Annotated in this window: 196 protein-coding genes, 6 tRNA genes and 1 other RNA gene (2 of these 203 running past the window's edge); 112 read left to right on the top strand and 91 right to left on the bottom strand. The window is 67.4% G+C overall.

Annotated features, from left to right (window positions below; translation table 11 throughout):
• The 3 genes in view from ACOGXE_RS03955 to ACOGXE_RS03945 are tightly spaced (at most 8 nt apart) and all read left to right on the top strand, a layout consistent with a single transcriptional unit that may run on beyond the window.
• A protein-coding gene (locus ACOGXE_RS03955) for a hypothetical protein (RefSeq protein WP_419932650.1) crosses the window boundary here: on the top strand, positions 1-2,999 show its 3' portion. Its footprint begins 274 nt before the window's first position; only the last 2,999 of its 3,273 coding nucleotides appear in the window; its start codon lies off the left edge, out of view; its stop codon occupies positions 2,997-2,999.
• Between the two features lie 8 nt (positions 3,000-3,007).
• Positions 3,008-4,612, top strand: a complete 1,605-nt coding sequence (locus tag ACOGXE_RS03950) for a hypothetical protein (protein ID WP_419932649.1) — start codon at positions 3,008-3,010, stop codon at positions 4,610-4,612.
• Between the two features lie 6 nt (positions 4,613-4,618).
• Complete coding sequence (locus ACOGXE_RS03945; RefSeq protein WP_419932648.1) at positions 4,619-5,050, top strand: thioredoxin family protein; 432 nt, start codon at positions 4,619-4,621, stop codon at positions 5,048-5,050.
• Here the strand turns inward: ACOGXE_RS03945 and ftsH are convergent.
• On the bottom strand, positions 5,047-6,993 hold the full coding sequence (gene ftsH / locus ACOGXE_RS03940; protein ID WP_419932647.1) for an ATP-dependent zinc metalloprotease FtsH: 1,947 nt from the start codon (positions 6,991-6,993) through the stop codon (positions 5,047-5,049). The two genes, ACOGXE_RS03945 and ftsH, sit on opposite strands and share 4 nt — an antisense overlap.
• 96 nt (positions 6,994-7,089) lie before the next feature.
• On the opposite strand from ftsH, the gene ACOGXE_RS03935 reads away from it, so the two are divergent.
• Positions 7,090-10,383 carry a glycosyltransferase gene (locus ACOGXE_RS03935; RefSeq protein WP_419932646.1) on the top strand — a complete coding sequence of 1,098 codons (3,294 nt, stop codon included), beginning with the start codon at positions 7,090-7,092 and terminating at the stop codon, positions 10,381-10,383.
• On the opposite strand, the gene ACOGXE_RS03930 is transcribed toward ACOGXE_RS03935, so the two are convergent.
• A complete protein-coding gene (locus ACOGXE_RS03930) occupies positions 10,365-11,942 on the bottom strand; it encodes a KamA family radical SAM protein (protein WP_419932645.1) in 1,578 nt (525 codons plus the stop codon). The two genes, ACOGXE_RS03935 and ACOGXE_RS03930, sit on opposite strands and share 19 nt — an antisense overlap.
• Before the next feature lie 134 nt (positions 11,943-12,076).
• Between ACOGXE_RS03930 and manB the strand changes: the two genes are divergently transcribed.
• The 11 genes from manB to ACOGXE_RS03875 all read left to right on the top strand — a co-directional run bounded on the left by manB (position 12,077) and on the right by ACOGXE_RS03875 (position 24,497).
• On the top strand, positions 12,077-13,435 hold the full coding sequence (manB, locus tag ACOGXE_RS03925; protein WP_419932644.1) for a phosphomannomutase/phosphoglucomutase: 1,359 nt from the start codon (positions 12,077-12,079) through the stop codon (positions 13,433-13,435).
• 62 nt (positions 13,436-13,497) lie between these two features.
• Entirely contained in the window at positions 13,498-13,758 is a 261-nt protein-coding gene (locus ACOGXE_RS03920) for a Trm112 family protein (RefSeq protein ID WP_419932643.1), read from the top strand.
• A complete protein-coding gene (locus ACOGXE_RS03915) occupies positions 13,755-14,837 on the top strand; it encodes an SIS domain-containing protein (RefSeq protein ID WP_419932642.1) in 1,083 nt (360 codons plus the stop codon). The genes ACOGXE_RS03920 and ACOGXE_RS03915 overlap by 4 nt, the downstream gene beginning before the upstream one ends.
• 55 nt (positions 14,838-14,892) lie before the next feature.
• The gene (gene ahcY / locus ACOGXE_RS03910; RefSeq protein WP_419933474.1) at positions 14,893-16,335 is read left to right on the top strand and encodes an adenosylhomocysteinase; all 1,443 of its coding nucleotides are present in this window, start codon (positions 14,893-14,895) and stop codon (positions 16,333-16,335) included.
• A 295-nt stretch (positions 16,336-16,630) separates the two neighbouring features.
• Positions 16,631-17,122 carry a ComF family protein gene (locus tag ACOGXE_RS03905; protein WP_419932641.1) on the top strand — a complete coding sequence of 164 codons (492 nt, stop codon included), beginning with the start codon at positions 16,631-16,633 and terminating at the stop codon, positions 17,120-17,122.
• Positions 17,123-17,187: 65 nt separating this feature from the next.
• On the top strand, positions 17,188-17,787 hold the full coding sequence (hpf, locus tag ACOGXE_RS03900) for a ribosome hibernation-promoting factor, HPF/YfiA family (RefSeq protein WP_419932640.1): 600 nt from the start codon (positions 17,188-17,190) through the stop codon (positions 17,785-17,787).
• A gap of 60 nt (positions 17,788-17,847) precedes the next feature.
• Positions 17,848-20,685, top strand: a complete 2,838-nt coding sequence (secA, locus tag ACOGXE_RS03895; protein WP_419932639.1) for a preprotein translocase subunit SecA — start codon at positions 17,848-17,850, stop codon at positions 20,683-20,685.
• 1 nt (position 20,686) lies between these two features.
• Complete coding sequence (gene prfB, locus ACOGXE_RS03890) at positions 20,687-21,820, top strand: peptide chain release factor 2 (RefSeq protein ID WP_419932638.1); 1,134 nt, start codon at positions 20,687-20,689, stop codon at positions 21,818-21,820.
• Between the two features lie 86 nt (positions 21,821-21,906).
• Positions 21,907-22,641: a cell division ATP-binding protein FtsE gene (gene ftsE, locus ACOGXE_RS03885; RefSeq protein WP_419932637.1), complete on the top strand. Its 735-nt coding sequence runs from the start codon at positions 21,907-21,909 to the stop codon at positions 22,639-22,641.
• Positions 22,638-23,531: a cell division protein FtsX gene (locus ACOGXE_RS03880; RefSeq protein ID WP_419932636.1), complete on the top strand. Its 894-nt coding sequence runs from the start codon at positions 22,638-22,640 to the stop codon at positions 23,529-23,531. The genes ftsE and ACOGXE_RS03880 overlap by 4 nt, the downstream gene beginning before the upstream one ends.
• Positions 23,532-23,597: 66 nt before the next feature.
• Positions 23,598-24,497 carry a crotonase/enoyl-CoA hydratase family protein gene (locus ACOGXE_RS03875; protein ID WP_419932635.1) on the top strand — a complete coding sequence of 300 codons (900 nt, stop codon included), beginning with the start codon at positions 23,598-23,600 and terminating at the stop codon, positions 24,495-24,497.
• On the opposite strand, the gene ACOGXE_RS03870 is transcribed toward ACOGXE_RS03875, so the two are convergent.
• Both ACOGXE_RS03870 and ACOGXE_RS03865 read right to left on the bottom strand, forming a co-directional pair.
• Positions 24,494-25,807 (bottom strand): MFS transporter, encoded by a 1,314-nt coding sequence (locus ACOGXE_RS03870; RefSeq protein ID WP_419932634.1) that lies wholly within the window; start codon positions 25,805-25,807, stop codon positions 24,494-24,496. The two genes, ACOGXE_RS03875 and ACOGXE_RS03870, sit on opposite strands and share 4 nt — an antisense overlap.
• A gap of 66 nt (positions 25,808-25,873) precedes the next feature.
• Positions 25,874-26,485 (bottom strand): EthD domain-containing protein, encoded by a 612-nt coding sequence (locus tag ACOGXE_RS03865; RefSeq protein WP_419932633.1) that lies wholly within the window; start codon positions 26,483-26,485, stop codon positions 25,874-25,876.
• Positions 26,486-26,543: 58 nt separating this feature from the next.
• Here ACOGXE_RS03865 and ACOGXE_RS03860 point away from each other — a divergent pair, with 58 nt between their 5' ends.
• Entirely contained in the window at positions 26,544-26,888 is a 345-nt protein-coding gene (locus ACOGXE_RS03860) for a metallopeptidase family protein (protein WP_419932632.1), read from the top strand.
• 26 nt (positions 26,889-26,914) lie between these two features.
• Here ACOGXE_RS03860 and ACOGXE_RS03855 read toward each other — a convergent pair whose 3' ends face one another.
• Genes ACOGXE_RS03855 through ACOGXE_RS03840 form a run of 4 tightly spaced genes read right to left on the bottom strand, consistent with a single transcriptional unit; the run spans position 26,915 to position 30,257 of the window.
• The gene (locus tag ACOGXE_RS03855) at positions 26,915-28,039 is read right to left on the bottom strand and encodes an acyl-CoA dehydrogenase family protein (RefSeq protein WP_419932631.1); all 1,125 of its coding nucleotides are present in this window, start codon (positions 28,037-28,039) and stop codon (positions 26,915-26,917) included.
• Between the two features lie 10 nt (positions 28,040-28,049).
• Positions 28,050-29,174: an alpha/beta hydrolase family protein gene (locus ACOGXE_RS03850; protein ID WP_419932630.1), complete on the bottom strand. Its 1,125-nt coding sequence runs from the start codon at positions 29,172-29,174 to the stop codon at positions 28,050-28,052.
• Positions 29,175-29,193: 19 nt separating this feature from the next.
• Complete coding sequence (locus ACOGXE_RS03845) at positions 29,194-29,718, bottom strand: VOC family protein (RefSeq protein ID WP_419932629.1); 525 nt, start codon at positions 29,716-29,718, stop codon at positions 29,194-29,196.
• 56 nt (positions 29,719-29,774) lie between these two features.
• Complete coding sequence (locus tag ACOGXE_RS03840; RefSeq protein ID WP_419932628.1) at positions 29,775-30,257, bottom strand: 2'-5' RNA ligase family protein; 483 nt, start codon at positions 30,255-30,257, stop codon at positions 29,775-29,777.
• A gap of 103 nt (positions 30,258-30,360) precedes the next feature.
• Here ACOGXE_RS03840 and ACOGXE_RS03835 point away from each other — a divergent pair, with 103 nt between their 5' ends.
• Together ACOGXE_RS03835 and ACOGXE_RS03830 are read left to right on the top strand one after the other, a co-directional pair.
• On the top strand, positions 30,361-30,975 hold the full coding sequence (locus ACOGXE_RS03835; protein ID WP_419932627.1) for a hypothetical protein: 615 nt from the start codon (positions 30,361-30,363) through the stop codon (positions 30,973-30,975).
• Positions 30,976-31,089: 114 nt separating this feature from the next.
• A complete protein-coding gene (locus ACOGXE_RS03830) occupies positions 31,090-31,269 on the top strand; it encodes a hypothetical protein (RefSeq protein WP_419932626.1) in 180 nt (59 codons plus the stop codon).
• Between the two features lie 13 nt (positions 31,270-31,282).
• On the opposite strand, the gene ACOGXE_RS03825 is transcribed toward ACOGXE_RS03830, so the two are convergent.
• Positions 31,283-32,038: an indole-3-glycerol phosphate synthase TrpC gene (locus ACOGXE_RS03825; protein ID WP_419932625.1), complete on the bottom strand. Its 756-nt coding sequence runs from the start codon at positions 32,036-32,038 to the stop codon at positions 31,283-31,285.
• 188 nt (positions 32,039-32,226) lie between these two features.
• On the opposite strand from ACOGXE_RS03825, the gene ACOGXE_RS03820 reads away from it, so the two are divergent.
• Positions 32,227-32,481 (top strand): hypothetical protein, encoded by a 255-nt coding sequence (locus tag ACOGXE_RS03820; protein WP_419932624.1) that lies wholly within the window; start codon positions 32,227-32,229, stop codon positions 32,479-32,481.
• A 212-nt stretch (positions 32,482-32,693) separates the two neighbouring features.
• Here the strand turns inward: ACOGXE_RS03820 and ACOGXE_RS03815 are convergent, their stop codons facing one another.
• Together ACOGXE_RS03815 and ACOGXE_RS03810 are read right to left on the bottom strand one after the other, a co-directional pair.
• The gene (locus tag ACOGXE_RS03815) at positions 32,694-33,761 is read right to left on the bottom strand and encodes a cell wall-binding repeat-containing protein (protein ID WP_419932623.1); all 1,068 of its coding nucleotides are present in this window, start codon (positions 33,759-33,761) and stop codon (positions 32,694-32,696) included.
• 42 nt (positions 33,762-33,803) lie between these two features.
• Complete coding sequence (locus tag ACOGXE_RS03810) at positions 33,804-34,223, bottom strand: cupin domain-containing protein (protein ID WP_419932622.1); 420 nt, start codon at positions 34,221-34,223, stop codon at positions 33,804-33,806.
• A gap of 84 nt (positions 34,224-34,307) precedes the next feature.
• On the opposite strand from ACOGXE_RS03810, the gene ACOGXE_RS03805 reads away from it, so the two are divergent.
• Complete coding sequence (locus ACOGXE_RS03805; RefSeq protein WP_419932621.1) at positions 34,308-34,775, top strand: hypothetical protein; 468 nt, start codon at positions 34,308-34,310, stop codon at positions 34,773-34,775.
• 7 nt (positions 34,776-34,782) lie between these two features.
• Here the strand turns inward: ACOGXE_RS03805 and ACOGXE_RS03800 are convergent, their stop codons facing one another.
• Positions 34,783-35,412: a PQ-loop domain-containing transporter gene (locus ACOGXE_RS03800; protein ID WP_419932620.1), complete on the bottom strand. Its 630-nt coding sequence runs from the start codon at positions 35,410-35,412 to the stop codon at positions 34,783-34,785.
• A 157-nt stretch (positions 35,413-35,569) separates the two neighbouring features.
• Between ACOGXE_RS03800 and ACOGXE_RS03795 the strand changes: the two genes are divergently transcribed.
• Positions 35,570-36,922 carry an MFS transporter gene (locus ACOGXE_RS03795; protein ID WP_419932619.1) on the top strand — a complete coding sequence of 451 codons (1,353 nt, stop codon included), beginning with the start codon at positions 35,570-35,572 and terminating at the stop codon, positions 36,920-36,922.
• A 29-nt stretch (positions 36,923-36,951) separates the two neighbouring features.
• Here the strand turns inward: ACOGXE_RS03795 and ACOGXE_RS03790 are convergent, their stop codons facing one another.
• Positions 36,952-37,413, bottom strand: a complete 462-nt coding sequence (locus ACOGXE_RS03790) for a nitroreductase/quinone reductase family protein (RefSeq protein WP_419932618.1) — start codon at positions 37,411-37,413, stop codon at positions 36,952-36,954.
• Between the two features lie 71 nt (positions 37,414-37,484).
• Here ACOGXE_RS03790 and ACOGXE_RS03785 point away from each other — a divergent pair, with 71 nt between their 5' ends.
• The 3 genes from ACOGXE_RS03785 (at position 37,485) to ACOGXE_RS03775 (ending at position 40,053) form a co-directional block, all read left to right on the top strand.
• Positions 37,485-38,309, top strand: coding sequence for a hypothetical protein (locus tag ACOGXE_RS03785; protein WP_419932617.1), 825 nt, complete (start codon positions 37,485-37,487; stop codon positions 38,307-38,309).
• A 13-nt stretch (positions 38,310-38,322) separates the two neighbouring features.
• Positions 38,323-39,216 carry an alpha/beta fold hydrolase gene (locus ACOGXE_RS03780; RefSeq protein ID WP_419932616.1) on the top strand — a complete coding sequence of 298 codons (894 nt, stop codon included), beginning with the start codon at positions 38,323-38,325 and terminating at the stop codon, positions 39,214-39,216.
• 69 nt (positions 39,217-39,285) lie between these two features.
• The gene (locus tag ACOGXE_RS03775) at positions 39,286-40,053 is read left to right on the top strand and encodes an SDR family oxidoreductase (protein WP_419932615.1); all 768 of its coding nucleotides are present in this window, start codon (positions 39,286-39,288) and stop codon (positions 40,051-40,053) included.
• Here the strand turns inward: ACOGXE_RS03775 and ACOGXE_RS03770 are convergent.
• Positions 40,043-40,270: a hypothetical protein gene (locus tag ACOGXE_RS03770; RefSeq protein ID WP_419932614.1), complete on the bottom strand. Its 228-nt coding sequence runs from the start codon at positions 40,268-40,270 to the stop codon at positions 40,043-40,045. The genes ACOGXE_RS03775 and ACOGXE_RS03770 overlap by 11 nt on opposite strands.
• 144 nt (positions 40,271-40,414) lie before the next feature.
• Between ACOGXE_RS03770 and ACOGXE_RS03765 the strand changes: the two genes are divergently transcribed.
• Entirely contained in the window at positions 40,415-41,161 is a 747-nt protein-coding gene (locus ACOGXE_RS03765; protein WP_419932613.1) for a LuxR C-terminal-related transcriptional regulator, read from the top strand.
• Between the two features lie 4 nt (positions 41,162-41,165).
• On the opposite strand, the gene ACOGXE_RS03760 is transcribed toward ACOGXE_RS03765, so the two are convergent.
• Both ACOGXE_RS03760 and ACOGXE_RS03755 read right to left on the bottom strand, forming a co-directional pair.
• Positions 41,166-43,616, bottom strand: a complete 2,451-nt coding sequence (locus ACOGXE_RS03760) for an ABC transporter permease (protein WP_419932612.1) — start codon at positions 43,614-43,616, stop codon at positions 41,166-41,168.
• Between the two features lie 137 nt (positions 43,617-43,753).
• Complete coding sequence (locus ACOGXE_RS03755; protein ID WP_419932611.1) at positions 43,754-44,185, bottom strand: PPOX class F420-dependent oxidoreductase; 432 nt, start codon at positions 44,183-44,185, stop codon at positions 43,754-43,756.
• Positions 44,186-44,333: 148 nt separating this feature from the next.
• On the opposite strand from ACOGXE_RS03755, the gene ACOGXE_RS03750 reads away from it, so the two are divergent.
• Both ACOGXE_RS03750 and ACOGXE_RS03745 read left to right on the top strand, forming a co-directional pair.
• On the top strand, positions 44,334-44,585 hold the full coding sequence (locus tag ACOGXE_RS03750) for a hypothetical protein (protein ID WP_419932610.1): 252 nt from the start codon (positions 44,334-44,336) through the stop codon (positions 44,583-44,585).
• Positions 44,582-44,809 (top strand): type II toxin-antitoxin system HicA family toxin, encoded by a 228-nt coding sequence (locus ACOGXE_RS03745; RefSeq protein ID WP_419932609.1) that lies wholly within the window; start codon positions 44,582-44,584, stop codon positions 44,807-44,809. The genes ACOGXE_RS03750 and ACOGXE_RS03745 overlap by 4 nt, the downstream gene beginning before the upstream one ends.
• A gap of 272 nt (positions 44,810-45,081) precedes the next feature.
• On the opposite strand, the gene ACOGXE_RS03740 is transcribed toward ACOGXE_RS03745, so the two are convergent.
• The 3 genes from ACOGXE_RS03740 to ACOGXE_RS03730 form a co-directional block, all read right to left on the bottom strand.
• Positions 45,082-46,617, bottom strand: coding sequence for an ATP-dependent helicase (locus tag ACOGXE_RS03740; RefSeq protein WP_419932608.1), 1,536 nt, complete (start codon positions 46,615-46,617; stop codon positions 45,082-45,084).
• 106 nt (positions 46,618-46,723) lie between these two features.
• The gene (locus ACOGXE_RS03735) at positions 46,724-48,145 is read right to left on the bottom strand and encodes an ATP-dependent nuclease (protein WP_419932607.1); all 1,422 of its coding nucleotides are present in this window, start codon (positions 48,143-48,145) and stop codon (positions 46,724-46,726) included.
• A 680-nt stretch (positions 48,146-48,825) separates the two neighbouring features.
• A complete protein-coding gene (locus tag ACOGXE_RS03730) occupies positions 48,826-50,211 on the bottom strand; it encodes a Fic family protein (RefSeq protein WP_419932606.1) in 1,386 nt (461 codons plus the stop codon).
• A 240-nt stretch (positions 50,212-50,451) separates the two neighbouring features.
• Here ACOGXE_RS03730 and ACOGXE_RS03725 point away from each other — a divergent pair, with 240 nt between their 5' ends.
• Positions 50,452-51,705 (top strand): hypothetical protein, encoded by a 1,254-nt coding sequence (locus ACOGXE_RS03725; protein ID WP_419932605.1) that lies wholly within the window; start codon positions 50,452-50,454, stop codon positions 51,703-51,705.
• Between the two features lie 7 nt (positions 51,706-51,712).
• The gene (locus ACOGXE_RS03720; RefSeq protein WP_419932604.1) at positions 51,713-53,107 is read left to right on the top strand and encodes a DUF4041 domain-containing protein; all 1,395 of its coding nucleotides are present in this window, start codon (positions 51,713-51,715) and stop codon (positions 53,105-53,107) included.
• Here the strand turns inward: ACOGXE_RS03720 and ssrA are convergent.
• Positions 53,106-53,478: a transfer-messenger RNA gene (gene ssrA, locus ACOGXE_RS03715) on the bottom strand. The genes ACOGXE_RS03720 and ssrA overlap by 2 nt on opposite strands.
• A gap of 72 nt (positions 53,479-53,550) precedes the next feature.
• Positions 53,551-54,531, bottom strand: a complete 981-nt coding sequence (locus ACOGXE_RS03710) for a hypothetical protein (protein WP_419932603.1) — start codon at positions 54,529-54,531, stop codon at positions 53,551-53,553.
• A 36-nt stretch (positions 54,532-54,567) separates the two neighbouring features.
• On the opposite strand from ACOGXE_RS03710, the gene ACOGXE_RS03705 reads away from it, so the two are divergent.
• Complete coding sequence (locus tag ACOGXE_RS03705) at positions 54,568-55,545, top strand: 50S ribosomal protein L11 methyltransferase (RefSeq protein ID WP_419932602.1); 978 nt, start codon at positions 54,568-54,570, stop codon at positions 55,543-55,545.
• Positions 55,546-55,565: 20 nt separating this feature from the next.
• On the opposite strand, the gene ACOGXE_RS03700 is transcribed toward ACOGXE_RS03705, so the two are convergent.
• On the bottom strand, positions 55,566-56,330 hold the full coding sequence (locus tag ACOGXE_RS03700; RefSeq protein ID WP_419932601.1) for an SDR family NAD(P)-dependent oxidoreductase: 765 nt from the start codon (positions 56,328-56,330) through the stop codon (positions 55,566-55,568).
• An 85-nt stretch (positions 56,331-56,415) separates the two neighbouring features.
• Here ACOGXE_RS03700 and ACOGXE_RS03695 point away from each other — a divergent pair, with 85 nt between their 5' ends.
• The gene (locus tag ACOGXE_RS03695; protein WP_419932600.1) at positions 56,416-57,462 is read left to right on the top strand and encodes an ABC transporter ATP-binding protein; all 1,047 of its coding nucleotides are present in this window, start codon (positions 56,416-56,418) and stop codon (positions 57,460-57,462) included.
• Here the strand turns inward: ACOGXE_RS03695 and ACOGXE_RS03690 are convergent.
• From ACOGXE_RS03690 to ACOGXE_RS03680, 3 genes are read right to left on the bottom strand one after another with little or no spacing between them, the layout of a single operon-like run.
• Positions 57,459-58,637, bottom strand: coding sequence for a phytanoyl-CoA dioxygenase family protein (locus ACOGXE_RS03690; protein ID WP_419932599.1), 1,179 nt, complete (start codon positions 58,635-58,637; stop codon positions 57,459-57,461). The two genes, ACOGXE_RS03695 and ACOGXE_RS03690, sit on opposite strands and share 4 nt — an antisense overlap.
• Positions 58,638-58,653: 16 nt before the next feature.
• Positions 58,654-60,030, bottom strand: a complete 1,377-nt coding sequence (locus ACOGXE_RS03685) for a replication-associated recombination protein A (RefSeq protein ID WP_419932598.1) — start codon at positions 60,028-60,030, stop codon at positions 58,654-58,656.
• A gap of 34 nt (positions 60,031-60,064) precedes the next feature.
• The gene (locus tag ACOGXE_RS03680; protein WP_419932597.1) at positions 60,065-60,454 is read right to left on the bottom strand and encodes a VOC family protein; all 390 of its coding nucleotides are present in this window, start codon (positions 60,452-60,454) and stop codon (positions 60,065-60,067) included.
• Between the two features lie 60 nt (positions 60,455-60,514).
• On the opposite strand from ACOGXE_RS03680, the gene ACOGXE_RS03675 reads away from it, so the two are divergent.
• Positions 60,515-62,164 (top strand): fumarate hydratase, encoded by a 1,650-nt coding sequence (locus ACOGXE_RS03675; protein ID WP_419932596.1) that lies wholly within the window; start codon positions 60,515-60,517, stop codon positions 62,162-62,164.
• On the opposite strand, the gene ACOGXE_RS03670 is transcribed toward ACOGXE_RS03675, so the two are convergent.
• Positions 62,165-62,608 carry a PGPGW domain-containing protein gene (locus ACOGXE_RS03670; RefSeq protein WP_419932595.1) on the bottom strand — a complete coding sequence of 148 codons (444 nt, stop codon included), beginning with the start codon at positions 62,606-62,608 and terminating at the stop codon, positions 62,165-62,167.
• A gap of 128 nt (positions 62,609-62,736) precedes the next feature.
• Here ACOGXE_RS03670 and ACOGXE_RS03665 point away from each other — a divergent pair, with 128 nt between their 5' ends.
• Positions 62,737-63,612 carry an MBL fold metallo-hydrolase gene (locus tag ACOGXE_RS03665; RefSeq protein WP_419932594.1) on the top strand — a complete coding sequence of 292 codons (876 nt, stop codon included), beginning with the start codon at positions 62,737-62,739 and terminating at the stop codon, positions 63,610-63,612.
• A gap of 30 nt (positions 63,613-63,642) precedes the next feature.
• Here ACOGXE_RS03665 and ACOGXE_RS03660 read toward each other — a convergent pair whose 3' ends face one another.
• Positions 63,643-64,755, bottom strand: a complete 1,113-nt coding sequence (locus ACOGXE_RS03660; RefSeq protein ID WP_419932593.1) for an acyl-CoA dehydrogenase family protein — start codon at positions 64,753-64,755, stop codon at positions 63,643-63,645.
• A 149-nt stretch (positions 64,756-64,904) separates the two neighbouring features.
• Between ACOGXE_RS03660 and ACOGXE_RS03655 the strand changes: the two genes are divergently transcribed.
• Positions 64,905-69,077 carry an ABC transporter substrate-binding protein gene (locus tag ACOGXE_RS03655; protein WP_419932592.1) on the top strand — a complete coding sequence of 1,391 codons (4,173 nt, stop codon included), beginning with the start codon at positions 64,905-64,907 and terminating at the stop codon, positions 69,075-69,077.
• 59 nt (positions 69,078-69,136) lie between these two features.
• On the opposite strand, the gene ACOGXE_RS03650 is transcribed toward ACOGXE_RS03655, so the two are convergent.
• Entirely contained in the window at positions 69,137-69,940 is an 804-nt protein-coding gene (locus tag ACOGXE_RS03650) for a tyrosine-protein phosphatase (RefSeq protein WP_419932591.1), read from the bottom strand.
• Positions 69,941-69,981: 41 nt separating this feature from the next.
• Here ACOGXE_RS03650 and ACOGXE_RS03645 point away from each other — a divergent pair, with 41 nt between their 5' ends.
• Complete coding sequence (locus ACOGXE_RS03645) at positions 69,982-70,965, top strand: NAD(P)H-quinone oxidoreductase (protein WP_419932590.1); 984 nt, start codon at positions 69,982-69,984, stop codon at positions 70,963-70,965.
• 77 nt (positions 70,966-71,042) lie between these two features.
• Here the strand turns inward: ACOGXE_RS03645 and ACOGXE_RS03640 are convergent, their stop codons facing one another.
• The 4 genes from ACOGXE_RS03640 to ACOGXE_RS03625 form a co-directional block, all read right to left on the bottom strand.
• Positions 71,043-72,314: a citrate synthase gene (locus tag ACOGXE_RS03640; protein ID WP_419932589.1), complete on the bottom strand. Its 1,272-nt coding sequence runs from the start codon at positions 72,312-72,314 to the stop codon at positions 71,043-71,045.
• Between the two features lie 82 nt (positions 72,315-72,396).
• A complete protein-coding gene (locus ACOGXE_RS03635; protein WP_419932588.1) occupies positions 72,397-73,734 on the bottom strand; it encodes an acyl-CoA carboxylase subunit beta in 1,338 nt (445 codons plus the stop codon).
• A 10-nt stretch (positions 73,735-73,744) separates the two neighbouring features.
• Positions 73,745-74,662 (bottom strand): LysR family transcriptional regulator, encoded by a 918-nt coding sequence (locus tag ACOGXE_RS03630; protein WP_419932587.1) that lies wholly within the window; start codon positions 74,660-74,662, stop codon positions 73,745-73,747.
• A 334-nt stretch (positions 74,663-74,996) separates the two neighbouring features.
• Positions 74,997-77,276: an aconitate hydratase gene (locus ACOGXE_RS03625; protein ID WP_419932586.1), complete on the bottom strand. Its 2,280-nt coding sequence runs from the start codon at positions 77,274-77,276 to the stop codon at positions 74,997-74,999.
• Positions 77,277-77,457: 181 nt separating this feature from the next.
• Here ACOGXE_RS03625 and ACOGXE_RS03620 point away from each other — a divergent pair, with 181 nt between their 5' ends.
• A complete protein-coding gene (locus tag ACOGXE_RS03620; RefSeq protein WP_419932585.1) occupies positions 77,458-79,251 on the top strand; it encodes a solute carrier family 23 protein in 1,794 nt (597 codons plus the stop codon).
• Here ACOGXE_RS03620 and ACOGXE_RS03615 read toward each other — a convergent pair.
• The 13 genes from ACOGXE_RS03615 to ACOGXE_RS03555 form a co-directional block, all read right to left on the bottom strand.
• Complete coding sequence (locus tag ACOGXE_RS03615; protein ID WP_419932584.1) at positions 79,233-80,318, bottom strand: class I SAM-dependent methyltransferase; 1,086 nt, start codon at positions 80,316-80,318, stop codon at positions 79,233-79,235. The genes ACOGXE_RS03620 and ACOGXE_RS03615 overlap by 19 nt on opposite strands.
• A gap of 47 nt (positions 80,319-80,365) precedes the next feature.
• Positions 80,366-81,172: a M15 family metallopeptidase gene (locus tag ACOGXE_RS03610; protein ID WP_419932583.1), complete on the bottom strand. Its 807-nt coding sequence runs from the start codon at positions 81,170-81,172 to the stop codon at positions 80,366-80,368.
• A 70-nt stretch (positions 81,173-81,242) separates the two neighbouring features.
• Positions 81,243-83,162, bottom strand: a complete 1,920-nt coding sequence (locus ACOGXE_RS03605; RefSeq protein ID WP_419932582.1) for an ABC transporter ATP-binding protein — start codon at positions 83,160-83,162, stop codon at positions 81,243-81,245.
• Positions 83,163-83,219: 57 nt separating this feature from the next.
• Positions 83,220-84,197: a lysophospholipid acyltransferase family protein gene (locus ACOGXE_RS03600; protein WP_419932581.1), complete on the bottom strand. Its 978-nt coding sequence runs from the start codon at positions 84,195-84,197 to the stop codon at positions 83,220-83,222.
• Complete coding sequence (locus ACOGXE_RS03595; protein WP_419932580.1) at positions 84,187-85,776, bottom strand: lactate racemase domain-containing protein; 1,590 nt, start codon at positions 85,774-85,776, stop codon at positions 84,187-84,189. The genes ACOGXE_RS03600 and ACOGXE_RS03595 overlap by 11 nt, the downstream gene beginning before the upstream one ends.
• Complete coding sequence (locus tag ACOGXE_RS03590; RefSeq protein ID WP_419932579.1) at positions 85,773-88,184, bottom strand: HAD-IB family hydrolase; 2,412 nt, start codon at positions 88,182-88,184, stop codon at positions 85,773-85,775. The genes ACOGXE_RS03595 and ACOGXE_RS03590 overlap by 4 nt, the downstream gene beginning before the upstream one ends.
• Before the next feature lie 55 nt (positions 88,185-88,239).
• Positions 88,240-89,235, bottom strand: a complete 996-nt coding sequence (locus tag ACOGXE_RS03585) for a hypothetical protein (RefSeq protein ID WP_419932578.1) — start codon at positions 89,233-89,235, stop codon at positions 88,240-88,242.
• Positions 89,236-89,299: 64 nt separating this feature from the next.
• A complete protein-coding gene (locus ACOGXE_RS03580; protein ID WP_419932577.1) occupies positions 89,300-90,424 on the bottom strand; it encodes a D-alanine--D-alanine ligase family protein in 1,125 nt (374 codons plus the stop codon).
• A 30-nt stretch (positions 90,425-90,454) separates the two neighbouring features.
• Entirely contained in the window at positions 90,455-92,086 is a 1,632-nt protein-coding gene (locus ACOGXE_RS03575; protein WP_419932576.1) for a Mur ligase family protein, read from the bottom strand.
• On the bottom strand, positions 92,083-92,784 hold the full coding sequence (locus ACOGXE_RS03570) for an alpha/beta fold hydrolase (protein WP_419932575.1): 702 nt from the start codon (positions 92,782-92,784) through the stop codon (positions 92,083-92,085). The genes ACOGXE_RS03575 and ACOGXE_RS03570 overlap by 4 nt, the downstream gene beginning before the upstream one ends.
• A gap of 65 nt (positions 92,785-92,849) precedes the next feature.
• The gene (gene leuA, locus ACOGXE_RS03565) at positions 92,850-94,577 is read right to left on the bottom strand and encodes a 2-isopropylmalate synthase (RefSeq protein WP_419932574.1); all 1,728 of its coding nucleotides are present in this window, start codon (positions 94,575-94,577) and stop codon (positions 92,850-92,852) included.
• Between the two features lie 212 nt (positions 94,578-94,789).
• Complete coding sequence (gene ppk1, locus ACOGXE_RS03560; RefSeq protein ID WP_419932573.1) at positions 94,790-96,892, bottom strand: polyphosphate kinase 1; 2,103 nt, start codon at positions 96,890-96,892, stop codon at positions 94,790-94,792.
• A 136-nt stretch (positions 96,893-97,028) separates the two neighbouring features.
• Entirely contained in the window at positions 97,029-98,507 is a 1,479-nt protein-coding gene (locus ACOGXE_RS03555) for an acetyl-CoA acetyltransferase (RefSeq protein ID WP_419932572.1), read from the bottom strand.
• 158 nt (positions 98,508-98,665) lie between these two features.
• Here ACOGXE_RS03555 and ACOGXE_RS03550 point away from each other — a divergent pair, with 158 nt between their 5' ends.
• Positions 98,666-99,397, top strand: a complete 732-nt coding sequence (locus ACOGXE_RS03550) for a J domain-containing protein (RefSeq protein WP_419932571.1) — start codon at positions 98,666-98,668, stop codon at positions 99,395-99,397.
• Positions 99,398-99,403: 6 nt separating this feature from the next.
• On the opposite strand, the gene ACOGXE_RS03545 is transcribed toward ACOGXE_RS03550, so the two are convergent.
• From ACOGXE_RS03545 to ACOGXE_RS03530, 4 genes are read right to left on the bottom strand one after another with little or no spacing between them, the layout of a single operon-like run.
• Positions 99,404-100,249 (bottom strand): VOC family protein, encoded by an 846-nt coding sequence (locus tag ACOGXE_RS03545; protein ID WP_419865347.1) that lies wholly within the window; start codon positions 100,247-100,249, stop codon positions 99,404-99,406.
• A 24-nt stretch (positions 100,250-100,273) separates the two neighbouring features.
• Positions 100,274-101,860: a sulfatase gene (locus ACOGXE_RS03540; RefSeq protein WP_419932570.1), complete on the bottom strand. Its 1,587-nt coding sequence runs from the start codon at positions 101,858-101,860 to the stop codon at positions 100,274-100,276.
• 57 nt (positions 101,861-101,917) lie between these two features.
• Positions 101,918-102,676: an SDR family NAD(P)-dependent oxidoreductase gene (locus tag ACOGXE_RS03535; protein WP_419932569.1), complete on the bottom strand. Its 759-nt coding sequence runs from the start codon at positions 102,674-102,676 to the stop codon at positions 101,918-101,920.
• 60 nt (positions 102,677-102,736) lie between these two features.
• The gene (locus tag ACOGXE_RS03530; RefSeq protein ID WP_419865344.1) at positions 102,737-103,789 is read right to left on the bottom strand and encodes an LLM class F420-dependent oxidoreductase; all 1,053 of its coding nucleotides are present in this window, start codon (positions 103,787-103,789) and stop codon (positions 102,737-102,739) included.
• A 143-nt stretch (positions 103,790-103,932) separates the two neighbouring features.
• On the opposite strand from ACOGXE_RS03530, the gene ACOGXE_RS03525 reads away from it, so the two are divergent.
• Positions 103,933-105,309, top strand: a complete 1,377-nt coding sequence (locus ACOGXE_RS03525; protein WP_419932568.1) for a TrpB-like pyridoxal phosphate-dependent enzyme — start codon at positions 103,933-103,935, stop codon at positions 105,307-105,309.
• A gap of 74 nt (positions 105,310-105,383) precedes the next feature.
• On the top strand, positions 105,384-106,532 hold the full coding sequence (locus ACOGXE_RS03520) for a 4-oxalomesaconate tautomerase (RefSeq protein WP_419932567.1): 1,149 nt from the start codon (positions 105,384-105,386) through the stop codon (positions 106,530-106,532).
• Between the two features lie 32 nt (positions 106,533-106,564).
• Here ACOGXE_RS03520 and ACOGXE_RS03515 read toward each other — a convergent pair whose 3' ends face one another.
• On the bottom strand, positions 106,565-107,875 hold the full coding sequence (locus ACOGXE_RS03515) for a cytochrome P450 (RefSeq protein ID WP_419932566.1): 1,311 nt from the start codon (positions 107,873-107,875) through the stop codon (positions 106,565-106,567).
• A 66-nt stretch (positions 107,876-107,941) separates the two neighbouring features.
• Here ACOGXE_RS03515 and ACOGXE_RS03510 point away from each other — a divergent pair.
• A tRNA-Val gene (locus ACOGXE_RS03510) sits at positions 107,942-108,015 on the top strand.
• A 30-nt stretch (positions 108,016-108,045) separates the two neighbouring features.
• On the opposite strand, the gene ACOGXE_RS03505 is transcribed toward ACOGXE_RS03510, so the two are convergent.
• The gene (locus tag ACOGXE_RS03505; RefSeq protein ID WP_419932565.1) at positions 108,046-108,909 is read right to left on the bottom strand and encodes an alpha/beta fold hydrolase; all 864 of its coding nucleotides are present in this window, start codon (positions 108,907-108,909) and stop codon (positions 108,046-108,048) included.
• 138 nt (positions 108,910-109,047) lie between these two features.
• Between ACOGXE_RS03505 and ACOGXE_RS03500 the strand changes: the two genes are divergently transcribed.
• From ACOGXE_RS03500 to pobA, 7 genes are all read left to right on the top strand, one after another.
• Positions 109,048-110,103: an amidohydrolase family protein gene (locus ACOGXE_RS03500; protein WP_419932564.1), complete on the top strand. Its 1,056-nt coding sequence runs from the start codon at positions 109,048-109,050 to the stop codon at positions 110,101-110,103.
• Positions 110,103-110,786 carry a 4-carboxy-4-hydroxy-2-oxoadipate aldolase/oxaloacetate decarboxylase gene (locus ACOGXE_RS03495; RefSeq protein WP_419865331.1) on the top strand — a complete coding sequence of 228 codons (684 nt, stop codon included), beginning with the start codon at positions 110,103-110,105 and terminating at the stop codon, positions 110,784-110,786. Before ACOGXE_RS03500 ends, ACOGXE_RS03495 begins: the two co-directional genes overlap by 1 nt.
• 28 nt (positions 110,787-110,814) lie before the next feature.
• The gene (locus ACOGXE_RS03490; RefSeq protein ID WP_419932563.1) at positions 110,815-111,729 is read left to right on the top strand and encodes an MBL fold metallo-hydrolase; all 915 of its coding nucleotides are present in this window, start codon (positions 110,815-110,817) and stop codon (positions 111,727-111,729) included.
• A gap of 9 nt (positions 111,730-111,738) precedes the next feature.
• Positions 111,739-112,827 (top strand): 4-oxalomesaconate tautomerase, encoded by a 1,089-nt coding sequence (locus ACOGXE_RS03485; RefSeq protein ID WP_419932562.1) that lies wholly within the window; start codon positions 111,739-111,741, stop codon positions 112,825-112,827.
• A complete protein-coding gene (locus ACOGXE_RS03480) occupies positions 112,824-113,699 on the top strand; it encodes an amidohydrolase family protein (protein ID WP_419865328.1) in 876 nt (291 codons plus the stop codon). Before ACOGXE_RS03485 ends, ACOGXE_RS03480 begins: the two co-directional genes overlap by 4 nt.
• Before the next feature lie 117 nt (positions 113,700-113,816).
• Positions 113,817-114,566, top strand: coding sequence for an SDR family oxidoreductase (locus ACOGXE_RS03475; protein WP_419932561.1), 750 nt, complete (start codon positions 113,817-113,819; stop codon positions 114,564-114,566).
• 77 nt (positions 114,567-114,643) lie between these two features.
• Positions 114,644-115,816 (top strand): 4-hydroxybenzoate 3-monooxygenase, encoded by a 1,173-nt coding sequence (pobA, locus tag ACOGXE_RS03470; RefSeq protein ID WP_419932560.1) that lies wholly within the window; start codon positions 114,644-114,646, stop codon positions 115,814-115,816.
• A gap of 13 nt (positions 115,817-115,829) precedes the next feature.
• Here the strand turns inward: pobA and ACOGXE_RS03465 are convergent, their stop codons facing one another.
• Both ACOGXE_RS03465 and ligA read right to left on the bottom strand, forming a co-directional pair.
• On the bottom strand, positions 115,830-116,687 hold the full coding sequence (locus tag ACOGXE_RS03465; RefSeq protein WP_419932558.1) for a class III extradiol dioxygenase subunit beta: 858 nt from the start codon (positions 116,685-116,687) through the stop codon (positions 115,830-115,832).
• Positions 116,684-117,115: a protocatechuate 4,5-dioxygenase subunit alpha gene (ligA, locus tag ACOGXE_RS03460; protein WP_419932557.1), complete on the bottom strand. Its 432-nt coding sequence runs from the start codon at positions 117,113-117,115 to the stop codon at positions 116,684-116,686. Before ligA ends, ACOGXE_RS03465 begins: the two co-directional genes overlap by 4 nt.
• 146 nt (positions 117,116-117,261) lie before the next feature.
• Here ligA and ACOGXE_RS03455 point away from each other — a divergent pair, with 146 nt between their 5' ends.
• Entirely contained in the window at positions 117,262-118,206 is a 945-nt protein-coding gene (locus ACOGXE_RS03455; RefSeq protein WP_419932556.1) for a Gfo/Idh/MocA family oxidoreductase, read from the top strand.
• Positions 118,207-118,210: 4 nt separating this feature from the next.
• On the opposite strand, the gene ACOGXE_RS03450 is transcribed toward ACOGXE_RS03455, so the two are convergent.
• Together ACOGXE_RS03450 and ACOGXE_RS03445 are read right to left on the bottom strand one after the other, a co-directional pair.
• On the bottom strand, positions 118,211-118,537 hold the full coding sequence (locus tag ACOGXE_RS03450; protein WP_419932555.1) for a hypothetical protein: 327 nt from the start codon (positions 118,535-118,537) through the stop codon (positions 118,211-118,213).
• 18 nt (positions 118,538-118,555) lie between these two features.
• A complete protein-coding gene (locus tag ACOGXE_RS03445) occupies positions 118,556-119,194 on the bottom strand; it encodes a hypothetical protein (RefSeq protein ID WP_419932554.1) in 639 nt (212 codons plus the stop codon).
• A gap of 124 nt (positions 119,195-119,318) precedes the next feature.
• On the opposite strand from ACOGXE_RS03445, the gene ACOGXE_RS03440 reads away from it, so the two are divergent.
• Genes ACOGXE_RS03440 through ACOGXE_RS03430 form a run of 3 tightly spaced genes read left to right on the top strand, consistent with a single transcriptional unit; the run spans position 119,319 to position 122,886 of the window.
• Positions 119,319-120,815, top strand: a complete 1,497-nt coding sequence (locus tag ACOGXE_RS03440) for a circularly permuted type 2 ATP-grasp protein (RefSeq protein ID WP_419932553.1) — start codon at positions 119,319-119,321, stop codon at positions 120,813-120,815.
• A complete protein-coding gene (locus ACOGXE_RS03435) occupies positions 120,812-121,804 on the top strand; it encodes an alpha-E domain-containing protein (protein ID WP_419932552.1) in 993 nt (330 codons plus the stop codon). The genes ACOGXE_RS03440 and ACOGXE_RS03435 overlap by 4 nt, the downstream gene beginning before the upstream one ends.
• A complete protein-coding gene (locus ACOGXE_RS03430) occupies positions 121,801-122,886 on the top strand; it encodes a transglutaminase family protein (RefSeq protein WP_419932551.1) in 1,086 nt (361 codons plus the stop codon). The genes ACOGXE_RS03435 and ACOGXE_RS03430 overlap by 4 nt, the downstream gene beginning before the upstream one ends.
• Before the next feature lie 12 nt (positions 122,887-122,898).
• On the opposite strand, the gene ACOGXE_RS03425 is transcribed toward ACOGXE_RS03430, so the two are convergent.
• Positions 122,899-124,458, bottom strand: coding sequence for an acyl-CoA carboxylase subunit beta (locus tag ACOGXE_RS03425; protein WP_419932550.1), 1,560 nt, complete (start codon positions 124,456-124,458; stop codon positions 122,899-122,901).
• Between the two features lie 85 nt (positions 124,459-124,543).
• On the opposite strand from ACOGXE_RS03425, the gene ACOGXE_RS03420 reads away from it, so the two are divergent.
• The 4 genes from ACOGXE_RS03420 (at position 124,544) to ACOGXE_RS03405 (ending at position 127,980) form a co-directional block, all read left to right on the top strand.
• A complete protein-coding gene (locus ACOGXE_RS03420; RefSeq protein ID WP_419932549.1) occupies positions 124,544-124,861 on the top strand; it encodes a ribbon-helix-helix domain-containing protein in 318 nt (105 codons plus the stop codon).
• Positions 124,855-125,178, top strand: coding sequence for a type II toxin-antitoxin system PemK/MazF family toxin (locus ACOGXE_RS03415; protein WP_419932548.1), 324 nt, complete (start codon positions 124,855-124,857; stop codon positions 125,176-125,178). Before ACOGXE_RS03420 ends, ACOGXE_RS03415 begins: the two co-directional genes overlap by 7 nt.
• Positions 125,179-125,268: 90 nt before the next feature.
• Positions 125,269-126,612, top strand: coding sequence for an aminopeptidase P N-terminal domain-containing protein (locus ACOGXE_RS03410; RefSeq protein ID WP_419932547.1), 1,344 nt, complete (start codon positions 125,269-125,271; stop codon positions 126,610-126,612).
• 66 nt (positions 126,613-126,678) lie between these two features.
• Positions 126,679-127,980, top strand: a complete 1,302-nt coding sequence (locus ACOGXE_RS03405) for an NAD(P)/FAD-dependent oxidoreductase (protein ID WP_419932546.1) — start codon at positions 126,679-126,681, stop codon at positions 127,978-127,980.
• A 66-nt stretch (positions 127,981-128,046) separates the two neighbouring features.
• Here ACOGXE_RS03405 and ACOGXE_RS03400 read toward each other — a convergent pair whose 3' ends face one another.
• Complete coding sequence (locus tag ACOGXE_RS03400) at positions 128,047-128,814, bottom strand: NUDIX hydrolase (RefSeq protein ID WP_419932545.1); 768 nt, start codon at positions 128,812-128,814, stop codon at positions 128,047-128,049.
• Between the two features lie 81 nt (positions 128,815-128,895).
• Here ACOGXE_RS03400 and ACOGXE_RS03395 point away from each other — a divergent pair, with 81 nt between their 5' ends.
• Positions 128,896-130,251 (top strand): LLM class flavin-dependent oxidoreductase, encoded by a 1,356-nt coding sequence (locus tag ACOGXE_RS03395; protein ID WP_419932544.1) that lies wholly within the window; start codon positions 128,896-128,898, stop codon positions 130,249-130,251.
• Between the two features lie 69 nt (positions 130,252-130,320).
• Here the strand turns inward: ACOGXE_RS03395 and ACOGXE_RS03390 are convergent, their stop codons facing one another.
• The gene (locus tag ACOGXE_RS03390) at positions 130,321-132,321 is read right to left on the bottom strand and encodes a polysaccharide deacetylase family protein (protein WP_419932543.1); all 2,001 of its coding nucleotides are present in this window, start codon (positions 132,319-132,321) and stop codon (positions 130,321-130,323) included.
• A gap of 63 nt (positions 132,322-132,384) precedes the next feature.
• On the opposite strand from ACOGXE_RS03390, the gene ACOGXE_RS03385 reads away from it, so the two are divergent.
• From ACOGXE_RS03385 to ACOGXE_RS03375, 3 genes are all read left to right on the top strand, one after another.
• Complete coding sequence (locus tag ACOGXE_RS03385; RefSeq protein ID WP_419932542.1) at positions 132,385-133,233, top strand: hypothetical protein; 849 nt, start codon at positions 132,385-132,387, stop codon at positions 133,231-133,233.
• 136 nt (positions 133,234-133,369) lie between these two features.
• A complete protein-coding gene (locus ACOGXE_RS03380; protein ID WP_419932541.1) occupies positions 133,370-135,907 on the top strand; it encodes a CaiB/BaiF CoA transferase family protein in 2,538 nt (845 codons plus the stop codon).
• Between the two features lie 93 nt (positions 135,908-136,000).
• A complete protein-coding gene (locus tag ACOGXE_RS03375) occupies positions 136,001-138,565 on the top strand; it encodes a CaiB/BaiF CoA transferase family protein (protein WP_419932540.1) in 2,565 nt (854 codons plus the stop codon).
• Positions 138,566-138,604: 39 nt separating this feature from the next.
• On the opposite strand, the gene ACOGXE_RS03370 is transcribed toward ACOGXE_RS03375, so the two are convergent.
• The gene (locus tag ACOGXE_RS03370; protein WP_419932539.1) at positions 138,605-142,036 is read right to left on the bottom strand and encodes a carboxyl transferase domain-containing protein; all 3,432 of its coding nucleotides are present in this window, start codon (positions 142,034-142,036) and stop codon (positions 138,605-138,607) included.
• A gap of 260 nt (positions 142,037-142,296) precedes the next feature.
• Between ACOGXE_RS03370 and egtB the strand changes: the two genes are divergently transcribed.
• The 3 genes from egtB to ACOGXE_RS03355 all read left to right on the top strand — a co-directional run bounded on the left by egtB (position 142,297) and on the right by ACOGXE_RS03355 (position 145,810).
• Positions 142,297-143,586, top strand: a complete 1,290-nt coding sequence (gene egtB / locus ACOGXE_RS03365; RefSeq protein WP_419932538.1) for an ergothioneine biosynthesis protein EgtB — start codon at positions 142,297-142,299, stop codon at positions 143,584-143,586.
• Positions 143,586-144,629 carry an L-histidine N(alpha)-methyltransferase gene (gene egtD / locus ACOGXE_RS03360; protein WP_419932537.1) on the top strand — a complete coding sequence of 348 codons (1,044 nt, stop codon included), beginning with the start codon at positions 143,586-143,588 and terminating at the stop codon, positions 144,627-144,629. Before egtB ends, egtD begins: the two co-directional genes overlap by 1 nt.
• A gap of 80 nt (positions 144,630-144,709) precedes the next feature.
• Entirely contained in the window at positions 144,710-145,810 is a 1,101-nt protein-coding gene (locus tag ACOGXE_RS03355; protein ID WP_419932536.1) for a zinc-binding dehydrogenase, read from the top strand.
• Between the two features lie 7 nt (positions 145,811-145,817).
• Here the strand turns inward: ACOGXE_RS03355 and ACOGXE_RS03350 are convergent, their stop codons facing one another.
• From ACOGXE_RS03350 to ACOGXE_RS03340, 3 genes are read right to left on the bottom strand one after another with little or no spacing between them, the layout of a single operon-like run.
• Positions 145,818-146,471, bottom strand: coding sequence for a nitroreductase family protein (locus tag ACOGXE_RS03350; protein WP_419932535.1), 654 nt, complete (start codon positions 146,469-146,471; stop codon positions 145,818-145,820).
• Between the two features lie 9 nt (positions 146,472-146,480).
• Complete coding sequence (locus tag ACOGXE_RS03345; protein WP_419932534.1) at positions 146,481-147,215, bottom strand: SCO6745 family protein; 735 nt, start codon at positions 147,213-147,215, stop codon at positions 146,481-146,483.
• A gap of 60 nt (positions 147,216-147,275) precedes the next feature.
• Positions 147,276-148,088 carry a dienelactone hydrolase family protein gene (locus ACOGXE_RS03340; protein ID WP_419932533.1) on the bottom strand — a complete coding sequence of 271 codons (813 nt, stop codon included), beginning with the start codon at positions 148,086-148,088 and terminating at the stop codon, positions 147,276-147,278.
• On the opposite strand from ACOGXE_RS03340, the gene ACOGXE_RS03335 reads away from it, so the two are divergent.
• Both ACOGXE_RS03335 and ACOGXE_RS03330 read left to right on the top strand, forming a co-directional pair.
• On the top strand, positions 148,087-148,902 hold the full coding sequence (locus ACOGXE_RS03335; protein WP_419932531.1) for an enoyl-CoA hydratase-related protein: 816 nt from the start codon (positions 148,087-148,089) through the stop codon (positions 148,900-148,902). The genes ACOGXE_RS03340 and ACOGXE_RS03335 overlap by 2 nt on opposite strands.
• Positions 148,903-148,987: 85 nt before the next feature.
• The gene (locus tag ACOGXE_RS03330; protein ID WP_419932530.1) at positions 148,988-150,460 is read left to right on the top strand and encodes an amidase; all 1,473 of its coding nucleotides are present in this window, start codon (positions 148,988-148,990) and stop codon (positions 150,458-150,460) included.
• Positions 150,461-150,504: 44 nt separating this feature from the next.
• On the opposite strand, the gene ACOGXE_RS03325 is transcribed toward ACOGXE_RS03330, so the two are convergent.
• Positions 150,505-151,440 (bottom strand): DMT family transporter, encoded by a 936-nt coding sequence (locus ACOGXE_RS03325; protein WP_419932529.1) that lies wholly within the window; start codon positions 151,438-151,440, stop codon positions 150,505-150,507.
• A gap of 70 nt (positions 151,441-151,510) precedes the next feature.
• Positions 151,511-152,815, bottom strand: a complete 1,305-nt coding sequence (locus ACOGXE_RS03320) for an alkyl sulfatase dimerization domain-containing protein (RefSeq protein WP_419932528.1) — start codon at positions 152,813-152,815, stop codon at positions 151,511-151,513.
• A 98-nt stretch (positions 152,816-152,913) separates the two neighbouring features.
• On the opposite strand from ACOGXE_RS03320, the gene ACOGXE_RS03315 reads away from it, so the two are divergent.
• The 5 genes from ACOGXE_RS03315 (at position 152,914) to ACOGXE_RS03295 (ending at position 158,100) form a co-directional block, all read left to right on the top strand.
• A complete protein-coding gene (locus tag ACOGXE_RS03315) occupies positions 152,914-153,639 on the top strand; it encodes a hypothetical protein (protein WP_419932527.1) in 726 nt (241 codons plus the stop codon).
• Between the two features lie 103 nt (positions 153,640-153,742).
• Entirely contained in the window at positions 153,743-154,315 is a 573-nt protein-coding gene (locus ACOGXE_RS03310; RefSeq protein ID WP_419932526.1) for a VOC family protein, read from the top strand.
• 48 nt (positions 154,316-154,363) lie between these two features.
• Positions 154,364-155,899: a 4-hydroxyphenylacetate 3-hydroxylase N-terminal domain-containing protein gene (locus tag ACOGXE_RS03305; RefSeq protein ID WP_419932525.1), complete on the top strand. Its 1,536-nt coding sequence runs from the start codon at positions 154,364-154,366 to the stop codon at positions 155,897-155,899.
• Between the two features lie 96 nt (positions 155,900-155,995).
• Entirely contained in the window at positions 155,996-157,291 is a 1,296-nt protein-coding gene (locus ACOGXE_RS03300) for an LLM class flavin-dependent oxidoreductase (RefSeq protein ID WP_419932524.1), read from the top strand.
• On the top strand, positions 157,288-158,100 hold the full coding sequence (locus tag ACOGXE_RS03295; protein WP_419932523.1) for an alpha/beta fold hydrolase: 813 nt from the start codon (positions 157,288-157,290) through the stop codon (positions 158,098-158,100). The genes ACOGXE_RS03300 and ACOGXE_RS03295 overlap by 4 nt, the downstream gene beginning before the upstream one ends.
• Here ACOGXE_RS03295 and smpB read toward each other — a convergent pair.
• A complete protein-coding gene (gene smpB, locus ACOGXE_RS03290; RefSeq protein WP_419933473.1) occupies positions 158,097-158,564 on the bottom strand; it encodes an SsrA-binding protein SmpB in 468 nt (155 codons plus the stop codon). The genes ACOGXE_RS03295 and smpB overlap by 4 nt on opposite strands.
• Before the next feature lie 122 nt (positions 158,565-158,686).
• Here smpB and ACOGXE_RS03285 point away from each other — a divergent pair, with 122 nt between their 5' ends.
• The 7 genes from ACOGXE_RS03285 (at position 158,687) to ACOGXE_RS03255 (ending at position 163,734) form a co-directional block, all read left to right on the top strand.
• Entirely contained in the window at positions 158,687-158,962 is a 276-nt protein-coding gene (locus ACOGXE_RS03285; protein ID WP_419932522.1) for a ubiquitin-like small modifier protein 1, read from the top strand.
• Between the two features lie 42 nt (positions 158,963-159,004).
• Complete coding sequence (locus ACOGXE_RS03280; protein ID WP_419932521.1) at positions 159,005-159,952, top strand: PLP-dependent cysteine synthase family protein; 948 nt, start codon at positions 159,005-159,007, stop codon at positions 159,950-159,952.
• A 60-nt stretch (positions 159,953-160,012) separates the two neighbouring features.
• Positions 160,013-160,798, top strand: coding sequence for a hypothetical protein (locus ACOGXE_RS03275; protein WP_419932520.1), 786 nt, complete (start codon positions 160,013-160,015; stop codon positions 160,796-160,798).
• A 60-nt stretch (positions 160,799-160,858) separates the two neighbouring features.
• Complete coding sequence (locus ACOGXE_RS03270; RefSeq protein ID WP_419932519.1) at positions 160,859-161,608, top strand: MBL fold metallo-hydrolase; 750 nt, start codon at positions 160,859-160,861, stop codon at positions 161,606-161,608.
• Between the two features lie 34 nt (positions 161,609-161,642).
• Positions 161,643-162,371 carry a ribonuclease PH gene (gene rph / locus ACOGXE_RS03265; protein WP_419932518.1) on the top strand — a complete coding sequence of 243 codons (729 nt, stop codon included), beginning with the start codon at positions 161,643-161,645 and terminating at the stop codon, positions 162,369-162,371.
• 93 nt (positions 162,372-162,464) lie between these two features.
• On the top strand, positions 162,465-163,046 hold the full coding sequence (gene rdgB, locus ACOGXE_RS03260; RefSeq protein ID WP_419932517.1) for an RdgB/HAM1 family non-canonical purine NTP pyrophosphatase: 582 nt from the start codon (positions 162,465-162,467) through the stop codon (positions 163,044-163,046).
• A gap of 67 nt (positions 163,047-163,113) precedes the next feature.
• Positions 163,114-163,734, top strand: a complete 621-nt coding sequence (locus tag ACOGXE_RS03255; RefSeq protein WP_419932516.1) for an ATP-dependent Clp protease proteolytic subunit — start codon at positions 163,114-163,116, stop codon at positions 163,732-163,734.
• A gap of 71 nt (positions 163,735-163,805) precedes the next feature.
• Here ACOGXE_RS03255 and ACOGXE_RS03250 read toward each other — a convergent pair whose 3' ends face one another.
• The 6 genes from ACOGXE_RS03250 to ACOGXE_RS03225 form a co-directional block, all read right to left on the bottom strand.
• Positions 163,806-164,258, bottom strand: a complete 453-nt coding sequence (locus tag ACOGXE_RS03250) for a hypothetical protein (RefSeq protein ID WP_419932515.1) — start codon at positions 164,256-164,258, stop codon at positions 163,806-163,808.
• Positions 164,258-164,977: a ribulose-phosphate 3-epimerase gene (gene rpe / locus ACOGXE_RS03245; protein ID WP_419932514.1), complete on the bottom strand. Its 720-nt coding sequence runs from the start codon at positions 164,975-164,977 to the stop codon at positions 164,258-164,260. Before rpe ends, ACOGXE_RS03250 begins: the two co-directional genes overlap by 1 nt.
• Before the next feature lie 73 nt (positions 164,978-165,050).
• Entirely contained in the window at positions 165,051-166,280 is a 1,230-nt protein-coding gene (locus tag ACOGXE_RS03240) for an acetyl-CoA C-acetyltransferase (protein WP_323673373.1), read from the bottom strand.
• A gap of 146 nt (positions 166,281-166,426) precedes the next feature.
• Entirely contained in the window at positions 166,427-168,739 is a 2,313-nt protein-coding gene (locus tag ACOGXE_RS03235) for a xanthine dehydrogenase family protein molybdopterin-binding subunit (RefSeq protein ID WP_419932513.1), read from the bottom strand.
• A gap of 151 nt (positions 168,740-168,890) precedes the next feature.
• Positions 168,891-169,688, bottom strand: coding sequence for an alpha/beta fold hydrolase (locus ACOGXE_RS03230; RefSeq protein ID WP_419932512.1), 798 nt, complete (start codon positions 169,686-169,688; stop codon positions 168,891-168,893).
• A 36-nt stretch (positions 169,689-169,724) separates the two neighbouring features.
• Positions 169,725-173,777: a hydantoinase B/oxoprolinase family protein gene (locus ACOGXE_RS03225; RefSeq protein ID WP_419932511.1), complete on the bottom strand. Its 4,053-nt coding sequence runs from the start codon at positions 173,775-173,777 to the stop codon at positions 169,725-169,727.
• 29 nt (positions 173,778-173,806) lie between these two features.
• Between ACOGXE_RS03225 and ACOGXE_RS03220 the strand changes: the two genes are divergently transcribed.
• From ACOGXE_RS03220 to ACOGXE_RS03200, 5 genes are all read left to right on the top strand, one after another.
• Positions 173,807-175,234 (top strand): aspartate aminotransferase family protein, encoded by a 1,428-nt coding sequence (locus ACOGXE_RS03220; RefSeq protein WP_419932510.1) that lies wholly within the window; start codon positions 173,807-173,809, stop codon positions 175,232-175,234.
• Between the two features lie 8 nt (positions 175,235-175,242).
• Positions 175,243-176,388, top strand: a complete 1,146-nt coding sequence (locus tag ACOGXE_RS03215; protein WP_419932509.1) for an aromatic ring-hydroxylating oxygenase subunit alpha — start codon at positions 175,243-175,245, stop codon at positions 176,386-176,388.
• 145 nt (positions 176,389-176,533) lie between these two features.
• Positions 176,534-177,877 carry an aspartate aminotransferase family protein gene (locus ACOGXE_RS03210; protein WP_419932508.1) on the top strand — a complete coding sequence of 448 codons (1,344 nt, stop codon included), beginning with the start codon at positions 176,534-176,536 and terminating at the stop codon, positions 177,875-177,877.
• Between the two features lie 10 nt (positions 177,878-177,887).
• Positions 177,888-179,360, top strand: coding sequence for an amidase (locus ACOGXE_RS03205; RefSeq protein WP_419932507.1), 1,473 nt, complete (start codon positions 177,888-177,890; stop codon positions 179,358-179,360).
• 102 nt (positions 179,361-179,462) lie between these two features.
• The gene (locus tag ACOGXE_RS03200; protein WP_419932506.1) at positions 179,463-180,353 is read left to right on the top strand and encodes an acyl-CoA thioesterase; all 891 of its coding nucleotides are present in this window, start codon (positions 179,463-179,465) and stop codon (positions 180,351-180,353) included.
• 61 nt (positions 180,354-180,414) lie between these two features.
• On the opposite strand, the gene ACOGXE_RS03195 is transcribed toward ACOGXE_RS03200, so the two are convergent.
• From ACOGXE_RS03195 to ACOGXE_RS03185, 3 genes are read right to left on the bottom strand one after another with little or no spacing between them, the layout of a single operon-like run.
• A complete protein-coding gene (locus ACOGXE_RS03195; protein WP_419932505.1) occupies positions 180,415-181,578 on the bottom strand; it encodes a CaiB/BaiF CoA transferase family protein in 1,164 nt (387 codons plus the stop codon).
• An 11-nt stretch (positions 181,579-181,589) separates the two neighbouring features.
• Positions 181,590-182,399: an alpha/beta fold hydrolase gene (locus ACOGXE_RS03190; RefSeq protein WP_419932504.1), complete on the bottom strand. Its 810-nt coding sequence runs from the start codon at positions 182,397-182,399 to the stop codon at positions 181,590-181,592.
• Positions 182,400-182,448: 49 nt separating this feature from the next.
• Positions 182,449-183,903 (bottom strand): amidase, encoded by a 1,455-nt coding sequence (locus ACOGXE_RS03185; protein WP_419932503.1) that lies wholly within the window; start codon positions 183,901-183,903, stop codon positions 182,449-182,451.
• Between the two features lie 221 nt (positions 183,904-184,124).
• On the opposite strand from ACOGXE_RS03185, the gene ACOGXE_RS03180 reads away from it, so the two are divergent.
• Both ACOGXE_RS03180 and ACOGXE_RS03175 read left to right on the top strand, forming a co-directional pair.
• Positions 184,125-184,766: a hypothetical protein gene (locus ACOGXE_RS03180; protein WP_419932502.1), complete on the top strand. Its 642-nt coding sequence runs from the start codon at positions 184,125-184,127 to the stop codon at positions 184,764-184,766.
• 108 nt (positions 184,767-184,874) lie between these two features.
• Positions 184,875-187,358 carry a CaiB/BaiF CoA transferase family protein gene (locus ACOGXE_RS03175; RefSeq protein ID WP_419932501.1) on the top strand — a complete coding sequence of 828 codons (2,484 nt, stop codon included), beginning with the start codon at positions 184,875-184,877 and terminating at the stop codon, positions 187,356-187,358.
• Between the two features lie 22 nt (positions 187,359-187,380).
• Here the strand turns inward: ACOGXE_RS03175 and ACOGXE_RS03170 are convergent, their stop codons facing one another.
• Positions 187,381-188,385 (bottom strand): isopenicillin N synthase family dioxygenase, encoded by a 1,005-nt coding sequence (locus ACOGXE_RS03170; RefSeq protein WP_419932500.1) that lies wholly within the window; start codon positions 188,383-188,385, stop codon positions 187,381-187,383.
• Between the two features lie 147 nt (positions 188,386-188,532).
• Here ACOGXE_RS03170 and ACOGXE_RS03165 point away from each other — a divergent pair, with 147 nt between their 5' ends.
• A complete protein-coding gene (locus tag ACOGXE_RS03165) occupies positions 188,533-189,519 on the top strand; it encodes an NADPH:quinone oxidoreductase family protein (RefSeq protein ID WP_419932499.1) in 987 nt (328 codons plus the stop codon).
• Positions 189,520-189,622: 103 nt separating this feature from the next.
• On the opposite strand, the gene ACOGXE_RS03160 is transcribed toward ACOGXE_RS03165, so the two are convergent.
• Entirely contained in the window at positions 189,623-191,323 is a 1,701-nt protein-coding gene (locus ACOGXE_RS03160; RefSeq protein WP_419932498.1) for an AMP-binding protein, read from the bottom strand.
• A gap of 100 nt (positions 191,324-191,423) precedes the next feature.
• Here ACOGXE_RS03160 and ald point away from each other — a divergent pair, with 100 nt between their 5' ends.
• The 3 genes from ald to ACOGXE_RS03145 all read left to right on the top strand — a co-directional run bounded on the left by ald (position 191,424) and on the right by ACOGXE_RS03145 (position 193,992).
• The gene (gene ald / locus ACOGXE_RS03155) at positions 191,424-192,536 is read left to right on the top strand and encodes an alanine dehydrogenase (RefSeq protein WP_419932497.1); all 1,113 of its coding nucleotides are present in this window, start codon (positions 191,424-191,426) and stop codon (positions 192,534-192,536) included.
• Positions 192,537-192,657: 121 nt separating this feature from the next.
• Positions 192,658-192,981 (top strand): hypothetical protein, encoded by a 324-nt coding sequence (locus ACOGXE_RS03150; protein ID WP_419932496.1) that lies wholly within the window; start codon positions 192,658-192,660, stop codon positions 192,979-192,981.
• Positions 192,982-193,992, top strand: coding sequence for an HNH endonuclease (locus tag ACOGXE_RS03145; protein ID WP_419932495.1), 1,011 nt, complete (start codon positions 192,982-192,984; stop codon positions 193,990-193,992).
• 80 nt (positions 193,993-194,072) lie between these two features.
• On the opposite strand, the gene ACOGXE_RS03140 is transcribed toward ACOGXE_RS03145, so the two are convergent.
• The 3 genes from ACOGXE_RS03140 to ACOGXE_RS03130 form a co-directional block, all read right to left on the bottom strand.
• Entirely contained in the window at positions 194,073-194,480 is a 408-nt protein-coding gene (locus tag ACOGXE_RS03140; protein WP_419932494.1) for a type II toxin-antitoxin system VapC family toxin, read from the bottom strand.
• The gene (locus ACOGXE_RS03135) at positions 194,477-194,719 is read right to left on the bottom strand and encodes a hypothetical protein (protein ID WP_419932493.1); all 243 of its coding nucleotides are present in this window, start codon (positions 194,717-194,719) and stop codon (positions 194,477-194,479) included. Before ACOGXE_RS03135 ends, ACOGXE_RS03140 begins: the two co-directional genes overlap by 4 nt.
• A 64-nt stretch (positions 194,720-194,783) precedes the next feature.
• A complete protein-coding gene (locus ACOGXE_RS03130; RefSeq protein WP_419932492.1) occupies positions 194,784-195,215 on the bottom strand; it encodes a very short patch repair endonuclease in 432 nt (143 codons plus the stop codon).
• A gap of 214 nt (positions 195,216-195,429) precedes the next feature.
• Here ACOGXE_RS03130 and ACOGXE_RS03125 point away from each other — a divergent pair, with 214 nt between their 5' ends.
• Positions 195,430-196,620, top strand: a complete 1,191-nt coding sequence (locus tag ACOGXE_RS03125; RefSeq protein ID WP_419932491.1) for an amino acid ABC transporter substrate-binding protein — start codon at positions 195,430-195,432, stop codon at positions 196,618-196,620.
• Here the strand turns inward: ACOGXE_RS03125 and ACOGXE_RS03120 are convergent.
• Together ACOGXE_RS03120 and ACOGXE_RS03115 are read right to left on the bottom strand one after the other, a co-directional pair.
• On the bottom strand, positions 196,617-197,186 hold the full coding sequence (locus tag ACOGXE_RS03120; RefSeq protein ID WP_419932490.1) for a peroxidase-related enzyme: 570 nt from the start codon (positions 197,184-197,186) through the stop codon (positions 196,617-196,619). The genes ACOGXE_RS03125 and ACOGXE_RS03120 overlap by 4 nt on opposite strands.
• 74 nt (positions 197,187-197,260) lie before the next feature.
• On the bottom strand, positions 197,261-198,889 hold the full coding sequence (locus tag ACOGXE_RS03115) for an RCC1 domain-containing protein (protein ID WP_419932489.1): 1,629 nt from the start codon (positions 198,887-198,889) through the stop codon (positions 197,261-197,263).
• Positions 198,890-199,207: 318 nt separating this feature from the next.
• Between ACOGXE_RS03115 and ACOGXE_RS03110 the strand changes: the two genes are divergently transcribed.
• On the top strand, positions 199,208-199,849 hold the full coding sequence (locus ACOGXE_RS03110; RefSeq protein ID WP_419932488.1) for a carboxymuconolactone decarboxylase family protein: 642 nt from the start codon (positions 199,208-199,210) through the stop codon (positions 199,847-199,849).
• On the opposite strand, the gene ACOGXE_RS03105 is transcribed toward ACOGXE_RS03110, so the two are convergent.
• The 3 genes from ACOGXE_RS03105 to ACOGXE_RS03095 form a co-directional block, all read right to left on the bottom strand.
• Complete coding sequence (locus ACOGXE_RS03105; protein ID WP_419932487.1) at positions 199,842-200,387, bottom strand: beta-class carbonic anhydrase; 546 nt, start codon at positions 200,385-200,387, stop codon at positions 199,842-199,844. The genes ACOGXE_RS03110 and ACOGXE_RS03105 overlap by 8 nt on opposite strands.
• Before the next feature lie 46 nt (positions 200,388-200,433).
• Positions 200,434-200,510, bottom strand: a tRNA-Lys gene (locus ACOGXE_RS03100).
• Between the two features lie 58 nt (positions 200,511-200,568).
• Positions 200,569-200,644: transfer RNA gene (locus ACOGXE_RS03095), tRNA-His, on the bottom strand.
• A gap of 152 nt (positions 200,645-200,796) precedes the next feature.
• Here ACOGXE_RS03095 and ACOGXE_RS03090 point away from each other — a divergent pair.
• The 3 genes from ACOGXE_RS03090 to ACOGXE_RS03080 all read left to right on the top strand — a co-directional run bounded on the left by ACOGXE_RS03090 (position 200,797) and on the right by ACOGXE_RS03080 (position 202,815).
• A complete protein-coding gene (locus ACOGXE_RS03090) occupies positions 200,797-201,315 on the top strand; it encodes a glycine/sarcosine/betaine reductase selenoprotein B family protein (RefSeq protein WP_419932486.1) in 519 nt (172 codons plus the stop codon).
• Positions 201,316-201,384: 69 nt separating this feature from the next.
• Complete coding sequence (locus ACOGXE_RS03085; RefSeq protein ID WP_419932485.1) at positions 201,385-201,813, top strand: hypothetical protein; 429 nt, start codon at positions 201,385-201,387, stop codon at positions 201,811-201,813.
• Between the two features lie 51 nt (positions 201,814-201,864).
• Positions 201,865-202,815 carry an NUDIX hydrolase gene (locus tag ACOGXE_RS03080; RefSeq protein WP_419932484.1) on the top strand — a complete coding sequence of 317 codons (951 nt, stop codon included), beginning with the start codon at positions 201,865-201,867 and terminating at the stop codon, positions 202,813-202,815.
• A 48-nt stretch (positions 202,816-202,863) separates the two neighbouring features.
• Here ACOGXE_RS03080 and ACOGXE_RS03075 read toward each other — a convergent pair whose 3' ends face one another.
• Positions 202,864-203,337: a cupin domain-containing protein gene (locus ACOGXE_RS03075; RefSeq protein WP_419932483.1), complete on the bottom strand. Its 474-nt coding sequence runs from the start codon at positions 203,335-203,337 to the stop codon at positions 202,864-202,866.
• 136 nt (positions 203,338-203,473) lie between these two features.
• On the opposite strand from ACOGXE_RS03075, the gene ACOGXE_RS03070 reads away from it, so the two are divergent.
• Positions 203,474-203,547 (top strand) — tRNA-Arg (locus tag ACOGXE_RS03070).
• Positions 203,548-203,613: 66 nt separating this feature from the next.
• Here ACOGXE_RS03070 and ACOGXE_RS03065 read toward each other — a convergent pair.
• Positions 203,614-204,774 carry a DUF6159 family protein gene (locus ACOGXE_RS03065; RefSeq protein WP_419932482.1) on the bottom strand — a complete coding sequence of 387 codons (1,161 nt, stop codon included), beginning with the start codon at positions 204,772-204,774 and terminating at the stop codon, positions 203,614-203,616.
• Here ACOGXE_RS03065 and folE point away from each other — a divergent pair.
• Together folE and ACOGXE_RS03055 are read left to right on the top strand one after the other, a co-directional pair.
• Complete coding sequence (folE, locus tag ACOGXE_RS03060) at positions 204,766-205,434, top strand: GTP cyclohydrolase I FolE (protein ID WP_419932481.1); 669 nt, start codon at positions 204,766-204,768, stop codon at positions 205,432-205,434. The two genes, ACOGXE_RS03065 and folE, sit on opposite strands and share 9 nt — an antisense overlap.
• A gap of 26 nt (positions 205,435-205,460) precedes the next feature.
• A complete protein-coding gene (locus tag ACOGXE_RS03055; protein ID WP_419932480.1) occupies positions 205,461-208,439 on the top strand; it encodes an ATP-dependent helicase in 2,979 nt (992 codons plus the stop codon).
• On the opposite strand, the gene ACOGXE_RS03050 is transcribed toward ACOGXE_RS03055, so the two are convergent.
• Both ACOGXE_RS03050 and ACOGXE_RS03045 read right to left on the bottom strand, forming a co-directional pair.
• The gene (locus ACOGXE_RS03050; RefSeq protein ID WP_419932479.1) at positions 208,436-209,092 is read right to left on the bottom strand and encodes an NUDIX hydrolase; all 657 of its coding nucleotides are present in this window, start codon (positions 209,090-209,092) and stop codon (positions 208,436-208,438) included. The genes ACOGXE_RS03055 and ACOGXE_RS03050 overlap by 4 nt on opposite strands.
• Positions 209,093-209,174: 82 nt before the next feature.
• A complete protein-coding gene (locus tag ACOGXE_RS03045) occupies positions 209,175-210,017 on the bottom strand; it encodes an LLM class F420-dependent oxidoreductase (RefSeq protein ID WP_419932478.1) in 843 nt (280 codons plus the stop codon).
• A 211-nt stretch (positions 210,018-210,228) separates the two neighbouring features.
• Between ACOGXE_RS03045 and ACOGXE_RS03040 the strand changes: the two genes are divergently transcribed.
• Together ACOGXE_RS03040 and ACOGXE_RS03035 are read left to right on the top strand one after the other, a co-directional pair.
• Entirely contained in the window at positions 210,229-210,420 is a 192-nt protein-coding gene (locus ACOGXE_RS03040; protein ID WP_419932477.1) for a ferredoxin, read from the top strand.
• Between the two features lie 18 nt (positions 210,421-210,438).
• Positions 210,439-210,512 (top strand) — tRNA-Pro (locus ACOGXE_RS03035).
• Between the two features lie 6 nt (positions 210,513-210,518).
• Here ACOGXE_RS03035 and ACOGXE_RS03030 read toward each other — a convergent pair.
• A complete protein-coding gene (locus tag ACOGXE_RS03030) occupies positions 210,519-212,015 on the bottom strand; it encodes a CoA-acylating methylmalonate-semialdehyde dehydrogenase (RefSeq protein ID WP_419932476.1) in 1,497 nt (498 codons plus the stop codon).
• Between the two features lie 152 nt (positions 212,016-212,167).
• Here ACOGXE_RS03030 and ACOGXE_RS03025 point away from each other — a divergent pair, with 152 nt between their 5' ends.
• From ACOGXE_RS03025 to ACOGXE_RS03010, 4 genes are all read left to right on the top strand, one after another.
• Positions 212,168-212,692 (top strand): VOC family protein, encoded by a 525-nt coding sequence (locus ACOGXE_RS03025; RefSeq protein ID WP_419932475.1) that lies wholly within the window; start codon positions 212,168-212,170, stop codon positions 212,690-212,692.
• Positions 212,693-212,695: 3 nt separating this feature from the next.
• Entirely contained in the window at positions 212,696-213,649 is a 954-nt protein-coding gene (locus ACOGXE_RS03020) for an SDR family NAD(P)-dependent oxidoreductase (protein ID WP_419932474.1), read from the top strand.
• A 68-nt stretch (positions 213,650-213,717) separates the two neighbouring features.
• Positions 213,718-214,890 (top strand): glycine cleavage T C-terminal barrel domain-containing protein, encoded by a 1,173-nt coding sequence (locus tag ACOGXE_RS03015; RefSeq protein ID WP_419932473.1) that lies wholly within the window; start codon positions 213,718-213,720, stop codon positions 214,888-214,890.
• Positions 214,891-214,935: 45 nt separating this feature from the next.
• Positions 214,936-215,007 (top strand) — tRNA-Gly (locus ACOGXE_RS03010).
• A gap of 142 nt (positions 215,008-215,149) precedes the next feature.
• Here ACOGXE_RS03010 and ACOGXE_RS03005 read toward each other — a convergent pair.
• Together ACOGXE_RS03005 and tig are read right to left on the bottom strand one after the other, a co-directional pair.
• The gene (locus ACOGXE_RS03005) at positions 215,150-215,842 is read right to left on the bottom strand and encodes an ATP-dependent Clp protease proteolytic subunit (RefSeq protein ID WP_419932472.1); all 693 of its coding nucleotides are present in this window, start codon (positions 215,840-215,842) and stop codon (positions 215,150-215,152) included.
• Positions 215,839-217,452 carry a trigger factor gene (gene tig / locus ACOGXE_RS03000; protein ID WP_419932471.1) on the bottom strand — a complete coding sequence of 538 codons (1,614 nt, stop codon included), beginning with the start codon at positions 217,450-217,452 and terminating at the stop codon, positions 215,839-215,841. The genes ACOGXE_RS03005 and tig overlap by 4 nt, the downstream gene beginning before the upstream one ends.
• 199 nt (positions 217,453-217,651) lie before the next feature.
• On the opposite strand from tig, the gene clpX reads away from it, so the two are divergent.
• The 11 genes from clpX to ACOGXE_RS02945 form a co-directional block, all read left to right on the top strand.
• Positions 217,652-218,917: an ATP-dependent Clp protease ATP-binding subunit ClpX gene (clpX, locus tag ACOGXE_RS02995; protein ID WP_419932470.1), complete on the top strand. Its 1,266-nt coding sequence runs from the start codon at positions 217,652-217,654 to the stop codon at positions 218,915-218,917.
• A gap of 74 nt (positions 218,918-218,991) precedes the next feature.
• On the top strand, positions 218,992-220,440 hold the full coding sequence (locus ACOGXE_RS02990; RefSeq protein ID WP_419932469.1) for a bifunctional folylpolyglutamate synthase/dihydrofolate synthase: 1,449 nt from the start codon (positions 218,992-218,994) through the stop codon (positions 220,438-220,440).
• Between the two features lie 71 nt (positions 220,441-220,511).
• Positions 220,512-221,000, top strand: coding sequence for a nucleoside-diphosphate kinase (gene ndk / locus ACOGXE_RS02985; protein ID WP_419932468.1), 489 nt, complete (start codon positions 220,512-220,514; stop codon positions 220,998-221,000).
• A complete protein-coding gene (locus ACOGXE_RS02980; protein WP_419932467.1) occupies positions 221,000-222,058 on the top strand; it encodes a rod shape-determining protein in 1,059 nt (352 codons plus the stop codon). The genes ndk and ACOGXE_RS02980 overlap by 1 nt, the downstream gene beginning before the upstream one ends.
• An 11-nt stretch (positions 222,059-222,069) precedes the next feature.
• On the top strand, positions 222,070-222,981 hold the full coding sequence (gene mreC, locus ACOGXE_RS02975; protein WP_419932466.1) for a rod shape-determining protein MreC: 912 nt from the start codon (positions 222,070-222,072) through the stop codon (positions 222,979-222,981).
• Positions 222,953-223,576, top strand: a complete 624-nt coding sequence (locus ACOGXE_RS02970) for a hypothetical protein (RefSeq protein WP_419932465.1) — start codon at positions 222,953-222,955, stop codon at positions 223,574-223,576. Before mreC ends, ACOGXE_RS02970 begins: the two co-directional genes overlap by 29 nt.
• On the top strand, positions 223,569-225,713 hold the full coding sequence (gene mrdA, locus ACOGXE_RS02965; protein WP_419932464.1) for a penicillin-binding protein 2: 2,145 nt from the start codon (positions 223,569-223,571) through the stop codon (positions 225,711-225,713). Before ACOGXE_RS02970 ends, mrdA begins: the two co-directional genes overlap by 8 nt.
• Positions 225,710-226,879, top strand: a complete 1,170-nt coding sequence (gene rodA, locus ACOGXE_RS02960; protein WP_419932463.1) for a rod shape-determining protein RodA — start codon at positions 225,710-225,712, stop codon at positions 226,877-226,879. The genes mrdA and rodA overlap by 4 nt, the downstream gene beginning before the upstream one ends.
• A 40-nt stretch (positions 226,880-226,919) precedes the next feature.
• Complete coding sequence (locus tag ACOGXE_RS02955; RefSeq protein ID WP_419932462.1) at positions 226,920-228,959, top strand: radical SAM protein; 2,040 nt, start codon at positions 226,920-226,922, stop codon at positions 228,957-228,959.
• Positions 228,960-229,020: 61 nt separating this feature from the next.
• Positions 229,021-229,863, top strand: a complete 843-nt coding sequence (locus ACOGXE_RS02950; protein ID WP_419932461.1) for a TIGR03936 family radical SAM-associated protein — start codon at positions 229,021-229,023, stop codon at positions 229,861-229,863.
• Between the two features lie 415 nt (positions 229,864-230,278).
• On the top strand, positions 230,279-230,686 hold the 5' portion of the coding sequence (locus ACOGXE_RS02945; RefSeq protein ID WP_419932460.1) for an Rne/Rng family ribonuclease. 1,185 nt of this gene lie beyond the right edge of the window; 408 of the gene's 1,593 nt are visible here — the first part of the coding sequence; the start codon lies at positions 230,279-230,281; its stop codon lies beyond the right edge, outside the window.

Here is a 230,686-nt window from a genome sequence, read left to right as displayed (position 1 = left end):
CGGGCCACCGCCAGCGGATGGGTGTAGTCAACAATCGCGGAGCGTCGCTGGTGCGGGGAGCGGACTATCTGCTGTTCCTGTCCGATCGTGTCGCTCTTGCGCCCGACGCCATCAGTGTCCTCATCGAAGATGCCGAGAACGTCCCGGGACGGATCGTCGGTGTCGCCGGTCCCAAGCTGCTCGATGCCGAGGACGGCCTGACGCTGCGCGATCTCGGCGGCACAGCGGACCGTCTGGGCGTCCGGATTCCCGTCGCCGGGCAGGACGAGCTGGACCAGGAACAGCACGATGAGGCCCGAGACCTGTTCGTGGCCCCCACTGAGGCGATGCTCGTGCGGGAGGACATCTTCCGCATCGTCGGCGGCTTCGACCCAGCGCTCGAGGGCGACGGCGCCGTCGTCGACTTGTGCTGGCGGATACAGCTCTCGGGTGCACGGGTCCGTGTGGTGCCATCTGCAACCGGGGTGCTGCGGCTTGACCCGGCAGCTCCCGCCCACGGGCCCTCGGCGCGCCAGCACGAGCACCGGTCCCGGCTGCGCACGATGGCGAAGTGCTACGGGTGGGTGTACCTGCTGCCGGCCGTGGCGCTTGCGGCAGTGCTCGCCGTCGGCGAGGTGCTGCTTGCCCTGCTGCGCGGGCGCTTCGCTCAGGCCTCGGATGTAGCGCTGGCCTGGGCGTGGAACGCACGCCACATCGGCGGCACCTTCGCTCTGCGAGGTGCTGCCAAGCGCTACCGGCGCGTCCGGGACGCCGATCTGCGCCGATTGCAGCAGGGCGGCTCCGTGCGGGTCGCCGACTGGTTCCGCTACCGCCTGAGCCCCGAAGGCGGGCTGGCGGCACGGACCACGATCGACGAGAGCATCCTGGGCACGTGGCGGCGCAATGCGCACCGGACGGTGTGGGTGGTCTGGCTCGGGGTGCTGGGGCTGATCGCCTTCGGCTCACGCCACCTGCTGACAGGCGGCATCGGGGCACACGGCCAGTTCGCGCACTTTCCCGATGCGGGCACCATGCTCGGGGCGTACCTGGACGGCTGGCGTGAGAGCGGGGTCGGCGCTGCCGGGATCGGCCCTGCCGCCATGGGCCTGCTGGGGCTGGGCGGCACCGTGCTGCTCGGCGCGACCGGACTCCTGAGAAACATCGCCATCTGGAGTCTGCTGCTTGCGGGCCCCCTCGGCATGTGGCGGCTGTGCGCCGCTGGCCAGCATCAGGACAGCACGGATCGAAGCGGGCCGAGCCGCAACGGCCGGCTGGTTGCCCTGGTGCTGTATGCCGCTTGCCCGTTGCCGTACAACGCGTTGGCGACCGGCCGCTGGGACGTGCTGCTGGCGTACGGGTCTGCGCCTGCGATAGTGCTGCTCGTCCATCGCCTGGTGAACCCGTCGGTGTCTCGGCCTCGGAGCGATGCAAGCCGGCGTGGCGTCGCCGCCAGGGTGGCATCGCTTTCCCTGCTCCTTGCCGTGGCGGCGGCCTTCGAGCCGTTCATCGTGGTGCTGGCCGCCGCGTCGGGACTGACCCTTGCCATGGCGGAGTTCGTCAGGCGCATGGCGCAGGGCCAACCGCTCGGCGCGCCGATCCTCGGACTGCTGCGGGTTGCCGTCGCCGTGGCACTCGCAGGGCTTGCGCATCTGTCTTGGCTGCTCGAATTCGACTCATTGCGGGCCTACCTCGATGTCTCGCTCGGCAGCCGCACCTCGTCAACGCCCTCGTCGCTGGCAGAGCTGCTGCGGTTCCAGACCGGTCCGCTCGGCGAGCTGCCGCTCAGCTGGGGTCTGCTGGTTGCTGCGGCAGTGCCGCTGCTGATTGGACGGGGAGGCCGGTTGTGGCTGTCAGTGCGCGGCTGGCTGGTCGGGCTGGCCGGCTTCGCCCTCGCGTGGGTCATCGTCGCCGGCTGGGCTGAGGAGCTGATCGATGGCCCAGCGTTGGGACACTCGCTCGCGGAGGTGTCCTTGACGCTTGGGGCCGTCGGCCTGTGCTGGGCAGCAGCAGCAGGACCGGCAGCTCTTGCAGCTGCGGACGGCGACGCGCCGACGCAGATGCGCGGCGCGATGGTCTTGCTGAGCGGCATCGCGGTGGGCGCAATGGTGCTGCCGACCGCATGGGCCTCGATCGACGGTGATTGGTCGGCGCCGAGCTTCGACCACCGGGTACCGCTGGCTCTGGTCGATGATCGCGATGTCGGACCTGACTACCGGGTGCTGTGGCTCGGCGCTTCCGAAGTCCTGCCGTTGCGCGGCACCGATCTCGGCGTGGAGGGACTTGCCGCTGGGACGTCAGTGCGGGGATTTCCCGACATCCGGCACTCGTGGGCCCTACCGCCCACACCTGGCGATGAACGTCTGGCAGAGGCCATCCGGGTCGGGCTGGCGGGCGACACATTGCGACTGGGACGGCTGCTGGGCTCGTTCGGCATCAGGTATGTCGTGGTAGTGGAGCGCTCGGGACCCTCGTACACCGAAGGCTGGGACCGACCGGTGTCGCCGGCTGTGGCGGAGGCGCTCGCTTCGCAGATCGACCTGCGCCCGCTCGCGGCGGATCCGTCGGTGCAGGTGTTCCGCAACGAGGCGTGGTGGTCCTCGCGGGCGCAGTTCTCCCGGCCGATCCCGGCTGGCTTTGCCACTGACCCGGTAGACCTCGTGGTGAGCGACTTGACCGACGGCATCGGCGTGCTCACCGATCACCGGTCAGCCACGAGCCAATTGGGACCGGTGGGGACCGGCACGGTGCTGGTTGCCGAGTCCTACGATCCCCGATGGCGCCTGCAGGTTGGCGATGCCGGAGATGCAGCAGTCGAGCCGGCACCCGCCTTGGGCTGGGCGATGCGCTTCGATCCGCCCCAGAGCGGTCAGGCCGAGCTGAGCTTCGAGCGTTCGGTCGCCGTGACTAACCGGATCACCGCCCAGGTGCTTATCTGGCTGGCGTTGCTCTGGGTGGCGATCGGCCAGCCCACCCCGCTCGTCAACCGCCTTTCGGCGCTCGTGAGGCGGGCGACGCGATGAGAAGGGTTGTGCGGTGGTTGCCTCGGCTGCTGATCCCGCTGGCCGTAGCGGCGGCGTTGCTCGTCGACGTGAGTGACGACCGGACGCTGCCGTCGGATACGCCAGAGGGTCCCCAGGCACGGACCCAGATCGTGGTGCCGCCTCCCGACGCGTTGACGTCCAGCTGGTTCTGTCCCGCCGTCGGCATGAGGGCGCCGGTTCAGGGATTCGGCGAGGTCACGACGGAAGTGCTGCTGACGAACATGACCGCCGAGGTCGCCTCGGTGTCCGTCGAGTTCCGGGGACGCACGACGGGCCGCCAGTTCGTGACGGCCGACGTCGCGCCGCGCAGCACCGGGGTCGTGACGACCTCGGACTATGTGCGCGACGAAGTCATCGGAGCCCTGGTGGAGGCCTCATCGGGCGGGTTGGCGGTGACGCGCCGCTTTGTCTCCCCGCTCGGCATCGACGAGGCCCGCTGTTCGAGCGTGCTGGCCCCGAATTGGTACGTACCGGTGGGCGACACCCAGGCCGATGCGCTGGCTGTTGTGGCCATCATGAACCCGCTGCCACGGGATGCGATCGTGGATGTGACGTTTGCCTCCGAAGCCGAGTTCGGTCCCTTCGTGGCGCCGGCGCTCAGTGGCGTGGTCGTGCCCGCATGGAGCACCATCGCCGTCGACATCGGCGAGCATGCGCGTCGCCGGGATGTCGTCGCCGCATCAGTCAAGGCCCGCACGGGCCGCATCGCGGTGGACTCGCTCGTGGCCTACGACGGGAGCATCGGCCGGCGCGGCCTGGCTGCGGAACTGGCGTCTGTGGCCGTCGGCGAGCGCTGGCTCGTGCCGGTAGCCGGTGCCGACGATGAGACACAGCTGTGGGTGCGGATCTTCAATCCATCCGATCAGGTAGCTGAGGTTGCCGCTTCCGTGGTGTTCGATGACCCGTTCGGCGACCGCCTGTCCTTCGCTGTGGCAGCACACGATGTCGTGGAGCTGAAGGTCGAGCCCCCCGGTGAGCTGTCTCCCGGGTTGGAGACGCTCCTTGCGGCGCCCGGTCTTCCGTTCGGGGTCTCGGTTGCGTCGCAGAATGGCGTTCCCATCGTTGTGTGGGCTGAAGCGCTGGTCGGCAGTGCGGCGAGTCCGCTCACCGACACCGGGGCCGGTGGCTCGTCCGGCGCTGCCGTGGCTGATGGCGCATCCGAGGGATCCGAGGTCGCCGGCGAGCCCGCCGCAGTCGAGGTCCGACCGCCGGTGCTCGAGGCGCAGTCGGGCTTGGCCTTCGTGCCGGGTGCCGTCCGCACGAGCAATCGGTGGCTTGTCGTCATCGCGCCCGAGTCCGGGGGCGAGGCATTCCTGACGATCATGACGGATCCGTCTGCGGTTGCCGGAGGCGGTGCCGGAGAGGACGTCGATGGAACAGCCGCCGGAGACACGGATCGTCGCGTGCTGGTGGGAACGCTCAACGGCGACACGGTTGCCGCCATCGACGTGCCGGCATCAGGCGTGGTCACCCACCGGTTGGCGAGCGGCACGACCCGTCTCCTCGTGTCCGACACGCCGTTCGCAGTGTTGCTGTGGCAGGCACGAGTAGGGGGTGCAGGCCTGAGCGTGGCGCACCCGGTGGCTTGGTGAGTCGCGATGGAGCGTCTCGCGATCGCCGCGATTCTGATCGTCGCCGCGATCGTGGTCGCGTCCCTCGCCCAGCGCCGCCGTGCTGCGTCGCCCTCGGCGGTGGCGAGGTCGGAACTGCCCCCAGCGGTCGATCTCGCAGCGGTTGGCATGCCGCAGGGCCCGGCACTTGTGGTCTTTACCGAGGAAACGTGCCGCACCTGTTCCGCAGCTCTCGCCGTCGTGCGCGGGCCCGCCGGCGCTGGGCTGCCAGTGGCCGAAGTGCCGTTCGGTGCCGAACGGGAACTGCATCGCCAGCACGGCATCGATACCGTGCCGACGACCGTCGTGACTGACATCGACGGCCGGGTGGTGGACGGCTGGGTCGGCAGCGTTGACCTGTCCGGGCTGGCTGCAGCACTCGCGCAGGTCGTGCGCCGCCCCGGACCCCCGGAGGGCTAGCTCGAGGGCGGCTCACCCACGAGTGCCGTGATCTGCTCACCCGTGATGGTCTCGTGCTCGAGCAGGGCTGCGGCGATCCGGTCCAAGGCCGCGCGGTGCTCGACGAGCGCGCTGCGTGCCCGATCCTGCTGCGTACGCAGTATCCGCTCGACCTCCTCGTCGATGACCCGAGCGGTCTCGTCGGAGTAATCGCGTCCTGACACCAGATCCTCGCCGAGGAAGACCTGCGCGTGCGACCCCCAGGCCATCGGTCCCACCCGGTCGCTCATGCCCCACTCGGAGACCATCTTGCGCGCCAATTCCGTGCCCTGAACGAGGTCGTTGGCTGCACCTGTGGAGGTCACGCCAAAGACCGTCTCCTCCGCCATCCGGCCGCCGAACAGCACCGCCAGCCGGTCCTCGATGTACTCCTGGCTGTAGGCGTGGCGTTCCTCGGGCAGTTGCATGGTGACGCCGAGTGCTTGACCGGTCGGCAGGATCGTCACCTTGTGCACGGGGTCGGCATGCGGGAACAGCGTGGCGATCAGCGCATGCCCGCCTTCGTGGTAGGCGGTCACCTCCCGCTCTCGCTCGGTCAGCGCCACCGATTCCCGACGCTGGCCCATCAGCACCCGGTCGCGCGCAGCTTCGAAGTCTGCCTGGGCGATGCACTCCGAGTCGCGACGCACGGCGTGCAGGGCCGCCTCGTTGACCAGGTTCGCCAGGTCGGCGCCGCTCATGCCGGGCGTGCCCTTCGCCAGGGTCTCGAACTGCACGTCGGGGTCGGTTTTCTTGTCCTTGGAGTGCACCTCCAGGATGGCGAGCCGCTCGGAGAACTCCGGCAGCGGCACCACCACTTGGCGGTCGAACCGGCCTGGCCGCAGCAGGGCGGGATCCAAGATGTCGGGCCGGTTGGTCGCCGCCATCATCACGATGCCGCCGCTCTCCTCGAAGCCGTCCATCTCGGCCAGCATCTGGTTGAGCGTCTGCTCGCGCTCGTCATGGCCGCCGCCGAGACCCGCGCCTCGCTTGCGGCCGATCGAATCGATCTCGTCGATGAAGATGATCGCCCGCCCCAGCTTGCGAGCGCTCTGGAAGAGGTCTCGCACGCGGCTGGCGCCGACGCCCACGAACATCTCCATGAAGTCCGAACCGGTCACCGACAGGAAGGGCACACCCGCCTCTCCGGCCACCGCTCTGGCAATGAGCGTCTTGCCGGTGCCCGGTGGGCCTACCAGCAGCACCCCCTTGGGGACCTTGGCACCGATCGCGGCGAAGCGCTCGGGCGTCTTCAGGAAGTCGACCACTTCGGTGATCTCCTGCTTGACGCCGTCGTAGCCGGCGATGTCGTCGAACTTTGTCGACGGGCGCTCGGTGGTGTAGGTCTTGGCCTTGCTCCGGCCGATCGACATGATCCCCGACATCTGGCCCTGCGCCCGCCGCTGCATCCACCAGAACAACAGGAAGATGAGGCCGAACGGCAGCAGGAACGGCAGCAGGCTGACGAGCAAGTTGGGCCGGTCGGTGTGGAACTCGATGGACACCTCGCGCTCTCGAAGCCTCTCCAGGTCGGTCTCAGGAAGCTCGACGGGCCCTTCAGAGGAGAACCTGGTGCCGTCGGTGTACTCGCCGGTGATTGCGCCGGTGCCGTTGGTGACCTTGATGCTGCTGACGGTTCCCGACTGCACCTCGGCGATGAGTGCGCTGTAGTCGATGGGCTCGCCGCCGTCGCTGCGCAGGATCCCGGGCAGAAACATCACGGACAGCAACACCATGGCGAGCAGCCAGATCGACCAGCGGGGCCAGCGCTCGCTGCGGCGGCGAACGCCGGGCCCGGAGGGGGACGAGCCGCTGTGTCGTTGGGCATCGTTGGCGTTGTCGTCCGCTGGCGCGTCGGGAGGCTCGCTTGCGCGCGGCTTGCGCGCGCGAGAGTGCCGCTCGCCCGGGGGCACCTCAGATGCCATGGGTTCATGCTATGGCGACGCTCCCTCGGCCAGCAGCCGCGCGCCGTGGCAGACCCCCCAGTCGTTAGCTCCCCGCTCGGCCTCTAGCCTGCGCGGGTGGCCGCACTGACCACGCGCCCCCCGCGCATGGGGTCGGTGCTGCGAGCGTGGGTTGAAGCCGCCGTCGTCATAGCGAGTTGCGTGGCCGTGGTGGTGTGGCTTGACCCCGGCGGCGTCGTATCGACGTCGACGCCGACCGGCGGCGACATGGGCGCCCATGTCTGGGGACCGGCGTACTTGCGGGACGAGCTGCTGCCGGCGTGGTCGCTGCGCGGCTGGACGCCGGACTGGTACGCGGGCATGCCGGCGATGCAGTTCTACATGGTGCTTCCGTACCTGATGATCGTGGCGGCGGACCTGGTGCTGCCCTTCGGCGTGGCGTTCAAGCTGGTGGCTGTCAGCGGCGTTGTTTCGATGCCGGCCGCCGCGTGGCTGATGGGTCGGTTGGCGAGCTGGCCTCGCTCGCTGCGGATGCTGCTGCCCGTCGCGGCGCTGCTGTTCGTTTTCGATGTCAACTTCACCATCTACGGCGGCAATGCCGCATCGACCTTGGCGGGGGAGTTCGCGTTCTCGATCGCGCTGTCGGCAACGCTCGTGTATCTGGGCTTGCTCTGGCGCTCGCTGGAACGCGGCACCGGGCGCGCACGAACCAGCTTGGCGCTGGCATTCGTCGCCCTGTGCCATCCCATTCCGCTGATATTCGCGGTTGCGGCCAGCATCTTGATGGTGGCGACGCGGGGTCTCCATGCGTTGCCCAGTCGCATCGGCCGCATAGCGACGCTGGGTGCGTCCATCGCGGCGATCGTGCTGTGGGCTGCAGTCTGGAACATCACCGAATCCCCGCTGGCCCGCCTAGCCGTGCCGGCTGCTGTCGTTGCGGCGTTGCTGGCGACCGAGTGGCGCCGGTCGTGGCATGCCCTCGCTATCGGCGTCATCGGCGGACTGCTCTCGGCCTTCTGGACGGTGCCATTCGTTGCCCGGCGAGCGTTTCTGAATGACATGGGCTGGGAGCGACTCACCTCCGTGCGCGAGCACTTGTTCTTTACTGACGAGATCAGCGGTGATGGCACACATCACAGCATCACGTGGCTGCTGGTGCTCGCCGGCGCCGGCGCCGTCATCGGCCTTGCGCGCTGGTACCGGCCGGTGCTGGTGTGGCTGGTCATCGCCTTCACCATGGCCATGGGCTTTGTCCACTGGCCGCAACACCGGCTGTGGAACGCGCGCATCCTGCCCTTCTGGTACCTGGCTGTGTATGTGCTGGCGGCGGCGGGCCTGTGGTTCGTCATCGACGGGCTGATCCGCAGAAAGCCGGGCTCTCCAGGCACCAGTGGTGCACAGTTCTTCCCAGCGGCGCGCTGGCTGCGCGAACTGGCCCCGGTTGTTGCCCTGGTGGTGGGAGCAGGCCTGCTCGCTCTTCGATTCGGCGACGCTCCAGGCACCAGGCTCGACGTCGATGGCGCGTATAGATGGGGTCCCCTCACGGTGTCGGCGCAGGACCGCAATTTCGTGGACGACTGGGCGCGCTGGAATTTCCGCGGCTACGAGGGACGCCCGTCGTATCCGGAGTACCGCGCCTTCCTCGACACCATGGCCGATGTCGGCGACAACTACGGCTGCGGGCGGATGCTGTGGGAGTACGACCGGGATGTCGTGGGCGCGTACGGCACGCCGATGGCCCCGATGCTGCTGCCGCACTGGACGGACCGCTGCATCTCCTCGATGGAGGGCCTCTACTTCGAGTCGTCACCGACTGTGCCGTTCCACTTCCTCATGCAGTCCGAGTTGTCGGCGGCACCGTCGCGCCCGATGCGCGGTCTTCCCTACAGCAGTTTGAACTTCGACCTGGGCGTTGACCACCTGCAGATGTCGGGGGTGCGCTACTACGCCGCGTTCAGCACCGAGGCCACCGCGGCGGCACGCGGCTCTGCCGATTTGCAGCACATTGCCTCGACGGGACCATGGGCGATCTATCTCGTCGCCGACAGTGACATTGTGTCGCCGCTGCCGTTCGAGCCGGCCGTGGCCCGAGACGCGTCTCATGCCGGCCGGGCGTGGACTGATCCGGCCGCCATCTGGTGGAACGACCCGGCGGCCTGGGCGGTGCCGGTCGCAGCGGACGGGCCGGACCACTGGTCCCGGGTGTCGCTGCTGCCGCCTCCCAGCCCAGACGGAGCGCCGCCCGGTTCGCTGGAGCGCTTCAGCGCCGCACCACGGCGGGCATTGCCGCCGGTTCGGATCGACCCAGACGACATCGAGGTGGGGCGGGACTGGCTGGCATTCTCTGTGGATCGGACTGGAATCCCGGTGTTGGTGAAGGTGTCGTACTTCCCGAACTGGTCGGTGCGCGGCGCCGAGGGGCCCTACCGGGTGACGCCCAACTGGATGGTCGTGATTCCCACCGACGAGCGCGTCGAACTCACCTACGGCGCCACGGCGGCCGAGTATCTCGCCTGGCTGGCAACGCTCCTCGGAGCGATGGCGCTCGCATTCGTCGCCGTGCGGCCCCCGGCTCGTTTTGATCGCCGACGCCCGGCCCCCGAAACTCCTCGCGCAGTTGACAGAGAGGAGCCGGCAATCCCGCCGGGCGAGACGCTCTCACGGCCTGAGGTGTCGGTGGTCCTGCCGGCCTACCAAGCAGCACATCTCGTCGGCTCAGCCGTCACAGAGATAGGCGCTGCCCTGCGGCGCAACGAGACCCTGCGTGGCGCACTCGAGATCGTGGTGGTTGACGACGGCTCCGAAGACGGCACAGCAGACGCCGCGCGACGGGCCGGGGCCGATGTGGTGGTGTCGTTGGACGCGAATCGGGGCAAGGGAGCGGCGGTGCGCACCGGCATGCTGGCAGCGAGCGGCCGTTTACGCCTGTTCACTGACGTGGACTTGGCCTATCCGCCTGGTCAGCTCACGTCCCTCATCGATGTGCTCGACGACGGGGCAGACGTCGCGCTGGGCAATCGACGCCACGCCCAAGCGCGCACGATCAACCCGCCGCCACCCGCTAGGGCATTTGCCAGCCGGATGTTCAACGCCTTCACGCGGCTCGTGCTTCTGCGCCGCTACCACGACACGCAGTGCGGTTTCAAAGGCTTCACCGCCGAGGCAGCGGAGGAGATCTTCAGTCGCTCCGTCATCGATGGATTCGCCTTCGATGTCGAGGTGCTCTACCTGGTCGAGCACCTCGACCTGACGGCTGCTGAGGTGCCCGTCACCGTGGATCACTCAGCGGACACCACGGTGCGGCTGGCGGCTCAATCGCTCAGAGTGCTGGCCGACATCTGGCGCATCCGCCACCGCGCCGCCGCCGGCGCGTATGGCACAGCCACACATGCTCAGGCTTGGGCGTCCTGAACTGCGGCTGCGGGAGCGCTGGCCGGGCTCGTGGAATGCGACCTGCGCTCGTTGCTGGCGACAACTGCCATGAGCGGTGCAGGCCGTGCCTGACCTGGAGTCCGGCCCTTTGGCGCCGGGTGATGCCGTGAGCGCGATCGCGGAAGCGTCACTCCGCTGGGTCGCTGCTGGGAAAACAGGCCCGCTTCGTCGAGCAGCACCCGGTCCTCGTACTCGTCAAACCACAGCGCCTCGGGGTTCCGGCCGACGATGGTCACTTTGCCCCGGTCAGGGGCATGAGCCGGATTGCGCAGAACCTTGAAGATCACGACACCGTTCTCGGCACCGGGCAGTCCGGCGATCGGGCCGTCAGTGACCGCAGAGACTTCCGTTTTGCCCTTGTAGTGCACGATCGTGAGGCGGGCGTGCGACTCCACCCCGGACAACCCGCGCTGCGAATCGTTGAGCAGTTGCCACGCAGTCTCGATCGGCACGTTGAACGCCTTGTACGCGACGATGTTTCGCCCGCAGAAGAAGTAATGGTTCTCGACCCCGACACCCTTGAGCGTCCGCTGCAGGATCCGCAGTGCATCGGCATCGTCGTTCACGCCAGCGATGATGGGCGTCTGGTTCTCGACGCTGATCCAACCCCGTTCAACCAGCGCGTCCACGGCTTGCCGGGTGTTCGGACGCCACTGAAGAAATCCGTCTTTGCCGGCCATGTAGTTGCCGTCGGAGTCCTTCAGAAGAAACTCGTCTGGGTGGTTGAAATGGATCATGAACCGCACCGAGACATCTGGGTACACCTCATGAAAGCGGTCGATCATCGCGAAGAAAGCGTCGTCGAAGCGATCCGGGTAAAACGCCAGTTCCTTGGTGCCCACGCGGATGGCTTCAGCACCTGCCTCGGCCAAGGCAGTGAACCAAGCTGCCAGTTTGGAGTTCGGCAGCACCATGGGATCGCCGCCTGACAGGAGGATCTCGCGCAGCTTCGGCCTGCCGGTCTCCGGATGAGTTCCGCCATTCGAGGCGACGGCCTCGTTGTGGGTCCGGATGTACTCCGTGACTTCACCGACCTGCGCCAGACCCTTTTTCTTGACAGTGCCGTCCGAGCGTTCAATTTCTTTGCGCCCGATCAGCTCCTCTCGGTAGCAGAATCGGCAATGTGCTGAGCACGTTGAAATAACGTAAAGCAGTGCCATTTCATACTTGTGCAGCAGTCCCTCGATCGGACTGTAGTCAAGTTGATTCGCCGGGTCCGGATCACCCTCGAGATCGACTGTTTCGTCTGTTGATGCCTTCACCAGCTTCTTGATCGCCGAACTCGACTTGGCCATTTCAAAATAGTGCCGCGTCAGTTTGACGGGCATTCTTGCCTCAACGTCGCGCTCAGTTCCGCGCAATTGACTTAAATCACTCAGCTCTTGTGCGGTATAGAAGTTTCTGAATTCTTCGGGCGCAGAGCCACTCATGAAGGGTTCGAGACCATTGACGATCTGACGGTCGTATCTCGGGTTTTCGACCTCGTCAAGTACCAATTGTTCCCGTTCTGTTGGCTGGTATTTGCTCTTCATCACCATCTCGCTCGCTTGCTTCAGGCAGGTTCGCATGCCACTCTTGGCTCCCACCCTAGAGAAACGTGGGTGCAGTTTGCAAGCGTGTTGCCCGCGGTGGCCGCGCACCGCTGCGCGGTCTTTTAGGCTTTGCGAGCGTTATGGCAGGACGTATTGACCCTGTACCGGCCGATGTCTTGGCCGCCATCTTCAAGGCATATGACATACGTGGCATTTACCCCGAGGAGCTGGATGCGCCAGTCACGCGCGCTGTCGGCTACGCCTTCGCAGCATGGTCGGCGACAGCGCAGGTCGTGCTGGCTCGGGACATGCGTGAGAGCGGCGTTGCGTTGGCCGAAGCATTCGCCGACGGCGTCCAGGCTGCCGGCGCGGATGTCATCGACATCGGGCTGGCGTCTACCGATCTGCTCTATTTCGCCGCCGGCCACCTCGACGTGCCGGGCGCGATGCTGACGGCGTCCCACAATCCGGCGTCCTACAACGGCATCAAGCTGTGCGGACCGGGCGCTGTGCCGGTGGGTGTCGGCACTGGACTTGACGAGATCGCTGGGCGGGCTGCACGCGGCGCGCTCTCCCCGCCTGGCGGCGGCGGGCGCCGCAATCGCGATCTGCTCGACACGTTCGCAGCCCATGTCCGCTCGTTCGTGGATGTCGCCGCGCTGGAGCCGCTGCGTGTCGTGGCGGACACAGCAAACGGCATGGGGGGGCTTGTGGTGCCGGCGGTATTCGGCCCGCTGCCGTTCGAGTGGGAGCTGATGTACGGCGAACTCGACGGCACGTTTCCCAACCATCCAGCCGACCCGATCCAGCCCGAGAACCTGGTTGACCTAAGCGAGCGCGTGCGCAGCACCGGGGCCGATGTGGGTCTCGCGTTCGACGGGGATGCCGACCGGGTATTCCTCGTCGACGAGCGGGGCACGCCGGTCAGCGGCTCGTTGCTCACGGCGCTGGTGGCCCAGGCCATGCTCGCACGACACGGCCCGGGCCCCATCCTGCACAACCTGATCTGCTCGCGTGCGGTGCCCGAAGTGATCGCCGAGGCCGGCGGCCGGCCGATGCGCACCCGGGTAGGTCACAGCTTCATCAAGGCCGAAATGGCCCGCACCGGCGCAGTCTTCGGCGGCGAGCACAGCGGCCACTACTACTTCGCGGGCAATTACCGGGCCGATTCCGGCCTCATCGCCGCACTGGTTGCACTCGAGCGATTGAGTGCCGCGCAGGTGCCACTGTCGGAGCTGCTGGCCCCGCTCGATCGGTACGCGTCCTCAGGTGAGATCAACACCCGCGTCGCTGACGTGGACGAGGTGCTGCGGCGTGTTGCCGCACACTTCGCGGAGTTTCCTCACGACCCGCTTGATGGGCTCACTGTCGATGGAGGCGACTGGTGGTTCAACCTGCGCCCGTCCAATACCGAGCCGTTGCTGCGGCTGAATCTCGAGGCACCTGACGCCGACGCGGTAGCGGCGCGTGTCAGCAAGATCGTGAGCTTGCTGGCATGATCGCCGCATGGATCCGTACACGCCGCCCCGCGACGGCTTCACCCCGACCGCGGGAGACGCACGTGGGTCTTGATCCGGCGTTGGCGGAAGTCTTGGCATGCCCGCAGGACAAGGGACCGCTGTACCTCGTGCCCGAGGATGACCTCCTGTACAACCCCCGCACGAACAGGACGTACGCCATCGACGGAGGCATCCCGGTGCTGCTGATCGACGAGGCGACCGAAGTCGACCCGGCTGCGGCTGCAGCCCTCGACGCCCGCATAACGAGCGGTGAGCTGAGGCCGACGTTCGATCCGGACGAGTGGGCGAGTGACACAGCGTGACGACTGACTCGATCGGCATGGCAGCCGCGGTGGAAGCGCTGCCGGCCCAACTCAAGGCTGCGCTCGATGCAGCCGCGGGCCTAGACGCCTCTGAAGGGACGAGCGAGGCCTCGAATTCCCATGCGCCGATTTCCAGTGTGATCGTGATGGGCATGGGCGGATCGGGCATTGCTGGCGACATCGTCGCGGCGCTTGCAGCCCCGCTGATGTCAGCGCCGGTGACGGTCGCCAAGGGCTACGAGTGCCCAGCGTTCGTCGGCCCATCGACGCTCGCCATCGCCGTTTCCTTCAGCGGCAACACTGAAGAGACGCTCGAAGCGGCGTCAGCCGCCCACGACGCCGGTGCGTCTGTGGTTGCCGTCACCTCCGGCGGGCGCTTGGCCGACCTGGCACGCGAGTGGAACGCACCGCTCTACGAGGTCGACGCCAGCATCCCGATGCCGCGAGCCGCTGTCGGCGCCATCTCGGTGGCTCCTCTCGTCGCCCTCGAACGCGCCGGCCTGCTGTCGGGAGTCGCCGGCTGGGTTCGTGAAGCCGTTGCACAACTTCAGGCCCGCCAGAGCGCTTTCGCAACCGATCCCGCCTTCGGCGAACGCCTCGATGGCCTCATTGCCGAAGTCGGCATGGGTGAGCTGCTGCCGATCTTCTATGGCGGGGGAGCGCTCGGCATCGTCGCCGCGGGTCGGGCCAAAGCCCAAGTCAACGAGAACGCCAAGCTCCCCGCCTACGCGAGCGCCATGCCGGAGCTGTGTCACAACGAACTCGCTGGCTGGGATCTCGCAGGCCGGTCGGCGCACGGCTCGCCGCTGGCGGTGATCGCGCTGCGCCACCGCTTCGAACATCCGCAGATCCGCCGCCGTTACTCCTACACGCAGCGGGTGCTCGGCGGCGCTCGCATCGCGGTGCCGTACAGCGAGTTGCACGCTGCTGGCGCAGGACCCATGGCGCAACTGTTCGACCTCATCTATCAAGTCGATGTCCTCAGCCTGCGCATAGCGACGGCCGCTCGCCGCGACCCTGGTCCCGTCACGCTGCTCACCGGCCTCAAAGACTTCCTCGCCGACGATGTATCGGCCTAGCGTCCCCAGAGGCTGAGCCGAATCTGAGCCGACTGGCGAAACGGAGACACGTGTGATCGAATTCGAGGTAGCCGATCTGAGCCTGGCAGGCGCAGGACGGCTCCAGATCGAGCTGGCCGAGACCGAGATGCCCGGGCTCATGGCTCTTCGTGCGCAGCACATGGACTCCCGACCGCTCACCGGCGCACGCATCACAGGCTCCCTGCACATGACCGTGCAGACCGCCGTGTTGATCGAGACCCTGGCAGATCTCGGCGCGCAGGTGCGCTGGGCATCGTGCAACATCTTCTCCACCCAGGACGAGGCCGCGGCAGCCGTCGTGGTAGGGCGTGACGGCACGCCGGACAGCCCGCGAGGCGTGCCCGTGTTTGCATGGAAGGGCGAGACGCTCGCCGACTACTGGCGCTGCAACTACCGGGCGCTTCGCTGGCCCGACGGCCCCGGTCCCACGCTGATCGTCGACGATGGCGGGGATGCCACGCTCATGGTCCACCTCGGGGCCCGCTACGAATCCGAAGGCGGCGTGCCCGTGCTGCCTGCAGACGGCCCGGATGCGGCGTCGCCCGACGAGATGGCGCTGCATGAGCTGCTCGACGAGCTTCAGCGCAGCGAGCCCGGTCTGTGGGCTGAGATCTCGGGCGGGCTGCGAGGTGTCTCCGAGGAGACCACCACCGGTGTGAACCGGCTCTACGAGATGGCAGCCCGCGGGGAGCTGACCTTCCCGGCCTACAGCGTCAACGACTCGGTGACGAAGTCCAAGTTCGACAATCTCTACGGCTGCCGGCACTCGCTGATCGACGGCATCAACCGCGCCACCGACGTGATGCTGGGCGGCAAGGTGGCGTTCGTGGCGGGTTACGGCGACGTCGGCAAGGGGTGCGCCCAGGCGCTGCGCGGCCAAGGCTGCCGCGTCATCGTCTCCGAGATCGACCCCATCAACGCGCTGCAGGCTGCCATGGAGGGCTTTGAGGTGGATCGGCTCGAGAACGTGCTCGACATCGCCGACATCTACGTCACCGCCACGGGCAACCGCGACATCATCTCGGCCGAGCACATGTCGGCCATGAAGCACCAGGCGGTCGTGGCCAACATCGGGCATTTCGACAACGAGATCGACATGGCGGGGCTGGCGGCGATGTCCGATGTCCAGCGAAGGCCGATCAAGCCGCAGGTCGACGAGTTCGTGTTCCCGAGCGGGAACTCGGTGATCGTGCTGGCCGAAGGCCGCTTGGTGAACTTGGGCTGCGCGACGGGGCATCCGAGCTTCGTGATGTCGATGAGCTTTACGAACCAGGTGCTCGCCCAGCTCGAGTTGCACGCTCATGCTGAGGAGCTGGACGCTGATGTCCACGTGCTGCCGAAACGGCTGGACGAGGAAGTGGCTCGTCTGCACCTTGACCGGCTCGGGGCGAAGCTCACCCGGTTGACGTCTGGACAGGCTTCGTATCTCGGTCTGGATGTGGACGGTCCGTACAAGGCCGACCGCTACCGCTACTGAGCGTGCCGTTGGGCCCGCGGCGAGGGCGGCAGTGAACTCTGCGACCAGCGATCCAGCAGGTCGCAACGTCGCAGAGTTCACTGCCGCCCTCGCCGCTCGGCTATCTGCGCGCTCGCCCTGCTGCGGCCTAATCGTCTTGGTGGTCGATGTCCGCATGCGTACGGTACGGAGGGTGCTGTTTGAGGTTCGGTGCCCGGGGTGTGGGGTGTTGGGGTGGTGTCCATGTGCGGGGTGCATCGAGACGCTTGTTGATCCTGAGCCTGCGTCGGTTCCGGGCGCAGACTCGGTCGCGCTGTTGTTCTCTCACGATGAGGTCGGGCGTGAGTTCATTCATGCGCTGAAGTACCGCGGTGAGCGGGCCATTGCCCGCTGGCTGGGCGAATCGCTGGCGCTTGCTCACGCCGCTGAGCTGCGGTCACACCTGCCTGTCGACACCGTGACCTGGGCGCCGACCACCGCGGCGCACCGGCGGGCTCGGGGTTTCGACCAAGCCGAGACGCTGGCGCGGGCCACTGCCAAGGCCTTGCGCGTACGCCCAGTGCGGTTGCTCCGGCGGCTCGGCTCGACTGCACAGTCGGGTGCCGGCCGGGCAGACCGGCTGGCGGGACCTGGCTTCGACTGCCGCGCCCGTGCGGCGGGACGTCGGATATTGCTGGTGGACGACGTGGTCACCACCGGTGCCACGCTGCGAGCCGCGACAGCTGCGCTGGTGGGTGCCGGTGCAGCAGCCGTCCATGTGGCAGCGTGTGCTCGACGGGGTCGCGACCGCGTCTCCGCCGGTGCCTAACATGGCACTCCCTTCAGTTCGGGCAGAACCGCAAACGCTGTGCAACTGCTCAGAAAGCCGAGGCAATGCAGATCATCATCACGGGTCGCAAAGTTCAGGTTCCCGACGATGTTCGGGCTGCGGTGGAGCGGAAGATCGGGGCGCTGGATCGATTCGTCGGTGGGCTGGATCGTGCCGAGGTGGTGTTCCGGGAGGAGAAGAATCCGCGCATCACCGAGCGGGAGCAGGTGGAGGTCACGCTGCTCGGTCATGGTCACCACGTGCGCGCCTCGGTCGCCGGTGTCGATCAGCACCAAGCGGTCGACCTTGCGGTGGGCAAGCTGGGCAAACAGCTGCGCAAGCTCAAGACCCGTGTCGTGCGCCGGCACCGTCCCAATCTGCACCGCGACGAGGCGCATCATCCGCTCGCACGTCTCGAGAACGATCTGGTCAACGGCGCTGCGGCCGCCGAGCCGGCGGCGGGTGCTGAAGATCCTGAATGGATGCCGCGCATCGTGCGTCGCAAGACGTTCGACCTGGAGCTGATGGATCCTGCCGAAGCGGTCACCCGCATGCAGCTCCTGGACCACGATTTCTTCCTGTTCGTGAACGCTGACACCAGCAAGCCCAGCGTGGTGTACCTGCGCTCGGACGGCGACGCCGGCCTCATCGAGATCGACGCCTGAGCGCCGGACCTCACGTCCTTAATCCCCGGCTCTGGACTCGGGGGGCAGCGGTAGCCTGCGATGGTGGCTCTGTTTCAGCGCGTGCTCCGTGCCGGGGAAGGCAAGAAGCTGCGCCTGCTGACCGAGCTGGTGCCCGAGATCAACACCGTCGAGCCGGAAGTCGAGCGCCTGTCCGACGACGGGCTGCGGGCTCGCACGGGTGAGTTCCGCGCCGAGCTGGAGCGCGGCGCCGACCTCAACGACATCCTCGTCGATGCCTTCGCGGTCACCCGCGAGGCGGCACGCCGCGTCATCGGCCAGCGCCACTACGACGTGCAGCTCATCGGCGGGGCCGCGCTCCATTTCGGCTGGGTGGCCGAGATGCGCACCGGCGAGGGAAAGACGCTGGTGTCAACCCTGCCGGTGTACCTCAATGCGCTGAGCGGCAAGGGCGTTCACGTGGTCACCGTCAACGACTACCTGGCCGCCCGCGACGCCGAGTGGATGGGGCGCATCCACCGGTTCCTGGGCCTGGAAGTCGGGCTGGTAGTGCCAGGCCCCTACGACGCAGCCCACAAGCGCCGCCAGTACGAGGCCGACATCACCTACGGCACGAACAACGAGTTCGGCTTCGACTACCTGCGAGACAACATGGCGCCGTCGCGCAGCGCCCAAGTACAGCGCGGCCACAACTACTGCATCGTGGACGAGGTCGACTCGATCCTCATCGACGAGGCCCGCACGCCGCTCATCATCAGCGGCCGGGTCGCCGATGCCGCCAAGCTCTACCAGCAGTTCGCCCGCATCGCCGCGACGATGACCCGCGACGTCGACTACGAGGTCGAGGAAGACAAGCGCAACGTGGCCGTGCTCGAGCCAGGCATCTCCAAGGTCGAGCGAGCGCTCAACATCGACAACCTGTACGACCAGGTCTCGGCCAATCTCGTCCACCAGATGAACGCGGCCCTGCGGGCCAAGGAGCTGTACCGGCGCGACAAGGACTACGTCGTCTCGCACGGCGAGGTGAAGATCGTCGACGAGTTCACCGGCCGCATTCTGGAAGGAAGGCGCTGGAGCGAGGGCCTCCACCAGGCGGTCGAGGCCAAGGAGAGGGTGGCGATCAAGGAGGAGAACCAGACGCTCGCCACCATCACGCTGCAGAACTACTTCCGCCTCTACGACAAGCTCGCCGGCATGACCGGCACGGCCACCACGGAGGCTGCCGAGTTCAGCGGCACCTACGGACTCGACGTGGTGCCGGTGCCGACTCACCTGCCCGTGGCGCGCGACGACCAGGGCGACCTGATCTACAAGACCGAGGGAGCCAAGCTGGACGCGGTCGTCGACGACATCTCCGAGCGGATCCGCTCCGGACAGCCCACGCTGGTCGGCACGGTCAGCGTGGAGAATTCCGAGAAGCTGTCTGCGGCGCTCGAACGCCGGGGAATCGATCACAACGTGCTCAACGCCAAGGAGCACACGCGCGAGGCCGAGATCATCGCGCAGGCAGGTCGGCTGGGATCGGTCACGGTGGCCACGAACATGGCCGGACGTGGCGTCGACATCCTGCTCGGCGGCAACCCCGAGGGTCTGGCGCGTCGCGACATGCTGCGCGAGAAGCTCGACCCGGACGATCCGGACAACACCGCGGATTTGGTGGCCCGGGCCGAGCGCTACGAACCTGAGTGCCGAGCCGAAGGCGACGAGGTGCGCAAGCTGGGCGGACTGTACGTGCTGGGTACCGAACGGCACGAGTCACGGCGCATTGACAACCAGCTGCGCGGCCGTGCGGGCCGTCAGGGCGACCCCGGCGAGAGCCGCTTCTACCTCTCGCTAGAAGACGACCTGATGCGCTTGTTCGCCACGGGCGCCGTGAACTGGGTGATGGACCGCACCTTGCCCGATGACGTGCCGCTCGAGGCGAAGATGGTCACCAAGGCCATCGAACGGGCGCAGAACACCGTCGAGCAGAAGAACGCCGAGGTCCGCAAGAACGTCCTCAAGTACGACGAGGTGATGAACGAGCAGCGCAAGGTGATCTACGCGCGCCGCGAACAGATCCTCGGCGGCGACGATCTGCGCACCGAGTCGTTGGGATATCTCCGCGACGCCGCTGAAGCTGCAGTGTTGGACCACTGCGCGGGAGAGGTCCCGACCGAATGGGACCTCGACGGGCTGCTGGCCGCGATCGGCACCTATTGGCCCACCGAGCTCGCCGCCGCGGAACTGTCGGGTGATGGCGATCGGGACTGGGGCGTCGACGACGCCGTGGAGTTGGTGTGCGCCGACGGCGAGCATCACTACGGGGCCCGCGAGGCCGAGATCGGTCCCGAGGCGATGCGCGAGGTGGAGCGCCAGGTGATGCTCCGGCTCATCGACCAGCGCTGGCGTGAGCATCTCGCCGATATGGACCACCTGCGCGAAGGCATTCACCTGCGCGGCATCGGCCAGAAGGACCCCGTGGCGGAGTGGCAGCGCGAGGGCTTCGACATGTTCGGCGCCATGCTCGAGCGCGTCTACCGCGACTTCGTGACCTACGTGATGCACGTGCAGGTCACGGCGGCGCCGCCTGACGGCCAGACAGCCACCGATGGCACGGCCACTCTGTCCGGACCGTCACGCTCGACTTCGGCAGACGGCGCAGCCGGGGCAACCGACGTGCGGTACTCGGCGCCGGATCTCACACCCTCCACCGTTGGTGCCGGCGACGGCGCGCCGGCCACTCGTGTCGGCAACGGCGCCTCGGCTGCTGGCCCCGCGCCGTCGGCGCAGCGGGCTCCCAGCGGGCCATCGCAGTCGCGGCGGATTGCCGCTGCGTCGACCGGCACCGTGGTCAAGTCAGCACAGGAAAAGCTGGGCCGCAACGATCCCTGCCACTGCGGATCGGGCCGCAAGTTCAAGCACTGTTGCGGTCGCTGAGGTGGCCCGATCGTTAAGTGATCTTGCCGACGCGCTGGCCGACTTGGATCGGCGCGTGAGCGAGGCGCATCAGTACCTCGGGATCGACGAGGCCCGTGCGGTGGCGAATGGACTGGAAACAGAGGCATCGGAGCCGTCGTTGTGGGATGAGCCCGATCGTGCTCGAGCGGTCACCACACGTCTGTCGCGCGTGCGCGACGACATCGAGCGCTGGGAACGGGCACGAGCCGAAGTCGACGACGCTGCGGCGCTGGTCGAGCTGGCTGTCGAGGAAGGCGATGCGGAGCTGCTGCCCGAGATCGATGAGGTTGTCACCGCAGCCGAGAGCCTGCTCGCGGATATCGAGCTGATGGCGCTGTTCGGCGGCGAGCACGACGAGAACGACGCCGTATGCGAGATCAATTCGGGCGCAGGGGGAACCGACGCCTGCGACTGGGCAGAGATGCTGCTGCGCATGTACCAGCGATGGGCCGAGCGCAATGACTTCACCGTCGAGCTGACCGAGGCGACCGACGGCGGGGAAGCAGGGATCAGCTCGGCGACGTTTCTCGTCAAGGGCCGGCACGCGTTCGGATTCCTCGCCGCAGAGCGGGGCGTTCACCGGCTGGTGCGCATCTCGCCGTTCGACTCGCAGTCGCGCCGGCATACGGCCTTCGCGTCGCTGTCAGTCGTGCCGTTCTTCGACGAGGTCTCAGATGAAGTCCCGATTGACGAGGGCGATCTGCGCATCGACACTTACCGCTCGTCAGGGGCAGGCGGCCAGCACGTGAACGTCACCGATTCGGCAGTGCGCATCACCCACCTGCCGACCGGCATCGTGGTCGCCTGCCAGAACGAGCGCAGCCAGCACCAGAACAAGGATCGTGCCATGCAGATGCTGGCGGCCAAGCTGGCCGACCTGCAGCGGCAGGAGCGAGAGGCTGAGGTGGCAGCGCTTGCAGGCGAGCAGCGCGACGTCTCGTGGGGCAGCCAGATCCGCTCGTACGTGCTGCACCCGTACCAGCAGGTCAAGGATCTGCGCACCGGAATGGAGATCGGCAACGTCGATGCGGTGCTCGACGGTGACTTGGACGGTCTCATGGAGGCCTACCTGCGCTGGCAGCGCTCGCGGCAGGGAGCGGACCCAGCTGGGTGACCGGGCAGCGGCGGGTCGCTGGCGTACCGTGGGAAGCGGCCCGGCCCTGGCACCGCAACGCGACCTGACGCGACCTGAAGGCACCCATGATCCGCTTCGACAACGTCACGAAGATCTACAAGGGCGAGACGAGGGCGGTCAATGGCGTCACGCTCAATATCGAAAAGGGCGAGTTCGTCTTCTTGGTGGGGCCGTCGGGTTCTGGCAAGTCCACGATGCTGCGCCTCATGACCTGTGAGGAGAAGGTCACCGCAGGCAACATCCATGTGGCCGGCAAAGACCTGTCCAAGCTGAACAGCTGGCGCGTGCCCTACCTGCGACGGAACATCGGCTCGGTTTTCCAGGATTTCAAGCTGCTGCCGAACAAGACCGTCTACCAGAACGTGGCATTCGCGCTCGAGGTCATCGGTCGCCCCGAGAACGTCATCCGCACGCAGGTGCCGGCCATCTTGGAGCTGGTCGGCTTGGAGGACAAGCATCGCCGGTTTCCCGATGAGCTCTCCGGCGGCGAGCAGCAACGTGTGAGCATCGCCCGGGCATTCGTGAACCGGCCCCTCATCCTGCTGGCCGACGAGCCCACCGGGAACCTCGACCCCGACACCTCCGAAGAGCTCACGTCGCTGCTGGATCGGATCAACCGCACGGGCACCACCGTGGTCATGGCCACTCACGACCGCACCATCGTGGATCGCATGCGGCGCCGGGTGATCGCGCTGCGGCACGGCGAGCTCGTGCGCGACGAGCAGCGCGGCGCCTACGGCAGCGAGATTGATGTGCCGGCGGCTGTCGCTGCGCAGCCCGCCGATGGGGCGATTCCGTGAGCCGGATCCGCTACTTCGCGCGGGAGACCTGGACGAACATCCGGCGCAATCTCACCCTGACGTTCGCCGCGATCCTCACCGTGGCCGTGGGCGTGATGCTGGTCGGCATGGGGCTGATGGCGGGCTACGCCAGCGGGAACGCGCTCGATCGCTGGGAGGGCGGCGTCCAGTTCGAGGTGTTCCTGAACCCCCAGATCGATCCCAGCCAGCTCGACGCTCTCGGCATCGAGCTGCAGAACCATCCTGAGATCGACCGCATCGAGTTCTTCAGCGCCGAAGAGGCCTACGCGCTCGTGTCCCAGCAGATGGCCGACCAGCCCGAGCTGCTCGCTCAGGTCTCGCCCGAGGCGCTGCCCGCGTCCTACCGCGTAGTGCCCCGGTCGGTCGAGTCAGAGCTGATCGAGTCGCTGGCCGCGCAATTCCGCCAGCGGCCCGGGGTGATGTCGGTCCAGACGGGCCGGGAAGAGGTGGACGCCATACGGACGTGGTTCACGTCGTTCCAGGGCATCGTGCTGCTGCTGTCGATCGTGCTGTCGGGCGCCAGCGTCATGCTCATCTTCAACTCGATCCGCGTGGCGATGTTCGCCCGGCGGCGTGAGATCGAGGTCATGAAGCTGGTCGGCGCCACGAACAGTTTCATCCGGTTCCCGTTCATGCTCGAAGGCATGCTGCACGGCCTCGCCGGCGGCATCATCGGGGCGATTGCGGCCGGGGCGCTGCGCGGCCACGTCGAGGGGCTGTTCTCTCGCTCGGAAATTCTGGCGTTCTTCCGGTCGTTCGTGGTCACGTCCAGTCAGTTCACGACCGTGGTCTTCGTCACCGTGATCGCCGGAGTACTCGTGGGGATGATCGGCTCGGCGTTCGCAGCGAGCCGCTTCCTCGACGTGTAGAAACACCGGAGCCGCAGCACCAGGCGGCGGACATGAAGCGCCACGTGTGTGACCCCGGGAGGTTCCATGCCGGAGTTCGAGACCATCTTGTACGAGGTCGACGACCGCGTCGCCACCATCACGCTGAATCGCCCCGAACGCCTCAATGCGTTCAACAGCCAGATGCTGCGTGATGTGATGGACGCCGTCGATCTTGTCGATGCCGACGACGACGTGCGGGCGGTGATCTTTACCGGCGCCGGCCGCGGCTACTGCGCCGGGGCCGATCTGAGCGGGGGCGCCGACACGTTCGACTTCGACAGCCAGTCAGACGAGCGGAAGGCCGAGCGAGCTTCCGAGCGGGGCGAGGACGGCGATCTGGCGTGGATGCGTGACGGCGGCGGTCTGCTCACGCTGCGCCTGTACGAGTGCAACAAGCCGCTGATCGCCGCGATCAACGGCCCCGCCGTCGGCGTGGGCGTCACGATGACGCTGCCGATGGACATCCGGCTGGCATCCACCAAGGCCCGTATCGGGTTCGTGTTCGCCCGCCGCGGCGTGGTGCCAGAGGCCTGCTCGTCGTACTTCCTGCCGCGCGTGGTCGGGCTGTCGAAGGCGCTGGAATGGTGCTTCAGCGGCCGGGTGTTCGATGCTGCCGAAGCTCACGATGCCGGGCTGGTGCGCAGCCTGCACGAGCCCGACGAGCTGCTGCCAGCGGCCCGGGCCATTGCAGCGGAGATCGCCGAGAACACCTCGGCCATCTCGGTGACGGTGATCCGGCACATGCTGTGGCGCATGCTGGCCGCCGATCACCCGATGGAGGCTCACAAGATCGACTCCCGGGGCATCTTCCACCTGGGCCGCGGCGCCGATGCCCACGAAGGCGTGGCGTCGTTCCTCGAGAAGCGACCGCCGGAGTTCACGCTGCGTCCGACCCAAGACCTGCCCGAGTACTTCCCCTGGTGGGACGAACCCGAATTCAGCTAAGAGGCTGAGCCGCGCAGCGGCGAAACCGGGGCCGGGTCGTCGCCCCAGCCGATGAGCGCGACGCTGATGGCGCACGCGGCGACCGCGAGCCCGAAGGCGGGACCGAAGGAGTCGAACCAGTCAGCCAAGGCGCCTCCGACCGGCGGTCCTGCCGCGAGGCCGAGGCCGAACAGGATGGTTGCAAGCCCGTAGGCGGCGCCGAACTCGTCGCCGGCGAGGCTGTCGCTGACACGCGCAGCAATCGAGGCGATGATTCCGCTGAACGCCATGCCGAACGCGATCGCCGACACCCAAGCAAGCAGCGGTCCGACGAAGGCAAGCAGCGGGTACACGGTCGACGTGATGATCGAGATGAACGACACTCCGAAGCCGATGGTGACGCTGCGCCGCCTGCCTATGCGGTCCGCCACGCGTCCGAAGACCGGGCCGCCCGCGATGCAGCCGACGCCGATGGACGAGAACGCCAGCTCAGCGCCCCACGCAGTGAAGATGTCTGGGTAGCCCTCTAGGTGACCCACGATGAAGGTGAGCATCGTGGCAACGATGAAAGCGTGCAGTGCGTAGGCGGTGACCAGCCGACCGGCCTGCGGCACTTTGGCGAGCGCATCCCGGGCGCCTCTGAAACCCGTGCGACCCGGCGTGCGCGCCCAGCGGCGAACTGCGACGGCCAGCACGACCAGCACCACTGCGCCCAAGAGGAACTCGATCAGGTACACGTCGCGCAGATGGCTGCGGCTCGCATCGGCCAGCGTTGCTTCGCTCGAATCAAGGCCGCTCGGGACTGCGCCGCTTGAGACTGCGTCGCTGGGGCCCTGCAACAACCCGTCGAGGGCAGCCGCCGCGACCATGCCGCAACCGACACCGCCGGTCAGCCAGCCGGCCGCGGCGCCTCGCTTTCGCGGACCCAGCAGCTCGGCAGCGAGTCCGGGTGTGCCCACCCAGACACCGGCGGCGCTGAAGCCGGTCAGGGCGAGCGCGAGGGCGGCGATGCCCACGTTGGGGCTCCAGGCCAGCAGAGCCAAGCCGACCACGTTGCCGGCGACGCCGATGCGCACGGCACCGCTCAGCCCGGTGCGACCGACCGTCAGGGCGACCGCCAGCGACCCGGCGAGGTACATCAGGAGATTCAGTGACCCGAGCGCGCCGGCGACGGTGTTGGACAGTCCGAATCCGTCCCGCAGGTCGGTGAACAGCAGCGAGTAGGTGAACCGGCCGAACGACTGCGACACGGCGGCTGCCGCGGCCAGCGTCAAGAGCGTGCCGATGCGGCGTGCGCGGCTGAACCCGGCGGCGTGGGTCGCTGAGGTCATAGCCGGCCGGCCGTCTGGCTCATAGCGCGAGACAGGCGAGACCCGGCGTGCACGCTGGTGTGTTGGCTAGTCGTGCGGCCAGGTCACGGCCGGCAGCGGGGGACGCTGGCGGTAGATCGTCTCCGTCGTGATGACCCGTCGAGGCGAGCGCTCGGTGTCGGCGAACTTCGCCACATCGGCACGGATGACCTCCCGATCGTGGTCGTCTCCGAAGAAGCGTTCACGCATATCGTCGAGCGAGGCGAACGCGACCAGGGCGAAGCCGTCATAGGACGGTCCGTTGAGCGTGGCGACAACACTGAGCTGGGTGTAGTCCCACATGCCGGGGTGATGCCGCAAGGCGAGCGGGGCGTGGGTGTCGCGCCAGTGGCTGTCGCCCTGCGCGTGGGTGAGGTTGGGGTGGTGGACCATACCGAAGATGGCGGTCAGGCCGGGTGAGGGGGTGCCGAGATCGGCCCCCAGGGGGCGCTCACGGATGACCCGCGAGAACGCCAAGTAGCTGCCGACGGATGCGGCGGGTGTCAGCAGGTCGGGATCATCGGTCATCGCCCGCACGAGCGTGCGGAACGGGAACTCACGACGGTCATCCGGGTCGGCCGTGTAGCACACGCCGCCGACGCTGGCCGCTGCGGTTGCTGCGGCATCCGGATCGTTTCCCGTGACGACGAGCTCGTGCATGCCCTGAAACCTAGAGGACGCGCGGACGGCGGGGCTGCGGCCCAGGCAGGATGGGGCCGTGCTCGACATCGACGAGACCGCGTTCGCCGACTTAGTAGAGCAGGCGCTCGAAGACATTCCGGACGCGCTGCGCTCGCTGATGGACAACGTTGCGATCTTCGTGGAGGACCGCGGTGAGGATCCGGACTTGCTCGGTGTCTATGAGGGGATCCCGCTGACCGAGCGCCACGATTACGGCGGGCTGGTGATGCCCGACAGCATCGTCATCTACCGGCTGCCGATCCTGGAAATGTGCGAGACGGCCGAGGATGTCGTCGAAGAAGTGCTGGTGACGGTCGTGCACGAGATAGCGCATCATTTCGGCATCGACGACGACCGGCTGCACGAACTCGGCTGGGACTGAACACGGCTAGGCGCGCCCGCTGCGCCTCACACGCGGCCGAGGCCGAGATCAAGCCGACCGCGGGCGACGTTCGCGGCGAGCACCTCCGTCGGCCCCTCCGCGAGCCGCAGGGCGCGCACGCGCCGCAAGATGTCGGCTAGCGGGTGGCCGTCCACGAGCGCGGTTCCGCCCACGAACTGCACGGCGCTGTCGCAGATCCGACTGAGCGTCTCGGTGGCCAGCGATTTGGCTGCCATCACCTCGTTGACGGCGTTCTCGCCGGCATCGAGCAGCCGAGCCGTGCGATAGAGCGCGCTGCGGGCCGCGTAGGCGGCGATCCGCATGTCTCCCAGCGTCACTCGCTCCAGGTCAGTGCCGACCCGCGCCGGCTCGTCTGTCGATCCGCGCCGTGCGGCCCGCTCGGTCAGCGTCTGTTCGACCAGGTCGATGGCGAAGCGGCATTGGCCGACGCAGTCGGCCGCAATTGCCAAGCGCGTGGCGTTGATCTGGCCCATCGCCCGTCCGAGCCCGCGTCCGGCTTCGCCGATCAGGTGCGTGTCCGGCACTCGCACGTCGGCAAAGGCGAACGCGGCATGGTGGCTCCCGTCGAGCGTGCCGAACCGTTGCTCGAGCGTCACGCCTGCCCGGTCGGTCTCGATGAGCACCATGGCAGTGCCGGCCCCCTCGATCTCGACGAGCGCATTGATGAAATCGGCATCGGCGCCGCCGGTGACGTACGACTTCGCGCCGTTGATCACCAGCTCGTCTCCGTCGCACATCGCCCAGGTGTGGCGGGGTGCATCGGCTGGCTCGGTGAATCCGAAGCCGCTGCGCAGTTCGCCTGCCAGATATGGCAGCAGGAATTGCGAGCGCAGCGGTTCGCCGACGTTGGCCAGCACGCCGGGCGACGGCCCGAAGATGCCCGGCAGGTGACCCACGTTGCGACTGCCGAGGGTGTCCCGCACGACGGTGAGCGCGAGCGCACCCGCCTCAGTGCCGCCGAACGAGGCCGGCTGGGTCATGCCGAACACCCCGGCCGCCTTGGATGCCTCCCGGACTGCCGCCCCGATGTCACTCTCGGCGACCTTGCCGAACAACGTCGTCAACTCATCGGCCAGGCGTTCGGCGGCGCGCAGCACCTCGGTGTGCTCGCTGTCGAGGAAGTCGGGCATGGATGCTTCGCTACCTGGCGTGAGTGCCGACCCAGTCGGTGATGATGTCGGCCGCTTCGGCCCGGGCGCCGGCCGGCTCGGTCAGGTAGTGGTCGCCCGAGATGGAGTGCATCGGGACGTCGGGTGCACCGGGCCGGCCGCGCAGCGAGTCGACGATCTTGGCGGTGTCGGAGGAGAAGATGCCCGTATCGGCATCCGCGTCGATGACGATCGCCGGCAGATCGATGTGCTTCGCCTGATCGGTGCTGCACGGCGAGTCGTCGAGGCTCCACATCGACAGCCAAGTCCGCAGCGAGCTGACGGTGCCGACGCCGAAGATTCCGTAGTTGGCCCGGCGCGGATCGCCGAGGTAGCAGCTGGGCACCGTTCGCCGGCTGGGGTCGATCGAACCGTCGAGCATGCGCAGGTCTGCCCACAGCCGCGGCACCACGAACAGGCGCTCGCGGTGTCCAGCTGCCGCCAGCCGGTCCAGTTCCTCCTTGCACCAGATGGTGATGCGGTCGTTGCGCGCCCGCTGCGCGCTCCGGTACGCAGCGATGAACTCGTCGTCGAATGGCGGCTGCCGATCCGGAGCGAACGGGTCCAGGGCGGGGTCGACGCTGAGCGGATCGTTCTCGTCGGTCACCGACGGATCCATCCAGTTCGTCAGCACTTCGGCGCGCCCGGTGTGGGCCACGATTGACACGTACAGGTCGCCCCCTGCTAGATCCTCGACCGCCGGATGCAGGCCTCGACGGCTGTACTCCGGCACAAGGCTGGGAGCTGTGGCCTGCGCCTGGTAGGTGGCCATGAGCGAACCCCCGCCGCTGTTGCCCAGTAGCACGATGCAGTCGACGCCCTGGCTGCGCAGCCAGCGGACCCCGACGTCGATGTCGGCCAGTGCCAAGTCGGCCAGGAAGTAGGGCTCAGCGCCTCTGAAGCGGGTGTTCCAGCCGAGGAATCCCAGGCCACGTTCGGCGATGTACGAGGCCAGGTAGTGCTCGCTGAAGTCGATGTTGTAGTGGGTCGCGATCAGCGCTGTGCGCGGTTCCCGGCCTTCGGGCCGGTGGTACACGCCTTGGCAGGGATGCCCGCCGACACCCGCTCGAGGGGCGCTGGCGCTCGGCAGCGCGACGAATTCTCGGGTGATGCCCATCGGTGGGGGAGTCCTCGACTCAGGCGGTCGTGCCGCTCGGCAGCGGGGCGCGCATGACTTCCAGCGCGCCCGATGGGTCGGGCTCGATGCCGGTGGTGTCCCTGCAGAGCTCGACCATGATGCCGTTCGGGTCCACGAAGTAGAGCGAATGGCACCAGCCGTGGTCCACTTCCATCAATGGCTCGATGTCGGCGGCCGCCATCCGCCCGCGCACGGATTCCTGCTTGTCCGGAGTCGCTCGCACGGCGACGTGGTTGACCCACACCGGCAGCCCCACCGTCGCGCTGAGGTCGGTGCTGTAGTCGGCCTTCTCGCCCATGTTCTGGATATAGAAGAACGCGATGCACTCGCCGTCGCCGATGTCGTAGAAGACGTGCTTGATGTGGCCTGCCGGACCGCCGTCGGGCTGTGGCCGCTCGGCCTGCTCGGCGTGGACCAGCGGGAACCCCATGAGGTCCTCGTAGAAGCGATGCGTCGCCTCGAGATCCCGAGTTGCGTATGCGACGTGGTGAAGACCCATGGCTCCCCCTGCTGCGGTGTGCATCGCAAGGTTCTCACATTCCGGCGGGCCGATTCGCCCGGACGGTTGGACGAGCTGCGCTAGTTGAGCCGGAAGCTCGCCACATCCAGGTACTCGCCCCACGGTGTTGACTCGACCAGGCTGATCTCGGTGACGTCGAATGTCTCGCCTAGGCGTGGCCAGTCGACCGACGGCTGTCGTTTGCGGAAGCGGGCGATGGTCAGGTGCCCCACGAAGGGGTGATCCGGCGGCGGGTCGCCGATGTAGCGGGTGCAGTCGGTGACGGACGCGGCGAGTTCGTCGACGCCGACGGCCGGAAGCATGAGCACGCCACGTCCGAGGCGCTCCGGCGCCGGTCCGAGCGTCACCGATGTCTGGCCGAATGATTGTGCGCCGAGGGTGCTGAGCGCTTCGCCGGTGTCGCATTCGCCGAGGAACCGGAGCGTGATGTGCAGGCGGTGCGGCTTGGTCCAGCTGACACCTGGCCCGGGCGGTCTCGGCAGCCCAGCCAGTTCGTCGACGACGGAGGGGGGCGGCCACACGGCGACGAACAGGCGCGGCACGGCGCGAACCTAGCGGTGCGTCTCGGCCGTGCTGGAGACACGGGGACCCAGGCTCGATGCGGCTCCAGAGCGGGCGCAGAGGCGGGTTACGCTCGCAAGGGTGATGCTGGTACTGCGCCGAGCGGCTCTGATCGCTGCGTCGTGCGTCGTGGGTGCGGGCCTGCTCGCCGGCTGCAGCAGCGACAGCGACGAGACACCTCAGACCGTGGCGCAGGAGGCAGCGGCAACGACAGCTGCACCGGTAGTCGGATCGACGGCAGTGGCGACGACGGAATCGCCAACGGAGGTGACGACGACGGAAGCGCCGGTCACTGACGAGAACACCATCCCCGAAACCACTGTTGCCGTGGTTGCCGACGCCGCCGGCGACGAGATCGACGCAGTCGAAGAGGTCGAGGAGATCCAAGAAATCGACGGGGTGGAAGAAGCCGAAGAGGTCGACGAGGTCGAGGAGATCGAAGAGGTCGAGGAGATCGAAGAGGTCGAAGAGGTCGAGGAGATCGAGGAAGTCGACGGGGTGGAAGAAGTCGAAGAGGTCGAGGAGGTCGAGGAGGTCGAAGAGGTCGAGGAAGTTGAAGAAGCGGTCATCGAACCCGAGCCGACGGAAGATCGATCCAAGGTGCTCGCACTGGCGGTGCCGCAGCTCGACGGCACCACCTTCAAAGTCGAGGCACTCGCCGGCCGCGACGTGCTGGTGTGGTTCTGGGCACCGTGGTGATCGAACTGCCGGCGGGAAGCGCCTGCGGTCGCAGCGCTGAAGACACAACACGGCGACAACCTGGCCCTCGTCAGCGTTGGCGGGCATGACACCAAGTCGGCCATGTCGTCATTCGTGAGTACGTACGGCCTCGGCCACCTGCCGAACTTGCCCGACGAGGATGGTCAGCTCGCAAGAGCGCTGGGCATCAGCTATCACCCCCGCTGGCTGCTCATCCGGGCCGACGAGACCGAACAGCGAGGCAGCGGAGCGATCCCGGATTCCGTCGTGACCGACGCCCTCACCCCGGGCTGATTCGAGCGAGCGGCTACTCGGCCGCGTCAGCCAGCAGGTCTCGGAGCAACTCCGGGGGATCGTCGGCCACTACGAGGGCCTCGCCGATCAGGGCGGCGTCGTAGCCGGCTTCTGCAATCGCCCGCATGGACGTGCCGCCGGGCACGCCGATGCCCGAGGCCGCTATGAGCAGAATCCGGTCGTCGATCCCTTCGAAGCGCCGGCTGACCCGTACCGCCTTGTCGTAGTCCACGGTGAACTTGGTCGACTCGGGGTTGTCGCGCTGGTTGATGGCGATCATGTATGCGCCGAGCAGCACAGCCGCTTCGAGCTCTGCCTCGTCGCGCACCTCGGTCAGCACGTCGATGCCCAACTCCAATGCCAGCTCTTGCATCGGCGGCAGCTGTGCATGGTCGATGTCGGCCAGGATCACCAACATCGCGTCAGCGCCCATCTCGTGGCTGTCGCGCACGTCATCGAGCGTGCGCAGGAAATCCTTGCGCAGCACCGGCAGACCAGTCACAGCCTTCGCGGTCTGCAAATCCTCGGGGGAGCCGCTGAACCGCTCGCGCTCGGTCAGCACCGAGAGGCAGGCAGCCCCGCCGGCCTTGTATTCCGACGCCAAATCGGCCGCATTGGCGTCGGCCTTCAGCGCTCCACGTGACGGCGAACGGCGCTTGATCTCGGCGATCACCGCGAGGCCTTCCCCTCGTAGCGCGGCGGCGAAGCGGTGGCCACCAGGTACACCGTCCGGCTCGTCCTTGTCGACATCAGCAGTGCCTGCAGCCATGGGGACGGTCTCACTCCGCGACACGAGACTCGGGCCTCGTTGGCCAGTGACTCTACGGGTCTTGTGCAGCGGTCGAGCTCTCAGTGAGCCGCGCCTGGCGCTAGGGCGCAGCCGCGTTCGCGGACCAGGGATAGGCGTGAAAGAAATGATTTGGATATTTGAAGAATACTGAAATATATTGAATAATCATGAATGGTGATCTCATGAATGATGACGGCGGCGACGTCCAGCGCCGTCAGCTCCGCGCGGCCGGTGTGCTCGTCGCGTCCGATGCCCGACTGCGGCCAACCACCACGATGGTCGCCGACGACGAGGTCGGAGACACGGTCGCAGTTGCCACGCTGCTGCTCGACGTGGCCCGCCCAGACTGCATCGATCGGGTAGTGAGCTGGCTGCGCGACACCGCAACCCTGCTCGAAACACTCCGCGAACTCGAGCGCTGATTTTTCGCCGATTCATCGATTCAGACGAGTTTCCCGGCGCTTGCAGCCGGTTAGCGTTAGTCGGATGCAGAATCGGGAGGAAACACCAGATCAAGACGCCATCACACGCCGGCTGAATGCGATCTACGAACGAGAGTCGTCAAACCTGGATCCGGTATTGCGTGAGCTTCAAGCGAGGGCGCTGTCGGAAAAATGGCCGTCTCCCGAGCCGGTCACTCCTTGAGGTCCGGGAGGCGTTGGAGGTAGCTGTCGATGGCGGACTGTGACACGGCAGCTTCGCCGCCGATCACGATCAGCTTCACTGGGGCGTCGTCGCACTTGGCCTGAGCGGCGCGAACCTCGTCCAGATAGTCCATCGTCGCCGCCGGCAGTTCGTCGGGATGCGTGAGCAACAACGGAGCGCCGTAGCGGGCCAGCATCGGTGCCGCACTGAACGCGTCATACGGCACCCAGGCCCGAGTGAGGCCTACAGCGATGCCCTCGCCGTCGCGCCAGCACTGAATGGGCCTCGTGGCGTGGGCCGTGTGAACTGCAGTCTCAAACCGCGTCTCGCCGGCGAATCGCAACACATCGATGCCGAGCTGCTCAATCGACTCCTCAACACGTTCAGAGACTGCGGAGGTTCCGCCCATGATGATCACCCGCCGCACGTTTTCGGAGATCAGGTGCTCGCGAACGGACGAATGCAGCGACGTCGGAGGGGTGAGCAGAATTGGCAAGTTCAGGCGAGCAGAGAGTTGTCCGGCGATGAGCGCGTCGGCGAACACTTGACCGCTCGCCAAGATCACGGCCCGCCGGCCCCGGTACTGGCCGCCGAATCCGTAGTGATTCGCCACCGCCACGCTGGTACGGAATTGGTCGGATCCCTCCACGCGGAACACGTCCAAGCCGGCGTCCTTGAGTTGTTGGTCGACGGCGGGCGAGATCGCGTTCGTGCTGATAATCGTGGGCCATGGGGCCTCGAAGCGCCTCAAGAAATCCATGGTCGCCGCAGGCACTGCGTGTCGTCGCGTCAGCAGCACCGGTGAGTCGAACGGTGCCGCAATGACGGCGTCCTGCCACTTGTAGCCCGACACGATCATTACCTGCTCGAGGTGATCCCCCTTGAAGTCCGTGAATGCCTTGGTGGTCAGCACGGACGTCTCGAACCGGTCGGCGCCGCCGTACCGCACAACCGTCACCTCCGCCAGACGGGGCTCCTCCGGAGGATCTTGGGCCGCTGCGGGCGGAGTCGCAGCAAATCCCAAGGCCATGGCTCCCACGAGTACGGCGGCCGCCACACACCGAGTCATTTTCTGACCGCGTCTGCGCATTGGGTCTTCTCAATCAGCGTTGGGGGTCCGGAGTCTGCAATGTTCGGTGAGGCTTCTGTGCTGGGTGGTGGGCCCGGGGGTCGCGAAGAGCAACTGCCCGGGTTCGTTCACGACGAGCCGGTGCCACACGCCGCACGGCACGATGCACATCTGACCCGCTTCGAGCGTCGCAGGCTCGGCTTCGTCGCCGAGGTCCAGGACGATCTGGATTGAGCCCGACAAGCCGACCAGTACCTCGTCGCCGCCCGGGTGCATCTCCCAGTGGCTGTCTTGGTCCATGCCGACGACGCCGAAGAGGCGCCCGTCGAGATCGTGCTCAGCGAGCGACTGCCAGAACCCGGGTGCGGTGGCATCGAGCCGCTCAACGTCACCCCCGGGGGCGAGGTGCAAGAAGGTCCGCTGGGGATCCAACGACGAGTGCTGGGCCATGGTGGCGATCCTCTTCTCTGTTCCCGAGTTGCCAACGAGTGTGGCGCGGCTTGGACGGGTGCGCGGCGCGGTAGCGTCGCTGCGGTGCTGAGGGAACTGCGGGAGCTGCCTCGGGCGGTCTGGCCGAGAGCCGTGGCGTACGGCGCTATTGCGGCCGTGCTCATCGGCATTCCGTCGGACCTGATCGACACGCCCATCTTCGGCCGGCCGATCGAAGCCCGGTGGCTCGACTGGGTGATCTTGGTGATCACCTCGGCATTGATCGGTCTGATCTTCGCCATCCGGCCGCCGTCGAGCGCTGAATCTGGCACCGACGATGCCGTCGAGCGTCAGGGCACCACCACGCTGTGGGGCGGGCTGGTCTCGTTCCTCGCTGTGGGCTGTCCCGTGTGCAACCAAGCCGTGGTCGCGCTGGTGGGCATCTCGGGGGCGCTGTCGTGGTGGGCCCCGGTGCAGCCCATCGTCGGGCTGGCCGCAGTGGCCCTGCTGGTGTGGACGCTGCGCAAGCGGCTCCGCACCTATCGAGCCGTGGCCTGCCCGCTGCCCGCTTGAGAAACTGTCAGGGCGTGCCCGAGAGGTCGGGCGGTGCAAGCTCGCTCGCGATGCGGTGACGGGCGATCCACAGTCGCAGGAGTATGAGCGCTGCGAGCAGGAACGCCGTGCTGCCGTACACCATGATCGGGACCGCCTCTACGAGCACCCCGTAGTAACCCCACAAGATGCCCTCGCCGGCGGTGAGCACCCACGTCAGCGGTGCGACGCCGACTGGGGCGTACGACCGCCACGCGGCCCACACCGACGGTCCCAGGTACAGCCCATTCGACAATCCGAGCACCGTGCCCAGGACGGTCCAGCCGGCCACAAGCTGCAAGCCCACCGATGCCACCCCCACGGCGACGCCGGCGATGACGGCGACACGCACATCGGCGCCATTGCGCCAAAGCAGGAACAGCACGAGACCGAAGCTGATGATCGCGGCCAGAATGGCGGGGATCGTGACCCAGAACTCCTCGGCGATCACGTACGCGATCCAGCCGATGTTGATCACCATGCCGATCGCCGCCCACGCGGGGGAGGCGCCCTCAGTTCGCTTCAGGCGCAGCAGCCGCACCACCTGGGGCACGACCTGCACGAACGTCACTGCGGTCGCGACGACGGCGACCAGGTTGGCGAACTGTTCCTGACTCACGGGATTCCCGTGCCGCAGTGGTCTGGACTGGACGGCAGCGGCACGCAGCACCAGACGTCGCGCACCCTTGCCATCGCAAGAGTGTCGCACCCTGAGTCGACCCCCGATCACGAAATGCGCGTGCGCCCGACGCCGTTTCGGGGTTGCATGGACCCCTGTGACCGACTTCGGCAGTGAAGCACGGACCCGTCAGCGCAGGCTGACCGGGGCCGCCGCGGTGGTACTGATGGCGCTGGTTGCCGCCCTCGCCCAGTCGTTCGGGCGGTTCACCTACGGGGTGCTGCTGCCCGCAGTCCGTGACGATCTCGGCCTGTCGAACACGGTCGCGGGCTCGCTCGCGACCGTCAACATGGCGGCCTACCTGGTGGGCAGCCTGATCGTCGCCACGGCGTCCAGCCGATTCCGGCTGATCTCGGTGATGCGGGTCGGCATGGTGGTCGCGATTATTGGCCAGGCGCTCGCGACGGTCTCGCCGGGCCCGGTCGTGCTGGGCATCGGATTGTTCGCACAGGGGCTCGGCGGCGCCTTGACATGGATTCCTGCCCCGGTCATCACCGCCGACGCGATCGCTCCCGAACGGCGCGGCCTCGCCGTCGGGTTCCTCGGCGCGGGTATGGGGCTCGGCGTCGTGTTCGCCGGCCAGCTGTCGAGCATCGTCCGTTCGACGATGGGGGATGCGTCGTGGCGAACCGTCTACTTCGTGCAGCTCATCATCGGTGCGGCCGTCGTAGCCGTGGTGCTGCTCGCCATCGGGCACCGCCAAGAGCGCCTGGCATCCCGTACCGGTCTCGGCGGGTTCAGCGCCCTGCGGCGCGTGCCCGGCTGGGCGCCGCTGGTGTCTGCGTTCTTCGTCTTCGGCCTGCTCTACCTGCTGATCATCTCGTTCCTCACCACCCGGCTGGAAGACGACAGCGGCTGGACGAGTACCCAAGCGTCGCTGGCGTTCACGCTCGTCGGCGTGGCCATGATCTTCGGAGGGCCGCTGTTCATCGCACTCTCCGAGCGCATCGGAGCCCGATCGACGCTCGCCATCTCATTCGGCGGCTGGGCCGTGGTCACCACGCTGATCCTGCCGGGCTGGTTCGCGCCGACGCTGGCGCTGTCGGTCGCGGTGGGCCTGCTGTTCGCATCCATGCCGTCGGTGCTGACCGTCTATGTCGTCAACAACACCACCACCGATGACTACGGGCCGGCGTTTGCTGCGGTCACCTTCTCGTTCGGGATCGCCCAGATGATCTCGCCGCAGATGGGCGGGTTCATTGCCGACGCGGCGGGCTCCTTCACCCCGGTGTTCCTGCTCTCGGCGGCGCTGGCGGTGGTCGGCATGTTCACCTCGTTCGGCCTGCCGCGTCGCAGCCGGCCGGGCTTCCCGGCCGTGCCGGCCGCCCACGTGGTTGCCGAGGCGGCCGCTGAGGCAGATCTGGAGCCTGCCGCGTCGCCGCAGCCCGATTGGCGTCTCGTCAACATGACCTTCGAAGTCATCCGCGCCGGCGACACTGCGAGCGGTTGACCTTCCGCCGATTTCGGCACCAGTCGGCTTCAGTCGCCCCCGGCTCCGACGTCGTCTGCGGGCTCGAGCATGACGATGGGGAACTGCCGGTCGGTCCTGGCCTGGAATCGGAGGTAGTGGTCGTCCTTGGCGGTCGCGTGCGCCCACAGCTCGGCGCGCTCGTCGCCCTCGGTCAGGCGAGCCGTCATCTGGCGGGTGCCGTCACGGTTGCGCACCGTGACCGCCGGGTTGTCGCGCATGTTCAGGAACCATGCGGGGTGCTTCGAGTCGCCGCCGCGTGACCCGATGACCACGAATGCGCCGTCCCGTTCGGCCACTGCGGACAGCAGCGTGGTGCGGGGCTCGCCGCTGCGCCGACCCATCATGGTCACCTCGATGATCGGCGTGCCCTTGTGGATCCAGCCGATGCGCCCGCCGCTGCAGCGGATCGCCGTGCGGTTCGCCCAGTTCGCCAGCTTGAAGGTGAAATCGGACCACACGTTCACTGCCACACCGCCATTCTCGCCGAGTCGGCGGATAGCGGTGAAACAGTTCCAAAACCGAGCGCAGTACTGTTGGCCGCGTGACGTCACAGCCCGAAACGGCCACTGTGGCCGAACTCAAAGAACTTCTTGCCGATCCGGTAGGCCGCATCGAGCTCCACGACTTCATCGGCGATGAGACGCTGCGAACCGTCGACGCTCTTCGAAGCGCTGACTGCGAGGGTTACGACGAGTGCCTGCGGGCGTATGAGCATGCGTCCGCCGAGCTGATCGGGCTGCTCGTCACCGGCGCGTACTTCTCCAACTGCGCCGACCACGACAAGGCCTGGGCACACGCCGTGCGCCTGCTGGCCAACCGGATCCCCTACACGAGTACTGATGGCGGGCCCGCCATCAATCTGCAGCACCATGTCACGCTGCTGGCGATCTACGCCGTTGCCTTCGGTGCCGCTGCGGCAGACCGGATCGATCCGCTCGCGAGGATCATCGGCACGGTGCGAGCCGAGGAGGACGGCAGGATTGGGCGGGTCACCTACCTGGTCAACTGCGATCGCCTGAAGAAGCCCGATGAAGCGCCGATCCAGGCATCGCTTCGGCTGTGGATGACGCTGCGCTCGATGACCGACGAGTTCATCCCCAGGACCACCGAGGACACGCTGTTCGATGCGATGCTCGACGAGATCGAGTACTTGCTCGGCGTGACGCACGGGCGGGACACCGCAGAGGGGAGCGGGCCCGTCGGCTACGGGGCGATCCAGGTGCTGGCGACCCGAGTGGCGCCCGATCGTCTCGTGCGGCGCAATCTGGACCTGCTGATCGCCCACGAGGCCTTCCAGAGCGCCGACGAGTTCTACATCTGCCGGGAGCGGTACAACAAGGCCTACGCCGCCGAAGCCCGCGTCTGAGCCGCTCGACGTCATGCCGATGATCCAGGGAGACGGGGTCGAGCTGTACGCGGAGGAAGCCGGCACTGGGCATCCCATCGTGTGGCTGCACGAATTCGCCGCCGACTGCCGCACGTGGGAGGGCCAAGTCCGGCGGTTCAGCCGCAGCCATCGCTGCATCGCGTACAACGCACGGGGTTACCCGCCGTCGGATGTTCCGGAGGACGACGCGGCATACACCTTCGAGCGCGAGCGGGAGGACCTGCGGGCAGTCCTCGACAGCCTCAACATCGAGCGCGCCCACATCGTCGGTCTCAGCATGGGCGCCTACACGGGCCTGATGTTCGCGCTGCGATATCGGGAGCGGGTCACGTCGCTGCTGTTCGCCAGCGGCGGGTCGGGCGCGTTCGGCGACACCCGTCAGGCGTTCCTGGCCGAGGTGCGCGCTGCGGCCGAGGCGATGATGAACGAGGGGATGGAGGTGGCCGCCGAGCGGCTCGCGGTGGGTGCCACCCGGGTCCAGCTCCAGAACAAGGACCCGAGGGGCTGGGAGGAGTTCAAGCAGTACCTGTCGGAGCATTCGGCCGTCGGCTCGGGGCTGACCATGCGCAACTTCCAGGCGGGGCGCCCATCGCTGTACGACTTTGAGGCCGAGCTGCGCGAGCTGGACGTTCCGGTGCTGCTGGCCGTCGGCGACGAGGACGACCCGGTCATCGAGACGAATGTCTTTCTCAAGCGGGTGCTGCCGAGGGCCGGCCTGTGGATTGCGCCGCGCACCGGCCACGGGATCAACCTGGAGGAGCCTGCCGCCTTCAACCAGATGGCGGCGGACTTCTTCAGCGCAGTCGAGGCCGGCCAGTGGACTCGCCGCGACCCCCGTGCCGACCCTGTCCATTCCTCGCTCGGCGGTGCCCGCCCCGAGGCCTGATCCGTCACTGCCGTCGACGAGGCGCGAGCACTCGCCCGGGCGCGCTCGATTCCAGCTAGGAATACCCGGATGGGAACGATTGTGGTCACCGGGTCCGCCGGCGGGATCGGCCAAGCGACCAGGGACCGGCTGGCCGGCGACGGCCACGAGGTGATCGGGGTGGATCTGCGCGACGCCGAGGTCATCGCCGATCTGTCCACCGCCGCGGGTCGCAGTGCGATGATCGGTGCGGTTGCCGCCGCCAGCGGCGGGCGGATCGACGGCCTGGTGGCGGGCGCGGGAATCTCCGGGCCCGACCCGGCCGAGGTCGTGTCCATCAACTACTTCGGGGCGGTGGCCACCATCGCAGGGCTGAGACCGCTGCTTGTCGACGGGGCAGACCCGTCAGCAGTCGCCGTCAGCTCCAACTCCAGCACCGCCATGGCCGACCTGCCGGAGGCTCTGGTGGAAGCCTGCTTGAACGACGACGAAACCGCCGCTCGCGCGCTGGCAGGTGATGACGCCATCGTGGCCTATGCCGCCAGCAAGCTGGCATTGGCCCGGTGGGTCCGGCGCGCCGCTGCCGGTCCGGACTGGGCCGGTTCCGGAATCCGCCTGAATGCGGTGGCTCCCGGGCTCATCGACACACCGATGACGGCAGACATGCTCGAGTTCGTGCTGTCGCTCGGCGACGTGTACCCGATTCCGCTGGCTCGGGCGGGACGCCCCGAGGAGGTGGCGAGCCTGCTGGCGTTCTTGCTGTCGCCCGACGCGGGCTTTTTCTGCGGATCGGTGGTGTTCATGGACGGCGGCAGCGACGCCGCCCTGAACGCCGATGCCTGGCCGACTATCCGCTAGGACTTGCGGCCCGTGCCCGCTTCTTCCTGATGCGGATCGTGTCGATGCCGTGATCACAACCGTCGACGATCCACAGAACGCTTGCACCAATGAACGTTCCCATCGCGAGCGAGCTGTCCGGGTTCGCGGCCCAGACGGCGCCCAAAACAGCGATGGTGATGAGCTTCAAGATTGCCCGCCACAGCGTGACGACGAAATAGCCCTTGATCGCGTTCATGCTCAGCCTCTCCGCTCAGGCGGCATGCATAGCATATTCGCGTCATATATATAGCACATTCGTGGCATTCCCGATCCTGTCGCAGGATGGGCGAGGGTTCTGCTGGCGTACTGCTGTCATACTCATGGGCGCAGCGACACTCATATGACACCCATGACCGGTGTCTTCAGGCCAGCCGCTGAGCGGTCCGTCGCAGCGCTCAGCACCGAACAGGAGTACGGGGGACCAGTGGCGACCGTTCCGGTGACACGGGATGACATCTTCGCCCTGCTCGCCGTCTCGCGCTTCGGTGCCTGTGCAACGACAGCTGACGGCACCGTGGTGTTCTGGAACCGCCGAGCCGAACAAATCCTCGGGAGCACCGCGGGACAGATGCTCGGCCGGCGACTCACCCAAGCTCCGGGGGGGGGGGGGTCGGACAATCCACCGGCACCGAGCGAACCTGGAGACGGTGCATCTCTGGAACCGGACACTGTGTCGATCCGGTGTGCGTCGGGTGAGCACCGGCAGCTCTCTGTCACCACGCTCACGGTCACCGGTCATGCCGAGCACTCAGAGCTGCGGCTGCATCTCTTCGACGAACCGGTCGGACACGTGCAGCCGCAACAACCCGCGGCGCAAGGCGACGCCCAAGGCACCTCGTCGAAGCTGACCGCGAATTCAGCGGCACTCGGCGAGTCTGGGACGACTGCTGCGGTGCCGAAGCTCTCGGCTCGCGAGACTGAGGTACTGCGGCTGGTTGCGGAGGGCCACAGCTCGGACCGCATCGCCCGAGACCTGGACATCAGCATCCACACTGTCCGCAATCACGTCCGCAGCTTCCGAAGAAAGCTCAAGGCCAAGACCAAGCTCGAAGCAGTCGTGACTGCCATGCAGCACGGCATTCTCTAGCCGACTACTCCATGACCCGCAGCGTGCCCGGTATGGACATCTTGTTCATCTTGCGGGCCGAGAAGACGGGCGCCAAGGCGACTGCGATGAGCGCGATGGCGAAGTACAGCCCCATCTCGATCGGGTTGACCGACACGAGCGGCCCGATCTCGGGAATGGCTGTCGGCATCAGATACAGCACCATCCACAGCAGCAGCGCATAGCCGAACAGAACGCCGAGCACGGCCGCTGCGGCGCACAGCAGCAGTCCCTCCATCGAGAGGTTTGCGATGACCCGTCGCACGGGAACGCCGTAGGCGAACATCGTCGCGTGGTCACGAGCTCGTTCGTCCGCGTTGATGCCGGCGGTGTTGAACGCGATGAGCAGCAACAGCAGCACCACAAAACCCCGGAAGACGATGAAGAAGCCCGAGACCTGGTCGAGGGAGTCCTCGACTGACTGGAACGACTCGTCGAGGCCCTGTACGCGCGCTACGCCGTTGCCGCTGCCGAACAGCGACCGCTTCACCTCATTCAGCCTGCTGCCGTCTGCCGGCACGCCGGTCACGATGTTGGCGAGGCCTCCGAAGCCCCACGTCGACGCCTGCGAGAGGTCCATATAGGCGTTGAGCCGGAGCGGGTGAGGGTGTATCGCGGTGACGGGCACGGTGCGTGTGCCGTAGGCGAAGACTCCGTCGACCAGCGCGGGATGCGTCAGCGTCACCTCGTCACCGACTTCCACGCCGAGATCTCGAGCAGCCTTGTCGGCGAGCACGACGCCTGGCGTTCCCGCGGAGAGCGATCCTTGCGAAGCCGTCGGCGTCCACACAGCGCTGCCGAAGTCCACGAAGCGGACCACGAGGTCCAGCTGTGTCGGCTCGCCGTCATCGGTGTCGGGCTCGTCGGCGACGACGCTCGCCCCAAGGACCAGTGCTGACTCGCCGAGATGCACCGTGGGATCGGTGAGTGCGCCCTGCACCTGTGGCGAATCGACGGGGTAGACGGAATCGAGCCGGATCATGAAGCGCTCGGGATCGTTCCCGAGCAGTTCTTGATTCCCCCGGTCGAAGGTCGCGGCGAAGGAGTTGCTGAATCCCACGATCGTGAACAACGTCGCCAGGCCAATGGAGAACGTCAGCAGCGTCATGAACGTTCGGCGCGGCGTACGCAGCAGGTTGCGGAACGGCATCCGCGCCAGGCTGCGGCCGGGCAGCGGCACGCGGCTGATGACGGGCCCCAGGCTGCCGCCCCGGGACGCCAGATGGCCCGACCGGATCGCCTCCACCGGTCGGACCCGCACAGCACGCAGCACCGGCCACAGCACCGCAAGAAGCGGCACTGCGAAGCCGATTGCGGCGGCGCGCGCATAGATGCCCAGCTTGAACGGCTGCTCGAAGACCGGGTAGGTGAACGCCGCTTCGGCGACGGCCACAGCCTGGCTGGAGAGCAGGAAGCCCAATGCGACGCCGAGGATGACACCGAGGATGCCGATCTGGACACCGATGAGCACAGGCCGCATGGCGATCGACCTCGGAGGCTCGCCGAGCGCCATGGACACGCCGATCTCTCGCCGCTGAGCCTCCACCATGCGCGAGGAGAAGTTCAGCGCAGCGAATCCGGCGCCGACGAACAGCAAGAACGCCATGGCCCCGGCGAAGTCCTGGTCGGCCGCAGGGGCGTTGACCAATCCGATGTACGACGGCGTCTCATCACGGGTGATCACATCCAGCGGTGTCCCGGCCGCGGACGCTGCAGCGTTGATCAGCTCCTGCCGTACTGCGTCGGCATCTGCGCCGGGTTCCAGCGTCACCACCAGGTCGTTCACTGCGCCGGAGCGGCCCGCGAGGTCCTGCGCCGTTGCCAGCGGGGCGAAGAGCGCAGCAAAGTTCGACTGACCGAGCGAACCGTCTCCTTCGACGATCAAGAAGAACTCCGGCGATGTGGCATGGCCGACGAATTCGACGCTCGTGTCGCCCCCGACGGTCAATGTGCCGCTGTCTGGCAAGCCGTGAAAGCGGGCGAATTTCGATTCGATCAAGACGCGGGGTTCGCCAGTCGCCGGCTCGGGCAAGCCGTCGCCCCGCAGCACCTCAACGCGGTTGACACCCCGGCCACCGCCGATCTGCTCGACGCCGATGATGCGCCCGTGGGCCAGCAGCTCCTCGCCCTCGGCGATCGTCTCGACCTGCCTGTCGACGACCAGGCGTTCGCTGTACTCCTCGATGCCGTCGGTGCCTTCGGCAATCCGCGCGAGGGTGCCCGCAGGTACGTCGCCGCCGCCGCTGACCGTCGCCCGCAGGTCGTACATGTTGGTGAAGTCGAGGCTCTTGTCGGTCGCGTCGAGCCGCCAGTCGATGGCACTGGCGGGTCCGGCGTAGCTGCCGATGCCGATGGCGAGCGTGAAGGCGACGCCGACGATCTGGATCCAGCGCCTGCGTCCTTCCCGCAGAGACCAGCGCAAACGAAGAAGCGGCACGCTCGCGGCCTACTGGTGCCGTTGATTCGGCATATGAGAGTCACAGATATGCCCCAATTGCGGCATGTGCGGGACTCTAGTGGCATGCCACACTCGTGGCAGTTATCTCGCTGGGCGAACAGCGACGCCGCCGGTTGTCAGTCCCAGTCAGCCACTCCGTCGACGCCGGTGATGCTGGTGGGGCGCAGTCGTATCAGGCACTCGCCTGGGCCGGAGTTGCGCTCGCCGAACGACTCGGCCTGGTCGGCGCCCATGTAGCGGCCGCCGGCCAGCGTTGACACACGCCGGATCTCGTCGACGTCTGCGGAGATCTCGACCACCCCGTCCACTTTCACGAATGCGTACGGCGGTGCTTCGGTGTCCACGACCAGCGAAACACGAGGCTCGCGAGCCATGGCAAGCGCCTTGCCGCTGCGCGTGCCGGTAGCGAACAGCAGGTCGCCGTCTTCGACGATGAACCAGATCGGAGCAACGTGAGGCCGCCCATCGGATGCCACCCATGCCAGCTTGCCCGTCCGCGAGCCCTCGGCCAAGAACTCCAACGCCTCAGAGTTGCTCATGGGTCGCATGTGGGGTCCTTTCGTGCAGCCGAGCGGGTTCGAGATTGGGCACCAACATATGCCCGCTGCATGAATCCAGCATCCTGGCTGCGCCTAGCCCAGGGATCTGCGAGAAATCCATGCTGGCGGCGCGGGTTCCTCATGACAGACTGACGGGGTGGAGCGCAGTGACGTCGTGAAGTGGGCCGAGGCAGCAGCCAAGCACGCCAAGTTGCGGGAGATCGATGAACCGGCTGGGGTGGTCGCGACCGTCGCCGGGATCGACGGAGTCTGGGCTCAGGGCACAGATGTGCGAGCAGCGAAGACCGAGTTGGTGGAAGTGCTCATCGACTGGGCTGCTCTCAAGATCGAACACGGTGACGACGACATTCCCAGCATTGACGGGGTAAGCCTCTACGCCACCCGATGAGCCGACGGCTCGGGCCGGTGGCCCGCCGGGATCTCATCAAGGCGCTGCGGCGCCTGGGTTGGAGCGGTCCATGGCGTGGCAGCAAGCACCAGATGATGCACAGGGGCAAGCGCAAGCTGCGGCTGCCGAACCCGCACGGCCCAGATGTCGGCCCGCAGCTGCTAGCGATCATCCTTGAGCAGGCAGGGATCTCTCGCGAGGAATGGGAGCGGGCGACTCGCTAGTACCGGTTCCGGGTCAGTCTTCGCTCACAATGGTGCCTATGTCCGAGGGCTTGCGGCTTGTCAAGCCGACGAACTCAACCACCAGCGTCCCGTAGCGCTGAGTCTCGCTGTCGCAGAACTCATCGCCTGTCCGCTTCGGGGGGCCCAAGACGTGACGATCCTGAGCAGCTAGCTGTCACTTCGCGTGAGGTTGTGTGCGCGTGATGCGGGCGGGCCGCCGACGACGGTGTGGTCTCGGTGGCAGTTGTAGTCGTGCAACATGTCGACAGCCACTAGAAGTGTATGTGCTCGATCTTTGCGCGTTGAGCGTGGCTTGCGGCTCTGTACACGTTCAATACACGGACTGATTTTTTGGCTCGTGTAAGGCCTACATAGACACTTCGGTGAGAGTGTTCATTAACATCCAGTACGTTTGCATAGCCCGTGGCGGTCGTCAGTTCTCCATCAAGGAAAAGGACCCTAGCCCACTCCAATCCTTTAGCTTGGTGAATGGAGAGACCTAGGATTGGGTCACCGCCCTGTCTCACTATTCGCATAAGGCTACGAAGACAGTCTTTAGCGATCTTCCGAGGCTCCGACCACTTGCGCGAGCTCTTGGGCTGGAAGGAGTGTCTTAGAGCGTTCCAAATTTGCTCTTCACTGGCGTCGCTGTCACGCATGAGTTTCAGAGGTTCACCCAATTGCGAATCGAGCTTGGATGGCGATATAGCTCGCATGGAGACTGATGCTCTAGAAACTTCGATGCCGAAGCGCGCTTCAACTATCTTGTTCAAGAGAATTGTAAAGGCATGGGCCATTGAACCGCCATCGATATTGGATGGAACTCCAGCAGGTAGAATCAAGTGGCGTTGCTCAGACCAAAGCGTCATCCAATCGTGAGCCAAGGCTACGTCGAACTCCTCACCTTCTCTAGCACCGTGCAGAACAAAGGGATCGCCGTGAAACAGGCTGTTAGACAGTTGCCTCATTTCATCCGATTCATAACGATGGGACCCTGCGATCTCGAATTCTGTGAACTGATAGTCCTCAATCAAAGTACGTACATTCGCAGGAGATGAACCTCTGAACTCGTAAAGGCTCTGCCAGGGATCGCCAACTATCATCACAGGTACATCAGCCTCAATGGCGAGCCGGAGCATGGCCAAGTCAAGTAGGTTCATGTCAAAGGCTTCGTCCACCACCAGATGGCAGATCGTTTGATACATATATTCAAGTATCGCGTCGACCAGTCTTGGATGTCGACTTCTATCGCAAGCTTGCCTGAGAATATTGCGCACATCTGCGTGTGTACAAACGCCCTTAGCTAGCGCCTCACGAAAGGCAGTTGCGTCCACGAAAGCGGGACTAGGAGCGAGGGTCTTGTCAGTGGTACGGGAGATCGCTACTATTCCATCGTCGTCGAGCGTAAGCATGCACCGGGACTTACGGCCCGGTCGTGGCGTCGCTCCATATTCCGATGGCCAGGCATCCAAGAAGTGCATGGGCGGTGATGGACCAGGCCACTTGACAAGACCTTTAGTGATCAGGGATTGTACAATGCGGCGATGAAACTGGTCAAAGGTGCAGATTGCGTTTGGTGATTCTATCGCGCGATCTCCCCAACGTAGTCGAATCCGGTGTTCGAGCTCCCGTCGCGCCGATCGCGCAAATGTAATCCCTAATACTCCTCGCCTTGAGAGCTGATGGTGTCTGTATCGTAAGCGTCCGTAAGCTTCCGAGGCCAAGAGAGTCTTGCCTGAGCCGGGACCTGCTTTGACATAGCACAGTCTGGAATTACTCGTCGCAGCCCGCAGTTGCTCGCTTGTCATTGCTGGAATCAACATGTTGTCGCGGCATTCATCACATGGGGCGGTAGTTGATATGAGTAAAACGCTCGTTGGAGATTATGGGGTAATGCACCCCGGTGCGCGCCGGTTAACAGTTTGCTTCGATAGCTTGATGCTCCTGCCTAAACCCCTCCCAAAGAAAGTCTAGAAGCTTCGACATGTGTTGAGGAATCGATACGCTTTCTGGACGATTGGAGGCAAGTGCACTAAATCTGTCCGCCAGAATCGCCTTCCGTTGCCTACCGGCTCCCGTAAGCCATTTAACGATGCTCTCAGGTGTAGGGCCCTCTTTTGCCGTCCAAGGCTTCTCGATCTTGAGCGACTCAAACAGTTTCTCGAACAGTGCCTCGTTGCCGTCTACGAGGCTCGGTTCCAAGGTCGGCTCGCTAAGGAATACCCCAAAGCGTTCACCTTCTCGCTTGGTAATCCAATTTGGTACAGGTCGGCCATCACTGTCTTGCAGCAAGGCTAGACGTGCGCAAATCTCCTTTCCCGGATGTGCCAAGAGGTCGGGTAGCCAAGGCCCGATGCGACTGCCTACAACGGTAATCGTTAGCGCTTCAACGAATCGGGCTCGTACTGGATCCGATCCAGCCCAAATCCGAGCGATGGCACGCAAGACGATGGCATCGGTAGTGCCCTCGACAAGTACTGCGCGCTCAGCGAATAGAGCTGCCGATCGCGTTACATCCAAGTGTCGTCTCGCCATAGCAAGTCTCGGCGCTTTGAGTCCGAATGACTTTATGGTGCGAGAAATCGGTTGTCCGTTCGGAGTCCGTCGGAAAACTACGAGATCTTCGGGATCACAGGCAGACACGATTTCGTCGGAATGAGTCGTTACTATAACTTGTACCTCAGGACGATCCTGAACTACTGTCTTCAAGTGACTGACGAGGCCATGCTGGAGCTGCGGATGCAAGTGAGCCTCTGGTTCCTCTAGTAGCACAATCGCGTGGAAGTTGTTGGCAAAAAACGTGTCATCTTCGATTATACGCTGCTCCGCCGCCTCTTCCATTTCTGCTCTCCGATCGGCGTCTGACCGCTCATCCTCAAGCGACTCCCCTTCAGTAGTCACGTTGGAGTTCGTGCCGTTGGCGGATTGCTCGTCAAACTCGCGATCCGGGCTCTGCGTACCGCTGCCTGCCCCTTCGTAAGTCAAATCGGGTATGGTGGCCAAGATCACTGCAAGCTGTAGTAGGTTTGCGTAACCGAGTCCTTCAACCTCGAGTCTGTTTGCATCGAATCGGTCAACCCCGGTCGGCGCCAAGAGGAACTCGAATACTCGTGCCAAGAAGGTATCATCGATCGCTGTTGTTGCCAAGAATGGTGCATAGCCGGAAACACCGTCGGTCAATTCTGCGAGTGCTACGGCAACTCTTGCTTCCGCATCCTCAATCGGCCAATTGGCAACAACTGAGCCGACAGCATTGCGTAGGCGCCTCCGCAGTTGGCTCAGAGATTTGTCTCCGCGATCACGATATGCCTGTGCCCGAAGCAGTTCGACCAGCAAGCGCGCATCTCTTCCCGCGAGATCCCCAGCGGGGTTGCGAGTCGGTGAGAGATATAGAATTGGGTAGCTGCCATCCGATGGATAGTCAACTTGAGACGCGGAAACGCGGCCCATTGAAGAGGAGAGCACAGTGGACCACTGTGGTGCCCCAATTGTTCCCTGGCAGTAGATGCCGAGCGGCGAAGTGTCGGGATCATCGAACGCATACTCGACTTGGATCGATCGGGAGTCTACGGAAGCAGATAGGGCGGCCGAGGTAGTTCGTGGCACATAAGGAAATACCTCTCGATGTGCTAGAAGAATTGATTCCACAACTGTTGACTTACCTGAACCATTCGGACCTGCTAAGACTGCAAAGCGTCCTGGCAAGATGCATTCCAATGGGTCTTGCCACGCTGCCTTGTAACCGTGAACCGTTACTTTCTCCAAGTACATGCCTGCTCCATGTAGGTAGTGTCTCACTAGACGCCCGAGAGTTAACTCTACGTTCGCCGACAGTGGATATGGCGCGAATCGAGCCCGTGTTCTTTAGCGTTGCGGTGAGTCTCCTCCGAGCGCAGTTGCTGCACGATTGGCAGGCGACGACGGGCAGTGACACGCTTCCAGTCGCCGTAACCGTCCATTTGGATGAGTCCTGAGCCTGTCGCTGCGCACTCTCCGAAGCACTCGTGGACAGCCGGTCAGTACGAGTGGTTGCCGCTGTGGCCGGCGCGCCGGATGCACTTCTTGCGGCGGCGGGTTCCGACGTGGCCGCATCGCGGTTGCGCACGAGGTTCCTCGGGAGCGTGCTGCTGTGCGTCGATTGCCGCAGTGACCTGCTCTTGGAGCAGATCAATCACGTTCGCGGATTCTCGGGCGTGAAGCAGCCAGCACTGGTCGAGCAGATCTCGTCTGTTGTCAACCACGTACAGGATCGCGGGCACTTGGAAGACCCTCTCTCCGCTCTCGCTGTCAGGCACCTCGGCGATCAGCTCCGCATCCACCAGCTGGCGCAGCGCACGCGTGACTGACCGCAGCGGCCGACCCACTTCCTCGGCGATGCGCGATTGAGTGAGTGCCGGCATTGTCTGCATGATCTGCAGGATCTCCGAGGCAGCAGAGTCGGCACGGAATCGTCGATCGTCGCATTGCCGACGCCAGTTGCTCAGAGCGTCGGCGATGAGCGTGGTGTAGGTGCACGCCACTGACATCGCATCGGCCACGAATTCGGCAGAGGCGTACATGGCTGCGGCGCGCTCGGCGTCGTCGGAGTCGCCGGTGAAGGTCTGATACGGACGCAGGCTGTCGTAGTAGCTCATCTTGCGGGCATCGATGGCGGCCGAGAGCGGCGCGGCGACCGGCAATCGGCCGTCTCGCCGCATCACGAGATGCATCAGCGCTCTGCCGACTCGCCCGTTTCCGTCTGGGAACGGATGGATTGTCTCGAACTGGGTGTGGACGAACGCCGCCTTCGCCACCGGCGAACCCCACATCGGGCGCGATGCGTACTCGACGAGGTCGCCCATCAGTGACGGCACGAGCTCGTGCGGCGGTGCGACATAGGCGGCCCCGTGCGGCGTCCGCAGGTCATCTCCGACCCAGGCGGGTTCGGTTCGCAGGCGGCCCGGCTCGAAGTCGGTTGCCGTTCCCTTGAACAGCCTGCGATGCAGGTCCTCGATGTCGGCGACGCTGAGCGGGCGGCTGCTGTCGTCTCCGAGCTCGAGCGCGTACGAGTGCATGAGTGCATTGCCCAGTGCCTGTTCATCGTTGAGGTCGGTGGTGTGCCTTCGTTGCCCTCGCAGGGAGTCCAGAAGGCTGATGGATCGCAGCGTCGTCTCGATTCCCTCCACGCTGCTCGACGCGATCGCTTCGGTGCGATTCAGGCACCACCTGAGCGCCGGCGTGTTCTCGATGCTGTCCGTCAAGTCGGAAAGCCTGTGCTGCGCCTCTGCGAAGCGCTCCATCGTGTCGGCGTTCGGCGTCGGCAGCCAGTCACCGAGCGGGTGGGGGACGTACGCCTGGTAAGTGTCTTTGAGGAGCGAAGTGCCGTGCCAGTGGGCGAAATCGAACTCGACGAATCTGCCCATGCTGTGAGCCTAGCGACAGATTGACACGTCGGTCATTTAAATCTATAAGTGACTGAGATTGAATGAGGCGAGTCACTTCTGGTGGGATCTCGGCCAGATAGTTCCCGCAGGTCAGACCCGACGAATCTGGCCGGAAGACTGAGCTCCACAAACTTGACCTCGCTAATGTGCCCGTTGCTCAACGGCGCGAGGGCGCTGACTCTTCTGGAAAGGGGCATCGTCGTGGCTCGACGTGGGGGATTGCTGGCTGAGATCAATCGCCAGATACAACAGGACGCGAGGCGCAGGGAGCAGGCTCAGCGTCAGGCGGCGCGTGAGCAGGCTGCTGCGCAGCGAGCGGCTGAGCAAGCGGCGCGCCAAGCGGAGCGGGCGAGGGTCCAGGCGGAGCGGGCTCGCGCTGCCGATCAAAAGAGAGCTGAACAGGAGGCCAAACGCCTCCATGTTGAGGCGATGGAGGCTGAGGTATCCGCGCGGAACGCGGCTCTTGTGGCCACCTACGGCGAGATCGACAGCATCCTTGCTGACACTCTGGAAGTCGACGACTACGTCGATCTTGAGACGTTGCGGCGAGTCGCCGAGCATCCACCGTTCGAGGCGGGGCAGCTAGCTATTGCCATTCCGCGTCCTGATCCCATAGAGGCGCCGCTTCGCCCGGAGTTCGTCGCACCGCCCGGCGAGCCGAAGAGGTTCTCTCTGACGCCCGGTGCCAAGAAGCGGTATGCAGCGCTGTTGGCTCAGGCCCAGGCTGACCACGCCGAAGCGAGCCGTGCGTGGGAGGCAGAGGTAGCGGGCATCCCTTCTCGGCAAGAAGAGCAGGACCGCGCGTATGAGGCCGAAGAGAGCCTCCGCATGCAGAAGCTTGATGCGGCGAGGGCGGCGTACGACGAGGAATGCAGCGAGCGCGAGGCCGAGGTCGCTGAGTCGAATCGTGCTCTTGATGAACTCATCGCGAATCTTGGGTATGGCGTCGAAGACGCGGTGCAGGAGTATGTGGCGATCGTCTTGGGGAATTCCGTGTATCCCGAGTCGTTCCCTGTGTTGCACGAGTTTTCCTTCGACGCGACGCAGGGCGAGTTGACGCTCGAGGTCGATGTGCCCGCTCCGTCCTCGCTGCCGGGCATCCGCCAATACAAGTACATCAAGGCCCGTGACGAGATCACCGAGACCGCTCAATCACAGAAGGAGCAGAAGGATCGCTACGCCAATGCGGTGGCCCAGGTCGCCGTAAGGACGCTGCACGAGATATTCGAGGCTGACCGGGCGGGCCGCATTCAGACGATCTCACTCACCCTCGGAACCGAGACGATCGATCCCGGGACTGGGCAAATGACCGACATTCCCTTCGTTGCGGTCGCGTCGGATCGTGCGACATTCGAGGCCATCGATCTCTCAAATGTCGTGCCCTCCGCCACTCTTGCGCACCTCAATGCCGCCGTGTCGAAGAATCCGTTCGGTTTGGTTGCGATCGATCTGTCCAAGGGTGTGCGGGGCTGATCCGGACATGAGCGGCCCGGTCTTCAATCCTCCCCCGAACTGGCCGAAGCCGCCAGACGGTTGGAGCCCTCCAAGCGGTTGGAAGCCTGATCCGTCGTGGCCTCCACCGCCAGACGGCTGGGAACTCTGGATCGCATCTGACTCCGACGCCCCTGCCGAGTCCGCAGAACCGCCCGACACCCTCGGTTCGCCGCCTTCCCCTGCGTCTCCGGACGTGCTGCCGGAGGCCCCAGGCGCACCGCATTCGGACGGTGCTCGACCGGATGCCGATGCGCTCACCGAGGAAGTACGCCTGCTGCGAGCTGAGGTGGAGCTGCTCCGAGATCGTGCGTCCCAAGGTGACGACGGCCTCGTCGATCTAGACGACGAACGCGTGCTCCAAGAAGTTGGCATCTACAACTACCACCACCCCCTGGAGGACGCGGCACAGTACCGATCTCGGCTTGCGGCCATCAATCAGAGCATCAAGGACGCGGTGAAGGCCGGTGAGGCGATCCTCGCCTCTGACATGTTCACCTACAACAACTCTTTGGCCAAGGGTCGCAAGATGACCGCCGATCTCTCGAAGCTCATGCTGCGCGCCTACAACGCGGAAGCCGACAATTGCATTCGTGCGCTGCGGGCCGGCAATGTCGTCACGGCCAAGAAGCGCCTCGACAGGGCTGTGGAAGCCATCGCCAAGCTCGGGGCGATGATGGAGATGCGCGTGAATCCCCGCTATCACGAACTTCGATTCGAGGAGTTGGAGCTGACCTCGGACTACCTCATGAAGAAACAGGAGGAGAAGGAGGCAGCGCGAGAAGAACGAGCTCGGCTTCGAGAAGAGCGGCAAGCAGAGCAGGAACTCGCCGCTGAGCGAGAACGACTCGACAAGGAGCGCTCCCACTACCTGTCGGCGCTGGAGACGCTGCGTCTCAATGCCGACACGGACGCCATCGCCGAGATGGAGCGCCGAATCCAAGACGTTGACACCGCAATAGCGCAGAACGACTACCGCGTCGCGAACATCCGTGCGGGCTACGTCTACGTGATCAGCAACCCCGGATCGTTCGGCAAGCGAATGGTGAAGATCGGCATGACTCGCCGACTCGAACCCATGGACCGAGTGCGAGAACTCGGTGACGCGTCAGTGCCCTTCCCATTCGACGTGCACGCACTGTTCTTCGCGGACGACGCCGTCGCTGTGGAACAGGAGCTGCACGAAGCATTCGCAGAGACGCGCGTGAACCGCGTCAACACGCGTCGCGAGTTCTTCTTCGCCACGCCCACCGAAGTTCGAGAGGTGCTCGCGCAGAAACTCGGCGCCCTCCTTGAATTCACCGAACAGCCGGAGGCGACGCAGTATCTCCAGAGTCGCAAGTACTGGCCAGCGGAGGAACACGCCGCAGGTTCCGTTCGCTGAGTGGAGGTGGCGGGAATCGAACCCGCGTCCTTCAACGTTTCGGTGAGTCTTCTCCGAGCGCAGTCGCTGGGGGATTGTCGGGCGATGGCGGGCAGCGACACCCTTCCAGTTGCCTTAGCCGTCTGTGAGCGTCCCCGCTGCCCCGTCGGCACGGGCGGCGGGCGAGTCCTGCAGATGATGGCACCGACGCCCGCAGGACCGGGGCTATCGGGCCGAACTCACAACCTGAGATCAGGCTGCGAGCACCAGATCGCCACGCTGAGCGTGTTCGACGTTGGCGTTTGTGTTTGTTTCCGGCTCTTTTTCGTGGATCCGGAGACCACGGCTCGCTTCTCTCACGTCAACCGTCAAAGTCGAAACCGATCACCCCCAAGGTGGTTGCGGACCCCACGCTGTGCAGGCTCCTTCGGCGGCGTACCACCCTAGCGATGGGTTGTGACGGGTCAGTTGCAGAGACCGCCGTCGCCGGTGCCTCGGTGGCTGTAGCACAGCGGTGTCGCCATCACGTTGCGCAAGGTGAACGGGCCCCCGGCAGTGTCGAGGTTTTCGGCCCTCCAGTCGCCCGCCGGGTCGGCGGAGATCAGCAGGCGGTAGCCGCGCACGGAGTCATTGGGAAGCCCGATCACGTCGACGGTGATCTCGGCCAAGCCGTCGATCGCTCTCGGCGGGGCCGTCACCCGGATGCGCGAGGCAGGTTCGTCGGATGCGAACTCGGCAGTGACCACGTTGGCGAGCTCGGTCAGCGTGGCCGCCGTCGGGGCGCTGCCCACGGCACTCAGGATCTGGTCGGTCACGTCGAGCCGCACGTTGGGCGACAACGGTGCGAGGTAGTTGCTGCTGGCCCAGCCGATCACCGGACCGGCTTGGATCTCGTGCCACGTGCTGGTGGCCAGATCTCGGGTGCGACCGGTGGCCGTGATGCCGTCGAGGCTCAGCGTCGCGACGGTGGCCTCGGCAGCGGCATCGCCCACCTGCAGCTTGCTGTTGGCGGGGTCGCCGTGCGCGATGCGCAGCGAGAGCGTGGCCACGACGCTGCCGTTGGGCACGTCACGGACATTGAGGAAGTCGTCGTGGCTGACGCCGATCACGCCGAGCGGGGCTCCGGCAGCCGGCCCGAACTCGGCAGGCGTGCCCGGCAGCGGCGCCGAGGTGGGCGGCACCGAGATGGTGGGAGGGGGAGCGGTCGTCGCTGTGGTCAGAATCGTGGGCTGCGCCACAACCGGCGGCGAGCTCGTCGTGGTGGTGGTGGTTGCGGCGGCAGCGGCGGCTGCAGTCTCGTCGCTGGGCGGGGTCGTGGTCGGAGGCGACGGATCGCCGGTCGGCGGCGTCAGTTCGTCGGTGGTGGCGCTCAGGGCAACGAACAGCGACAGCACCGAGATCACCAGTGCAGCGAACGCCATGGCCGCCACGAATCTGTTCGTCATGGTTACTCACGTGTATCGCAGTTCAGCGTCACATTGGTGGCACTGGCCGCCAAGCCGAGCGGCCGGCTGTTGCGTGAGGCATGGATCCCCGGCGGCGAGACTGCCGGAGTGAGCGAGCAGCGCTCGTGGGCGAATCCGTGGGGAGATCAGCAGTTCGGCGGCGCCTGCGTCGTTGTTGCCGACGATGCCCCGCTGGGCGAGACCGGTGGCGGCGAGGCACCAAGCAGCCGCGTCGGCGGTCCGTCGCTGCCGGCGTGGCTGGCCGTGATGGCGCTCGCGGCGACGCAGGAGTTGCTGAGTCGGGGGCGCTGGGTGAGTCGCGTTCGCGTGGCCGACGATCGCACCGCCCGCGAAGCAGTGGCACGGCTGCGTGCCGAGGGCTACGCCGCAGTGCTGGGGCCGCCGGATGAAGCGCATGCGCTTGGCTGGCTGAACCGCAACCGTGCGGTGCTCGTCGGGGACCGGCTGGCAGTCTGCTTCCCCTGGGTGCACGTCGAAGCTCCGGTGACCGTCGAAATCGATCCGGGCGGGGCGTTCGGCGCAGGAACCCACCCATCCACCCGGCTGCTGGCCGAATGGTTCGCGGGGGAAATGGCTGGCGGCGAGCGAGTGCTCGACGTGGGGTGCGGCAGCGGGGTGCTGGCACTTGTGGCGGCCCGGCTAGGTGCGACCAAGGCGGTGGGCATCGACATCGAGCCGGCTGCCGTGTCAGCGGCCGAGGCCAACGCTCGGCGCAACGGCCTCGACAACGTGGCCCGCTTCAGCACGGCTCCAGTCGATGCCGCGGAGCTCGGCACCTTCGACGTGGTGGCCGCCAACATCACTGCCGATGTGCTGATTGCGCTGGCCGGCGACGTCTCGGCTCGGGTCGCACCCGGCGGCCGGCTCGCGGTCAGCGGCATCTCGGCCGGACAGACCTCGGCAGTCGCCGCCGCCTACCGCCGCCACGGCATCGAGCTGGCCGACCCCGCCCGACTTGACGACTGGGTCTCGCTCGCTGGCCGGAAGGCCTGACGCGGAGACGTCCGAGGCTTCTAGGAGCCGGGGGCGGGGTAGTTGGCCCAGGCCGTGACGCCTTGGTAGCCGCCGTCCACCGTGATGGTCTGACCGGTGACGTAACGGGCTTCATCGCTGGCGAGGAACGCCACCACGTCGGCGATCTCTTCGGGCACGCCCCAGCGGCCGAGAGCGATGTGCCGTTCGAGTCCGTCGGCGAGACCCGGAATTTCGCGGCCCGCGGCCCACATCTCGGTGATGATCAGCCCCGGTGCCACGGCGTTCACCCGGATGCCGAAGCGGCCGTAGGTGGCCGCCTGCGAGCGGGTCAGCGAATCCAGAGCGGCCTTCGTCGCTCCATAGGTGGGCAGCTCGCTCACGCCGACCGCACCGGCGATCGAGGACATGTGGATCACCGAGCCGTGCCCGCGCTCGCCCATCTGGCGCGCCAGCGCCCGGGTGGTTTCCAGCGGGGCCAGGTAGTTCAACTGCAGCACTGCCTGATCGCCGCCCGGTTCGCGCAGCTCACCCCGGCCTGCATTGTTCACCAGGATGTCGACCCCGCCGAGCGCCTCAACCGCAGCGGTGGCCAGTTCGGCCCCGGCGCCCTCCGCGCTCAGGTCACTCTGGAGCACCACCGGGTCGTGCGGTAGCTCGGCCGCGATCCGGTCCAGATCATCGGTCGTGCGCGCCGCCAGCGCCACCCGTGCACCGTCCCGGGCCAACGCGCGGGCGCAGTGCTCGCCGATGCCACGGCTCGCCCCCGTCACCAACGCCGTCCGTCCGCTCAGCCGTTCCGTCATTCCCCAGCCCTTCCCGCCGCGAGGCCTCAGTTTGCGTCAAGAAACCTGTTCAGGCTGGCGTCACCGAATGCGTAGCGTCATGCGCATGGCAGACGGGCGAGGCGGCGGGACGCTGCGGATCACGGGTGCTCGCGTTGACTTCGACGGATTCAGAGCGCTGGACGGGGTGGACCTCGCCGTCGGCGACGGCGAGATGGTGGTGCTGCTCGGGCCCTCGGGCTGCGGCAAGACCACGCTGCTGCGCGCAGCCTCGGGCCTGCAGCCGCTGGATTCGGGCAGCATCGAGCTTGACGGCAAGGACCTGACCGGCCAGCGCCCCGACCAGCGCGGCATCGGCCTGATGTTCCAGGACGAGGTGCTGTTCCCGCACTTCGACGTGGAGGGCAACGTGGCGTTCGGGCTGCGCATGGCCAGAGTGCCCTTCGCCGAGCGGCGCCGGCGAGTGGCCGAAGTGCTCGAACTGGTCGGCTTGGCCGGCTTCGAGGAGCGCGATGTGGCCACGCTGTCGGGCGGCGAAGCGCAGCGGGTCTCGCTGGCTCGGGCGCTCGCCCCTGAACCGAGAGTGCTGCTGCTCGACGAGCCGTTCGGCTCGCTGGACCGGCTGCTGCGGGAACGGCTCATCGACGAGCTGCGGCCGGTGCTGGACCAGGTCGGCGTCACCGCCGTGCATGTCACCCACGACCACCACGAGGCGTTTGCCCTGGCGGACCGCATTGCGGTGATGGCCTCGGGCCGCCTGCTGCGGATCGGCACGCCCGAAGACGTCTGGACCGATCCTCGAACCGCCCAGGTGGCCCGGTTCCTGGGTCACACCAACGTGTTCGACTCTGAGGTACCGCCGGCCCTGGCCCGGGCCGCCGAGCACCGCAGCAGCTTTGTTCTGCGCGCGGACCGCATCGAGGTGGTGGATGCTGCGCACAGCACAGACCCGACGGACGACAACCGGGCGGTGCAGCTTCCGGCCACGGTCGTCCGGCGCCGCTTCCGCGGCGATCGCTACGAGCTGCGGTTGACTGCAGACATCGGCGGCGTCGCCACGACGCTGGACGCCGTCACCCCCCATGGCCCCGCAGTCGGCGACAACGTGAGGCTGCACATCGGCCCAAGCGCCGTGCTCGCGCTCGAGTCCTAGATGCCGAGGTCCTTGAGGTTGTAATCCTTGATGGCCTCACGGGCCGAGTCGTCCCAGACGAACTCGTGCTCCCGCCCTGCGTTCGGCTGGTACGCGAACGGCGTCTCGTCACCGAAACGCTTGCTGCGGGCGTCGATCGCCCAGCCGATCACCCGAGAGCGCTCGGCGATGTAGGCCGCGTCGTACAGCGAGATCGGATTGTGGACGCCGCCGCTGCGCACGCCCAGCACCGAGCGACGCCGGTGGAAGCCGAAATTGACGGTGACCCGCGGGCGCTCGGACGTGTTCGCGAACGAGCCGTGAATGGCCTGGCGGCTGGTGATCGCCACATCGCCGGGATCGCAGACGAGCGGTACGGCATCGGGGAGCCGATCCGAGCCGGCCGCCTGGCACATCGCCTTGATGTCCAGCTTGCCCCTGCGATGCGAGCCGGGCACCACCCACAGGCCGTTGGCGGCATCGCAGCCGTAGAGCTGAGCCATGAAATTGAAGCCGTGGGTGCCCTCGTCGAGCTCGGGATGGTCCCAGTGCGTCCAGCCGTCCTGGTGCCATGCCACCGAGCCGCCGAGGCCTGGATGCTTGATCCACACCACCTCGTTGAACGGCGTGAAATCGGGGCCGTTCAGCGCTTGGGCGACGCCCAGCAGGCCCGGGTGCGCGTACACGCGCAGGCAGGCCTCGGAGTACTGCAGCGAGCCGCTGATGACCTGCACCACCCAGTCGGGCGCCTCGTCGGGGGCTACGGGCTCGAACATCTTGAACGGATGGCGCCCGTGGGCCACGTCGGTGCCGCCGTAGGGATCCGACAGCGGGCGGACGAAGGAGATGGCCTTGCCCGCACGGCCGGCGTCGAGCGCCGGTCGGCCGTGCCGGTCGACGTCGGAATCCGGGCCGGTAGGGCAACTGTCGAGCAGGTCGATGACGTCGGCCTCGATGTCGGCCAGTTCGTCAGCGCTGAGCACGCCGGTGAACACGTAGAAGCCGCAGCGAGAGTACGCCTCGACAATCTCGGGATGCAGCTCGCCGCTGCCGGTGAAGCGGATCGGGCCACGATTGCCGAGTTGCATCGCACGCTCGGTGCCCGCAGCCCTGTAGGCGACCATCTCGTCCTCGACATCGCCGTATTCGACGATGGGCACCTCGGTGAGCCCCAGGGTTGCTGCGTTCGCGCTCATAGTGCTCCCATTGTGGTCAGTCGGCGGCCGGTTCGCTGGGCTGGTCGGGGTTCGCTGCCGGGTGCAGGTCTCGCTCGCGGCCGTGCTCGGAGGGCTCCCAGTAGATGTTCTCGGCCACCTCGTCGGGCCGGTACTGCTGGGGAACCCAGCCGCTCGGGTCGTCGTGGGGGTACAGGTAGCCCTTCCCGTGGCCCAGCGACGCAGCACCCTGGTAGTGGGCGTCTCGCAGGTGGATCGGCACCTCGCCTGCGCCGGCGGCGCGGGCATCGGCGTTGGCCCGGCTGAGTGCGACGGTCACCCGGTTGGACTTGGGAGCGGTGGCCAGCCGTACCACGGCATGCGCCAGGTTGAGCCCGGCTTCGGGCAGGCCCACATACTCGACGGCCCGTGCCGCAGCCTCGGCCACCAGCAGCGCCGAGCTGTCGGCCATGCCGATGTCCTCCGAGGCCAGGATCACCATGCGGCGGGCGATGAAGCGAGGGTCCTCGCCGGCGTCGAGCATGCGGGCCAACCAGTACAGCCCGGCGTCAGGATCCGAGCCCCGCAGCGACTTGATGAACGCGCTGATCGTGTCGTAGTGGCCGTCGGCGCCGTAGCGCACCGCCTTGGCGTCCACCGCATGCTCGGCGTCGACCAGCGTGACGTGCGTGGCCGCCGCAGCCGTGTCGGGCGCTGCATGGGCCGCGCCGCTGATCTCGATGGCTTCGAGCGCCTCAGCCTCTTGGCGGCGTGCGGCGAGCGCCACGGCCACCTCAGTGCTGGTGAGCGCGTGCCGGCCGTCGCCCCCGCTGCGGGCCGCGATGTGGTCGACGGCATCGCCGTCGGCGGATGCGTTCTCGGCGGCGAGCGCCCGGTCGATGAGCGTTCGCAGTGCAGCGTCGTCGAGCGGCATCAGGCGGAACAGCGTCGAGCGAGACAGCAGCGGCGGGTTCACCTCGAAGTGCGGGTTCTCGGTGGTGGCACCGATCAGCACGATCAAGCCGTCCTCGACTGCCGGCAGCAGCGCATCCTGCTGTGCCTTGTTGAAGCGATGCACCTCGTCGAGAAACAGGATGGTGCCCCGGCCGTGCTCGCCGAGCCGCAGCCGGGCGTCGGCGATGACCTCACGTACGTCCTTGACGGTGGCGCTCACCGCCGACAGCTCGCAGAACTCCTTCGCGGTCGACACCGCCACCACCCGAGCCAGCGTCGTCTTGCCGGTGCCCGGTGGTCCCCACAGGATCACCGACGCCAGGCGATCGGCCTCGATCAGCTCACGCAGCGGTTGGCCCGGGGCGAGCAGATGATCCTGGCCGACGATCTCGTCGAGCGTGCGAGGGCGAAGCCGGGCCGCCAGCGGCGCTTGGCGCGCCAGGCGCTCAGCGCCCGCAGCCTCGAACAGCCCCTCGCTCACGCCCCGACGGTACGCGCTTGCCGGGTGCGGGGGCTCACAGCTCGGGGTGGTCCACCTCGTAGGCGCGGATGCGCTTGGCGAAACTGAGGTCGTGGCCGGCGGGATCGAAGATGGGGAACATGCGCTCGCCCCAGGGCGCATCCCGCGGCTCGGCCTGCGGCTCCAGGCCCGCATCGAGCGCCTGCTGATACAGGGCGTCCACGTCGTCCACGTGGAAGATCACGCGGCCCCAGCCGGTCTCAGCCTCGGCCGGGCTGTCGACCGCGATCAGATTGACGAAACACCCACCGCTGCGCAGGGTGCTGAACGGTGCGTCGTCGCCGCCATAGCTGAGCCGGAACCCAAAAGCCTCGTAGAACCGCACCGACGCCGCCATGTCGGCGGTCCGCAACGTGATCGCATTGATCGACTCGACACCAGCCACGCCGCCATTCTCGCCTGCCGGGGCCGCTCGGGCCACGGCTTCGCCTCTTAGCATGAAGCAATGAGCAAGTACGCCCATGTGGAGCTGTTGCCCACGGGTCCCGCAGACGTGACGTACCGGCACCTCACGTCCGAGGGCGTCTCGACGATCGACGTCGCGGGCCGGCGTTTCCTGCAGGTCGAGCCCGAGGCGCTGCGGCTGCTCACCGCAGAGGCGATGCGCGACATCTCCCACCTGTTCCGCACCGATCACCTGGCGGCGCTCGCTGCGATCCTCGACGACCCCGAGGCGTCTCCCAACGACCGGTTCGTCGCACTCGAGCTGCTCAAGAACGCCAACATCGCCGCCGGGGGAGTGCTGCCGAGCTGCCAGGACACCGGCACCGCAATCGTCTGGGGGCACAAGGGCGAACGGGTGCTCACCGGCACCGCGGACGATCCCGACTTCGACGATGCCGAGGCAATCTCTCAAGGCGTCGCCGACACGTTTCTCACCTCGAACCTGCGGTACTCGCAGATGGCCCCGCTCGACATGTTCACCGAGCGCAACACCGGCAACAACCTGCCCGCGCAGATCGAGATCTACGCCTCACCGGGCGACGAGTACGAGCTGGTCTTCATGACCAAGGGCGGCGGTTCGGCCAACAAGAGCTTCCTGTTCCAGGAGACCAAGGCCCTGCTCACCCCCGACAGCCTCACGCGCTTCCTCGACGAGAAGCTGCGCACGCTGGGCACCTCCGCCTGCCCGCCGTACCACCTGGCGGTGGTGATCGGCGGCACCTCGGCGGAGTTCGCCGTGAAGGTCGCCAAGTACGCGTCTGCCAAGTACCTCGACACGCTCCCGACAGCGGGCGGCGAGGCCGGACACGGCTTCCGTGACCTCGAATGGGAGCAGCGCATCCTCGAGCTCACCCGCCAGTTCGGCATCGGGGCACAGTTCGGCGGCAAATACTTCTGCCACGACGTGCGGGTGGTGCGGCTGCCCCGCCACGGCGCCAGCTGCCCCGTGGCTGTCGCTGTGTCGTGCTCGGCCGACCGCCAGGCGCTCGGCCGCATCACCGCCGACGGTGTATTCCTCGAACAGCTCGAGACCGACCCGGCGCGGTTCCTGCCCGAAACCGAGGAGCGAGAGTTGTCGACCGGCGTGGTGCCCATCGATCTGAACCAGCCGATGGATGCCATCCGCAACCAGCTCACCCAGCACCCCGTCAAGACCAGGCTGTCGCTGACCGGCACGCTGGTGGTCGCCCGCGACATCGCGCACGCCAAGCTGAAGGAGCGCCTCGACGCAGGCGACGGGCTGCCCGACTACCTGCGTGAGCGGCCCGTGTACTACGCAGGGCCCGCCAAGACACCCGAGGGCTACGCCTCAGGCTCCTTCGGGCCTACCACCGCCGGACGCATGGACTCCTACGTCGAGCAGTTCCAGGCCGCCGGCGGCAGCCTCGTGATGCTCGCCAAGGGCAACCGGTCACGCCAAGTCATCGAGGCGTGCGCCCGCTACGGCGGCTTCTACTTGGGTTCCATCGGAGGCCCCGCCGCCCGGCTGGCCAAGGACTCGATCCGCAAGGTCGAAGTGCTCGAGTACCCCGAGTTGGGCATGGAGGCCGTCTGGCAGATCGAGGTGGAGGACTTCCCCGCGTTCATCGTCGTCGACGACAAGGGCAACGATTTCTACAGCGAAGTCTCCACCCCCGTAAAGATCAACTGATCAGTCGCGCCAGAACAGGATCACGTCGAACGGGTTGATGTCGCCCACCGTGAACCAGATGGAGGCGGCGATGCCCGCCGCGGCGAGCAGAACCATCGTTGCGATGGTCGAGCGGGGCAGCTTGCCGTCGGCGTCGGACGGCAGGCGTTCTCGCACCTTGCCAAGCAACCGGTCGGCCCATGCTGCGTCACGGGCCAGGATCGCCAGGCCCACGGCGACTACCAGCATCCCCGGGCCGGGCAGCGGCATCATGATGATGCCGAGCACCACCACGCTGAACCCGAACCCCATCCGGACCAGCCGGAGCATCGAACTGCGCCACGCCTTCTGACGGGTCGGCTCGCGTTCACCGGTTTCCAGCTCGGCCGCGATGGCGGCTTCGCGGAAGCGCTCGCCGCGGGTCGGATCGCTCGGATCAGGCGAGTTGTCAGCAGGTTCGTTCATGGTTCGGCACGGCAGGGGTCTGCAAGGCGGCAATAGTGTGGCGCGTCGCAGGCGCTGCGCAACATCACCCCGCCGCACCAGCGGGGACCAGCGCTGCGCTCCCGCCGCCGCAACGAGGAGTTCCAACGATGCCGACCGTCGAGAAGTCCGCGCCGATCACCTGGACGGTGGGTGATGTCCGCATCACCCGCATCTCCGAGCTGGAGGTGCATTGGCCCTTCGCAGTCCTGCTGCCGGGGGCGGAAGACCTCATTGACGACTATGACTGGCTGCGGCCCGACTTCGTCACCGACGACGGGCGCATGCGCCTGTCGATGCACTCTCTGGTGGTCGAATCGGCGGGCATGCGCATCGTCGTCGATACCTGCGTGGGCAACGACAAGTCTCGCCCGGGTGCGCCGCCGTTCGAGCAGCTCTCCACGCCCTTCCTCGAAGACCTCACTGCTGCCGGATTCGCCCCTGAAACCATCGACGCCGTGGCCTGCACCCACCTGCACGTGGATCACGTCGGCTGGAACACGCGCCTCGTCGGCGGCGAGTGGGTGCCCACGTTCGGCAACGCCCGCTACCTGTTCGTGAAGAACGAGTTCGATTACTGGCGCGCCGAGCCGCAGGACTATGGCCCCGTGTTCGAAGACTCGGTCGAGCCGGTCATGGACGCCGGCCTCGGCGACCTCGTGGCCCCCGACCACCGCATCAATGAGGAGGTCTGGTTCGAATCGACTCCTGGCCATACGCCTGGACATGTCAGCGTCATCATCGAATCGGCGGGCGAGCGCGCCGTCATTACCGGCGACATGACCCACCACCCCCTCCAGTTCGCGCATCCCGACCTGGCATCCTCCGCCGACTACAGCCGCGACGGCAGCTCCACCGCAACCCGCCTCGACGCCTACCCGCGATGGGCCGACGGCCGTCTCATCATCGGCACTCACTTCGCTGGCCGCACCGCAGGCCGCATCAAGACCGGCGACCAGCCGAACAGCTGGATTTTCGCTCCCTAGCCCCAGCGCGCGCCCGGCGAGCCTCGGGCGCTAGCCGCGGGGCTCGCGGGGCAGCCGCAGGATTCGCTCGCCGATGATGTTGCGCAGTATCTGCGTGGTCCCGCCCATGATCGTGTAGGCGGGCGCATACACCACGTTGCGCGACACCCGGTTCGCCAGCATGGTCTCGGCGCCCGCCACGTCGCCCACGAAGCGAGAGACCTCCTGCTCGAACTCGGTGCACCACGTCTTGGTCACCGCCGAGTACTGCGGGAACGGCGTCTGGCGCAGCACGTTGCGCAGCACCATGTCGCGGCCGATGCGGTAGCCGGTCTCGATACGGGCCATCCGCTGCCGGACGAGCGGGTCGGAGGTGTCGGCCCGGTCCTTCATGTCCAGGTACAGCCGCTGGTTCGATGCCAGGCGGTCGATGCCGCCCCGCTCGTGCTCGAGCTGGCGCATCGTCTGGGAGAAGCTGTTGTTGAGCTCGCCCACGAGGTGGGAGACGGGCACTTCCACGTCGTCGAAGTACACCTCGTTGAAGTGAGCGTCGCCCGAGGCATCTTGGATCGGCCGCACCTCGATGCCGGGCGTGTCCATCGACACGATCAGCTCGCTCATGCCCTTGTGCGGCGGAGCGGCAGGGTCGGTGCGGCAGATCAGGTAGCACCAGTTCGCCGTGGCGGCGCCGCTCGTCCAGATCTTCTGTCCGTTCACGATGAAGCGATCGCCGTCCCGCACCGCCGTCGTGCCGATGGCCGCGACGTCGGAGCCCGCATCCGGCTCGGACATCCCGATGCACCAGCGCGACCGCCCCGCACGCATCTCCGGCAGGAACCTCGCCTGCTGTTCCGGGCTGCCGTAGGTCAGCAACACCGGGCCGATCTGGCGGTCGGGGAAGAACGAGCTGGCCATCGGCGCACCGCCGAGCAGCAGCTGCTCGGTGACCACGAACCGCTCGACCTCGGGCCGCCCGTCGCCGCCGGCTTCGATCGGCCAGCACATGCCGATCCAGCCGCGCTCGCCCAGCCGCAGCGTGAACTCCTCCGAGTAGCCCACTAGCCAGCAGTCGTCGATGGTGAACAGATCGGCAGTGGCCTCGCGCACCCATGTGGCCGCCTCGTCGGCCAGGTCGGTCAGCTCTTGGGGCCAGCGGTAGTCCATCGCCGAGACCTTATTTGGAAACACGTTTGCGGCCCCGGTCTACGCCGGATCCAAGTGCCGCGTCCGGCGCGAGGCCCGCCTGTACTGTCCACGAACGCGGCACCGCTCCCGCTGTTTCGAGCCCGGTGCCCCCGAACGAGGACATACCGATGACCCGAGCCCGTCGCGGCATGGCGGCCAAGGCCGCAGCCATCTCACTCGTCGCTGTGCTGACGTTGCAGCTGGCAATTCCAGCCGCGGCCAGCGAGCACGGCGACGTACGGTCGGACCGCGAGGCGCTTGAGGAGCTCTTTGCGGCAACCGGCGGGGATGGCTGGAGCCGCAACGACCTCTGGGGCTCCGGGGCGCCGCTCGGACAGTGGCACGGAGTGACCACCGACAGCGACGGACGGGTGGTGCGGCTCGAGCTGGCGTCCAACGGGCTGTCGGGCGAGCTTCCGGAGACGATCGGCCAGCTCACGCGCCTGCAACGCCTTGACTTGGGCGACAACGGCATCCACGGCGAGATTCCCCGGGCCATCGGTGATCTCACGAGCCTCCGGGTGCTCGATCTGCAGAACAACCGGCTGTATCGCCAGATTCCCGCCGAAATCGGCGATCTCAGCAACCTGTGGCTGCTCGACGTCAAGCACAACGCCTTGTGGGGAAGAAACCCCGCCGAGCTGTGGCAACTCGAGAATCTGCGTGTCCTTGACGTGCGAGGAAATCGCATGTCAGGCCCGCTGCCTCCCGAGCTGGGAAACATGACCCAGCTATCGCGCCTGGTGCTCAGCGACAACCTGTTCTGGGGCGAGATTCCTGCCGAGATCGGCCGACTCGGCAGTCTGGAGTGGCTCGATATCAGCAACAACAGCTTCTCCGGCGCCATTCCTGCCGACATCGGCGACGCCGCCAGCCTGACGTGGTTCGATGCGTCCAACAACTCCCTCTCGGGCCAGATGCCCGCCGAGATGGGCGAGCTGTCGCGGCTCACCACACTCAACCTGCTCGGCAACGAGCTCTCCGGGCCGATCCCCGCAGAGCTGGGCGACCTTGACGAGCTGGAGTATCTCGTCATCAGCGAGAACCGGCTGTCCGGGGAGATTCCCGCCGACGTGGGCCGGCTCGCCGAACTCAGGGATCTGCGGCTCGAGCACAACCAACTCGCCGGCGCCATCCCCCCGAAGTTGGGCGATCTGGACGAACTGCGCTACCTGCGGCTGGAGGGCAACCAGTTGGCGGGTCAGATCCCGCCCGAAATCGGTCAGCTCGCGCGGCTCAAGGAACTCCGGCTGGAGCGCAACCAGCTCACCGGTGCCATCCCGAGCCAGATCGGCGAGCTCGGCAAGCTCCAGATCCTGAACCTGGGCGACAACCAGCTTTCGGGTGCCATTCCCGCTGCGCTCGCGGACGCAGAACGCCTCGCCGAACTGCGCCTCGACCGCAACCTGCTGACCGGCCGCATCCCGAGCGCCATGGGAGCACTGACGAAGCTGAAGTACCTCGACCTCAGCGACAACGTGCTCTACGGGGAGATCCCCTACGCACTGTGGGATCTGACCGAGCTGCGCGAGCTGCGGCTGAATGACAACGAGCTGTCCGGCCCGCTGAAGACGGCGGTCGCGAATCTCACCAAGCTGACCGAGATCGATCTCTCCAACAACCGCCTGTCCGGCGAGATCCCCGTCACCATCACCCGCCTTGCGACACTTCGCAGCCTGCAAATGGCGAACAACCTGCTGACCGGATCCATTCCAGCCAGCATCGGCAAGCTCGGCCGGCTCGAGAGCCTCGATCTCAGCCGCAACTCGCTGACGGGGACGCTGCCCGCAGGCTTGGCCCGGCTGAGCAACCTCCGACACCTCGTCCTGCACGACAACCAGTTGTCCGGGGAGATCCCCGCGGCGCTGGCGGAACTGGACTCGCTGGCAAACCTGGACCTGTCCAGGAATGGGTTGACTGGCCACATCCCGCCCGAGCTCGGCGGCATGGGCAGTCTCGAACGCATCTCGCTCAGCTTCAACGACCTCGACGGCCCCATCCCCACTGAATTCGGCGACTTGGCGAACCTGCGGATCCTCTTCCTGCGATACAACCGGCTGAGCGGCGAGATCCCGACCGAGCTCGGCAAGCTCAGCTCGCTCACACGGCTCAACCTGTGGCACAACGAGCTCACTGGCCCCATCCCCGCCGAGCTCGGCAACTTGGTCAAGCTCGCACGGCTCGACCTCGACGACAATCAGTTGACGGGCGAGATTCCGGCCGAGATCGGCAATCTCGTCGAGCTGACCGAGATGTGGCTCCGCGGCAACGAGCTCACCGGCTCCATTCCCGCCGAGCTCGGCAACCTCACCAAGCTGCGGCGCCTCTATCTCGACGGCAACCAGCTCACCGGCCCGATCCCGACTGAGTTCAGCGGGCTTGCCAGCCTCAGGCGGCTCTGGCTACAAGGCAACCGGCTCACCGGCGACATCCCGACCGGGCTCGGCACGCTCGCCGACCTCGAACAAGTCATGCTCGGCGGCACCAACACGCTCAGCGGTTGCATCCCTGCCGAGTGGCGCTACGCCGAGTTCCTGGCCGACGATCTGGGCAGCCTCGGGCTGGACTTCTGCCTCGATGCCGCGACGGCGATGACTCGTGCGATCGTGGATGATCTGCGCCGAAATGCTGATGAGTTTTCCTACGAGCTCGGCACCCGCGGAGGCGCACTCACGCTGGCCACGATCTCCGAGCCGTTGACCCTCAACCTGGCGCTGTCAAACGACGCTGGCTCGTCCAACGTGCTGGGCTACCTGTTCGAAGGCCTCACCGAGACATCGTGGTTGGACGACGAGGTCGAGCCGCTGCTGGCCGAGTCGTGGGAACGCTCTGACGACGGCCAGCGCTGGGTGTTCCACCTGCGGCAGGACGTGATGTGGCATGACGGGACGCCGTTCACCGCGCACGACGTGGACTTCACGTTCAACCGGATCACCTACAACGACGACTTCAACGCGTCCAGCCGTGCGACCTTCGAGTTCCGCCACCTCAACGATGACGGGGCGTGGGAAACATCGCAGATGAAGGTGAAAGCGCTCGACGACCACACGGTCGAGTTCGTGCTGCCCCAGCCGTTCGCACCGTTCCTGCGTTCGATGGGCACGGCCATCTACCCCAAGCACATCTTGGAAGGACCCATAGAGGCCGGCACGTTCACCGAGTTCTGGGACATCGACACCGACCCGTCCGAGATCATCGGCACCGGACCGTTCACCATCGGCGAGTACACCCCCGGCGAGCGGATCGTCTTCGAGCGCAACGCGGACTACTGGCAGACCGACGCCGACGGCCAGCAGCTCCCGTACCTGGACAAGGTGGTCCACATCGTGGTGCCGGACCTGGCCTCCGAGCTGGCGCTGTTCCGCGACGGCACCGCCGACTTCCACGGTGTTCTGGGCGAGGAGTACGCGCTGCTCGAGCCGCTGGCTGAGGCGGAGAACTTCACCCTGCACCGCCGTGGCCCCGGCTTCGGCACCACGTTCCTGACCTTCAACCAGAATCCGGGCACGAACGACGCAGGCGAGCCGTTCGTGGACCCAACCAAGCTGTACTGGTTCACCAATGTGAAGTTCCGTCAAGCGGTGGCCCACACGCTCGACAAGGCGACCATGATCGACAGCATCCAGCATGGGCTGGGCTACCAGCAGTGGTCATCGGTGAGCCCGGCGGCCGGTGACTTCCACCATCCCGACGTGCGTCGCTACCCGCACGACATCGACAAGGCGAACGATCTCCTCGACGACCTGGGGTGGATCGACACCGACGGAGACGGCATCCGCGAGGACGACCTGGGCAACCCGATCTCGTTCACGCTGGTGACCAACGACGGCAATGCCGTGCGCCAGGCAGTCACCGAAATCATCCGCGACGGAATGGCCGAGGTGGGTCTCGACGTCACCTACAAGGCGATCGAGTTCAGAGACTTGGTGAGACAACTCACCACCACCTATGGCTGGGAGGCGATGGTCATCGGCTTCACCGGCGGTCCCGATCCCTACAGCGGCATCGGCCTGTGGCACAGCTCCCAGGCGCTGCACCTGTGGCATCCGTTCCAGGACGAGCCCGCCACCGGCTGGGAAGCCGAGATCGACCGGCTCTATATCGAGGCCAGCCGCGAGCTCGATCACGACCAGCGCGTCCAGCTCTACCGCGAGGCGCAGGCCATCGCAGCGACCCACGTGCCGTTGATCTTCACGACGCTCAGCGAGCGGCTGGGCGCCGTGCGCAACGTGTTCGGCAACACCACGCCGACGCTGTACGGCTACTGGGACATCCGCTACCTGTACCGCACTGACCTGTAGCCGACGCTGTAGGCGGGGCCGAAACCGGCGCTTCCGGCGGACGCTCGCCGCCATCACGTTCAGATCAGCAGATTCGCTCGCAGCATCTCCAAGGACGCAGGGTCGAGGCCATGCGCGAGCAGGTAACCCTCGACACCCGTCGCCGCGCTGCCGTTGGACAGTCGCCCGTAGCGGTCATCGAGCTCCGCCAGCACCGTTGCCATCACGCCGCGCGGCGCGCTGAGGATGGCCCGCACGTCGTCGATGTCGATGCCGATCTTGGCGAACTCCGGCGTCAGCTCGATGATGCGCTGGTGCGAGCGCAGTTCGTTCGAGAGGCAGTAGTCATCCAGCACCGCCTCACGGTCGACGCCGAGTGCCTCCAGCAGGAGCGCTGAAGCGATCCCGCTGCGGTCCTTGCCGGCGGTGCAGTGGAACAGCATCGGCAGGTGATCGACATCGGCGGCGATGGACACGAGCTGAGCGAACCGCTCGCCGTAGGTGCCGATCATCTGCAGGTACAGCCCGGCCATGTCGTCTTCGCTGACCGACCGCAGCCGTCCCTCGAAGATCTGTTCCACCATGCTGATGTCGCCGTCCACGGTGTCGCCCACCGGCAGCGAGATGTGCGCACTCACGCCGGGCCACAGCCGCGAACGATCCCGTTCGATCTCGGGCCCGGCACGAAAGTCGATCACCGTGCGGATGCCCCGGCTGCCGAGTTCTTCGAGATCGTCGATGGTCAGCGTGCTCAGGCGATCAGAACGGAACAGCGCGCCCATCCGCACATGGCGGCCTCCCTCGGCCGGGTAGCCGCCGAGGTCACGGCAGTTCCTCGCGCCCTCCAAGGTGACGACCGCATCTTGACGAGCATCCCGACGCACGGGCTCGCAGGGTAATCACTTCCGAAGTACCGTCGCCGCTCATGCGTGCAGTGGTGATACCCGAATACGGCGGCGTCGATGTCCTGCGGGTGCAGGACGTGCCGGATCCTGTGCCCGGGCCAGATGAAGTGCAGGTCAACGTGGCCTGTTCGGCGATGAACCGCGCCGACCTGCTCCAGCGGATGGGCCTGTACCCGGCACCCGGCCCCAAGCCTGAGTTCGAGATCCCGGGACTCGAGTTCGCAGGCACCATCGCCGCGCTGGGCGAGCGCGTCATGGGCTGGTCGGTGGGTGACGAGGTCATGGGCATCGTGTCGGGTGGGGCGAAAGCCGAGCAGGTCGTGACCCACGAGCGGATGCTGCAGCGCATCCCGTCGGGGGTGGATCTGCGCGAGGCCGCAGCCATTCCCGAGGTGTTCATGACGGCCCACGATGCGCTGGTGACCCAGGGCGGGCTGACCTCGGGCGGCACTGCGCTGGTGCACGCCGGCGCATCGGGCGTCGGCACCGCCGCCATCCAGATCGCCAATGCCATCGGCGCCCGCATCGCGGTCACCTGCTCGACGTCCAAGGTCGCAGCCTGCACCGATCTCGGCGCCGACCTCGTCATCGACTACACGCAGACTGACTTTGCCGACGAGGTCGCGGCATGGACGGCCCGCCAAGGCGTGGACGTGGTGCTGGATGTGATCGGCGGCGATTACCTGGCCCGCAACATCGCCTCGGTGCGCGTCCAGGGACGCATCATCCAAGTCGGCGTCATGGGCGAGCCGAAAGCAACCTTCGCGCTCGGCGCCCTGCTGCCCAAGCGGGCGGCGCTCATCGGCACCGTGCTGCGATCACGACCCATCGAGCAGAAGATCGACGCCAACCAGCGATTCTGTGCCGAGCTGCTGCCGCGTTTCGACGACGGGTCGCTGCGGCCGATCATCGACTCGCGCTTCGCGCTCGACGACATCGCCGAAGCACACAACTACATGGCCGCCAACGCGAACGTCGGCAAGATCCTGCTGGACGTGAGCTGACTGCCGGAGCTGGCGCAGGTCATGACGCTGATTTCGCGCACCGTTTGATGCCGGTTTGGCGCACGCAGGCGTGACGGCTAGCGGTTCTCGATCGGGGTGTAGTCGCGCTGGCCGGGCCCGGTGTACTTCTGGCGGGGCCGGTAGATCTTCTGCTCGGGGTCGCCGAGCATCTCCACCCAGTGCGCCAGCCAGCCCGGCGTCCGCCCGATGGCAAAGAGAACAGTGAACATGTCCAGCGGGAAGCCCATCGCCTCGTAGATGAGCCCCGAGTAGAAGTCCACGTTCGGGTACAGGCGCCGGTCCTTGAAGTACGAATCGCTGAGCGCCACCTCTTCGAGCTTCATGGCGATGTCGAGCAGCGGGTTCAGGCCGGTCACCTTGAACACCGCGTCCGCGGTCTCCTTGATGATCTTGGCCCGCGGGTCGTAGTTCTTGTACACCCGGTGCCCGAAGCCCTGCAGCAGCACGTCACCGGACTTCGCCCGCTCGACGTAGGCAGCCACGTTGTCGAAGGTGCCGATCTCGTGCAGCATCCGGATGACCTGCTCGTTCGCACCACCGTGCAGCGGCCCGTACAGCCCGCAGGTGGCCGCGGCCACCGCCGAGTACGGGTCGGCACGGCTGGATCCGACCGTGCGCATCGTGGTGGTGGAGCAGTTCTGCTCGTGGTCGGCGTGCAGGATGAACAGCACGTCGAGCGCTCGGGTCAGCGTCGGGTCGGGCTCGTAGTCGGGGTCGGCCACGTTCCACATCATCCGCAGGAAGTTGCCGGTATAGGTCAGATGGTTGACCGGGTACTCGTACGGCAGCCCCATCCGGTTGCGGTAGGTGAACGCCGCCATCGTGGGCATCTTGGCCATCAGCCGGATGATCTGGACCAGCCGCGTGTACGGGTCGTCGATGTCCTTGGCCTCGGGGTAGAAGGTGGACAGCGCCGCGATGGTGGAGACCAGCGTGCCCATCGGGTGGGCGTCGTAGCGGAAGCCCTTGATGAAGCGCGTGATGTCCTCGTGCACATAGGTGTGGAACGTGATGTGGTGGATCCACTCTGCGGCTTCGGCCTCGGTCGGCAGCTCGCCGTGAATGAGCAGGTAGGCCACTTCGAGGAAGCTGGACTGCTCGGCGAGCTGCTCGATGGGGTAGCCGCGGTACCGCAGGATTCCCGCGTCGCCGTCGATCTCGGTGATCTTCGAATCGCAGTTGGCTGTGGAGAGATAGGCAGGGTCGTAGAACCACAGGCCACGGTCCAGCTCGCGCAGTGCGGTCGCGGAGATCGTGCCGTCGACCACGGGAACGGTCACCGACTCTCCTGTGCGGTTGTCGGTGATCGTGAAGCTGTCCTGCGCCATCAGTCCCCCTCGTTCGCGCCGCCGAATGTACCCAAAATGTCGCTTCGCCGCGAATTGGGCCCGCTGTTCGCGGGTGCGTCGGTCAGAGGGGAGCGTTGTCGTGGCGTCGCTGGCGCAGCCGCTCGCGCTTGGTCGCCAGCATGTCGAGCGTGTCGATGAGCTCACGACGCGTGTCGGCAGGATCGATGACGCTGTCGACGTATCCGCGCTCGGCCGCGACGTACGGATTCAGGTACGTGTCCTCGTACTCGGTCACATAGTCGGCAAGTTCGTCCTCGTCGGCGCCGCGGCGAAGGATCTGGGCCGCTTGGGATGCGCCCATGACGGCCAGCTCGGCGCTGGGCCACGCCAGGTACACGTCGTTGCCCATCGTCTTGGAGTCCATGACGATGTAGGCGCCGCCGTAGGACTTGCGCAGCACCACGGCGACCCGCGGCACCGTGGCGCGGGCATAGGCGAAGGCAAGCTGGGCGCCGTGGCGGATCATCCCGCGCCATTCCAGGTCCTTGCCGGGGTAGAAGCCGGGCGTGTCCACCAGCGTGACGAGCGGCAGGCCGAAGGCGTCGCAGAAGTTGACGAAGCGAGCACCCTTCTGGCTGGCGGCGATGTCGAGCGTGCCGGCGATGCTCATCGGCTGGTTCGCGAGCACGCCCACCGAGTAGCCGCCGAGCGTGGCGAAGCCCGTGACGAGGTTCGGTGCCCACCCCGCCCGCAGCTCGGTGAGGCAGCCCTCGTCGACGAGTTCGGTGATGACGTCGCGCACGTCGTAGGCACCCGTCGGCTGGGACGGCAGCATCTCGCCCGCGCCAACAGTCAGGCGATCTCGCGGATCGCCGGTCTCGATGCGCGGCGGCAGCTCGTCGCAGTGCGATGGCAGGTAGCTCAAGATCTCGGTCAGCACATCGAGCACCCCGTCGACGGACGTCACGGCGGACGCCGTTCCCGAGGCGCTGGCATGAATCGGGGCGCCGCCGAGCTCGTCCGGCCCGATGGCCACGCCGGTCATCTCGCGCACCGGAACCGGGCCGCTCACGAAGGCGTAGGCGTCGTCGGACATCACGACGACATCGGACAGCCCGATCAGCAGGGCAATGCCCGAGATGGCTTGTCCGGTCACCCCGGCCAGTACCGGAACCACTCCCGAGCACCGCACGAGCACCCGCGCCGCTTCGCCCCAGCCGTGCAGCGCAGCGACGCCGTGGTGGGCGTCGGCGCCGCTGGACGACAGCATGAGCACCACCGGCAGGCGCTTGGCGAGCGCCGTCTGCAGGCCGGCGACGATGGTCTCGCTGTCGGCGGGCGACAGCGCGCCGCGCCGGTGGGGACTGTCGGCGGAGATGAGCATGGCCGTCCGCTCGCCGAGGGTGGCGATGCCGGCCGTGACATGTCCGCTAGCACCAGCGCGCAGCTGCAGATCCACTGTGGTGAGGTTACGAGGCGGTGACACCGGGGATACGACGCGACACGCTGCGCATTACCGAGCGCAGCACGTCGCGCGCGGCTGCCGCAGGTGCCGAGAGCATCCCCCGGCGACGGATGGCCAGCGCGACCTGACGGGGGGGCAGATCTGCCACGGTCAGCACGCTCCAGTCGCCGCGATCGGTCCAGACCGGGATGGAGGTGATGGGCACGATGGCCGGGCCGTAGCCCTGGAAGGCGAGCGTGGCGGTCAGCCGGATGCCATCGAGCTGCGCCATCGTCCGCAGCGCCACTCCGTGCCGGGCCGCAGCAGAGTCGATGAGCATGCGCATGACCGACCCCGGAGGCCCGAGCAGCAGCTCGTGCTGTTCAAGCTCGGCGAAGCTCACCTCGCGATCACCGAGGGCTGCCAGCGCATGCCCGGTGGGGGCGATGACCACGAAGTCCTCGGCAAACAGCGGCGTGGCCATCAACTCCTCGTGATCCAGCGGTGCGTTCACCACCGCAAGGTCGAGTTCGCCGCCCTCGAGCAGGCGGGTGAGTGCCAGTGTCGTGGCGTCGACGACGGTGGCGTCGACATCTGGGTGGTGCCGGCGCAGTTCGTCCAAGAACGGCGGCAGCAGCCACCGTCCGGGTGTGCCGATGATGCCCAGGTGAACGTCGCCGGTCACATGCGACGTCATCGAGGCCACATCAGCCCGCATGGCCGCAATCTCGCCGTTGATCCGTTTGGTGCGGGCCAGCACAACCTCGCCCTCGGGCGTCAGTGATCCCGCGGCGCGATCCACCAGCACCGCGCCCAGCTCATCTTCCAGCTTTGCGACGTGGCTGGACACATTCGACTGCACGGTGTGCAGCGCTCGTGCCGCTGCCGAGAACCGGCCGTGTGCAGCAACCGCGGCCAGCGCGTCCAAGTATTTCAGGTCCATGCAGGCACGCTAGCGCCCGGCTGCTTGTCATCTCCAAAAGAGATTGAAACTATCTGCGCTAACTGCTGGCCCGATAGCGAAACCCACGGTAATTTGCTCGTGAGCGGTTACCCCAAACCGCTTCACATATCGCACCGCCGCACGGTGTCCCCCCACCCAGGCGGGCGAGTGCCGGATCGGAAGCCCCCGCTCCGACCGGCAACAGGTCGAAGCGTCCCCCACGCCCAGCGACCTCAGCGAAGGAGCCGGCCCACCCCCCGGGCCGGCTTCCTCGCGCTGTGCTGCCCGCTCTTGTTCGCTGGCGCTCGCGGGCCGCTCGGGCCCCGGGGCTCGCTCAGAGCGAGGCCCGGATGATGTTGAGCGCTGAGCCCGCCTTGAACCACTGCACCTGATCGGCGCTGAAGGTGTGGTTGGCCTCGAACGAGAAGGTGTCGCCCGACGGCGTGCGCACCTCGACGGTGACGGGGCGGCCGGGCGCCAGATCGGCGAGCCCCAGCACCGAGATCCGGTCGTCCTCGCCGATGCGGTCGTAGTCAGCCGGGTCGGCAAAGGTGAGCGGGAGCATGCCCTGCTTTTTCAGGTTGGTCTCGTGGATGCGGGCGAAGCTGCGGCACAGCGCGACGAGGCCGCCCCGGAAGCGTGGCTCCATGGCGGCATGCTCGCGGCTCGAGCCCTCGCCCATGTTCTGGTCGCCGATCACCACCCAGTTCACGCCGGCTTCGTGATATGCCTTCGCGATCTCCGGGTAGGGCTGCGTCTCGCCGGTCAACTGGTTCTTGCCATGCCCGACGTCGTAGCCGTCGAAGGCATTGACTGCACCGAGGTAGAGGTTCCCGGAGATGTTCTCGAGGTGACCCCGGTAGCGAAGCCAGGGGCCGGCCATCGAGATGTGGTCGGTGGTGAACTTGCCCTTGGCCTTCACCAGCACCGGGAGGTCGGCATAGTCGTCGCCGTCCCACGCCTCGAACGGCGCGAGCACCTGCAGACGGTCCGATGTCGGCGAGACTCGCACCTCGACGCCGCCTCGGTCTGTCGGCGGGGCCACGAATCCGCTCTCGCCGGGATCGAAGCCGGCCGGGGGCAGTTCGACGCCCACCGGGGTCGGCAGCGTGACCGGTTCCCCGGCATCGTTGTGCAGCACGCCGTCGACCGGATCGAAATCGAGTGTTCCCGCCAGCGCCAGCGCCATGACGGTCTCGGGTGAGGTGACGAACGCCAGCGTTGCGGCATCGCCGTCGTTGCGCTTGGGGAAATTGCGGTTGTATGACGTGACGATCACGTTGGCCTGGCCGGGGACGTAGTTCTCGTCGCCGGAACGGTCCCACTGGCCGATGCAGGGACCGCAGGCGTTGGCGAGCACCGTGGCGCCCAGCGCTTCGAAGTCGGCCAGCAGCCCGTCGCGCTCGATGGTGGCGCGGACCTGCTCCGAGCCCGGCGTGACGAGCAGCTGCGTCCGTGCCCGCAGCCCCTTGGCAGCCGCATCACGCGCGATCGAGGCGGCGCGGGTGATGTCCTCGTAGCTGGAGTTGGTGCAGCTGCCGATGAGCGCTGCGCTGATGTGCAGCGGCCAGCCCTCGGCTTGGGCCTCTGCCCCCAGGGCCGACACCTCCCGGGCGAGGTCGGGCGTATGGGGCCCGTTGATGTGCGGGCGCAGCTGCGACAGGTCGATCTCGATCACCTGGTCGTAGTGGGCGACCGGGTCGGCCATCGCGTCGTCGTCCGGGCGCAGATGCTCGGCGACCGCGTCGGCAGCGGCGGCGACGTCGGCTCGGCCCGTCGCGGTCAGGTAGCGGGCCATGGCGGCGTCGTAGCCGAACAGCGACGTGGTGGCACCGATCTCGGCACCCATGTTGCAGATCGTTCCCTTGCCGGTGGCGCTCAGCGACTCGGCGCCGGGGCCGAAGTACTCCACGATTGCCCCGGTGCCGCCCGAAACGGTCAGGATCTCGGCGACTTTCAGGATCACGTCCTTGGGCGCGCTCCAGCCCGACAGCTCGCCGGTGAGATGCACGCCGATGACTTTGGGCCAGCGCACGTTCCAGGCGAATCCGGTCATCACGTCGACGGCGTCAGCGCCGCCCACACCGACCGCCACCATGCCCAGACCGCCGGCATTGGGCGTGTGGCTGTCGGTGCCGATCATCATCCCGCCGGGAAAGGCGTACTGCTCGAGCACGACCTGGTGGATGATGCCGCTGCCCGGCTTCCAGAAGCCGGCGCCGTAGCGGGCGCACACGCTCTCGAGGAAGTCGTAGACCTCTTCGTTGTTCTCAGACGCTGCGAGCAGGTCGCGCTTGCCGTCCTCGCGAGCCTGGATGAGATGGTCGCAGTGAGTCGTGGTGGGCACCGCCACTTCGTCCAGCCCGGCAGTCATGAACTGCAGCCAGGCCATCTGCGCGGTGGCGTCCTGCATGGCGACGCGATCGGGTGCCAAGTCCACGTAGGAGGCGCCTCGCTCCAGCTCCTGCTCACGGTGGGACAGGTGCGCGATCAGGATCTTCTCCGACAGCGTGAGCGCGCGGCCCAGCCGCTCACGCCCGAACGCCACGGCATCGGCCAGCCCGGCGTACACACCTTCGATCAACTCGATCGGCGTACTCGCGTAAACGGCCATGGACAACTCCCGGATTGCTGGCGGCGCCGTCGGCAGGTGGTCGCCACTGCGCGGGCAGTGCGGCGCCGAACGGCGGGGTTCTCAATCTAGAGGCTTGACTCGCCGTGCCTCAGGGAGCCGGCACGCGTCGCTGAGCAATGCAGCTTCGACAGTGAATTTGCTTGAATACTAAGGTCTTTGCGTGACTGCGGGTGGTGCCCCGCTGGCACCGACGTACGAGCCGGATGAGTTCCCGACCGGACGGATAGCCGCGGGCATCGCCGGACAGCTGTCGCTGCTGATGGTGGTGCCGCTGGCGATCCTGCCAGCGCTCGTCGCCCAGCTCGCCGGCGAGACCGATGCGGTGGCAGCGCGCGCGGTCGTGGCCTCCATGGTCGTGTGCGGTGTCACCACCCTGCTGCTGACCATGCGCCTCGGGCGGCTCCGCAGCGAGAGCCTCTACGTGGCGACGGTGGATCTCGTCAGCCTGCCGTTCTGCATCCTGGCGCTGGCCAGTGGCGGCCCTGCGACGCTGGCGGCGCTCGTCGTGGTCTCCGGCGTGTTCCAGATCGCCATCGGCCTGCGGCTCTCGTACCTGCGCCGCGTGGTGACGCCGCAGGTGCGCGGCACCGTGCTGATCCTGGCGTTCGCATCGCTGGTGCCGGTGCTCGCCGACGTCGGCACCTCGCTGGAAGCCCGCCTCGACTGGTTTGTACCCATCAGCGTGCTGGTGACCGTGGCAATCATCGTGGTCATCGCCCTGTGGGCGCCGAAGTCGTGGCGCATCTGGGCCCCGGCCGCGGGGTTGGGGGCCGGACTGGTCGGGGCCATCGCCGTGGGCGCCTACGACTTCGACCTCGTGGCCGACGCTGCGTGGGTGGGCCTGGCCGATATCGGCAGCAGCCCGGGCGCCGATATCGAGCTCCAGACCTTCGTGACGATGCTGCCCTCGTTCCTGATCGTCTCGTTCGCGATCCTCGTTCGCTCTCAGGGCGTCTCCTCCAACACCCGGCTGGTGTCGTGGCGGACGCCGCGCGCGCTGGACTTCCGGGAGCTGCAGCGTGCCAACTGGCGCACCGGTGCCGGCACCATCCTGTCGGGCGCCGCAGGCTCGCTGCCGGTGACCATCGCCGGGGTGGGGCCCGCGTTCATCAACCAGACCCGCTGCGCGTCGCGCCGCGTGGGCATCGTCGCCGGCTGCTTCTTTCTGGTGGCGGCGTTCGTGCCCAAGCTGTGGGCCATTGCGGTTGCGATCCCGCGGCCGATCTTGGCCGCTTACGTCATCGTGGCCCTCGTGCCCCTGGTGGTGCGTGTCGTCATCAGCTCAGTGCAGCGCCTGCGCAGCGTGCGTGACGCTGTGGTCATCGTGGCTCCGCTCGCAGTGGGACTGAGCGTGGAGTTCGGCGTGCTCTCGTTCCCGCAGGGTGCGGTGTGGGAGGCCATCTCGCAGAACGGGTTGACAGCGGGAAGCCTGGTGCTCGTCATCGCTGCGGTGGCGAACAGCTTGGTGGACCGGCGGGCAAGCCTCGAAATCGAGCTCACCGCTGCGAGCACCACAGAGCTGCGGCAATTCGTGACGGCATTCGCACAGCGACGCGGGTGCGACACCCGCAGCGTGCAGAGGCTGGAGGCGGCCGCGGAGGAGGCGCTCGCCGTGATCAGCGAGCAGTCCCGGTCGGCGCTCGCCGGCCTGCGGCGCTGGGCCCAGGTGACGCTCGGCTTCAACGGCTCGCGGGCCACGCTGGAGTTCGTGTGCGCGCCCAGCGGCGGCCAGAACCTGGAAGAGCGCATCGCACTGCTGGCCGAACCGGAGGCCGAAACGGTCGAGACAGCGATCGAGCGGGACGCCGCGGTGCGCCTGCTCCGGCACTACGCCAGCGAGGTCGGCCACCGCCAGTATCTCGAGGCTGAGATTCTCACGGCCGTCGTGATGGTTCGCGGGTCACGCCACCCGCACCGGTTCTTCGAGCGGGAGCGTCAGGGGCGGACTTCGTAATAGAGATTTGCGGCGTCGCTGAAGTCGTGCTCGGTGAAGCGTGTGAATCCCGCCGCCGCCGTCATCTCCCGGGCCTTGTCCGGATAGAGGCCGAGGGTGCCCAGTCCCATGCCGCCCGGCTCGCTCAGCGCCGACTGCAGGCAGCTTGTGATGGAGAAGCCGTAGAACATGGCCAGCATCGGGTTGCGCTGGTCCTGGTTGAAGTCGCCCTTGGAGCGGATGTCCTTGATGAGCAGCGTGCCGTCGGCATCCAGCGCGGCCCGGATGGCGTCCAGCGCGAGATCGGGACGGGGCATGTCGTGGAGGCAGTCGAACGTGAGCGCCAGATCGAAGTCGCCCGTGGCCGGTACATCGGCGGCACCGGCCTCGACAAAGGTGGTGTTCTCCAGGCCCGCATCCTCGGCACGCTCTTGTGCCTGGTGTACGGCGATGGCCGATGGATCGAAGCCGACCACCTCGGTGTTCGGCCACTTCTCTGCGATCAGGCAGGCTGACACGCCCGCGCCGCAGCCCACGTCCAGCACTTTGGCGCCGCGTTCCAGCTTGGCCACCACGCCGTCGAGGCCGCCCAAGATGACCGACGTGAGGTTCTGGCGGCTGAACGGCCCGGTGGTGCGGGCCAAGCCGGCAGCGGCCCGAGGACCCTGCTGCTCGTAGGTCATGCCGATGCCGGTGCGGAACGAGTCGAGGATCAGGTCCAAGACGTCGTCGCCGAGCCCGCCGCGAAAGGCGCCCATGGCGAAGTGCAGCGAGCCCTCCTCATCGACGAGCAGCGCCTCGGCCTCCGGCGACAACGAGAACGCGCCGTCGTCGTGATTGACGAGACCTGCCGCGGCGACGCCGTAGAGCCACTCCCGCACCAGTCGCTCGTGGAGGCCGCTGGCCTCGGCGACGTCATGGCTGGTGGCAGGTTGCGTCTCGGAGAGGGCTGCGAACAGTCCGAGCTGGTCGCCGATGTGCAGCATCGCCGACACCATCTCGCCCTTCTTGTAGGTCCACACTTGGAAGGCGAGCTTCTTCAGGAGGTCCGTATCGACCTCACGCCGCTCGGTTGCAGTCTCAGCCATCCGCAAGACGCTACTCGCCCATGTGCCGCCGCTCCCGGGCCGGCCGTTCAGTTGCTGCAGAGGGGATCGTCGCCGGCGGGGGGCTGGTGGAAGCACAAAATTGCCTCCACGCCGACATAGGTGAACTCCCACGGTTCGGGCACCGGGCCCTGGCGGCCGCCGTCGGGCGGGTAGCTGGGGATCCAGCCGTGCTTCTTCGCATTGGCGAAGTTGTCGGCCGATATCCATTCATATGCGGGTGAGGAGCCGAAGTGATAGTGCCCTTCTTGGGAAATGTCGATGGCGTACCCCGTGTGGTGCTTCGAGTAGCCCGGAGGCGCCGACATCTCCAAGCGTGCTGCCAGGTCGTCGAGCTCGTACGGGGCTTCGAGCGGGCGCAGGAACACTTCTCGCTGGTACCGGTGCCCCCGGTAGGCGGAGTTCAACTCCAGCTCGAAGCCGTGGTCGGCAGCGTCCTGCTGCAGGGCCAGCCATGCAGCAGCGGCGGGACGCTGCAGCGCGAGGCCGTCATCGATGAGGCGCATCAGCGCGTAGTTCGCCGGCAGCGACCGGCGCTGGTAGCCGCGCTCGATGGCTTCTGCACGGACCTGCTCGTCCATCTCCGCCGATTCGGTGATCGGTGGCGTGGCCGAGATTGGCGACAGATTCGGCAGTTCTGCCGTGGTGAACAGCTCGTTGAACTCCGATCCGGTGAAATGCGGGAAGGCCAGCGAATCGACGCCGGCGGGCAGGGGCTCGCGCCAGCGGGACTTGGGCTCGTCGATGAGCGTCGAAGGTGCCCATGGTCCGGCGATCGGCTCTTCGACCCACGCGTGCGACTCGGCCACGGCGGCCCCGAGAGCCGCCGGTGCCATGAGAGATGCCAGACCGAAGGTGAGCGCCGCGACGGCCCACCGGCAGCGTCGCCAGCGCGGGGACGGGACGTCAGACAACACCAGCGGGCTCGCCCGTGCCCACGAGCGTGCGATACAGGTCGGCGTAGAGGCCACGCGCAGCGAGCAGATCGTGATGGCGTCCCTGCTCGACGAGACGGCCGCGATCGAGCACCAGGATCTGATCGGCGTCGGTGATCGTCGACAGCCGGTGCGCGATGACCACCGCTGTGCGGCCGGCGAGCGCGGTTGCGAGTGCGCTCTGCACCAGCGCCTCGTTCTCGCTGTCCAGGTGACTGGTGGCCTCGTCGAGCACCACGATCGCCGGACGCTTCAACAGCACCCGTGCAATGGCGAGGCGCTGCTTCTCGCCGCCTGAAAGCCGGTAGCCGCGCTCGCCTACCACGGTGTCCCAGCCGTCGGGCAGGCTCTCGATCAGCTCGTCGATGTGCGCCGCCCGGCAGACCTCGGAGAGCTCCTCGTCGGTGGCACCCGGGCGGGCATAACGCAGGTTCGCCGCGATGGAGTCGTGGAACAGGTGCGGGTCCTGGGACACGACCCCGATATGGGATCGCAACGATTCCTGCGTGACGTCGCGCACGTCGTGACCGTCGACGGACACCGAACCCGCGTCGACGTCGTAGAGCCGGGCAACGAGCGCAGCGAGCGTCGTCTTGCCGGCGCCCGACGGCCCGACGAGCGCAACCGTCTGGCCGGGCTCGATGACTGCGGACACCCTGTCCAGCACCGGCCCCGGCGCTGCGTCGCTGTGCTGTCCGGGCGTCGCTGTCGCGCCACTGTGCTGTCCGGGCGTCGCTGTCGCGCCGCCCAGCTCGAGCAGCATCCCGTCGTCGGCTGGGGGGTAGCTGAAGGTCACGTCCTGCAGCTCGATCCGCCCGTCCACAGCGTCGAGCGCCGTGGCATCGGGACGGTCGGCGATCGGGTTCGGCAGATCGAGCACCGCGAACACGCGCTCGAACGAGACCAGCGCCGTCATCACGTCAACCCGGGCGTTCGTCAGGCTGGTCAGCGGCATGTAGATGCGCACCACCATCAGCCCCATGGCCACCAGCGTCCCGACGGTGAGCGCGCCGGAGATCACCAGGTGCGCGCCGACCCAGTACAGCATCGCGGCGCCCACCGCCCCCACGAGGCTGAGACCGATAAAGAACGCCCGCCCGTACAGCGCGCTGCGCACGCCGATGTCGCGCACCGTCCGGGCCGTGCGGCTGAACCCGGCCCGCTCGACGTCATGGCGCCCGAACAGCTTGACCAGCAGCGCCCCCGCCACGTTGAGGCGCTCGGTCATCACCGTGTTCATCGTGGCGTTGTGCTCCATGCCCTGGCGGGTCAGCGCCTGGAGACGTCGGCCCACCCGCTTGGTCGGCGCAATGAACACCGGCAGCAGCGCCAGTGCGAGCAGCGTCAGGCGCCACTCCAGCGCCAGCATGGCCACGAGCGTGGTGGCGAGCACGATCGTGTTGGACACCACCGAGCTGAGCGTGCCCGTGAAGGCCCGCTGGGCGCCGATGACGTCGTTGTTCATGCGGCTGATCAGCGACCCGGTCTGGACGTGGGTGAAGAACGCGACCGGCATGCGCTGCACGTGGTCGTACAGGCTGACTCGCAGGTCGAAGATCAAGCCCTCGCCGATACGCGCCGACCACCAGCGCTCGATGAACGACAGCCCTGCCTCGCAGAACGCCGCCGCCACGATGATCGCAGCCAGCACGTTCAGCTGGGATCGGTCACCCGCCGGGATGGCCTCGTCGATGATGCGCCCGAACAGGATCGGCGGCACCAGGAACGCCAGCGCGCCGAGCAGTTGCGCCGTGAGGAATCCCGACAGCATCGCCCGGTACGGCCGCGCCAAGGCCGCTGCCCGGCGGACCGTGCCCGGCGCTATGTGGCGTCCCTCGACGCCGGCCGGGTCGTGCCCCATCGCGCCGTGGGCAGATGCCATCGATCGCATGCATCGAACGATACGAGCCGCTCCGCGAACCGCAGCGGCAGCGCGGCCCAGGCAGGTCTAGACGTAGGGCCAGCGACGCTTTGAGGTTGTCTCGGCCGAGGCGCCGTCGGGCGGTGTCGGCTCAGTGAGCGCCCAGCGGCGGCGCCACGCCGATGCCGTGGGCCCCTCGAGGCCGGGGCTGTCTGCGCTGTGCAGGCGCCGGCGGGCTGCGAACCAGTTGCCCGTGGCGGTCTCGTCGGCGAGCCCCTCCACTGCGGCCTGCAGTCGCCGCGTGAAGCGGCGGTTGTTCTCGCCCTCCCCGAAGCTCAGCGGGCGGCCGAAATTGATCACCGATCGGGCACGCCTGGGCCACGCACGGCCCTTGCGCAGGATGTCGAAGGTGCCCCGGATGTGCACGGGCACCACCGGCACCCCGGCCTGCTTGGCCAGGAACGCCGCGCCGGGACGGAACTGCTGACCCCAGCCGTCACGGGAACGGCCTCCTTCGGGATAGATCACCAGGCTCCAGCCGTTGCGCAGCAGCGTGACCGCTTTGTCGATCGTGCGGCGGTTGAGCGCGGTCCGTTCGATGGGAATGGCACCGACGAACAGCGCAGAGATCGCCGACGACGCCCGGTTGCCGAAGAAGTAGTCGGCCGCAGCCCCGACCACCAGCCGGTTGCACCACGGCTCGGGCACAGAGGTGGCGATGACCGCCGTATCGACATGGCTCTGGTGATTGGCAGCGAACACTGCCGGCCCGTCGAGCTCGCTGAGCCGGTCCACTCCCTTGATCGTCGGCTGGGCGTAGTAGCGCACCAGCCCGCGCACGATGGTGTCACGCGCCACCCGTCTGGCGACCCGAGCCGGGAAGCGCCGAGCCCAGTCGGTGTCGTAGTTCGCCCCCACGTTGACCGGCAGCGGCGTCTGACCTCGAGGGGTCGCGGCCGCCCGCAGCGGGAACTCGGCCCCGCGCATGATGCGCGTCACCGACGCTTTGGTGCGCTGGGCTCGCTTGGCCCCAAGGTGGGAAACTCCCGGCTTCTCAGACGACATCGGCCATCAGCATGGGTGGATTGTGGAAGTGCGTGATCGACGGGTCGCGTCCGACCACGTCGGTGGCCATCTCGAGCGCATCATTCAGCGTCGAAGCAGATCGGAAGCCCATGCGCTGGACGGCGGCCTTGTCGCCGCCGACGATGATCACCCCGCCGAGGTGCTCGAGCGCATGCGCGCACCAGTACCACATGTAGAACGGATGCACGCCGTGGTAGGCGTACGACGTCCGGTACAGGTGCCGGTACCACTCGTCTTCGGCATACCGCTTCTCGTACCGATGCTCGATGATCGCCGGATCGGTGGTGTCGGCCAGCACCTCTTCGAAGAAATCGATGTAGCTGGGATGGTGCACCGGGTGAAACTCCCACGGCGTGGGGTGCGTCATGATCACCACGCCGCCGTGGCGGACGAGCGGCTTGCCCCGGTACAGGTTGAAGAAGTAGCCGAGTCCCAGGCACGCCACCAGGATCGGGTTCATGATCGAGTTGACGTTGTAGGGGCAGATGTAGGGCAGCCCCATCGTCATCACGTCGGTCTGGCCCTCCACCCGCACCAGGTGCTGGCGGTAGACGTTCTCCAGCGTCTGGCGGTGTACTGCCTCGACCTCGCCGGCCTGCACCGACGTGAGACCGTATGGCGCCCGGATGCCTTGGAAGATGCGCCGGGCCTGGCGGCGGGACATCAGGTCCAGCGCCGTCTTGGTGCCCATCAGCATCATGCGGTCTCGCGGCGTCATCTCCCACTCGCGGCGCTTCAGGAAGTCGTACGGCGACGGGAACTCGTTGTTGTTGAGCGTCGTCTCGATCTGGAACACCTTCACGCCGGCTTCGGCCAGCAGGCGCCCCTGGCGCCAGTTGCGGGTGTGCAGCTCGGAGTTCTCGGGGTCCATGAACGATGTCGAGTGCAGCATCGTGTCCACGTTGTGGTGGTGGCGCAGCGCCGTGTAGGGCGACAGTCCTGTGGCCACGCTCTTGTGGCCGCCGTCCATCGACACCAGGTTGATGTTGACGTACACCAGCAGGTCCGATTCGGCTGCCCGCTTGGAGATCACCACCTCCTCGCCGGCCTCGGTGGTGCCCAGGTGGGTGAGCGCGTCGGGGTCCTCGGCATCGAAGTTGTAGAGCTTGCCCCCGGGGGCGAAGGCGTCGTACACGCGGTCGCCGACGGCATGGCGTAGCTCCGCCTCGGTCATGCGGCGGTGCAGGGCGAGCGCCGCAATCAGCTCGACGTCGTCGACGCCCGCAGCGGCTGCCATGTCCAGGACCTGTTCGATGATCCGGCCGCGGATGTCGGGGGCGGCCATCGGGGGCAGCGGCAGCGAGAGGTCGTCGAAGGCGATGGTCAGCTTCATGCCCGGCTGCATGTAGGCGGCGAGCGGCGCGCGGTCGCCCAGCGGATTCGCCAGCGCTTCGGCGATGGCGCGTTCGGGATCGCGCACGGGGTCCAGCGGCTCGTTGGGGTACACGACCCGGCTGCCGACCGGCAGCTTCTCCAGACGGAGCCCTTCGCCGTGGTGGAACAGGATCGGCGGCGTGGTGCGGTCCACTTCCAGGACGAGACCCTTGCGCGCCGTCACCGTCGGGACCCTTCGTAGTGGTCCGCACCCAACCGGTCTGCGGTAGTGGCGCGAGCTCGGCGTGAGCGGTGCGTGCGGTCCAGGCGGTCCGTGTTGGCGCGTACCCGGAACGGCGGCGCGATGGGCAGCAAAGGCCGGGGGCCGCCGGGGGAGCGTTCCCAGTTCTCGCACAGCCATCCCCGTTTGTCGGCAATGGTCACCAGCCGGGTCTCGGGATTGACGGCTACCGGATAGCCCACGGCCTCCAGCATGGGCATGTCCGAGGCCGCGTCGGCGTAGGCCACGCCCTGCGCCAGGTCGAGCCCCTCTTCGGCCGCCCAGTCGACCATCATCTGGGCGCGCACCTCGCCGGTGGGCGGCACATCGATCATCTCGCCGGTATAGCGCCCGTCGCGGCTGTCGATGCGCGCTGCGATGATGTGATCGAACAGCGGGGCCAGCGGCTGGACCGCCAATTCGAGGGCACCGGTGATGAGCACCGTGCGATGTCCGGCGGCCCGGTGCTCACGCACCCGTCGCAGGCCCGCCGGGAACGCCTTGGTCAGGAACAGGTGGCTGAGCATCTCTGCCGCATCGGCGTCGAGCTGGCCCACGGATGCACCCCGGTAGCGCCGGTAGAAGTAGCGCAGGAAATCGGTGCGGTCGCGGCGATCGCGTCGCCACAGGCCCGGTGTCTCCGCGAGGGTGCGCAGGGCGAAGCGCACTCGCTGGGGGGTGTCGAGCCGCCGGGTGGCAAGCCACGCGTAGGTCTCGACCACGTTGCTGGCGATCAGGGTGTTCTCGAGGTCGAATGCGGCGAAGTGGCGGGCAGGGTCCAGCACTGCGGTTCGCAGGCGTTCGTTGCGGCTCGGCCCGGTGCGGGGTTGGGGGGTGGTCTTGACGCGTGCCTGGGCAATGACCGTGGGCAGGTGCACGTCGGCGATGTAGGCGGCCCAGTCGATGACCCGGGGGTCGAAGCCGAACCTGTCGCGGTCGGCTGGGGACAGCGACTCCCACAGCTCGGTGGTGCGGTCGATCTCATACAGCGCCTCGCACTTGCCGTAGGCGCCGTACAGCAGGACGTAGTCACGGATCTGTTCGAGCCCGGCCCGCCTCTGAGCCAACCGGATGGTGAAATCGTTGCGGCCGCGCATCGGGAGGTGGTTGACGATCTTCTCCGCGGTGTTGAAGACCGTCATGGCCCGGTCGAGCTGCTCTTCGAGGCCGCTCGCTCCCGCGTATCGCCACTGGGTGCTGGCCGTGGGATGACCCTTGGAGTCATAGACAGGATGGTCCTGGAACCACTGCATGGTGGTTTCGGTCAGCACCTTGAAGCGCAGCGGGTTGACGGCGCCCGAGGCCACCTGGAAGATCTCCGGCTCGGGAACTGGCCCCCGCGCGGCCACGGCGATGATCGCCGCAGCGACCATGTCGACCGGGATGACGTCGATGATGCCCTCGGGATAGCCCGGGAACGTGTCCAGCTCGCCCTTCGCGAACGACACGAACAGCGGCTCCGCCATGCGGAAGCCACGGATCCAGCCCGGCGAGGGCTCTGCGAAGGCTGATTCGATGATGGACGGGCGAACGATCGAGATGGGCACGTCGCCTTGCAGCTCCATCAACGCCTGCTCACCCAGTGCCTTGGAATACGTGTAGACGTCGGGCCAACCCAGCGAGGTCGCACGGCTGCGGCCGGCGAGGACCATCTCGTCGTCCACCCATTCCCGCCTCAGCTGCTCGGTCTTGGCGGCCAGCATCGGCAGGCCGGCGGGGCCGAGCTCCTCGCGCGCGTCGCGATGGAAGCGGCGCAGGCGCTCGGGGGAGCGGCTGGCTGCGTCGAGATCGGCGCGGGTGCGCCGTGCGGCGGACACCTCGGCCCGCCAGTCGACGTCCATCGAGAACGGTGTGTCGGCCAGGAAGACCTCGGCCGCCGAGCCGCGCCGGTTCCCGGCGACATAGCACGTCGACACCGCAATGAAGTGGGGCGTGGTGCCCTGGGACTGGCACGCCTCGAGCAGGCGGTTCGGGCCCAGCAGGTTCGTCTCGATCGATGCGTCGAGCGGGCTGTCGAAGCTGACGGTGGCGGCGGAATGGATGATGACGTCGCAGCTGCAGAACAGCTCGAGGTCCTCTGGGGACAGCCCGAGCCCGTCGACGCTCACATCGCCGGACACCACTGTGATGCGCCGGCTGCAGATGTCGTCGAAATCGCTGCCCCATGCGGTGCGCAGGCGCTCGAAGGCGTCGTTGCGCAGAATCTCGCGCTGCACGCGCCGGTTGACGTCGGTGCGGCGTCCCGGCCGCACGAGCAGCACCAGATCGCAGTCGGGCACCGAGCGCAGCAGCCGTTCGACGAGCGCCGTGCCCAAGAAGCCGGTTGCACCGGTGATGGCGATGCGCTTTGCGGCCAACGCGTCGGCGATCACGACGTGTTGTTTAGCCCCATCGGGAGCCAGATACGCGCACGACTGCTCGATTCGTTCATGCGGATGGTTCAGCGGCAATCTCGGCGAACAGTCGGGCGCAGGCCCTGACGGCGCGCCAACCGCACGACAGTGCGTACCGCTCGTAGTCGCTCCCGGGGGGCCCGAACGTGGCCAGGTCGCGGCAGGCCGGCGCGTCGGCGGCGCCGCACAGCCGCCAGAGCTGGTCGAGGTACTCGTCGTTGCCGGGCGGTGGATCCTCGGGGGACCGTCCTGCGAGCGCGGGCGGCGCACCGTCGTCGCCCACCAGCAGAGCGCAGTCGCGGGTGGTGCGGCCGCCGCAGGTCCAGCCGAAGCTGGCATATGCCGATCCGCCCGGTGCAGACAGCACCAGCTGCGCGCACGCACGGCTGCTGCCCTCGGCGCACGCCGACCACCAGCCGTCCAGTTCGGCAATGTTGCCCGGCGCCGTCGATTCAGGATCGAACTCGATGCCGAGCAGTCCGGCGTCGGCGCCCGGATCGCCGAGCAGCACGCTGCAGTGCAGGTTCTCGCGCCCGCCGCAGCTGAATGCGAAGGCCTCGTAGTCGCTGCCAGCGGGCGACTCGAACAGCAACGCGTTGCAGGCGCTGGCCGAACCCTGCCCGCACACGACCCACAACTCGTCGAGCGCGGGATCGTCTCCGGGCGGGGCGTCGCCGGGCTCGAACACCGCAGGAGCACGGACGAGCGCTGCGGGCAGGGCAGCATCTCGCTGCTGTGCCGGGGAGCGAACCCCGGTGTCAGGAGGCGCTGCGGACCCGGGTGCGCTGCTGTCGAGCGCGCAGATGTCCCGCGCGATGTCTGCGAGCGGCTCATCTGCAGGGTCGAGCGGCAGCGACAGCTCCGCCGCGTCGTACAGGCCGAGGGCGGCGGCCAGGCGCTCACGCTCGCATGCGGTGAGGTCACCGCCGCCGCTCGACTCGCTGCCGCTCGATGCCGGTCCGGTACCGCTGCACGCCGCCGACAGCACCACCGCTGCAGCACACGCGGCGAGCACCCGGCGCAGTGTCACGCCAGCTTCGCGACTGTGCTTTCTGGCCGCTGCGCTGGCGGTGCGGCAGATCATCGGCGCAGCGTCACGCCAGCTTCGCGGCAATGGACCCCACGGAGCGCAGGGCTGTGCCGTCGGCACCTTGCGTCATGAAGAGGCGCGTGGGTCCGTCCAGGGCTTCGGCGATGAGATCGTCGAGCAGCGCGATGAGGCTGTCGCCCTCGTGAGACCAGAAGTACCAGCTCAGCGAGCCGGGGATCGGGTTGATCTCGTTCACCCATAGGCCGGCCGGGTCATCGTCGCCGTCCCACAGGAAATCGATGCGCATGACCGATCGAGCCATGACGAGATGGCTCACGTCAGCCGCCGCGGCACGCAGCGCTGTCTCGATCGGTTCTGGAAGCGCGGCCGGCAGCTCGCGTGGCGCCGTCGCCATTCCGCCTCCGCCGGTGAGGTACTTCTCGGCGTAGGTGTAGATCGTGCTGTCGCTGCGCAGCGGCCGCTCCACGGCGCTCAGCCGCAGCGCGGGCCAGGTCCGCACCGAGATGTTCAGATCGATGATGTCGTGCAGGTAACGCTGCACGACGGCGCCGTCCCGCAGCAGCGGCGACGACCGTGCCAGCGCCCGGGCTGTGGCGAGGTCGGCGACGATCTCGATGCCGATCGACGATCCCCCGAAGCGCGGCTTCACAATGAGCGGCCCGTCAGCCAGCTCCGCGGCTGCATCGTCACTGGGCAACTCGTCGGTAAGCAGCCAGAGGGGCAGCGTGGGCAGGCCAGCGGCCTCGGTGGCACCGCTGAAGGCCAGCTTGTCCATGCAGATGGCGGCACTGCGCTGCCCGGGACCGGTGTAGGCCAGTCCCGTGAGGTCCAGCAGGGCCGGCAAACCGCCGTCCTCGCCGGGGCCGCCGTGACAGCAGTTGACCACGACGTCAACCGGCACTGGCCGGCGACGCCGGTCAGCCCGCACGAACCCTCCGCTGGGGTGGGCTGCCAGCTCGACTCCGGATGCCGAGCGCGGCAGACCGTCGGCGAATGCCGACGCCTCGATATCGGCCGGCACCTCGTGCCACGTGCCGACGGGCGACCAGTACAGCGCCACCGGGTCGCGTCCGGCGTCGGCGAGCGCGTGCACCGCTTGCAGCCCCGTCAGGATCGAGATGTCGTGTTCGGGCGACGGCCCGCCGAAGCAGACACCAACACGGGTCATGTGGGCCATGTTCTCATGGCGGGGAAGCGATCAGGGGTAGTGATCGGGGAGATCGTTCTCGTAGAGGACGGCGTCTCCGTCCTTCAGGTTCGACCGCACCCACTGCACTGCGTCGTCGCGTGTCGGCATGAGGCGGACGGTGGCACGGTCGCCGGTGCGGTCGTGGATGAGGTTGCGCGCGTTGCGGCCCCGGGTCGCGCGACGTGCCGTGGCATCGTCCCAGCCGGCGGCGCCGCCCAGCAGGGCTCTGCGATTGGTGCGACCCACGATGATCACGTCGTCGGCAATCTGCGCGGCGTGCTCGCCGAGCTGGCGGTTCTCGTGCGCCTGGCTGCGGCCCAGTTCGACCATGCCCGGCGTGGCCACCACGCGCCGGCCGGCCTCGGTGTTCGCCAGCATCGACAGCGCAGCGCGCGCGCCTGCCGGGTTGGAGTTGTAGGTGTCGTCGATGACCATGACGCCCCCGGGGCTGCGCCCGGCGGTGCGGCGGTGTTCGGGCGTCGGCAGGTCGCCGAGGCGGCTGGCGATGTCGGCATCGGAGACTCCCAGCACCGACGCCGCAGCCACGGCGCACGCCACATTCGCCGGCGCAGCGCCGCCGAGCGGTCCGACGGCGATCTCCCGGCCGAACAGCGTGATGCGACGCGTCACGGCGGCCTCGTTCACGAATGCGCTGGCTGGCGCATCCACAGACGCATTGACTGGCAGCACGGTCACATCGGCACCGGGATCTTGCGTCGAGCACCTGATGACCCGCAATCCAGAAGCAGTCAACCGGTCGGCTTCGGCCCTCAGTCCGTACGCGTCGACGTTGAGAATCGCCGTGCGACTCGTTGCGAAGATCTCGGCCTTTGCAGCCACGATGCGGTCGAGGCTGCCGAATCGCTCGAGATGGACCGGGCCGATGGAGGCCAGTATCGACACCGAGGGGCGCACCCAGCGGGTCATGGCGGCAATCTCCCCGACAGCGAAGGTGCCCATCTCGGCGACGAACACCTCGGTGCCGGGCACCAAGTGCTCGTTGACGCTGCGGCACACGCCCGCGGTGTTGTTGAAGCTGGCCGGCGTCGCCACCACCGCTCGGGACCCCTCGACCAACTGGCGGAGGTAGCCCTTGATGGTGGTCTTGCCGTAGGAGCCGGTCACCGCCACCCGCACCGGATCGACGTCGTCGAGGCGCTGCTGGGCGCGATGCACCCAGCGGCGAGACAGCACGGCTTCCAGCGGTGTCAGGATTGCCATCGAGACGTCAACCCACAGCGGCATGCCGAACAGCAGCACCGCCACCACCGGTTCGGCCAGCCCCACCAGCAGACCGATGCCCACCAGCACCGCCCACAGCAACGTCAGCGTTGTGGCGACCGTGAAGAGCCGGCGTGTCCATGCCAGCGGGCTGGACCGCCCGCGAATGTCGAGGCCCTGGGGTCCGACGGCGACGGCGGCCGCGGTGATCGCCGGTGCCCACCAGAACGTGCCACTCAGCACCACGCCCACGGCCGCGGCGAGCGCCAGCACACGGTTGTTCCTGTCGAGCAGCCACCAGCGCCGGGCGAAACGCGACGTTCGCCCCACGCCGTAGTGCTCACGCTGGGCGACTCGCAGCCAGCGGCTGGCCGAGATCATGCCGGCGACCACCGACGTCCAGAGCAGTATCTGGTTCATGCGAGCGACTCACACCGACGATTGATTGCCGCAGACAGGGCCGCTGGTGCCTCGGTCGGCACGAAGTGATCGGCACCATCGAGCACCGTCAGACGTGCGACTGCCAGCATCCTCGCTGCTCGTTCGGCGACCTCGGGTGGCACTTCATCATCATTGCGGCCCCACAGCAACTCCACTGGCTGGGAGATGGCGTCGAGCTGCGTTTCGTAGGTCTCGTTCACGGCGGCAACGAGCACGTCGCGCATCACGCCGGAGGCGTTCCGGTAGTCGGCGCTGCCGAATCGCTGCCGCATGCCCTCCATAGCGGCCTCGCCGAGCAGGCCGCGGCGGTGCAGCCCGCGGGCGAATCGATACCGCAGCGCCGGCTTCGTTGCCGGGCGGTCTGCGCGGCGCAGCAGCGGCACGCCGCACAGCACCAGCGACGCGACGCGTTCGGGCCGGCGAACTGCGAGCTCGACAGCAATCCGTCCGCCGAAGCTGTGGCCCACCACGACCACGCGGGCCGCGCAGTCGTCGAGCACCGGTTCGATCAGATCGGCATACGCAGCAGCGCCGCCCGCGGCCGGCGGCGCAGGGCTGGCACCGAAACCCGGCAGGTCGAGGGCGACAGCACCGATGTCCGCACGTGATTGGACGAGATCGGCCAGGGCCGTGTCGAAGTCGGCGTGGCTGCGGCCCCAGCCGTGCAGGGCCAGCACATCGGCCGGTTGATCACCGAGGCGACTGCCGAACAGGGCGCCGCCGGCAAAGCTGGCGAGTGGGCTCAGCGCGCGAGCACCCCGGAATCGGGCTCAGGGTGCGAGCGGTTGATGGCTGACAGCAGCGCTCGGAAGCTGGCCGTGACGATGTTCGGGTGCAGCGCGGCGCCCCAGTACACGTCTCGCGACGGGGTCTCGATCTCCACGTACGCCGCGGCGGTGGCGTCTGCGCCTGCCCCCACGGCGTGCTCGTGGTAGTCGACCAGGCTGACCTCGATGCCGAGCGCGTCGGCCAGTGCGGTCTTGAACGCAGAGAGCGGGCCGTTGCCGCGCCCCTTCGCCCGCACCTCTCCGTCGGGCCCCTTGATGGTCGCTTCCACCTCGGACTCGTCGGACGACTCGGAGTCGAAGTAGCTGCGGTGGCCGAGGTAGGTGTACGGCGATTCGGCATGCAGGTAGGTCTCGTCGAAGGTCTTCTTGATGGCCTCCGGCAAAATCTCGCCGCCCTCGTCGGTGATCGCCTGGATGACGCTGCTGAACTCGATCTGCAGCCGCCGCGGCAGGTCGAGGCCGAAGCTGTTCTTCATCACGTAGGCCACGCCACCCTTGCCCGACTGGCTGTTCACGCGGATCACGTCCTGATAGGTGCGTCCCACATGCGCTGGATCGATCGGCAGGTAGGGCACCTCCCAGAAGTCGTAGTCGTCCGCCAGCGCTTCGAAGCCCTTCTTGATGGCGTCCTGGTGGCTGCCGCTGAATGCCGTGTACACCAGGTCGCCGCCGTAGGGGTGGCGCGGATGCACCGGGAGCTGGTTGCAGTACTCGGCGATGCGGCGCAGGTGGTCGATGTGGCTGATGTCCAGCTCGGGGTCGACGCCCTGGCTGAACAGGTTCATCGCCAGCGTGATGATGTCGACATTGCCGGTGCGCTCGCCGTTGCCGAACAGCGTGCCCTCGACCCGGTCTGCTCCTGCCATCACGCCGAACTCTGCGGCCGCCACGCCGCAGCCGCGGTCGTTGTGGGGGTGCAGCGACAGCACGACAGCATCGCGGTTGTCTACGTTTCGGTGGAAGTACTCGATGAGGTCGCCGTAGGTGTTCGGGGTCGCCATCTCGACGGTGGCCGGCAGGTTCAAGATGATCGGGTCCTCGGCGGTGGCGCCCCACTCGGCGCTGACCGCATTGCACACCTCGAGCGCGTAGTCGATCTCGGTGCCCGTGAACGACTCAGGCGAGTACTCGAAGCGAATCTCGCCGCCCTCGTGCTGTTGCGCCAGCTCCTTGCACAGCCGTGTGCCCGAGATGGCGATGTCGGAGATGCCCTCAGTGTCCAGCCGGTACACCACCCTGCGCTGCAGCTCCGAGGTCGGGTTGTACAGGTGCACGATTGCCTTCTTGGCTCCGGCGATCGATTCATAGGTGCGCTCGATCAGCTCGGGCCGGCTCTGGGTGAGCACCTGGATCCAGACGTCGTCGGGCACCAGGTTTTCCTCGACGAGCATGCGGCAGAACTCGAAGTCGGGTGCGGAGGCTGACGGGAACCCCACCTCGATCTCCTTGAACCCCATCTCGACGAGCACCTCGAACATCTGGCGCTTGCGGGGGACATCCATCGGGTCGATCAGGGCCTGGTTGCCGTCGCGCAGGTCCACCGAGCACCACAGCGGTGCCTCGGCGATGATCTTGTCGGGCCAGGTGCGGTCCGGCAGATGCGCGGGATATGCATAGGTGCCATAGAGGTGGAACGGCATCGAGCTCGGCTGCTGGGCGCTGATGCGCTTGACGTCTGCCATGGGAATCTCCTGCGGTTGGGGCGGTCGTTCGGGTTCTGGTGAATCAGATCGGTCGGGTTCGGGTCACGAAAAAACCCCCTGGCCCGGAGGCGCAGGAGGTTGGGCGAGGACCTGTGCGGTCCTCGCCTAGGTAAGAAGGAGCAGTCCGGTAGCGGAATGCGGTGCGGTGTGAGTCGAGACGCGAATCACGCAGAACATGCTACCAGTGACGGCTAGCGGCGGCGGTCGGCGTGGAGGGCCAGCATCAGCTGGTGGAGATCGGCACCGCAGTGCTTGGTCCATTCGCCGTCGCTGCCGAGCTCCCAGCGTGCGATGCCGTCGTCGAGGTACATGTCGGTGAGCTCGCTGAGCTCGGTCACGAGCGCAGGTGCCTCCACGGGCGCCAGCGCCTCGACGCGGTAGCGCAGGTTCCGCGGCATGGCGTCCGCCGAGCCCAGCAAAATCGTGTAGCCCCGGTCCGGGTTCCCGAACCTGTACACCCGGCTGTGCTCCAAGAAGCGGCCCACGATGCTGCGCACCGAGATGCTCTCGCTCATGCCCTCGACGCCCGGCACCAGGCAGCAGATGCCGCGCACCACCAGGTCGATGCGGCAGCCCTGTTGCGATGCCTCGTAGAGCGCGTCGATCACCTCGTTGTCGACGATGGCGTTCATCTTCATGAAGATGTGGCCGTCGGGTTCGGCGGCTTCGGCTGCGATGTGCTTGACCAGGGATTGGCCGAGAGAGTGCGGTGCGACGGCCAGCTTGCGGTAGTCGGTCTTGCGGCTGTAGCCGGTGAGCGAGTTGAACAGTGCAGCCACGTCGGCTGCGAAATCCCTGTCCGCGGTGAGCAGTCCGAAGTCCTCGTAGATGCGGGCGGTGTCGGCGTTGAAGTTGCCGGTGCCGACGAAGCAGTAATGCGCGATGCCCCGGGACTCACGCCGCACCACCATGGCCAGCTTGCAGTGGGTCTTCAGACCCACGACGCCGTAGGCGACATGCACGCCGGCGCGCTCAAGCAGCCGCGCCCATTCGATGTTGGCGTGCTCATCGAAGCGTGCTTTCAGCTCGACCACGACGACCACCTGCTTGCCGCGCTCCGCAGCCCGTATGAGCGAGTTGACGAGGCGAGTCCGCTCTGAGGTCCGGTACATCGTCAGCTTGATGGCGAGCACATCGGGGTCGTCGGCGGCCTGGCGGATGAACGCGTCGAGACTGGTCGTGAACGACTCGTAGGGCAGATGCACCAGGATGTCCTGCCGCCTGAGGACATCGAAGACGTCGACGCCCGTCTCGGATTCCTCCGCGGTTGTGCGCTGGCCTCCGGTGCCGCCGGCCAGCAGCGCACTGGCTTCGGTAGTCGCGCGCAGCGGCAGCGGCGTCCTCGGGTTGTGGGGCGGCGTCTTGAGATCGTCGCGGTCGATGTCGTACAGCTCGAACAGGTCCGACAGGCCGAGCAGTCCCTTCGAGGTGTAGACGTCGTCGTGGGTCAGCTTCAGCTCGCGGGTCAGCATGTCCAGCGCATCGCTGCCCAGGTCGGGCGCAGCCTCCAGGCGTACGGCGCCGCCGAAGCGCCGCTGGCGCAGCTCGAGCTCCATGTGCTTGAGCAGGTCGTCGGTCTCGGTGTCGTCGATGTCGAGATCCGCATCGCGGGTGACCCGGAACGTGCTGTGGCTGAGCAGTTTCACGCCCGGGAACAAATCGCCCAAGTGTCCGGCAATGACCGATTCAAGTGTGATGAAGCGGTTCTCGTCAGGCAGGGCCAAAAAGCGCGGCAGGATCGGCGGCACTTTCACACGTGCGAACGACGGCCCGCTGCGGGAATGCTCGACGAACACGGCGAGGTTCAGCGACAGGTCCGAGATGTACGGAAAGGGATGAGCCGGATCAACGGCAAGCGGGGTCAGCACCGGAAAGACCTGCTCGCTGAAGAGCTCAGCTACCCAGGCGCGGCCGGTGGCATCGAGATCGTCAGGCTCCACGAAGCAGATTCCCTCGGCGGCCAGCGCCGGCCGCAGTTCCTCTTCGAACAGCGATGAAGCGTCGTGGAGCTGCTGGGCCGCTGCCGCCCGGATCGCCTCGAGCTGCGCCCGTGGGGTCAGGCCGTCAGCGCCGGCTTGGCGCACCCCGGCCTCGATGGAATCGAGCACCGTGGGCACCCGCACCTGGAAGAACTCGTCGAGGTTCGACGCGTGGATGGCGACGAACTTGATGCGCTCGAGGAGCGGCAGTTCCCGATCATGTGCAAGCGCCAGGACACGATGATTGAAGTCCAGCCAAGACAGTTCTCGGTTGAGGTAGCGCTTGGGTGATCGGGCCCCGTTGGCGGCGGACATGACGGCTCAAGCCCCTGTGCGGTTGGCGCAAGGCGCCGTGGGGCGAAGCACCCTGCGCTCGTGAGAGTACGCAATCGGCATCGCTGTCCACAAGTGGCGGAGAGTCCCTGTGGACAACCGCCGGAACAGCCGCAGGTCACACCGGCGCGAACTCGAAGGCGTCGCGGACCACGACGTCGGTGCCGATGAACTCGGTTTGCGTCATCTCGACCATGAGTTCGGGGTCAGTGCTGCGGGCCCACTGCCGCCCGTTCGGCGTTCGCACCGCTGCCAGGGCCACTTCGGGAGCCTCCCGGCCGTGCATGACGGTGTATGCCTCGATGGCGGCATCGCCGGTGTAGTCGGCATCGAGATCGACGGACGGGAACTGGTCGATCTCGTCCTGGCAGTTCTGATGGCGGAACCCGCCCTCTGGCGGGGTCGTGGAGTAGATGCCGAAAGCGTGCTTGGTGAGATAGCCGCCGTTCGCCGAGCACAGCCCGACGCTGCCGGGTTCTTCCCGGAGCTGGCCCGCCATCGTGGCGATCGAATGGCCGACGTAGTTGTTGAGCGGACCACCGGCGAAGGTGAGGCCCCCGGTCAGTGTCAGGTCGCGGTCGAGATCGAGGCCCAGCTCGGTGGCCGAAATCTGTACCGCCGAGGGGAAGCACGAGTACAGGTCGACGTAGTCGATGTCGTCGACGCCGACACCGGCTAGCTCCATGACGCGGCGACCGGCCACACGGATGGCAGGCGAGCTGTGCAGGTCGCCTCGATTGGACACGAAATCGGTGTCGCGCCCGTCGGTGCCCGCGTGCGGGAACAGCCAACGATCACGTGGGACACCTGCCGAGGCGGCCGCCTCGGCGGAGCACACGATGAGCGCTGCAGCGAGGTCGAGGTCCCAGTTGGAGTTCATGCACTTCGTGTAGGGAAAGCCGATGAACCGGTTCGACGGGCTCGGTTCGCGGATCTCCTCTGCCGTCATCGGCGTGCGGACCCAGGCGTACGGGTTGGCGACGGCGGCCCGGTTGAACTTCTCCCACATCGCCGCAACGCGGTCGCGATGCTGGTCGTGGGTCTCGCCGCGTGAGGCTCTGAAGGCCGACTCGAACATCGGGTACAGGTTGATGGGGTCCCGCAGGCCCCGCTCGACCTCGACCTTGTTGTTCATCACGACGTCGACGCCCAGCACTTCATCGGGCACCTTGTCGGTCTGAGACGTGTAGGGGATGCGTTGGTCTGCCCGGCGCGCGCGCCGGCGGCTCCAGATCCCTTCGGCCCCCGCGATCAGCACGACATCGGCCTCGCCGGCGGCAATGCGGCTGCACGCCATGTTCACCAGGGACTGCGGGACGTTGCCGCCGTCGGTGGAGAGGCCGGTCTTGCCGGAGGCCCCGAAGCGTTCGTTGAGCAGCGCGGCTGGGTCCGAGTACGGCCAGGCGCCCTTCACGACCCATGTGTGCGTGGCCCGGCTGGTCAAGCCCGGGGCGCCTGCGTCGTGCGCGGCCGCGGCCAGCGCCTCGGCCATCATCGCGACCGGTTCGAGCGCCTCGACAGGAACCTCAGGGCGCTGCTTGAACTGTCCTGCACCGACGAGGACCGGGGTGCGAGGATCGATCTGGCTGTCTGTCATGGCGATGCGGCCTCGTGGTCGGGAACTGCGGGGTGAACGGGACGCGACGTTAGCGAACGGCGTTCTGGCGGGGCCGGGCTGGGTGTCCCGGTCACCGGTGCGGCGCAGCGGCATTGCACTTGACGGGCAGCAGTAGCGTCGCGGGCGGGAGGCCGCCGGTGGCCAAGTTGCCCGATCACTACGCAGCGCTTGGTGTACGCCCCGACGCGGATGCGGCAGAGATACGTCGCGCATGGATCCGGGCGGCCCGTGCCAATCATCCCGATCAGCGCGGCGATGTCAACCAGGAGCAGACGGAGCGCTCGGATCGGCGCATGCGGGCGGTCAACGAGGCGTGGCGGGTGCTGGGGCGAGCGGAGTCGCGCCGCTCCTACGACGAGGAACGCGCAGCTGCAGCGCCGCGACCGCCTCAGCCGTCATCGCCTGCGGGACCGAGCCCGCCTACGGGCAGCGCTGGCACCGGTCAGAGTGCGGCCGATGACCCGTGGTTCGACGACGCCCCGACTGTGGAGCCTGGCGGGCCGGGCGGCTTCGTGGTGCGTCATCGCAGCGCGGCGCTGGTGGTGCGGGTGCTGCCCTGGCTGGCGATCGCCGTCGTCGGCGTGGTGATCTTCGTGGCCAGCGCGTACATGACCGCCGACACCATCCAGGATCCGTCCAGGGTCGCGGCGCTGGAGGTCGGGGAGTGCTTCTGGCAGGCACCCAACGGCGCGCTGCGCACGGTCGACTGCGAGCGGGCGCAGTCCGACGGCGTGCTGGATCAGATCATCACGATGTCGCCTGGGGACCGGTGTCGCCATCCCGATGCCGTGATTCACCCGGCACCGATCGCGGGCCGCCGGCTCTGCCTGGTGCCGGTCGATCGCTGGGAGCCGCGCGTCGCGGAGTAACCGCCGTCAGCCGTGTTCGGTGAGCAGGAGGCGCACGCCCAGATTGTGCTCGGGCGGCACGATGAACATCGCGTCCTGCGGCTCGCCGCCCCCGCACACGCCCACCCGCTGTGCGCCGGGCACGAGGCCGGGATCGTCGATCTGGAAGTGCAGCAGTTGCAGGCGGCCGGAGCGGTTGCCCATCCAGTGGGCCAAGTTGGCCTCGGTCGGCTGGATGAGCTTCAGGTTCCACGGGCCTGACTGCAGATCCACGCCGGCGCCGACGTTGGGGTCCTTCCACTCGTCGGTCCGCTCCATGCCGAGCGGTCCTTCGAACATGGCGGCGGTGGCCTGCACGTCAGCCGTCAGGTGAACGACGGTTGCGATCCTCGTGGTGCTCGCGTGACGGGTGGGCGGCAGCGGCGGGGCGTCGTCCCAGCCCCCGCCTCCGTCCCACGCGACCTGGATCACGATGCCCCAGCTCTGCTTGGGATGCAGGAATGCCTCTTTCCAATCTGGATTCGACTCGTTGACGCCGATCACCTCGTAGCCGGCGGCGCGCAGCGCACCGACGGTGTCGTCGAAGTCCGGCGTCTTGAAGGTGAAGTGGTGCGGCCCCGGACCGTTGCGTGCCAGGAAGCGGCGCAGGAAGTCGCTGCCGGGGTGCTCGATCGGCTCGAGTATCTCGATCCTGGCCCCGCCGTCGAAGCTCACTTGGCAGAAGTAGAAGTCATCGCCGGCTTGCGATGCCGGGTCGTTGTCCGGGCCGCCGATCCAACGACCGCCCAGGTCGCGGCTGTAGCGGATCACGTTGTCCCAGGCGCGTTCGCTGACCACGGCCACGTGGTCCATGGCGAGCTTGTCGGTCGGCATGGCGGGTGAGGCTACGCAGACCGCTCAGGCGGTGCTCACGGGCATGCCGCGTGCGATGTCGTCGGCTTCCATCATGGCGGCGGCCAGTCGCTCGTACATCTCGGCTCGCCGGGCCGGGTCGCTGCGGCCGAGGGGAGCGATCTCGCTCGGGTCGCCCGCAGTGTCGAACAGCTGCTCGGCGCCGTCGCTGTGCCGGGTCAGCCGCAGGTCTGAGGTGACCAGCGTGCGGGTCTTGACCGGCGTCAGCACCTTCATGGACAGCGCTCCCGGGAAGTCGTCCTCGATGAGCACCTCGTCGCGCACGGTTGCCGACGGGTCGTCCAGCACCGGCACGAGGCTTCTGCCCCCGATGCCCTCGTAGGAGGGCACCGCGGCCAGGTCCATCAGCGTGGGGCCGAGGTCGATGCTGCCGGCCAGCGATTCGGTGCGACCCGGCGAACGGCGGGGGTCGACGATCACGTATGGCACCGCGAGCGTGCCGCGGTAGTGCAGGAAGCCCTTCAGCATCAGCCCGTGGTCGCCCATCATGTCGCCGTGGTCGCTGGTGAACACGATGATCGTGTTGTCTGCCTGGCCGAGCCGGTCGAGGGCAGCCAGGATCTGGCCAATGCCGTCGTCGATCATCTCGATCATGCCGTAGGTGGCGGCTGTCGCTTCTCGCAGCATCTGCCGGTCGCCGGCCACCCCGCAGGGCGTCACCCAGTGACGCTGGCTGGCCGGGTGGAGCCGGCTGATGGCCTGCACGTAGCGGGGGGCTCCGTCCAGCGGGTCGTCGACGCTGGACGGCAGGTCCATGTCATCGGGGCTGTGGCGATCGAACCACTCGCCCGGAGGAGACATGGGGTGGTGCGGGTCTGGGTATGAGGCCCACGCCAGCCACGGCTGGGCCCGGCTGGCGGAGTCTTCGATGAAGGCGACGGTCCGCTCGGTCACAAATGTCGTGGAATGGAACTCGGGGCCGTAGGGCGGTTGGTAGATCTGCCACCAGCGATCCGATCGCCGCCGGGCGGGCGACTCCGCGGTCATGGGCACCATGAGATCTTCGAGCCGTCCGCCCCGGTCCAGCGCCCACAGCAGGTGGTGGCCGCTGACACGTGCGCCGTGGTCGATGGACAGCTCGACCTGGGAGAACCCGTAGAAGCTGTCGGGAAACTCCGGCGCACTGTCGAGGTAGCGCTCGGCGTGCTCCAGCGTGTCCCAGCCTGAAGGCCAATAGTCATCGATGGCGGGTTCGGACAGGCCGGACGGGAACACTGCATTGCGGGACATGCCGTGCTGCAGGTGGGACTTGCCGATGAGCGCTGTGCGGTAGCCCGCCTGGCGGAACTGGCGGACGTGGGTGTTGGCGCCGGGCTCCAGCGACCGGTCGTTGAAGACCACGCCGTGAGCGCTGGGCATGCGCCCCGTCATGATCGTGGAGCGGTTGGGCATGCAGACCGGGTTCGCCACCCAGGCGTTGTCGAACACCATCCCCCGCGCTGCGAGCGCGTCGAGGTTGGGCGTGCGGACGACTTCGTTGCCGCCGAAGCCGGTGTGATCGGCCCGCTGCTGGTCGGTGATGATGAACAGCACATTGGGCTGCGATGCAGCGCCGTTTGCGCGAGCGGTCATGGCGAATTCCCGTCGATGGTGTGGCGAAGAGGTGTGGCTGGGGATGTTCGGATCGGCTCAGCCGAAGTTCATGGCTGCCGGGTTGCCGCCGTCCACCACCACGGTCTGGCCGGTGATGGACTCGGCCTCGCACAGCATCACGGTGGCGTTGGCGATGTCGATCGGGCTGCCCACCTGGCCGAGCAACGCGCCTCGGCGAGCTCCTTCGGAGATCTCGTCGGGCAGGCGCGCCGCCATGCGGGTGCCTTCCACCAGTCCCGGTGCCACGCAGTTGACGGTGACCCCCGGGGACATTGCCACGGCCAGGCAGTGGGTGAGGTGGATGAGTGCCGCTTTCGAGCAGCTGTAGGCGATGCTGCTAGAGCCGGGGAACAACCCGCCGACCGAGGCGATGTTCACGACCCGGCCGCCGCCGTCGGCCTGCAGCAGCTCCGCCAGTGCCCGGGTCAGCAGGTACGGCCCCCGCAGGTTGGTCTCCTGCACACGATCCCACGTGGCCGAGTCCAGCGTTTCGAGGTTGCGAAACGGGATGCCGATGTTCCACGCGGCGTTGTTGACCAGCACGTCGCAGCGGCCCCCTTCAGCCACGACCGCCGCGGCGTCGTCGATGGAGGCCTCGTCGCGTTGATCGAGCTGCAGCACATCGGCAGCACGGCCGGCCGCGCGCACCAGATCAGCACTCGTATTCGCGCGCTCGAGGTCACCCACGTAGGTCACGATCACGTCGGCGCCGGCCGCGGCCAGCGCTTCGCATATGGCGCGCCCGATGTCGCCGGAACCACCGGTGACAACGGCCAGCTTTCCTGTCAGGTCCATGTTCGACTGCCTTTCGATCAGCGCCGCGTGCTGTTCAGTGCCCTGGACTGTTGCACCCGCTCAGTTGGCGACCAGTTCGGCCATGGCCGCGAGCAGCGTCGGCGGGCCTGAGAGCTGCAGCACCGTCACCACCGTGTCGTCCCAGCGCCGCAGGTCTGCCGCGATCTTGTCCATCGGGCCGATGAGCGCGACTTCCTCGACCAGCTCGATGGGGATGGTCCCGGCAGCTTCCTGCTTGTGGCCGGTGAGGTACATGTCCTGCACCTCGTCTGCGATGTGCTGGTAGCCCATCCGGCAGAAGACGTCGTAGTGGAAGTTGGCGTCGCGGGCGCCCATCCCGCCCATGTACAGCGCCAGCATCGGGCGGATCCGGTTTGCGGCGCGCTCGATGTCGTCGTCGGGCACGACGCTCATCGGGCACACCACCTCGAAGTCGGCATCTGCGGGGATGCGGCCGTCGTCGCCGATCAGCGGCTTGCCTGCGGCCGCGAAGCCGGCGTTCAGCGCATCCACGTAGAACTGGTTGTCCTTGGGGGCGAAGAACAGCGGCAGCCAGCCTTCGCACAGCTCGGCTGCGAGGGCCACGTTGCGGGGTCCCTCGGCGCCTAGGTAGATGGGCACATCGGCTCGCAGCGGGTGCACGGTGGACTTGAGCGGCTTGCCGAGGCCCATGCCGCCCGGGTAGGGCATCTGGTAGTGGTCGCCGCTGAAGCTGACGGGCTTGTCGCGCTCGAGGATGGCTCGGACGATCTCGATGTACTCCCGGGTGCGGGCCAGCGGGCGGGGATAGGGCTGGCCGTACCAGCCTTCGACCACCTGGGGGCCGCTGACGCCGAGGCCCAGGATGAAGCGGCCGCCGCTGAGGTGGTCCATCGTGATCGCCGCCATGCCGACTGCGGCTGGCGTGCGTGCGGAGATCTGGATGATCCCGGTGCCGAGGCCGATGCGTTCGGTGTGGCTGCCCCACCACGCCAGCGGCGTCAGGGCGTCCGAGCCGTAGGCCTCAGCGGTCCAGAACGAGTGAAAGCCGAGCTGCTCGGCGAGCTGCAGCGTCTCCAACGCATCCGGCGGCGGACCAGCCGCCCAGTAGCCGACTCCGGTTGCAAGCTTCATGTCACGCCGCCTTGTTGTTCGCGGAAATGCGGGAGTGCCCAGTATGGGCGCTGGGGGCCAGACGATTCTCAGCTTGCGGGTACAGTCCGCGCGCACGCGGTCGCAGGCCGCACGATTGGCAGGCGGACGGGAAGGAACACGCCATGAGCACTGACCGCAGCGACGGCCCGACCAAGGTCGTTCTGGACGAATCCGAGATGCCCACCCAGTGGTACAACGTCGTGCCGGATCTTCCGGCACCGCCTCCGCCGCCCTTGCATCCGGGCACGCTCGAGCCGATCGGGCCCGATGACCTCGCCCCGCTGTTCCCGATGGGGCTGATCCTGCAGGAGGTCAGCGGCGAGTCCTACATCGACATCCCTGGCGGCGTGCTGGACGTGTACCGGCTGTGGCGGCCGAGCCCGCTGTACCGGGCCCGCCGGCTCGAAGCTGCGCTCGACACGCCCGCCAAGATCTACTTCAAGTACGAGGGCGTCAGCCCGGCAGGCTCGCACAAGCCGAATACCGCCGTGCCGCAGGCCTTCTACAACCACACCGAGGGCGTCACCAAGCTCACCACCGAGACAGGTGCGGGGCAGTGGGGCTCGGCGCTGGCGTTCGCGACGGCGCAGTACGGCATCGAGTGCGAGGTGTGGCAGGTGGCGGCCTCGTACCGCCAGAAGCCCTACCGCAAGACGATGATGGAGATCTGGGGCGCCCGGGTGCACTCCAGCCCGTCGGAGGCAACCGAGTACGGACGCTCGCTGCTGGCAGAGGATCCAGATCATCCCGGCTCGTTGGGCGTGGCGATCTCGGAGGCGGTTGCCACAGCGGCCGCTGACCCGAACGCCCGCTATTCGCTCGGCAGTGTGCTGAACCACGTGCTCATGCACCAGACGGTCATCGGCGAGGAAGCGCTGCTGCAGCTCGCGAAGGTGGGCGAGACGCCCGATGTGATCGTGGGCTGCACCGGCGGCGGCTCGAACTTCGCCGGGCTGGCGCTGCCGTTCCTGCGCGAGAAGCTGGCTGGCCGGATGGACCCGACCATTCGCTGCATCGAGCCGGCTGCCTGCCCCACGTTCACCCGGGGCGAGTACCGCTACGACTTCGGCGATCACGGCATGATGACGCCGCTGCTGAAGATGCACACGTTGGGGCACAGCTTCATCCCGCAGCCGATCCACGCCGGAGGGTTGCGTTATCACGGCATGTCGCCGCTGCTGTCGCACATCTACGAGCTCGGTCTCGTGGAGGCGCTGGCCATCCCGCAGGAGGAGTGCTTCGCGGCGGCGATCCAGTTCGCACGCAACGAGGGCATCGTGCCGGCGCCCGAGCCCACGCATGCCCTGGCCGCCGCGCTGCGCGAGGCCGAAGCGGCGAAGCAGGCCGGCACCGAGCGCACGATTTTGACCGCCATGTGCGGCCACGGCCACCTGGACCTGCCGGCCTATGAGGCGTACCTCTCGGGTGCCCTCTCCGATGTGGACCTGAGCGATGAAGCCATCGCCGAGGCGATGGCCGGCATCCCCGCCGTCGGCTGAGCGACGTTCACGAACAATCGAGCACACCGGCTGTTGCCGGTCGACTGCTGCCCTAGGGGTGGCAGGCTGAGACGGTGACCACTGGGCAGCGAGCGATTCCGTGCGTGCTGATGCGGGGCGGCACGTCACGGGGGCCGTTCTTCGCCGCTCAGGACCTGCCCGGCGATCCGGCGCAGCGCGATGCCGTGCTGGCCGCGGTCATGGGCAGCCCGACGGGTCGCCAGATCGACGGGCTGGGCGGCGGCACGACAGTGACTAGCAAGGTGGCCGTGGTGGGACCGTCGTCGCATCCCGATGCCGACGTGGACTACCTGTTCGCCCAGGTCGACCCGGTCTGGGGCACGGTGGACACCAAGCCCACCTGCGGGAACATGCTGGTCGGCGTCGGCCCGTTCGCCATCGAGCATGGGCTGGTCCGCGCAGGGGATCCGACCACCTCGCTGGTGGTGCGCAACGTCAACACTGACAGTTTCATCGACGTGGTCTGCTGCACCCCCGGCGGCGAGCTGACCTATGACGGCGACTGCGAGATCGACGGCGTCGACGGCACGGCGGCACCCGTGGAATTGCGGTTCCGCGGCATCGAGGGTGCAGTGACCGGCTCGATGCTGCCGACCGGTTGCGCAAGCGAGGCAATCAGCGCCGGCGGCGTCGACGTCGAGGCCACGCTCATCGACGTGGCCATGCCGATGGTGATGGTGCGAGCTGCCGATCTGGGCAAGTCGGGTCACGAGACCCCCGCCGAGCTCGAAGCCGACGCCGGATTCATGGCCGCGATGGAAGCCATCCGCCGCGAAGCCGGCCAGCGCATGGGCCTCGGCGACGTGTCCCGCAGCGTGGTGCCCAAGTTCGGCTTGCTGTCGGCCGCCCGAGACGGCGGCACGATCACCTCTCGCTACTTCACGCCCACCCAATGCCACCCTGCCCACGCGGTATCGGGCGGCATCTGCGTGGCATCGGCGTGCGTGGTTCCCGGTGCCGTGGCGGCATCGCTGGCCACTCCGCCGGCCGGGCGCGCCCACGGAGGCGATGACGGCGAGGTTGCCGATGGTGCCGAGCTGATCGACGTGCAGATCGAGCACCGGAGCGGCTCGCTCGCGGTCGCGCTGGCCATCGAGCACGCAGGCGATGGCGTGCGGATCGTCTCAGGCGGGGTCACCCGCACTGCCCGCAAGATCATGTCCGGCACGGTCCACGTGCCTGCGCAGGTGTGGTCGGGCTGACGGGTTGATCGGCGGGACGGCCGCCGGGCTGCTCAGTCCCAATCCAGCCAGAGCTCCTCGGGGCCCCGGAAGGTGATGTTGGGGAACGTCTGGTAGTCCTGCGGCGGCAGCCGCAGCGACGGCACCACCTGAGTCAGGATCTCGAGGGCGATCCGGGCCTCCATACGCGCCAGGTTGGCCCCCAGGCAGAAGTGGATGCCCTTGCCGAAACTGATGTGGCGATGCGGGTCGGGCCGGGTGAAGTCGTAGTCGTCGACGTCGTACTGCTCGGTGTCGGCGAACGCGCAGGGCTCCCGGTTTGCCGCTGCGAAGTTCAGGAACACCCGCGTTCCCTTCGGCAGGTGCATCCCGGCGAGTTCGGTGTCTCGGGTGGTGACGCGGCGCCAGGCCACCTGGCTGGAGTCGAACCGCAGGGTCTCCTCCACCGCTGTGGGGATGAGCGAGGGGTCGGCGCACAGGGCGTCCCACTGGTCGCGCCGCGGCAGCAGGCACCGCAGCGTGTTGCACAGCAGGTTCGTGACCGGGTCGTGACCGGCGAACGAGATCCCGTAGATGATCGACTCCACCTCGCGGTAGCTGAGACCACTGCCGCCTTCGGGATCCGGGTCGGCATCGTGCGCGTCGAGCAGTTCCGAGCAGAAGTCGTCGGTGCGGTTGCGGTGGCGTTCGGCCACGAACTCCCGGCAGTAGCGCCAGTAGGCCAGCATTCCCTCGGCCATGTGGGCTTGCTCGGCGGCCGTGGGCTTGCCCCAGGCGAACGCCTTGCGGTTCACGCACCACGACTTGAGCATGAGGTCGTCGTCGGCCGGGAACCCGATGAAGCGGAACACGATCTCCGCTGGAAGCGGGAACGCCACCGCCTTCACGTACTCGGCCGGGGCCGGTCCGGCCAGCATCTCGTCGATCAACTCGGTGGCCCGCGAGCGCATGTAGTCCTCGAGCGTCCGCAAGCGCCGCACCGAGAAACCGGCCCGGGTGTGGACCCGGATGCGCCCGTGATCGGGCTCGGCACGGTTCGACATGACAGCCTGGGGGTCGTAGTCGGCTGCCGACAGCACGTCTGCTGCCTCGGGCGCCAGGGGGAAGATCGGGTCCTGCACGTTGGACGAGGCATACGTGTCGGGATCCATGAACACCGCCTCGATGTCGGCCATGCGCGTCACCACGACGTGGCCCATCTCGGCGGCGTAGAAGACCGGGTGGTCCTCGCGCAGCCGTGCAGCGATGGGGTACGGATCGGCCAGGTACTCCTCGCTGAGCGGCGACCAGCTCTCGTGCACCGGGCACCCAGGAGGCGGCGGAGCCAGCCGATCCGGTGCGGTGTGGTACGAGTCTGTGCTCACTGGGCTTTCCCCCTGCGAAGGCCGAGCGCCCGCCGGCTCCGGCAACGCCTATCATCGTCGGCCCGCGGGCGATTGGCTCAGATGGTTAGAGCGCTGCCTTCACACGGCAGAGGTCACTGGTTCGAGTCCAGTATCGCCCACGTCGCCGGTGCCGGCGGAAACGCGCAGGATCAGCCGTGCTGCGCGAGGTGGGCGAGCAACAGCTCGGTGAATACGCCCGGCGCCTCGTCGGTGACGAAGTGGTTCACGCCCGGCAGTTCGGCGAACTGGTACGGGCCGGTCACGTAGTCCGCGGTGTTCTCGGCTGCCATGCGGCCGACGGTGGCGTCCTCGTTGCCCCACACGAACATCGTCGGCACGCTGATCGCCGGCGTGCTGCTGGACTGGATGCTCGACTGACCCATTGCCCGGTACCAGTTGACGGCAGCATCGAGTGCCTCGTGGCTGCTGAGCGCTGCCAGGTAGGCGTCGATGTCGGCGTCCGGAACCGCGTTGCGAGCCATCGCACGCCGCAGTGCGCCGGCATTGTCGACCAGCAGCGCGTCGGTTGCCTCGGGACGCTGGAATGCCGGGTGATGGCGGGAGCGGTGCGGCTGATCAGGGTCGTCCCGCATGGCGGCCATGAACGCGGCCGGATGGGGCCGCGAGATGACGCTCAGCGACCTGACCCGCTCGGCGTGATGCGCTGCGATGAACCACGCCAGCGCGCCGCCCCAATCGTGCCCGACGATGTGAAATCGATCTGCGCCCAAGCTGTCGACAATGCCCAGTGCGTCGGCCATCAGCAGCTCGACCCGGTAGTCGGCGATGCCGTCCGGGCGTGCACCCTCGGAGTAACCGCGCTGATCAGGGGCGCAAGCTCGGTACCCGGCGTCGGCGAGTGCCGCCAGTTCGGCACGCCAGGTGTGGCGGGTCTGCGGGAAACCGTGCAGCAGCAGGACGGCCGCACCGTCGTCGGGACCTGCCACGTCCGCGGTGAAGCGCAGCCCGTTTGCCTCGATCACGGCGGTGGCAACGCCGTTCGCACTCGTCATCGTCACAGCCCTTCAGCGGAATGAGATCGCGCACAGCATGCCGCATCCGTTGGACGTGTTGCCGGGAGTCGGCGAATATGGTCGCCTCCGACGGCCAGCGGCAGTGAGGGTCGCTGGCATCAGTCCGGGGAGGCCGCAGTGATCATCGACTGCCACGGCCACTACACCACGGCCCCGCCGCAGCTCGGCGAGTACCGCGACGCGCAGCGGTCTGCGCTTCAGGCAGATCCGGAACATGTCGGCGCCAAGGGCGTGCTCGACATCAGCGACGACGAGATCCGCGACAGCATCGAGCAGCACCAGCTTCGCCTACAGCGCGAGCGCGGCTCAGACCTGACGATCTTCTCGCCGCGGGCGTCGTGGATGGGCCACCACGAGGGCAACGAGCACACGTCGCGGTTCTGGTCAGAGCACTGCAACGACCTCATCCGCCGGGTCTGCGACCTGTTCCCGGCCAACTTCGTGCCGGTCTGCCAGCTCCCGCAATCGCCCGGCGCGCCGATCGACAGCTCGGTACGGGAACTGCGTCGGTGCGTCACCGAGATGGGTTTCATCGGCTGCAACGTCAGCCCCGACCCATCCGGCGGGTACTGGACTGGCCCGCCGTTGAACGATCAGTACTGGTGGCCGCTGTGGGACGCTATGTCTGAGCTGGACGTACCCGGGATGATCCACGTCAGCGGCACCTGCAACCCGAACTTCCACGCCACCAGCTCGCACTACCTGGGCGCCGACACCACGGCGTTCGTGCAGATGATGATGAGCGACCTGTTCGCCGATCATCCCGGGCTGAGGTTCGTGATCCCCCATGGCGGGGGAGCGGTGCCCTACCACTGGGGTCGGTTCCGGGGCATGGCCCAGGACATGGGCCTGCGGCCCCTCGACGAGTCGCTGCTGGGAAACGTGTACTTCGACACCTGCGTGTACCACCAGCCCGGCATTGACACGCTGGTCGAGGTGATCCCGCCGCAGAACATCCTGTTCGCCTCGGAGATGGTGGGTGCGGTGCAGGGCATCGACCCGACGACCGGCTTCAACTACGACGACACCAAGCGCTACATCGACGCCGCAGACATCAGCGAAGATGCCCGCCGCATGATCTTCAGCGAGAATGCCCTGCGGGTGTACCCGCGCCTGGCTGGGGCCCTGGAAGCCCAGAAGAGCGCCGCAGCGGCGGCAGACCGGGAGGGATGATGGCGGCCCGACACATCGTGAAGCGCACTATCGAGCGGGCCGACAGCGAGGTCATCGCAGGCCTGGGCGACGCCGGCACCGCCACCGTTCACGAAGCCATCGGGCGCCGCGGCTATCTCGGCCCCGATCTGCGACCCATCCAGCAGGGCACCAAGGTCGGCGGGTCCGCGGTCACCGTGCTCTCGCATCCCGGCGACAACATCATGATCCACGCCGCTGTGGAGGTCTGCCAGCCCGGCGACCTGCTGGTTGTCACCAACACGGCGCCGTCCACGCACGGCATGTTCGGCGACCTGCTGGCATCGTCGCTCATGGCACGCGGCGTCGTGGGCTTGGTGATGGACGCAGGGGTCCGCGACACCCTGGACCTTCGAGCGATGGGCTTCGCGGCCTGGTCCCGTCACGTGTCCTGCGAGGGCACGGTCAAGAACACCCCCGGCTCGGTGAACGTGCCCATCAGCATCAACGGCGTCATCATCGAGCCGGGCGATGTCATCTGCGCCGACGATGACGGCGTGGTGGCGGTGCCCCGCAGCGAAGCCGCCTGGGCGCTCGAGCAGTCCAACGCCCGGCTCGCCAATGAGCAGGACAGTCGGGCCCGGCTGCAGGCCGGTGAGCTGGGGCTGGACATGTACGGGCTGCGCCAGAAGCTGGCCGATCTCGGCGTGAAGTGGGTCGACTAGGCATGCGGCGTCGAGGCGGGGCGCGTCCATGACTACCGAGGTCATCATCACCGGCACGGGTTCGCCGGTCCCTGACGCCGACCGTGCTGGGCCTGGGGTGCTGGTGCGCTCTGGCGACCTGGCGCTGCAGTTCGATGCCGGTCGCTCCACCGTGCAGCGGTTGGCTGCGGTGGGCATGTGGAATCTGCAGCTCACCGCCGTCTTCGCCACGCATCATCACAGCGACCACCTGACTGGTCTGGCCGATCTCGTGCTGAGCCACTGGGTGATGGCGCGCGGCGACGACTTCACCCCCATCCAGATCGTGGTGCCGGCCGGACCGGCAGAGGACTACGTGAGCGAGATGCTGCACCCATGGCGGCACGACCTCGCCGTGCGTGCCGAGCACTCCCGCCGTTCCAGGACGGTCGAGATGGAGCTGACGGCGTTCGAGGTGCCCGAATCGCCCACCGAGGTGTGGCGCTCGGGTGACGTGGCAGTGAGCGCCGGGCAGGTGCGCCACGAGCCGGTCTTCCCCGCAGTCGGCTATCGCGTCTCGACCCCCGACGGCGATGTGGTCATCACCGGCGACACGCTGGTCTGCGACGAAGTGGCAGAGCTGGCGGCAGGCGCCGACGTGCTCGTCTACGAGGCGATGCTGTTCCCGCAGGTGGAGCAAGGGCCACCGATTCGCCACTTCATCCTCGACTACCACGCCGACACGCGCCTGATCGGGCCCCAAGCGGCCGAGCTGGGCATGCCGACCCTCGTGCTCACCCACCTCATACCGGCCCCGGCGGCAGCCTCGGGACCATTGCAGCGGCCCGGCGCTGCCGTCTCCGAACACGATTTCGAGAGCCCGATCCGGGAGGGCGGCTACACAGGCGATCTGCTGGTGGCCCGAGACCTCGACAAGGTGGTGCTCGAAGCCGGCGTTCCTCCGCGCATCGAGCGCCGAGACTGAAGCCGCCAGATGACCCCGGGCATCCGCTGCATGGTGATGCGGGGCGGCACCTCCAAAGGCGCGTACTTCGTAGCCGATGAGCTGCCCGATGATGCTGACGAACGGGACGCGCTGCTCGCACGGGTCATGGGCTCGCCCGATCCGCGCCAGATCGACGGGATCGGCGGCGCGCATCCGCTGACATCCAAGGTGGCGGTGGTCTCGCCGTCGGCCGATTCCGATGTTGACGTGGAGTACCTGTTCCTGCAGGTCGGCGTGGACGAGGCCTCGGTCAGCGATCGGCAGAACTGCGGAAACCTGCTGGCCGCTGTGGGCCAGTTCGCCGTCGAGCGCGGGCTGGTCACGGCCGGTGGGGAACATGCACGGGTGCGCATCCGCATGGTGAACAGCGGCTCAGTCGCGACGGCCACCTTCCCGCTCGACGCAGGCTGGCCGACCTACGACGGGACGACGGCCATATCCGGCGTGCCGGGCACTGCCGCCGAAGTCCGGCTCGACTTCGAGCACACTGCGGGCTCGTCCTGCGGGACGCTGCTGCCGACTGGTTCGGTGAGCGACGTGATCGAGGGCGTCGAAGCGACCTGCATCGACAACGGCATGCCCACAGTGGTGCTGCGGACCGCTGATCTGGGCATCGTCGGTGATGAGACGCCGGCGGAGCTGGAAGCGAATCAGCCCTTCACCGAGCGGCTGGAGACCATCCGCCTGCACGCCGGCAAGCTGATGAGGCTCGGTGACGTCAGCACCACGACGGTGCCCAAGATGACGCTGGTGTCCGCGCCTCGAGCCGGCGGCAGCATCTGCACTCGCACGTTCATCCCGCACCGTTGCCACGACGCAATCGGCGTGCTGGGCGCTGTCACCGTCGCCACCGCCGTGCGGCTGCCGGGGGGCGTCGGCGCAGAGCTTCTGCAGCCCGGAAACGATCCCGACCTTGTCGACATCGAGCACCCCACGGGCACCTTCGCCGCTCGAGTGGAGATCGAAGACGGCCCCCAAGGTCCGACGGTCGGCCGCTCGGGCATTGTCCGCACCGCTCGCAAGCTCTTCGACGGCGTCGTCTATCCCAGGAGCGCCCCATCGGGCGACGGCGCATGACAGCACGCACGATCCTGCCGCCGCACCCCTCGCCTCACGCGCCGACTGCGTTCACCCCACCCGCCAACGCAACCGACGCCCACTGCCACATCTTCGGCCCTGCACACAGGTTCCCGTTTGCTCCCGAGGCCACCTACACGCCGCCCGACTCGGGCATCGACGAATTCGAGGTGCTGCAGCAGCGCCTCGGATTGTCCCGCGCCGTGTTCGTGCAGGCCAGCTGCCATGGCACCGACAACGCCGCCATGGTGGACGCGCTCGTGCGGGGCAACGGCCGCTATGCCGGTGTCGCCATGATCGACGAGTCGTTCAGCGAGGCCGACATCGGCGACCTGCACGACGCCGGGGTGCGCGGCACCCGCTTCAACTTCGTGGCGCACCTCGGCGGCGCGCCTGACCTCGACGTGTTCTGGCGATTGGTGGACCGTGTCCAGCCGTTCGGCTGGCACATCGTGCTGCACTTCGATGCGAAGGATCTCCCGACCTACGCAGGGATGCTCGACCGTATGCCGTGCCCGTACGTGATCGATCACATGGCCCGCGTGGACGCCGCTGCCGGACTCGATCAGGAGCCATTCGGAGCGCTGCTCGATCTGATGGGCGACGCACGAGCGTGGGTGAAGGTGTCAGGCGCCGAGCGGCTCACCGCCGACGGATCGCTGCCGTATGACGACGTGGTGCCCTACGCGCAGGCGCTCATCGCCGCGGCACCCGACCGGATTCTCTGGGGTTCTGACTGGCCCCATCCCAACGTCCGCCACATGCCCGACGACGGTGACCTTCTCGATGCGCTGGCGGCGTTCGCGCCCGACGAAGCAACCCGCAACCAGATCCTGGTCGCCAATCCCGCGACGCTCTACGACTTCAGTTGACTCGTGGGCGCGCCAGTGTGCCGGTCACCAAGAAGAATGCTGCTTCGTATCGGTTGAGTCCGTGTGCGGCACTAACTTCCGCCGAACGGACCAGGTCGGCCGATTGCGAGGAACATCATGCAGATCGAGGGCAGCAAGATCGTCGTCACCGGCGGTGCGTCGGGCATCGGCAAGGGAATGTGCGAGCGCTTCGCGGCGCTCGGCGCCGGCGTCGTGGTGGCCGATCTGGATGGCGACGGGGCGCAGGCTGTCGCTGAGGCCATCGGAGGCACGGCCGTGGGGTGTGACGTTGCCGATCAGGAGTCGGTCACTGCGCTCGTGGAGTCGGCGATCGCGGCGATGGGCCACATCGATCTGTTCTGCGCCAATGCCGGCGTCGGCGTGGGCGGCGGGCTCGGCACGCCGCTCGAGCACTGGGACCTCAACTTGGCCGTCAACGTCATGGGTCCTGTGCATGCGGCGCGCGCGGTCATACCGCACATGACTCAGCGGGGCGGCGGGTCGTTCATGGTCACGGCCTCGGGGGCAGGGCTCATCACCGGGCCGGTGTCGTTCAACTACGCGGTGTCCAAACACGCTGCGGTGGGCGTGGCGGAGTGGCTGGCTATCAACCACGGCCCGCAGATCAAGGTGAGCTGCCTGTGCCCGACCATCGTCGATACGCCCATGATCGATCACTTCGGCGCGGGCATGGTGGAGCCGCTGACGGTCGATGAGGTGGTCGACTCGGTGGTGGACGGACTCGCGGATGAGCGATTCCTGATCCTGCCGTCCCCCCAGCCACTGGGCATGTTCCAGATGAAGGCGCAGGACTACGACGGGTTCATCGCCGGGGTGCAGCAGCGGCTGGCGGCGATGCGGGGCTGAGCGTCCGCGCCGGCGGCAGCCAGTGGAGAATTCGGCAATGGTCGTCGTACGGCGGGCGCAGTGGTGAAGATGCAGGGATGAAGACACAGGTCGTGATCGTGGGCGCCGGCCCGGCGGGGACGCTGCTGTCGCACCTGCTCGGCCGAGCAGGCGTCTCCCATGTCGTGCTGGAGCAGCAGTCACGGGACTATGTCCTGGCTCGCATCCGCGCCGGCGTCCTGGAATGGGGTTCGGTGGAGATCCTGCGGGAAGCCGGGCTGGCCGAGCGCATGGACCGCGAGGGTCAGGTCCACGACACCATCAACATCGCGTGGCGCGGTTCGGAGATGCTGTCGATCGACTCGAACGAGCTGCTCGGGCGCCGGATGATGGCGTACGGCCAGACCAACATCCAAGAGGATCTCTACGAGGCAGCAGAAGCTGCAGGCAGCACGATCATCTTCGAGGCAGCCGACGTGGCCATCGGCAACCCCACCGGTCGGCCGTACGTGACCTTCAGCGCCAACGGCGTGCGCGAGCGCATCGACTGCGAGTTCGTCGCCGGCTGCGACGGCTTCCACGGCGTTAGCCGCACGGCCATTCCGGCCTCGGTGCGCACCGAGTTCGAGAAGATCTATCCCTTCGGCTGGCTCGGCATCCTGTCGGAGACGCCGCCGCTCCCGCACCTGATGTACGCGAACCACGAACGGGGTTTCGCGCTATGCAGCATGCGCAACCCGATGCTGAGCCGGTACTACGTGCAGTGCCCGCTCACCGACACCATCGACGAATGGCCCGACGACCGCTTCTGGACCGAGCTGCTCGCACGCATCCCCGCGGATAAGGCGGCGCTCATCGAGACCGGTCCGTCGATCGAGAAGTCGATCGCTCCGCTGCGCAGCTTCGCCGCCGAGCCGATGCGCTACGGCAGCCTTTTCCTGGCCGGTGATGCAGCGCACATCGTGCCGCCGACCGGCGCCAAGGGCCTGAATCTGGCGATCTCCGATGTGCACTACCTGGCACGGGCCTTCGTCGAGCACTACCAGCGGGGCGACGACGGCTATCTCGACAGCTATTCAGACATGGCGCTGCGCCGGGTGTGGGGCGCCATGCGATTCAGCTGGTCGCTCACCATGCTGCTGCATCGCTTTCCCGACATGAGCGACTTCGACCAGCGAGCGCAGGAGCAGGAGCTGTACCACCTGTCCACATCGCAGCCGGCGCAGATCGCCTTCGCCGAGCAGTACGTGGGATTGCCGCTCGAGCACTAGGGCTGCGAGCGGCTCAGCCTCTGGCGTTCTCCAGGATCAGCAGCCCGTTGCTGGTGTTGGAGGTGGGCACGTGATGCATGCGGAACACCTCGTCGACCTCGTCGTCGAGTACGCCGCGCATCACGAACCACATCACCAGCTCGATGCCCTCGGACCCGGCCTCGCGGATGTACTCGGTGTGGGAGCGCAGGCAACCGGCATCGGGGTCGGCGACCAGCTCGTCCATGAAGGCCAGATCGAAGTCCACGTTGACAAGTCCGGCCCGCTCGCCCTGGAGCTGGTGCGACATGCCGCCGGTGCCAAAGACGGCAACCTTGAGCGTGCCGGCATCGGAACCGGCATAGCTGTCGAGCGCTCGCCGGATGGCCCGCCCGAGGCTGAGGCATCGCTTGCCCGAGGGCGGCGGGTACTGGATGACGTTGACGCACATCGGGATGACCCGGCACGGCCATGCGTCCGGCTGGCCAAACATGACAGACAGCGGCACCGTGAGGCCGTGGTCGACGTCCATCTCGTTGGCGATGGTGATGTCGAACTCGTCGCCGATGAGCGACTCTGCGAGGTGCCACGCCAGCTCGGGATGTCCCTGCACGGAAGGCACCTGGCGGGGGCCGTAGCCCTCGTCGGCGGGTTGGAACTCGGCCGCGACGCCGAGGGCGAAGGTCGGGATGAGCTGCAGCGAGAAGGCCGAGGCGTGATCGTTGTACACGACGATGCAGACATCGGGCTGTTGCGCAGCCATCCACTCGCGGGCGGGCTGGATTTTGTCGAAGTACGGGCGCCAGTAGGGCTCGTCCTGCTTGCCGTGATCAATGGCCGCGCCGACGGCAGGGACGTGCGAGGTTCCGATGCCGCCGATGACCGTGGTCATGCTGAGCTTCCTGTGCCGGCTGATTCGGGACAGGCTGCTGCTGCGGGCTCTCCGGCGCGCCGGTTGCCCTCGATCGGACGGCCGCCGTCGATCATCATCTGTGAGAATTCCTGGCCGCTGACGCCCGACATGGCACCGCCCACCTCTTGCATGGTCAGCCCGTCGAAGATCGCCAGCTTGAACGTGTAGTAGATGTTCCCGCCAAGACGGAGCATGCCGAGCCAATCTCGCTCGAGGACCGCTTGGCGCTGCTCGGGCGAGAGCTCGAAGCCGTCGAGGTAGGCGGCCTCGCCCGCCCGGAAACGCTCCCTGTTGGACTCGGCGTTCAGGCTCATGCAGAACATGTTCAGGTGGTAGCCCTGCTGCGATCGCCGGCCGTCGAAGACGTAGGTCCCGGGGATGTCGTCGTAGTCGCGTGTCGTCGGCATGCAGTCCCCTCGGCCGCCCGAGGCTATTGACTCCGGATTCTGCCCGATGACTCTGATGATGCTCGGTGCCACCGTCCGGGGTGCCTCAGTGTCCCTCTAAGGTCTGCCTCGCCGCAGTGAGCACGGGAGCCGAACAGGGGAGCGCGGTGAAGATCATCCTTGCTGGCGAGGGCGCCATTGGGCGCAAGCACATCGCTGCGCTGCAGCGGATCGACGATGTCGAGGTTGTGGCCCTGGTGGGCGGCCTCGCCGACGACACTGAGGCGTTCGCAGACGAGTTCGGCATCGAGCGGTGGACGACCGACCTAGGCGAGGCGCTTGCGCTCGACGCCGCCGCAGCGATTCTCGCCACCCCGACGCAGCTGCACGCTGCCCAAGCCGTCCAGACCATGCGGGCGGGCAAGCACGTGCTGGTCGAGATACCGATGGCCGACAATCTCGCCGACAGCGAAGAGCTGGTGCGGACCCAGCAGGAGACCGGCGTCACCGCAATGGTCTGTCACACCCGCCGCTTCAACCCGAGCCACCAGTGGGTGCACGACCGCATCAGCCGCGGCGGCCTGACGCTGCAGCATCTCGTCGTCGAGACCTACTTCTTCCGGCGCGAGAACCGCAATGCCATGGGCAAGCCCCGCACGTGGACCGACCACCTGCTGTGGCACCACTCGTGCCACACCGTCGATCTCTTCGGCTACCAGACGGGCGAACCGATCACCGCCGGCTGGGCGCAGCAGGGGCCGACGCACCCCGAGCTGGGCATCGCCATGGACATGACCATCGGCATGAGCGTGCCGTCGGGGGCGCTGTGCACCCTGTCGCTGTCGTTCAACAACAACGGCCCGCTCGGCACGTTCTTCCGCTACATCTGCGACAACGGCACCTACATCGCCCGCTACGACGACCTGGTGGACGGGTACGACAACCCGATCGACCTGTCGGGTGTGGCCGTCTCGAATGACGGCATCGAGCTGCAGGACCGGGAGTTCATCTCGGCGATCGCCGAGGGACGTGAGCCCAACGCGTCAGTCGCTCAGTGCCTCGGCGCGATGGAGACCATCGACATGCTGGAGAAGACGCTGGTCGAACGCTGAGGCGTCAGCGGAGGTGGTCGGGCACCTCGACGCCGAGTTCAGCGCCGATGTCGTAGAAGCGCTTGTTGACGGGCACGCCGACGGCGTCGACGACGCGATTGGTGGCTTCGAAGTTGGCGCAGACGGCCGCGGCCCGGACGGTCGCGCCGCCGCCCCCTGCGGCGATGAGGTCGGCTCGGGCTATCGGCAGCTCGTCGAAGTCTCCCAGGGTGATGGCATCGGCGAAGGCGAGCAGTTCGTCGCCGAGGGGGAGCTGTGCGCCGAGCAGCGGCCGGGTGACTGCTGGCACGTTGATCGGCTGGCCTTGGGCATCGGCGCTCTCACGGAGCATCCAGGTGTGGCCGAACAGTCAGAAGAAGCACTCGTTGAGCCACGACGTCCGGGCGGCCACGAGTTCCATCTGCGGTCGGGTGAGTTCGCGGCCCGGTTCGACGTCGTACTGGTGGATGACCTTGTCGGTGATGTACCAAGCCGCCCCCAGTGCCGCCTTGGCGGCGTTCTCGCGGGGCAGTGCCGACAGTGCCGTTGGGGCGAGGGCGATGCCCACGGTGGGAACCCAGGCGTTCATCTTGGCCGCCCCTTCGGCCACCTCGGGTACAGGTTCGCCGGGGACAGGATCGGGCAGCGGGTCGAGGTCGGTGCCCAGGCCCACGCGGTAGGAGTCGATGCCGCAGACTTGGGAGACGACCGACACCAGCTCGACGTAGGCCACGACATCCCGACCGTCGTCGCACCACGCCTCGATGTGCGACGGCCGGGTCGCGATGGCATCGGCTGCCACCCGGGCCGCCGTGTCGGCGACGACGGGCGGCAGGTCGGCGTCCGCCTCGGCCAGGCCCCGAACGGTTCGAGCGTGGGCCGCCATGGCCAGCCGCTCGGCACCGGTGAAGAACGAGCCGGGCGCCGCGATGGCAGCGAGAGCGGCCTCGATGGCCTCCTCAGCGTCTGGATCGCCGAGAAGTCCTGTGGTTTCTGTGACTGCGGCCATCCGCCGAGAGTATCCATGAATGCCCATAATGACGGGCGATGAGTCTGTTCATGATCGGGGCCGAGCGAGCGCTTGCAGGCCGCGATGACGCGGCCACCTGGGCTGACGCGCTATCAAATGGGCCATGGCGGAACTGCGGAAGCCCGACGCCGAGTTCCCTGCCTATGACGAAGCGTTCGACCGCGACGGCTCGGTCCGGCCGGTGTACGCGGCCATCGTCAAGCGCTTCTCCAACTTCGACGCGGCCGAGCTGCGGCGTCGCGAGGGCATCATCGAAGAGGAGTTCCGCCGCCAGGGCATCACCTTCACCGTCTACGGCGACTCGCAGGGCACCGAGCGGACCTGGCCGATGGACCTGTTCCCCCGGCTCATCGCTGCAGCAGAGTGGCGTGACATCGAGCGAGGCCTCGCACAGCGCGTCACGGCGCTCAACAGGTTCCTGGCCGACATCTACACCGGCGAGGGCGCAGCGATGGCCGACGGGGTCGTGCCCGAGTGGCTCGTGCGGTCGTCGGCGGGCTTCGAGCGCAACGCGTTCGGGGTCAGCGTGCCGCACGACGCGCATTGCGTGATTGCCGGCATCGACCTAGTGCGCGATGCCGAAGGCCAGTACCGGGTGCTCGAGGACAACCTGCGCAACCCCAGCGGGATCAGCTACGTCATCGAGAACCGGGCGGCGATGACCAAGGCGTTTCCGCTCGTCTGGGAAGACCACACCGTCGAGCCGGTGAGCCAGTACGGCAGGATGCTGCGAACCGCACTCGAGTCGGTGGCGCCGACGGGGTCGGGCGACAAGCCGCTCATCGTGATCCTCACGCCGGGCATCTACAACTCGGCGTACTTCGAGCATGCGTTCCTCGCCCGCGAGATGGGCGTGGAGCTGGTCGAGGGCCCCGACCTCGTGGTGGATGAGCATGTGGTGTACCTGCGCACCATCGAGGGACTGGTGCCGGTGGACGTGATCTACCGGCGCATCGACGACTCCTTCCTGGATCCCGTCTCGTTCCGGCCCGACTCGACGCTGGGCGTGCCGGGGCTGCTCGGCGCCATGCGAGCCGGCACCGTGACCGTCTGCAACTCGGTCGGCAACGGCGTCGCCGACGACAAGGCCGTCCATCCCTACGTGACCGACCTGATCCGCTACTACCTCGGCGAGGAGCCGATCATTCCCAACGTCGAGACCTACGTGATGTGGGAGCCCGACCAGCGAGATGCAGCGTTCGAGCGGCTCGACGAGCTGGTCATCAAGCCGGTCGGCGAGTCGGGCGGCTACGGCATCGTCATCGGCCGCGACGCCACCGATGAGGAGCTGGCCGACGCACGGGCCGAGATCGAGCGGGATCCGCGCAACTGGGTGGTGCAGGAAGTGGTGGAGCTGTCGACGCTCGCCTCCCTGTCCGACGACGTGCTCGAGCCGCGCCACATCGACCTGCGGCCGTTCGTCATCACCGGCGAGCGCACGCAGGTGTTCCCGGGCGGTTTGACGAGAGTGGCGATGCGCAAGGGATCGCTGATCGTGAACTCGTCCCAAGGCGGCGGCTCGAAGGACACCTGGGTGCTGGCTGACGGCGCCGGCACCGGGCAGTCGAACGGTCCCGCAGCGCAGGGCCCGCCCCGATGATCCTGGCCCGCCACGCCGACTCGCTGCTGTGGGCAGGCCGCTACCTCGAGCGGGCCGACACCATCGCCCGCTGCGTCTCCGTGGAAACCAACGCAGTCATGCACCGCCAGGCCACCGAGGCCCGGCTGGCCTCGCGCCGGCTGGTGCAGGCGCTGGGCTTGCAGGACGAGTTTGTGGCGGCCCAGGTCGGCACCGGACCGTATGCCGTCATGGACTTCCTGGTCTCGGACGACTCGCATCCCGGATCGGTGGTGTCGGCAGTCCAGGCAGTGAGGGAGAACCTGCGCATCGTGCGCGACCGCATCCCGGTGGAGCTGTGGGAGGAAGCCAACAGCCTGCACATCCTCATGCAGAGCGCCAAGTCCGTCGGTGCTGCAGCGCGGGAGCAGACCGGCGGCGAAGTGTCGCGCATGTCGGTCATCACCGCCCGGCGAGGCTGCCGCTCGCTCAGCGGCGTGATGACCGAGTCGATGAGCCGCGACGAGGGCTACGCGTTCATGGAGACGGGCCGGCTGCTCGAGCGGTCAATCCTGACCGTCGAGTTGCTGAAATCGGGCCTGGGGACCGGCAGCGACGTGTTCGACGGCAACCGGCTGCTGGCATTCACGCACTCGCTGCAGGCGGCTCGGCGCGAGCTGGGCCACTCACCGGCGTGGCATGCAGTCGCGAAGTTCCTCCTGCAGCACGAGCACCTGCCCCGCTCGGTGCTGTGGTGCCTCGGCCGGGTGGAGGAGCGCCTGGACGACCTCGCCGCGGCCGCGGGGGCGGTGGCCACCGCCCGGCGGCGCGCGGGTGCATTGCGGGCGCACCTCGAGTACGGCGAGCTCGACCAGCTGCTGGCCTCACCCGAAGCCGAGCTCGGGTACTTGGGCTCGGCGCTTGCGGAGCTGGCCAGCGATGTGCATGCCAGCACCGTGGCCAGCTCAGGACTGGCAGAGGTGCACACGCACTTCGTTCGCCCGGGTGCTGGCATCGGCGGGTCGCCGTGAGGCTCGACATCGCCTACCGGCTGCACTTCACCTACGCGGAGACCGTGTCGGAATCGCAGAATGAGATCCGGGTGCGGCCCCGCGACGACCTGCGCCAGCGAGTGCTGTCGTACCGGCTGACGACGACGCCCGCGACCCGGGTGCTGCAGACCCGCGACTACTTCGGCACCACCGTCGACCACCTCGGCGTGCGGGGGCCCCACGACGATCTGCTGGTGGTGGCCGAGGCATCGGTGGAGACCATGCCGGCGCCCAGCGCACCGGCGCCGGTGAGCTGTGAGCGGCTCGGTGATCAGCAGTTCGCCAACGAGCACATCGAGTACCTGGCCCCGTCGCTGCATGTGCAGTGGGGCGATCTCATCGGCGAGATCACCGATTGGGCGGTCAACTCGGTCGACGACGACGTGAGCGAACGCGTGCTGGCGATCGTGCGGGCAGTCCCCACCGTGCTCACCTACGAACGGGGCTCGACGTCCATCGGGGTGACGCTGGAAGAACTGGTCGACGGCGGTCGGGGGGTGTGCCAGGACTTCGCCCACCTCGCCGTCGGGATGCTGCGGTGCTCGGGCATCCCGGCGCGATATGTCTCGGGCTACCTGTTCGCGGTGGACGAGACAGCTCCGGACGGCGGCGAGGATTCTGATGCCCCGGCAGTTGCGGGCGACACCCAAGCGGCGGATCGCCCCGGTGTCGCCGGCAATGAGTTCGTCGGCGAGGACACGTTCGTCCCCTCCCATGCGGCCCCAGAGCCAGCGGCCGTCTCGGTGCAGACGCACGCGTGGATCGAGGCTGCCGTGCCGGGATTCGGCTGGTATGCGCTCGACCCCACCAATGGCGGGCCGGTCGGCGAACGCCATGTGGTGATCGGCCACGGGCGCGATTACGACGACGTCGCTCCGGTGCGGGGAGTCTTCAACGGATCTGCTGACGCCGAGGTCGATGCCGAGGTGATCATCGCCCAGCCCACTGCGCCGGTCTCGATGGTCACCGAGCCGATCCGGCGCCAGGCCCGAATGGCGGTAAGCCCGCCGGCCGATGTCTCGGCTCCGCAGCAGGCCGCACAGCAGCAGCAACAGCAGTAGCTGCCGGGGCGGCTACCAGGGGTCGATGGGGTGCTTGCGCCCCTCGCGCGGTGCAGGCGCCGGGAACGTCGCCAGCAGGCGGGCGATCAGGTCGCGCGTCTCGGCCGGATCGATGATGTCGTCCAGCAGGAACGAACGGGCGAACTCCAGGCCGGTGTTGCGCTCCTTCCACTCGGCGACGCGCCGATCGCGGATCTCGCGCTGGGTCGCGTCGTCGGGCGCAGCCTCGAGCTCGTCGCGGTACACGATGTTCACCGCGCCCTCGAGGCCCATGCCGCCGAATTCGGCCGTCGGCCAGCCGACGTACAAGTCGGGGTCGAGAGCGTCGGAGCCCATGGCGTAGTAGCCGAGGCCGTACGCCTTGCGCAGGATCACGCCCAAGATCGGCACGTCGGCAGCACTGACCGCCACCAGCGTGCGGGCGCTGTGACGCACGATCGCGGACTTCTCCGCAGCCGTACCGATCATGAAGCCGGGCGTGTCGCACAGGAACAGCAGAGGCAGGTCATACGCGTTGCACAGCTCGACGAAGCGTGAGAACTTGGCCGAGCCTTCCGAGTCGATGGCACCGGCACCGAACATGGGGTTGTTCGCCAGCACGCCGATGCGGTGCCCCTCGATACGGCACAGCGATGTCGACAGGCATCGCCCGAAGAGCGGGCGAAGCTCCATCACCGAGTTTTCGTCGGCCAGGATCTCCACGATCTTGCGCACGTCATAGGCGCGCCGGGGGTTCTCGGGCACCATCGTGCGCAACGGGGTCTGGTCGTGGGCGACCGGCGGCGGGGGAGCCGCCACGTCGGTGAAGTACGACAGGTATCTGCGAGCTGTCTGCAGGGCCGCTGTCTCGTCGTCGACCACCAGATCGACAGCACCGGTTCGTTCATGCAGCGACATGGGGCCGAGTTCCTCGGGGGTCAAGTCCTCGCCAGTCGCCGACCTCACCAGCGGCGGCCCCGACAGTCCCATGGTCGAGTCCCTGGTTGCAATCACCACGTCGGAGGTGCCGGCGATGTTGGCTTGGCCGGCAAAGCTCGGCCCCGACAGGATCGTGACGATCGGCACCCAGCCCGAGAGCCGTGCGAGCTGGATGAAGGTAGTCGCCGTGCCGCTTTCGTAGAACAGCTCGGTGGCACGTGCCCCGGCGCCCTCTGACCAGAAGACGACCGGCCAGCGGTTGCGCTCGGCCACCTCCATCATCCGGTCCGCCTTGCGATGGTTGGTCGGGCTCTGGCTGCCGCCCATCACGGTGTAGTCGTAGGTGAAGGCGCACACCGAGACGCCGTCGACCTGCCCGACGCCCATGACGAGGCCGTCGGCCGGCCCATCGCCCAGCGAGCGGATCTGGGGCTGCGCGAGCTGGCCGTACTCGACGAAGGTGTCCGGGTCGAACAGCGCGGCGATCCGCTCGCGGGCGGTCCAGCGGCCTCGTGCGTGCTGGCGGGCCACTGCTTCTGGCCGCGCCTCATCCCGCGTCGACTCCCTCGCCGCCATGGCCTTGGCCAGCAGCGGTGGCATCTCCCTGTCCGATCGACCCGTGTCCGGTTCGTTGCGATCTTCTCCAGCCGTCACGCGGCCAGAACCTAGGCCCTGCCGGCTGAGTTCGCAGCGGGCTGTGATCACCCAACCCGGAGAAAACCGTTGGATCCCTCGCAGCGTGAGTGCCTACGTTGCAGGCGTGGAGCGTGCCGGGGCCAGTCAAGCCGCCGGAGGCCATATGGTGTATCAGATGGCACGGCGCCAAGTACTCGTCCAGCTAGACGACGATCTGATCGAACGTCTCGCGCAGATCGCCGCCGCTGAGGGAACGAGCAGGTCTGCGCTGCTGAGACGGGGGGCGCGCGCCGTCATCGCAGCCGCCGAGCTGGCGGCCGCCGATGCGGAGCTGATTGAGGCGTACCGCCGAGTGCCCCAGGAGGAGGCGCTCGTCCGGTCGGCAGCCCGGCTCGCCGCCCGGTCGACACCGCCGTGGTAGCGCGCAACGAGATCTATTGGGGCGACCTCGGTGCACCTGCAGGCCGGCGTCCCGTGTGCGTCCTCACGAGGGATGCTGCGGCAACGGTGCTGACCTCAGTCACCTGTGCCGCCGTCACCCGCACGGTTCGGGGCATTCGATCCGAGGTCGAGATCGGCGTCCCCGAGGGACTCCCCGAAGCGTGTGTCATCAATTGCGACAACCTCATGAGCGTGCCGATTGCCGACCTAGATCCGGCGCCGGTCGGCACTCTCGGCGAACTGGCACGCGCACAACTCGATCAGGCTCTTCGCTTCGCGCTGGACATCGTCTACTAGCGCCTCTGCGAGCGCCTCGACCCACGTCGTCTGGCAAGGCCGAGGGTGGGAGCTCGCTGAGTTGGACGAGCGGAAGTTAGGGTGCGCGGCGTGAAGCCGACTGACGAGGCGTTGGCCGAACGGCGGGCGCGGGTCGCGAAGCGCTGGGAGCTGACCGACGAGGTGGTGCTGCTGCGGGCGGGCGAGCCGTCGAGCTGGTCGGGCACCGATCAGCATTTCGCCTTCCTGCCGCATCCTGATGTGGCCTATCTCACCGCGGTGGGCTCGCCGGGCACGACGCTGGCGTTCGATGCCGCGGCGGACGAGTGGGAGCTGTTCGGGCCGCGCTTCACCCCCGAACGGCTCGTGTGGGAACAGCCGCCCACGCCCGTCGGCCGGCCGCTCGACGAGCTGGACGAGTGGCTGGCGCAGCGCAGCGACCGCACGCTGATCGAGCTGGGCGCCGGCGCCACTATGCCCGAAGTGCCGCCAGCCACGGACAGCAACGAGGAGAAGGCTTCTGCGGACCCAGTCCTGCGGCTGAGTGCTGCCGTCGCACTCGAGCGCATGACCAAGGACGACGCCGAGCTGGACGACATCCGGCGCGCTGCGGCGGCCAGCACGGCCGGATTCGAGTGGGTGTATGCCAACGCAGCGCCGGGCATGACCGAACGCGAGATCCAGGTCGGCATGGAGGCGCAGTTCTACGCCGCGGGCGCCCCTCGGGTGGCCTACGACAGCATCGTGGCCTCGGGCTCCCACGGGGCGTACCTGCACTACGTGTATGCGGGCGACGATCCGCTGCGGCCCGCGACCCGGGCTGTCGAGGCAGGCGATCTGCTGCTCATCGACGCCGGCGCGCAGTTCGGCGGCTACGCCAGCGATGTCACCCGCACGATGGTCGTCGGCGCCGACCCCACCGACGAGCAGCGGTTCCTCTGGGACCTGGTGCTGAGTGCCCAGCAGCAGACCATCGACATGTGCCGACCGGGCAACGTATGGCGCGACGTTCACCTGGCTGCGGCTCGCATCCTGGGCGCTGGCCTGGTCGAGATGGGGCTGCTGCGCGGCGATCCGGCTGAGCTCGTCACCGAAGGTGTCGTGGCGCTGTTCTTCCCCCACGGATTGGGCCACCTGCTGGGACTGTCGGTTCACGACATCACCAGCGTCCCCTACAGCCGCGAGCCCAGCGACGATCCGCTGCTGGCGAAGCTGGGGCCGAACCGAGTTCTCGAGCCCGGCATGGTCACCACCGTCGAGCCCGGCATCTACTTCATCGACGCATTGCTGGGCGACCCGGCGAGGCGGGAGAAGTTCGCGGAGAACGTTGTGTGGGAGCGGGTGGATGAGCTGCGCGGGTTCGGCGGCATCCGCATCGAAGACGACGTGCTGGTGACCGACGGCGACCCCGAGGTGCTCACCGCCGCCATCGCCAAGCCGCTTCGTATTGGTTGAAGCTGGAAGCGCCCACAACGTGCTTGCAGGAATGTGCGACGGCAAGAAGAACAGGTTGGATAGAGCGTGAGCTACGACGCCGTCGTCATCGGCGCGGGTGTCATCGGCACGGCGGTCACCTACGAGCTGGCCCAGCGCGGCTGGCGCGTGGTGGGCGTCGATCGCAACCCGGGTGCCGGGCAGGGCTCCACCAGCTCGTCGTCGGCGATCGTGCGCTTCACCTATTCCACCTGTGCGGGCGTTGCGATGTCGTATGAGGGCTTGCAGTACTGGCTGAACTGGCCGCAGCACATCGGCGACTGCGACGAGGCCGGCTACGCCACGTTCACGAAGTGCGGGATGCTGACGCTGATCAGCGGCGACGGCCCTCATCTGCTGCCCGTGCCGCACTTCGAGACGCTCGGCGTGCCCTATGAGATCTGGGATCGTGACGAGGCGGTCGCCCGGCTCGGCCACTTCGACCTGTCGCGCTTCGGTCCGCCCAGGCAGATTGGCGACCCGGAGTTCTGGGCCGAGCCCACCTCGCAGCTCGACGGCGCGCTGTGGACGCCTGAAGCCGGCTACATCGGTGACCCGCAGCTGGCTGCCCACAATCTGCGGCTGGCGGCGGAAGCCGTCGGGGCGGAATTCCGTTTCGGCGAGACCGTCGTGGGGATCGCCGGTTCCGGCCGAGCCGAGGGCGTTGTGCTGGCCGACGGCACGGTGCTGGAGGCGCCCGTCGTCGTGAACGTCGCCGGCCCGCACAGCAGTGCCGTCAACGAGCTGGCAGGGGTGCTCGACGACATGACGGTCAGCACCCGGCCGCAGCGCAAGGAGGTGTACCACGTGCCCTCGCCGGCGGGAATCGACTTCTCCCACGTCGGCGCGGCGATGGCCGACGACGACTGCGGTTGCTACGTGCGACCCGAAGTGGGCAACAACATCCTCATCGGCTCGCTTGAGCTCGACATGGACGACTTGGAATGGCTCAGCACCGATGAGATCGACGACTGTTCGCAGGACCTCACCCGCGATCAGTGGGAGACCCACGTGCTGCGGTTCGCCCGCCGCATGCCCGAGCTGGGTCTGCCGCACCAGCCGAGGGGCGTCGTGGGCGTGTACGACGTCACCGACGACTGGATCCCGATCTACGACCGCACGTCGCTCGACGGCTTCTACGTCGCCATCGGCACCAGCGGCAACCAGTTCAAGAACGCAGCGGTCGCCGGCCACTGCATGGCCGAGCTGATCGGTGCTGTCGAAGCCGGCCACGACCACGACGCCGACCCGCTCGTGGTCACGGGCAAGCACACCGGTTTCGACATCGACATGGGCACGTTCTCTCGCAGGCGCGACCTGCACGGCTCGTCGATGTCCGTGCTCGGCTAGCGCCAGGCGCTGTGTTTGATGGTTCGTTTGGCTAACGCCAGGCGCTGTGTTTGATGGTTCGCTTGGCTAACGCCAAGCGAACACGGGCTGTTCCAGCTCGTCGACGCGGGTGTCGAGGCCGTCGTAGGCGACGGCTCTGAACTGGTAGAGGACGGCGCCGGTGGGTGCGTGGATGAGATCGCCGCCGATGGGGACCTGCACGACCGGGCGGTCGCTCTCGGGGATGCTCACGAATCGTGGCGAGTCGGGCCGGACCAGCTCGCGCAGCGAGACGCGGTGCACCGACGCGACCTCGGCGGGATTGGCGACCGGCTCCCGGTCGCCGGAGAGCCAGAACACGAACGGGCTGATGACATAACCAGAACGGGTCGGGTAGTCGTCGAGCTGCCCGAGCAGGTCGTCGCCGGTCAGCTCCAGCCCGACCTCCTCCGAACACTCCCGGATAGCTGCCTGCAGCGTCGTCTCGCCTTCGTCGAGCCTCCCGCCAGGCAGCGCCCACTGGCGCGGGTGGCCTCGCAGGTTCGAGCCTCGCCTCGTCAGCAATACGGCAGCACCGCCGGCGGTTCCCTCGACATGGCCGGTGAGCGTCGGGTCATTGGCCGCGCCGGGAACCTCGGCCAGCATGTCGCGTCGCTGGATGGCATCCAGGCCGGTGAACTCGGGGTCCGCTCCGTGCAGGTCCGCGTGGCTGTCCAGCACGATGACGGCGACCGAGGCGCGCTTGAGGCCCAGTTCCGGATGCCGGCGCACATCGTGGCGGGCCAGATTCGCTCCAAGCCGTTCCCGCAGCGCCTCGTCGTGGGCGATGTCGGCGGTCTGCGGGCCAGGGGGCATAGCCGTCGAGTCTGGCACTTTGCTGTCCCGGCCTGCCGGTGAGCCGTCTTACGGTGCGATTGCTCTCTACCATCGCTGGGCGTGAACACTCAGCGCCAGATCGTGCTGGTGGGCTTCCTGCAGGCACAGAACTGCACCACCATTCCCGCTGCGTGGCGGCATCCCGATGCTCGGCACGATGTCACCACCTTCGACTACTACCGCCACATCGGCCAAGTGCTCGAAGCCGGCTGCTTCGACCTGGGCTTCTTCGACGACCGCCTGGCGATGCCCGACATGTACGGCGGCGACCACCGGCACACGGTCGAGGCGGGCATCCGCTGCGTCAAGCTCGACCCGGTCACGGTGCTCACCGCAATGGGGACAGTGACCAGCCGGCTCGGTCTGGGCGCCACGTACTCGACGACCTACTACGAGCCGTTCCACGTCGCTCGGGTGTTCGCCACGCTCGACCACCTCACCGGTGGGCGGGCGGCGTGGAACGTCGTGACCTCGGTGAACGACAACGAGGCCCGCAACATGGGCTTGGCCCAGGCACCCGCGCACGACGTTCGCTACGACCGGGCGGACGAGTTCATGGAGGTGGTGCACGGCCACTGGGACACGTGGGAGGCCGATGCGATTGCCGCCGACCGGCGGACGGGGCTGTATGCGCACGGCGACCGTGTGCATCGGCTCGACCACCAGGGGCAGTGGTTCTCGTCACGAGGGCCGTTTACCGTGCCGCGCACGCCCCAGGGCCATCCGGTGGTGATCCAGGCCGGCCAGAGCGGGCGCGGTACCACCTTCGCTGCCCGTTGGGGCGAGCTGCTGTTCGTGAGCCAGGTGCGCCTCGACAGCGCTGTCGAGCACTACGCCGCCGTGAAGTCCCAGATCGAGGCGCAGGGCCGCGACCCCAACCAGGTGAAGATCACCAACCTGACGTTCCCGGTGGTGGGCCGCACCATGGCCGAAGCCGAGGACCGCCGGGCCGCCTACGACGAGTTGCCGACGCTGGTCGACGACCTGTCGCTGCTGTCAGAGGGGCTGAACTTTGACTTCGCCAGCCGTGACCTCGACGAGCCGCTGTCCGATGATGATCTCGATGCGATGACCGGCATCCAGGGCATCCGCAACCAGGTGCTGCAGATCACCGGCCGGGCCAATCCGACCGTTCGCGACTTCGTGCAGGTGTCGGGCCGTGGCCGGCTGGCACACCCGACCGTCGGCGGTCCCGTCGAGCTGGCCGACTACTTCGAGGAGTGGTTCACCGAGCGAGCCGTCGACGGTTTCGTGATCGCGGGCACGCACATGCCTGGGGCGTTCGACGACTTCGTAGAGCTGGTTGTCCCCGAACTGCAACGTCGAGGCCTGTTCCGCACCGAGTACTCCGGCACAACGCTCCGAGATCATCTCGGCCTGTCCGTCCCCGATCCGGGAGCCTGGCGCCTGGTCTAGCTGGCCGTCTGCACTGCAGCGTCAGGACTTCCAGGGGCAGCGTCAGGCGAGTCGCGGTGACCGACTGGCTCAGCGCAGCGTCGAACGCGCGTGGGCAGCCAATTCGCTTGCGGTGGCGGTGTGGATGTTGCCGAGCGCCATCACCTGGGTGAGTGCTGTGTCAAGCGTCGGCACGCGGAACGGCTGGCCCGCAAGCCAGGGTCGCAGCGTCAGCATGAGCAGGCGGCTTCCGGCGGGATGCTCGGCGCCGTCGTGGTGCATGCGAGCGGCGGCGCCGGTGACGATCTCGCGCCAGCCATCCAGCGGCACCCGCCGGTGCCACAGCGCGAACTCGTCGTCGGCTTCGAGGAACAGCGGCAGCGACACCATCGGCGGTGTGTCGGGGGGGTTGCCGACGCCAGCGAGCACTCCCTCGGTTGTCATGAGAACTGGCTGCTCGTCGTTGGGCCAATCCAGCACGGTGTCGATTCCGGCCTCTGCGAGCAGTGCCGGGGTACGGAACGACTCGACCCCCTCGGCGGAGAACCAGGTGGTCGGGCGGATGCCGATGGCGGACTCGATGGCGTCAATGCTCCGAGCGATGGCGTCCCGCTCGTCGGCTTCAGACGTCTTGGAGGTGATCAGTTGGGTCGCAGCGATGCCTCGCCCGGCGATCTCGCATCCGCGCTCAACCAGGTGTGAGGCCAGCCACCCGTAGTGCTCGGCAGTCAGCGCATCGACCGCGACGGTGGCGGCGATGCCGTGGCGATCCAGCAGGTCGAGCAGGCGGAAGATGCCGACCCGGTGGCCGTATTCGCGGATTGTGAGCTGGGGGTAGTCAGGCGCGGGCAGACGTGCGAGACCGCCGCTTCGACGGCGCAGTGAGTAGGCGTCGGCCGGCGGCTCCCACTCGACGTGCTCGAGGATGATCACGGCGCTGACGGCAAGCGGGCTGCGCCCTGGCCACTTGAAACGGCCGCGGTGAGGCAGCGGCGACCAGTCGTAGTAGGGGTGGTCCATGCCGTGCTGGTGGACGGCTGGCCCAAACTCGTAACCCTGACTTCGACCCGCCGCGGTGCCGGCCCCCGCACGGACAGCCGAGCCGTTCCCGTCAGCAGTGCCCAGCCTCGGCGGCATTGAGGGCGGCTCGGGTTCGTGGGCGACGAAGTTGTCGTAGTGATGGTCGAGATAGTGCTCGGCGATCCGGCTCGCTGTCGTCTGCCACACGTCGTCGTGGCTCATCAGATAGTCGAGCATCGCCGCGAGCCCGTCTACCCGGTGCGGCATGCCCATCAGGTAGGGGTGCAGCGCCACGCACATCACGCGGCCGCCGGCGCCGTCGTCGGCTTCGCGTCGTAACACGTCGAGCTGGGCCTTCGCCATCGCCACGAATTCGCTGGTGTCGAAGTGCTGGGTGAACACCGGCACATCGTTGAGTTCCATCGAGTACGGCACCGACACCAGCCGCTGCCCGCTGCGGGTTGCCAGCGGCACGGGCTGGTCGTCGTGGAACCAGTCGGCGTGGTAGATCAGCCCCGCCTCGGCCATGAGATCCGGCGTCAGAGTCGTGTTGGAGACCGCCGGGCCGAGCATGCCGCGCAGCTGCTGGCCGGTGTGGCTGCGCAGCGCTTCGATGCACTCGATGTAGAACGCCCGCTCGGCGGTCTCGTCGATCGACGAGATGTAGCGGGTGTTGTAGATGCCGTGGGACATGATCTCCCAGCCGCGTTCGACCATGGCGGCGCCCACTTCGGGGTAGTGGTCGAACACGGCGAGATTGGTGGAGGCCGTGGCGACAACGCCGAACTGGTCCAGCACGTCGGTCATGCGCCAGAAACCCACCCGGTTGCCGTAGTCGCGGTAGCCGTAACCCTGCACATCGGGATGCGGCGAGCGAGTCCAGGTGTTGCGTTGCGGGTCCCGGGGCGGCAGGTACTCGTAATGCTCCACATTCGGGGCGATCCACAGCGCCACCCGGGCGTCGTTGGGCCAGCGGATCCGCGGCCGATCGGTGATCGGCAAGTACCGCACCCGGTGCGGGGGCAGGCTGCCCGGCAGCGGTGCGATCAGGCTCGGAGCTGTCGTGTCCATGCGCCGACGCTACGCCGACATGCAACTTGGAGTCGCTTGACACCGCACAAGTAGCATCGAACCGTGACCGACGATCAGGACGCGTCCGGAATCAGACCGGTACCGGGCGACAAGCGGCCCCGACCGGCGCTTCCGCCACCCGGGTCAAGCCCCGCACGGCCACGGCGGTACGTCCCCCGGCAGCGGCCCGGCGACCTGCGCCGGATCCCGCAGCTCTTCGGCGACACCTTCTCGCTCATCGCGAGACGGTGGCGTCCGCTCGGCGAGTACGCGGTCGTCGGCGCGGCCGGCTACCTCGTGGCGTTCGTGATGTTGTTCCTCGGCCTGAACGCCATGTTCGACGGCCAGTTCTTCGCCAAGCTGGACGAATTGGGCGATCCCACCAGCGACGCATCGCTGGACTTCGGCGCCTGGCTGGAGTCGTTCGACGTCACGCCCACTGCGACGGCCATCACGCTGCTCGTTTTCTTCATGGTCGCGAGCATGCTCGGCTATTACGTGCAGGACATCGCCACCACCTGGGCAGCGTTCGACGACGTCAACGGGCGGCCGATCAACGACGGCTCGAACCTGGCCACGGCGTTTCGGCGCATGCCGAAGATCGTGCTCCTCGCTGGCGTCATGTGCGTGGCTGCGTGCGGGCCATGCCTGCTCCTGACCTTCTTCACGCCGCCAGGGATCTTCGTTCCCTTCCTGATGCTGTGGGCGCTGGCGGCGATCGTGTTCGGCCCCTTGTTCGCCGTCTACTTCGTGATGGCATACCTCGAGCCGGGACTTCCTTCGCTCCGACGCTGGTGGCGCCTGATGCAGGGTCGCAAGGCCGCCATTTGGGGTCGCATGGTTCTGCTCACGTTGGCATTCGGCGTCGTCGGGTTCGTGGCCTCGTCGCCAACGTCATCATCTCGCCGCTGATCGTCGCTGTGCTCGCCGTGGCGAACTTGCTGGTCTACGCCGACCTGCTTCCTGGCGACGAGTCGCCGACGGCGACGCCGGAACCGCTGAACTGATACCGGCCAGCGACGGCTCGGGCGCGTGCTGAAATGTGGCCATGAGTGGGGAAACGAACACCGACGCATCCGGAGTGCTGGCCGACTACCGCGTGATTGATCTGACCGATGAGCGCGGCCACTTGGCGGGCGCCATCTGGGCCCAGATGGGCGCCGATGTGATCGCGGTCGAGCCGCCTGAGGGCTCGTCGGCACGACGGCTGGCCCCTTTTGCGGGTGACATCGAGGGATCCGAGCGCTCGCTGCACCATTGGGCCTACAACCGGGGCAAGCGCAGCGCGGTGCTGGATCTCGGCACTCCCGAGGGCGTCGAGCACGCCAAAGCACTCATCGCCGGGGCGGACGTCGTATTCGAATCGTTCGATCCCGGCGAAGCGGAGGCGCTGGGCCTCGGCCGCGAGGTGCTGGCTGAGCTCAACCCTGCGCTCATCCATGTCTCGATCACGCCGTTCGGCAGCGACGGACCGAAGGCCAACTGGGCTGTTTCGGACTTGGCGCTGCAGGCCTCGGCGGTCAACATGGCCGTCACCGGCGACAAGGACCGGGCGCCGCTGCGTGCCGGCGGCACCCTGCCGCAGGCCATGCACAACGCGGCTTCCGAGGCTGCGGGCGCTGCACTCATCGCACTGTGGGAACGCCAGACCCGCTCGGGGCTCGGCCAGCACATCGACATGTCCGCCCAGCAGTCGATGAGCCAGGCCTCCATGTCCTCGACGCTCAACACGTCGCTGAATGCGACCGTCACGCAGCGGATCGCCGGCGGCGCCAGCCTGCAGGGCATCGACATCCAGCTCATGTGGGCCTGCGCCGACGGGCACGCCTCGGTGACGTTCCTGTTCGGCCCCGGCTTCCGTGCATTCACCCAGAACCTCATGGACTGGGTGCACGAAGAGGGCTTCTGCGACGAGGCCACCCGGGACAAGGACTGGGTGGAGTACGCCATGATGCTGCTCGACGGCCGCGAACCGGTCTCCGAATACGAGCGGCTGAAGCAGATCCTCACGGAGTTCTTCGCCACCAAAACCAAGGCCGAGCTGCTCGACGCGGCGATGAGCCGCCGGCTGCTGATCACGCCGGTGTCGACAACGGGCGAAGTCGTCGACTCCGAACAGCTCGCGACCCGTGGGTATTGGGAGGACGTCGACCACAGCGATGTGGTGTCAGACGCGGGCGCTGGCTCATTCGATCCCGCCGCGGTCCGCTATCCCGGTGCGTTCGCGAAGTTCACCGAGTCGCCATTGGTGAACTTGGGCCGCGCTCCGACGCTGGGCGAGCACACAGCGGATGTGCTGGCTGAACTGGACGCGGGGGAGCGCTTGCCCGCAGTACCGGCGTCGATCGCTCCGATGGCGCACACATCACCGCCGCTCGAAGGCGTCAAGGTGCTCGATTTCATGTGGGCGATGGCCGGGCCGGCCGCGTCGAGGGTTCTCGCTGACTACGGCGCCGAGATCATCCGCGTCGAGTCGGCCAACAAGCTCGACGCGGTCCGTTCCATCCAGCCGTTCCACGACGACGTCGGAGATCCGGACGGCTCGGGTCTGTTCAGCAACCTGAACGCCGGAAAACGCGGCTTGGCACTCGACATGTCCAAGCCCGAAGCGTTGGAGGTCATCTGGGATCTCATCGACTGGGCGGACGTGATCCTGGAGTCGTTCTCGCCCAAGGCCATGACCGGTTGGGGCATGGGCTGGGAGCAGGTGCGCGAACGCCGACCGGATGTGGTGATGGCGTCGAGCTGCCTGATGGGTCAGACCGGCCCCTTGGCGATGTTGGCGGGCTTCGGCACGATGGCAGCGGCGATCTCGGGATTCTTCTACCCGGTGGGATGGCCCGACCGGGCGCCGTCGGGGCCATTCACCGCCTACACCGACTACACCTCGCCCCGCTGGCTGGTGGCCGCCGTGATGGGGGCGCTGGAGCACAAGCGCCAGACCGGCCGCGGTCAGTACGTGGACCTGTCCCAGTCCGAGGCGGCGCTGCACCTCATGGCGCCTGCCCTGCTCGAGCGAACCACGAACGGGCGCGTCTGGGAATCCGCGGGCAATCGGGATCTCGTGCTTGCGCCCCAGGGGGCGTACCAGACCGCGGCAGGCAGTTCGCCCGGCGAGGACCACGACGACAACTGGATCGCGATCTCCTGCGTCGACGACGGCCAGTGGGCCGCGCTGGCAGGCGCGCTCGGCCGCGACGACTTGGTCTCGCTGAGCTCCGCCGAGCGCCACTCACGCCATGACGAGCTCGACGAGATCATCTCGGCATGGACACGTGGTCGCGACGGCTACGAGCTGATGGCCGAGCTGCAGGAAGCGGGCGTGGCCGCCCACATCGTGCAGAACTCGCCCGAGTTCACCGTGGACCCGCAGATCATCCACCGCCAGCACCTCATCGAGGTGCCCCACGCCAAGCAGGGCACCACGACGGTGGAGAACACTCGCTTCGTGCTGTCGCGCACGCCGGCGTCGGTCACCTACGGCGGTCCGACGCTCGGCGAGCACACCTTCGAGGTGCTCACTGAGACCCTTGCCTACGACGGCGACCGCATCGCCGAGCTAGCCGTCGCCGAACTGCTGGAGTAGTCGTAGGCCACGCCGACGCAAGTCGCACCGGGCCGAGCGCTGCAGTTCGCCCACGTCGTGAACAACCCGGCGCGGCCGTGCTGAAATGTGCGGATGCCTGACGCCCAGATCGATTCTGAGTCTCCGTCCACGTCGATGCTGAGCCCGTTCCGGGTGCTGGACCTCACCGACGAGCGAGGCCACCTGTGCGGGGCGATCCTCGCCCAGATGGGCGCAGACGTCATAGCAGTGGAACCGCCGGAAGGATCGTCGGCGCGGCGCCTGGGGCCCTTCGCTGGCGACGTGGATGATCCCGAGCGGTCGTTGCACCACTGGGCGTACAACCGCGGCAAGCGCAGCGTGGTGCTGGACCTGGCAAGCGGCGAGGGCGCAGCGAGGCTGCGGGACTTGGCCGCGGCGGCCGACATCCTGATCGAATCGGCCGGCTCGGGCCAGATGAACGCTCTCGGCCTCGGCTACGGCGCCCTGTCGGAGATCAATCCAGAGCTGGTGTACGTGTCGATCTCGCCGTTCGGCTCCGACGGACCCAAGGCCGAGTGGTCAGTTTCGGACCTGACGCTGCAGGCCGCCGCGGTGAACATGGCGATGACTGGCGATTCTGACCGGGCGCCGCTGCGCACCGGGGGCCTGTTCCCGCAGGCCTTCCACAACGCCGCCTCCGAAGCTGCGGGCGCCGCGCTGATCGCCTTGTGGGAGCGGCAGACGGTCTCGGGTCTCGGCCAGCACGTCGACATGTCAGCGCAGCAGAGCATGAACCAGGCCTGCCAGTCGTATGCGCTGTCGACGCCGCTGGGTGCGACGCCGCCCACCCGCCACGCCGGCGGAGTGCTGGTGGAGGGCTTGCATGTCCAGCTGATGTGGCCGTGCAAGGACGGGCACGCGTCGGTGACGTTCCTGTTCGGGCCGGGTTTCCGGGCATTCACGCAGAGCCTCATGGACTGGGTCTGCGAGGAGGGCTTCTGCGACGAGGCCACCCGGGACAAGAACTGGACCGAGTACGCCATGATGCTGCTCGACGGCCGCGAGCCGATCTCGGAGTACGAGCGGCTGAAGCAGATTCTCACGGAGTTCTTCGCCACCAAGACCAAGGCCGAGCTGCTGGATGCGGCCATGAGCCGCCGGGTGCTGATCACCCCGGTATGGACGGCCGACGAAGTCGTCGACTCGCACCAGCTCGCCGCCCGCGAGTACTGGGAGACGGTGCCCCAGGATCTGGGCGACACCGACGGCGACAACGCCGGCGGTCCTGTCCAGGTGCGCTACCCGGGTCGCTATGCCCGCTTCAGTGCCACGCCGATGCGCCCGCTCGGCCCGCCGCCACGCCTCGGCGAACACACCGATGAGGTGCTGGCTGAGCTGGACGCAGCACCGGCGCGGACGAGACCCCGCCTCGAGGCCACCGGCGCCGACGTGAGCGCCCAAACAGCCTCCACCGCGCGTCCGCTCGAGAACGTCAAGGTGCTCGACTTCATGTGGGCGATGGCGGGGCCCGCGGCGGCGCGGGTGCTGGCCGACTACGGGGCGGACATCATCCGGGTGGAGTCCGAGACCCGGCTCGAGGTGGCCCGCTCGCTACAGCCATTCCGTGACGACATCGGCGACCCCGAGTACTCAGCGCTCTACAACAACATGAACGCCGGCAAGCGGGGCATCTGCCTGGATATGTCCAAGCCGGCTGCATTGGACGTCATCTGGGATCTCATCGACTGGGCCGACGTCATCGTGGAGTCGTTCTCGCCCAAGGGCATGGCCGGCTTCGGGATGGGCTGGGAGCAGGTGCGCGAGCGCCGGCCCGACGTGATCATGGCGTCGAGCTGCCTGATGGGTCAGACCGGTCCGCTGGCGATGCTGGCCGGTTTTGGCACCATGGCCGCTGCCATCTCGGGATTCTTCTACCCGGTGGGATGGCCCGACAGGGCGCCGTGCGGGCCGTTCGGCGCCTACACCGACTACACCTCGCCCCGCTGGCTGGTGGCGGCAGTGATGGGGGCGCTGGAGCACCGGCGCCGCACCGGCGAGGGTCAGTACATCGACATGTCCCAGGCCGAGTCGGCGCTGCACCTGATGGCACCTGCCGTGCTGGACCGCACGGTGAACGGCCGTGTGGCGCACCGGGTGGGCAACCGTGACCGCCAACTCGCTCCCCAGGGCGTCTACCAGACCGCGGCCAGCGAGCAGTTCCCTGCCGTCGTGCCCGACGACGACTGGATCGCGATCTCTTGCGTCGACGATTCCCAGTGGCAGTCGCTGGCGGCCCTGATGGGGCGTGGCGACCTGGGTGATCTGACGCTGGCCGAGCGCCACGAACGCCATGACGAGCTCGACGGGATCATCTCGGCGTGGACTCGACGCCAGGACGGCGTGGCGCTGATGCACCGCCTGCAGGACGTGGGCGTGGCGGCGCACATCGTGCAGAACTCACCCGAGTACACGGCCGATCCGCAGATCATCCACCGGGGCCAGCAGGTCGAAGTGCCCCACGCCAAGCAGGGCACCACCATCGTGGACGCCTCCCGCTTCCAACTCTCGCGCACGCCCGCAGACGTCACCTACGGCGGCCCGACGCTTGGCGAGCACACCTTCGAGATTCTGACGGACGTGCTTGGCTATGACAGCGACCGCATAGCCGAACTCGCCGTCGCCGAACTCCTGGCCTGACTCACGCCGGCTCGACTCATCGAGGCCGGCTGGCGACTGCTACCAGGTGTCGACCATGGGGCGCTTCTTGCCGGTGCGTGGCGGTGGTTTGGGAGCTGCGAGCAGCGCCATGCGGATCCAGTCGCGGCTCTCCGCAGGGTCGATCACGTCGTCGATCTCGAAGAACGTGGCGGTGTTGACGGCTTTGCCCTGCTCGTACAGCCGGGCCACCCGCTTCTCGTACTCCGCGATGCGCTCTTCGGGGTCCTCGATGGCCTCGAGTTCTCGCCGGTAGCCCAGCTTGACGAAGCCTTCGAGGCCCATGCCGCCGAACTCGCCGGTGGGCCACGACACGGTGAAGATGGGCGCCTTGAAGCTGCCGCCGGCCATGGCCTGTGCGCCCAGCCCGTAGCCCTTGCGCAGCACGATGGTCATGAAGGGCACCGTCACGTTGGCCGCCGTCACGAACATGCGGGCTGCGTGACGCACCGTGGCCTCGTACTCGGCTTGGGGGCCCACCATGATCCCGGGCGTGTCGCACAGGAACAGCAGCGGGATGTCGTGAGCGTCGCAGAGCTGGATGAAGCGGGCGGCCTTGTCGCCGGTGTCAGCGTCGACGGCGCCGCCGAGATGGTGATTGTTGTTGGCCACCACACCGATGGGACGCCCTTCGATGCGCGCCAACGCCGTCACGCAGCCTGGCCCCCAGCCCCTGCGGAGCTCCATCACCGAGTCGACGTCGCAGAGCTTGTCGATGATCTCGCGCACGTCATAAGCCCGCAGCCGGTTCTCGGGCACGAGGTGGCGCAGCTCGCGCTGATCGTGGCATTCCCACTCGTCGATGGCGCCCTGGAAGTACGACAGGTACCGCTTGGCAGCCTCGATCGCCTCGGCCTCGTCGGCCACCAGCACGTCGATGACGCCGTTGGGCCACTGCACGTCGACCGGGCCGACTTCTTCGGGACGGAACACGCCCAAGCCGCCGCCTTCGATCATGGCCGGGCCGCCGACACCGATGTTCGAGCCTTCGGTCGCGATGATCACGTCGCAGCAGCCCAGCAGCACGGCGTTGCCCGCGAAGCAGCGGCCGTTGGTGACGCCCACTATCGGCACCAGGCCGCTGAGCTGTGCGAAGAACGTGAACGCCCAGCAGTCCAGACCGGAGCCGCCGATGCCGTCGGTGTCACCCGGTCGGCCGCCGCCGCCCTCGGCCAGCAGCACCACCGGCAGGCGGTTGTGCTCGGCGATCTCGAACATGCGGTCCTTCTTGCGGTGGTTGTTCCCGCCTTGGGTGCCCGCGAGCACCATGTAGTCGTAGGACATCACCATGGCCTGCGACTTCTCCGGACCGAAGAGGTCGCCGTTGACACTGGCTACGCCGGCCACCATGCCGTCGCCCTGTGTGTTGGCGATCAGGTCCTCCATGGAACGGCGACGGCGCTGCGCGGCGACCATCAGCGGGCTGTACTCGACGAAGGTGCCGGGGTCGACCAGATCGGCCATGTTCTCCCGCGCTGTGCGATGCCCCCGGCCGTGACGCTTCGCCACTGCGTCGGGACGGTTCTCGTCGAGGCCGAAGCCGCGGCGCTCGAACACTTCGGCCAGATCAGGCCGGATGTAGTCGAGATCGACAGCCGCAGCCGCCTCGACGAGTTCCACGGAGACTTCCGCTTCCTCGACAAACAGCAGCGAATGCCCCTCGTATACCGTGTCGCCCGGCGATACGCCGAGCATGCGCACGATGCCGGTGACCGTCGAATTCACGACGTGCTCCATCTTCATTGCTTCCATCACGGCGACCTGCTGGCCTTCGGCCACCGGGTCGCCTTCTGCGACAGCGAGCGAGACGATGGTGCCTTGCAGCGGCGCCGCCACGGCGATGCTCCCGTCGGGACCGGTCACCGTGGCCACGGGTACGCCGTGCAGTGACGCCGTGCCCGCTGACATCGCCTGTGCCCGCACGGCATCGGAGGCGGCCCGGTCGGCAGGAGCGTCGTCGATGTCGCCGTGGTGCAGGACAGCCAGCGGATCGCTGCCGACCACGGCGCCGGCCCGGCCGCCGTCGGGAACGTCAGCCGACGGCGCGGCGGGCGCCCAGACGGACGCCGCCTGTGCTGCGGCCGTGCACAGCTCCTCGGCGTGGTTTGCCACGAAGCTGGTCGTGAGCTCGTTGCTGACAACTTCAGGGCGGTCGAGCAGCGCAGCGAGAAAGCCCAGGTTCGTGGCAACGCCGTCGATGCGGAACTCGCCCAGAGCCCGACGAGCCCGGCGCACCGCGTCGGCGTAGTCACGGCTGGGGCTGTAGGCGATGACCTTGGCGAGCAACGAGTCGAAGCTGGGATTGGTGCCGTAGCCCACGTAGCCGTAGGTGTCGGTGCGAATACCCGGACCGGTGGGGGGCTCGAAGGCGCCGAGCACGCCGCCGCTGGGACGCGAGGTGCCGTCGGGCTGCATGGTCTCGGTGTTGACGCGGCACTGGATGGCATAGCCGCGCGGCGACGGCACGTCCCGTTGCGCCAGCCCCACGTCAGCGAGCCGGGCGCCGCCGGCGATCCGCAGCTGGGCGGCCACGAGATCTACACCGGTGACTTCCTCGGTGACAGTGTGCTCGACCTGGATGCGGGCGTTGACTTCGCAGAAGGCGACGTTTGAAGGGTCGTCGGCGTCGATGAGAAACTCCCACGTGCCCAGGCTGCAGTAGCCCACGGCCTTGGCCATCTCCACGGCGGCGTCGCAGACGGCTTCGCGGGTCTCGGGCCGCAGCGTGGGCGAGGGCGCGATCTCGACGATCTTCTGGTTCTGGCGCTGCAGCGTGCATTCCCGCTCGCCGAGATGGGCGACCGACTCGCCGTCGCCGACGATCTGCACCTCGACGTGGCGAGCACGCTCGATCAGCTGCTCCACGTAGAGATCGCCATTGCCGAACGCGGCGGCGGCCTCGCTCGCGCAGCGCTCGAAGGCAGCCTCGAGCTGGTCGATCGCACGCACCACACGCATGCCGCGCCCGCCGCCCCCGGCGAGAGCCTTGATCATCATCGGCCCGTGCTCGGCGAAGAAGGCCCCCGCGGCCTCCACCGATGTCGGTTCGGAGGTGGCGGGCAGCAGCGGCACACGATGCTGTTGCGCGAGAGCCCGCGCAGCCAGCTTGTCGCCGAAGAGTTCAAGTTGCAGTGCGCTGGGGCCTATGAAGGTGATGTCAGCGGCCTTGCAGGCGAGCGCCAGCGCAGGGTTCTCGGCCAGGAACCCGTAGCCGGGATGGATCGCATCGCAACCCGCTCCTGCCGCAGCATTGACCACCTGTTCGACGTCGAGGTAGGGAGCGACGCCGCGCCCGTCCAAGGGCACCGCCTCATCGGCGACTCGGGTGTGCAACGAGGTGGCGTCATCGTCCCCCGCGATAGCGACGGTGCCGATGCCGAGCTCGCCGGCCGCCCGCGCCACCCGCACGGCAATCTCGCCACGGTTGGCAATCAGCAGCTTCTTCAGGCCCATCGATGCAGTCTCCCTGTTCGCAACCCTGTTGTGTGCTGGCGCACGCGACCGCGAGCGGATAGCGGCAGCCATGGCACGCAGTTTCCGCCTCGCGTGTTTACCGCAGAGCACCCGGTTCGCGTCGATTGAGCGCACAAGCTGGCTCGAGTCCATGCGAATTCCGGCCCGCGATCGCCAAAAACATGAGCGCTCGTCCATGATCAGCTTGCACTGGCTTCATAATGCCGGACTACCCTGCCGCACGCTCTATGGCCACATGCATGACCAGCAACACCTCGTCAGGATTGCTCGGGAGCTACCGCTCGGTGCGGGCACACACTGATGCGCTTACCGCACCGCTCAGCGATGAAGACCAGTGCATCCAGACGATGCCCGATGTCAGCCCCACCAAATGGCACCGGGCCCACGTCACCTGGTTCTTCGAGACCTTCTTGTGCAAGCCGCATCTCGCCGGCTACATCGAGCACGATCCTGCCTTCGGATTCCTGTTCAACTCGTACTACGAGACCATCGGGAAGCGACACCCGCGGCCAGAGCGCGGATACCTGTCGCGACCGTCGTGTGCCGAGGTCACGGCGTACCGCCGTCACGTCGACGCGGCGATGGAGCGACTGCTGTGCGGAGCCGTCGCCCCCGAAGTCGCAGACTTGGTGTCGCTGGGCTTGCACCACGAGCAGCAGCATCAAGAGCTGATCCTCATGGACATCAAGCACGTGCTGTCGTGCAACCCGGCGCTGTGGCCGGCGTATCGGTCGCCAGGCGGTGCGCCGACGGCCGGCACCGGCTCGAGCGGTGCGGGTGATGTTCGCTGGGTCGGCTTCGAGGGTGGCGAGATCACCGTCGGTCATGACGGACGCAGCTTCGCCTTCGACAACGAGGGGCCTCGCCACCAAGTGCTGACGGCGCCGTTCCGGCTCGCCGACCGCCCGGTGACCTGCGCCCAGTGGTTGGAGTTCATGGCCGACGACGGCTACGACACGCCGACGCTGTGGTTGTCCGATGGCTGGGGCCAGCGCATTGCCCACGGTTGGAATGCGCCCGCGTACTGGCACCTCGCCGACGACGGCTGGCAGGTGTTCACCCTGGAGGGCCTCAAGAAGGTGGCGCCCGGCGATCCCGTGTGCCACCTGTCGTACTACGAGGCTGAGGCATTCGCTCGTTGGGCAGGCGCGCGACTCCCGACGGAATTCGAGTGGGAGCACGCCGCGGCTGGCCTGCCCATGGTTGGCAACATCGGACGCGATGCCGGCCTGCACCCCGCCCCGGCTCCGACGGCGCCCGATGCAGGCGTTGGAGCCTCAGTGCCGCTGCAGCAGCTGTACGGCGACGTGTGGGAATGGACGTCCAGCCCCTACAGCCCGTACCCGGGCTTTCGCGTGGCACCCGGTGCGGTGGGCGAGTACAACGGCAAGTTCATGATCAACCAGATGGTGCTGCGGGGCGGCTGCTGCGCGACACCTGAAGGTCACATCCGATCCACGTACCGCAATTTCTTTCACCCCCACACCCGCTGGCATTTCTCCGGCCTGCGCTTGGCAGCGGACGCTTGATGACAGTCTCCGACGAGGCGGTTCAGGCCGCCGTCGATCCCGCGGTCGACAACTGGCTCGACGCCGGCTGGTCAGATCGGGAACTGCGCGCCGATGTCTCCGTGGGCCTCTCGTCGACGCCCAAAGAGCTGCCGCCGAAGTGGTTCTACGACGACCTCGGCAGCGAGCTGTTCGACGAGATCACCCGTCTCGACGAGTACTACCCAACTCGACGTGAGCGGGAGATCCTCGAACGGGAAGCAGATGCCATCGCAGCCGCCTCGGAGGCTGACTGCATTGCCGAGCTGGGATCGGGAACCTCGACCAAGACCCGCATCCTGCTCGATGCGTTCGCGGCCGCCGGCCAACTCCGCCGGTACGTGCCGTTCGACAACAGCGCGGCCACGTTGCGCGCGGCTGCGCGGGAGGTGGCCGACGCATACCCCGGTCTGGCAGTGCGTGGTGTCGTCGGCGATTTCGAGCACCACCTCGGGCATCTGCCGCTCGACGACGTCGACGCCCCGACCGGCGCGCTGCCCCGTGCGCCAGCGATGGTGATGCTGCTTGGCGGCACTGTCGGCAACTTCTCACCGGCGCGTCGGCCGGCGTTCCTCGATGCTGTCGCCGGCGCGATGCAAACGGGTGACACGTTCTTGCTGGGCACCGATCTCGTCAAAGATGCCGGTCGCCTGGTGGCCGCCTATGACGACGCTGCCGGCGTCACGGCCCGGTTCAACCTCAACGTGCTGTCGGTGCTCAACCGCAGGCTTGGCGCGGACTTCGACCTCGACGCCTTCGCCCATGAGGCGGTGTTCGACGCGGGCAACGAGTGGATCGAGATGCGCCTGCGCTCTCTGCGGACCCAAACCGTGCACATCCCAGCCTTGGAGATGACAGTCGACTTCGTGGCTGGCGAACGGATGCGCACCGAGATCAGCGCCAAGTTCCGTCCCGAGCGCGTGCGAGCAGAACTCGGCGCCGCGGGCCTTGTGGTGCAGCGTATGTGGACCGACGCCGAGGGCGACTATGCCCTCACCCTGGCCCGGCGCGTCCGCAGAACCTGACGCACACGCCCGCCTCCCCGCGAAGACGCCGTCCGTCGGCGTCCGCTAGACAGCGGGGCAGCGCAAGGGAGGGGAGTGCGATGCCAGTGGACGCCAGAGTTGTTGTCATCCCGCAGGAGGCCGGTGCCGGGCTTGAAGTGCTGAATGTGGCACTGCCGGATCCACGCGGGCATGAGGTGGTGGTGAAGCAGTACGCATCGGGGATCTGTCACAGCCAGCTCCACACCATTCACAACCCGCGGACGGCGCCGCAGGTGTTGGGCCACGAGTCCACTGGCGAGGTGATCGCGGTAGGGCCTGATGTGACCGGCCTGGCACCTGGCGACACGGTGATGGTCACGTGGGTGCCCAAAGACCAAGCGAGCGCACGCCGCCGGGGTGGGCCGTTGCGGCTCGATCTGGGCGACGGCCGGACTGCGACCTCGATCAACGTGTTCACGTGGGCCACCCACACCATCGCGGATGAGATGTTCGTGGTGAAGGTGCCCGAGGGCATCGATGTCGAGGCCACCTGCATCATCGGCTGCGCGGTCATCACCGGCGCCGGTGCCGTGCTCCACACCGCAGGGGTGAAGGCCGCAGACAGCGTGGCCATCTTCGGCGTCGGAGGCGTCGGCTTGTCCGCGGTGGCGGCCGCCAAATTCGTCGGCGCCGATCCGATTATCGCCGTGGACCTCGCTGAGGAGAAGCTGGCGTTCGCGAAGCGCTTCGGGGCCACCCACGGCGTCAACGCCTCCGACGGCGATCCGGTGGAACAGATCAGGGCGCTCACGACCGATGAGCACCGCTTCGACATCCTGCGGCAGCCGCTGCGGGGTGTGGACTTCGCCTTCGACTGCATCGGGCATCAGGGCACGATGGCGCAGATCCACGAGGCCACCCGTGCCGGCGAGTTCGGCCAGAGCCGCGGCGGCACGGCCGTGCTCGTCGGCGTGCCTCAGCGCAACCTCGAACTCGACACGCTGCACCTGTTCATCGGGGAGCGGTCGTTCATCTCCAGTCTGGGCGGCAGCTGCGAGCCGGCCGTCGATTTCCCCCGTTTCCTGCAGTGGCACGCGGACGGCGACCTTGACCTGAGCGCACTGGTGACACAGCAGTACGCAATCGACGACATCGGCCAAGCGGTCGACGACCTCGAGAACGGGCGAATCGCTGGCCGCTCGATCCTGGTGTTCGACTGACCGGCGGCTACCAGCCGTTCATGTGGACGAAGTCGTCGAACGGCTTGCGACGGCCCGGCTTGAAATCGGTGCCGATGGTGTGGGCAACCGGCAGCAGTGCGACCTGTTGCACGTCGTCGTAGGGGATGCCCAGGATCTCGGCAACTTCCTGCTCGCGCGCTAGGTGCACGGTGGTCCAGCAGGTGCCGAGGCCCCGGTTGCGAGCGGCCAGGCAGAAGCTCCACGCCGCCTGTATGACGGAGCCCCAGCGCAGCGCCTGCAGGCCCGCGGGCGCACCGTCGAGCCGGCCTTCGATGCATGGCACGAAGATCGCCGGTGTGCGGGGGAAGTTCTCGGCCAGGTAGCGGGCCGAGTCCATCATGCGCAGCCAGTCGGCACGGGCCGTGGCGTCGTTCTCGGCTGCTGCGGCCTTGGCCAGGTAGTTGTCGTCGATGCGGCCCAGCCAGACCTCTTGGTAGATCGCCCCGACGGCCTGGCACTGCTCTGGGTCCGTCGACACTACGAAATGCCAGTCCTGGCGCAGCGATCCGGTGGGAGCCTGCAGCGCAAGCTCCAGGCATTCCTGCAGCAGCGTCTCGTTCACCGGCCGGTCGAAGTCGAGCCGGCGCCTGACAGCTCGCGTGGTGGCGAGCGCCTCGTCGACGCCCAGCGACAGTGTCACCCCGCAGCCCTAGCCGGTCAGCGCGGCTTCGATGGCTGCGACACCGTCGGCCAGCGCCTGGGCCTCAGCGTCGTCGAGCACGCCGTAGATCGGGGCAACGAGATCGTCGGTGAGGGCCTCGGCGGCTTCCCACTTCGCACGATGCTCGTCGGTGACCTCGGCGTCGTTGGTCCAGCCGAACATCTCGACGTCGTCGGGGCGGCGCACCCGGTGCGCCATCTCGGTGGACAGGCCCGACGCCACGATGGCGACCAGGTGCAGGCTGCCGCGCAGCTCGCGCAGCACGGCCACGTTCTGGAACGCCCGTGCGGCGGCCTCGCCACTGCGAGGCTCGGATGCGATCGCTGCGAAGAGCGCTTGCGCGGAACTGTCGACGAGCCCGGCGTCGATCACCTTGTCGGCCGCGGCATTGAAGGCGTCGAGGCCTGCGACATCGCTGAGCTTGGCGGCGCCGAAAGCGGCTGCGCACTCCATGTAGAGCCGGCCTCCGTCACGCGGTGCCATGACCTCCTTGGCCGAGTTCCAGATCTTCGCGATCAGATCGGGATTGAAGTAGCCGAAGGCGCTGTGCACGACCGTGGCCTCGACATCTCCCAGCACGCCGCCGCGGCCCAGCGCGTAGAGGCGGAAGCCGTCGAGGCCGGCTTCCTTCCCGCGCGCCAGCGTTGCGGGGTCGAAGTAGAACATCGAGCCCATCACCGCGATGGGCGGGCATACCTTTTGGACAAGTTCACGTGTCTCCATGGGGCGACAGTGTGGCATCGCGCGCGAGCGCTCGCCCGCTTGGCCCGACGGCGAGCCCGCCTAGTGCAGGCGGCGGGCGAACATGTCGAGCAGCAGTTCCCAGTGACGCTCAGCCGCCGGCTTGTCGTACACCTCCCGCTGCGGGAAGACGAAGCCGTGGTGGGTGCCGTCCACCCAATAGGTCTGCGCGTCGGTGCCGGCATCGGCGAACGACTTGCACAGGCGGTCGTAGTGCGCCCGGTCCACGTAGTCGTCGTGCTCGGCGGACATCACCAGCACCTCGCCGCCGATGTCGGGCGCTCGCAGATGCGGCGAGTCGTCGGCGTCCACCGCGAGCCGCACCCCGTGGATCGACGCAGCGGCGGTGATCTGGTCGGGGTAGTCGGCGGCCAGCCAGATCGCCATCGGGCCGGTCATGCAGTAGCCGGTGGTGCCGACCCGCTCGGTGCTGGCAGCCGGATCGGCGTCGGCATAGCGCAGCAGTGCCGCGGCGTCCCTCGACACCATGGCGTTGGACAGGTTCGCCATCAGCTCGCCCATGAACCGCCGGCTGGCCGGGTCGTCACGCTGCACGATGAAGCCGGGGATGTCGCGGTAGTACAGGTTCGGCAGCAGCACGTAGTACCCGACGGTGGCGATTCGCCGGGCCATGTCGTGCAGCTCTTCGCGCTTGCCGGGCGCGTCCATCAGGAACAGCACGGTCGGGAACGGTCCCGGCCGGCGCTCGCTGGGCTCGGGATGGGTCACGAAGGTGCTCATCTCGCCCTCGCCGGTGTCGATCGAAACGTGGTCTTCGAACATCGCTGCCTCCTTGGGTGCGGCCGTGCGGTTCCACGGCCCGCCGCCAGCCCTCTGGCATACCATCCCGGCCATGCAGGCACTCGACTTCGAACCGCACTACTTCGTCTACGAGGAGATCCGGCCCCGCGTCGCCCGCATCACCATCAACCGGCCCGAGGTGCGCAACGCCATCAACACGCCCGCCCACAAGGAGTGGTCGGACATCCTGGATCACGCGGCTGCCGACGACGACATCTGGCTGATGGTCATCACCGGCGTGGGCCGGCAAGCGTTCTGCGCCGGGCGTGACCTCAAGCACCTGTCGATGGTGCGGCATGCCGACGAGGCCACCCAAGCTGCCGACCGGGAGCTGATGAGCCAGGTCACCCGGCTGATCGAGCGCTTCGACTATCCCAAGCCGCTGATTGCCCAGGTGAACGGCGTGGCGCTCGGCGGCGGTTTCGAGGTGGCGATGGCCTGCGACCTAGTGGTGGCCGCCGACCACGCACAGTTCGGGCTGACCGAGCCGCTGCGGGGTCTGTACGCCGGCGGCGGGGGAGTCCACCGCCTGCCCCGGCAGATCCCGCTGAAGCTGGCGATGGAGTACCTGCTGACGGCGCGCACCATGAGCGCGCAGCGGGCGCTGGAGCTGGGCATCGTCAACGACGTGGTGCCCTACGACGAGCTCGAAGCGGCCACCGACCGGCTGATCGACGACATCATGCGATGTGCACCGCTGTCCATCCAGGCCACCAAGCAGGCCGCGATGCGCGGTCTCGACATGCCGCTCGGCGAGGCCTTCCACCACCCCTACCCCGCCGTGGCCCGCCTGATGGCCAGCGAAGACGTCAAGGAAGGCCCCCGAGCTTTCGCCGAGAAGCGCGAACCCAACTGGCAAGGCCGCTAGAAGGCGGCTGCGCGAGACTGCGCCGTTGATGACAGGTCTGCGGACCGGCACAGCGAGCGGCAGACCCACAGCGACAGGGGCAAAGATGACCGATGCAACAGCGCTGGCAGCACGTGTGCGAGCCGGGGAGACCGACACCGTTGCGACAGTCGAGGAGGCCATCAGCCGCTGCGAGCAGCTGAACCCGACGATCAACGCCATCGTCGTCGACACGTTCGACTCTGCTCGGCGGCAGGCTGCCGAGCAATCGAGCGGCGGCAGGCGGGACGGGTTGCTGGCCGGGGTGCCGATCGCGTTGAAGGACCTGTTCTGCCCAGTGGAGGGCGAGCCCGCGTACCAGGGCAACCGCCGATTGGCCGAGCTCGACCACCGCTACAGCGAAACCGGTGCGGTGGCGCGCCGGTGGTCCGAAGCCGGTGCAGTCAGCATCGGCCACACGCACAGCCCCGAGCTCGGCGGCGGGCAGTGCCCGGGAGCGGCCGAGACGATGTTGTACGGCCCCACGCGCAACCCCTGGAACACCGACCACACGGTGCTCGGCTCCAGCGGGGGAGCTGCAGCCGCGGTGGCGGCAGGCATCGTACGTATCGCGCACGCGAGCGACGGCGGCGGCTCCATCCGCATTCCTGCCAGTGCGAACGGGCTCGTGGGCCTCAAGCCGTCACGCGGCCGGATCTCGAGCGCTCCGGCCGGCGAGGGCTGGGGTGGCGGCACGACCGACGGGGCTGTAGCTCTGACCGTGCGCGACGCGGCGCTGGCGCTCGATGTGCTGGCCGGGCCCGAACCCGGCGATCCGTACGTGCCGGCCCACCCCGCGCCGGCCGACGGCTATGTCGCCGAGGTCGGCCAAAGTCCCGGGCAACTGCGCATCGGCGTCAGCTCCACGATCCCGTTCGAGGACACCGATCCGTTCTGCACCCAGGCCGCCGAGGCGGCCGCCAGCCTGCTTGACGGCCTCGGCCATCGGGTCGAGCCAGCACTCCCCGAAGCGATGGCGACCAACGACTACATGTACGACTACGTCCGCATCATGCGCGCCAGCGCCACGGCGACGATGCGTTCCTTCGAGAGCGTGCTGGGGCGTCCGTGGGGCGAGGACGACATGGAGCCGGTCGCGTGGATCAACTACCAGCGCGGCACCAAGATCAGCGGGGCCGACATCCTGGCGAGCCGGGAGCGGTTGCACCAGTTCACTCGCCGTCTCGTGCAGTGGTGGAACCCCCAGCCCGGCCACGGCGACGGCTTCGACCTGCTGCTGACCCCCACGCTCGGCATGGTGCCGCCGCCGGTTGGCTACCTGGTCGAGGGCGACGAGCGCACGCTGGTGCGACGCTTGGCAAAGGTGACGCCGTACCTGCCTCAGTTCAACGTCAGCGGCCAGCCCGCCATCTCGGTGCCGCTGGGCACGCCCGAGGGCATGTCGCCGGAGGGGCTCCCCATCGGCATCCAGCTCGTGGCAGCGCCTGGCCGCGAGGACGTGCTGCTGCGTGTCGCCGCCCAGATGGAACAGGCGGCACCGTGGTCGAGCCGCCGCCCGGCGGTCCACGCGGCCAACTGAACTAGCGCTCGGCTGCGACCGGCGACGTTTGCTCGCCGTCAGCCCTAGGTCAGCTTCGTGCGGGATTGATCGAGCACGACTGCTGCGAGGGCGAACATCACCACGGTCATCCCGACGAACTGCCACAGTGACACCTGATCGCCCAGGAACGCCCAGGCCATCAGCGTGCTGGTGACGGGGATGGCCAGCGTCATCACCGAGCCCAGCCACGACGGGATCCGCACCAGCGACCAGTTCATCAGCATGTGGCTGGCGACCCCGGGCCCGACGGCCATGATCCCCAGCCACAGCCACGCACCCGCTGACGGCCAGTCGAAGACCTGCCCCGATGCGAGCGCGAACGGCGTGGCCACCAGCGAGCACACCAGCGCGCTGCCGGCCGTGTACTGCGCTGCGGCGATCTTCTGGGTGCTGAGCTTGGAGAACACGAAGTAGCCCGTCCAGGCGAACAGTGCCCCGAACGCCAGCAGGTCGCCGAGCACGCTCCACTCGGGGATGCCGGCCGAGCCGAACACGACGATGGCGATCCCGCCGATGGCCACCAGCGCCATGCCCCAGTGACGCCGGCCCGGCTGCTCGCCGAAGATGCGTGGCGCCAGGAAGAGCATCAGCAGCGGCTGCAATGACGCCACCACGGTGGCGTTGGCCACTGTGGTCATCCGCAGTGCGACGAAGAACAGCATGATGTCGAACGCCAGCGAGAAGCCGCCCCAGAACGAAACCTTGATTGATGACAGCCGCAGCGGCGTCCGGTTCGCCCACAGGAACAGCGCGACCAGCCCGGTGTAGAGCCACATCCGCCAGAACACGACGGCCAGCGGCCCGAGTTCGGAGATGCCCTTGGCGATCACGCCCGACGCAGCCCAACCCACCATCGCCACGGCTGCGGCCGGCACGCCGAGTGCGCGCTCTGACATCGCGGGTGCGCCGCGCCCCCCGTACGGCGCTCCTGGCGCCGTGCCCGGTCCGCTGTCGGCCATGTGCCTGCTCCGCCCCGCTGTTCCAGCCTGCAAGTCGCGGCCGCGGGCAAGCCGAGCCGGTACCCGAAGACTATGCCTCAGCGATGTCTCGGGACTCGGCTGCGGCAGCGCTGAAGATGCCGATCGACATCAGCGACTGCTCAGCCGCCCGCCGGGCCTCGTAGATCTCGGCGCGCGCGCCGTGCATGCTCGCCGAGTCCGGATCTGCCGCCACGGCCAGTTCGATCAGGTGACATGCCAGCTTGAGATCGCCGGCCTCCACCAGCTCCTGCGCCCGCCGCGCGAACGCCTCGGCGCCGCCGCCCAGGCGCACCAGCTCGCCGGCGAGCTCTGCCTTTGGTGAGGGCTTGAGGTACGCCGGATCGAGGTCCCACCATCCCCCGTACAGCCGCCAGATGTTGCGGATCACAAATTCCGGCTCGTCGTACACCGGCCGCATCCACGGGCGCTCCAGCCACTCGGCCGGCAGCGACACGCTCTGGAGGATTTCATCCAGCGATGCTCCCTCGTTCATCAGGTCGAGCGTCTGGCTGACGAGGGTCTCCAGTGACTCGGCGAGCGTCAGCAGCACCGTGGCGATCCGCTCGCGGCCGCGCACCGGCGGGCCGTGCGCCGGGACCAGCAGCTCGGGCTCCAACGCGTCCATGCGGCGCAGCGCCCGGGCCCATTCGAGCGGGTAGCGCTGCACCTTTTGCGGATTCCCGGCGTTGGGGAAGACCCACACGACCAGATCGCCGGGGCAGATCGCCCGGTGCGAGGGCACCCACGCCCACGTGTGATCGTCGGTCTCGCCCTTGTCGTGATGCAGCTCGAAATCGAGCCCGCCCACCGACAGCGAATCATTCTCGCTGTAGGTGCGCGTCGGCCAGAGCGTGTCGCCGGGGAGGAAACTCGGCTCGTCGCCGGTGATGCCGACACCACGCCGTCGCAACGAAGCACCGAACTGCCGACGGTTGATGATGAGGTTGTAGCCGCTGGTGGCGTTGTAGCGCTCGAAGCGCGGGATCACGTTGTCGTGGCCCACCACGAGCGGCGCCGGCTGGCCACGTTCGGCCGCATCGGCAGCCAGCGCCCCGCTGCCACCCACATGGTCAATGTGGCCGTGGGTGTACAGCAGTGTGTTGATGCGATCGCCGGACCAGCCTCGCAGCGAGTCCACCACCGCCGTGCCGTTGAGCGGTCCGCTGGCGTCGAAGCACACCAATCCGTCGTCGGTGCCGAACGCGACCATGTTGCTGAACGCCTCGATCACCGCCACGTTGTCGTCGATCTCGCTCAGCGTGTTGTCCACCCGCACGATGCGTTCGTCGGCGATGCCCGTATCGATCAGCCGGCTGGACAGCTCGATGGGATCGATGGTCTTTGATGGTGGCACGACGTCTCCCTCCGGTACGAGTAACAGTCTGCGCCGCTTGAAGGCTGCACTGCGGATCCGGCTGACGATGTGCCAGTCTTCTCGGCGAGGAGGAAGCCATGGCAACAGCAGAACACCGACCGACCGAGCTCACCGACGACATGCGCATGAAGCTGAACGCGGTGTCCACGGCGACGCTGGCGGGCCAGATGCAGCGGCGCGGGATGCGAAACAGCTTTCTGAACGGGCTGAGGCCGCTGAACGAGGGCCAGCGAATGCTCGGCTACGCCCACACGCTGCGCTTCGTGCCCAAGCGTGAGGACTTCGAGCGCCGGCTGCAGGGCCCGAATGCCCAGCGCCAGGCGGTCGAGTCGATCGAACCGGATGAAGTGCTCATCGTGGAAGCCCGTGGCGAGCCGGATGCGGGCACTATCGGCGACATCTTCTCCATGCGTGTCAAGCAGCTCGGCGGCACCGGCTTTGTCACCGACGGAGCACTGCGCGACACGCCTGCAGTGGCCGATGTCGGCCTGCCCACCTATCACCGGTCATCGCATGCTGCGACCCTCGGCCGTCTGCACACGCCGCTTGCGCACCAGGTGCCCATCGCCTGCGCTGGCGTCACCGTCTTCCCGGGCGACATCATCGTGGGCGACGGCGAAGGCGCTGTGGTCATCCCGGCACTGCTCGCCGAAGAGGTCGCCAACGACTCCTACACCCAGGAGATCGAAGAGGAGTGGGCCATCGAGCGCGTCGCAGCCGGCGAGAGCTCGATCGGCGTGTTCCCGATCTCAGCCGAGCGCCGCCCGGAATTCGAGGAGTGGCAGGCAAAGCGCCAAGGCTGAGCCGAGTCGGATTTTCTCTCTTGCAGGGGCGTGTGGCTAGGCTCGGCGCAGGCTTCGGCGGGCCGCCGGTGCGGACCGCAAGTCCGGCAGAGCGGGGTAGTCCATGAGCGAGACCATCAAGAAGCGCACGACAGCGGTGACGCCCCGGGGCGTGAACCATCTTGTGCTCAACGTCCGCAACATGGAGGAATCCCACCGCTTCTGGTGCGATCTGCTGGGCTTCAAGCAGGTCGGCGAACTCGAGCCGAGAGGCGGTCGAGGGACGAACATGAACATGCGCTTCTACAGCGGTGTCGTCGACGACGTGAATCACCACGACATCGCCCTTGTCGAGCGGCCCAGCCTGCCGGCGCCGCCCGAGCAGTGGAGCATGACCGACGGCGAGTGCGCGATCAACCACATCGCCATCACCTACCCCGACCGGGAGTCGTGGCTGGAGCAGGTGCAGTTCCTCGAAGAGCGCGATGTGCCGATGAACGTCCGAGTCGACCACGGCATGACGCACAGCGTGTACGTGAATGATCCCAACGGATACGGCGTGGAAGTGCTCTACGAACTGCCCAACGAGGTCTGGGAGCACGACATCAACGGCGCGCTCAACTACGCCAAGGTGCTGCCGAAGGACGATCTGCTCGTCGACGACACCGATTACGTCACAGACTTCAACAACTCCTGAGCGATGAGCGCTCCTGTCCCGACGGGCGCGGCCCAGCGCCGGTCGCCGATGACGGGCGACGAATACGTCGAGAGCCTGCGCGACGGGCGCACGGTGTACTTCCACGGCGAGAAGGTGCGTGACGTCACCACGCACCCGGCGTTCCGCAACAGCGTGCGCTCTATTGCCCGCCTCTACGACGCGCTGGGCGATCCTGCCCAGCAAGACGTGCTGGTGTGCGAGACCGACACCGGTTCAGGCGGCAAGACGCACAAGTTCTTTCGGGTGCCTCACAGCGCGGACGACCTCGTCGGCGCCCGTGACGCCATTGCCGGCTGGCAGCGCCTGACCTATGGCTGGATGGGTCGCAGCCCCGATTACAAGGCGTCGTTCCTGGCCACCCTGGGAGCGATGCCGGAGTTCTACGGCGACTACTCCGACAACGCCATCCACTGGTATCAGCGCAGCCAGGAAGAGGTGTTGTACTGGAACCACGCCATCGTGCATCCGCCGGTCGACCGTCACCTGGGACCCGATGCGATCCGTGACGTCTGCATGCACGTCGAGCGCGAGACCGACAACGGCCTGGTCGTGTCGGGCGCCAAGGTCGTGGCCACCGGCTCGGCGCTGACGCACTACAACTTCATCGCCCACTACGGCCAGATACCCATTCAGGACCGTGACTTCGCCATCGTGTGCACCGCGCCGATGGATGCCGACGGGGTGAAGCTGATCTGCCGCAACTCCTATGAGCTGCAGGCGGCTGCCACCGGAAGCGTGTTCGACTACCCGCTGTCCAGCCGCCTGGACGAGAACGACTCGATCTTGGTGTTCGATCAGGTGCTGATCCCCTGGGAGAACGTGTTCCTGTACGGCGACGTGCCCAAGGCCAACAGCTTCTTCCCCTCCATCGGCTTCCTGCCTCGGTTCACCTTCCATGGGCTGGCCCGCCTGTGCGTGAAGCTGGACTTCATCGCCGGGCTGCTGTCGAAGGCGCTGCGCGCCACCGGCACCCGTGACTTCCGGGGCGTGCAGGCCAACCTGGGCGAGGTGATCGCCATCCGCAACCTGATGTGGGGTCTGAGCGACGCAATGTGCCGCAACCCCGATCCGTGGGCGAACGGCGCCGTGCAGCCGTCCGTGCTCTACGGCTTGGCGTACCGCACCTTCACGCCGTACTTCTACCCCCGGATCAAGGACATCGTCGAGCAGGTGGTGGCGTCAGGCTTGATCTATGTCAACTCGAACGCCGCCGACTTCAAATCGGACGAGATCCGGCCATACCTGGAGCGCTTCGTGCGAGGTTCGGACGGCATCCCGGCGCTCGAGCGGATGAAGGTCATGAAGCTGCTGTGGGATGCCATGGGCAGCGAGTTCGGAGGCCGTCACGAGCTGTACGAGCGCAACTACGCGGGCAACAACGAACAGATCCGCTACGAGAACGTGCATGCGGCCGATGGGGCGGCGCCCGGTCAGGAATCCTTGACAGCGATGCTCGAAGGCTTCGCCGAGCAGTGCATGGCAGAGTACGACCTCGACGGCTGGACGATTCCCGGTTTCTTCAACCCCGACGACGTCTCGATCGTGGGCAACGACTGGGACTGAGCCCGCCGCCGCTTCTTCCTCGATTGGCCGCACAGCCGATCCCGACTCGAAGTCGAATGCGGAGTAGATTTTCCGGCGAGCCGCAAGGAGCACGCCGTGAAGTCGATCTTCTTCCATTTGATGCCCTACCCGGAGCTCCCGCCGGACTTCCCTGAGCAGCACCGCTCGGTGTGGGTGGACATCGACCCGAAGCTGTACGACCCCACGGTCGGCCACGAGACCTACAACACCTACCTCGACCAGCTCGAGTTCGCCGCCCAGTGCGGGTTCGACGCCGTGGGCATCAACGAGCACCACTCCAACGGCTACGGGCTGATGCCCAGCCCCAACATCATCGCGGCGGCGCTGTCCCGCAATTGCCCTGACACCAACATCGTGGTGCTGGGCGACTCGGTGGCGCTGTACAACCCGCCGCTGCGGGTGGCCGAGGAGATCGCCATGCTCGACGGCATCACCGGCGGGCGCATGATCGCCGGCTTCCCGGTGGGCTCGCCGATGGACACCATCTACGCCTACGGCCAGAACCCGGCCACGCTGCGCGAGCGCTACCACGAGGGCGTGGACCTGATCCGCCAGGCGTGGACGTCCGACGAGGTGTTCAGCTTCAACGGCAACTACAACAAGCTGCGCTACGTCAACGTGTGGCCCCGGCCGGTGCAGCAGCCCCACCCGCCCATCTGGATTCCCGGCGGCGGCTCGGTGGATACCTGGGACTGGTGCGCCGCCGAAGACCTCGTGTACTGCTACCTGAGCTACTTCGGCTACAAGGCGGGGCTGCGCACGATGCAGGGCTTCTGGAAGAAGGTCCAGGAGCTCGGCAAGGAAACCAACCCGTTCCAGGGCGGCTTCGCCCAGTTCATTGCGGTGGCCGACACCGAGGCCGAGGCGTGGGACCTGTACCGCGAGCCCGCCGAGTACTTCTTCAACACCTGCCTGCACGTGTATGCCGGCTACGCCGACCCGCCCGGCTACAAGACGCCGAACACGGTTCGGGCCGGCGTGGAGGGCATGGTCGAGCGCGCAGCGCGGGAGGCCACCGCTCGGCGCGAAGCCAGCGCGGCCGACGCCGCCAAAGCGGGCGCTGCCAAGTCGTCATACGGCTCGAAGAAGCTGACGTTCGAAGCGATGGTGGAGAAGGGTTACATCATCCTGGGCGATCCCACGCAGGTCACCGAGCAGGTGCACGAGCTGGCCACCACCATGAACGTCGGCCACCTGATGGTGTTCAGCCACTTCGGCAACATGGATCCCGAGTTGGTGAAGATGAACACCGAGATGTACGCCACCAAGGTGATGCCTGAGGTTGCAGGCCTGTTCGAGGACGACTACGAGGATCACTGGTGGCCCAAGCCCGACCACCAGCTCGAGCCCGTGGGAAGCCGCGCCCGATGAGCGCAGGCACGCCGCTGGCAGGTCACTTCGCACCCGGCACGCTGCCATTCCGAGACGGGCACATCGGCCTCGTCGAGCTGGGCGAGGGTCCCACTGTGGGCTACCTGCACGGGATGCTCGGCAACCCTGGCACGCACGCCGTGCTGGAGGAACTGGCCGCGGCAGGCCACCGCGTCGTGGCGCCGAGCCTGCCGGGATTCACCGGCTCCAGCGAGCCTGACGGTCTGCGCAACTTGCACGACTGGGTCGTTGCCGCCAGCGAGGTTGTCGACGTGGCCGGCCTGGCCGGGGCGCCGCTGGTGGCTTCCAGCGTGGGCGCGATGCTGGCGCTCGAGCTCGCCGCGATCCGGCCCGAGGCGTTCGGCCCGATGGTGCTCGTGGCGCCGTTCGGCCTGTGGGATGACAGCGATCCGGTGGCCGACCCGTTCGGCACCACGCTGAGCGTGCAGCGAGCGATGCTGACTGAGGACACCGAGGCGTCAGCGGCCTTCTTCGACGACCCGACCGACCTGCCGGCCGACATGGTGGTGGAGCACGGCGTGCACCGCTATCTCACGCGGACGGCTGCCGCGCAGCTGATCTGGCCACTGCCCGAATGGGGTCTGGCAGAGCGACTGCACCGCGTGACCAACGCCGTGACGCTGGTGCACGGCGCCAAGGACCGGATTATCCCGGCGTCGTACCTGGAACGCTGGGCCGAGGCGCTGCCCAACGTGGTGGGCACGCACCTGCTCGACGACGCCGGCCACCAAGCCGACTTCGACCAGCCGGCCGCAGTAGCCCGCATAGCCACAGCGGCCTTCGGCTAGACGGAGCGGTCCCTCAGCGCCCGGCGGGCCTCGCGGTCGGTTTCTCGCTTGCGAATGGCCTGCCGCTTGTCGTACAGCCGTCGGCCCCGGGCGAGCGCAAGCTCCAGCTTGGCCCGCCCGTCGCGGAAGTAGATCTCCAGCGGGATGAGCTGCAGGCGGTCCTGCTCGGTCCGGGCCCGAAGCCGGTTGATCTCCGCACGGTGCATGAGCAGCTTGCGAGGGCGTTCCACCTCATGCCCCAGGCTCGGCGATGCATGGATCCACGGAGCGATGTGCAGGCCCATCAGCCACATCTCGTCGTCGCGCACCCGGGCGTATGCATCGCCCATCTGCGCCCCGCCGGCGCGCAGCGATTTCACCTCTGTGCCGCGCAAGACCATGCCGCACTCGAAGGTGTCGAGCACCTCGTAGTTGCGGCGCGCACGGCGGTTCGACGCCACGACGTTCCGGTCCTCTGCCACCAGCCCGAGGGTACGGCGGGCGCGACCCCTAGAATCCTGAGTGAACAGGTCGGGAATTGTCGAGGCGCCTCGACGAGTTCCGGCCGGGAACCGCGCACCCCGCTGCCGCCGAACCGGGAGCTCCGATGGCTGTCACCGTCCGCCTGCCGACCGTTTTGCGCCCCCACGCCAACGGGCAGTCGCGAGTTGCCGCCGAGGGCAGCACCGTGGCCGAGGCCGTGTCGTGGCTGGTCGGCGAGTTTCCCGGCATCGCCCCCAACCTGCTCGCCGACGACGGCAGCCTGCACCGCTTCGTCAACGTCTATGTCAACGACGAGGACGTGCGCTACCTCTCCCAGATGGACACTGCGCTGTCCGACGGCGACGAGCTGTCGATTCTGCCTGCCGTTGCCGGTGGTTGAGCCCGCTCGGTCCCGCACCGGCTTCCAGAGCTGAGCGGGCAAGTGGCCGTTTATCGCTCCGTCGACGAGCTGATCGGCGGCACCCCCACGCTTGACGTCAGTCGGCTCAGCCCCAACCCGTCAGTGGAGCTGTACGCCAAGCTGGAGGGCCAGAACCCGACCGGTTCGGTCAAGGACCGGGTTGCTCTGGCCATGCTCGACCGCGCCGAGGCCGAGGGCCGGCTTGAACCCGGCTCGGTGGTCATTGAGCCCTCCTCGGGCAATACCGGCATCGCCTTGGCCATGCTCGGGCAGCGCCGCGGCTACCGGGTGAAGATCGTGCTGCCCGGCAATGTCACCGCCGAGCGGCGCCAGATGCTCGAGATCTTCGGCGCCGAGATCATCGCCAGTCCGGCCGAGCAGGGCTCCAACGGGGCCGTGCGGCTCGCGTTGGAGCTGGCCGCTGCCAACCCCGACTGGACAATGCTGTACCAGTACGGCAACGAGGCCAATCCCGAGGTGCACTACCGCACTACGGGTCCTGAGATCGTCGCCGACGTCCCGGGCATCACGCACTTCGTCGCCGGGCTGGGCACGAGCGGCACGCTGCTGGGCGCCGGTCGGTACCTGAAGGAGCACGAGCCGGGCGTGCAGGTGTGGGCGGTGGAACCGCCGGCGGGCGAGCAGGTTGAGGGTCTGCGCAGCCTCGACGACGGCTACGTGCCGCCCATCTTCGAGCAGTGGGGCGGTGTCGATCTGCTCGACCGCAAGATGATCGTCCGTCCGCGTGAATCCATCGAGGCGACGCGGATGCTGGCGGCCGAAGGCGTGTTCTCGGGCATCTCAGGCGGCGCGGCGCTGGCCGGGGCCCGCAAGGCGGCTGCACGCATCGACGAGGGCGTCATCGTGTTCGTGGTGAGCGACCACGGCTGGAAGTACCTGTCGGTCGGTGCCTGGACGGACGATCTGGATGCTGCGGCTGCCCAGGCCGAGAACGTCATCTACTTCTAGCTCCATTTCGCGGCGATCTCCGCTGCTGAATGTCTGTATCGGCGTCGTACCGTTGCCGCCATGGGCCAGAGGAGATTCCCTCGCCGAGCAGCGGCGATCGCTGTGGCGCTGGCGGCGATGGCGGCTGCCTGCACGGGTCCGCCACTGAGGGTCAATTCGACCCCGCCGTCCTCCATTGCCCTGTCTCGTGACGTCACCGCGACAACACTGCTGCCCTCCCAGGCGTCGTCGGAGCGTCCCACAGCGGTGCTGGTCACGGCTCCAGCCGACGGTGGCGCGGCAACCCCCGACGGGGCCGCGACTGCGACGACGGCACCGCTGCGACTGGGAGGTGCAGCGGTCCCCCGTCCCGAAGGCGTGGTGCTTGCCGGCGACGGCCTCGGTCTCGTGCCCTTCGGCACCAGCGCGCAGGCCGCCGTGGAAGTCCTGACCGTCGCGCTCGGCCAGCCGGTTGCCGACAGCGGCTGGATCGACACGTTCTCGATCTATGGGAACTGTCCCGGCAGCCGGCTGCGAGCGGTGGAATGGCCGGGCGTCTTGGCCCTATTTGGCGATGCCCAGGACGGAAACCAGCACCGCGATGCCGCCGATGAGCACTTCATGACCTGGCGGCTGGGATCGTTCGGGCCCGACCCGTACATGCTGCGGACTGCCGAGGGGATCGGTGTGGGCGCCACGCGCGCAGAGGTCGCTGAGACCTACCCGGCCGCCACCTTCCACCCGGCCACCGCCGGCGAACCGGCCTCGGTCGTGCTCACGACCAGCGGCGGCGAGCTCGTCGGCATCTTCGACGAAGCCGGTGCCATCGGGTCGCTCGAAGCGGGAACGCGCTGCCCGATGGGCTGATGCTCTGCAGGCCCCGGCCCGATGTGAGAAGCCGTGGTGAGATGCGTAGTATCGGCCTCCGTGAGCAAGCTCTCGGTGACGGTCTTGGGTTGTTCGGGCAGCTATGCCGCCGCCGGCGAGTCGTGCAGCGGGTACCTCGTTCGCAGCGACGCGACGACCCTGTGGGTGGACTGCGGGCCGGGCACATTCGCCAACCTGCAGTCGCACGTGCCGCTGGATTCGGTGGACGCGCTGCTGGTGAGCCATCACCACCCGGACCACTGCGCCGAGCTGCCGGTGATCTACAACGCGGCGAAGTACTACATGGGCATCGAGCACATCCGGGTGCTCGCCACCGAAGGCGTGCGCGAGGTCACCGACGTGCACGGCGACAGTTCGGATCTGTTCGGCTGGGAGATGATCAAGGACTCATCGGAGGCATGCGTCGGCGACATCGACGTGCTGTTCTCCCGCACCGATCACCCGGTCGAGACGCTGGCGATGCGCTTCGAATGCGATGGCAAGTCCATCGTCTATACGTCGGACACCGGCCGGGGCTGGGCACTGTCGGCACTCAGCCGTGACGTCGGCCGATCGTCGCCGGACCTTGTGGTGGGCGAGGGCACGCTGCTGCACGCAACCGACAATCCCGAGATCCCCCACGTCAGCGCAGCATGGCTGGCGGCCGACGCCAACGATGTGGGTGCGCGGCAGCTCGTGGTGACCCATGTGCCGCCTGGATCGGATCCGCAGGACCACCTCACCGAGGCCGGCGAGGTATTCAGCGGCGACGTGGCCGTCGCACGCACCGGCGCAACGTTCTGGGCGTGAACACCGTGCTTGCCGAGAATGCTGGGGCTCGGCCGTGACGCGCGCCGACGGCCGGGCCTCGGGCGAGCTGCGACCGGTCACCTTCGAGCGCGACTTCACCGACCAGACGCCGGGCTCGGTGCTCGTGTCCTTCGGCCGGACCAGGGTGCTGTGCACCGTGTCGATCGACGACGATGTGCCGCGCTGGATGCGCGGCCGGGGGACCGGCTGGGTGACCGCCGAGTATGCGATGCTGCCCGGTTCCAGCGGCGAACGCGTCGGTCGCGAATCCAAGCGAGGCAAGCAGAAGGGGCGCACGCTCGAGATCGAGCGCCTGATCGGTCGGGCCTTGCGGGCGGTGTGCGACATGGCGGCGCTCGGCGAGCGCGAGGTCACCGTCGACTGCGATGTGCTGCAGGCCGACGGGGGAACGCGCACGGCTTCCATCTGCGGCGGCTATGTGGCACTGCACGATGCGTGCACCCGCCTGGTCAGCAGCGGGGCGATCAGCCGGCATCCGCTGGTCGACGAGTGCGCGGCCATCTCGGTGGGGATCGTGGACGGCGAGGCCCGGCTCGATCTGCCCTACGAGGAGGACTCACGCGCCGAGGTGGACATGAACGTCGTGATGACGGGCCAGGGGCGCTTCGTGGAGGTGCAGGGCACCGCCGAGGGCGATCCGTTCGACGACGCTCAGCTCGGCGCCATGCTGGCGCTGGCCCGCTCGGGCATCGGCGAGATCGTCGATTTGCAGCGGGCCACACTCGCCACACCGCCATCCTGATCCTGATCCTGATGCTGTTCTGGCCGGCGACAGGGCAAACCGGCAGGGCAAACAGCAGGGCATTCACGGCAGTACGGGCGAGAGGTTGAGCGAATGCGACTCGTGATGGCCTCCGCGAACCCGCACAAGGCGATCGAGATCGCCGCGGTGTTGCGGGAGGCCATGCCAGATGTCCAGATTGTGCCGCGGCCGCCTTCCTTGGGCGATGTGACCGAGGACGGCGAGACGCTTGAAGTCAACGCGCTGATCAAGGCACGGTTCGTGTGCGCAGCTGTAGGCGAACCTGCCATCGCGGATGACACAGGGCTGGAAGTCGATGCGCTGGGCGGTGCCCCTGGGGTGCACAGTGCTCGCTACGCCGGTCCCCAACAGGACGCTGCTGCGAACCTGGCCAAGCTCCTGGCGGAGCTGCGGGACGTGCCTTCCCACCAACGCACAGCGCGTTTCCGCACGGTCGTGGCCGTCGTGTTCGCCGATGGCCGCGAAGTTCTGGCGGACGGTGTCGTCGAGGGCACGATCGCGACGGCGCCGCGCGGCGAGGGCGGTTTCGGCTATGACCCGGTGTTCGTGCCCGACGAAGCAACACCGTCGACCTTCGCCGAGATGGCTCCCGAGGACAAGAACAGCATCAGTCACCGGGGCCGCGCCCTGCGTGCGCTCGCGGAACGGCTCTGAGCGATGCGTCCGATATGGGCTTCGCGGTCCGGCTGGGCGCGCAGGTGCCGTCGGTAACCTGCGCCCCATGACCGACCTTCCATCGATCTCTGTCCCGGCGCCGGGTGTGCAGCGGGCATTCGACGCCAGCGGCGTCTCCGGCTGGACCCAGATCTCGAACCGGCTGCTAGACGACCGCATCGTGTTCTTGGGCGACGAGGTCGACGATCAGCTCGCCAACGTCGTCTGCGCGCAGATGCTGTACCTGGAGGGTCAGGATCGGGGCCGTGACATCTCCCTGTACATCAACAGCCCCGGCGGCTCTGTCACCGCTGGCATGGCCATCTACGACACGATGCAGTTCGTGGCCTGCGACGTGGCCACCGTCTGCTTGGGGCTGGGCGCCTCGATGGGGCAGTTCCTGCTGACCGCGGGGGCGCCGGGCAAGCGCTATTGCCTGCCCCACGCCCGGGTGATGATGCACCAGCCGTCGGGCGGCGTCCGGGGCCAGGCATCGGACATTGCCATCCAGGCCGAGCAGATGGCCTACGTCAAGCGCCTGATGGCCGAGCGCACTGCCCTGCACAGCGGTCAGGACGTGGAGCAGATCTTGCTCGACTCCGAGCGGGATCGCTGGTTCACCGCGGAGGAAGCGAAGGCCTACGGCTTGTGCGATCACGTGATCGTCAAGCGCGGCGAGATGATCTAGCTGGTTCACCCAGGCGCAGCAGTGCTCGTGCGCCTGGTTCAGCCGGGCGCAGCAGTGCTCGTGCGCCTGGTTCAGCCGGGCGCAGCAGTGCAATTGCGGGTGACGTAGTTCACGACCCGCTGCGTCGCGGCGTCCTGCGTTTCCAGGAACGGATCCTGTGCCGCGATCACGGCTGCGGCGCGGTCGAACGTCTCGCGTGAAGCGGTCTCGGCGACAGCCTCGGAAAGTGCAGCAGTCAAGTCAGCCAGCAGCCGCATGTCAGGGCGGATCTCCGCCGGCGCTGCCGCGGCTGCGTCCGCGAACTGGCGCGCTGTGCGGTCCATTGCCTCGCGGGTGCTCGTGTCGTCATTCGGGTTGACGGTCAGGCTGAGCTGATCGACGACCAGCAGGTGGGCGAACTCAGCGCAGAACTCCTCGACAGAAGGTTCGCCGCTGTCGCGCCACAGCGTCAGTCGCAACGCAAGAGCGATCGCTACAACGGCGGCGGCGATGAGGAGCCAGCGCCGGCGAGCTGTCACGGTCATCACGCCCCGAATGCGGCCTCCGCACGGCAGCGCAGGTCCGCGACGCCGTGCGCGAGCCCCTCGTCGTAGCGGTACAGAGCGCTGCCCGACACCAGGATGTTGGCGCCGGCTGCGGCAGCGCCGCCGATGGTCTCGGCCGAGATCCCGCCGTCCACCTCGATGTCGATGCCGGTGCCCGACGCCCCCGCCGAACCGCTCACCGAGATGAGCTGGCGCAGGGCAGCAATCTTGGGCTCCATCGTGGCGATGTAGGCCTGGCCGCCGAATCCCGGGTTGACGGTCATCACCAGCACCATGTCGACCAGGTCGAGCACGTGCGCCACGGCGTCAATCGGCGTCGAGGGGTTGATGGCCACCGCCGGCTGAGCACCCAGCTCGGCAACCCGGCCGAGTGTCCGGTGCAGGTGCGTCACCGATTCGGCGTGGACGATCAGCATCTCGCATCCGGCATCGACGTAGGTGCCCAGCATCGGGTCGGGGTCGGCCACCATGAGGTGCGCCTCGAACATCACGCTGGCGTGGGGGCGGCAGGCGGCGATCACATCGGGGCCGAACGTCAGGTTCGGCACGAAGACGCCGTCCATGACATCCCACTGGATCCTGTCGACGCCTGCCGCCTCCAATGCAGCGCATTCGTCGCCGAGGCGCGCGAAGTCGGCAGGCAGGACGGAAGGGACGATCTGGATCGACCGGGGTGCCGTCGGCGAGGACGTGTTCACCCGGCCAGTGTTGCCGACGCGCCGCCCCGAAGCGCGGCAGTTATCCGGGGGGACGTTCCCCGCGGGTGGCGATCTAGTTGAGGCGCTCCACGATCATGGCCATGCCCTGACCGCCGCCGACGCACATCGACTCGAGCCCGAAGGTCTTGTCGCGGTCGGAGAGGCCGTTGAGCAGGGTGGTCATGATGCGGGCGCCGGTCATGCCGAACGGGTGGCCCAGTGCGATGGCGCCGCCGTTGAGGTTCAGCTGGTCGACGATGTCGATGCCCAGCTCATCGGCAGACGGGATCACCTGGGCAGCGAAGGCCTCGTTGATCTCGACCATGTCGATGTCGCTCATCGTCATGCCCGCTCGCTCCAGCGCCTTCTTGCAGGCCTCGATCGGGCCGAGGCCCATGATCTCGGGGTTCAGCGCCGACACTGCCGACGAGATGATGCGCGCCAGCGGCGTGATGCCCAGCTCCTCGGCGCGCTTGCGGCTCATCACCATCACGGCGGCAGCGCCGTCGTTCAGCGGGCAGGCGTTGCCGGCAGTCACCCGGCCGTCCGGGCGGAATGCCGGCTTCAGCTGCGAAACGGCTTCGTAGGTGACGCCCGCACGGGGACCGTCGTCGGTGCTGACCACACTGCCGTCAGGCAGCTCCAGCGGGGTGATGTCCATCTCAAAGAAGCCGCGCCCGATGGCGTCCTCGGCCTTGTTCTGGCTCATCACGCCGTACTCGTCCATGGCCTGGCGGCTCACGCCCTTGTGCTCGGCCACGTTCTCGGCGGTGAAGCCCATGGCGATGTACAGGTCAGGCAGGCCGACCGGCGGTGTCCAGTCGCCGTGACCGCCTTCGCCGCGCACCTTGGTGCGCTCGCCTGCGGCTTTGAACTTGGGGTTTGTTGTGCCGGGCAGGCTGTCGGAGTTGCCCTTGTCGTAGCGGCTCACGCACTCGACGCCGGCGGCGATGAAGGCATCGCCCTCGCCGGCACGGATGGCGTGCGCCGCCATGCGGATGGTCTGCAGCGAGGACGAGCAGTAGCGATTGACGGTGGTGCCGGGCACGTCGTCGAGGCCGGCCAGGATGGCCGCGGCACGCGCGATGTTGAAGCCGGCCTCGCCGCCGGGCTGGCCGCAGCCCAGCATGAGATCCTCGATCTCGCCGTGGGGCAGCTCGGGCACCTTGTCGAGCAGCTTGGTGACGATCTGCGCCGTCATGTCGTCGGGCCGCATCTCGGTCAGCGAACCCTTGAAGGCTCGCCCGATCGGGCTGCGGGTGGTTGCAACGATGACCGGGTCGGTCGCCGCATCAGTACTCATGTGGTGTCCCCTCGCAGGGCGCGCCGAACCCGTCTGCAGAGCCGGTCACGCTGGGTGTGCGAGCACAGAGGCTAGGTCATTGCCCGGCGCTTCGTCCGGGAAGGCGCGCCACTCCGTGTGGGCGGGAAATCGGGTGCCGCGCGGGCTCAGGCGTTCTGCAGTGCCCGCCAGACATTCTGCGGGCTGCAGGGCATGTCGATGTGGCCGATGCCCAGATGGGCTACCGCATCGCACACCGCGTTGTGCACCGCCGGCGTGGAGCCGATGGTGCCCGACTCGCCGATGCCCTTGGCGCCCAGCGGGTTGCGCGGGCTGGCGGTCTCGGTGTTGGACACCTCAAAGCTCGGCAGTTCCGCCGCCGAGGGCACCAAGTAGTCGCCGAGGCTCGGGTTGCGGGGCTGGCCGTCGCCGTCGTACTCGACGTGCTCGTACAGCGCTTGGGCGATGCCTTGGGCGATGCCGCCGTGCTGCTGGCCATTCACGATCAGCGGGTTCATGATGGTGCCGCAGTCGTCGACGGCGACGTGGCGCACCAGCTCGACTTCGCCCGTGTCGCGGTCGACTTCGACGACGGCCACATGGGAGCCGAACGGGAACGTGGAGTCGGTGCCGTCGAAGTTCTCCTCGGCCATCAGGCCTGCCTCGAGACCGGACGGGCGGGCGCTGTCGTCGTTGGCCAGCTGCGCGATGTCGGCCCAGCTCACCGAGCTGGTCGGCACGCCGGCAACGGCGAGCCCGCCTTCGGCCACCACGATGTCGTCAGCAGATGCCTCGAGCAGGTGTGCGGCGAGCTGCTTGCCCTTCTCCAGCACTGCCTGGCTCGACAGGTACACCGCCGAGCCGGCCGTCTGCAGCGAGCGCGAGCCCAGCGTGCCCGCACCCGAGGGAACTTCGGCCGTGTCGGCGTCGAGGTGGGTGACCTGCTCCATGGGAATGCCCAGCACTCCCTCGACGATCTGGCTGAACGCTGTGTCGTGGCCCTGGCCGTGGCTGGACGTACCCACCCGGATGGTGGCCGTGCCGTCTTCGTGCACCTCAGTGCTGCCGTACTCCACGTGCAGCCCCACCGGAGCGGTGATCTCCACGTAGGACGACACGCCGATGCCCAGCAGCTTTGAATCGCCGGAGTCGCGCCGGGCCTGCTGCTCGGCTCGCAGATCGGCATAGCCGGAGGCTTCGAGCACGGCGTCGAGGGCCCGCTCGTACTCGCCCGAGTCGTAGCTGACACCCGTCTGCAGGGCGGTTGGGAAGGCATCGGGCTGCAGGTAGTTCTTGCGCCGGATCTCGGCAGGGTCCATGCCGATCGCGGCGGCCGCCTTGTCCAGGATGCGCTCCACCATCTGGGTTGCCTCGGGACGCCCGGCGCCTCGGTACGCGCCGATCGGCGTGGTGTTGGTGATGACCGTCTGCGAGACGAAGTCGATGACGGGGATGTCGTACACGGCCTGGCTGAGCATGCCGGTCAGCATCGGCAGGATCGCACCGATGATCGGGTAGGCGCCGGCATCGGCGATTACGTGCGCCTTCAGGCCCACGATGCTGCCGTCGTTGCGCACGCCCATCTCGACGTTCATCACCATGGCGCGGCCTTGCACCATCGACAGCATGTTCTCGGTGCGATTCTCGGTCCAGCGGGTGGGGCGACCGAGCGCCTGGGCCGCCTTGCCGACCACGATGTACTCGGGGTACACCGCTGCCTTCGGGCCGAAGCCGCCGCCTACCCATGGTGCGGTCACCCGCAGCTGGTCGGGCTCCAGGCCGAGTGCCGGAGCGAGCGCCTCATGCTGGGAATGGGCATTCTGCACCGACAGGTGCATGGTCATGCTGCCGTCATCGCCGGGGACGGCTACGCACCCGTTGGCCTCCATCGGGGCACCGGCCAAGCGCTGGGTGACGATGCGCTCCGAGACGACCTGGTCGGCGCCTGCGAGAGCATCAACTCCCGGCCGCTCGCCGGTCTCCTCATCTGGGCCCGGGATGGCGAACGGGAAGCACACGTTGGACGGCTGCCCGTCCCACACGACGGGCGAGTCGGGATCTGCAGCTCGCTCGAAGTCCGAGACAACCGGCAGCGGGCTGTACTCGACGTACACGGCCTCGGCGGCGTCATTCGCCTGCGCCTGGGTCTCGGCCACCACGGCGGCCACCATGTCGCCGACGAAGCGCACCCGGCCTGCTGCCAATGGCGGCCGGTTGAAGTCCGGCGGCATCATCGGGAAGCCCTGGAAGGCATCCATCGGCAGGTTCTCCGCGGTGTAGACCGCCACGACGCCCGGCATGGACGAGGCGTCGGAGGTGTCGATGGAGGCGATCTCGGCGTGGGCCTCCGGCGATCGCACGAACGCGACTCGCGCTGCGTCGACGTCGAGGTCGTCCACGTAGTGATTCGCTCCGGTCAGCAGCCCAGGATCTTCCTTGCGCTGAACAGGATTTCCCAGGATCGAACCCGATGCGGCCATCGCTTGCCCCCTTGTGGCGGGCACCCGCGCAGGGTGCCGGATTGCGTTCAGAACGGCGTGCCTGGCCGCGGACGGCCCGGCATCAGCCGCGACAGTAGCCCAATGCTCAGCAGGCGCTGTGCGCCGCCAGACGTGCTGCAGAGCAGTCCGCTCAGGTCCCGGTCGACGCCGCCGCAGCTCTGTCGAGCGATGCCAGCCAGCTGGCGACGGTGTGCGCTGCGAGGCCCGGGTTCTCGCACATCCACCAGTGGCCGACGTCCAGCAACTCGGTGACCCTGGCGCCCGCGCGTGTGGCGATGCGGCGGTGCATGACGCCGCCGCCGGTGAAGTGGTCGCCGGCCGCCAAAATGCACAGGCCGGGCCGCTGGCTGGCTGCGGCGATGTTGAAGCCGAGGTCGGCCATGGCGGGCTGGGCAGCGTCGCGGTAGAGCGCCAGGATGCATCGGCCCATGTCGGCGTTGATGTGCGGCACGACGGCTTCGGCAACCTCGGGTCCCATGCCGAGACCGGCGTAGAACGCGATTCGCTCCGGGTCGGGACGGCTGATCATGCGCTCGATGGACGCGTCACCCTCCGGCGTCTGCCAGAGCTGCGCCGCGTCATGCCAGACGTAGTCGGGGTCGAACAGGCCGATGACGTCGGTGCACCACGACCGGATCAGGTCCGGGCGCTCCATGGCGATGCGCATGACATGTCCGCCGCCCCAGTCGTGCCCCAGCAGGTCCACGTGCTCGGCGCCTGCGGTGAGCAGTTGCTCCAGCTCGGCTGCCAGCCAGTCGCGGTACTCGTTCATGGTGGCGCCGAAGCCGTCAGGCGCGGGTACGCCGAACCCCGGAGGCGACAGTGCCACGACATCGGAAGCGCCGATGCCGTGGCGCTCGAGGGCGGCGCGCATCGGGTCCCAGATGGCGGTGGTCTCGGGGTTGCCGTGAACGAGCACGAGCGTCATGGAGGGCGTCTCCCAGTTCGGGTCTCGGGCTGGAGTTCAGCCGATCGGTGCAGCCGTTCGGTCGGCTGCACGCAGCCGGGCGGTTGCGTCGAAGTCAACGGATCGGCCATCGTCGCTGATCGCGACGCCGTAGTCACGGCGGGCGCCCTCGACGCTGACGACGTCATCCATCACGTCCCGCAGCACCGCATGGGGATCCCGCTCGAACGCGTCGCCCCAGCCGCCCCCGCCGGGCGTGTCGGCGATCATGCGTGCCGGCCCCATCCGCTTCACGCCGTACTTGGGCGGCACGAACGTCGGGCCGTCGTGCTCAACGTCGACGGGAACGATCCATTCCAAGCCGACCCCGCCAGTGCCGCCGCCGCGCACTCCGTGCCCGGACGGCGTGTCCAGCCCCTCCGCCCGGAACGACCAGATGGCGGGTTCGAGAATGTCGGCCTCGTACCGCACCCCGGTGCCGCCGCGTCGCTGTCCCGGGCCGGCGTTGTCGCAGCGCTGCTCGTGTCGCACATAGCGAACGGGGTACATCTGCTCGTGGAACTCCAGGTTCGGCAGGTCGAGGCCGCCGAGCGTGATGAGGTGGCCCATCTGCGGGAAGCCATCACGTTCGGCAGTCGCGCCGGGGGTGGCCATCGCATGCCACTGGTACATCACCCAGGTAGTGCCGTCGTCACGGCGACCGGCGACGTGGCCGTGCATCGTCTTGGACCATGCGGCGCAGGCCCGGTCGGGGTCGGCTTGCGCGAGCGCTTGCCACACCGCAATCACGATCTCGTGCGCCACGAAGACCGTGTTCATCGTCATCGGCGCCGGCGGCAGGGCGTTCACGATGCTGCCTTCGGGGGCGATGATCGTCAGCGGCCGGTAGGTGCCCTCGTTGCGCGGGATCGACGTGTCGAAAAACGACGACACTGCCAGGAACACCGACGAGTAGGTGTTGGCCAGCGAGCTGTTCTTGAAGCCTTCGATCTGCGGGTCGGTGCCGGTGAAGTCGAGCGTCATCTCGTCGCCCTCGACGCTCAGGTGCACGCGCACGGCGATGTCGGCCGGGCCGAAGCAGTCGTTGTCGGTGCGATCCTCGCCGTAGTAGGTGCCGTCGGGCAGTTCCGTGATGGCAGTGCGCATGCGCCGCTCGCCATGGGTGAGCACGCCGTCGAGGTAGGCCAGGTACGGCTCGACGCCCAGTTCGGCCACCAGGCCGAGGACCCGCTCTGCGCCGATGCGTGTCGAGCCCAGCATTGCCAGCAGATCACCGTCGAGTAGCTCGGGCGTCCGGCAGTTGATGAGCAGCAGCTCCCACAGGTCGTCGCGAACGTCGCCGGCCTCGATCAGCTTCATGACCGGCAGCCGGATGCCCTCTTGCCAGATCTCGGTGGCCTCGGGGTTGTAGGTGCCGGCGAGCCCGCCGCCGATGTCGGACTGGTGCGCGCGGTTGCAGCAGAAGCCGACAAGCGTGGGCTCGCCGCTCTCCTCGTCCCCGTCAGTGAAGACGGGCCTGGCGATGACCCAGTCGGGCAGGTGGTTGCCGCCCGCCACGTAGGGGTCCGACAGCAGGAAGACATCTTCGGGGTTGATGCGTCCCTCGTAGCGCTTCAGCAACGCACGCACGGCGAACCCGCCGCCGCCGGTGTGGATGGGGATGCCGTCGGCATTGGCCACGAGCGTCCCGTCGGGTGTTGTCACGTAGCAGGAGAAGTCGTGGCTCTGGCTGAAGATCGTGCTACGCGCCGTGCGCGTCATCACCCAGCCCATGTGCTTGCTGATCTGGTCGAGCCGGTTCTGCATGACCGCGAGCACGATCGGGTCCAGCTCGACCCCGTCCGGTGCCGCCGCAACGCCGTTCGTCTCGCTGCGCGTGCGGCTCGATTGGACGCTGCGGGACACGGCCGCATCCCCCGTCCCCGCCGCACGCTCGGCTTCGTCGGCTGGTGTCAAGTCGATGAACAGGTCGCCGTTCGCGTCCACCCACAGCCGGTCGCCCGGTCGTGCCACAACCGTCGTAGTCAGTTCCTCGACGAGCGCCGGCCCCGTGATCGTGTGGCCGCGCCGCAGCACCTCGCCGTCGAATATTGGTGTGTCGCACCAGCCGAACGGGCCGTGCCAGACCGAGCGCGTCTCGATGGGTTCGGGGTCGCCTTCAGCGGGCGCCGTTTCGGAGGTGGCCACGTTGCCCGTGCTCGCCCGTGCGACGAGGCGAAGCGAGGCCACCATGATCGTGCCGTCCTGCTGGACGTGGCCGTACAGCCGCTGATACTCAGCTTCGAAGGCGCCGCGCACTGCTGCCGCGTCGATCGTGGACAGGTCGTCGCCGTAGGCGGGTACGCGGATCGTCCAGAGCTGGCCCGGGTGGTGCAGCTCCAGTTCGCAGTCGAGCGTCACCTGGTCGGCTGCGAAGCCCTCCCCGTCCATCACGTCGAGGGCTTGTGCACGCAGGGCCTCGAATCCGGCGTCGATCTCGGCGGCATCCAGCTCGTCGAGCGAGCCCATCAGGAAGCGAGTGAAGTCCTGGCGGACATCGGAGTGCAGCATCCCGATGGCGCACAGCGCGCCGGCGTCGCGGGGCACATACACGCGCTCGCAACCGAGTCCGGCAGCCACTGATGCGCCGTGCATCGGACCGGCGCCGCCAGCGGCGACCATGGTGAAGCGCCGGGGCGAGTGGCCCCGTTCGATCGAGATGTGCTCGGTGGCGCTGAGCAGGTGCTGCTCGACGACCTCGACAATGCCGGCCGCTGCCTCTTCGACCGTCATGCCGAGCGGTTCGGCGACATGGGTGCGGATCGCTTCACGGGCAGCGTCGATGTCGAGGTCCAGAGTGCCGCCGGCCGACTTGCCCGGCCTCAGACGGCCGAGCACCAGCTGCGCGTCGGTGACTGTCGGCAGGGTGCCCCCGTGGCCGTAACAGGCGGGGCCGGGGTCGGCCCCCGCGCCCTGCGGTCCGACATACAGCAAGCCGGCCTCGTCGACTCCCGCGATGGTGCCGCCCCCGGCGCCGATCGTGTGAATGTCGATGGCCGGTGTGGAGACGTGATAGCCGGCGATCATGATGTCGTCGCGGGTGTCCACCTCGCCGCCCGACATGAGCAGCACGTCGCAGGACGTGCCGCCGATCTCCATGGAGATCAGGTTCCCGGCGACCGCCGAGGTGTTCTCGTCGGTGACGAGAGCGGCGTCGGTGGCATCGCGGTACAGGTTCAGCGCGCCGATCGCGGCGGCGGGACCGCTGAGCAGCAGGTTGACGGGGCGCTCGGACACCTGGTCGACCGACGCGGCGCCGCCGTTGGACTGCACGAGCAGGATGGCGTGACGCAACCCGGCAGCGGCCAATTCGTCGTTGAGCGTGCGCAGGTACGACACGATCTTGGGTGACAGCGATGCGTTGACGACGGCAGTGGAGGTGCGCTCGTACTCGCCCATGAGCGGTGAGACAGAGGCTGATGTGGTGACCCACGTTCCATTCCACTGCTCGCGCACCGCTTCGGCGGCCGCACGCTCGTGGGTGTCGTTCACGAACGAGTTCATGAATGCGATGGCGACGGCCTCGACGTCGTGGCTCTCGAAGTTCTCCAGCACGGTGCCGAGGCCGGCGAGGTCGAGCGGCGCGTGCTCGGTGCCGTCGGCATCCATGCGCCCGCCCAGCGTGGCCCTCAGGTAGCGAGGCACCAGCACCGGCGCAAATGGCGCCCGGTGGTTCCACTGGTCCTCCCGCAAGCCGCGGCGGATCTCCAAGGTGTCGCGGAAGCCCTCAGTGGCGATCAGCCCGACGGTCGCTCCCGTGCCCTCCAGCATCGTGTTGGTGGCCACGGTGGAGCCATGCACGAAGAGCGAGCAGCCGGCGAGCACATCGCCCAGCGGCATGCCGAGATCCACGGCCACGCGGGCGAGCGCCGCATGCACGCCGCGGCTTGGATCCGCGGGCACGGAGGGCACCTTGGCCACCCAGGTCGCTCCCTGCGCATCGGCGAGCACCAAGTCCGTGAACGTGCCCCCGACGTCCACGCCGATGCGCCACGGCGCGGAGGGCCGCGCCGGCACGCCGCCCCCGCCGGCTGTGCCGTTGGGAGCAGGCGTCGTTGTGGACTTGCTCATGGCCTCAGTCTCGCATCCAAGGCTTCGCGATGACGCCTGACACCCGGCCGACAACAGAACAGACCGACCTGAAATGGGGACCGGTGCCAGACTTGGCCGATGCTCGAACAGACGCAGTGCTGACGATGACGTCGACAACGGGGCCGGGGGCATGGTCCACGGATCACTCCGCAGCGCTGTATGAGCGTGCCCGGCAGTCGATCACCGACGGCACGTCGCGGGACACGCTGCTGCGCACGGGAGGGCACCCCATCTATGTCGACCACGGCGACGGTGCGTGGGTGACCGACGTGGACGGCAACCGCTACCTGGACTGCAACAACAACTTCGCGTCCATCATCATCGGCCACGCCGACCCGACAATTGCCGCTGCGGTGCAGGAGCGCATGGCCCGGGGCACGGCTTTCTCGTTTCCCAATGACGCCGAGGTGGAGCTGGCCGAGCTGCTGTGCGGGCGTGTCGAGAGCTTCGAGCTCATCCGCTTCTGCAACTCGGGCACCGAGGCCGTCATGGCTGCGCTCAAAGCTGCTCGCGCCTACACCGGGCGGCCCAATGTCATCAAGGTGGAAGGCGCCTATCACGGCACGTACGACCACGCCGAGGCCAGCCAGTCGCCCGATCCCACGAACTGGGGCGATCCGGCGGCGCCGTCGACGGTGCGGTACGCCGCCGGCACGCCGGCATCAATCGAGGACGAGGTGGGCATCATCTCGTTCAACGATGCCCAGGGCGCCAGCGCTGCGATTCAGCGCGGCGGTGACCGGCTGGCTGCGGTGCTGCTCGATGTGATGCCGAACAGGGTCGGCATGCCGACCATCGAGCCTGAGTTCGTTCAGGCGATCCGCGAGACCACGCGGGAGGTGGGTGCGCTGCTAGTGCTCGACGAGGTGATCTCCTTCCGGCTGGGCTACGGGGGAGCGCAGACGAAGCTGGGCATCGACCCCGACATCACCACACTGGCCAAGATCATCGGCGGAGGCTTCCCGGTGGGCGCCATCGCCGGTCGCCGAGGTCCCATGGAGGCCTTCGTCCGTGTGGCGGGCAACCGGGCCAAGGTGCCGTCGGGCGGCACGTTCGCTGCGAACCCCATCACCATGACGGCTGGCCATGCAGCGATGACGCTGCTCGACCGCGACGCCTTCACCCGGCTCGACACGATCGGCGAGAACCTGCGGTCAGGCCTGCGAGCTGTCTTTGACCGGCTGGGCATCGACTGGCAGGTCACCGGCGCCGGCAGCCTGTTCCGGGTGCATCCGCACCGTCGCACCATCCGCAGCTACCGCGACTCGCACCTCTCCAGCGATGAGACCGTTGAGATCACCGAGTTCGGCCGTCGCATGCAAGCCCGAGGTGTCTATTTCATCGCTGAGGGGCTGGGCTGTCTGAGCCTTGCGACCAGCGACGACGACATCGAGTACTTCCTCGGGGCCACCGAGGCATCGCTGCCGCGCCCATAATTCAGACAATGACCGAATTGCAAGCCGTCCCGGACATTGCCACGGCGATCGATGTGGGATACGACCCCGATCCAGCGAACTCGTTGTCGCTGCACGCCGACGCATACATCGATCCGCGCTGGCACGACATCGAGCAGCGTGAGGTTTTTGCCCGCAGCTGGCAGTGGGTGTGCCATGTCGAATCGGTGCGCACGCCTGGCGACTACGTGGCGCTGGAGGTCGCCGGCATGCCCATCGCGCTGGTGCGGGGCAACGACGGCGAGCTGCAGGCCTTCTTCAATGTGTGCCAGCACCGGGCACACCACCTGCTGGCCGGCGCTGGCAACATCGGCAGCATCGTGTGCCCGTATCACGGCTGGACCTATGACCTGGGGGGCCAGCTGCATCGGGCCCGCGAGACCGATCACGTGCTCGGCTTCGATCCGTCCCAGATCTGCCTGCAGTCCGTGCAAGCCGAAGAGTTCGGCGGTTTTGTCTACGTCAATCTGGATCCGTCGGCCGAACCGCTGGCCACCCAATCCGGAGACCTCGGTGCTGAGATCGCTCGCTGGGCACCGGATGTGTGCGAGCTCACCCACGTTCGCCGTTTCAGCTACGAGATCGCCTCGAATTGGAAGAACGTGGTGGACAACTTCCTGGAGTGCTACCACTGCCACATCGCCCACCCGGATTTCGTGACGCTGGTGGAGATGGACACCTACCAGGTCACCACGCACGGCATCTACTCCAGCCATATGGCCCGCGCAGGCCACTCGGACAATTCGGCATACAGCGTCGAGGGCTCCAGCGTGAAGGACCTTGCGGTGTGGTGGCTGTGGCCTAACACCTGCCTGATGCGCTACCCGGGCCGCGGCAACTTCAGCATCATGCAGATGGTGCCCACCGGACCCGAGACCACGCATGAGACCATCGACTACTACTTCGAGTCTCCGGAGTTGAACCCTGCGGACATCGAATCGATGCGCTACATCGACGAGATCCTGCAGCCCGAGGACATCGGCATCGTCGAGAGCGTGCAGCGCGGCATGCGCACGCCGGCGTTCACCCAGGGTCGCATCGTGTGCGATCCCGACGGCTCGGGCCTGTCCGAGCACGGCGTGCACCACTTCCACGGGCTCGTGCTGGATGCCTACCGCCGCGCCGGCGCCGTCTAGCTCCTGCGAGAACAAGCCTGCCGGATGGGACGGCAGTCACCCCTTGTTCACGTCGCTCACGGGCCATCTGGGCCACGGCTACGCCTCTCGGCGCTGGCGGTGACTGGTCAAGCGGCCGCAACGGCGGCTCTGCGACACTGAGCCGATGGCGGAACGGATCGGGTCATCGGCGAGCAGCGGGCGCACAGAGTCGCAGTCGGCTGCGCTGTACGCCACGGCGCAGCAGTGGATTCCCGACGGCGTGTCGCGGGCGACGCTGCTGCGGCGGCCGAACCCGATCTACGTGGATCACGGCAAGGGTGCGTGGGTCACCGACGTGGACGGCAACCGCTACCTGGACTGCAACAACAACTTCACCTCGATCATCGTCGGGCACGCCAATCCCGCCATTGCCGAAGCGGTCGGCGCGCAGCTGGCGCGCGGCACCGCGTTCGCGCTGGCCAGCAACGTCGAGATCGAGCTGGCGTCGCTGCTGTGCGACCGGGTGGAGAGCTTCGAGCTGATCCGGTTCTGCAACTCCGGCACCGAGGCGGTGATGGGTGCGCTCAAGGCAGCCCGGGCGTTCACCGGCCGGCCGAACGTGATCAAGGTGGAGGGCGCGTATCACGGCACCTACGACCATGCCGAAGCCAGCTTGGCGTCCGATCCCACCAACTGGGGCGACGCCGCGGCCCCGGCCACGGTGCCCTACGCCTCCGGCACGCCCGATTCGGTGATCGAAGAGGTCGGCATCATCCACTTCAACGACGCCGACGGGGCCCGTGCGGCCATCGAGCGCCAGGGCGATCGGCTGGCCGCCGTGCTGCTCGACGTGATGCCGAGCCAGGTCGGGCTGCCGACGATCGAACCCGAGTTCGTCGCAGCGGTCCGCGAGGCAACCCGCGAGGTGGGAGCGTTGCTGGTGCTCGACGAGGTGATCTCGTTCCGGCTTGGCTACAGCGGAGCGCAGACGCTGCTCGGCATCGAGCCCGACATCACCGCCGTGGCCAAGATCATCGGCGGCGGCTTCCCCGTCGGCGGCGTTGCCGGCCGCGAGGGACCGATGTCGACGTTCGCGCGCACAGGCGGCTCCCGTGCCAAGGTGCCGTCGGGCGGGACGTTCACGGCGAACCCGATCACCATGGCCGCCGGCCTTGCGACGATGAACCAGCTCGATCGCGCCGCCTTCGCCCGCTTGGACGAGATGGGCGAGGCCGTGCGCAGCGGCCTGCGCTCGGCCATCGAGCGGGCCGGCGTGGACTGGCAGGTGACCGGCCGCGGCAGCCTGTTCAAGGTTCATCCGCACACGAGGCACATTCGCAACTACCGCAACGCCCACCTCAGCAGCGATGAAGCCGCCGAGGTCGAACGATTCGAGCACGCCATCCAGGCGGGCGGTGTGTACCTGTCGGGCGGAGGCTTCGGCAGTCTCAGCCTGGCCATGACCGACGACGACATCGCACATCTGCTGGCGGCAGCCGCAGCCGCCCTGGCCGACTCGGCCTCCTAGCCTCGGCGCGATGACAGGCGCGAACAGCACAGATCCGAACCTTCTGCCGGCGGTCGAGCTGGCTTCGTTGATCCGGCAGGGAAGGGTGTCGGCCGTCGAGGCGCTCGAAGGTGCGATCAGCCGCTACGAGCGATTCAACCCTGCCGTGAACGCGGTGATCGTGACCAAGGTCGACGAGGCGCGCCAGCGAGCGGCCGAGGCCGACGCGGCGCTCGCAGCGGGGCAGTGCTGGGGACTGCTGCACGGCGTGCCGATGACCATCAAGGAGGCTTTCGACTGGGTCGGCACACCGTCCACGTGGGGCAATCCGGCATGGGCCGACAACGTGGCAGACACCGACGCCGTCACGGTCACCCGCTATCTGGATGCCGGGGCGGTCATCTGGGGCAAGACCAACGTGCCGCTCATGCTGGGCGACTGGCAGAGCTTCAACGACATCTACGGCTGCACCAACAACCCGTGGGACTTGACTCGCGTGCCCGGTGGCTCATCGGGCGGCTCGGCCGTATCGCTCGCGACGGGCATGGCATCGATGGAGCTGGGCTCGGACATCGGTGCATCGATCCGGAATCCCGCGCATTACTGCGGGGTGTTCGGCCACAAACCGACGTACGGGTTGGTGCCCGACGTGGGCCACGCCGTGCCTGGGGCCCTGGTCGGCAGCGACATTGCGGTGTGCGGCCCGCTGGCACGCAGCGCCGCCGATCTGGATGTCGCACTCGATGTGCTCGCCGGCCCGCATGGGTTCGACGCCGCTGGCTACGCCGTGGCGCTGCAGCCCGAGCATCGCGACACGCTGGGGGCGTTCCGGGTGGGCGTGATGCTCGACACCCCAGTCATCCGCAACTCCACCGCCATGATCGACACGCTGCAGCGGGCGGTGGACGCGCTGGCAGCCGCAGGCGCCGATGTCAGCGAGGCAACACCAGACATCGACCAGCACGAGTTCAACGAGAACTATCTGATGCTGCTGCGAGCCGCCACCGGCGCCTTGGCCGACGACGCGTTGTGGAACGAGGCGCAGTCCCGGGCACACCGGTACAACGACGGCGAGGGCGACTACCAGTCGCTGGTCGACTACGCGATGACGATGAGCCACCGCGAGTGGTACGCCCACCACAACAAGCGCGAGGGCTACCGGCAGGCCTGGGCGAGGTTCTTCGACGACTACGACCTGCTGCTGTGCCCGATCGCTGCGTCAGCCGCGTTCGTTCACGACCACACCGGCACCCGGCCGACCCGCACCATCGACATCGACGGCCACCAGGAACTGGGCGTGGACCAGCTGTTCTGGGCCGGCTGGAGCTGCAGCGTGTACCTGCCCGGCACGGTTGCCCCTGCCGGATTGACCGCCGACGGGCTGGACCTCCCGGTCGGCATCCAGATCGTGGCGCCGCACCTGGGCGACCGGCGCGGCATCCGCTATGCGTCGCTCATCGAGCGGACCCTTGGCGGGTTCGTCTCACCACCCGGTTACGAGTAGCCGTTCTTACCGGTGCCGGCGACCGCCAGAAGCCCTGTCCTGACGGCCGAACGCTCAGTTGATCGGGTCTGCGTGGCCCGCCGTCTGCTAATCAACTAGGCCGTGACAGACACACCCGGGACCGACACCGACGCCGCCGTTGATGCGGCCTTGGACGAACTGCTGGACCAGCTCGACCTGCAGCAGAGCGACGACGGATCGGACACGTTCCGGGGCAAGGGCTCTGGCTTCGACGAGTTCGGCCTGTACGGCGGGCACGTACTGGCCCAGGCCGTCGTAGCGGCGCAGCGGACCGTCGACGACGACCGGCCGATGAGCTCGGTGCACGCCGTGTTCCTGCGTGGCGGGGACGGCATGGCCGAGGTCGACTACCAGGTGGAGCGCGTGCGCGACGGGCGGGCGTTCTGCACCCGCCGGTCGCAGGCCTTCCAATCCGACCGCCTGATCTTCGAGCTCACGGCCACGTTTCACGTACCCGAGTCGGGCAAGGTCGACATCCAGAGCGAGATGTCACCCGACGTGCCGCCGCCCACTTCTGTTCCCACGTATCAGGAGTGCATTGCACAGGTGGGCCCCATCTTCGGCGAGCAGTGGTCGTACATGACTCGACCGGTCGAATACCGGCTCGTGCATGCTCCGTGGGCACCGACGGGGCCGTCGCCGCGAGGTGGTATCGACTACTGGTTCCGCGCCCCGCGCCGCCTTCCGGACGATCCGGCGATTCACGAAGCGATCATCGCCTACATGAGCGATGACTGTCTCGCCGACAACGTGATCGTGCCGTACGGGGTTACCTGGCTGGACAGCGAAGTGCAGGTGGTCAGCCTGGATCACGCCATGTGGTTCCACGAGCCCGCCCGCGCCGACGAGTGGATCTACTGCGAGCAGCGACCGCTGATGGCCGGTGGCAACCGCGGTACCTCCGAAGCCCGTTTCTGGCAGCACGGCCGGCTGGTGGCCACCGCCATCCAGGAAGCGCTCGCCCGCCTCTGACGTACCCCTCCGGACCATCAGTCCCGCCGGCTCGCACGGCGCGACCAGCAGCGGGAACCGCTCAGCCGACGATGCCCTCGTTGCGAAGCTCGGCGATCTCGGCGGGGGAGCGACCCAGCTCGGCCAGCACCTCGTCGGTGTGCTGGCCCTTGCTCGGCGCCAGGCGCTCGAGCTCGGTGGGTGTCTTGCTGAACCGGGCCGGGAAGCGGGTGGTGCGGATCTGGCCCACGTCGGGATGATGGTGAGTGAGCACCGTGCGGTTGTGCATCACCTGGGGGTCGTCGAACACTTCGGTGATGTCCAGCACGGGCGCACAGGGAACGTCAGCGGCTTCCAGCGCGTCGAGCGCCTCGCCCGTCGTGAACTCGCCGAGCAGTTTGGCGAAGACCTCCTGGTGCTCATTCGAGTTCCGTATCCGGGCCTCGCGGGTGGCGAAGCGAGGATCGTCGGTCAGATGCGGGACGCCCAGCTTCTCGCACACGCGGGCGTACTGATCGTCCGCCGGCCAGATGGCGCCCACCCAGCCGTCGGTCGTCTGCCAGGGGCTGTACCACTCGCTGTACGACGGCGTCGGTATGGCGTCGGGCACCGATTCGTTCCAGAAGTAGTCGAGCCACATCCACGACAGCGTCGAGTCGAGCAGGTTGACCTCGACGTGCTGGCCGCCGCCGCCGTTCGATCTGGCCAGCAGCGCCCCGAGCACGGCGGTGGCTCCGGTCATGGCCGTGGTCTTGTCTGCGGTTGCCGACTTGACGAAGTCGCCGCCCTGCGCCTCGGTCATGCCGGACAGCGATTGGATGATCGGGTCGTACACGGGCTGGTGGGCATAGGGACCGTCGGGGCCGAAGCCTGACACCGACAGGTACACGAGATCGGGGTTGACAGCGCTCAGGTCGTCGTAGCCGATGCGCAGGCGCTCGGCCACCCCGGGCCGGAAGTTCTGGATGAACACATCGGCGTCCTCCACGAGCTGCAGCAGGATCTCCCGGCCGGCGGGTTCGCGGATGTTGAGATCCATGCCGCGTTTGTTGCGATGCATCTGGACCCAGCAGCCCGACTGGTCGCCGACGATGGCACCGGTGAGGCGCATGACATCCGATGCGCCCACCTTCTCGATCAGGAGCACCTCGGCACCCATCTCCGCGAGATGCGAGGACACCCATGCGCCTGCGACCGCGCTGGAGACGTCCACCACCGTGATGCCTTCGAGCGGTCCTGTCCCCATGGGTGCCTCCTCTAGTGGACGTGTTGTGTGCCGGCGTGTTGCCGGATGAATCTGATCGCAGCGGCATTCCATCCTGCGGGATCCTGCGCGTTCACGGCGTGCGAGGCCGGCAGGTCAGCGATCTCCAGCTCGGGGATCTGCCTCGCCCTCGCAAGGAGATGCTGGAAGCGACCCTCCTCGGTGCCGTTGGTGAGCAGCACAGGCACGGCGACGTTCCTCAGACGATCCCCGAGCGGGACCCCAGCATTCGTGAAGCGAAAGGTGTTGACCAGCCCCGTCGCATCGTGCTCGGAGAACTCGCCGGCCAGCTTGGCGCGCACCGCAGGCGAGATGCGCTTCGATCGACCCGGGTTGATCCAGCTGTCGCGCAGCACCTCGATGCCGTGCGCCTCGACTTCGAGCGCCCGTTCTTCCACCAGTGTCTCGGTTCGCTCGGCCCACACGACGGGTTCGCTGAAGGCCGATGACGAGTTGGTGAGCACGGCGCCGATGACGTGAGCGGGCTGCGCGAGCACGTAGTGCAAAGCGAGTGCCGCTCCCAGCGACTGCCCGATCATCCAGGCCCGATCAGCATCGAGCTCGACGCGCAGCCGCTCGAACTCGGCCACATAGCTGTGCGGCCGGTAGCGCTCGGGATCGGCCGGGCTGGGCGATCTGCCGTGTCCCCACAGCTCGATCACCACGGGGCGGCAGACCGTCTGCAGCGCACCGAGGTTGTCGTGCCAATACGAACGACTGCCGAGCGCGCCATGCACAAGGAACGCCAGCGGACCGTCGCCGTCGTGGACGACGGCGTGAAGCCGTTCGTTCCCCGCAGTCATGGCGCGTTGCAACGGTATGACGGGGATGCTGACGTACTGGCGCAGCCTGCTAGAAGCCGGCGGGCCGCTGGAACCCGCCGAGTGCCTCATGCAGGAAGCGGCCCACGGCCAGTGTCGTTCGGTCCTCCAGGAACGGCCCGGCGATCTGCACCCCGACCGGCAGGTCACCGCCGGCCGCGGGCAGCATGCCGATGGGCACCACGGTCGCCGGCAGCCACGACACGCCCGTCAATCCCATCCACTTGATGATGTCGAAGTAGGGGCGGCTCTCGCCGTTCACGGTGATCCGGCGGCTGGTGGCCGGACGGCTGTGGTCGTGACGGACCGCAGCGGTCGGTGTCACCGGCAGCAGCACGACATCCCAATCGGCGAAGAATTCTTCCCAGCGCCTGCGCTGCTGCAGCCGGCGCTCGTGCCAGCTCAGCCACTCCCGATGGCGCATCGCCGCGTACCAGATGCCCAGATCCCCCTGGGGCTCCTCGTTCCCCGAGGCGATCTCTTCGAGCTGGGCGAGCGTCCAGGTTCCGGCCTCGGCCGCTGAGAGCAGATGCAGGAAGGTGTCCACGGCCTTCTCGAACGTGAATGCCGGGCGCGCGTCGGTGTCCACCCGGGCGCCGGCTTGCTCGAGTGCGCCTGCCGCGCCCATCAGCAGTTCCCGGTACTGGCTGTCGATCGGGCACAGCTCCTCGTCCAGCCAGACGGCTACCCGGAAATCTGCGATGTCGCTGTGACGCGCCGGCGGGAGGTCAAGCGAATACGCCTTGGAGTTCCAGGCATCGGGCCCGGCAAGAATGTCGAGAGCCATCTCGAGGTCGTCGACGTCACGGGCCATCGGACCCGCCACGGCGATGTCGGCCTGGCTGAGCGTTCCGGGCATGCCGGGGATCTGGCCCAGCGCCGAGACGACGCCGTAGCTGGGCTTGTGCCCGGTGACACCCGACCAGTGCGACGGGATCCGGATGGAGCCGCCGATGTCCGAGCCGAGCTCAAGGGGCGTATAGCCGGCAGCCAGTGCGGCGCCCGAGCCGCCCGATGAACCGCCGGGGGTGTGCTCGACGTTGTAGGTGTTGGCCGTGGTGCCGTACACCTCGTTGTACGACTGCGCGTCGCCCGCGAACAGCGGCAGGTTGGTCTTGGCGAACACGATCGCTCCTGCCGCCTTGTAGCGAGCGACCGGGTCGGCGTCGCGCTCAGGCACGAAATCGGCGAGCGCTGGAGCCCCCGAGGTGGTGACCAGTCCCTCGGTCTGGAACGAGTCCTTGATGGTGACGGGAACGCCGTGCAGCGGCCCCAGCTCGTCGCCGCGGGCCACTGCGGCGTCGGCAGCATCGGCAGCAGCCCGCGCCCGATCGGCATCGAGCGCGACCACGGCGTTGATCGGACCGTCGAGGCGATCCACCCTTGCGAGCGCCGCTTCCAGCAGTTCCCGGGAGGAGACATCACCAGCGGCGATGGCGGCCGCCGTCTCCATCGTCGAGGCGTAGGCGAAATCATCCGCGGCCATGTGCCAAACCTCCTGCACTGACAGATGGGTGGTGGCCGGGTTCGTCCTGGCCACGTTCGTACTGAACGGTGCAGGCAACCTAGTTCGCCGCATCCGTCTGCTGCCTGCCTGCGCCAGCGTCTTGAAAACCGCTTGCTTGCGGCGTGCAGCAGCACGACCGTAGGTGTATGCGAAATATCATGAAATTCATCGTCTTGGGTGCAAGCCTGAGCTTGTTGAGCATGCCGCTGGCATCAGCGGCATCGGCCGGGCCCGCCATGCCGCTTGGAGGCGGCAATCCAGGCCTGTCTGACGGGAAGCTGGCCCAGCGGCCGCCGTCACGCGATCCTGTGCTGGGGGACCTTCGCATCGAGGTGAGCAGCCGGGATCCTGCCCACAAGGCCGAGCGCGTCGGCAGGGCCGCGAATCTGGGCTTGTCGTCGCTGACGTTTCCGCGCCCGGTGCCGTTGTTCGCCCCGCCGGCGCAGCGGGTCCTCACGCTGGTCGGCATCGACACGTGGTTCTGGGTGCCCGCAGCGAGCTGGCGGCCCGTCGTGCGCGTCGTCGCCGCTGGGAGTGTCGTGGTGACGCTCGTGGCGACGCCGGTGGCGCTGCAGTTGATACCCGGCGATGGGTCGCTGCTGGTTTCGTGCCCGGGTCCAGGCCTGCCCTGGCTCGTGCCGGGCACCCGATCGCCGTGCAGTCACACGTTCCAGCGCGCGTCCACCGCCGGACGGACTGGTCGCTTCCGTGGCACGGTGCAGTCGGTCTGGACGATCCGGTGGATATCGAGCACCGGCCTGTCGGGCGTCGCCGGCCCGGTGGTGGTCCCCGCGCCGGTCTCGCTGCGGGTCGTCGAGGCCCACGCCGTGCTGGGCCGTTGATCAGGGGCCACACGCTGGCGCAGTAGTTTCTGCGCGCAACACCGATGCCACTGCGTTCCCGCACGGGACGCTGACCGCGCTGACCACGCTGACCATAAGGAGACTGCCGTGCATGACCTTCGCGTCTTGGATCTGTCGGACCATCGGGGCCAGTTGGCCGGAGCGATGCTGGCCGACTTGGGCGCCGATGTGATCTTGGTGGAACCGCCGGGCGGGTCGGCCGCGCGCGCCGCGGGGCCGTTCGTGGCAGGCCGCGACGGCGACCCCGAGGCGTCTCTGTGGTTCTGGTCGTACAACCGGGGCAAGCGCAGCATCGTGCTGGACCTCGACAGCGATGACGGCCGTGACCGGTTGCTCGAGCTCGTGGCCGGCGCCGATGTGGTCATCGAATCCGACAAGCCCGGCGCCATGTCCGCCAAGGGTCTGGGCGCCGACGATCTGACCGCCGTCAACTCGGCGCTCGTCTACACGTCGATCACGCCGTTCGGCCAGAGCGGTCCCAAAGCGCACTGGGCCGCGACGGACATCGTGGTGTCGGCGGCCTCGATGCTGTCCAACATCATCGGCGACGACGACCGGCCGCCGCTGCGCATCCCGCTTGACCAGTGCTTCCTGCACGCATCTGCCGAAGCGGCTGCCGCCACCATGATCGCCTTGCGCGAGCGCAGCCGCTCGGGCCGGGGCCAGCACGTGGACGTCAGCGCCCAGCAGGCCGCCGGCCAGGCGCTGCAGTCGATGTCGCTGTGCCACCTGTACAACTCGCCCGAGGCCTCACGATTCAGCGGCGGCGCCAAGCTGGGCCCGTTCACCGTGCGTCTGCGCTCCCCGGCGGCAGACGGGTATGTGTCCGCCACGATCCTGTTCGGTGAGTCCATCGGCCCGTTCGGCCAGCGGCTGTTCGAATGGATGCACGCCCAAGGCGGCTGCTCCGACGCCGACCTCGAGATCGACTGGATCAACTTCGTCGAAGGCGTGATGACGGGTCGCATCGGCTTCGGCGAGTACGACCGCATCCAGCAGGTCGCTGCCGATTTCACGGCCACCCGCACCAAGGCCGAGCTGCTGGAGGCTGCACTCGAGCATCGGCTGCTGTTGGTGCCCATCACCACGGTGCAAGACGTCGTGGAGGCGCCGCATTACACAGAGCGCGGCTTCTGGCGCGACCTCGACGTCGGCGACCAGCAAGCGGTGCGGTTCCCCGGGCCGTTCGCGAACATGAGCCGCACGCCGGTGGAACTCGCGGGGCCGCCGCCGACGTTGGGCGAGCACACCGATGCGGTGCTGGCCGACGCAACCGCAACGCCGCGCACCCCGGCGGTCGTCCCCGAGGACGTGTCGGCCCGCCTGAACGCAGCAGTGCCCGCCGGCCATCGCGACCCCGCCCAGCCGCTGGCCGACGTCAAGATCCTGGACTTCATGTGGGTGATGGCCGGACCGGCGGCCACGAGAGTGCTGGCCGACTGGGGCGCCACGGTCGTGCGGGTCGAGTCGTCGCACAAGGTCGAGGCGGCTCGCACCATCCAGCCCTTCCTCAACGACGAGGGCGGCGCCGACAACGGCGGTCTGTACCAGAACATGAACGCAGGAAAGCTCGGCATCACCATCGACATGGCGAAGATGGACCAGCCGGCCTGCCGGGATCTGGTGCTCGACCTGGTGCGCTGGGCAGATGTGGTCTGCGAGTCGTTCTCGCCGAGGGCGATGCGCGACTGGGGCCTGTCATACGAGGACCTGTGCGAGGTGAACCCCGACATCATCATGGCGTCGAGCTGCCTCTTCGGGCAGTCTGGGCCGCTGTCGTCGCTCGCCGGCTTCGGCACGATGGGCGCGTCCATGTCGGGCTTCTATGAGATGACCGGCTGGCCCGACCGTGACCCCGCGGGCGTGTTCGGCGCGTACACCGACTATGTGTCGCCGCGATTCTTGAGCACGGCGATTCTGGCTGCGCTGGACCATCGGGACCGGACCGGAGAAGGCCAGTACATCGACCTCTCCCAGGCCGAGGCATCCATGTCGTTCCTGGCGCCGGCGGTGCTCGACTACACGATCAACGGCCAGATGCCGCCCAAGCTGGGCAACGCGCACCCGCAGATGTCGCCCCACAGCGTCTACCCGAGTGCGGGCGAGAACCGCTGGATCGCCATCGCCTGCGAGAACGACGACCAATGGAAGGCGCTGTGCTGGATCGTCGGCGAGTCGCTGGGCGGGTTCGGCGAACTGGGACTGGCTGAGCGGCGGGAGCGAGCCGACGAGATCGACGAAGCGATCTCGGCATGGACCTCGAGCCGGGAGGGCAGCGAAGCCGACGCCCTCTTGCAGCGCGGGGGCATTCCCGCTCACGCGATCCCGACCTCGGTGACGATGCCGACCGACGGCCAGCTCGTGCATCGCAACCATTTCCGCGATGTCACCCATGCCACGAACGGCACGATGTGGGTGGAAGGCGCTCGGTTTGCCATGTCACGCAGCTCCGATGGCATTCACCACGGCGGGCCGACCTACGGCGAGCACACCTTCGAGGTGCTGGAACGGCTGCTCGGCTACGACGCAGATCAGATCGCTGAGCTGGCCGTGGCAGGAGTTCTCGAGTAGCCGATTGCGGGGCGCCGGGGGCTCAGCTCTCGAACTTGCCCACCTTTTCGCCGGTGACATTCTCGTAGTTCCGGTTCAGGAACCAGCGCTGGTAGTCGCCGTAGGTGATCGGCTCGTGACGGGCCGGGCGTTCGGCGCTGACCGTGGTGGGCACCGGGTCCACGACGGCGTCGTCGCGGGCCCCGTAGAAGAACGGCACGGCGTACCGGTCGCCGGCTGACAGGTTGCGCGCCCGGTGCGCCGTGGACAGGTACACGTTGTTCGTCCAGCGCTTCAGCATGTCGCCGCTGTTCACGAGGTACGAGCCGGCCATCTGGGGCGGCGAGATCCAGTCGTAGCCGGCGGGCCGTATCTCCAGGCCCGGCACGTCGTTGGCCGGCAGGAACGTGAACACCGAGCTGTCCGTGTGGGGCGCCAGGCCCCACTCGTTGTCGTCGTAGTCCATCGGCGGGTAATGCGACATGCGCAGCGACACGCTGGGCTCGTTGAAGTGAGGGACGAAGTAGTCCGGGGGCAGGTCCAGCGACAGCGCCAGGATCGGCAGCATCCGTGAGCCGAGCGCGATGAGCTGATCGATGTACTGCTCGCAGCTCTCGGCGAACCCGTCAAGCGGCGGGAACTGGTTCTGGGTGTGGTAGCCGTGCCGGTGACAGAAGAAGGCCTCGTTCTGGTTGGGCTTGCGAACCGGTCCCGCGATGTCGGACGCATACGACGTGCCGCCGCCCATCCCGAGGTAGCCGCCGACCACCTTGCCCATCGGGATCGAGTCCTTGACCTCCTGGGGCATCGCGTGGATGCGACGGGCCTCATCGAACATGTGCTCGATCGTGCTGGCGGCCACGCCGTGGTTGACGATGAAGAAGAAGCCCACCTCGGTGAGCGCATCCCGCAGTTCTGCCGCGAGGGCAGCCTGGGCTGCGGCATCGGGCACCGGCTCGTTCAGCGCGGCCAGATCGAGGACCGGGATGATGTCGGCGGAGTCCTCCGGATGTGACCCGGTGCTGCGGTCCTGTGTTGTGAGCGCCACGTTGCCCCCTTGTCTCGCTACGAGCGTACGCGTCCAGCCGGAGTGGGTTCCCGGAACCATGTGCTTGGCCATTGCTACGGTGCTGCCGTCTCGGCCGGGTTCAGCGAACCGGGCCGAGTGCGCAAGCGATCGAATCAGGGAGCACCGATGAAAGCGTGGCGACTGAACGAGTTGGGCTACCCGTGGGACGTGCTGGAACTGGGCGAGTACGACTCTCCCGAGCCCGGTCCCGGTCAGGCACGGATCACCGTGGAGGCCACCGACCTCAACTTCGCAGACATCTTGCACTGCCAGGGCACCTACCAGGAGCGCTGGGATCCTCCGTTCACACCGGGAATGGGAGCGTCGGGCACCGTGGTGGCCGTGGGCCCCGATTGCGATCTGAAGGTGGGCGATCGGGTCATCGGCTCAGGCGCCGGCGGCTGGGGTGGATACGCCAGCGAGGCGCTCATCCGGGGCCGCACGGCACGGCACGTGCCGGACGACGTGTCGATCCCCGCGGCGTGTGCCGCCAATGTGATCTACGGCACGGCGTGGTTCTCGCTGTACCGGCGCGGACAGATGCAGGCCGGCGAGACGGTGCTGGTGCTCGCGGCCGCTGGCGGCGTCGGTTCTGCGGCGGTGCAGATGGCCAAGGCAGAAGGCTGCACGGTGCTTGCCGCAGCCGGCGGGCCCGCCAAGGTGGAGACCTGCCGTCAGCTCGGCGCCGACATCGTCATCGACTACGACAACGACGATCTCTACCAGTCGGTGATGGATGCCACCGGGGGCCGGGGCTGCGACATCATCTACGACCCAGTCGGCGGCAAGTACTTCGACGTGGCCCGGCGGCTGGTGGCCTGGGAAGGCCGGCTTCTGGTGGTCGGATTTGCCAGCGGCACCATCCCGCAGGCACCGGCGAACCACCTGCTGGTGAAGAACTACTCGGTGGTCGGCGTGCACATGGGCGGCTACCGCGGCCGCAAGGACGAGGTGCTCGACGAGTGCTACGCCGAGATCTGGCCGCAGGTGGCCAACGGCACGCTCGACCCGCTCGTCAGCCAGGAGCTACCGCTCGACGGCCTCATCGACGGCCTGCGAGACCTGCACGAACGTCGCACGACTGGCCGCGTCCTGCTCCGCCCCGACCTGTAGGCGCTCAGTCGCGGGCCGCTGTGCTGGCTGTGCCTGCTCAGTCGCGGGCCGCTGTGCTGGCTGTGCCTGCTCAGTCGCGGGCCGCTGTGCTGGCTGTGCCCGCTCAGTCGCGGGCCACGATGTAACCGACTGACTCCCGGTCCCAGAGTTGCGGCGTGACGCCGGCGTCGCGGATGGCCTGCTTGCGGATCTTGCCTGATGCGGTCTTGTCAAGCTCGGTGACGAAGTGCAGGAAGCGCGGGACGCTGTGGCGGGGCATGCGCGGCACGCACCAGTCCAGGAAGTGGACCGGGTCGGGCGCCGGCCCGCTGACGGCGACCACGGCCAGCACCTCGTCCTCGCCGCCGGCGCCTTCGACGCGCAAGCCGACAACGGCGCTTTCGATCACGCGGTCGTAGCCGTTGATGACCGTCTCCACCTCGTAGCTGGAGATGTTCTCGCCACGCCGGCGGATGCGGTCGTTCAGCCGATCCACGAAGTGCAGGCGCCCGGCATCGTCGAGCTTGCCTGCATCGCCGGTGTGGAACCACAGGTTCCGCCACGCGGCCACGGTGCGCTCGGGCATGCGGTGATAGCCCACGTTGAAGCAGTACGGCACCTTGGGGCGCACCAGGATCTCGCCGGTTTCGTTCGGCGCGATCGGCTGGTCGGTTTCGGGGTCGGCCACGATCACGTCGAAATAGTCGGCCAGCGGCCGCCCAGCGCAGCCCGCCATCACCGGGTCGTCGAACTCGGTGAACGCAACCATGTTGACCTCGGTCATGCCGTAGCCCTGCATGATCCGCACGCCGAACCGCTCTTCGAACGCCGCGGCCCATTCCGCCGCCACGGGCAGGGCGATGACGGCCCGCAGCTGATGGTCTCGATCGCGGTCAGTCGGGGCGCTGCGCCAGATGAACTCGGGCATGACGCCGAGGGCATTGGTCAGGGTGATCTGGTGTCGCCTCACCGCGTCGAGCCACTTGCCGGCGCTGAACCGCTTCTCCACGTAGACCGAGGCGCCGGCGTGCAGCGACGCAAAGACCTGCATGAACAGGCCGTTCGCATGGAACAGCGGCATGCAGCAGTAGAAGCGATCGTCCGAGGTGATCTGGAGGCTGCGCGCAGTGCCGAGACCGAACAGGTAGCAGTGCGCCTGTGGCATCAGCACGCCCTTGGCCGGGCCGGTCGTGCCCGAGGTGTACATGATCGTGCAGACGTCGCTGGGTTCGGCCTGCAGCACCGCTTCGGGACGCACGTCGGTGTCCAGCAGCTCTTCGATCGAGACTTCCTCGGTGCCCATGAGCACGCCGCCGGCGCCGACGCCGTAATCGCCGTCGTCGATCAGGATCGTGGCCTGAATGTCCGACTCTGACGCGGCCGACTTGGACGCATCCAGCGAGCCCGGCTCGATGTCATCGAAGCGTTCCAGCAGCCCGTGGTCGACCGCCACGATGCGCGGCTCTGAGTTGTTGACCTGGTGCTCCAGGAAGGTGCCGCGCAAGTCGGTATTGACGGGCACGAAGATCGCCCGCCGTTTGTGGGTGGCGATCATCAGCAGCATGAACTCGAGGCTGTTGGTGAGCAAACCCAGCAGACGGTCACCCGGCCGCAGCCCGAGATCAGCAAGCGCCGTGGCGAGCCGGTCGGTCTGACGGTCGAGCTCGGCGAAGCTGAGCGTGCGGCCGTCTTCGAATGACAGAAACTCGCGGTCGCCGTGAGCAGCCGCCGCCTGGTGAACGAGCGCTGGCAGGGTCCAGCCGTCGGTGGTGACACCGCCGCCGTCCGCGGTGCGGGTGTCGGTCCCCTGGTCACGGGTGCCCATCGGCGGAATCGTAGACTTCGCCCGGGCTTGTTGGCCCGCACGGGGTGCGCCCCCTCAGCGGGCGCTGGGGGAGTTGGGCGCCTGCTTGGGAGGTGACCGCATGCTGATCGGATTGCCTCGTGAGCTCAAGGCGGGCGAGCAACGCGTCGGGTTGACGCCGCACGCCGTGCGCGAGCTAGTGCTGCACGACCATCAGGTGCTCGTGGAGAGCGGCGCCGGCGCAGGCATCCGTGTGTCCGATGCCGAGTACGAGGCTGCCGGTGCGCTCATCGGCGGCTGTAGCGAGGTGTGGGCCAAGGCTGAGCTCATCGTGAAGGTCAAAGAACCGCAGGCGTCCGAGCGCAAGATGCTCGGCGAGGGCCAGATCCTCTTCGCCTACCTGCACCTTGCGCCCGACCCCGATCAGACGTCGGATCTCGTGGACTCGGGCGCGGCGTGCGTCGCCTACGAAACCGTGACCGACTCGCGTGGCGGCCTGCCGCTGCTAGCCCCGATGTCGCGGGTGGCTGGCCGACTCGCCGTGCAGGCCGGCGCCTGGGCCTTGGAGACCGCCCACGGGGGCATCGGCCTGCTGATCGGCGGTGTGCCAGGCGTGCCGCCGGCCCGGGTCGTGATCATCGGCGGGGGCGTGGTCGGCGAGAACGCCGCCGAGATCGCCATCGGCATGGGTGCCGATGTGCGAGTGCTCGACATCGACCCCGCTGCCCTGGACCATCTCGAGCAGCGCTTCGGCGCGTCAGTGGTCACCGTGACGTCCACCCGGGCAACCGTAGAGACCGAGGTGCTGGGTGCCGACCTGGTGATCGGCGCTGTGCTGGTGACCGGCGCCCGGGCACCCAAGCTGGTGACTGCCGAGATGATCAGCCAGATGCGACCCGGCTCGGTGGTGGTGGACGTGGCCATCGACCAAGGTGGCTGCTTCGAGACGTCGCAACCCACCACGCACGCCGACCCGACCTTCGTGGTCGACGGCATCGTCCACTACTGCGTGGCGAACATGCCAGGCGCGGTCCCCGTCACCTCCACTCGGGCGCTCAGCGATGCCACCCTGCCGAGGGTGCTGGCCATCGCCGAAAACGGCCTCGACGCCCTGCGCACCGACCCCCACCTGCGAGCCGGCCTCAACGTTTACAAGGGCCACGTCACCGAGCCCCACGTAGCCGCCGCCCTCGACCTCCCCTACACCGACCCCCTCACCGCCCTCGGCTTCTGACGACCGCCAGCGCACCGGCCGACGCGCCGGATCCTCACCTGCTGCTGAGCCCGGTGAATTGCCGGCCTCCGCTGGCCTCAGGCCGGCATGGTTGCCGCATGGAGTCAGCCAAGGAGGAAAGATGGCTCTCAGCACGTCGCTCGAGGAAGTACCGCAGGCTGGAGGCAAGATTCGACTCGTCGTGTCAGTCGATTTCGGCTACCGCGAATGTGGAGTCTGTCCGCCGCCGCCTGGCGGCAGCGGCGCGTGGTATTGCGTGTCGTGGAAGCTTGATGCCGGAAGAGTGAAGTCCACTGTCTTCGCCTGTCGACAACACTTCGACGAGATACTCGAAGTCGCAATCCTGAACGCGCTGCCGCAGTTTCGCGACGGAAGACTGCTGCGGGGCTGCGGCGAGCCGTGCGCATGTCGTCCGCTGGAACTAAGAGAATGCGAACATGACTGAATGACAGCGCTGAGCGACTACTTGGACCTCAGCGAGCCCGAGGCCGTTGCTCAGTGGAGGAGCATCCTGCAGCGTCGTATGCCACCGCCGGGCAAGCGACAGGTCAACTTCACGCCGGTAGAGACGTTGCTTTGCTATGGGCTCTTCCTTTCCGACGACCCAGTGGTGGACCCCCGCCGCTATGGCGGGCAGACGATTCACAAAGCCCCAGAGCTCGTCCACCATCTCGCTGTCCTCTTTAAGCGCCGCCCAAGCTCGATCACCAACAAGATGATGAATCTGAACGGCGATCGCATGAACGGAGCAAAGTATGAGGTTCAGATCTTCGAGAGAATGGGAGCCGACGTCGTCCGCTACTACGAGCTGTATGGGACGGCGTTGCGCGCAGCTCGGCGACTTGGCGTCGGCGCTCGGCGACTGCCCGATTTCCTCCGGTTGGAGCAGGTGACCGACTACGCGCATCTCGGTCTTGAGGACGTGGAGAACTCACGTTATGAGGAGATCATCGAGCGGGAGGCCGCGAGATTCCGTGCTGCCAAGCTGCAAAAGGGTCAAGAACTATCTGCCGCTGAGACAACACGGATCGTCCGGCACCGCGCCCGAGTCGGTCAGAAGGCATTCGCGACGGAAGTGTTGCGACGATTCGACTTCACATGTGGGTTCTGTGGCATGGCCCCTCGATCCCTGAAGGGGAACCGGCTCATCGTCGCGTCACACATCAAGCCTTGGGCTGACTCGACCAACAGTGAACGGCGCGATCCGCGAAACGGGGTCGCTGCGTGCCCGACTCACGATGCCGCGTTCGACAAGGGCCTGATCACCGTAAACGGCGGGCTACGCGTGCATCGATCTCGACGACTACGGGCCAGCCTTCAGCAAGACGAAGGGGTCGAGCACAACTTTGGCGAGTCGCTGCGAGAAGCCTTGGTCCTGCCGCTGGGGATTGAGCAGCCCCGCCCTGCGTACCTGCGCTGGCACCACGAGCACGTCTACCAAGACTCGCTGCGCTGAACGCCGCTCTGTGAGCCACTGCGCCAACGTCGCGGTGAGGAGACATGTTGTGGCCTCGTACGACCTTCACGCCACCGAGCTCAGGGCAGGAGGCGAAACGCTCCAACGTGGCTGGGTCGCACCACACCGAAGTGTCGATGATCGAGTGTCGCAATCGAGGTTTCTCCGAGTCGCTCTGCTATCGCAACGACGCTCGCATCGGTGCCACCCAGCGGCATGTCTGCGTATGCGCCCACCAGTTCGGCGGTGCGGCGCCAGTCGTCGGCTGTCAACGTTTCGACGTGGATTTCGCCGTCGGCGACGGCGTCGAAGAACTGTGCCTCCGAGCGCGAACCCAGTTGACGTCCGATCAGATATCCAGTTTCAGCGATAACGAGCGGTGAGGCCCTGAGCCCATCCAAGTTCTCATCGAGCAAATCGGCACAGGCGCGATGGTCCGGATCCGCCAAGTCGGCAGCCGCCACAAGTACGCCGGTGTCGACGATCAACTCGACAGATCGCTGCCGAAGCCTTCGGCGAGCATGTCGTCGGCATCAGATGCCCGCCGGCCCGAACTGGACGACCCCATGGCCACGAAACTGGGCCGCTTGCGCTTGGCAGTGCCGTCCTTGGCGGGCAGTGATGCGGCCCATTCCTCGATCACGGCGTCAACACTGATGTGCCGACGCTCGGCCTCGGCATGCAATCGGGCCATGCCTTCCTTGGAGAGATCCAGTGTCACCACCACGTCATCGAGACTACGCCGTCGCATTCGGAGGCTTCCACCGATTTCCGGCCCAATTGCCCGGGCGCTAGGGCTTTGAGAGGCGGTGAGCGCGGGCGCGGATGAGCTGCTCGATCTGAGCGGCGGCTTCGTCAGGTTCTTCGTGTTCCCAGATGCGGACTGGGGTCCAGCCGGCGGCCTCCAGGCGAGCGTCGGTGTCGGCGTCGCGGGCGCGGTTGCGGGCGATCTTGGTTTCCCAGTACTCGGCGTTGCGGCGGGGCTTGGTGCCGTGTTCGGGGCATCCGTGCCAGAAGCAGCCGTCCACGAAGATCGCTACCCGCAAGCGGGGGAACACCACGTCGGCTTCCCGGCGCACCTCGGGCAGCGGCCGGCGATGCACGAAGTAGCGCAGGCCGCGCCGGTGCAGCGCTAAGCGGATCAGCCGCTCCGGTCCCGTATCGCGGGAGCGCTGCTTGGACATGCGCTCCGACGCGGGACCCGGCAGTGCCTTCGGCTCCACCCGGTCGGTTCTAGCAGTCAGCGACGGGTGATTGGGAGTGCGCAGACGACGAGAAAACACGACCAGTATGAAGAGCGCAGCGTGTTGTATCGCATTCCTGCACATACGCTGCCGGCCGGTTGCGGACAGGAACCCTGAACAGACCGGAGACTTGAACATGACTCGAGCTCAATTCGGTACTCCGTGGCGCCGTCGAGCGCAAACTGCGGCAGCGTTGGCAGCGGCTGTTCTGCTGGCGGCGGCGTGCACCGGGGCCGACGCCGGCGACGGCGCCGATGACGGTTTCGACGGCACGGTCCGCATCGGCGCAGCGCTGAGCGAAACGGGCCGATTCGCTGCCGAAGGCAAGGCTGTGCGTCAGGGCTACGACACCTGGCTGCGCTGGGTGAATGAGGAACACGGCGGCATCCGCGTCGGCGACGGCCGCTACCGGGCCGAGATCGTCTATCGCGACGATGAGTCTGACCCCGACCGGATCGGCGCTCTCATCGAGCAGCTCATCGACGAAGACGAAGTCGACTTCCTGCTCGGCCCGTACTCCAGCACGCTGACCGGACCTGCCAGCGCCGCCGCCGAGGCGCGAGACGTGATCATGGTGGAAGGCAACGGCGCCTCCGACGGTCTCTTCGACCGGGGCTACCGCAACCTGTTCTACATCGGCGTTGTCGCCTCCGACTACACGCGGTCGAGCATCGAGTTGCTCGCAGAGCGCGGTGCGCGCACCGCAGTGGTGGCGCATGAAGACACGCCGTTCGCCGCGTCGGTTGCGGAGGGAGCGCAGCGCCACCTCGAGGCCAACGGCATTGAGGTGCTGGCGATGAGGCAGTACCCGGTCGGCGTCGACAACGTCGACGATCTCATGACCGAGCTTGCGGCACTCGAACCGGACATCTTCGTGGGCGGCGGCCACTACGACGACGCCGTGCTGTTCCTGCGCGCGGCACAGGCACAGGGCTTCGGTCCCGACGCCATGCTCATCACTGTCGGCCCCGCCAACCCGCAGCTGCTTGCTGATGTCGGCAGTGGCGCCGACGGCGTGCTCGGGCCCACGCCGTGGGAGCCCGTGATGGCCTACGAGGACGAGAGCTTCGGCTCAGCGAGTGCCTATGCAGACACCTACGAGGACCTCTGGGGCGAAGCGCCCATCTACCAGGCGGCCGGATCGACCACCGCCGCGCTTGCGCTGCACCTAGCCATCGAGGCTGCCGGCAGCCTCGACACCGATGCCGTGCGTGATGCGTTGCGAGATCTCGATATCGACACCTTCTACGGCCCGATCCGCTTCGACGAGCGCGGCGTCAATGTGGCCAAGCCGATGGGCACCGTCCAGGTGCAGGACGGCACCATCGTGGTGGTGGCACCTGCGGCTGCGGCCGAGGGCGCGCTGGTGTACCCGACGCGCTAGCGGCCCATCGTGAAGAACTCGTCGTTGGGCCTCATCGACGTCAGGTGGGCCATCCGGTTCGACAGGGCGAACAGGCCGGTGATGGCACCGATGTCCCAGATGTCGTCGTTGCTGAACCCATGAGCCCGCAGCTCGTCGTGATCGTCGGCTGAGGCCGACCACGGCTCGCTGCACATCTTCAGGGCGAAGTCGATCATCGCCCGTTGCCGATCGGTGAGATCAGCCTTGGAGGGGTCGACGGCCAGCTGGTCAGCCAGCAGTGGATCTTTGGCGCGGATGCGCAGGATCGCCCCGTGCGCCACCACGCAATACAGGCAGTTGTTGGCCCCGCTGGTGGCCACCACGATCATCTCCCGCTCAGCCTTCGTCAGCCCGCTGGGGCCCTCCATGAGCGCGTCGTGGTAGGCCATGAAGGCGCGCATCTCCTCGGGCCGATGGGCCAGTGCGAGGAACACGTTGGGCACGAATCCGGTCTTGGACTGGATGAGCTCGATCCGCTCGCGCAGGTCGTCGGGCATGTCCGCTATGTCGGGCACGGGAAAGGTCGAGATGGCTGGCTCGGTCATGCCCGCAGCCTAGGGAGCACTCTCACGGGCCATCCGATGATCGGTGTTGTCGTGCTGTGACACGCCCTAACCGGTCAGTGCTCCCTCAGGTAGTCCCTGCTGTAGTAGTAGTCCACCCCCTGCGGCAGCTGCGGCCAGCACTCCGCCGTGCCGTCCTCACGCAGGCCACATGAGTGGTGCTTGCCAGCAGTGACGGAGGCGAACGTGCCAGCAGGAGGGTCGGATTGCCCGTAGCTGTTGTCGCCCCAACAGGCGACGGTGCCGTCGATGCGCAGGCCGCATGTGCTGTCCCAGCCGGAGGAAATCGCGGAGAACTTGTCGGGCGGTGGATACGTCTGCCCATGGAAGTCTCTGCCCCAGCACGCCGCGGTGCCGTCCTCCCGCAATCCGCATGAATGATCGTGGCCTAGGGAGAGGGCGACGAACGTGCCGGAGGGAGCGTCTGTTTGACCGTGCTCGTTCGCCCCCCAACAGGTGATGCTGCCGTCATATACCAGACCGCAGCTATGTCTCGGGCCGGACGCGACCGCCTGATAGGTGGCTGATGGCACCTCCAACTGCCCCACATCGTTGCCGAAGACATCGCTGTGGCTCCAGCACTCGATACTGCCGTCGCTGCGCAGGCCGCAGGTGTGTGCGAAGCCGGCGGCGATGTCAACGAACGCACCGGGCGGCGCATCCTCGTGCTCGTCGTTGCCGTCGCCCCAGCAGGCGACCGTTCCGTCGGCCTGGAGCCCACATGGCTGCGACCACCGTATGGCGAGAGTGCTGAACTGACCGGCAGGGGTTCTGGCTTGCCCGAGGTCGTTGTTGCCCCAGCAGGTGACGGTGCCGTTGTTCCGCAGTCCGCAGGTGTTCAGCCAGCCGGCGAAGATTGCGCTGAACGTGCCTGAGGGCGGCCGTGCGTAGCCGCTGAAGGACTCCCCCCAACAGGTGACGGTTCCGTTGTCGCGCAATCCGCAGGCTGAGGTTCCGCGCGCCGTGACGGAGACAAATGTGCCCGAAGGCGCGTCGGATTCCCCTGACCCATTCTGGCCCCAGCAGGTGACGGTGCTGTCTGCTCGCAGCCCGCAGGTGTGAAACTCCCCGGCGGCGACTTCCAGGAAGGAACCGGATGGAGCGTCGGCTTGTCCTCCGAGGTTGGCGCCCCAGCAGGTGATGGTGCCGTCTGCTCGCAGTCCGCACGAATGCTGGGCGCCGACGGTCACGGCGCTGAAGGTGTCGATAGGTGCTTCGAGTTGCCCGGCTTCGTTGCTGCCCCAGCAGGTGACGGTGTAGTCGTCGCGTAATGCACACGAGTGGCGCGAGCCCGCCGCGACGGCTCTGAAGGCGCCGGCTGGTGCGGAGATCTGCTCTAGGCGATCATCGCCCCAGCAGGTGAGCGCGCCGTCGTCTCGCACGCCGCACGTATGCAGCCATCCGGCGCTCACGTCGCTGAAGGTGCCTGCGGGCGCGTCGAGCTGGCCGTAGAAGTTGTAGCCCCAGCAGGCGAGCCAGCGGTCTTCCCGGACGCCGCAGGTATGGGAATCGCCTGCCGCGAGGTCGACGAAGGTGCCTGTCGGCGGGTCCGCCCGCCCGTAGAAGTTGGCACCCCAGCACGTGACGGTGTAGTCGCCTCGCAAGCCGCACCAATGGAGGCGGCCCGCGCTGATGGCACGAAAGGCATCCGGCGGTACGTCTGTCTCGATCTCGGCGGGGGTCACTGCTTGAGTCGTTGCAACAGATACATCGACCGCACCCGATTCCGCTGTGTTGGCCAGCGTCGTACTCGTCGCAGTCTCTGTTGGTTCATCGCTACCGGGCTGCGGCACGGGGACCGACGCCGATGTCGCTGTGCTCGCGGCGAAGGCGCTGGTGCTCGGTGCCGACCGCTGTTCTGTCGCCGTCGGTGGGCTTGTGCAGCTCAAGGCCACCACGGTGATCAATGCGATGGCCGAACGCAGCGCGTGGCGAGTAAGCACGAGGTGCTCCCGGTGAGTGATGGAGGAGTATGTCATGGCCGCGGCGCTGGCCTTGTGGTCGTGCCCGACGCATCGCCCGCTCCGTGCAGCTTCTCCTACATTTGCGGGACCGACGAGAAGGACTGCCTGCTGATGCACTTGCCACGACCGACCACGCCACGACTCGAGCCGATCCCGAAGGTGGCCGAGCGGGCCCGCGAGGCCATGGAGAGCTCGTTCGCCAACGCCGTCAACGTCATTGCGACCCTCGCGCACAGCCGCCCGATCTCCAAGGCATTCGGAGAATTCGCGATGGCGATCCTGTACCGGGGCGACCTGTCACGTCGCGATGTCGAGATAGCCGTGCTGCGCACGGGCTGGAACTGCCAGTCGGTGTACGAATTCGGTCAGCACACGCTGATCGCCCTGGCCGAGGTAATGACCGACGAGGAGATCTATCTCGTCACCCGGCCCATCGCCGAGGGCAACTGGACAGCCGCCGAGGCGGCGCTGCTGCAGGTTGTCGACGACCTGTACTCCGACGACTGCGTCTCCGACGCCACCTGGGCCGAGGCGGTTTCGCACTTCAGCGAAGCCGAGATGGTGCACCTCATCGCAGCCTCGGGCTGCTACCGGATGGTCAGCGGGCTGCTTAACAGCACCGGCGTGCAGCGAGACGATGGCGTCCCTGGCTGGCCCACCGCGTCGACCGCCGTCAGCTGAGTGCCGGCACCTCGTTGAGCAGGCCGGTGTCGACGTCGTAGATGAAGCCGCGAACCGCTGTGTCGTGCTCGATGAAGGGGGAGGCTCGCAGCGTTGCGATGGCGGCACGCACGTCGTCGGCGGGGTCCGCGAACGAACAGATGGGCCAGCTAGGCCGGGCGCCGAGGCGCTGGCCGAGGTCGTTGCTGAACGCTGCTTCGTCGAGCCCGCACATACCGCACTTCGTGTGGTGTATGACCAATATCTCCCGCGTGCCGAGCAGCTGCTGCGAAATGCACAGCGACCGGATGACGTCGTCGGTCACCACCCCCCCTGCGTTGCGCATGACGTGCGCTTCGCCCACCGTCAAGCCCATCTCCGCCAGCGGATCGATCCGGGCGTCCATGCAGGTGACGATGGCCACGTGACGGCTGGGCGGCGCCGCCATACCGGGCGTCTTGACGGCGTCCGCCGCCTGCCGGTTGTGCTCAACCAATTCGTCGGCTGACGGCCGGAACTCAGATGCCGTCGGTTCGCTGGCTTCGCTGTCGTGGCCCATCGAACGACCTCATCAGTGCGCATGCCGGAGCCCTCCGGCGAGCCTGTGGTACGCCCCCTGGGACTTGAACCCAGAACCTGCGGATTAAGAGTCCGTTGCTCTGCCAAATTGAGCTAGAGGCGCATGGTGTCCGGCAAGGCTAACGACGCCCTCCCGGCACATGCGGCGGGCAGGGGTGTCGGGCGGATCGAGGGGATTCGAACCCCCGGCCTCCAGTGCCACAAACTGGCGCTCTAACCAACTGAGCTACGACCCGCATGGGGTGGTCAAGGATGCCACGGGCACCACGGGCTCGCTACCAGATTTGGCGCGGAGCTGACGCCTGCGGGGCTCGGAGTCGAACCGGCAACACCGCCGTCCCAGTGGCTGTCTTCAGCCGCGCGCAGCCCGGACGGCGTACCGTATGAACGTGAGCGCGCAGACAACGCAGTCCAGCGGGGCCCGGCAGCCGCCTGTCACCTACATCCCAAGGATCACGGCCCAGTACATCGGGCTGGGGTATGGCGAATACCGCTGGGTTCACAGCGAGACGCCGCCGCCATGGACGCCGCTGACCAAGCCGATCTCGAAGTGCCGTGTCGGGCTCGTCGCCACCGGCGGCATCTATGTCACCGGCCAGACGGCGTTCCACTATCGCGACGACACGACATACCGGGCGATCCCCACCGACGTCGACACCGCCGATCTGCGGGCCACGCACTTCGCCTACGACCTGACCGATGCGCGTTCTGACATCAACTGCGTGTTCCCCATCGAGGCACTGCGCACGCTGCGCGACAACGGCGAGATCGGTGAGCTGGGGCCGAACGCGTACACCCTGATGGGTGGCATCTACAGCACCCGCCGGGTGCATGAGGAGCTGATCCCGGCGCTCGCCAAGCGCTGTGTGGCCGACGAGCTCGATGTGGTTCTGCTGGTGCCGGTGTGACCGGTCTGCCATCAGACCGGGGGTCTGATCGCGAGGGCCATCGAGGCCGAGGGCATCCCGACGCTGTCGATGACGAGTGCCCGTGACATCACCCGTGCGGCTTGGCCGCCCCGTTCCGTCTATCTGGACTACCCGCTGGGGCACACGTCGGGCAAGCCGCACGAACCTGAGCTGAATCTGCGCATCTTGCGGGACACGTTCGCTGCGTTCGAGAACTTGGGTGTACCGGGTTCAATGGCGCACCTGCCCTACCGCTGGTCTGACACGGACCGCTGGAAGGACAGGGTGTTTGCGCCGTCCACGACGGCGGCGGATCTGCCCGAGTGCGCAACGCCCAACGGCGAAGACGCCACGCAGGACGCATCTGGGGGCGGCTACGAGGACGATCGCGTCGAGCGGCTCCCGACGCCCCAATACCAGACCGACGAGGACGCAGCAGCGGCCCGTGCCAGCCACGACGGGGAAGAGTGCCTCGTCTGCGCAGGCATCGACTACTGAGTCGCTCGACCGGCCACTCGATCGCGTGTTGACGGAATTGTCGGGCCGCCGGTGACTGAAACGGCCGACGGAGCCCCCGAGCGCCGCGCCTCGGTCGGCGCGTTGTCGCCGGGCGCTGGCGGCGACTACGACCCCGCCTCCATCCCGGTACGTGATGCCGCGACGGTGATGATCCTGTCCAACGAGAACGATCCCCATGTGCTCATGCTCAAGCGCAACTCCCGCTCGATCTTCGTGGGTGACATGTGGGTGTATCCCGGCGGCGCCGTCGATCCCGAAGATGCCACCCAGGTAGCAGACGAGACGGTGTCGGGCCTGACCGACGGCGAAGCCTCGTTTCAGATCGGCATCGAGCGGGGCGGCATCGCCTTCTGGGTTGCAGCACTGCGGGAGACGTTTGAGGAAGCCGGTATCTTGCTCGCCCATCACGACCATCCGGTCGGCGTGGACGATCCCCGGGACTTGCCGTCGGGAATCATCGATCTCTCGCCGCCCGACGTGGCCGAGCGGTTCTCGCAGTACCGCGACGAGGTCAATGCCGGCGACCGGGACTTCGTCGAGACGGTGCGCAATGAGGACCTGTTGCTCGACGGCGACAACGTCTATTTCATCGGCCGTTGGGTGACGCCGCTGGGCTCTCCTCGCCGCTATGACACACGGTTCTTCCTGACGGCGATGCCAGATGGCCAGGTGCCGTTGCCCGACCACGACGAGGCCGTCGAGCACCAATGGGTGCGGCCGGCTGACGCCATCCGGCGAAACGAGACCGGTGACATGGTGATGATGACGCCGACCATCGGGATGCTGCAGCGTCTTGCCAGCTTCGCGACGGTCTCCGAGGCCGTTGCGGCCGCGGAACGTGGCGCCCCGGCAGACGACGAGCACGTGCGGATCCGTTACGACAACGAGGGCCCGCATCGGATTGCGTTCCCTGCTGATCCTGACTATCTGGAGTCGGACGGCAGCACCGAGGTGGGCATCCTGCGCTGGCCATCTCGCTAACCCGCCGCTCGAGCTCCGGGGCTCCTCGGGCTGCGATGTCGCTGGGCGTCAACGTGCGAGTTCGCGGTCCTGCTCGATGAAGGATTCGATGGTGTTCTCCGCGAGGATGTTGCAGTCGGCGTCGAGCACCTCGAACATGCGCCCGGTGGGCTCGTGCATGGAGAACAGCACCAGCGAGCCTTCGGGGCCGCCGCGCTCCATGTGTACGTCACCGCCGGGACCGCTGCAGTAGGTGCCCGCAGGCCGTATGTCGTGATGCGCCTCGTTGCCGTCGTCATCGATGTCGATGACGTGGTGCTCGCCTTCGAGCACCAGCGAGGTCGTCGTCGCCACGTGGCGATGGAAGTGGCAGTAGGCATCGGGCGCCCAGCGGATCAGCAGATCCAGCCGTCCGAGATCCTCGTCGTGGCCGAGCACGGCGATGTCGTAGTCGATCGGAAAGTCGAACCGCGGACTGCCCTCGTAGTGAATCCACCGGAGATCGCTGGTGTCGAAGCGGAAGCCGGAGTTCTTCTCGGTCACGATCGGTCTCCCTCAGGGGTCGGGGCACGGGCAGGGTTGACGTCCGAATGTACTGAGCAGGCCGCCGCTGCGCGGTAGAACCCTTGGACCGGCACCGCTTCGGTGGCAGGATTGCCATTGGGCCCTCGTGGCCAGAGCCCCCGTGGCGCAACTGGACAGCGCAGCGGGCTTCTATCCCGCCGGTTGCAGGTTCGAGTCCTGCCGGGGGCGCAACCGGGAGTCTCCTCGTGCCGTCAGATCGGTGCCGGCCAATGCCGGCGTTCGAGGTAACTCCGCTCAGCGAGCCCTTCTGGCTCGACGATCCTTCAGCGGTTTGCGAGCTTCTCGTTCGGCCTTGAGCGCTGCCTTGCTGGTGAACGCCTTCTCGAGACCGATGCCCCCGAACTCGCCCGGCACCTCGCCCGTCGTGACGTAGAGATACAGCGCCATCTTGAAGATGCCGACGATCGCCGACATGGCCACGATCACCGCGAGCAGCCAAGCCACGCCGATGCCGATGCCGACGATGAGCGCCACCGGGTTGCCCAACCCGACGGCCACGACGAGGGCCGCGACCACCACACCTGGCAGGAAGAGGAGAAATCCGATGAGCTCGAAGCCCACTTGTGCGATCAGGCTCTTGCCCCATGTCTTGCGGAACAGCCCGAAGGAGCGCTTGCACGAGGCAATCGGGCCGGTCTCTTCCACTACCAGCACCGGCACGACGAGATAGGTGACGAAGTACCAGACGTACTCGAGTGCAATCGCCACAATCATCGCCCCGATGGCGGCGAATTGGCCGACTACGGGGATGTGGCGACCGGCCTGCTCCATGTGGCGGAAGAACCGGGGGAGCCGGTACAACACCTCGAGGACGAAACCCACGAGGCCGGCGAGGATGGCCCACGGCACGATGACGTGGAGGCGGGCTCGAGCAGCAGACATGCAGCTTGCGAAGGTCGGAGTGCCGCCCCGGAATCGCTCCCAGGCCCCGTAGCTGAGTGCGGCGGTGAAGAAGACCGACGCGAAGGTGCTCAGCAGGATCGCGACCATCAGCACGATCCACAGAAGGGGCTCGGTGACCCATTTCCCCGGATCGTCGACGGTGTTCAGACTGAGCCCGTCGGTAGCGATCCACACCACTGCCCACGCGACGGCGCAGGTGGCCGTTACCGCAGCCAGCGACAACGCCGGGAAGGCCATGAGGTACCGGTCGCGCTTCAGCACTCCGTAGGAGGCCGAAGCGAGCTCTTTGGTCCGGCTCCAAGTGCTCTTCAGCTCGCTGAAAATGGCCATTTCCGAGATCCTAACGCTGGCACCTCGTTGCGGCCGTTGACCATTGCCGGGCCCTGCAGGCGTCCCGCCATCGCGGCCTACGCCTGCTGTCACCAGCGCCGCCGCACAAGAAATCGCGATGGTGTCACCGGCCGACGCGGGTAGGTTCAGCGGATGCCGCACGGCTCAGTTCCTGACGCTGGCGATGCTCTGACCGGCCCTGACGCTGCGGAGCCGCCATCGATCGCCGCCACCAATGGCGCCGTGACCGACCAGCAGGTAGACACCGACCGCATCGAGAAGGCGGTGAGGGAGATCCTGCTGGCCATCGGGGAGGACCCCGACCGTGATGGCCTGCAGAAGACGCCCAAGCGTGTGGCCCGCATGTACGCCGAAGTGTTCGCCGGCCTGCAGGAAGATCCCGAACATCACCTGAAGGTGCAGTTCGAGACCGGACATGACGAGATGGTCATGGTGCGAGACATCCCCTTCTATTCGATGTGCGAGCACCACCTGATGCCGTTCGTGGGGCGGGCGCACGTCGCCTACATCCCCGGTGAGCGGGGCATGATCACCGGTCTGTCGAAACTGGCGAGACTGGTGGAGGCCTACGCCCGCCGCCCCCAGGTGCAGGAACGCCTCACCACCCAGGTGGCCGACAAGCTGATGGAAGTGCTCGAGCCACGGGGGACCCTCGTGGTGGTCGAGGCCGAGCACCAGTGCATGTCGATGCGGGGGGTGCAGAAGCCTGGCTCGCTCACCATCACCTCGGCGGTGCGCGGCCAGTTCCGCAACACGGCCACCCGTGCGGAGGCGATGCACCTCATCGGCGTCGGCCGCTAGCGACTTGTTCGGCTGGCTGCGCCGGAATGGACCCCAGCTCGCTCGCGGGCCCACCCGAGCTGGGGCGCAGCGTGCTGGTGCGCCGGGGCGATCCGGTGCCAGCCGCATGGGCCGATGGTGAATCTCTTCGTGTCAGCACCGGTGAATTCAGTGCAGAGGTCGGACATCGACTGCGTGATGCATGGCTGACACGCACCCGGCTGGTCATCGAACTCGACGGCGACTTGCCCGACGCGTTGCCCGTGTGGCAGGCACCGTGGTGGGAACTGACGCCCGGCCTGACGCTGCGACCTGAGGTGCTGCTGCACCTGCTCACCGCGAATGCCGTCGATGCGCGGCATTCCCAACGGGTGCGGTTCGCGCCGGTCGAGGTGGCGCTGCGACTCGGGGCGGCACGAGCGGGCAGGCCGGCTGGGAACGACATGCGCGATGGCGAGCCCGCTGCGAGCGATGCGGTATCGAATTCTCCGGCTGAGGATCCACTGGGTGCGGGCGACGTGGTCACCGATGCCGGACCGGTGTGGTGTGACGGCGGGCCGCTGGATGCGTTCGACCTGCCGTTGGCTGTCATTCCTGCGGCGAATCTCGCTGCCGGGAGCCTGCAGGGCATCAAGACGGTGGCGCCCGATGCCGACTTGGCGACCGACCAACGCGACGCCGTCGGTCACCTGGGCGGGGCTGCGTGCATCGTGGCGCCCGCAGGATCGGGCAAGACCCGAGTGCTCACCGAGCGAGCGCGCTATCTCGTGCGTGACGTGGGCATCGCCGCCGGCGCCGTATGTCTGGTGGCGTTCAATGTGCGGGCTCGCCGCGAGATGGAGGAGCGCACTCGTGACCTGACGGGCCTGCAGGTGCGCACGCTGAACAGCCTTGCTCTGGCGATCTGCAACGGCACGGGGCCGTTCGCCCGGCCAGCGCACCACGGCCGTGTCGAGGTGATCGGCGAGGTCGACGTCCGCGAGCGTCTCGATGGCTACGTCAAGCGCCGCCGCCGGGCCATGACCGATCAGCTCGCGCCGTGGCTGGAGGCACTGAGCGCCACCCGTCTCGGCTTGCGCGACCTCGCCGAGGTTGAGCGTGACTTCCAGCCCGATGTGCCTGAGTTCGCCGAAGTTGCACCGCGCTATGTCGCTGATCTTGAGGCTGATGGTCTGGTCGACTTCGATCAGCAGATCATCCAGGCCATCGACATCTTGTTGCGCGACCCTGCGGCCCGAGCCGCGGCCCGTCGCATCTGCGGGGTATTGCTCATCGACGAGTTCCAAGATCTGACACCCGCCCATCTGCTGATGATCCGGCTGCTGGCCGGACCGCGAGCCGACGTGTTCGGCGTCGGCGACGACGACCAGACCATCTACGGCTATGCGGGCGCATCGCCGCAGTGGCTCATTGACTTCGACCGGTACTTCCCCGGTGCGAAACGACATCACCTGCACGTCAACTATCGCTGCCCGCCGCCGGTGGTCGGCGCAGCCGTCAACCTGCTGTCTCACAATCACCTGCGTATCGACAAGCAGATCACGGCAGCCGGAGACCGCAAGGATGCGGATGCCGCAGCAGCCAACGCTTCTGTGGGAGCGGTCACGGTGGCTGACAGTTCGGATGCGGCCACCGCTCTGCGACAGACGGTCTCACGCTTGATCGAGGGAGGTGTCCGGCCGTCGAACATCGCCGTGCTCACCAGGGTCAACAGCACGCTGCTAGTGCCGCAGGTCGTGCTGGGGGACATGGGTGTCGCAGCGGATGCTCCCCTTGGACGGCGCTTCCTCGAGCGCACCGGCGTGGCCGCCGCGCTGGCGTGGCTGAAGCTGGCGACCGCTCCGCGTCATGCATTGCCCAGCGGCGCACTGTCGGACGCGGCAAGACGCCCGCCTCGGGGAATCTCGCCCCGTGTGATCGAGTGGATCGGTGAGCAGCGCACTCTCGGCGAGCTGCGGGCGCTGGCAGATCGCCTCAGCGACGAACGCACCTCGATCAAGATCAACGAGTTCGCAGATGATCTGGAACTCCTTCGCCAGCGCACAGCGAACGAGCAGCTCACGACGAGACAGATCTTGGAAGCCGTGCGTGACGAGCTCGGGCTGGGCAGCAGTCTCGATTCTCGGCTGGATGCGTCGCGCCGCTCGGTGGACCGGTCGGCCCACGGCGACGATCTGCGCGCGCTCATTTCGGTGGCGCATCTACACCCGGACCCGTCCGGCTTCGCCGGGTGGCTGGCAGCTCAGCTCGACGGCGGCGGGCATGGCCGGGGTCGAGACAACGGTGACGCAATGGGCTTCGGCACCGACGAGGGCGCAGGTGCCGCGCATCAAACGGGTGGCGGCGAGGCGAGCCGTAACGCTGCAGGCCGCGCGGGGTCCGGCAGCGGCTGGGGCGGTGGCGGCGATCGTGGCGGTGACAGCGGCAGCGATCGCGTGCGGCTGGCGACGGTCCATCGGGTGAAGGGTCTCGAATGGCCCCACGTCATCGTGTACGAGGCATCGGCGGGCTTGATGCCGCACCGCCTGTCGCACGATGTCGAGGAAGAGCGCCGCGTGTTCCACGTCGCCCTGACCCGGTGTTCGGAATCGGTGACGCTGATCTGCGGCGACGAACCGTCGCCGTTCCTGTCCGAATTGCACAAGTTGGCTCCCCCAGCTCCTCGAGAGGGGGCACAACGAGAGCAACGACAATCGGCGGTTGGGGCGGGTGCTCAAGGAAGATCGGGCGTGTCCGCCCCGAAGGACCGCAAGCGCGACAAAGACCCTGACTCGCCGTCTGCGCGACCCGATCCGCCGACGGATCCCCAAGGCGCGGCGGTGTTTGAGGCGCTACGTGAGTGGAGGCGGGAACGCAGCCAGTTCGACGGCGTGCCTGCCTTCGTCGTGTTTCACGACACGACGTTGATCGAGATTGCTCATCGCCGTCCGGCAGCGCGAGCAGAGCTGCTGCTTGTGCCGGGCATCGGGCCGACAAAGCTGGAGCGCTACGGCGACGATGTCATCGCGCTGCTGGCGCGCTTCTAGACCGCGAGCGGGCGTTGGCCGGCGAGGAATCGCTGGGCCATCACCATCAACACCACCCAGTACTCGGAGCTGGGCACGAAGTCGTCAAGTGTGACGTCGAGTGCAATCTCGCGAGCGTCGGGATGACCGGCTGACGAGACACCCTGCACCGTGATGGACGGTGCGCCGCCCAACAGCGCGAGCAGGTCAGTGATGGGCACGTCGAGCACTGCGTCGACTTCGTCGCGCGCCAGCACGTAGCCGGCGAGCGGACGGTCGTCGCGCAACAGGAACACGCTGGTCAGCTCGCAGTTCAGCCTGCCTTCGCCGCTGTCATCGGCCAGCCGCCGGACACCGAGCGGCACCAGGTCAGCACGAGCCGGAGCGATGCCCAGTTCTTCCTCCAGCTCGCGCACACCGTCGAGCGGGGTCTCACCTGCGGCGAGATGCCCGGCAGCGCTGATGTCGATCAGTCCCGCAAAGGCGGCCTTGGAGCGCGAGCGTCGCTGGAGCACCGCGGTCGGCACACCGTCACGAAGTGTGACGATCTGGCAGTGAAAGACGCGGTGCCACTCGCCTCGCTCGTGCACCTCGTCCCGGGGGGCTGTGCGCACGTAGCGCCCCACTTCGTCGACGACGTCAAGATGTTCGACACCGGGCGCGCTGTCAGTCACGGCGCCCATTGTTGCCGTTGCCCCAGCACATGCGGGGCTGCGTTGCCGGCTGTCGGCCAGCTATGTACCCGTGGCCTCGCCGCTACAGCAGCTCGGCGTACTTGTCGAGGATCGGCAGCACCGTGTCGGCGTCGGCAGGTGGCAGTCCGAGCACCACCCGGGTGCAGCCGATCTCGGCGAGGCTCTCGATGATCTCTGGCTTGGGGGGCGTGCCGAACTGGCCGATCTCGATCTCGTCGGGGTCGCGGCCGGCTTCGATCGCCGATTCACGGATCTGCTTGACCGGCACGTCGAGGTCGTAGCGACCCGAGATGGGCATCCAGCCGTCGCAGAACTCGACGATGTCGGCGATGGTCTTCGGCCCTGCGGCACCGCCCAGGATCACCTTCGGCCCGCCTTCCTGCACAGGCTTGGGCCATGCCCACGATGAGTCGAAGTTCACCCAGTCGCCATGGAATTCGGCCTCGTCGGAGGTCCACAGCTCGCGCACGGCCAGCATCATCTCGCGGGTGATCGCACGCCGGTCGGTGTACTTCACGCCGTGGTTGGCAAGCTCTTCCTTGTTCCAGCCGTACCCGATGCCCAAGATGAACCGACCGTTCGAGATCCGGTCCACCGTCGCGGCTTCCTTGGCCAGCCAAATCGGATCGCGCTGGGCGACGAGCGTGATGCCGGTGCCCAGCATGATGTTCTCCGTCACCGCTGCAGCGGCGCCCAGCGACACGAACTGGTCATGGGTGCGCCAGTACTCCTCGGGCAGCGGGGGAGCACCCTCACGACCACCCCATGGTGTCTCGCGGCTGGTGGGGATGTGGCTGTGCTCAGGGAACCAGAGCGACTCGAAGCCCCGCTCCTCGGTGGCTTTCGCCAGCTCGACAGGCCCGATGGCCTTGTCGGTGGGAAACATCATCACGCCGATCTTCACAGTGGTCCTCCTCGTGGGCACGAATGCGTGGCGGGCACGGCCGGGGTCGGCCGCCGCAGAGAGTAACGGCCACTGGTCGCTGCTGCCCGTGTGCGTTGCTGGAGATCTGATGGCGTAGATGTCGGCGGCGCGACGCGTAGCGTGGTGCCGGCACACAGGGCAAGGGCCCCCGGGCCGCAGGCATGCTGCGGCCCGACGACTTGGAGGCAGTGTGAAGATCACCATCGACGTCGAGAAGTGCATCGGCAGCGGTTCGTGCGAGATGATCGCCCCGGGCATTTTCGAGGTGGGCAACGACGGACTCGTCCGGCTGCTCGAGGACAGTCCGAGCGCCGAGCACCACAGCGCTGTGCGGACGGCAGCGGCGAGCTGCCCCACTCAGGTCATCGCCGTCGACGACTGAGCCAAATCAATTCAGACTCGGGAAGTGGCGCAGCCTGGTAGCGCACCTGCTTTGGGAGCAGGGGGTCGTGGGTTCAAATCCCGCCTTCCCGACGAGGATCAGCGGGCGGTGGGGAAGCCCAGGTCGACGCCGCGGTCGGCGGGGTCCGGCCAGTGCTCGGTGACCGCCTTCAGCCGTGTGTAGAAGCGAATGCCCTCGGGGCCGTGCATGTGGTGATCGCCGAACAGCGAGTCCTTCCAGCCGCCGAATGAGTGGTACGCCATCGGCACCGGGATCGCCACGTTGACGCCCACCATGCCAACCGGGGCCTCACGCCGGAAGCGCCGCGCCGCGCCGCCGTCCCGGGTGAACAGCGCCACGCCGTTGCCGAACTGGTTGTTCTCGATGAGCTCCATCGCCTCTTCGAACGACTCCACCCGCACCAGGCACAGCACCGGGCCGAAGATCTCGTCCTCGTACACCTTCATCTCGGTGCTGACCTCGTCGAGCAGCGTCGGGCCCACCCAGTAGCCGTCCGGATGGCCGTCCACCACCAGCTCACGGCCGTCACGCAGCACCACGGCACCTTCGGATTCGCCCAAGTCGATGTAGCTGAGCACCCGGTCGCGGTGCTCGGCGGTCACGAGCGGACCCATGTCCACCGGTTCCGCACCGAGGCCCGGTCCGATCCGCAGCGCATCGATCCGATCGCATATCGCACCCGACAGGTCGTCGGCGATGGCGCCCACCGCCACCACCACTGAGATCGCCATGCAGCGCTCGCCGGCCGACCCGTACCCAGCTGACACGGCGGCATCCGCGGCCTGGCCGATATCGGCATCGGGTAGCACGATCATGTGATTCTTGGCGCCGCCGAGCGCCTGCACCCGCTTTCCGGCCATCGATGCGGTCCGATGCACGTGGCGAGCGATGGGTGTGGAGCCCACGAAGCTCACCGCGTCAATCCCCGGATGCTCGCACAACGCATTCACCGCATCGGCATCGCCGTGCAGCACGTTGAACACCCCGTCCGGCAGCCCCGCATCGGCGAACAGCTCGCCGATGCGCACCGCCACCGACGGGTCCTTCTCGGACGGCTTCAGCACGAAGCAGTTGCCGCACGCGATGGCGACCGGATACATCCACATCGGCACCATCGCGGGGAAGTTGAACGGGGTGATGCCCGCTACGACCCCAACCGGCTGGCGCACCGTGTAGGCGTCATGCTCGGTGCTGATGTCGTCGGTGCGCTCGCCCTTCAGCAGCTGGCCGACACCGCAGGCGAACTCCACCACTTCGATGCCGCGCCGCATCTCGCCCAGTGCGTCTTCCCGCACCTTGCCGTGCTCGGCCGAGACCATCTCGGCCAGCTCCAAACGGTGCTCCTCGAGCAGCTCGCGCAACGCGAACATCACCGCCGCTCGGGACGAGATGGAGGCTTCCCGCCACCCCTCCCAGGCCGAGCGGGCGGCGCCGACCGCAGCGTCCACGTCGCTCCCAGACGCCATCGGCACCTGGGCGATCACGCTGCCGGCGACCGGGTCGGTCACCTCGAACATCGTCTTCGGCGAGCCCTGCGTTCGCTGACCGCCGATCCAGTGGTCGACTTGCCTCATGGGAGTCCTCCTCGCCGGCAGCGCTCGGCGGGGAGCGAGCGCGCCGAACCTCTGTCTTGTCTCGGCCTTGATTCTCGCAGCCTCGCGAGGGTGAACGGGAACGCTTGGGCGACTGCATTGCGGCCCGAAGCGCATGGCTAGAGTCCGCGCCTATGAGTGACGTCAATCCCATTCCCCCAGACCGGCCATTCGTCGTGCCATACATGACGATCGGCGCACGCACCGACGGCTCTCCCGGCGGAGCGGCCGATGCCATCGAGTGGTACACGGAGGCCTTCGGCGCCCAGGAGACCAACCGTCAGATGGCACCGGGCGGCGACAAGGTGATGCACGCCGAACTGGTGCTCGGCGATGGATTGATCTTCCTCGCCGACGACTTCCCGGAATGGGGAGGCGAACCCTCCGCGCCAGCGGCGCTGGCTGGTTCGACCGTCACGATGCACCGCTACGTCGCCGACTGCGACGCGACCATCGACAAGGCGGTGGCCATGGGCGCGGAGGTGCTCATGCCACCGGCAGACATGTTCTGGGGCGACCGCTTCGGCAGCATCCGAGACCCGTTCGGGCACAAGTGGTCGATCGCGACCCACGTGCGGGACGTGACGCCCGAAGAGATGGAATCCGCAGCGGCGGCGATGTTCGCCGATGGACCGGACCAAGAACAATCAGGGGGTTGAGCCATGGCAGTCACTGATCTTGCGGGACGCATCGCCTTGGTGACCGGCGGGGGGACCGGCATGGGGCGTGAGCTGGTGCGTCAGCTCGCCGCAGCCGGATGCCATGTCGCTGCATGCGACCTGAATGCAGAGGAACTGGCGCGAACCGCAGAGCTGGCGACCAGCGGCTCAAGCGGTGTGCGCATCACGACACACGATTGCGATGTCACCGACGCCGACGCTGTTGCTGCCTTCGCCGCCGAGGTGGCGGCCTCGCACGACACCGACCACATCAACCTGCTGTTCAACAACGCGGGTGTCGGAGGCGGCGGCAGCTTCGTGATTGACGACCAGCGCGCCGCATGGGACAAGACCTTCGCTGTGTGCTGGGACGGTGTGCTGAATTGTGCCCGCGCCTTCATGGACATGCTGGTGCGCTCCGATGCCGGGGCGATGGTGAACACCAGCAGCATCAACGGCTTCTGGGCGACGGTCGGCCCCGGCGCTCCGCACACGTCCTACTGCGCAGCCAAGTTCGCCGTGAAGGGCTTCACCGAGGCGCTGATACAGGATTTGGAGATTCACGCTCCTCACGTCAGCGCTCACGTGGTGATGCCCGGACACATCGGCACTTCGATTGCACTCAACAGCTTCTCCATCCACGGCGTTGACGTGCCGCTCATCCGCAAGAACATGGCGGCTCGCGGCGTCGACCTCGACGCGTTCAGCGACGAGGACGTCGAAGCGCTGATCACCGACCGCAACACCCGGTTCCGCGACGACGCTCCCACCTCAGCGGCGCAGGCGGCCGAGATCATCCTGTCGGACGTGCTGGCGGGCCGGTGGCGAATCCTGGTGGGCGACGACGCCTACCGCATCGACGAGCGGGTGCGCGCCGATCCCGAATCGGCATACACGCTGGAGTTCTTCGAAGCATTTCGCGACGAAGGCCACCTGCAGGCCTTTCCGCCCCGCTAGCCGACCTCGCCTGTCCTGGCCGTGCAGCTGCAACTCTCCGATGGAGCCGATCTGATGGACCTGATCAGGTGGAGCTGATCGTCGGTCCCAGGACCAAGATCACACCGTTCACCGACCGTGCAGTGGCGGCGGGCATGACAAAGGCGATGGTGTACAACCACACCGTCCTGCCGATCAGCACCGGCGATCCGGCGGCGGAGTACCGGGCCCTGACCGAGGCGGCGGTGATCTGGGACGTCGGTTGCGAGCGTCAAGTGCAGATCGCCGGACCAGATGCCCACCGCTTGATGACCTATCTCTGCGCCCGTGACCTGCGTGACCTGCGCGTGGGCATGGCTCGCTACGCGCCGATGTGCGACCACCAAGGCCGACTCGTCAACGACCCGATGGCGCTGCGTATCGACGAGACGACGTTCTGGCTCTCGATTGCCGACAGCGATGTGCTGCTGTGGGCACGAGCCGTCGCCGGCGAGGGCGGGTACGACGTCGAGGTGACCGAGCCCGACGTCTGGCCGCTCGCCGTCCAGGGGCCTCGCGCCGAAGATGTCGTGGCTGCAGCGCTGGGCGACTGGGTTCGCGAACTGCGCTTCTTCCGGTTTGTCCAATGTGTTCACCCCGCACTCGGCGAACCCGAGGGACAGCAGGCGGCGGGTATCCCGATGGTGGTGTGCCGTTCGGGCTGGTCGGGTCAGGACGGCTTTGAGCTCTTCTTGATGGACGGCGCCAAGGGCGAACAGCTCTGGGACCTGCTGTGGGAAGCAGGCCAGCCCTTCGGGCTTGGCGTCGGCGCGCCGAACAACCCCGAGCGCATCGAGAGCTTCCTGCTGTCGTTCGGCGGCGACACCGATGCCGATACCGATCCCGACGAGGCGGGCATCGGCCGCTTCGTCAGCCTGAGGGATGACGATGGCGGTCCGGAGGCCTCGACGAGGCATGACTTCATCGGCAAGGCGGCGCTGCGCGCCCGGCGGGCGTCTGGCGGCCAGCGACGCCTCGTCGGACTGGTGATCGGCGGCGATCCGCCGTCGCCCCTGCGATCGCCTCGCTCGGTTCAGAGCTCCGACGGCCACCCGGTCGGAACGCTGCGAGCCCTCGCACGGTCCCCGCGCTTCGACGCCAACATCGGCCTCGCGCTGCTGGACCCGCCCTGGTTCGCGCCCAGCACCGAACTGCGGGTCAGCCTCGATGGCACCGACCGAGTCGCCACCACCACGTCACTGCCCTTCGACCTCGACAGATAACGGCCCGATCCAGCCCGGCGCGCCCCGCTACCCTCGGCGCTTCGCGCGGACGTAGTTCAATGGCCAGAACCTCAGCCTTCCAAGCTGATGATGCGGGTTCGATTCCCGTCGTCCGCTCGTCTCGGCGTATGAGCGGAGAGGCACAGATGCCATAGCTGCGGAGGCAGCAGGTGAACTCTGCGAGGTTGGAACCTGCTGGATTCCCGGAGCAGAGGGCGCCTGCTGCCTCCGTAGCGGGCACACCCATTCGCCCACTGAATTAGGCGGCGCGGATCGGGCCGTCCTCCAGCACCTGGCGGTTCGCGATCACCTCGTCGATGATCCCGTACTCCTTGGCTGCCTCGGCATCCATGATGAAGTCACGTTCCGTATCGGTGTGGATGCGCTCGAGATCCTGGCCGGTGTGATGCGCGATGATCCGCTCGAGCCGCTCACGCATCCGGTCGATCTCCCGTGCCGCCAGCTCGATGTCGGTCGCCTGACCCATCGCCTGGCCGTAGGGCTGGTGCAGCAGCACCCGCGCGTTGGGCAGCGCCATCCGCTTGCCCGGCGTGCCCGCCGCTAGCAGCACTGCCGCCGCCGACGCGGCCTGGCCCAGGCAGATCGTGGTGATGTCGTTGCGGATGTACTGGCTGGTGTCGTAGATGGCGAACAGCGAGCTGATGTCGCCGCCGGGCGAGTTGATGTAGATGTTGATGTCCTTGTCGGGATTCTCCGACTCGAGGTGGATCATCTGCGCGCACACCAGATTGGCCACGACATCGTCGATGGGCGTGCCCAAGAAGATGATGTTCTCTTTCAGCAGGCGCGAGTAGAGGTCGTAGGCGCGCTCGCCGCGATTTGTCTGCTCTACGACGGTGGGCACCAGGTAGTTGCGGGCGCGGTAGCGCTCGGCGCCCTCGTCCCCTTTGGGGAGCGCTGCATGCGAACTAGCGGAGAACTCGGTTGTCACGGTGTGTCCCCAGTGTCGTCGGAATCAGTGCCGTCGGAATCAGTGTCAGTGTCGTCTGCGCCGGTGTCGGTGCCCGGTGCTCCATGTGTTGAGGCATCACCGGCCGTCGGAAGCTCGAGCGCCGAACGCTCGATGGTGTCGCCGTCCGGTCCGATCAGTGTGGCGGCTTCGATCGCCCATTGCAGTGCCTTGCTCTTGCAAATCGCCGAGGTCAAGTGTGCAAGCCCGTCGGTGTCGACCATGACCTCACGCAGCTGTGCTGCGCTGCGGCCATCAGTCGCCGCCATGCGCTCCAGTTCCCCGTCGATGTCATCGTCGTCGGCTTGCAGCGCTTCGGCTGCGGCCACGGCGCGGAGGGCCAGATCGAGGCGAGCGCCTCGTTCGGCATCGTCACGCAGTTCGGTGATGAACGATGCCGGCTCCTGGCCCGTTGCCTCCAGCCAGTCCTCGATTGTCATGTTCCGCTGCTGCAGCCCGCTGCCCAGCTCCTGCATGCGATCTGCGATCGCACCGTTGACCATGGCGTCGGGAACGGGTCCGGTGACCAACTCCGCCAGCTGCTTCTGCGCTTCGTCCCGCAGCACCATGTTGGCCTGCATGATGCGGCCGAAGCTCAGCTGTCGTGCGGTGGCGTCGCGCAAGTCGGACACGCTGTCGTGCTCGGTGTTCTCGTCCACCCAGTCATCGGTGAGCTCGGGCAGCACCAGCTCGGACACCGTGTTGACGGTGATCTCGAAGTCGATCTCCATCTCCGGCTGCACCGGATGCGGCGCGCTGAACGACAAGTCGGCGCCGGCCTCGCAGCCGTCGAGCTGCTCGTCAACCTCGGGAACGATGCCACCGCTGCCGACCTCGTAGAGGTAGTCCTGTGCCGAGAGCCCGGGAAGCGGTTCCCCCTCCACAGATCCCTCGATGTCGATGGTGACCCGATCGCCTTGCACAGCGGGGCGATCTACCTCGGTGATGTCGGCGAACTGTTGGCGCGTCTCGTCGATGCGAGCGTCGATCTCCTCGTCCGTCGGCTCTGGGCTGGGGATCTCGATCTGCAGGCTCTCGTAGCCCGAGATGGTCACTACCGGCCGGATCTCCACGGTCGCCTCGAACGCCACCGGTCCGTCGCTGCCGTCGAGGGTGAGTTCGAGCTCAGGTTGGTTGACCACGTCCACCCGGTTGTCGCGAACAGCCTCGGAGTAGTACCGGGGCACCGCTTCTTCTAGGGCTTGGGCTCGGCCGATGTCGGTGCCGAAGTGCGACTCCAGCACACGGCGCGGCGCCCGGCCCGGGCGGAAGCCGGGAATGCGCACCTCGCGGGCAAGTTTGCGGAATGCCGCGTCGACATCGGCGTCGAATGTCTCGGCGTCGACCTCGACGGTCAGCTTGACGCGCGGTCCGATGAACCTCTCGGTCGTGATCTCGCTGCCGTCTGCATCGTCGCCGTCGGCTGCGCCGTCTGCATCGTCGCCAGCGGCTGCGCCGGCGGTGTCCGCGGCGCCAAGGTCATCGGCGTCGGGGCCGGTCAGTGTGTCGTCGTCGAGCGTGGGATCGGGCTCAGAAACCGGCGCGGGCCCGATGAAATCCGCTGGATCCAGCGGCGTCAGCGTCGTCTTCACGAAGCGCGGAGCCTACCGGCGCGTCCGGGCCGCTCCCCGTGAGGCAGCCTCGGGCGGCGCGGCGCAATGGATCCCGCTGTTCAGTGCCCGCTGTGCCATCCTTGGCGGTCAACATCAAACCCGGGTCGCGCGCGGACAGGCTGTGTGCGAGCCTTATACGGCTACCCGCAACGAGTGCTCGACGGGAGGGAGGTGCAGCGTGGCGAAGTTCGGCGAAGGCGGCGAGCTGCTCAAGTGTTCGTTCTGCGGCAAGTCCCAGAAACAGGTGCGCAAGCTCATCGCGGGCCCGGGCGTCTACATCTGCGACGAATGCATCGACCTGTGCAACGAGATCATCGACGACGAGGTCGAGACGTCGACCGAGACGCCGTTCGAGGCGGTGCCCAAGCCTCGAGAGATCTTCGCCTTCCTCGACGACTACATCATCGATCAGGACAGAACCAAGACGATCCTGTCGGTGGCTGTGTACAACCACTACAAGCGCATGCGCTTGGAGCCCACCGGCCCGGGCACCCCCGAAGAGGTCGAGATCGCCAAGTCGAACATCCTGCTGATCGGCCCCACTGGCTGCGGCAAGACGATGATGGCGCAGACGCTGGCACGCATGCTGAACGTGCCGTTCGCCATCGCCGACGCCACAGCGCTCACCGAGGCCGGATATGTGGGCGAAGACGTCGAGAACATCCTGCTGAAGCTGCTGCAGGCAGCCGACTTCGATGTCAAGCGGGCCGAAACGGGCATCGTCTACATCGACGAGATCGACAAGATCGCACGCAAGGCCGAGAACGCTTCCATCACCAGAGACGTGTCGGGCGAGGGCGTCCAGCAAGCACTTCTGAAGATCCTGGAAGGCACCGTGGCGTCGGTTCCCCCGCAGGGCGGCCGCAAGCACCCGCATCAGGAGTTCCTCCAGATCGACACCAGCAACGTGCTGTTCATCTGCGGGGGAGCGTTCGACGGGCTTGAGCGCATCATCGCCGACCGTGTCGGCGAGCGAGGCGTCGGATTCGGGGCGACGCTGCGCAACGCTGCGGACAGATCCGCGCTCGACGTCCTGCCGGATGTGCTGCCCGAGGATCTGCGCCACTTCGGCCTGATTCCCGAGTTCATCGGCAGGCTGCCGGTGGTGGGCGTCGTGGATCCGTTGGGCCCTGATGCGCTGCGACGGATCCTCACCGAGCCGAAGAACGCCCTGGTGCGCCAGTACCGCCGGATGTTCGAGCTGGACGACGTCGAGCTCGAGTTCACCGCTGATGCACTCGAGGCGATCGTGGATCAGGCGATGCTTCGCAACACCGGCGCCCGGGGTTTGCGAGCGATCCTGGAAGAAGTCCTGCTGGGGCTGATGTACGACCTGCCGAGTCGTGACGATGTGGCTCGCTGCATCGTCGACCGGGAGGTCGTGCTGGACAAGGTGAATCCGACGCTGGTGCCCCGTTCGACCGTGACGCGCCGCGCCTCTTGAACACTGGGTTTTCGGACACAGGGCCATCGGACACTGGGTCGTCAGGCACCGGCCCCCCAGAGACGGGGCCATCAGTGACACCAGCCGAATTGCTGCGCGACTACGAGGCGGCGGTCGATTGGCTGGACTCCCACATCGACCTTGAACGCCTGCTCGGCAGTCCCGACGCAGCGCCGCCGACCCTGGACCGCATGTGGACGCTCATGGGTGTGCTGGGCGACCCGCAGGACAGCGTGCCGGCGATTCACATCACCGGCACGAATGGAAAGGGCAGCACGGCGCGGATGGCGGTGGCGCTGCTGGGGGCGTGCGGGCTCGCTGCCGGCAGCTATACGTCTCCGCACATCAACCGTGTGAACGACAGGATCACGGTGGCCAACGAGCCGCTGGACGATGAGGCGTTCACGATGGCGATCAGCGAGGTCGCCGTCTTCGAATCGATGGTGATCGAGCGGTGCGGCGAGCGGCCGAACTACTTCGAGGTGATGGCTGCGGCGGCATACAACTGGTTTGCCTCCACGGCGCATGTCAACGTGATCGAGGTCGGCATGGGCGGGCGCTGGGATGCCACCAACGTCGTGGATGCCGCCGTGGCGGTCATCACCAACGTCGGCGCGGACCATCTGGAGATCATCGGGCCCACGCTGGCCGACGTGGCCTCGGAGAAGGCCGGGATCATCTCCGCTGGGTCGACCGTCGTCTGCGGTGAGACGGCGCCCGAGCTCGCCGGCATCGTGTCCGCCGCGGCGGAGCAGGCGGGTGCCGAGATGTGGCAGCGCGGCATCGACTGGGACGTTGTTCAGCGCCGACCCGCCGTCGGCGGTCAGCTCGTGACGGTTCGCACGCCGTTCGGGGAGCACAGCGATCATTTCGTGCCGCTGCACGGTGCTCATCAGGCGACCAACATCGCCACCGCCATCAGCTCGGTCGAGGCGTTCTTCGGTCGGCTTCTGGACGCCGACCTGGTTGCTGCTGCATTGGGCGACATCTCGCTGCCGGCACGCTTCGAGATTGTTGCCCGGGAGCCGACGGTGGTGATCGACGGTGCACACAATCCCGCCGGAGCCGCTGCATTGCGAGACACGCTGGCCGAATCACTGCTGGTCGAATCGGCACGTCGCGAGGCGTCGCCCGCAGCCGATGACACCGCGGCGGGCAGCGCTCGCACGGGCAGCGCTCGCACGGACGGCGCTTCCACCGTGCTCGTGCTGGGCGCGAACCGGCCGCACGACCCCGCCGCGTTCTGCGAGGTGCTCGATCTCGGCTCCTTCGACGCGGTCGTGGCCACCGCAGCGCAGTGGCCGCGCGCGCTGGCGCCTGCGGCGATCGCGGAGGCGGTGGAGGCTGCCGCTGGGGCGGACCCCGGCGGACAGCCAGCGCCCGAGATCCTCAGCGCAGCAACCGTTTCGGACGCAGTGGGGGTTGCCCGTGATCGGGCCGGTCCCGGGGGCATCGTGGTGGTGAGCGGCTCGCTGTACGTTGCGGCCGAAGCGCGGCGACTTCTGGGGGCTCACCCGCATTAGCCTCGGTCGCGCATCCGCCGGCGCATCGCGCCAGGACGCGAGCAGGGCCGAGGGAGCCGAGGGAGACAGCGATGGGGCAAACGCTGGTGATCTGCAAGCCCGACGCAGTCGAGCGCGGCCTCGTCGGCGAGATTCTGGGCAGATTCGAGCGCAAGGGGCTCGCGATCGCTGCCTTGGAGCACCGGATCATCGAGCGCAGCACTGCCGAGCAGCACTACGCCGAGCACGCCGGCAAGAGCTTCTACGCACCGCTGCTGGATTTCATCACCCGCTCGCCGTCGGTGATCATGGTGCTCGACGGCCCTGCCGACGCGGGCGACGAGGTGTTCGCCGTCGTTCGCACCCTCATGGGTGCCACCAATCCCGCCACCGCGGCGCCCGGCACTATCCGGGGCGACTACGGGCTGTCTCCGACGGAGAACCTGGTGCACGGCTCAGACAGCGAGACCTCCGCCCAGCGCGAGGTTGCCCTGTTCTTCCCCGCCCTCGCGCAGGCAGCCGGCACGGCGAGCAACGGCGCAGCCGGCAGCACGGCGACGATCAGCGAGGCCACGAGCTGATGGCGTCGAACGGGTCATCCCGATCTCGCCGGCGGGGCCCGGTGTTCGGCGGCCGCGACATTGCGGTCGATCTCGGCACGGCGAACACGATCGTCTTCGTTCGCGGCCGGGGAATCGTGCTCAATGAGCCCTCGGTGGTCGCTGTCGACTCGATGACGGGCAACTCGCTGGCCGTCGGTCTCGAAGCCAAGCGCATGATCGGCCGGACGCCCGGCAACATCACCGCGATCAGCCCGCTCAAGGACGGCGTGATCGCCGACTTCGATATCTGCGAGAAGATGCTGAGGCACTTCATCAACGAGGTCAGCCAGACGCGTTGGCCCAAGCCGCGCATGGTGATCTGCGTGCCGTCGGGCATCACGGGCGTGGAGCAGCGTGCGGTGCAGGAAGCTGCCGAGTACGCCGGCGCCCGCCGGGCCTACATCATCGAGGAGCCCATGGCCGCGGCGATCGGTGCCGGGCTGCCAGTGCAGACGGCGCAGGGCAGCATGATCGTCGACATCGGCGGCGGAACTACCGAAGTCGCTGTGATCTCGCTCGGCGGCATCGTGACGGCTCGTTCCGCTCGCGTCGGCGGCAACATGATCGACGCATCGATCGTCGCCCACGTCAAGAAGGAACATGGCCTCATCGTGGGTGAGCGCACTGCGGAGGAGATCAAGCTCGCGCTGGGGTCGGCCTGGCCGCTGCAGCAGGAGATCTACGCCGAGGTCCGTGGCCGCGACATGGTCAGCGGGCTGCCCGAATCGGTCAGCGTCGACAGCCTCGAGATTCGCGAAGCGATCGCAGGACCAGTCAGCGCCATCGTCGACTCGGTGAAGGCCACGCTCGACGACACGGCCCCGGAACTGGCTGCCGACGTCATGGACTACGGCATCACGCTTGCGGGCGGCGGAGCGATGCTGCGCGGTCTGCCGGATCGACTGCGCTCGGAGACAGGCGTTGCAGTCCACATCGCGGAGGACCCGCTGTTCGCCGTCGTGCGCGGTTCCGGCCAGACGCTCGAAGAGTTCGACGTCCTCCACGGGGTGCTGTACTCCTCCACCGAGGGGCGCTGACGCCCCCGGCCGTGGCCCGCCGCGCCGGCATTCGGAGACGCACTTGGCTCCGTTTGGCCCTGCTCGTCGTGACGGCCATTGCACTGCTGACGCTCGACGCACGCGGCTCGGGCGGTGTGCTGGACACTGCCCGCGGCGGGGCGCAGGAGCTGCTGGGACCGGTGCGCACGTTCGGGGACTGGGTGACCAGCCCGCTTCGCGACGCGTGGCGCGGCCTGGTCAGCTTCGATGATCTCGAAACCGAGAATGCGGAGCTGCGCGGCGAGCTGGCAACAGTGCGGGCGTCAGTGCTGCGGGTCGGCGAGTTGGAGCGGGACCGCCAGGAACTGCTCGCGCTCTTGGGCGCCCGTGACGTCGTCCGGGCGATCCCGCGGGTCACGGCGCGTGTCATCGATGCGCCCGTGTCGAACTTCGAGCGCACGATCGATATCGATGCAGGCCGTCGCGACGGCATTCGCGAGGGCATGGCAGTCGAGAGTGGCGACGGTCTGATCGGACGGGTCGTGACGGTCACGCCGTCGTGGGCGACCGTCGAGCTGCTGACCGATCCGAACTTCGATGCCGGTGTGCGCATCGTTCGGTCCGGGGATGACGGCTTGGCTTCGGGACGGGGGCCGGGTCGTGACTTGGAGGTGAGCTATATCGAGCTGGAGACTGTCGTCATTCCCGGCGAGACCGTGGTGACGAGCGGCTTCGAGGGCAGCACCTTTCCCGCCGGGCTGCTCGTGGGCACCGTCACCGATGTCGAGCCCGACGCGGTGCGGGGCGCGCAACGCGTCACTGTCCACCCTGCTGCCGATCTCGAGCGGCTCCGCTGGGTGCAAGTGCTGCTCTATGAACCCAACGTCCCCGAACCGGTGATCGTGGATCGCGAACCGCCGGATGGCCCAGCCGATGCAGGCACGGTGGGAGGCGATTCATGACGTGGCCTGCGTCGACGTGGCCTGCGTCGCCGGCGGTTGGGTCGACGGGAGCTGGGCGATGATGGCCGGCGCCGGGCCGCTGGCCCGGTCGGCGTTGGTGCTGGCGGTCGCTGTCATGGTTCACGTGGGCCTGCTGGCGCACATCACGCCGGCGGGAGTCATTGTCGATCCGTTGGTGCTGCTGGCGGTTGCCGGGGGGATGGTGGGCGGCCGCAGCACGGGGGCGTCGTTCGGCGGGGGCTGCGGAGTGGCCTCCGATCTCATCCTGCACACGCCGTTCGGCATGTCGCTGCTCGTGATGACGCTGGTGGGTTATCTGTCGGGTGCCCTGGCCGAGCAGATGCCCTCGGCCGGCAGGCTCATGCGGTCGGCGGCGGCGTCAGTGCTGGCAGCCGGAGGGATCGGCCTCTTCGCCGGCGCCGGCTGGCTGATGGACCTCGTCTACGTGACCGAGGCGCCGCTCGTCCGCATCGCCATTGTCACCGGCGTCGCTGCCTTCGTGACCTATCTGTCGCTGGAGCGAGCGACTCGCTGGGCCCTCATCATCCGTCCTCGCATGTCTGCCAGTCCGGAAAGCACGGCTCGCGGTGGATGAGCGGGTCCGCCGGCGGATGGCCTTCGTCGGCATCGTGATGGTCGGCCTGTTCGGCGCGCTGTTCACCCGCCTGTGGTACTTGCAAGTGCTCGAAACGGAGCAGTTCGCCGTGGCGGCGGAGTCGAACCAGGTCCGCATCATCATCACGCCGCCGACCCGCGGCCGCATCCTCGATCGTCACGGTGTGGTGCTCGCCGACAACGTCCGCACCGGGGTGGTGACCTATGACCACTCGAGATACAGCGAGGAGCACACCGAAGCGGTGCTGACCGAGCTGGCTGATCTGCTCGATGTGCCCGCAGAGCAGCTCAGCAGGGGCTTTGCGGATCAGCGCACGCACCCGCTTGCCCCGAAAGTGGTGGCGACAGGCCTCGACGAAGACGGCCTGCTGCGGGTAGCGGAGCGTTCGATCGCCGGGGTGGAAGCCAGGTGGGACTGGGTGCGCGTCTACCCGCAGAACGAGGTCGGCGCGCACATCGTCGGTTACGTCGGGGCAATGTCCGAGCGCCAGCACCGCGAGCTGATCGATGACGGCTACCTGCCCTACGAACGGGTTGGCCGGGCCGGCATCGAGGGCCTGTTCGAGGCCGAGCTCCACGGCGAGCCGGGGCGCACCAAGCTCGAAGTCGACCGGCAGGACCGAGTCCAGCGGATCCTGGCCGATGTGCCCCCTGAACCGGGTCACGACATCGTGCTGTCCATCGACGTCGAGTTGCAGGCCGCCACCGAGTCATATCTGCGGCAGGGACTGATCGCTGCCCGCAAGACGGTGAGCGAGGACTCCGGTTTCTTCTACCCGGCACTCACCGGGGCTGCGGTGGTGATGGACGTACGCAATGGCGACGTGCTGGCCATGGTGTCGCACCCGACCTACGACCCCACATGGATGGTCGAAGGACTGTCGCTGGCGGAGTACCGGTCGGTGTTCGAGAATCCCTACGCGCCAGGAGCCCTCAACAACCTGGCGGTGCAGGGCACCTACTCGCCCGGCTCAGTGTTCAAGCCCGTGACAGCACTGGCCGGATTGGATGCGGGACTCATCTCGCCGCGGGCGGCCTTTCACGACGTCGGCTACTACAGGATTCCCGACGCGCGAGGCTGCACCGGGCGCTGCACGTTCTTCAATGCGGATCGGGCTGCCCTCGGAACGCTGGACCTGTCCGGAGCGCTGACCCGCTCGAGCGACGCGTACTTCTACAAGGTGTCCGACGACCTGTACTGGATCGACGGACCCGAGCAGTGGGCGATCCAGGACATGGCGCGAGCGCTCGGTTTCGGCTCTCCGACCGGTGTGCAGTTGCCCTTCGAGAAAACAGGCCGCGTGCCCGATGGCGACGTCAAGGAGACCCTCTTCGAGCTGAGCCCCGAGGCCTACAACCCCTACGACGAGCCGCCGCGATGGTTCCCGGGCGACAACATCAACACCGGCATCGGCCAGGGGTTCGTGGCCGTGACACCCATGCAGCTCGCCAACGCCTACGCCACCATCGCGAACGGCGGGACGCTCTTCTCGCCGAACATCGTGGAAGCAGTCATCTCACGGCGCGCTGAGACCTTCGGTGAGCCGGTGCTGACTTTCGAACCCAGGGTGCTCGATGTGGTGAGCTTTCCCGAGGGCAGCGCTGTCGTGCGCGAGGGGTTGAGCAATGTCACCAATTCCCGGCTGCGGGGCACGGCCGCGAAGGCGTTCGACGGTTACGACCATGAGGGCTACCCGGTGTCGGGCAAGACCGGCACAGCCCAGGCGCAAGGCTTGAACGCGGTGCTGCGGCGCAAGAAGGAGGACACGGCGGTGTTCGTTGCATGGGCACCGACGCACGACCCCCGCTATGCCGTTGCGGTCGTCATGGAAGAGGCCGGCTACGGCGGCGAGGCAGCGGCGCCTGTGGCTCGTCGGATCATCGAGGCGGTGCGGGCCTACGAGCAGCGCTGGCCTGAGCCCCAGATCGCGTTCGCGCCGCCCCAGCCCGAGTGTCCCGAAGTGCCGGAGGCGCTGCGAGGCGATCCGGCGTTTCTCGGTTACGTGCCTGAGGGCTGCCCGTGGGGCATCCAGCTGCCACGAGCGAACACACCCACCGATGCGGACGGTGATGGCATCCCTGATGTGGATGAGATCGAGGGAGCCTTGGCGCGATGATCTCACGGCTGCTGAATCGGGCACAGAGGCGGCGCGAGCTGCAATCCCCGGCCTGGTTCGCCGACTATTCACTGGCGCTGGCTGCGCTGGCGATAGCGCTGCTCGGCGTCGCGATGAACTACTCCTCGACATGGCGGAGCCTGTCCTTTGAAGGCGGCGACCCGTGGACGGTGGCGCGACGCCAGGCGATCTTCGTGGGCCTGGGGGTGGTGGCGATGGTGGTCGCCGCTGTCGTGGACTACCGGGTGCTGCGCGCCTATGCGACGCATGCCTATCTGGCGGCGCTCGCAGCCCTGGGGGCGCTGCTGTTCTGGGCACCGGAGATTCGCAATGCGCGGTCGTGGTTCGTGCTGCCGGTCTTCGGGTTCCAAGTGCAGCCCTCGGAGTTCGCCAAGCTCGTCGTGATCGTGTCGCTGGCGGCGTTCGTCGCCAGCCACGAGGGGTACCTGCGCTTCGACACGCTGTTCAACGCGGGCGTGCTGCTCGTGGTGCCGATGGTCCTGATCTACCTGCAGCCCGACCTGGGCACGATGCTGGTTTTCGTGGCCGTCGCCATGGGCATGCTGCTGGTCGCCGGGGCGCAAGTCCGCCACATCGTCGTCATCACGCTGATCGGAATCCTGCTGCTGGTGCTGGTGTTCAGCATCGATGCGTTCCAGGGCCCTCGCCTGCTCAATGAGACCCAGCGAAACCGCTTGACGGCGTTCCTGGATCAGGATTTCGAGCCCCTGGAGGCCTCCTACAACCTGCGTCAGAGCCAGATTGCCATCGGCGCCGGTGGCATCTGGGGCCAAGGCTGGAAGCAAGGCACCCAGACCAACTTGGACTTGGTTCCTGAGCAGCACAACGACTTCATCTTCACGGCGCTGGGGGAGGAGTTCGGTCTCGTCGGCGGCACGGTCCTGCTGGCGCTGTATGCGTACATGACGTTGCGCATATGGCAGATCGCCCGTGTGGCCAGCGACCCGTTCGGACGATTACTCACCGTCGGCATTCTGTCGATGCTCCTGTTCCAGGTGTTCCAGAACATCGGCATGACGATCGGCATCATGCCGATCACCGGTATTCCTCTGCCGCTCATGAGCCATGGCGGTTCCGGGACCATCACCGCCTTTGCCGCGGTGGGCATCGTCATCAGCGTCGGTGCGCGGCGTTACACGCTCTAACGCTTCACGATCTGGCCGGGCCGGTAGCGTTGGAGTTGCAATGACAACGCTGTGGCCCCGGCTCGAGCCCTTGCTGCCACGTGTCTCCAAGCCGGCTCGGTACATCGGCTGCGAGGACGGGATGCAACGACCGGCCGTGGGCCCGCATCTCACCTCGTGGCTTCTGACGTATCCCGATACCTACGAGATCGGTCTGCCGAACCAAGGTCTGCAGATTCTCTATGAGCTGCTGAACGAGCGCCCGGACGCCAGCGCCGAGCGCGCCTATGCGCCCTGGATCGACCTCGAGGCCGAGATGCGTGCCGCTGGGCTGCCGTTGTTCTCGGTGGACACGCATCGAGCAGCGGGCGATTTCGACATCATCGCCTTCAACCTCTCCGCTGAGCTCGTGTACACGAACGTGCTCAACTGCATCGACCTTGCGGGTGTGGCGGTGCGTTCGGCGCAGCGCAGTGATGACGATCCGCTCATCGGCGCCGGCGGCCATTGTGCATACAACCCTGAGCCGCTGGCCGATTTCGTGGATTTCTTCGTGATCGGCGACGGCGAGGAAGTGGTCTCCGAGATCACCGAGGCGGTAGGCACCTGGAAGCGAAGCGGCAAGCGTTCAGGCACGCGCACCACCATCCTGCGCGACCTCGCAGGCATTGAGGGTGTGTATGTGCCGGCCATGTATGAGGTGGCCTACGACGGGCCGGCGCTTGCTGGCGTCACGCCCAGGTATCCCGACGTTCCGGCGCTCGTTGCCAAGCGCACGGTTGCCGATCTGGCCGAGTGGCCGTATCCCCGCCAGCAGCTGGTGCCGGTCACCGAAGTCGTCCACGATCGGCTGTCGGTGGAGGTCTTCAGGGGCTGTACCCGCGGGTGTCGCTTCTGCCAAGCGGGGATGATCACTCGCCCGGTTCGTGAGCGCCCGGCTGCTCAGGTCCGCGAGATGGTGACTGCTGGCCTTGAGCGCAGCGGCTACGACGAGGTCAGCCTGATGTCGCTGTCGACGGCCGACTACAGCGGCATCGCCGAACTGGTGCGTGACACGGTCTCCGCCGGCGGAGCCGGCGGCAACGACACAGCCGGCGGAGCCAGCGGCAACAACACCGCCGGTGGAGCCGGCGCTGATTCCAACCGGATCAGTGTCTCGCTGCCCAGCATGCGCGTCGACGCCTTCACGGTCGACGTGGCGGCGCAGGTGTCACGCGCTCGTCGCACGGGGCTCACCTTTGCCCCCGAGGCGGGATCGTGGCGTCTGCGCCAGATCATCAACAAGCTCATCACCGAAGAGGACCTGTACGGAGCGGTGCGCTCGGCCTACAGCCAAGGCTGGCATCGCATGAAGCTGTACTTCCTCACCGGCCTGCCTTCGGAGATGGACCCCGACACCGAGGCCATCGCTCACCTGGCCGATGCCTGCACCCGTATCGGGCAGGAGTACACCAAGCGCGCGTCGGTGACAGTGTCGCTGGGGGGCTTCGTGCCCAAACCGCACACGCCGTTCCAGTGGTTCGGGCAGAACCCGCCCGATGAGCTGGCCCGCAAGGTGCGGCTGGTGCGCTCGGCGTTGGGCCGCAACCGGCGCGTGCAGCTGAAGTGGCATGACCCGGCCGCTTCGACCGCTGAGGGCATCGCCAGCCGTGGCGACCGCCGAGTGGGCGCAGCCATCGAGTACGTCTGGCGCAAGGGCGGCACGTTCCAGGAGTGGAGCGAGCGCTTTGACTTGGGCTTGTGGGAAGAGGCCATGGCAGCGTGCGGCCTCGAACTGGATTGGTACGTGCATCGCCATCGAGGCGAGCACGAGGTGCTGCCTTGGGATCACATCGGTGCCGGGCTGCACCGCGATTTTCTCTGGCACGACTGGCAGGACGCCCTGGCTGGGCATGGCCTGCCTGACTGCCGATGGACCCCGTGCTACGACTGCGGGGCCTGTACTGAATATGGGATCGAGCACATGGTTGCGTCCCCTGTCGCCCCCAATGGCGGCAGTCAGGGGACGGGACAGGATCTCGCGACCGGCCATCTGGTGCCGGTCGAGCTGCGACCCCGCCAGCTGGCGGGCGCAGGCGCACCGAGCGGGGCCGGCGCATGATGCGCTGGGTCCTGGCACCGGTGCAGAGCCGCAGTGCCGCTCCCACCCTCGTGGGTGGGAGATGGCGTTGAGGCTGCGCGTCCGCTTCTCCAAGGTCGGCAAGATCCGCTTCATCGGCCACCGCGACGTCGCCCGTGTGACCGAGCGCGCCGTGCGCAAGGTCGGGTTGCCGGTGGCCTACAGCGAGGGCTTCTCCCCTCGCATGAAGCTGAGCTTCGGCTTGGCGCTGCCGACCGGGTACGAGTCGGAGGCCGAGTTCGTGGAGCTGCCGCTGGTCGCGGGTGCGGTGCTCGACGGGACTGGCCCCGATGGCGTGCAGGGTGACGGCAGCGCTTCGGTGCCCCGTGCGGCACCTGTGATCGCCTGCCGGAACGGCACTCATGCGCCGTGCGACCACGAGTCTCCTGCGGCTGGACCGAGCTACTGCACCGTCGCCTTGGCGCTCAGCGAGGCGTTGCCGGTGGGCATGGAAGTGTCCGCAGCGGGGCTGACCGACGGCCGCGGCCCGTCGTTGCAGGCGGCGGTTCGTTCGTGCGGTTGGCAATTCGAGATCGTGGGGCTCGATGCCTCTGCGGCGGCGCAAGCGGTTGCAGAATTCCTCGATGCCGGTACCGTCGTGACTGAACGGGTGCACAAAGGCGAGACCGTGAGTTCGGATATTCGACCCAGCGTTGAGGTGCTGCAGGTGGTTGGATGCTCGGACCGAGGGGCGGTGCTGAGCGCCGAGCTGTCAGCCACGCCCCGGGTGGTGCGCCCTAGCGAACTGGTGCCGGCACTCGCGCCGGCGCATGAGATGGGCATTGCCCGAAGAACACATCAATGGACGAGTGGCGCCGCGGGACGAGCCGAACCGGCCGTGCCTGCCATGTGCGCCCAGAAACACAAGGAATCCATCAGTGGATGAATCAACACTGAACGACACAACCGACGACACACAGGAAAAGACACAACAGGACAAGACACAGAAAAAAACGACGCAGAAGAAGACCCAGGAGAACTCGACACAGGCCAACGAGACCGATCCGGCACCCGCTGTTCGCAAGCGTCGACTTGTCGCACCGGAACCGGGCCTGGCGACAGCGGCAACACCAGCGGCGGATTCGAAGCAGCCGACCAGGCGCAGGCGAACAACTGCGGCCCCGGACACACCCAAGGCTGGGTCCGGGGACAAGTCTGATTCCAAGGCCGATTCCAGAGCCAAGCCCGGACCCAAGTCTGAGTCCAGGGCCGATTCCAGGGCCAAGCCCGGGCCCAAAGGAAAGACGAAGGCGGACTCGGCTCAGGCCGAGCCGGAGGATGCGAAGCCCCCAGTCCCGCCAGTGCCGCCGCCGGCTCGCAAGCCGCAGATCGGCGACAGCCGACCCGCACCGACTCAAGCAGCGCCCGAGAGCGAGGGTGCCGGGGGGCGGCGCCGCCGACGGCGCGGCGGTCGGGGACGCGGTGGGCGCGGCCGATCCGGCGAGGCCGCTGCGACGACCGCCGAGACGCGCAATGGCTCTCACGCACCGGTCGAAGCCATCCTGGCCGATCAGCAACCGCTCGAGCTCGACGACGAGCAGCTCACCGAGCGCCGCGGCAAGTACCGCAACGGCAAGCCGTTGGGCCGGTACCGGATGTGCGTTCATGTCTCCGAGGGAGCGACGCACATCGCCGTGCTCGAGGGCCGTTCGCTGATCGAGTACTACGTGAGCCGCCCGTCCGACGACATCTCGGAGATCTACGGAAAT

Origin of the sequence: Candidatus Poriferisodalis sp. (assembly GCF_965208555.1) — a bacterium.
Taxonomy (GTDB): domain Bacteria; phylum Actinomycetota; class Acidimicrobiia; order Acidimicrobiales; family Poriferisodalaceae; genus Poriferisodalis.
Note: the sequence above shows the minus strand (reverse complement) of the source record. Positions and strands in the feature narration are given on the sequence as shown.

What these genes read in the sequence shown, in the direction of transcription:
- ACOGXE_RS03845 (WP_419932629.1), bottom strand. Translation starts at nt 29,718, where the DNA reads ATGCACACCGCAGCAGGGGGAGCCATGGGTCTTCACCACGTCGCATAC.
- ACOGXE_RS03690 (WP_419932599.1), bottom strand. Translation starts at nt 58,637, where the DNA reads ATGAGCGCGAACGCAGCAACCCTGGGGCTCACCGAGGTGCCCATCGTC.
- ligA (WP_419932557.1), bottom strand. Translation starts at nt 117,115, where the DNA reads ATGCCGACGACACGCGACTACGACGACATCCCCGGGACCTACGTCTTC.
- ACOGXE_RS03235 (WP_419932513.1), bottom strand. Translation starts at nt 168,739, where the DNA reads ATGGCCGCATCGGGTTCGATCCTGGGAAATCCTGTTCAGCGCAAGGAA.
- ACOGXE_RS03630 (WP_419932587.1), bottom strand. Translation starts at nt 74,662, where the DNA reads ATGGACCTGAAATACTTGGACGCGCTGGCCGCGGTTGCTGCACACGGC.
- ACOGXE_RS03710 (WP_419932603.1), bottom strand. Translation starts at nt 54,531, where the DNA reads ATGACGAACAGATTCGTGGCGGCCATGGCGTTCGCTGCACTGGTGATC.
- ACOGXE_RS03945 (WP_419932648.1), top strand. Translation starts at nt 4,619, where the DNA reads ATGGAGCGTCTCGCGATCGCCGCGATTCTGATCGTCGCCGCGATCGTG.
- ACOGXE_RS03440 (WP_419932553.1), top strand. Translation starts at nt 119,319, where the DNA reads ATGGCGGAACTGCGGAAGCCCGACGCCGAGTTCCCTGCCTATGACGAA.
- ACOGXE_RS03755 (WP_419932611.1), bottom strand. Translation starts at nt 44,185, where the DNA reads ATGCGACCCATGAGCAACTCTGAGGCGTTGGAGTTCTTGGCCGAGGGC.
- ACOGXE_RS03540 (WP_419932570.1), bottom strand. Translation starts at nt 101,860, where the DNA reads ATGACCGCTCGCGCAAACGGCGCTGCATCGCAGCCCAATGTGCTGTTC.
- ACOGXE_RS03775 (WP_419932615.1), top strand. Translation starts at nt 39,286, where the DNA reads ATGGGAACGATTGTGGTCACCGGGTCCGCCGGCGGGATCGGCCAAGCG.
- ACOGXE_RS03765 (WP_419932613.1), top strand. Translation starts at nt 40,415, where the DNA reads ATGACACCCATGACCGGTGTCTTCAGGCCAGCCGCTGAGCGGTCCGTC.
- ACOGXE_RS03345 (WP_419932534.1), bottom strand. Translation starts at nt 147,215, where the DNA reads ATGGAGACACGTGAACTTGTCCAAAAGGTATGCCCGCCCATCGCGGTG.
- ACOGXE_RS03165 (WP_419932499.1), top strand. Translation starts at nt 188,533, where the DNA reads ATGAAAGCGTGGCGACTGAACGAGTTGGGCTACCCGTGGGACGTGCTG.
- egtB (WP_419932538.1), top strand. Translation starts at nt 142,297, where the DNA reads ATGACCAGCAACACCTCGTCAGGATTGCTCGGGAGCTACCGCTCGGTG.
- ACOGXE_RS03555 (WP_419932572.1), bottom strand. Translation starts at nt 98,507, where the DNA reads ATGACAGACAGCCAGATCGATCCTCGCACCCCGGTCCTCGTCGGTGCA.
- ACOGXE_RS03390 (WP_419932543.1), bottom strand. Translation starts at nt 132,321, where the DNA reads ATGGACACGACAGCTCCGAGCCTGATCGCACCGCTGCCGGGCAGCCTG.
- leuA (WP_419932574.1), bottom strand. Translation starts at nt 94,577, where the DNA reads ATGGCAGACGTCAAGCGCATCAGCGCCCAGCAGCCGAGCTCGATGCCG.
- ACOGXE_RS03875 (WP_419932635.1), top strand. Translation starts at nt 23,598, where the DNA reads ATGCCGGAGTTCGAGACCATCTTGTACGAGGTCGACGACCGCGTCGCC.
- ACOGXE_RS02970 (WP_419932465.1), top strand. Translation starts at nt 222,953, where the DNA reads ATGCAGGCACGGTGGGAGGCGATTCATGACGTGGCCTGCGTCGACGTG.
- secA (WP_419932639.1), top strand. Translation starts at nt 17,848, where the DNA reads ATGGTGGCTCTGTTTCAGCGCGTGCTCCGTGCCGGGGAAGGCAAGAAG.
- ACOGXE_RS03120 (WP_419932490.1), bottom strand. Translation starts at nt 197,186, where the DNA reads ATGACCGAGCCAGCCATCTCGACCTTTCCCGTGCCCGACATAGCGGAC.
- ACOGXE_RS03210 (WP_419932508.1), top strand. Translation starts at nt 176,534, where the DNA reads ATGGCGGAACGGATCGGGTCATCGGCGAGCAGCGGGCGCACAGAGTCG.
- ACOGXE_RS03085 (WP_419932485.1), top strand. Translation starts at nt 201,385, where the DNA reads ATGACGAGTGCCCGTGACATCACCCGTGCGGCTTGGCCGCCCCGTTCC.
- egtD (WP_419932537.1), top strand. Translation starts at nt 143,586, where the DNA reads ATGACAGTCTCCGACGAGGCGGTTCAGGCCGCCGTCGATCCCGCGGTC.
- ACOGXE_RS03315 (WP_419932527.1), top strand. Translation starts at nt 152,914, where the DNA reads ATGGCAACAGCAGAACACCGACCGACCGAGCTCACCGACGACATGCGC.
- ald (WP_419932497.1), top strand. Translation starts at nt 191,424, where the DNA reads ATGCTGATCGGATTGCCTCGTGAGCTCAAGGCGGGCGAGCAACGCGTC.
- ACOGXE_RS03255 (WP_419932516.1), top strand. Translation starts at nt 163,114, where the DNA reads ATGACCGACCTTCCATCGATCTCTGTCCCGGCGCCGGGTGTGCAGCGG.
- ACOGXE_RS03335 (WP_419932531.1), top strand. Translation starts at nt 148,087, where the DNA reads ATGCAGGCACTCGACTTCGAACCGCACTACTTCGTCTACGAGGAGATC.
- ftsH (WP_419932647.1), bottom strand. Translation starts at nt 6,993, where the DNA reads ATGGCATCTGAGGTGCCCCCGGGCGAGCGGCACTCTCGCGCGCGCAAG.
- ACOGXE_RS03930 (WP_419932645.1), bottom strand. Translation starts at nt 11,942, where the DNA reads ATGGTGATGAAGAGCAAATACCAGCCAACAGAACGGGAACAATTGGTA.
- ACOGXE_RS03250 (WP_419932515.1), bottom strand. Translation starts at nt 164,258, where the DNA reads ATGACCGTGACAGCTCGCCGGCGCTGGCTCCTCATCGCCGCCGCCGTT.
- ACOGXE_RS03835 (WP_419932627.1), top strand. Translation starts at nt 30,361, where the DNA reads ATGCTGGTACTGCGCCGAGCGGCTCTGATCGCTGCGTCGTGCGTCGTG.
- ACOGXE_RS03450 (WP_419932555.1), bottom strand. Translation starts at nt 118,537, where the DNA reads ATGCTCCGTGAGAGCGCCGATGCCCAAGGCCAGCCGATCAACGTGCCA.
- ACOGXE_RS03605 (WP_419932582.1), bottom strand. Translation starts at nt 83,162, where the DNA reads ATGCGATCGATGGCATCTGCCCACGGCGCGATGGGGCACGACCCGGCC.
- ACOGXE_RS03825 (WP_419932625.1), bottom strand. Translation starts at nt 32,038, where the DNA reads ATGGCTGCAGGCACTGCTGATGTCGACAAGGACGAGCCGGACGGTGTA.
- ACOGXE_RS03580 (WP_419932577.1), bottom strand. Translation starts at nt 90,424, where the DNA reads ATGACCCGTGTTGGTGTCTGCTTCGGCGGGCCGTCGCCCGAACACGAC.
- manB (WP_419932644.1), top strand. Translation starts at nt 12,077, where the DNA reads ATGGCAGGACGTATTGACCCTGTACCGGCCGATGTCTTGGCCGCCATC.
- ACOGXE_RS03575 (WP_419932576.1), bottom strand. Translation starts at nt 92,086, where the DNA reads ATGAACCAGATACTGCTCTGGACGTCGGTGGTCGCCGGCATGATCTCG.
- ACOGXE_RS03105 (WP_419932487.1), bottom strand. Translation starts at nt 200,387, where the DNA reads ATGGGCCACGACAGCGAAGCCAGCGAACCGACGGCATCTGAGTTCCGG.
- ACOGXE_RS03695 (WP_419932600.1), top strand. Translation starts at nt 56,416, where the DNA reads ATGGCAGACGGGCGAGGCGGCGGGACGCTGCGGATCACGGGTGCTCGC.
- ACOGXE_RS03160 (WP_419932498.1), bottom strand. Translation starts at nt 191,323, where the DNA reads ATGGGCACCCGTGACCAGGGGACCGACACCCGCACCGCGGACGGCGGC.
- ACOGXE_RS03660 (WP_419932593.1), bottom strand. Translation starts at nt 64,755, where the DNA reads ATGGACTACCGCTGGCCCCAAGAGCTGACCGACCTGGCCGACGAGGCG.
- ACOGXE_RS03655 (WP_419932592.1), top strand. Translation starts at nt 64,905, where the DNA reads ATGACCCGAGCCCGTCGCGGCATGGCGGCCAAGGCCGCAGCCATCTCA.
- ACOGXE_RS03310 (WP_419932526.1), top strand. Translation starts at nt 153,743, where the DNA reads ATGAGCGAGACCATCAAGAAGCGCACGACAGCGGTGACGCCCCGGGGC.
- pobA (WP_419932560.1), top strand. Translation starts at nt 114,644, where the DNA reads ATGAAGACACAGGTCGTGATCGTGGGCGCCGGCCCGGCGGGGACGCTG.
- ACOGXE_RS03195 (WP_419932505.1), bottom strand. Translation starts at nt 181,578, where the DNA reads ATGGGGACAGGACCGCTCGAAGGCATCACGGTGGTGGACGTCTCCAGC.
- ACOGXE_RS03400 (WP_419932545.1), bottom strand. Translation starts at nt 128,814, where the DNA reads ATGCCCCCTGGCCCGCAGACCGCCGACATCGCCCACGACGAGGCGCTG.
- ACOGXE_RS03295 (WP_419932523.1), top strand. Translation starts at nt 157,288, where the DNA reads ATGAGCGCAGGCACGCCGCTGGCAGGTCACTTCGCACCCGGCACGCTG.
- ACOGXE_RS03730 (WP_419932606.1), bottom strand. Translation starts at nt 50,211, where the DNA reads ATGGGCAGATTCGTCGAGTTCGATTTCGCCCACTGGCACGGCACTTCG.
- ftsE (WP_419932637.1), top strand. Translation starts at nt 21,907, where the DNA reads ATGATCCGCTTCGACAACGTCACGAAGATCTACAAGGGCGAGACGAGG.
- ACOGXE_RS03145 (WP_419932495.1), top strand. Translation starts at nt 192,982, where the DNA reads ATGACAGCGCTGAGCGACTACTTGGACCTCAGCGAGCCCGAGGCCGTT.
- ACOGXE_RS03055 (WP_419932480.1), top strand. Translation starts at nt 205,461, where the DNA reads ATGGACCCCAGCTCGCTCGCGGGCCCACCCGAGCTGGGGCGCAGCGTG.
- ACOGXE_RS03525 (WP_419932568.1), top strand. Translation starts at nt 103,933, where the DNA reads ATGAGCACTGACCGCAGCGACGGCCCGACCAAGGTCGTTCTGGACGAA.
- ACOGXE_RS03240 (WP_323673373.1), bottom strand. Translation starts at nt 166,280, where the DNA reads ATGAGTACTGATGCGGCGACCGACCCGGTCATCGTTGCAACCACCCGC.
- ACOGXE_RS03375 (WP_419932540.1), top strand. Translation starts at nt 136,001, where the DNA reads ATGCCTGACGCCCAGATCGATTCTGAGTCTCCGTCCACGTCGATGCTG.
- ACOGXE_RS03215 (WP_419932509.1), top strand. Translation starts at nt 175,243, where the DNA reads ATGACCGAATTGCAAGCCGTCCCGGACATTGCCACGGCGATCGATGTG.
- ACOGXE_RS03640 (WP_419932589.1), bottom strand. Translation starts at nt 72,314, where the DNA reads ATGGCGCAGGACAGCTTCACGATCACCGACAACCGCACAGGAGAGTCG.
- ACOGXE_RS03230 (WP_419932512.1), bottom strand. Translation starts at nt 169,688, where the DNA reads ATGACGCTCGTGCTCGTTCACGGCAACCCCGAGACCACCGCCATCTGG.
- rodA (WP_419932463.1), top strand. Translation starts at nt 225,710, where the DNA reads ATGATCTCACGGCTGCTGAATCGGGCACAGAGGCGGCGCGAGCTGCAA.
- ACOGXE_RS03485 (WP_419932562.1), top strand. Translation starts at nt 111,739, where the DNA reads ATGACCCCGGGCATCCGCTGCATGGTGATGCGGGGCGGCACCTCCAAA.
- ACOGXE_RS02950 (WP_419932461.1), top strand. Translation starts at nt 229,021, where the DNA reads ATGGCGTTGAGGCTGCGCGTCCGCTTCTCCAAGGTCGGCAAGATCCGC.
- ACOGXE_RS03600 (WP_419932581.1), bottom strand. Translation starts at nt 84,197, where the DNA reads ATGTCGTCTGAGAAGCCGGGAGTTTCCCACCTTGGGGCCAAGCGAGCC.
- ACOGXE_RS03780 (WP_419932616.1), top strand. Translation starts at nt 38,323, where the DNA reads ATGCCGATGATCCAGGGAGACGGGGTCGAGCTGTACGCGGAGGAAGCC.
- rdgB (WP_419932517.1), top strand. Translation starts at nt 162,465, where the DNA reads ATGCGACTCGTGATGGCCTCCGCGAACCCGCACAAGGCGATCGAGATC.
- ACOGXE_RS03855 (WP_419932631.1), bottom strand. Translation starts at nt 28,039, where the DNA reads ATGCCCGACTTCCTCGACAGCGAGCACACCGAGGTGCTGCGCGCCGCC.
- ACOGXE_RS03645 (WP_419932590.1), top strand. Translation starts at nt 69,982, where the DNA reads ATGCGTGCAGTGGTGATACCCGAATACGGCGGCGTCGATGTCCTGCGG.
- ACOGXE_RS03445 (WP_419932554.1), bottom strand. Translation starts at nt 119,194, where the DNA reads ATGGCCGCAGTCACAGAAACCACAGGACTTCTCGGCGATCCAGACGCT.
- ACOGXE_RS03435 (WP_419932552.1), top strand. Translation starts at nt 120,812, where the DNA reads ATGATCCTGGCCCGCCACGCCGACTCGCTGCTGTGGGCAGGCCGCTAC.
- ACOGXE_RS02980 (WP_419932467.1), top strand. Translation starts at nt 221,000, where the DNA reads ATGGCGTCGAACGGGTCATCCCGATCTCGCCGGCGGGGCCCGGTGTTC.
- ACOGXE_RS03150 (WP_419932496.1), top strand. Translation starts at nt 192,658, where the DNA reads ATGGCTCTCAGCACGTCGCTCGAGGAAGTACCGCAGGCTGGAGGCAAG.
- ACOGXE_RS03530 (WP_419865344.1), bottom strand. Translation starts at nt 103,789, where the DNA reads ATGAAGCTTGCAACCGGAGTCGGCTACTGGGCGGCTGGTCCGCCGCCG.
- ACOGXE_RS03225 (WP_419932511.1), bottom strand. Translation starts at nt 173,777, where the DNA reads ATGAGCAAGTCCACAACGACGCCTGCTCCCAACGGCACAGCCGGCGGG.
- hpf (WP_419932640.1), top strand. Translation starts at nt 17,188, where the DNA reads ATGCAGATCATCATCACGGGTCGCAAAGTTCAGGTTCCCGACGATGTT.
- ACOGXE_RS03495 (WP_419865331.1), top strand. Translation starts at nt 110,103, where the DNA reads ATGGCGGCCCGACACATCGTGAAGCGCACTATCGAGCGGGCCGACAGC.
- ACOGXE_RS03180 (WP_419932502.1), top strand. Translation starts at nt 184,125, where the DNA reads ATGCCGCTGGCATCAGCGGCATCGGCCGGGCCCGCCATGCCGCTTGGA.
- ACOGXE_RS03850 (WP_419932630.1), bottom strand. Translation starts at nt 29,174, where the DNA reads ATGGGCATCACCCGAGAATTCGTCGCGCTGCCGAGCGCCAGCGCCCCT.
- ACOGXE_RS03275 (WP_419932520.1), top strand. Translation starts at nt 160,013, where the DNA reads ATGGGCCAGAGGAGATTCCCTCGCCGAGCAGCGGCGATCGCTGTGGCG.
- ACOGXE_RS03305 (WP_419932525.1), top strand. Translation starts at nt 154,364, where the DNA reads ATGACGGGCGACGAATACGTCGAGAGCCTGCGCGACGGGCGCACGGTG.
- ACOGXE_RS03465 (WP_419932558.1), bottom strand. Translation starts at nt 116,687, where the DNA reads ATGACCACGGTCATCGGCGGCATCGGAACCTCGCACGTCCCTGCCGTC.
- ACOGXE_RS03670 (WP_419932595.1), bottom strand. Translation starts at nt 62,608, where the DNA reads ATGAACGAACCTGCTGACAACTCGCCTGATCCGAGCGATCCGACCCGC.
- ACOGXE_RS03870 (WP_419932634.1), bottom strand. Translation starts at nt 25,807, where the DNA reads ATGACCTCAGCGACCCACGCCGCCGGGTTCAGCCGCGCACGCCGCATC.
- ACOGXE_RS03770 (WP_419932614.1), bottom strand. Translation starts at nt 40,270, where the DNA reads ATGAACGCGATCAAGGGCTATTTCGTCGTCACGCTGTGGCGGGCAATC.
- ACOGXE_RS03865 (WP_419932633.1), bottom strand. Translation starts at nt 26,485, where the DNA reads ATGCACGAGCTCGTCGTCACGGGAAACGATCCGGATGCCGCAGCAACC.
- ACOGXE_RS03545 (WP_419865347.1), bottom strand. Translation starts at nt 100,249, where the DNA reads ATGCCGACCGACAAGCTCGCCATGGACCACGTGGCCGTGGTCAGCGAA.
- ACOGXE_RS03615 (WP_419932584.1), bottom strand. Translation starts at nt 80,318, where the DNA reads ATGGCTGAGACTGCAACCGAGCGGCGTGAGGTCGATACGGACCTCCTG.
- ACOGXE_RS03740 (WP_419932608.1), bottom strand. Translation starts at nt 46,617, where the DNA reads ATGACAAGCGAGCAACTGCGGGCTGCGACGAGTAATTCCAGACTGTGC.
- ACOGXE_RS03325 (WP_419932529.1), bottom strand. Translation starts at nt 151,440, where the DNA reads ATGGCCGACAGCGGACCGGGCACGGCGCCAGGAGCGCCGTACGGGGGG.
- ACOGXE_RS03220 (WP_419932510.1), top strand. Translation starts at nt 173,807, where the DNA reads ATGACGCCTGACACCCGGCCGACAACAGAACAGACCGACCTGAAATGG.
- ACOGXE_RS03700 (WP_419932601.1), bottom strand. Translation starts at nt 56,330, where the DNA reads ATGACGGAACGGCTGAGCGGACGGACGGCGTTGGTGACGGGGGCGAGC.
- ACOGXE_RS03480 (WP_419865328.1), top strand. Translation starts at nt 112,824, where the DNA reads ATGACAGCACGCACGATCCTGCCGCCGCACCCCTCGCCTCACGCGCCG.
- ACOGXE_RS03490 (WP_419932563.1), top strand. Translation starts at nt 110,815, where the DNA reads ATGACTACCGAGGTCATCATCACCGGCACGGGTTCGCCGGTCCCTGAC.
- ACOGXE_RS03810 (WP_419932622.1), bottom strand. Translation starts at nt 34,223, where the DNA reads ATGGCCCAGCACTCGTCGTTGGATCCCCAGCGGACCTTCTTGCACCTC.
- ACOGXE_RS03185 (WP_419932503.1), bottom strand. Translation starts at nt 183,903, where the DNA reads ATGGCCGCGGATGATTTCGCCTACGCCTCGACGATGGAGACGGCGGCC.
- ACOGXE_RS03285 (WP_419932522.1), top strand. Translation starts at nt 158,687, where the DNA reads ATGGCTGTCACCGTCCGCCTGCCGACCGTTTTGCGCCCCCACGCCAAC.
- ACOGXE_RS02955 (WP_419932462.1), top strand. Translation starts at nt 226,920, where the DNA reads ATGACAACGCTGTGGCCCCGGCTCGAGCCCTTGCTGCCACGTGTCTCC.
- ACOGXE_RS03380 (WP_419932541.1), top strand. Translation starts at nt 133,370, where the DNA reads ATGAGTGGGGAAACGAACACCGACGCATCCGGAGTGCTGGCCGACTAC.
- ACOGXE_RS03665 (WP_419932594.1), top strand. Translation starts at nt 62,737, where the DNA reads ATGCCGACCGTCGAGAAGTCCGCGCCGATCACCTGGACGGTGGGTGAT.
- ACOGXE_RS03020 (WP_419932474.1), top strand. Translation starts at nt 212,696, where the DNA reads ATGGCAGTCACTGATCTTGCGGGACGCATCGCCTTGGTGACCGGCGGG.
- ppk1 (WP_419932573.1), bottom strand. Translation starts at nt 96,892, where the DNA reads ATGTCCGCCGCCAACGGGGCCCGATCACCCAAGCGCTACCTCAACCGA.
- ACOGXE_RS03205 (WP_419932507.1), top strand. Translation starts at nt 177,888, where the DNA reads ATGACAGGCGCGAACAGCACAGATCCGAACCTTCTGCCGGCGGTCGAG.
- ACOGXE_RS03370 (WP_419932539.1), bottom strand. Translation starts at nt 142,036, where the DNA reads ATGGGCCTGAAGAAGCTGCTGATTGCCAACCGTGGCGAGATTGCCGTG.
- ACOGXE_RS03820 (WP_419932624.1), top strand. Translation starts at nt 32,227, where the DNA reads ATGAATGGTGATCTCATGAATGATGACGGCGGCGACGTCCAGCGCCGT.
- ACOGXE_RS03675 (WP_419932596.1), top strand. Translation starts at nt 60,515, where the DNA reads ATGAGCAAGTACGCCCATGTGGAGCTGTTGCCCACGGGTCCCGCAGAC.
- ACOGXE_RS03475 (WP_419932561.1), top strand. Translation starts at nt 113,817, where the DNA reads ATGCAGATCGAGGGCAGCAAGATCGTCGTCACCGGCGGTGCGTCGGGC.
- ACOGXE_RS03505 (WP_419932565.1), bottom strand. Translation starts at nt 108,909, where the DNA reads ATGACGAGTGCGAACGGCGTTGCCACCGCCGTGATCGAGGCAAACGGG.
- ACOGXE_RS03625 (WP_419932586.1), bottom strand. Translation starts at nt 77,276, where the DNA reads ATGGCCGTTTACGCGAGTACGCCGATCGAGTTGATCGAAGGTGTGTAC.
- ACOGXE_RS03330 (WP_419932530.1), top strand. Translation starts at nt 148,988, where the DNA reads ATGACCGATGCAACAGCGCTGGCAGCACGTGTGCGAGCCGGGGAGACC.
- ACOGXE_RS03535 (WP_419932569.1), bottom strand. Translation starts at nt 102,676, where the DNA reads ATGGACCTGACAGGAAAGCTGGCCGTTGTCACCGGTGGTTCCGGCGAC.
- folE (WP_419932481.1), top strand. Translation starts at nt 204,766, where the DNA reads ATGCCGCACGGCTCAGTTCCTGACGCTGGCGATGCTCTGACCGGCCCT.
- ACOGXE_RS03190 (WP_419932504.1), bottom strand. Translation starts at nt 182,399, where the DNA reads ATGACTGCGGGGAACGAACGGCTTCACGCCGTCGTCCACGACGGCGAC.
- ACOGXE_RS03025 (WP_419932475.1), top strand. Translation starts at nt 212,168, where the DNA reads ATGAGTGACGTCAATCCCATTCCCCCAGACCGGCCATTCGTCGTGCCA.
- ACOGXE_RS03340 (WP_419932533.1), bottom strand. Translation starts at nt 148,088, where the DNA reads ATGGCCGGGATGGTATGCCAGAGGGCTGGCGGCGGGCCGTGGAACCGC.
- ACOGXE_RS03745 (WP_419932609.1), top strand. Translation starts at nt 44,582, where the DNA reads ATGAGCCGACGGCTCGGGCCGGTGGCCCGCCGGGATCTCATCAAGGCG.
- ACOGXE_RS03030 (WP_419932476.1), bottom strand. Translation starts at nt 212,015, where the DNA reads ATGAGGCAAGTCGACCACTGGATCGGCGGTCAGCGAACGCAGGGCTCG.
- ndk (WP_419932468.1), top strand. Translation starts at nt 220,512, where the DNA reads ATGGGGCAAACGCTGGTGATCTGCAAGCCCGACGCAGTCGAGCGCGGC.
- ACOGXE_RS03355 (WP_419932536.1), top strand. Translation starts at nt 144,710, where the DNA reads ATGCCAGTGGACGCCAGAGTTGTTGTCATCCCGCAGGAGGCCGGTGCC.
- ACOGXE_RS03610 (WP_419932583.1), bottom strand. Translation starts at nt 81,172, where the DNA reads ATGGCACCGGCGGCTCTCGGGGCCGCCGTGGCCGAGTCGCACGCGTGG.
- ACOGXE_RS03720 (WP_419932604.1), top strand. Translation starts at nt 51,713, where the DNA reads ATGAGCGGCCCGGTCTTCAATCCTCCCCCGAACTGGCCGAAGCCGCCA.